This window comes from Spirosoma oryzicola (genome assembly GCF_021233055.1).
Lineage (GTDB): Bacteria > Bacteroidota > Bacteroidia > Cytophagales > Spirosomataceae > Spirosoma > Spirosoma oryzicola.
In genome coordinates, this window is the sequence record NZ_CP089538.1 from 686544 (window position 1) to 917229 (window position 230686).

The following is a 230686-nucleotide window of genomic DNA, read 5'->3' on the forward strand; positions in this document are numbered from 1 at the left end:
TAATGCCTTCTGGAACGGGGATATTATGGGGTATGGCAACGGGAACCGCTTAAAACCGCTGGCTGGTGGCCTGGATGTGGCTGGTCATGAAATGACGCACGGGGTTATTGAAAAAACGGCTGATCTGGAATACATGGGGCAGTCTGGGGCTATGAACGAGTCGTTTGCCGACATATTTGGGGCGATGATCGACCGGACAAACTGGACGTTGGGCGAGAGTGTCGTAACACCGACTACTTACCCGTCGGGTGCTATGCGAAATTTATCGAACCCCAATCAGGGCGGTAAAGCGAAAGACCCGAACGGGTACCAGCCCGCGACGATGGACCAGTTCGAAAACCTGGAACCGGATGACGACAATGGGGGTGTTCACTCGAACAGCGGAATTGCCAATTTTGCTTATTACAAATTTGCGACGGCTATTGGCAAAGACAAGGCCGAACAGGTTTACTACCGGGCGCTTACCCGGTATCTGGTGCGCACATCGCAGTTTCTGGATTTGCGGTTGGCCGTTATCAAGGCGGCTGGTGACCTGTATGGCCCTTCGGGGGCTGAAGTGACCGCAGCTCAAAAGGCGTTCGATGCGGTAGGTATTGTTGAAGGTACGGGAACCGATCCCGGTCCAGGTAAAAATCCTGATCTGCCTGTGGCTTCTGGCGAGGATCTGATGCTGCTCACCGAGATAGAAAGCGGACAGTTGTATTCGACCAACATGGGCGTAACGCCCGCCAACTTCGAGCAAAAAACATCGACAGCTTTAACGCACCGTCCGAGTGTGACCGATGATGGAAAGCTGGCGTACTATGTTTCATCCGACAAACGAATTCGAGTCGTCAATCTGACGGGTACACCCAGCGAGTTTGTCGTCTCTAGCGACACCATCTGGGACAATGTGGCTATTTCGAAAGATGGGTCTAAACTGGCTGCGCTGACGGCCGACCGCGACGGCTCCATTTATGTGTACAGCTTCGAGCAGGAAAAGTGGGCTCAATTCAAATTGCACAACCCAACGTATTCGGAAGGTGTTCAAACGGGTGACGTTCAGTTTGCTGATTCATTTGAATGGGATTTCTCCGGCGAAAATCTTATTTACGACGCCTACAACGGGAGTGGAGATACTGGTGGTTATTGGGACGTAAGCTTTATCAATGTCTGGAGCAAGAAAGCGGGTGACTTTGCCGAAGGGCGAATTTCGCGGCTGTTCTCACGGCTGGATAAGGGCGTGAGCATCGGAAACCCGTCTTTCTCGAAAAATTCCCCTCATATTATTGCTTTCGATTATATGAATGAAAACGACGATACCTACGCGATTGTGGTCGCTGATCAGAACGTCGGTAAAGCGGTGATTGTATACGAGAATAACACACTGGGCCTGCCCAATTATTCTCGTCTGGACGATCAGCTGGTGTTCAGCCATATAATTGACGACAAGGAAACGATTGTCAGCATTGCTTTAGGAGCCGACAAGCTATCTGCTACCGGTAAAGCCGTTGAACTGTACAGCGGGGCGAAATGGCCGGTCTGGTACACACAGGCCACGCGGACTATACCCGCCAAAGCAGCGCAAACTATTACGTTCAATACCATTGCCGACCGCTATACCAACCAGGGCGATCTGACGCTCAAAGCAACGGCATCTTCGAAACTAAAGGTTAGCTTTCAGGTGAAAAGTGGCCCGGCCAAGCTAAACGGAACAACGCTTAAATTCACGGGAACAGGAACGGTTACGATTCGCGCTATCCAGGAAGGTAATGACCAGTTTAGTGCGGCTGCCCCGGTTGAACGGACATTTAAAGTGAAGGCCGTTACCGCTCTGGAGCCGACCTGGGCGGATGTGCTGTCGGTTTACCCCAACCCGGTTAGCTCAACCCTGACGATTGAACTGCCTGCTTACGAAACCGTCGAAAACATTTCTCTCAAAACGGTTAGTGGAGCTACGGTAGCGGTTCCAACTGTCAAAGAGAATCGAAAAACCGCGACGCTCGATGTCGCAAGCCTGCCCAAAGGAATGTACATTCTTCAGGTGCAGACGCTTAGTGGAAGCACTAGTAAGAAGATTGTTAAAGAGTAATGTTTTTAGAGCACTCCATTTAGTCTAAAATCAGCGGGGGCATCTGATCATCAGATGCCCCCGCTGATTTTAGGATACAGATAGCACCGTTTACTTGGTAGTTATGGAAGCGGTACCTGTCTTACTGAAAACCTCTACGCGGGCTATTTTAGCGGGTGGAAATGCGTTGAATTCTTCTTTAGAAACCTGTTTCCCATTGATCGAAAAGCGTGTAATCTCCACGGGTGCGCTGGCGGTTTTGCCGGGAACGGGCGGTGGGGGCGGGGGAAGGGCCGCCCCGGCGGTTGACTTATCGGAATCTTCCAACTGAAAATTAATGGGTAGGTTGAACTTCACATTCACGGGCTTACCCGACTGCATGGCAGGCTTCCAGTTAGGCATCTGACTGATAACACGCATTGCTTCTTCGTCCGCGCCGTGACCAATGCCTTTATCCAGTTTCACATCCGTAATCTCACCGGTTTTGGTGACAATAAAACTCACAAACACTTTACCTTGTGCTTTGGCTTTCTGGGCAGATTCGGGATATTTTAAATTTTGACCCAGATACTCAAAAAGCTTATTTCTCCCACCCGGAAACTCAGGTGAGTTCTCTACTGCTGTAAAGACTTCGCCCTCTACTTTTACTGGCTTTCGAGCCGACGAAGTAGTTGCTGCCGTTTGGGGCAGCTCTTGTTCCGACTGCGTACACATGGTTAGCAGAGCGGCCAGGGGGAGCGTCAGGGCATAGCCGAGTAACGCCCGGTGGTTGGATGCGGGTTTTTGTAGCATAATAATCCGTTGTTTAAGGGTTGATTTAGAGACAAAAGGAGTAATTAACGTTGTTGCTGGTACGTTGAGCGCATAAGCGACCAACTGTTGTGGGTAGTCGGGTTGTGGTGTTTTCAGTACGGCCCGATCCGCCAGAAATTCATGGACTTCCTGTAAGCTGTGCTTGTAAAGCCGCAAAACCGGATTGAACCAGAAGGCTGCTTGTACAAGCTCGATCAGCAGAATGTCGAGGGTGTGGCGCTGCTGGATGTGAGCTTGCTCGTGGCGGAGAAGGGCATCGGGCGGAGTTTGGGCATCGGTTTGGTTTAGAACCAGGTAGCGACCGAAAGAGAACGACGGTGATACATCATCAGTTAGACGTACAAGGGTAAATTGCGACCCCTTTTGCGGAATCCCGCTTTTGATGAGCCGCAGCACGGAACGCACTTTCAAGGTCAGTCGAATCAGCATCGCTCCAACGCCTAATCCATACATCAGCCAAAGCCATTGATCGATGGTTAGCGTGTTGGTTTGGGTTGAGCGCGAGCCAACCGTAAAGGCCGGTAATCGAAGGGTTTCTATGGGTAATCCCTCCGTTCCGCCGGGTAGCCTGACGAGGGGCAGCACCAGCGAAAGCACAAGTGAACTCAGCAGATAAGCCCGATTCAGGCCGAAGAAGGTGTTCCGGCGCAGTAATAGCCGGTAGCAGCCGTAGAACAAAAGCATGTACAGGCTGGAGACGAGAAAATAGGGAAGACCGCTCATTGCTTTTTCGTGGTTATGATGACGACGCCATTTCTACCTTTTTCGCCATACTGTGCTATGGCTGATGCGTCTCTCAAGGCGTCAATACTGTTGATCGTTTTACGGTCCATTGATGCCAGTGTGTCGCCCGAAACCTCCACGCCATCCAGTATGTAAAGCGGTCCGGGGCCTAGCTGGCCGAGCGGGCCTCTACCCCGAATGGTTATGGTGCTTGCTTGTTTCCGACCCGTATCGGGCGGTGTCGAAAAGCTAACGATCGGTTTGTGAGCAGGATCACCAGTGTTTAGTTGTCCTGTTCGCTTGTCTTCATTCTTTTCCAGCGCAAAGCGAATCGGGAGCTGATAACGCACGGCCACGGCTTTGCCATTCTGTTTCGCCGGAATCCAGTTGGGCATTCGACTGACGACCCGCATCGCTTCTTCTTCGCAGCCCCCACCAATACGCGCCATGTTTTTGTTTACGCTGGCTTCGCTGATTGCCCCCGTTGGTAATACGGTAAACAAGACATACACGTCGCCTTCGATACCAGCTGCTTTGGCTTTGGCCGGGTATCGCAGGTTGTGAGCAACGTACTGCATTAACCCCGGAATGCCCGTTGGAAAGATGGCTTTTTCTTCAACGGCGGTGTATACTTTTCCGTTAATGGTTTGGGAGGATGGAGGGGTAACCAGCGGCATGGCCGGATTAGGCTTGATCGCTCTGTACATAGCCGTTGCACCCATTGCTGGTAGCTCGTCTTCCATAATCGCCGTTAGCGTATGATTCATCGTCAGTGTGTTACGTCGAATACGGTGGCTAAGCGCGTCTAGTCGCAAGACGTCCGTTCGGTAGCCGAGGTAACTATAGGCCAGTTGCGATGACTTTGGTACGTTGGCGATTGTGTAGTATCCGTTCCGGTCGGTTATTGTGCCTTTACCTGTGCTGCCCACGCCGACATGACTACCCACCAGCGGTTTTCCCAATACGTTTGTCACCCGGCCAGATACGGTGATTGTCTCGTCTGTTGCCTGATGCACGACCGCTTCGATCTGCTTCTGTGCCGTGGTCATGGCCAGCAAGGTAAGCGCCAGTGGTAGAATCAGGACGTACTTGCCCAGAGCCCAGCGCGTAGTGGCCTGACGATGCAGCATCTGAATCCGCTGTTTCAGCAGCGATGGATTAAAGAAGCCATTGGTGAGTGGACTCGGTTGCAGTCCAAAGCTGTATTCGACCAGAAAATGGGCGTAGCGGGTGGGTTGATCCGCGTGTTGATCGGCGGTGAATTCGTGCACTTGCCGAAGCATACGATCAAGCAGCCACAAGGCGGGACACGCCCAGAATACGATTCGTAGCAGGGCCAAACTCATAACGTCGATACTGTGCTGTTGCCGGACGTGGATCAGCTCATGCTTTAGAATCTGGTCATTGGCCCGGTCGGCTGGGTTCAGGATGATGAACCGAAAAAACGAGAACGTTGGCGTCGTTGCGTCGTTTATTTCTACCAGCGTATAGCCGTCACGCACTTGCCGGGGAGCGCGTCGTATGAGTAGCAGCAGGCTCCTGATCTGGATAATTAACCGAGTCAATAAACCGAAGGCCACCAGCGCGTAGGCCAGCCTTCCCCATAATTCCCAGTCCAGTCCGGTCTCTGCTACCGATGGACTTGCTTCGACTGCGGGAGGGGTTGCCAGTGGAATGGTAAGAACGCCAGTTGGAACCGGTAACTCCTCAACGGTCTGCGTGGGTAGACTTACGAGCGGTAAGGCCAGGGTTAATAGCACCGAGACCAGTAAATACGCCCGGTTCAATCCAAAAAACGTATGTCGGCGCAGCAATAACCAGTAGCAGCTCGCAAAGAGCAAGCCGTAGAGGTTGGCTTTTAGGAAATAGTCGAGGGCGGTCATTGATCTTTCTTTTTGTTTAGGAGGTTAATGATCTCGTCGGCTTCCGAAAGACTGATGTTTTTATCCTGAACGAAAAAGGAAACCAGCTTTTTAAGCGAATTATCGAAGTAGTTCGCCATCAATTGCTCGGTCTGAAAACGGCGGTATTCCTCTTCCGTGATGAGCGGATAGTACTCATGCGTTTTTCCGTATGCCGTGTAGCCTACCAACTCCTTTTTTTCCAGAATGCGAATAATGGTCGAGACGGTATTATAGGCTGGTTTAGGTTCGGGCAATTCGGCAAGCACGTCTTTGACAAAACCTTTTTTGAGTTGCCATAAGACGCGCATAATCTCTTCTTCGGCTTTGGTGAGTTCTCGGAGCTGCATAGAATTAGGTGGAGTGCTGTTGGCTGCTGAAAATTATGACTAATGATTTAGTTTTACAACTAATGTATTAGTTATATTGTTCAAAAAAAAGAACAGCCCGAAAAGACTGTTTAGAAATTAGTTGTTCTGACTACTGTGGAATCTTTCGCCAAAGCGACAAAAAAGAAGGCAAAAGCCCTGATGGTAAGTAGCTTCTACCGCTTGCTGGTCTGTCTAGCCGGGCAAGCGGTAGAAGTAGTGATGCTTTCTCTTAAAGCGTTTCGCCACTATTCGTGTAAATCAGAATCGACTCGGCCTGTACCAAAACTGACGCATCACCCGACAATTCGAGAGGTGACGCCAACGGACCGGCCCACTGCGGAGAAGCCGAATCGATCAGAACTTTCCAGGGCCGGATGCTTGCCGGTAGCACAAGCGGTGCCGGCTGCGATGAGAAGTTCATGAGGCAAACAACGGCGACATCGGGCGTGTGCTGGCGGAGCAGGCAGAGTGTATTTTTTCTTTCGTCCATGATGACCGCTACAGATTCGCGGTTTGGGTGTCGCAACGACGATTGCTTGCGAAGGGCCAGTAGCGTTTGGTAGTACCGGAAAAGAATCCGATGCGGTTCCTGGTTCAGCCGCTCCCAGTTTAGTTTAGATCGTTCGAAGGTCTGTTCGGCTTGGGGGTCGGGTGCTTCCTGCGACGTTTGAAAAGCGGCAAATTCCCGCTTACGGCCCTGCCGCACCGCTTCGATCAGCGCTGGATCAGAATGGCTAACAAAGTATAAGAACGGATTCAATTCACCCCATTCTTCGCCCATGAACAGCATTGGCAGGTACGGACTGCTGAGTACCGCTCCGGCCATGAGCTTTTGCATCGAAAAACTAACCAGCTCACTGGGTCGTTCACCGAGCATACGGTTACCGATCTGGTCGTGATTTTGGGAGAAAACAACAAACTGTCGGCCTGGATGGCTGATCGTTGTTTTGCCAACAATTTTGGCGCGTCGGGGCATGTACACCCCATCGTACACGTAGGCATCGCGAAAGGATTTAGCGAGGTGCTCGATACCGTTGTAGTCGGCGTAGTAGCCGCTGCGTTCGCCCCCCGCTGTTACCCGTAACGCGTGGTGGAATTCGTCGTTCCACTGGGCATCCATCCCGTAGCCATCGTTGGCGATGGGCTGAATGAACCGCGTTTCGTTCTGATCGGACTCGATAATCAGGTAATGCCGTTGTCCCGTTTGCTGCGATAACTCATCGACGTACTGCCGAATCTCGCGGAGAATGTGTAATGCACTCTCGTCACGAATCGCATGAACGGCATCCAGTCGTAAAGCGTCAATGTGAAAATCGCGGAACCACATCAGCACGTTTTCGATGAAATAACGCCGGACGCTATCACTGTAATCGTCGTCGAAGTTAAGCGCATCGCCCCAGGGGGTCCGGTGTTTATTGGTGAAGTAAGGCCCGTAATCCGTGAGATAATTGCCTTCGGGTCCAATGTGATTGTACACCACATCGAGCACAACGGCCAACCCTTTCCGGTGACAGGCATCAACCAGTTGTTGCAATCCGGCTGGACCACCGTACGAGTTCTGGACCGCGTAGGGGGAAACGCCATCGTAGCCCCAGTTGCGCGTACCGGGAAACTGAGCGACGGGCATGATTTCAATCGCATTAACGCCCAGTTCGACAAAGTAATCAAGCTTTGCTTCGATACCGGCGAACGTACCATCGGGTGTAAACGTACCCGTGTGCAGTTCATACAGCAGATAATCCTCCAACGGCAGGTTGTTCCATTCCGCATCCGTCCACGCAAACTGACTCGTATCAATCGCCTGCGACGGGCCATGAACGCCTTCTGGTTGGAACAAGGATGCCGGATCGGGCCGCTCGATTGTGTTGTTCAGGACAAATTTGTACGTGTCGCCGGGGTGTAGCTGCGTGGTTTTCGCTTGCCAGTAGTACCCGTTATTTTGCAGGGGAATAGCCGTATCTTGTTGACAAAGACGAAGGGAAACGGTTTTGGCCAGCGGTGCCCAAACCCGCACGGTCGCGCTGTCGGCTGCGAACGTAACGCCGAGGGTTCGTTGGTTTATCAATGACTCGTTCATACGTTGAGAATGGTGAAAATCAATGCATCTAAGGATTAACAACCTACAAAGAGTATCTGTTAGCGTAATCGGCGAAAAACTCCATCCCACCGCCAGACGTTACGAAACAGCATCAACCGTTACTTCAACCGTAGTACCTTCTTCGGCAAAAACGCGGAAGCTGCCGCCGAGTTCTTCCGCGCGGGTCTGCATGTTTCGCAACCCATAATGATGATCGGAAACCGCTCCGTTCGCCCACGTAAAACCCCGACCATTGTCGTGAATACGCAGACTAATGCGGCCGCCCGCCAGAACCTGCAACCGTACCTTCGCCTGCGTGGCGTTGGCATGTTTGATCACATTGTTCAGGGCTTCCTGTACGATTCGGAAAAGATTCAAAACCTGCGTCGAGGTAAGCCGCTGCGCCTGCGTGCCCGTTACGACCACATCGACGTGCAAACCGTCGGTTTCCTGCACGTAGCGGTTGATGTACTGATTGAGCCGCTCCGAAAATTCTTCAACCGTAAAGCTTTCCTGATGAATCGCCCAGATTGTTTCGCGCAGGAGCTTGATGGCTTCGCGGGTGTAGCTGACAATGGTTCGCAACTGGTCAGACCACAATTGTCTATCCATGCTGGGCTGTTTTTCCGCCTGATCGCTGATGTGCGTGAGGTTGGTAACAACGAAAGCCAGATGAGCGCCCACGTTATCGTGCAGATCGCGGGCGATGCGCGTCTTTTCGATTAACAGGCTGTTTTTCATCGCCAGTGTCTGAACCTCTGCTTCGTACGTTCGCTTCTGCTGGATGGTTCGTTCTTTGATGAGCCGCTCCGTCTGATCGCGATTCATCTTGTAGCGGTACGCAAGGCCAACCGTCAGCACCAGCACTTCAAACAAGGCGGCTGGGGCATAATACATGAACTTGGCAACGGGCTCATACGTAGGCAAGAGGCCAAAATTGGCCAGAACCTGTCCAAGATTCAGGGTATAGAACGGCAGCACGGCAATAAGGTACAGCCAGGCTTCTTTAACGTGGTAGTTCCGAACGATGCTAATAACAATGTACGCGACAATGACCGGGACCGGAAACCAGTAAAAAATAGAAAACAGCCGAATTAGAAACAGTTCCAGCAGGGGCGAGTAAGGCGTAAAACGTTCGATGATAAGCGCTAACAGGCAGAAAACGCCACACCATAACACGACGGTACCGATCTTGTGCCAGCGGTAAGACGGTGTCCGGTACAACGGCAGAAAGGTACGGACAAACAACAGCTGCGAATAAAAAAGAATGAGCGGGAACAAAAAATAAACGTTCTGCCGGGGTAGCCAGAATTGCTCGTCAAACGCAAACTGATTCAGGAACCCATCGTTGATAATGAAAAAACCAACGAGGCCGAGTAAACAAAAGATGTATTTCGAATAAATACGGTCGAGCGTAATCAGAAAAAAGATGAAGCTCATGACGGCCACGAAGGCCAGCGTAAACAGGACCCCGCCCCAGAACAAATAGCTTTCCTGAAGCAGTGGTTCGTAAGCCGACGCGCGGATCAGTTCAAGCGGGACAATTTGCGTACCCCGTTGTTTGACCACACGCAGGTAAGCGGTGACGTTTTGGTGACCAGCTAGATTGATCGGAAACCAGTAATGCCGATGATTGAACGGGCGCCTGGCTGCGGGCGTTTTCCAGCCGATAACGGGAGAGGTCGAAAAAATCCGGTTCTGATCATCGACCAAGAAAAGCTGAAGCTCGTCGAAACACCAGAAATCGATTTCGGCCAGCCACCGTTGTTCTTCCGCCGACTTGTTCTGAACCCTAAACCGGAGCCAGGCCGGTTTTGCTACCTTCACCCCCGTGATAATACCAAAGTTAGGAACCGGCGTCGTGACCGGCTGAAATGTTGCAGTAATGACATCCTGAACCGACTTACGGGCTGACGAATCCCGGAAATAAGCCAACTTCCCCCGCAAGCTTATCTGATCATCGCTGGTTGATAGATCGACAACCGGCTGATGGCGTAAGGGTTGCCCCAACAGAGGCAACGTTGTTAGGCAAGCAGTCAGAAGACCAAAAAGTAATCGGCGAAAAGGACCCATTAGCGCTCTTGTCTGTCACTAAAGTAAAGCCTATTCGATTAGAAACAAAGTTCTCTAACTGCCTGCCTATGAGAAGATTTAATGAAGCTGATAGCTAATTGTACTATTTGGGTAGCCCAAAATGAATCTATAACGTATAGCCACCATTGTACTGGCGTCTTACAAACTGGTTAGCATAGTCGTAATTGGTAATTTTCATGGTAGCGCCGTCCCACAAAAGTTTCTTGCGCCCCGTGAATTTATCGCCTTCGCGCGCCAGATACGAACGCGTAGCCAGATTGCCCATTAGGACGGTTTCGGTGAGTGGACCCGCTTCTTCGAACGAAGAGGATGTATACGCGCCGTAGCCTTGCTTGCAGGCTTTGACCCACTGCTGCTGGTGCCCTTCCGTTTTTCCTTCTACCAGCGGTTTTTTCGGACTGGGTAAGGCTGTATTGGCAAACTTATCGACTGGTAGCAGCTTGGGGTCGTTGCCGAACAGACTACCAACCAGCATTCCTTTTGTGCCGATAAATAAAACGCCACCGTCGATGTCGCGAAATACGTCGCTGTACTCCACGCCGTCGGGCAATTGTGGGCGGATACCCCCGTCGAACCAGGAGAGCTTGATTTCCTTCACCTTCTTGTCGTCGGACGGAAAGGTCAGGTGAATAGCCGACGAAGGGGGGCACACATCATCGTAAAAGGCTTCTTTGAAAAAATCGGCGTACACCGATCCCACGCTACACTCTACTGAGGTAGGATACTTGAGTTTCAGCGCCCGAAATGGTACGTCCATAAAGTGGCAACCCATATCGCCGAGCGCGCCCGTGCCAAAGTCCCAATAGCCGCGCCAGCGGGTCGGCATGTACGCTTCGTGATAGGGGCGGGTAGGAGCGGTGCCAAGCCAGAGCGGCCAGTTGACTTCGGCGGGAACGGGTTGCGATTCGCCTTTGTCTTTGGGCGAGCGCACGCCCTGCGGCCAAACGGGGCGGTTTGTCCAGCAATAAACCGTGTGCACGTGACCGATTATCTTGTCCTGGATGGCCGTTTCGATAATCCGTGTCGCGTCGCCCGAACTTCCCTGATTGCCCATTTGGGTCACCACTTTGTATTTGCGAGCTGCTTCGGTTAGCATTCGGGCTTCGTAAATATCGTGCGTAAGCGGTTTCTCAACGTATACGTGCTTGCCAAGCTGCATGGCGGCCATCGCAATGGGCGCGTGCATGTGGTCGGGCGTACTGATGATGACGGCATCGAACGTATTCGCCACCTTGTCGAATAGCTCGCGGTAATCCTGAAAATAAGGTGCTTTGGGAAATTGAGCCCGGTATTTTTTCGACTGACGGTCATCTACATCGCACAAGGCTACCATGTTGTCAGAACCGTTGTTGTAAGCCAGTCTGATGTTGACATCGGCCTTGCCTCCGCAACCTACTGCCGCTATATTGAGCCGATCAGAAGGGGCAATGTAGCGGGAGCCATCGGGGTGTTTGCCGCCTAGTACATGACGGGGAACGATAAAGAAGCCAGCGGTAGCCAGGATGCTACCTTGCAGAAATTTACGACGGGAAGTAGGCTGCTGATTAGACATTGGACGGTAGATATTGGTACGATGAACTACACTATAAAAAGCCTACCGTCCAATATCTAATGTCCAGGTGAAAAGATTTTAGGCCATGACCTGCCCCATCTTCATGGCAATGCCCATATCGCCTTTTACTTTAAGCTTTCCGGTCATGAAGGCCATCATCGGATTCAGGTCGCCCGTGCCCATTTTTACCAGATTATCGACACTAACGTGCAGGTCGCAATCCGCTGGTTTGTCGTCGTTCGAGACAACAACGGGCGACTGTGTGGCATCGATATAAACAACCCCCTGATCCGTGACGAGCTTTGCCGTAGCATTGAGACTGTCAGCGTGAGAGGCTTTTGTGCGAATTTGGTCTGTTAGTTCTTGTAAAGTCATGTTTGACAGGTTTCGTTGGTTGATTATGAAACTCTGCCGCGAAAATAAGGTTTTCTCCTGGTGCGGATGGACTGCCGTTACAGTATCTTGCCCGCTTATTAATAAAACGGCCCAAAAGCCGTCCTGACAATGCGCTCGCAATTTTTGACCTTACTTTGTGTTCTTACGTTTCTTAGTTGCACTTTGGGCCTTTTTGACTCGGTTGTATCGTTTTCGAAAACGCGCGCTGTAGCCGAAACCTCCTACGTCAAACGCAAGCCCGACGCCGAAGAACGTCGAAATCAGCCAAAGCAGTACTTTGAGGATCGGGCTGCCACGGGCGAACAGCCGATGCCCGGCGATCCTGATGAAATTCGATTGCTGGCGGTTGCTCAATTTTTTTACTCGCTTATTACGCTGGTTGGCGCCATTCTTATGTTTCAACTGCGTCGAGTCGGTTTTTGGGTGTATATAGCGGGTATAGCCGTCGGTCTTTTGCTGCCCGTGGTCTTGGTTGGTTTTGGTGCGTTGAATACGTCGTTTGGTGTTTTCTTTAGCATTATTTTCGCTGGACTCTATTGGCTAAATCTAAAAGATATGCATTGAGCGAACGGATGTTGAGCATCAGCTTAAAAGTTCAATGCTTAACAGTCAACACACAACAGCTAGCCAAGCGTTAAATCCAAGGCTGCCAGCTTTTCGCGGGTCGATTCGTAGCTGGTATGGTGTATGCAGTGCATACCCAGCGTTCGGGCCACCTGCACAAACATGAGCCGATCATCGATGTATACCACTTGATTAGGTTCGATCTGCGCTACATCCAACGCTAGTTGAAAAAGGTCCGTGTCGGGTTTGCGTAGGTGGGCGTAACACGATGAGACAAACGCATCGAAAAAGGTATTGAGTTGAAACTGCTTGATCCGGTACGCGTTGATTTCGCGGCCTTCGTTATTGACCGCAACCAGCTTTAAGCCATGTTCCTGCTTTAACTGGCTCACCAGCTGAATCATATCTGGGTACGGCTGCGACTGTTCCATAATGAATTGAGCGAATTCCTGGGGCGAGTAGGGCCTTTCTTCGTAAAACACAATGCGCTTCAGGTAGTCATCCAGACTCAATTTGCCCGATTCATAAGTGTCGAAGGTAAGATGATGCCGCTCGTCCAATTGCTCGTAGTCGAGATTAAAGTGTTGGGCCGCTCGTCGGCGGGCGTGCCGGTCCCAGCCGTTCGTTAACAATACTCCACCGATATCCAGAAAAAGCGCTTTGATCGACTGCGTTGGCAACGTACTCATGGTTGTCGTGAATTAATTGATACTTGATTTGTTCGCTTATTGACTTAAGAAGCTTTTTCCACCCAAATCGTTTTCACGTTCGTAAATTCTTTGATGCCTGCTTCGGAGAGTTCACGCCCAAAGCCGGAAGTCTTGATACCGCCGAACGGAACGCGGGCGTCTGATCGCATCAGTCCATTGACAAATACAGAACCGGCCTGAATTTGTCGGGAAAGCCGGGCCGCTTTGTCCAGATCTTCTGTCCAGAGCGCTGATCCCAGCCCAAAGTCGGATTGATTAGCCAGTCGTATGGCGTCGGCTTCGTCTTTGGCTTCGATAAGAACGGCTAGTGGACCAAAGGTTTCTTCGTCAAAAGCAGCCATACCGGGTTTTACGTGGTCCAGCAGCATAGGCTGCACGTTGCAACCCTCCCGGTGGAGCGTGGTTCCGCTGCCTCCCGCAATCAGTTTGGCCCCTTTCGTGATGGTTTCGCGAAACTGACGTTCGATATTGTCGGCAAGATCGAGCCGAGCCATTGGCCCCATTGTCGTTGCCTCGTCCATTGGATCACCTTGTTTGATTTGCGCGATATGATGCTGGACAAGCTCCGTGAACTGCTTTTTAACCGACTTCTCGATGATAAACCGCTTGGCCGCAATGCAACTTTGTCCCGCGTTCTGCATCCGGGATTTGACGGCTGTCTCGGCAGCTTTTTCCAGATCGGCATCGGCCAGCACGATCAAGGCATCCGAGCCCCCCAGTTCCAGCACCGATTTTTTGATCTGACTGCCCGCAATAGCCGCCATCGACGCACCCGCCCGACCGCTGCCCGTAAGCGTAGCGGCTTTGACGCGCCGGTCTTTCAACAGCGTTTCAACAACCGGAACGTCAACCAGCAGCGATTGAAAAACGCCTTTGGGCAATCCCGATTCGCGGAACGATTCTTCAATCGCCAGCGCGCAACCCATTACGTTGGGCGCATGTTTGAGTAACCCGACATTGCCCGCAATCAGGCCGGGTATGGCAAAGCGCATGGCTTGCCAAAACGGAAAATTCCAGGGCATAATTGCCAGGACAGGACCCAATGGCTGATAAGTGATCACACTACGGGCCGCCGGTCCACCGTCGCTATCGGATTCAATCGACTGGTCGGCCAGATACGCTTCGGCATGATCGGCGTAAAACGTGCAGGTTGTTGCGCATTTCTCGACTTCGCCGAGGGCTTCCTGTAGTGTTTTTCCCATCTCGGCGGTGATCAGCTCCGCGTACCGCTGTTTATTGGTTTTTAAATAATCGCCTACTTTTCGAAGAGACGCGGTGCGGTCCGACAACGACAAAGCCGACCAGTCGGCAAAGGCCCGGTCGGCTTGTTTTAGTTTACGCTCAATACCAGCGGAGGAGTCAGGCCGGTAGGTTTTGAGCTTTTTCTGCGTATATGGGTTGATGGACGTAAACATAAGCCGGATGATGTATGCGATTGGATGAGTAATGGACGCGAGCGTCAATCATACATCCTATACCATACATGATCCGTTCCTTTATTGTTCGTCTTGTTCGAGCGTGTTTACCAATTGGGACATCGTTTCAATAACCTGTTCCATACGGTCTGCGCCCACAATCGAATTGAACTTAGAGCGTACTTCCTGCATACATTCCTCCAAGGCAACAAATAGCTCTTTCCCCCGCTCATTGAGGAAAATGATGCTCGACCGCGAGTCGTTGGGATTTTTCTGCGTATATATATATCCTTCCTCTTCCAGCAAGCCGACAATTTTACTCATCATCTGCTTCGTCACGCAGGCACGCTTCGCCAATTCGTTATTCGTTATCCCATGTTCCTCAATATTTGACAAGAACATCAGATAACTCATTTTGAAGTCAGTATAACCCATTGCCTGCAAACGAGGCTCAATGAAATTTGAGGTAAATCGCTTCAGCCGCCAAAAAAGCCGACCAACCGACCGATCTCTTATCAATCGAAACTGGTTAAAATCAAAGGAATTTTTATCTGTTTCCACGATCATTCACGAAAATAACAAAAACTGAAACAATCTACGACTGAATTTTGTACAAATATAGTCAACCTCCTTGACTTCATAGTCAACCTGGTTTACTTTTGCTGTACAATAGTCAAACAAGTTGACTAAAGAAAAGTTCTGTATTTTCATTAACACGTCCTGGATAATACGACCATGGCAACCACAATGGCGACTGAAGAAACAACTACTGAAGAGAAGAGCGCGGTAAAAACGTACTTGCCTCGTATTATAATAGCGCTCATCGTATTGGTGGGGGGCTATTTCGGCTACCGCGCTTACGTGCATAGCCAACACTACGAATCAACAGACAATGCCCAGATCGAAGGAAACTCCGCTCCGGTACTGGCGCGTGTGGCGGGTTACGTACAATCCGTCAATGTAGAAGATTACGCAAACGTAAAGCAGGGACAACCGCTGGTTACGATTGATCCACAAGAGTACGACGTGGCGCTGGCTCAGGCGGAGGCCGATTATCAGCAGTCGCTGGCTGATCTGGAAACGGCGCGGGCCGACCTTCAAACTGCACTGGCCAATGCCCGCAACGTCACTCAGAACGCACGGGTAGCTCAATCAAACGCGGATGTACAGGCATCGCGTCGGAGCAAGGCGCAGCAGGATCTACAGCGTGATCAGAATCTGTACAAAGAACAGTCGCTGACCCGCAAACAACTGGAAGATTCGCAGAACAACGTGGAAGTGCAATCCCGGCAGTACACGGCCAGCGTCGAGCAGATCAATCTGGCCAAAACGTCGCAGGGCGTTGCGCAGGCGGGTATTGCTAAAGCACAGGCAAACATCCAGAAAATTCAGGCTGTGTTGAAAGTGAAACAGGCTGCCATCGACAACGCCAAGCTGAAAGTAGGCTATGCGCACCTGACGGCTCCCATCACGGGTAAAATTGGCCGGAAAAACGTGATCGTTGGTCAGTATGTGCAACCGGGACAAACCTTATTCACGATTGTTGCCGATTCGACCTTCTGGGTTGTGGCTAACTTCAAAGAAACGCAGCTGGAAAAAATGCAGCTGGGCCAGGAGGTTGACATTAAGCTGGATGCCTACCCAGACCTCGACATAAAAGGCCGCGTCAATTCGCTATCGGAAGCCACCGGTGCTCGCTTTGCCTTGTTGCCACCGGACAACGCATCCGGAAACTTCGTGAAGATCACCCAACGGGTTCCGGTCAAGATTGAAATCCTGAATCCAGAAAAATACAAAAATCAGCTGCGGGCAGGTTTGAGTGTGGACGCTGAAGTACGAGTCGCAAACTAAACGGTTTTCGGTCTTACGTTTTCGTGACAGTCGCTTGATGCCGTAAAGGGCAATGAGAGCGACCTCAGAAAACTACACCCCGAACTGAAAACGCACACAAATGGCAACTCAAACAATGGCCCTCCCGGCACAACCGGCTTTGCCAACGGGTTTTAAGCGGTGGATAATTGTGATCACAGCGGTTTCGGCGGCTATCGTCGAGCTGATCGACACATCCATCGTCAACGTTGGTCTGACGGATATTGCTGGTAATCTGGGTGTAACCATCGAAGACGTATCCTGGGTAGTCACTTCTTACGCGATTGCCAACGTCATCGTCATTCCCATGACCGGCTTCTTGCAGCGGTACTTTGGGCGAAAGAACTACTACGTCGGATCGATTATCCTCTTTACGCTATCATCCTACGGGTGTGGATTTGCGACAAATCTGGAAACGCTTATCTTATTCCGGTTTTTGCAGGGAGTAGGGGGCGGTGCTTTGCTCTCCACGTCGCAGGGACTTATCTATGATGCGTTTCCCGCATCACAACGGGCACTTGCTTCGGCTTTGTTCGGTATGGGTATCGTACTCGGCCCAACGCTCGGTCCAACGCTCGGCGGTTTTATCATCGATAATTACCACTGGAGCTGGATGTTTTACATCAACGTTCCGATTGGTATCATCGCAACGTTTCTGAGCCTGACCTACATCGACAAGAAACCCGACGAAATCAATATCAACCGACGGGCTATTCATATTGACCAGCTTGGCATTCTGCTACTCGCGGTTGGGATCGGTAGTTTGCAGTACGTGCTGGAACGGGGCGAAGCCGACGACTGGTTTGACAGCGACGCGATTTTTTATCTGTCGATCGTTGCGGCCATATCACTGCCATTCTTTATCTGGTGGGAACTGCGGGGGACCAAAGAGCCCGTTGTCGATCTAAGGGTAATGAAAAACCGGAACCTGACCATCGGGTCGATACTCGTTGTTGTAGTCGGGTATGGTCTGTTCACATCCGTACTGCTGTATCCCTTGTTTGCCCAGCGAGTTGTAGGATTGACCGCTACGCAGACAGGCTTACTGCTCATGCCCGGTGGTATTATAACACTACCAATGTTTGCCATTTCGGGACGGATGCTGGCCAAAGGTGTATCGCCGAGGCTGATCGTGGCGGTGGGTTACGTCGCTTTTTCGTCCTTCTGTTTCCTGATGTCAACGTACAACGCCGATGCATCGAATGGTGATTTTATCGTAGCGCTTATCATTCGGGGTATTGGACTGGCCTTTGTCAACGTGCCGCTGATCAACCAATCGGTATCAACACTGGAACCACGCCAGATGCCTACGGGAATCGCCATTGTCAACATGATGCGCCAGATTGGCGGAGCCTTTGGGGTGGCTATCACCAATACCTACGTAACTCAGCGGACCGCACTGCACCGGAGCGACCTAGTTTCGAACTTGCAACCCGGAAGCCCGCAGCTGACCGAACGGCTTAACGCGCTTACGCAGGGGCTGAGCGCGCGTGGTATAAACCCATTGGATGCGGTATCGGGTGCGTACAAAACACTCGATGGGATTATTACCCGGCAGGCGCTGATGATCTCTTATCTGGACACTTTCCGGCTGGCAGGACTCTTTTTTGTTCTCTCATTCCCGCTCTTGTTCTTACTGAAACGTAAACAAATGTCTGCCGAAGCGGCCAAAGCTGCTGCCGATGCAGCCCACTAATAGTAGAGTACCGTTTTTCGCTGATCCAGTTTTGGAAGCGCTGAAAACGGTACGTTGAAACGTCTATCAATGAAATCGACATTTTTAACCCTAATCGCTCTTAGCACGATTGGTTTCGCTCAGGCTCAGAATCAAACGGCAGCTGTTACGGTGCCCGACGATCTGAAAGCGTTGGTGCAGCAGGCGAACACAAACTATCCCGCGCTGAAGCAGCAGCAACAACAGATCCAGGCTGGCGAAGTACGGGTCGATATTGCCCGGACGGCTATGCGGCCCAGCGCTACCCTGAACGGTACGTACACGTATGTAACGCCAGTCCCCCAATTTGCTATTCCGCTGAATGGGCAGGAAGTCGTTGCTAAACTGGCTCCCAACAACAACATCAACGCGAACGTATCCGTTGGGCAAACCATCTACGACTTTGGCCGGACGGATGCCGCAATCAAGCAGGCCGCTGATAACGTGCAGATTCTGCGCCGAAACTTTGAGCTGACGCAGCAAACGCTTGGCTATCAGGTGGCAGCGGCTTATTACGGCATCGGGTACTTACAGCAGGGCATTATCGTTCAGGACTCGGTGATTAAAACGGCAGCGGCTAATGTGCGTTTGCTGGCATCCCGCTTGCAGAATGGCGATGCACTTGAGTACGATGTACTGACGCAGCAGGTACGACTGAAAGCGTCAACCAACCGCAAGATCGAACTGCAAAATCAACTGGAGCGTCAGTTAGCGACCTTAACGTACCTGACCGGTGTGGCCAATCCTGCTACCGATCTGGCGATACAGCAGTTTCAGTTAGGTGTGCAGACGGCTCCGGTACAACTGTTTGATATTGAGGGTCAGCTACAGTCGGCAGCTACCGGCAACAAAGAAGTTCAACTGGCCCAGGACCGGGTTCGGGCGGCTGAAACGGACGTTCTGGTTTACAACCGGGCTGGCCAGCCCAGTATTAGCTTCAGTGGGTCAGCGGGTTACAAAAATGGTTATCCGCTTGAGGTCGAAAAGCTCCGGGCTAACATGGCTGCTGGGGTCAACATTGTAGCACCCCTTTACGCGGGCCGACGGTACAAACTGCAAAATCAAGCCGCTCAATTGAACCTGAATGCGAGCCGATATGCCGTTGAAACCGCCAATGCACAATTGCGACAAACGATTGCACAGCTAAACGCCGACATACGGAGTAACCAGACTCGGTTAGCCAACCTCGAAACGCAGGTAGTTCAGGCACGTAAGGCCCTGCAAATTGCCAATGCCCGGTTGCGGAACGGTGTTATTACCAACGTAGAACTACAAAGCGCTGAAACCGGCGTAGAGGAAGCCGAACTGGGCCGCCTGACTTTTCAGTACCAGTTACTGCTCAATCAGCTGGAACTGAAGCGGCTGTTGGGTGAACCGTTGTTCTAAAAGATCGTATTCCGAAGATTACAAAGCAGCAGCTGTATCCGAATACGAGTCATTTGTTAAAAAACGATTAGTAAAGCAACAAAGAATAGTAACCAACCGTTACTAACGAATGGTAGCGGACTTCCTTACCGATCGATTATGAAAGCGCGTGTTACGGAGATATTGAAAAACTTTGGCGTTGCAGAATCCGCCATTACGAACGATGTACACTTTGTTCGCGACCTTGGCTTGGACAGCCTCGATACCGTCGATCTGATCATGCGATTGGAGCAGGAGTTCGGTATTCGGATTCCTGACGAAGACTACCCGAAACTAACGACGCTGCAAGGAGTCTTAGATTACCTCGAACACGAACAGCGCGTATCGGTTACGGCATAATCTAATTGGTCAATGCATTGGCTGGCGTCGCGCACGCCAGCCAATGCATTGACCAACTGCTTTTTTTATACTTCCATACTCACCAGCGAATTGCCCCGCAAAACAGGAACAACATCGTAAAGATCGTGTTGTAGACAGTAGGTGATGTCTTTCTGAATGCCCAGCCGTTGCAAGCGCCGAATGTGCGACGAGTTTGCCAGATAGCTAGGCAGATTATCTTTACCCTGGCAGTAAAGCCGCCAAGCCATGATGGCACTGTCTTCCGCCATCGCGTAGCTTTCCTTTAACCGTTCTACCAGCGCTCCGGCAAATAACGTGTCCTCCAGGTTGACGCGGCCTTTCCAGCCAGCGCACAAAACCAGCACGTCATACGGCTCCGTTTTCAAGCTTCGCGCAATAGCGTCCAGATTCAGGAACGACCCGACCAGCACTTTTACGGCTCCCCGCGAACGAGTGATTGCTAATGTACCATTGGTTGTTGTCATCGCCACATCAGCGCCCCGAATCTGCTCGTCCATGTAGGTGAATGGCGAGTTGTCGAGTTCAAAACCCTCTACTTTACGGGCGTTACGCTCGGCAGCCGCCAGGTAACCGCGCTCCTGCCACTGCCGACATTCGTCAATGGTTGCTACGGGTATAATGCTATTAACCCCGTAAGCGAAAGCCGTAACCATGCACGATGTTGCGCGAAATACGTCGGCAACCACCACAATGGTATTTTCGGTGGTGTGAAGGTGTAATAAATCAGGGGTTAAGCAAACGTCAATTTGTTTCATAGAGCGATGTCTGAACCAGGATTTTTCTGATTAAACTGATCCTATCGATTATGTCGTAGAGACACTAATCAGGGTCGTCACTCAAATCAAAAAAATCCTGGTTCAGACAGTTATTTTTTCACGAAAGGAAGTTTAACAACGTGCGATTTTAAGAGACGATCCCGCACTTTAACGTAGATTTCTGAGCCAGGTTTGCTAACAGCGGTTGGAACATACCCCAGACCAATACCTTTGCCGAGCGTAGGCGATTGAGTGCCCGACGTTACTTCGCCAATGGTATTGCCGTCGGCATCGGTCAGTTCATAATGCCCGCGTGGGATACCCCGGTCAATCATTTCAAAGCCAACCAGTTTTTTGCCCACACCCTGTTCTTTCTGGCTCTTCAGTACGTCGGCGTCAACGAAATCGTGGGTAAACTTAGTAACCCAGCCCAGCCCCGCTTCGATAGGAGACGTTTCGTCGGTAATGTCGTTTCCGTAGAGATTATAGCCCATTTCTAACCGGAGCGTGTCGCGCGCGCCAAGACCAATCGGCTTGATACCGTAAGGCTTTCCGGCTTCCATGATCGCATTCCATACGCCTTCAGCCTGGTGGTTTGACACGTAAATTTCGAATCCACCCGCGCCGGTATAGCCCGTTGCCGATACGATCACGTTCGCGTAACCGGCAAAATCGGTTTTCTCGAATGTGTAATAGCCCATCGAGTCCAGCTTGGCGGGGGTAAGTGATTCCAGCGCCTTAGCCGCTAACGGTCCCTGAACGGCAAACAAGGCCATATCGTCGGAAATATTAACCAGCGTAACGTCGTAGTCAGGTGCGTACTGGTTGATCCAGTTCCAATCCTTCTCAATATTCGACGCGTTGACAACCAGCATGTATTCGGTTGCGCTGATACGGTACACGAGCAGGTCATCAACAATGCCGCCCCGACCGTTGGGCAGGTAGCTGTACTGAACCTTACCGTCGAAGAGGGTGCTGGCGTCATTGGCCGAAACCCGCTGAATCAGGTCCAGGGCACCGTCGCCTTTGAGAATGAACTCACCCATGTGCGACACGTCGAACATACCGACGCCGTTGCGGACGGTATTGTGCTCGTCCAGATCGGACGAATAACGAACGGGCATCTCGAAGCCCGCAAACGGCACGATCTTCGCGCCTAATTGCTGATGAATGTGATGGAGAGGGACTTGCTTAAGCGACATTTGCGCGGAATTTATCCGGCGAATTTACGAACAGATTATAGGTTTTGTCCTGTGGTTGTTCAGATTAACTTCAATGAAGCGAAAAATTGATCGGTAGGTTGTACAGGACCCGGACGTTCTGACCTCGTAAGGAACCCGGTTTCCAGCGACCGCTCATTTTTCTAACTACGCGCAGAGCCTCTTTGTCCAGTTCGGGATGCACACTGTTGATCACTTCGTAGTCGCATAACGTACCATCCGTACAAACCACAAACTTAATAAACACTTTTCCTTCAGCACCAGACCGTTGTGCGTTAACAGGATAACTTAGGTTCTGCGCCAGGAAACTACCCAACGCGTTCATCCCCCCTTTGAATTCGGCTTGTTTTTCGACTTCGGTGTATCGCAGCGTATCGCTTCCGCTAATGTATGCTTTCCCCTGCTGACAAATACCTTTATCATACTGCTCGTCAAAGCCGTACGATCCGTCTTTGTAGCGACCCGTCCAGACACCTTGTTTAAGGCCATTCTGGTACAAACCCTGTTCTACCAATGTCGTTTGCTGTGAGCTGTCGGTTTGTGATTCTACCGCTTCTGTGTAGACGGCATAACCGTTTCCTTCTTTTACGAGCTGCTGTCCTGCATCGTTCCAGTAAGAGGTCACCTCAATAGGTTTGTTGGTAGCAAATACGGTGGTACTATTGCTCGTCCATACGCGCTTGATCTGGCCGTTGGGATGCCACGATGTAAAGGCAAACCCGGTATCCGTTGCTTCCGATTTCTGGGCCACTAATCCGTTCGGGTGGTAAGTCGTCTCTATGCCCGTTGGTTTTCCACCGTTATAGTAGGTTTGTTTCAGTAGATCCCCCGACTCGCTGAACGTTAAAACCTTGCCCTCCCACAGACTATCGGTATGATAATAGCCATGACGACGGGTCGGGGGATTGGATGAATCGTTTTTAGTATCTGTCTCGCGTATGAACGGTATGCGGTATTCTTCTTTCCAGGACGAACCTTTGGTTCTGTACACAATAATGTCGCCGTTGGCAAAGCCGTTGCTATCCAGCGGAGATACCTGTTTGAATCGAACGTTAGCGCTGCTGTCCGTCAGGCGTTTTTGATCGGCATCGAAGTATGCGATTTGTGCTCCGTCGCGATAAACGAATGGCTGATTGGCTTTAAAGGCTACTGAAGCCGTTATTTGCTGCCGAACGGCTTTCCCGCCTTTCTTGGCTGCTTTCCAGGCGTTGAAAAGGTGAAAGACCCGCAGCGCTTCCCGGTTAAAGTCGGGCCGCAGATTATTCATCAGCTTTACATCGGATGGCTTGCCATCGGGTTCGATAACAGCGCTGATAATAACCCGTCCGCCAACACCAGCTGCTTCAGCCGCAATAGGTTTTCGCAGATTAGCCTGAACGAAGGTGTTGAAGTAAGCAATGCCACCGCGCGGCTCGGCAACGCTATCGACTTCAAATGACTGGTAAGGCGTTTGTTGAGCGACAGCCGTCAAAGACAACAATAGTAAGCCAAAAAGAAAGAATCGCTTCATGGGAGTTAAATGGGATAGAAAGACATTTAGTAAGTAATCAGATACGCTTCCGGCAGTCGCAAAACGGGCGTGTATTGGTGCCGGGTAGAGACTACAATAGGGAGAAGCTGATGGGTATGTTGTATTTTGTTCGTGATTTCTGACCTCGCTGAATGCCTGGCTGCCAGTGGCCGCTCATTTTTTCGACAACCCGCAGGGCTTCCTGATCCAGATCGGGATGCAGGCCTTTCACGATATCATAATCACACAAACTACCATCTTCACAAACCACGAAGCTGACAAAGACTTTGCCCTGAGCCCTGTCTCGCTGAGCACTGACCGGATACCGCAAATTTGCGTTTAGAAAATCCTGCAACCCTACTAGTCCCCCCTTGAACTTGGGATCTTCTTCTAACTGGTTGTAATGAACGGTATCTGCGTTCGCTGTCCAGGATTTCCCTGACTGAAAAATGCCCTTACTGTATTGTTCTTCGTACTGGTAAGAGTTGTCTGCGTATTGACCGGTCCATTTCCCCTGCTTAACGCTGTTTTCGTAGGCTCCCTGTTCCGTATAAGAAATTTGCTTAGCTGGCTCCTTTCGCGATTTGACGGTTTGGGAAAAGACAGCCCACCCGTTTCCGTTCTTAACCAACTGACGGCCTGTGCTATCCCAGAGTCCAATACATTGGTTTGAAATCAGTTCGTGGGACGGACCAGCCGTCATTATTTCTTGTACTGACTTAATCTGACCCGTATCATACCAGGAGAATACAAGCTGGCCAGTACCTGAGTAATCTCGTTTTTCGGCGATTATTCCGTTTGCGTGGTAGAAGAGATGCGTATCAGCTGGCCGATTATTTTTGTAGGTGACTTTTTCGAGCAAGTTGCCTTCTTTATCGATTGTATAGATGGAGCCCAAGCCATCCTGCATCGCACTTTTGTAGCCTACCTGATACACCGGATGACCCAAAGGGCTTACGCGCTGCGTCCTTCTGCGTAGCAAACGATCTCTGTAATGCTCCTCCCACGTTTTGCCGTTTAGTTTATAGACAATACGATCGCCGTTCGGCAAACCATTCGTATCAACCGGCACTACTTCCTTAAAAGCTACTACATTGCTGACGTTCGTAGACGCTTGATTGTTGTCATTCAGATAGGTAATAATTGTTCCGTTCCAATAAGTAAACGGGGCGTTAGGCTCAACAAGTACAGGAGCCGTTATTTGCTGTCGAACGGCTTTGCCATCTTTCTGCGCGGGTTTCCAGGCTTTGAAAAGTTTGAATACCCGCAACGCTTCACGGTCGCAGTCAGGACGTAAGTGATTGACCAGTTTTACGTTGGAGGTGCTGCCATCAGGTTCGACAACGGCGCTGACAATGATTCGGCCACCAATGCCTTCCGCCTGGGCCGCAATGGGTTTTCGTAAATTGGCTTGGATAAACGTGTTCAGCGAAGCAATACCGCCATGAGGACTAGCGACACTATCAACTTCAAAGGATTGGTAAGGTGTTTGCTGGGCAAAGGAACTGACACTGATAAAAAGCAAAAAGCAACGGAAAAGAACCTTCATAAACAGGAATGATGTAGATAGCCGCTAAGGTATACTAAAAGCAAATTCCTGGTACGTATTCGCCGATAAATTTAAGGGGTAAGCGGGCTTATCGATAATCGGTCAACACCAACTGCTACAAGTTGCTCAAGTTCTGCTTCGGTTGCGCCGTCGGCCACAATTTTGACGCCTACGGACTTAGCAACGCAACGACGAAAGGCCAGTGCCGCATCCAGCGAAAAATGGGTCGGTAAAGCACCCGTTTTATCTTTTATAAAATCGGCTCCGGCATCGGTCGCTAATTTGATCATCGCTTTCGTCTGATCCTCGTCGAGCAAAGACGATTCGAGAATAACTGTGAAAAACGTTTCCTGCGCGTGAGCCAACGCGACTAGCTTGGCTAGTTCGACTTTGAGCCAGACGGAAGTGGGGGAGAACAACGCCGATGTATTCAGGACAACTTCTAGTTCACCCGCTCCGTCGCGCAAAGCCCACTCCAGTTCGGCTTGTTTTGCTTCGGTGCGCTGATACCCGAACGGATAACCAATAACCGTCGACAGAACCGCCGGGTGGTTGTCGCCTAGTTCGCGCCGGAACTTCTTAACCCAGAATGGCGCAACGGTCAGGCCCGCCAGACCAAGCTGGGTAACCTCGTCGAGCGCTTCGTATTGCTGGTTGATCGTGACACCGGGGTGTAGCAGTGTTCGTTCGATATAAGGGAAAAGATGATTCACGGCCGTTGATAAACAAATGGACGACCAAATTGGTCGTCCATTTGTTTGCTCTGAGAATACTAGTTGTTGAAATATTTCAGCTTTACCACCTCTTTGGGATCAAGGAACCGCCATTTGCCGCGTGGAAGCTCTTTCTTGGTAAGACCCGCGTACGTCGTCCGGTCGAGTTTCGTTACTTCATAACCGAGGTGTTCGAAGATCCGACGCACGATTCGGTTACGCCCTGAGTGAATTTCGATGCCGATAACCTGAGCGTCGGGGGTAACGATACTCACAGCGTCGGGTTTGATCGGGCCGTCTTCGAGCGTGATTCCCTGCTGAATCTTTTCGAAATGTTCGTCCGTGATCGGTTTATCAATCTCAACCTGATAGATTTTCCGAACGTTATTAGACGGGTGCGTCAGTTTGTCGGCTAGTTCGCCGTCGTTGGTCAGCAGCAGCAGGCCCGTTGTGTTACGGTCCAGGCGGCCAACCGGATACATCCGGAAATTGCCCGCGTCGGCAACCAGCTCCATCACCGTTTTACGCTCTTCAGGATCTTCCGTCGTTGTGATATAATCCTTAGGCTTGTTTAGTAACACGTACACAAAACGCTCGGGATTGAGAATTTTAGTGCCGTATTTCACCGTATCGCCATCTTTCACCTTATAGCCCATCTCCGTCACGACCTTACCGTTGACCGAAATATCACCCCGCGCAATCAGTTCGTCGGCTTCACGACGCGAACAAACGCCTGAGTTAGCAATGTACCGGTTCAAGCGCGTTAAGCCCGAATCAGCTTCTGAACGGTCGGGACGTTCACTGGTGTCTTTCTGCCGAGTGTTGCGAGGTTTGCTGTAGCGTTCGGTACGAATCTGCTCCAGGTTGTAGTCCGGAGCCTTTTTGAAAGCACCCGTCCGCCGTTCGCCCGATTCTTTACGTTGCTCTGGCGAAAAGCGCGGGGTACTGTCCTGCGAATCCCGGCTACGGAAATCGCTCCGTTTGTTATCGCGCTGGTCGTCACCGCCGAAGCGGTTGCGCTCATCAGCATCCCGATTGAAACCGCCAACCCGTTTAAAAGCGGGCTTGTCCGAACTATCGTTTCGGTTGCGTGAGAAGCGCGAATCTTTACCGGCAAAGCGGTCGTTGCCACGCGATCCTGAACGATCCGACCGGTTTCTGGACTCATCGTTACGGTCAAACCGGGGGCGGTCGTTACCCGAACGGTCGTCATTACGTGGTCCGTCATTACGTGGTCCGTCATTACGGTTGAAGCGAGGCCGGTCATTGTCTGAACGATTTGACTCATTGCCAAAGCGATTCCGGTCGCGGTCGAAGCGGGGCCGCTCATCGCTTCGGTCGTTGAATCGCCGTTCGGTACCGAAACGATCGTTGTTCCGGTCGAAACCTGGCCGTTCATCCCGGTTAAACCGAGGCCGTTCGTCGTTCCGGTTCGGGCGTGAATCGCCAGACCGGTCGTCGCGACGACCCCGAGCGTTATCGTTCCGGTCAAAGCGCGGTTTGTCGTCGCGGTTGAAACGTGGCCGGTCGTTATTCTGATCCCGATTAAAGCGTGGGCGGTCGTTGTTCTGGTCGCGGTCGAAGCGGGGCCGACGATCACCGGAGCTGTCTGACCGCTTATCGTCGCGGTTAAACCGAGGCCGTTCGTCATTACGTGGTCCGTCATTACGGTCGAAACGGGGTTTGTCGTCGCGGTTGAAGCGAGGGCGGTCACCTTCAGAACGGTCGTTGTTACGTGGTCCGTCATTACGTGGTCCGTCATTACGGTTAAAGCGGGGTCGGTCGGAGTTGGTATCGCGGGAGCCATCGTTGCGATTGCCCGAGCCAGACGCGCGGTTGAAACGTGGGCCGTCATCCCGACGACCGAAGGAACGAGACTCACCGTCACGGCGGTCGTTCTTATCTGAATCCTGATTCATGGAAAAATACAGTAAATCGTACTGCTGTGCCTAATTTATTTGCTGATTATCAGCTTAGTCGCTGAAGCGTAGTTCAAAAGGGACGCAAAGTTACGGCTTTTCCTGATAACCGTACCGTGTCCGCTTTTGTCTAAACACATTTTGTTTTAAAAACAATCCATAGAAGGCATTGGTCGTTACAGATTTGTCATCTGTCTATGGCGCAGCTACGGACGACCAATTGGTAACGGTAACGGTTATTATTATGTCTCGCCCAACACTCACTCCTGTTTACACTCCCTCCCGACGCATTGCTGAGCAGTCACTCCTGAAAAAATACATGGACTGGCTATTTATTAAGAAAGGTTTATACTTCCGAGATTATGATGATCTGTGGGATTGGTCGGTGACCGATCTCGAAGATTTCTGGGAAAGTATCTGGCAGTTTTTCGACGTATACAGTCATTCGCCTTACCTACAGGTCGTGCTGGAAGGAAACTCGCGCGATATGATTGGTACGGAGTGGTTTAGAGGGGCAACGCTCAACTACGCCGAGCACATCTTTCGGCATAGCAACCTCCAACGGCCCGCCCTCATCTTCGCTTCCGAACAACGACCAAGACCGTTGAGTATATCCTGGCAAACGCTGGAACAGCAGGTCAACGCCGTAGCGACGTACCTTCGGCAGCAGGGCGTTGGCGTTGGCGACCGGGTCGTATCGGTATTACCCAATAGTCCCGAAGCCGTAGTCGCGTTTCTGGCTACGAATGCAATCGGAGCCGTTTGGTCGAGTTGCTCGCCCGATTTCGGTACCGCGAGCATTACCGACCGGTTTCAGCAGATCGAACCGAAGGTGCTGATTGCCGCCGATGGCTACACGTACAATGGAAAAGCAATTGATAAAACCGAAGCCATCCGGGAGCTGCGGATCAACCTGCCCACGCTCCAACGTGTTGTCTGGGTGCCATATCTCGACCGAAACAGTCGGCTGGAGCGGGCCGTTCTGTGGCAGGAGGTGCTGGACACGCCCACTTTTGACGAGCTGACGTTTGAACCCGTCCCGTTTAGTCATCCAATCTGGGTGCTTTACTCATCGGGAACGACGGGCAAGCCGAAGGCGATTACCCATAGCGTGGGTGGCTGTCTGCTCGAACACCTCAAAGTGCTGGCGCTGCATCAGGACGTTCACGTTGGCGAACGGTATTTCTGGTACTCAACAACGGGCTGGATGATGTGGAATTTCGCCATTGGGTCGATGCTGGTTGGCGCTACTCTTGTCCTGTACGATGGGGCTGCGGGTAATCCCAATCTGAATGTACTCTGGAACCTGGTCGATGAAGCCCGGATCAATCACTTTGGCGGGGGAGCAGCTTATTACATGGCTTGTCTACGAGCGGGGTTGACACCGATGAAAACAAACAAGCTGACACAACTCCGGACAATTGGCTCTACCGGGTCTCCCTTGCCACCGGAAGGATTTCGCTGGATTTATGAACACATCAAGTCCGATGTGTGGCTGATTTCATTCAGTGGGGGGACGGATGTGTGCAGTGGCTTTGTGGGCGGCAATCCGTTGTTACCCGTCTACGAAGGCGAAATTCAGTGCAGGCTACTGGGTTCTAAAGTTGAAGCGTTCGATGCGGCTGGTAAACCCGTGCGAGGGGAGCTGGGTGAGATGGTGATCCTGCAACCCATGCCGTCGATGCCCATTTATTTCTGGAACGATCCGGGCAATGAGCGCTACCGCAAAAGTTATTTTGACGTATATCCGGGGGTGTGGCGGCACGGCGATTACATTCGGATTACAGAACACAATGGCGTAATCATTCACGGTCGTTCCGATGCTACGCTCAACCGAGACGGGGTGCGGATTGGTACCAGCGAAATTTACAGTGCCGTAGAAAGCCTTCCCGAGATCATGGACAGCCTGATCGTTGGTCTGGAACAGCCGGGTGGCGGCTATTTTATGCCGCTGTTTATCGTGCTGAACGAGGGTTTTTCGCTCACCGACGAGTTGAAATCACGCATTAAACAAGCGTTACGGACTCAATTCAGTCCTCGTCATGTGCCCGATGCCGTGTACGAAATCAGCGAAATTCCATACACCATCAACGGTAAGAAGCTGGAAGCGCCCGTAAAAAAAATCTTGTCGGGGGTCGATGCATCGCTGGCGGCCAGCAAAGATACGTTGCGCAACCCGGCCTCATTGGATCAGTTTACGAGTTTTACAATCGGTAGTTAGGCGATGTGTTGCGGGAAATCGTTGTACAGAATTTGTGCGTATACCAGCGTAAAATTCGCTAAAAAGGGCGTAGGGATTATAACCGGGCTTAAGGATAATTCGGTAAGCCTGCGTGATCATCAATAAGTTCGTTAATTGTTTTACAGCATTCCCTATTTTTTTGTGCCGAATACGGCTATGTGGCAAACATTTCGCTATATTCCAATCGTTTAGGGTATATACGAATGTGTTTAGGGAGGAACGAACGAATGGAGTCAGGAGAGCGCTTCAATAATGATCCGGCGGGCCAAAAAGGGGGCCGTCCAGTGATTCAAAACAGTAAGGCAACGGTTCGGCTACCTATGCTACTGGGTATTACCCTAGCCGGTGGAGTGCTTATCGGCGCAACGTTTTTTGGTGGTACCAAAAGCCTGAATACCATCGGTCGAGGGTACACCAAATACCGGGAGATTTTACAGCTCATCGAAAATAACTACGTCGATACGGTCAATACCGACGAACTGGTTGATTATTCGATCGAGAAGATGCTGCAAAAACTGGATCCGCACACCGCTTACATGAATCCCCAGGATGCTATTGCGGCCCGGTCGCAGCTGGAAGGGGGGTTCGATGGCATTGGCGTCGAGTTCAACATCTTCAAGGATACGGTTTATGTGGTCACGCCGTTAGCCGGTGGTCCGTCCGAAACGGCTGGTATCCAGAGTGGTGATAAGATCATTAAGGTGGATGATACGCCTTTGGCGGGTAAGAAGATCGAAAATAGCGCTGTATTCAAAGCGTTGCGTGGTAAACGGGGAACGGAAGTAAAACTGACGATTCTGCGGAAAGGAGAGAAGGAGCCTAAGGCATTTGCGATCACCCGCGACCGAATTCCGACATATTCAGTGGATGCCGCTTACATGATCGATAACAAGACCGGTTATCTTAAAGTCAATCGTTTTTCGGAAACTACGTACGACGAGTTTAAAACGGCCTTGACCGCACTGAAGGCGCAGGGAATGACGCAGTTGCTCATGGACTTGCGCAACAATCCGGGAGGCTACATGGATCGGGCTACGAGTATTGCCGATGAGTTTATTTCGGGCAACAAACTTCTTGTCTACACCGACGGCAAAGACAACCGGTATGACCGTCAGACATTTGCGCGTATTGCCGGACAGTTTGAAGAAGGTCCGCTGATCGTGCTGGTTGATGAGGGTAGTGCGTCGGCATCGGAGATTGTAGCCGGTGCGTTGCAGGATCACGACCGGGCTCTGATTGCTGGTCGCCGGTCGTTTGGAAAAGGACTGGTACAAATGCCGGTAACGCTTTCCGATGGTTCAGAACTACGCTTGACCATCTCGCGCTACTATACCCCAAGCGGTCGTAGCATTCAAAAACCGTACGTGCCGGGCCAGGAAGGCGACTACGAAAAGGACCTTGAACTACGCTCGAAGCGGGGTGAATATTACATCGCCGATTCGATTAAAAATGACCCGAAGCTAAAGTTTAAAACCGACGGTGGACGCGTCGTATACGGTGGTGGTGGTATCACACCCGATTACTTTATCCCGCGCGATTCGAGCTGGCAGACGAGCTACCTGGTGCAGTTGTACAGCAAGAACATCATTCGTGAGTTCGCGATGGAGTACACCAACGACAACCGGAAGAAACTGGAAAAGCTGCCATTCGCTGAGTTCGACCGGGCCGTTACAATCAACGACGAAGAACTGGGCAAATTGACAAAACAAGCAACGGCTGAGGGCGTAAAATTCAACGAGAAAGAATACAATCGCTCGAAAAATTACATCCGTACGCAGGTGAAGGCGCTGGTTGCCCGGAGCATTTACCAGAAAAATAACAAAGGCGGACAGAACAACGAATTCTTCCGGGTTATCAGCGAATCGGACGATACGTACCAGAAAGCCCTGCGGCTTTTCGACCGGGCGGGCAAACTGGAGCACGGCATGTTTACATACAACGCGCCGGATAAAAAGTAAGCGTAGATAAAAATGGATCGGGGTCCAATGAGCAACACAAATCGCTCGTTGGGCCCCGATCCGTTTTATGACTTTGGTTTTTTGCTAAACTGGTAAGCTAACCCGAGGTAGGTTTGCATGATACCGTACTTAAAATCTTTGCGGGAGTAGGGCGACAGTTCGAAAGCAGCCCGTAAGTTTGGAATAAAAGGCACTTTCGCCCGAACGCCAAAATGAAGCGAATAACCTTCCAGCACATCGCGGTTGTCAATACCGTTCAGGAAGTTGGCCCGAATACCGAGACCTGCGTAATAGTTTACCTGCTCGCGCCGAACAATGTTGACCATGGGGCAAAGTGTCGTACTCAACGATTCGAACGCGGTATTGGTCTGAAAACGAGCGTCTAGCCAAATGGCGCGGTCGGCATTGCTGCTCACTGTCACAACGGAGTTAAACGGGTAGTAGGCCACGGAAGCCTGACCAAAGGCAGTAGCGGCAAGGCTCAGTAAGAGGGCGGTTAATGCATGTTTCATGGCCGCAAAACAACAACTTTCCGGCCACAAACAAAGTCAACGGTCGGTAAAACGACTCATTGGCATTGTTGGCAGTAATTGAGAGGGGGTCTGATTTGTGGTATGCCGTATCCTGGAGATACGGCATACCACAAATCAGACCCCCTCTCAGTCGGTTACTTCATCATTTTATTCAGCTTGCCCGATGCCTGCATGGTATTCATTTTCTTCATCATCTTCCGCATCTCGTCAAATTGCTTCAACAGATTGTTTACCTGCGTGATGTTGGTACCGCTACCGGCAGCGATGCGTTTTTTGCGGCTTCCGTCGATAATGTCGGGACGTTGCCGTTCTTTAGGCGTCATCGAGCTGATGATTGCTTCAATAGGCTTGAAAGAATCGTTGTCGATATCCAGGTCTTTGATCATCTTGCCCATTCCCGGAATCATACCCAGCAGATCCTTGACGTTACCCATCTTCTTGATCTGCTGTAGCTGCGAGAGGAAGTCGTCAAAGTCGAACTGGTTTTTGCGCATCTTGGCGTTGATGCGTTTCGCTTCTTCTTCGTCAAACGCTTGTTGCGCCCGCTCTACTAGCGAAATGACGTCGCCCATCCCCAGAATCCGGCTAGCCATCCGGTCGGGATAGAACACGTCAAGGGCTTCCATTTTTTCGCCCGTGCTGATGAACTTGATAGGCTTATTGACAACCGTCTTGATCGAAAGAGCCGCACCACCGCGTGCATCACCGTCGAGCTTGGTTAGTACAACACCGTCGAAGTCAAGGCGCTCGTTAAAGGTTTTCGCCGTGTTGACCGCATCCTGACCCGTCATGGAGTCAACGACGAACAACGTTTCGGTCGGGCTGATCGCTCGCTTAACGGCTTCGATCTCCTGCATCATCGCTTCATCGACCGCCAAACGGCCGGCTGTATCGACGATCACAATCTTCTTGCCCGTTTTACGAGCTTGAGAAATCGCGTTCTGCGCGATCTGAACGGCATTTTTGTTTTCTGGTTCCGAGTAGACCTCTACGCCAACCTGCTCGCCAAGTACTTTCAACTGGTCGATAGCCGCCGGGCGGTAAATGTCAGCCGCTACCAGCAGTACATTGCGACCCTGCCGTTTCAGGTGCGATGCCAGCTTACCGGAGAACGTGGTTTTACCCGATCCTTGCAAACCGGCGATCAGAACAACGGCAGGATCACCTTTGACGTTGATGCCCTGCGCTTCGCCCCCCATCAGTTCGGTCAACTCTTCCTGCACGATCTTAACGAACAACTGGCCGGGTTCTACCGAGATAAGCACTTTCCGGTCGAGGGCTTTGTCACGAATCCGGTCTGTAATGTCTTTGGCAACCTTATAGTTTACGTCGGCATCCGTTAATGCTCTACGTACTTCTTTAATGGTGGCCGCAACGTTGATTTCGGTGATGCGACCTTGCCCTTTTAGGGTCTTGATCGCCTTATTGAGTTTATCCTGAAGGTTCTCGAACATAGTTTATTACAAACGATAGCACAAAGATAACAGTTTCCGTCGGGCATCAATTGTTACATCGTATTCTGCCTTATTTTATGAAATGCCTTCCGATAAACTAAGTATACAATAGGCGTAGCTGCTATATACATAGATAATAGACGAAATACACACGTATGTAGCTCACCATAAAAATATGTTCTTTTTATGATTGTCAGAACAATATAATATTTGGCATTATAGTTGATAGTGTGAAACTGTTTCCAGTTGCTTAGTTTGAAAATAAATACAATTATATGGCTTAATTGTACTAATCTTGTGGTTATATTTGTAGCTGTGCTTCATACGTACATAGATTACTGATACTACCCTAGAGTAACTTTACTAAACTACCTCATGAGAACTAACTTAACTAGGAAAGTAACGAACTGCGTAGCTATTCTATCATTGGTAGCCTGCCCGTTTGTACCATCAGTTGTCAAGGCAATGCCAGCGCAGGGTGGTCTCCGAACCGTGACTGAAACGGAGAAGCTTGCTAAAACGCCCGTCTTAGCGCGCAACACAACCGCAAAAACGGAAACTACGCCGGCTACAACAACATCGAAAGAGCCACAACACGACAAGAAAACAATCAGCCGCTGTTGGAAGCGACTGATGAACATGGTTCGCGAGGTAAATCAGGCTCATAAAAACACGGATAAATAACCTATCTTATTTCTTATAGATAAGGCTCCGCTCACGCAATCAGGTGGGTGGAGCTTTTTTTGTCCTTTCGCAGGACTTTTTAGCACGCGTCGGGTGAAAAATAATAGTATATTAAGTTAAAATTGTCTGTAAATAAGTGCATATAAAAAGAATTTCGCATAAGTAGAATAAGCCGATCTTACTATTACGTAAGTACATTTAACGCTCTGGTAATATAGACCAATCTAATTTTGCAGCATTATCAGCGATGGTAATGGGTGTCTTTTTATAAGTCTGCATCGTATTCCAATTCGTTAGGACACGTAATTCTTCCTCAATTTTTTCTAAATTTTAAAGCTATGAATAGAAATGTACCGCTAAGGCAGGTTGTTTTTCATTCTTGCAGAACAACGCGTGTGAAGTTAGCTGCCTCGCTGCTCATTGGAGGCTTATCAGTCGGCAGTGTGTTTGCTGGAGAGGCCGTTCGGCACACCAAGCCTCTCGTTCATGCGGCTCATTCGGTCGTTGATCAGGTGGTGACGGGGACGGTATCCGACGAAAAAGGCGATCCCTTGCCGGGCGTAAGCATTGTGGTCAAAGGGCAGCAGCGTGGCACAAACACGGATGTGAAAGGACAATACCGCATCTCGGTGCCGAACGGATCAGCAACGCTGGTCTTTTCCTTTGTCGGGTATCTCCCGCAGGAAATCGTAGTTGGCAATCAAACGGCGCTGAGTGTTACGCTTAAGACTGACACTAAATCGCTGGAAGAGGTTGTCGTCGTTGGGTATGGTACGCAAAAGAAAATCAACCTGACGGGCGCGGTCGATCAGGTGACGAGTGAAGTGCTTGAAAACCGCTCGTTGCCTAACCTGACACAGGGCTTGCAGGGTACGATTCCGAACCTGAACCTGACGATGGGTGATGGTAAACCAACTCAGTCGCCTGTTTATAACATTAGAGGAACTACATCGATCGGTCAGGGTGGTAATGCACTGGTGCTGATTGATGGGGTGGAAGGTGACCCCAGCCGACTTAATCCCAACGACGTAGCGACCGTTTCTGTGCTGAAAGACGCGGCATCGGCGGCTATCTACGGAGCGAGGGGTGCGTTTGGCGTGGTATTGATCACAACGAAAAATCCGACCAAGGATCGGACCAGTTTCACGTATTCGATCAATCACTCGATCAAAAGCCCGACGACCGTTCCGAAGTTTGTAACGAATGGATATCAGTTTGCCAAGCTATTCAACGAAGGCTGGACGGCCTGGAACGATTACTCGCAGACGCCCCAGAACATTAACAAAACGGTGCGTTTTTCGCCTGCCTATCTTGCGGAACTTGAGCGTCGGAACAATGATCCGAGTTTGCCCAAAACGGTTGTCGATCCAACATCGGGGGAGTATGTGTATTACGAAAACACGGATTGGTACGGTGAACTCTACAAAAAGAGTACCAGTGCTACCGAGCACAACCTGTCGTTTTCGGGCAGCAGCGGTAAGGCCGACTTCTACGTGACGGGTCGCTACTACGGGCAGGATGGTCTTTTCCGGTATAATTCCGACGATTACAAAATCCTGAGCTTGCGGGCTAAAGGGTCTATCCAGTTGTACCCCTGGCTGAAAGTGTCGAACAATGCCGACTTCTCGTCCATGAAATACCATAACCCGCTGAACGTCGGTGAGGGCGGTGGTATCTGGCGCAATATTGCCGACGAGGGCCACACGGTTGCTCCCATGTTTAACCCGGATGGTACGCTAACTTACTCGGCGGCTTATACGGTTGGCGATTTCTGGTACGGCAAAAACGGCATCGACATGGACCGTCGGGTGTTTCGAAACACGGCAGACTTCGCTACCCAGTTTTTCGATGACCGCTTCCGGGTAAAAGGAAATTTTACGTTCCAGACAACGGACAATAACGAATACCGCACCCGCGTACCAATTCCGTACAGCCGCAAACCGGGCGTTATCGAATACGTCGGAACGAACACGAACGACCTGCAAAATATTTATCGCGAAACGCTTTATACGGCGACCAACCTGTACGCTGAATACGAACCTCGGTTCAGCCAAAATCACTACGTAAAAGCGCTGGCTGGTTATAACTACGAGAACTCGAATTATCGGCGGCTCGAAGTGCTTCGCAATGGGCTTATCTACGAAGATGCGCAGGATATTAACCTGGCCTTGGGCCAAGCCATTACAACGGGCGGTGGTATGGAAAAATGGGCGATTCTGGGCGGATTCTATCGGCTGAACTACGGCTTTAAAGACCGCTATCTGCTCGAACTGAACGGGCGCTACGACGGCTCATCGAAGTTTCCGTCCAGTGAACGGTACGCGTTTTTCCCATCGGTGTCGGCGGGCTGGCGCGTCTCGAACGAATCCTTCTGGAAAGTATCGCCCAAGCTGTTTACTGATTTGAAAATCAGAGCGTCGTACGGATCGTTGGGGAACGGTAGCATTGCGTCTTACGCTTTCCAGGAGCAATTCGCGATTTCGCAGGCCAACGTTATTCTGAACGGAGTAAAGCCGCAGTACACCCGTCAGCCGAGCGTAATTCCAAACGGTCTGACGTGGGAAACGTCCACAACGGCTGACTTGGGTATCGATCTGGGAATGCTGAACAATCGACTGACCTTTACGGGCGATGCCTATGTTCGGAAGACGACCGGAATGTTTACCGTTGGGATGACACTCCCCGCCGTTTTCGGAACCGATGTGCCGAAGGGTAACTACGCTGACCTAACCACCAAAGGGTGGGAAGCGGTGCTGACCTGGCGCGATAAGTTTGCCGTTGCCAGCAAGCCGTTGAACTACGAAGTTCGCTTTACCATGTCTGATTATCAGGCTACCATCGACAAATTTAACAACCCAAACAAGCGGCTGACGGACTATTACGATGGGCAGAAAGTAGGCGAGATCTGGGGTTATGAAACGGCTGGCTTTTTCACATCCGAAGAAGATATAAAAAACTCGCCGAAGCAGACGCTGTTCAAAGCGTCCAACACGGGACAGTGGCTACCGGGCGACATTAAGTTCCGGGACCTGAACGGCGACGGCGTTATCAATAACGGCGACAATACCGTGGGGAATCCCGGCGACCGGCGCATTATTGGTAACTCGACGCCCCGCTATACCTATGGCGTTATGCTCGGAGCCGACTGGAACAACTTTTTCATCTCCGCTTTCTTCCAGGGCGTCGGTAAGCAGGACTGGTGGCCCGGTTCGGAAGCAGGTAGTTTCTGGGGGCAATACAACCGGCCTTACAACAAACTACCCGAATGGCAATTGGGTAACATCTGGTCGGCAGACAATCCGAATGCGTACCTGCCACGCTACCGGGGGTATGTATCGCAGAACAGCGCCGGAGAATTGTACCAGACTCAGACTCGGTACCTTCAGAACGCGGCTTACCTACGGATGAAGAATGTTCAGGTCGGTTATAATCTGCCGCGTTTGTTTATCAAAAAAGTGGGTATGAACAGTGCGCGCGTGTTTGTGTCGGGCGAAAACCTGCTAACCTGGTCGCCACTTTACAAGATCACGAAGGATATCGACATCGAGAACATTGGCCGGTCGGACGCGGTGCTGAACCCACCATCCAGCAGCGATCCGAACAGCAACAACAGCGGTAACGGAAACAACTACCCAATTCTGAAAAGCTTCACGTTCGGGCTGTCGGCTACATTTTAATAGCTACGGCAAAAACGAACGGTGCTTTCAATAGACAAATCATTGACATCATCAATCATGAAATCATACTATAGCTTGCTTGTCGGGGTTGGGCTTTTCCTGACCGGATGCAGCGATCTGGAGCAGATCCCAGAATCGACGGCTTCGAAGACAGCGGTATTTTCGAGTGAAAAAGGGCTTGAACTGTACGCCAACTCTTTTTATACCCCGCTGACGGGCCCCGACTTTAGTATTCTGCCAACGGCCAACAGTATTATCCGGGCCGATGAAATGGCCGATTATTCGGCTCGTACGCAGGTACCTGATTTTCTACGTGATGGCGCGTATGGACCTCGGCAGAGTTCGGGCTGGGATTGGCGCGCTTTGCGGAACATCAATTACTTTATTGCCAACGTACCTAATCCGGCCATTGCACCGGACGTTCAACGTCACTACATCGGATTGGCCCGGTTTTTCAGAGCCTTATTTTACTTCGATAAAGTGAAGCGGTTTGGCGATGTACCCTGGATTAATAAACCCCAGGATATTACCGATCAAACCTTGTACAACGGTCGCGATTCGCGGGCAATGGTCATGGACTCCGTGCTGGCCGATCTTGACTACGCTACGCAGAACATCCGAACCACGAGTGACAATTCGCGTAGCTTGATCACCAAGTCGGTCGCGTACGGCTTCAAATCGCGGGTGTGTCTGTTCGAAGGAACTTTCCGAAAATACCGCACCAGCTATAACCTGGGTAGCACGGCCAGCAAATGGCTGACCGAAGCGGTCAACGCGGCTGATAAAGTGATGAAAGAAGGCGGGTTTAGTCTGAACGAAGCGGGCGGAACCGACAAGTCGTACCGGCAACTATTTATCAACAAAACCCCGGTGACCAATGAGATTATGCTGTCGGCGGTGGTTGACCCAACGTTAAGCGTGTATAATGACGCCAACTGGTGGTGGACAAGCGCTACCTACGGTTCGCGGGTAAGCCTGATCCGAACGTTTGTCAATACGTACCTGAACAGCGACGGAACACCGTTCACGAGCAAAGCCGGTTACGAAACGTTGCCGTTCACCGAAGAAGTAAAGAATCGCGATAAGCGGTTGCAACAAACCATTCGTATGGGTAACTACACCCGCGTAAACGGCGGTGCGGTTGAAGCTGCTCCACCTATTTTCTCCTACACCTACACAGGTTACATGCCTATTAAGTGGTCGCTGGACGATACGTATTACGATGGCGGCACGCGCAATGACAACTCGATCTCGATTATGCGCTACGCCGAAATCCTGCTGAACTACGCTGAAGCTAAGACCGAACTCGGCACACTAACCGATGACGACTGGGCGAAAACGGTGGGTGCACTTCGGAAACGAGCCGGAATTACGAGTGGCTTAACCACCAAACCGGCGGTGGCTGATCCATACTTGAAAGCCAACTACTTCCCGGATATTGCCGACCCTGTCCTGTTGGAAGTGCGTCGGGAGCGGGGTATCGAGCTGGCGTTGGAAGGATTTCGTTTTTACGACATCATCCGCTGGAACCGTGGACAATTGATGGAGCAGACCTGGAACGGTTTTTACGTACCCGCCCTCGATAAACCGCTCGACCTGAACGAAGACGGTAAAAACGATGTCGTTTTCTACAAAACCAAGCCCGCTACGCAGCTACCGGGCGTTACGTACGTCAATGTAGCCGAGACGGTCAACGGCGTTGCGAATCCACAACGTTTGAAAAACGATACCTACGGCGAATTAACCTGGCTGGCTAACATTCCGCGAAAATGGGATGCGAAATATTACCTCTACCCAATCCCGGAAAATGATCGGCTACTGAATCCCAAGCTCGGCCAAAATCCCGGCTGGTAAACAAACTGGTCTTATTTCGCGCCTTTATGGGGAGAAATAAGACCGGTTGCCCTTCCTTTGACAAGCGTTTCTAAAACAAACATAAAATGCGCGTACTCTTTTTTCTTTTAGTAAGCAGTGTTTTGATGGCACAAGCTAGCATGGCTCAACCGGTCAATTCGTTCAATGTTGCCTCCTACAACCTTCGCTACAACAACAAAGGCGACGGGATAAATGCCTGGCCGAACCGCAAGGAAAACGTAAAAGCGCTAATCCAATTCCACGAGTTCGACATTTTTGGAACACAGGAAGCACTGCGCGATCAGTTGAATGATGTTGCTGAATTGAAAGACTTTGCGTTTTTCGGAGCCGGTCGCGATGATGGTAAAGAAGCGGGTGAGCACTCCGCTATTTTTTACCGCAAAGACCGGTTCAAGATGCTACAGTCGGGTAATTTCTGGCTGAGCGAAACGCCCGACAAACCCGGTAAAGGCTGGGACGCGACCTGCTGCAACCGCATCTGTTCGTGGGCTAAATTCTCGGATTTAAAAACAAAAAAAGAGTTTTACTTTTTCAGCGTTCACTTCGACCACCAGGGCGTTGAAGCGCGTCGGCAGTCGGGTAAGCTGATGGTGGAGAAAATTAAAGAGATCGCGAAAAATACACCGGTTATTCTGGTTGGCGATTTAAACTCGACTCCTGATACCGAGCAGGTCAAAACAATTGAAACCCTGCTGAGCGATTCGCGGTCCGTTTCGGCGCTACCTCCATACGGTCCGGAAGGTACGTTCAACGCCTTCAAATTTGACGCGCCGATGAATCAGCGGATCGACTACATCTTTGTCAGCAAGCAGTTCAACGTGCTGAAATACGGTGTACTGACGGACGCCAAAGAACAGCGTTATCCATCTGACCACCAACCCGTAGTGGCGAAAGTGGTCTTGAAATAAGCAGCCTTACAGGCCAATGTCCGCCGGTAATCAGTTATCGGCGGACATTGGCTTTTTATCCGCGTACATCGGCGAGAAATAACGTTGATTAAAACAAAAAAGCGGTGATTGATAGCCATCACCGCTTTTCGCTAGCCTAGACAAAGATCCCGAACGTTTTCATCAGAACGTAAGTGTTGCCGCATTCGGGAAGATTAGACCGCTCCGTTGTTTAAACGAACAGTATGCCTACCGAGACGACGAAGAAGATACTTTTGCCGCTGTCGATTTTTCTTTTTCTACCTGCTTCTTAACCGCTGTCCGTTGATCGTCGCGCACGGTTGGGTACTTGATTCCTAGTTGTTCGAGGTACGTTTTATACTTGCTCGGATCGTAGTAAAACTTCTCCAGCTTCGGCTTAAATTCCGCCATGATCTTCTTGTTCAGATAAATAGCTGGCTGCTCTTTGGGCGAAATGAGCGGTTCGTATTTGATATCTTTAGTTTGCTCATCTTTGTAATACGCCCAGGCATCTTTGATGATTTCGGGTTTCAGCAGCAGATCAAGCAAGGTCATAGCCTCCGCTTTGGCACCGTAGACGACACCTTTGTGCGCAATGGGCGTAGCCATCGAAATCGCATTGGCCCAGTGGTGACCCGGCAAGCCCGGAATGTTGCTCGGATAGCGCAAAACAATTGTTGGCAAGGACCATGAAATGTCGGCAATATCGTCGGAGCCACCGCCCATTGGCGTCATAGCCTGACCACCCATCATCACGACCGGAGCCGACGAGGTCGGCATGCCCATTGAATCCAGTTTTACGGCCAGCCCCTCGGCTTTGGGTGCCTGTAACTCAATCTGCGAAGCCCGCGCTAGTAACTGGTCTTCTTCCGACCAGGTTGGCAAACCTACTTTCTTGATGTTGTCGTACGCTGCGGCTGCGATCACGCGGTTGGTATGTACTGGCCAGGCTGAACCCAGAATTTCGTACGTAAACTTCGTGTCCGTCATCATCGCGGCCCCTTCTGCGATTTTTACGCCGGTTTCGAACAGCTTCTTGATCTTGGGGTACGTCCGTTCGCGGAAATAATACCAGACGGCGGCTTTTGATGGTACAACGTTGGGTTGGTCGCCCCCGTCCGAAATAACGTAGTGGGAGCGTTGGGTCAGTTCGAGGTGTTCGCGCCGGTAGTTCCAGCCGATGTTCATCAACTCTACCGCGTCCAATGCGCTACGTCCGCGCCAGGGTGCACCCGCTGCGTGAGCCGCCTGTCCTTCAAAATTGAATTTTACCGAAACCAGACCGTTGTTGCCATTATCGCCCCAGGAAACAGCCAGGTTGTTGCCAACGTGGGTGAAAATACAAGCGTCTACATCTTTGAAGTAACCGTCTCGCACGTAGAACGCTTTGGTGCCAACAAGCTCCTCGGCAACGCCCGGCCAAAGCATGAGCGTACCCGGAATTTTTTCCCGTTCCATCAGCTTTTTCACCGCCAGTACCGCAACGATGTTCAGCGCCTGACCCGAGTTATGCCCTTCGCCGTGGCCGGGAGCGCCTTCCACAATGGGGTCTTTATAAGCTACACCCGGCTTCTGACTGGCTTTTGGAATACAGTCGATATCGGAGCCGACGGCGATCAGTGGCTTCCCTGATCCCCAGGTAGCAATCCAGGCGGTGGGAATACCCGATATGCCTTTCTTGACCGTAAAGCCTTCTTTTTCAAGCAGGTTAGTTAGGTATTTAAACGACTCTTCTTCCTGAAAACCGAGCTCCGAGAAGCTGAACAGCATGTCATTGATCTGCTGAGCCATAACCGTATTGGCTTCAACGGCAGCCACGGCTTCCTGCTTCAGTTTTTCGATACGGCCAGACGGTTGGCGGTCACCTGACTTCGCCGTTTTTTTCGACTGACCGAACAGTAGCGCGGGCAGTAAAAATAAGGCTACTAATAGATTCGTACAGTTTTTCATTGATAATGCCAAATTATATGAGGTATGATTGGGTAGAACTTCATAAAAATACGGAAAATACGTTGTTTGTGCGAATGATCGGATTCTGATTTTCGATTTCACCCGTTGCCCCTAATTCACTACTTTTGCGCCGGACCGCCGGGCGGCCAAGTAGTGTATCGTTTCAATCGTTTTATATACCCAAGTCCAATGGAAAAAATTAAGGTGGCAAATCCGGTTGTCGAACTGGATGGCGACGAAATGACCCGTATCATCTGGAAATTCATCAAAGACAAGCTGATTTTGCCGTATGTCGATGTTGATATTAAGTACTATGACCTCGGTATTGAGTACCGCGATGAAACCAACGATCAGGTAACGATTGACGCGGCTAACGCGATCAAAGAATACGGCGTGGGTATCAAATGCGCGACCATTACGCCCGACGAGGACCGCGTTAAAGAGTTCAATCTGAAGCAGATGTGGAAATCGCCAAACGGTACAATCCGTAACATCCTGGATGGTACGGTGTTCCGCGAGCCGATTGTGATGAGTAATGTGCCACGTCTGGTTACCAACTGGACCGCTCCGATCATCATCGGTCGTCACGCGTTCGGTGATCAGTACCGCGCTACGGATTTCGTTGTTCCCGGTCCCGGTAAGTTGACGATGAAGTTCGAAGGTGAAGACGGCTCGGTACAGGAGTTCGATGTATACCAGTTCAAGGCGGGTGGCGTAGCAATGGGTATGTACAACGTTGATGAGTCGATTCGTGGCTTTGCCCGGGCTTGTTTCAACGTCGCGCTGGACAAAGGCTGGCCGCTGTACCTGTCGACCAAAAATACCATCCTGAAAAAATACGACGGTCGTTTCAAAGATATCTTCCAGGAAATCTACGACGCCGAGTACGCGGGTAAAGTACATTACGAACACCGCCTGATCGATGACATGGTCGCTTCGGCCCTGAAGTGGGAAGGTAATTTTGTATGGGCCTGCAAAAACTACGATGGCGACGTTCAGTCGGATACCGTAGCCCAAGGGTTTGGTTCACTGGGTCTGATGACGTCGGTATTGGTTACGCCAGATGGCAAAACGCAGGAAGCTGAAGCGGCTCACGGTACCGTGACACGTCACTACCGCGAGTACCAGAAAGGTAACAAAACGTCGACCAACCCGATTGCATCGATCTACGCCTGGACCCGTGGTCTGGCTTTCCGGGGTAAACTCGATGGCAACCAGCCGCTGATCGACTTCGCTAACGCGCTTGAAGCCGTTTGCGTGGAAACCGTAGAAAGCGGTAAAATGACGAAAGACCTGGCGCTGTCGGCTTTCCCTGCTGGTACGAAACTAGTTGCTGGTGAGCACTACCTGTACACCGAAGAGTTCCTGGAAGCGCTGGACGAAAACCTACAAGCGAAACTGGCGAAGTAATCGCTCAGGATTTGACCGATTTCCAATGCTTTATCAGAGCAAAAAACCGGGTTGATCAATTAAATCAAAAAAATCCTGGTTCAGACGAATGCCGCTCTATAGTAGGGCGGCATTTTTATTTTCTTTGCTAGCCAAACGCTTATTGTCTTATGAAACATATCTTCGCCGTCGTAGTCTTGGCACTGCTATCTGTCACAACCTACGCTCACACGCCGAAAGGCGAACCACCCGTCAAAAAAATGAAATCAAATTCTGTCCAGCACATTGTGCTGTTTAAGTTCAAACCCGAAACGACACCCGAGAAGCTGAAGGAAATTCTGGCGGCTTTTGAAGCGCTTCCGTCGAAGATCAAAGAAATCAAAGGGTTTCAGTGGGGAACCAACAATAGTCCCGAGGGGCACGCGCATGGCCTGACGCACGCTTTTATTCTGACGTTCGACTCGGAAAAAGATCGCGATGCATACCTACCGCATCCGGCTCACAAAGAATTCGGCTCCATCGTGGGACCCTGGATTGCCGACCTGACCGTCGTTGATTTTACCAACCAGGCAAAATAAAATCGTCCTTACTCGTGGTGTCAGGTTTGAGAACCGCACGGGCGGCCCTGCTGACACCACGAGTAAGGACGATTCCTAAACAAGACAGTCGCACCCCGGCGGCTGATTGAGTTAAGGAAATTACTTAACCGGTTCCGCTACCGCATTCTCGGGTAAGAAGCCTTTCCGGCGCAGAATAGCATCCGTAAATTTCAGGTCGTGATCGCTGTTGAAAATCGAATAAGGCAGGTAAATAAACTGCGCTTTCGCTAGTCCCTTCGTCACGGTGCGGGCAATCCAGTTGGCTTTTACATTTTTCAGCGCTTCCGCGTTATTGAGGTAAAGAATGTAAGCCTCTTTGTCTTTCTCGACACCGCTGATCTGATCCCATTTCAGAATACCACCTTCTTTAACATTGATACGCATCAGAATCTGACGGCTATCAATTTCGTAGATGTATTTCTGAAACAAAGCTTTGCTCTGCTCCATCTGCGCTATTCCCGTAATCTGAACGGCCCAGAACAATACATACAAGATCGTAAGCAGTACGATAACAATATAAATCCAGTAGTTGGGATAAACCCCCGTCAAACTCAGAACGACATTCAACAGGATAAGCCCCAATGGTACGAATCCCCACTTCCAATTATCTCTTACCCACTGCCGTAACGCGAGGTTGATGTACGTTTTCTGGTCTAATGCGTATTTTTTTGTTTTAACAATCATAGTACTGGCAACGGCCAAACGTCAAAATGAAACACAAAGATACGGCGATTTAGCATGTATGCTTTCGTGTAGTTCATGAATTATGAGTTGACGAATGGACCAGCCACCAATTATTTACTCCGGAAGATCTTTATTCTTTTCGAAAGTGAAGTGCGTTGATAACGTATTGGCGGTTAGCGTTCTGACGCATGAGCACGTAAACCGAGAAAGCATTTCCTTCGGTGGCGTAGGTACCGGTACTGTACCGTAGTCGGTTGGACGATCCCCGGTACACGAATTCAAAGCCGTGGGGTGGGTATCTGCGGAAGAACGTACGAAGAATCAGTTCAGCGTGCGTAGCATCCACCGACGAAAAATCGACTTTCTCGGTGTCGATCACCAATTCAATGGTTTTGTCGAACTGAGTGGCTAGCTGGCCCGCGTTGCCTTTCCGTAACGAAGTCTGTACAGTCTGGCTTACCTCCGCATCGGATGCAGTTTCGGGGAAAAAGCAAGTCAACGTAAAGCCCAAAAAGATGGTTAGTAGGAAGTTCATAACTCGTTAAGACCAGCAGATCATGTTTACGAGTTGCGAAAATTATGCCAGAAATTGAGGGTGGATAACAATATATTTAGGCTACCCGCAAACTTGCTTCGTTGTCTTGCGTCTATTTTCCCATCTTTGCGCCGTCAATTGAATTTGCCGTCTCTATGAAAACCGCTGAACCGACGCTTATTCTGAATGCAGAGCAGATCCGCCAGAAAATTCGACGGATTGCCTTTCAGATTTACGAAACGAATTTTGAAGAAACGGCCTTGCTGCTGGCCGGTGTTGCCGGTGAAGGCTATGTGCTGGCGAAGGCGTTGGCACGCGAACTAGAGATGATTACGCCGTTTACAATCGAATTGATTCAGGTTAATCTGGATAAGTCGCAGTCTCTGCAACCCGCTGTCGATCTCGATCCCGCTGCCAGCGATTATACCGACAAGGTAGTCGTGGTTGTGGATGACGTTTTATACACAGGACGTACGTTGACATTTAGTCTGCAACCGTTCTTGCGCGTGCCGGTGCGCAAGTTGCAGGTAGCCGTCCTCGTTGACCGTAACTTCCCGAACTACCCCGTGGCGGCTGATTATAAAGGGTACGAACTCAGCACAACGCTGACCGACCACGTAGAGGTGGTCCTTGGCGACGAAGACCGAATGGGCGTTTACTTGCGCTAATAAAAAGGGAGTAGGTGATTGAGCCGAATCGGCGCATAGTCACCTACTCCCTTTTTAGCTAGGCCCTGGTGCCGCGAATTAAACTGACGCCGGTAAAGAAAAAGATACCGCCCAGAATCAGGTACACAAACGATGCCTGTGCCACACCGCCTTTGGTAAAGTCGATACCCCCGTACACCAAGCCGATCAGGCCGACCAGAGTCAGGATAATGCCGAAGATGCTTTTAACGTTCATATGTTGAGCTTATTGAGGTGAATGATATGTACTGGGCTAATAACTAATTTCAGTCGATTTCTTCCCTGAAACTCATTAATCTCGTTTTAAAACTTATTCGAGCAGTACCATAATATCTTCCTTGGTCAGCGATTTCATGAAGTTTTCCTCCGTGGCAATCAGACTTCCGGCCAGTTGCTGCTTGGCGCGTTGCAAGGACAGAATCTTCTCTTCGACCGTGTTTTTGGCAATGAACTTATACGTGAAAACGGTTTTCTGCTGACCAATGCGATGGGCGCGGTCAACGGCCTGCGCTTCAATGGCTGGGTTCCACCAAGGGTCCAGAATGAAAACGTAATCGGCTGCGGTGAGGTTGTGACCCAATCCACCCGCTTTCAGTGAAATCAAAAACAGCTTTACCGAATCGTCGGTCTGGAACAGTTGAACCTGGCTTTGACGATCCTGCGTAGAGCCATCCAAGTACGCATACTTGATGTTTTTTTCTTTTAGATACTGCCGAACCACGTTCAGGTGTTTGATGAATTGGCTGAATACCAGAACTTTGTGATGCTCAATCATGGCGCTTTCCAGGCGAATGAGTACGTCGGAGAGTTTGCCTGAATCACCTTCGTATTCGTCGTCAACCATGCGCGGGTGGTTGGCAATCTGGCGTAGCTTCGTCAGACCCTGCAAGACAATCATCTGCGATTTAGCCATGCCGTCTTCCTCAATGCGTTCGAGAATGAGATTTCGGTAGAAGGATTTCGCTTCTTCGTACTGCTTCTCCTGATCGGGCGTCATTTCCGAAAAAAGAACACTTTCTACTTTTTCCGGCAGATCAGTGGCGACCTGCGCTTTGTTGCGCCGAAGCATAAACGGCTTGATGAGGCTATACAGTCGTGCGGTTTTAACGTCGTCGTGGCGCTTTTCAATCGGTATCTGAAACTCATTCCGGAAAAACGACTGACTACCCAGCAAACCGGGGTTGATAAACGACATCTGCGTCCAGATATCCATCGTGCTGTTTTCGAGCGGGGTACCCGTCAGGATAAGCCGGTTTGCCGTGTTCAGTTGCATCACCGCTTTGGTAATGTGCGACGAAGGGTTTTTGATGGCCTGCGATTCGTCCAGAATGACGTAGTTGAAGCGGTAATCGCTCAGAATATCGATGTCGATGCGGACAATGCCGTAAGAGGTCAGGATAAGGTCGTAGCCGTCAAACTGAGCCGTGTTTTTCTCCCGATACGTACCTGTATACACCATCACGCGCAGGTTAGGCGTAAACTTTCGGGCTTCCAGTTCCCAGTTGTACAGCAGCGACGTAGGCATGACCAGCAGGGAAGGTTCGAGCGCTCCCGCTTCCTTTTGTCCCTGAAGCATAGCCAGCGTCATTACCGTTTTACCCAGACCCATGTCATCGGCCAGGCAACCACCAAAGCGATACTGCCGCAGAAAATTCATCCAGTCGTAACCAGCCCGCTGATAAGGGCGGAGGGTTCCGTTAAAACCTTGGGGCACAGCAAACGATTCAATTTCTTCAAAATCGCGCAGGCGTTCGAGCTTGCGGCTCATAATCGTCGTCGCGAGATTGTCGCGCTCCAGTTCCTGAACCAGCGCCAAGTGATGTTTTTGCAGGACTAGTCGGTCGGCATCGCGCGGATCAACACTGTCGGGTTGCTCCATGAAGCCGAATAATTCCGAGTACTTGGTGAACCACACCTCCGGAATAACGGCAATCTCACCATTGGGAAGCGTGAACTCATGCTTCTTGTTGAGAATAAGGGTCCTGAGTTTCAGAAACGGAATTTCAAACTCACCGAAGCGGACATTGGCGTAAATATCAAACCAGTCGCGGCCCTCTTCGATGGAAACATCAATGCTCGAATACCCCAGAAAATACCGCTTGGTGTCCTCGGCGTTCTGCCGAAGCGTGAAACCTGCTTCGTTGATTGCCAGGTTGTTGGCTGACAACCAGGCAAAAGCTTCTGACTTTGGAATAGCCAGACGGCCATGACGCAAGTCCAGACCCGTTTCGCGCAGGAACGCCAGCTTTTGCTTTTCCAGACGCAGGTCACGCCGGATTTTGTGGAAAATGTAATCTTCTCCCTTTTTTTCCAGGCTAACATTGGCCGATGGGCCGAAACTATCGAACCGAAACGTAAAATCGCCGTATTGAAACGACAGGTCAAACGCAATGCGCTGGCTGGCTTCATCATCGGCGTCCGGTCCGTCGTTGGCGGCTCCAACAGCTACCGCCCGGCTTGACGTTACCATTTCCGAAACGGTCAAAACAGGAACGGGCTCAATGATTTCAGCCCGTATTTCGAACCCTTTGGCATATACGTCATAGGATGCTATGAGCTGCGTTACAAAGCGTTCGTAGTACTGCTGCTCAATATTTTTCGGGATAATAATGTGGTTCTTCGTAAAGAACGGCCTGAGCTTTTTACCGTCGACGTGCTTGCTGAAATGATAGACCCGGTTATTGACCATCAGGTAAGCCGGTTCGTCACAGATCATCAGCGCACCTTTGAATTGAAACTCCACGCGTTCGGTTTCGCCATTTTCGCCAATCGGGTAACGAATGATCGGGAAGTAGTTGGTCGAATCGGCGTTACGGACAAAATGGAAATGCACTCTGGCGGGCTGCGGCATCCACTCGATGGGTGCCCAAACAGGGTTACCGTCGCTGCCCATTACGTAAAACGTTTTGCCGGGAAGAAGCGCCAGAATTTTTGCCTTGATCGTTTCCAGATAACTGCAAATAGCTTCCTGAATGAGTTTGTCGCCTTTGTGGGGGTCGTATATCTTCAGGAAGAAATCGATAGCGGGCAGTTTGCGCGTGTTGAACTTCTTGACAATGGTATCCTGCTGGATGCTTTCGATCAGGCGGACCAGTTCAAAATCACGTTCGTCAAGCTCCTGAGAAAACTCGCTCACGTTTTGTGTGGAAAGCGTCTGGTTCAGTAAGGTCAATTCGCCCCGCCCATTCAATTGCACGACAAATGCTTCAATAAGATAGCCCAGAAATTCATGCTCCAACAGCGAGTAAACAATCTGGAAGGGTTCGGAAGGCGAAACTTTCATGATACAGCAACGACAATAATCTACAGCTTACAGATAAGCAGCCTCAGAAAGGCGCGTCAACGGTCGAAAAAGATGGCGGTGGGCGACCTTAAAAGAGTTACTGAAAGCGAGCAAGTTAGGCTCGTTTCGGTATAGCTACTGGTCTCAAATATACGAACAGAAATAAGAAACCCAACTGTAGATTTACCCGCCGGGAAAAACTTCAAAAGTGAGCTACAGGGCCGTATTTCATCTATTGACCCGGTCGTTGTCTCTGCGGGAGCAGCACTCGACAACGGTGGAAACAAGGACACAGCGTCTGCACCCGATTGAGGAGAAAGCCATTGACCGTCAATAAACTAGATGCTCTGCCGCTGCTGAATTTTTATGCCTTGCTTTGTTCGTACTGATAGCGTCGCTGGAAGCCAATTTGAGAAATCGGCTGAAATAGAGCGAAGCGTCTCAAAAAGTGAGGACAAAAACAATTGTGTAAAACCAGCCAATGGGACTACACGGCTTTTTTCGATGAGTCGCGTACGATCAGTTCCGAGTGTAAAATAATTGTGTTCGTGGTTTGAATGTCCATCGCTCCGTTCAGATGATTGATCAGGCTCTGGGCTGCGACTTCGCCCATCTTTTCACCCGGATAATGAACGGTCGTCAGGGTAGGCTCAACAACGGATGAGACCGGGTCGTCGTTAAACCCCACAACGGCAATGTCTGCTGGTATGGACAAGCCCGCTTTTTTTAGCGCACTCATGCAACTGACGGCACAAAAGTCATTGGTAACGAACAGACCATCGGGGGGATTGTTCATCGTCTGTATATGGCTAGCTGCTTTCAGACCCGCTTCGTGACTCAAATCGGTTACCATAACCAGCTCGTCTTCGTAGGCCAACCCAAAGTCAAGCAGGGCCAGCTTGTAGCCTTTCAACCGGTCGGCATAGACGTTTCGTTTTAGGTTACCCGTTACGTGCATTACCCGACGACAACCTTGCTGAATCAGATGGGCCGTCGCTTCATAACCCGCTTTTGCGTTGTCGATAACAATGCAGGTGCTTCGTTTATGGGCAAGGACGCGATCAAAAAACAGCAACGGAATGCCTTTATCGACAAAGGCGTCGAAATGTTCCGACATCTCGGTATCATAGGCAACTGAAACAAGCAGCCCGTCCACGCGGCTGTTAAACATTGTTTTTGCGTTGGCTATTTCTTTCCTGACAGACTCTAGCGATTGGCTGATAATCAGATTGTAAGAAGCTGCATTGGCTACTTTTTCCATGCCTGCCAGGACGGTTGACATAAAATGACTGTCCAATCGGGGAACAATAACGCCGATGGTATTGGTACGCTGACGGCGCAAATTGCTGGCGAAAGTATTGGACCGATAGCCCATTTCCTTTGCCGTAGCAGCAATCGTGCTTTTGGTGTTACTGTTGATAGCCGGGTGATCATTCAGCGCTCTACTAACCGTTGCGGGCGAGAGCTTTAGCCGTCGCGCAATGTCGTATATAGTAGTTTCTTTTTCCATGAGAGCCCAAAAGCGGTGTGCAAACTAATTAAGATACAGGACGATTGAGTAAAAAATTAATGCAATCGGTTGCAATTATAAAAATTAATAGGATATTTATATCTCAAATTTTATTCTTGGGCAAATTGTGCAGCGGAATATACTACCAAAGTCCCCGTTTCGTCAGGTACGCTATCGGTAATTAACGCTTTTTCTGTTCATCATAGGTAAACAGGACTCCCTTCTGCCAGTTGGCGGGAGGGATGTTTAATAAGAATAAGCCTCCAGGCTTACCCTGTGGTCAGAAATTCAATCGGTTGCAGAGGGTAGAATTGGGGGTGAGTGAACCTTATTCCATACGAATGCTAAACCCTTAAATTCTGTATCATTTGTATGAAATTGGTGATTGGTATCCTGGCCACGCTATGTCTGGCCGGAACGATAACAAAATCGTCAGGTCAGCAGATTTCCCGCGACGAGCTGATCTTTTTAACCCCTGACTGGAAAGGTGAACGCTTTCCCGATGGTCGCCCCAAAGTATCCGATGCGCTTCTGCAACGGATGAAACGAGTAACGCAGGAGGAAGCTTGGTCTGTGCTGAAAGGCGAAAACTACAAGTACCAGTTTGCGGGCGACTGGCAGACTATCAACCCCGACAGTGTGCTGGTCGGGCGTGCTTTAACCGCGACGTTCATGCCCGGTCGGCCCGACGTGCATCGGGTGACGGACGAGAAAGGACATACCAAAGACAAGCGGGTAAAATCGCAGAATGCTTGGCCGATTGATATGCTGACCAAAGGCGATGTGTACGTTGTCGATCAGTTTGGGATGCACGAAGACGGGCCAACGATCGGCGACAATCTCGGTAACTCCATCTTCGCCAAGACTGGCAACGGCATTGTGTACGAAGGCGCTATACGCGACTTGGCTGGCCTGAAAGAAATTGGCGGGTTCACCTCATACTATCGGAGCTACCACCCGTCTCACCACAATCCCGAAGGCAATCTGAATACAACGCTGGTGGGTATCAACCGCCCGACGCGGATTGGTAAAGTCATGGTCATGCCGGGCGATATCGTACTGGGCCGCGATGGGGGCGTTTGTTTTATCCCGCCACACCTGGTCGAAAAGGTGGTCAAAACGTCGGAAATCATCCGATTGCGGGATATGTTCGGTCACCAGCGCTTACGGGAGCAGAAATACACGCCCGGTCAGATCGATACACGCTGGTCGGATGAGATTGAGAAGGACTTTTCGCAGTGGCTCAACGCCCACATTAGCGAACTGCCCGTTCCGAAAGAGCAGATTCAGGATTATCTCAAAACCCGCACCTGGTAAACCGAACACCTAAACCTTTACAAACCATGAAAAACTCATCATCTACCGGCGGAATTGACCGTCGCTCGTTTCTGACCAAAAGCGCCTTAGCCAGTGTATTTAGTGCGGGTGCTTTATCCAGTTTCGGCGAAGGGCTGGAAACGGCCGTTGACCGTGCTCCGCTTTCGTCGGCTCCATCGCAGTTAAAAATTACGGATATCAAATGCGGCTACACCCGCAACGGACATAGCCTGTTCGTGAAAGTACATACCAACCAGGGTATCTGGGGCTGTGGTGAAGCGGTCGATGCCTCGGTTGGAACGTACCATCTGGTGAAGCTGATTGGCGAACGAATCAAAGGCAAAAGTCCGCTGAACGTAAACCGCATCTTCGAAGACGTGCGCAAAGCGGGTTTTTTCGAAGGAGCGCAGGCGGGTATTTACATCTCTGTGCTCTCGGCGGTCGAAACGGCCTTGTGGGATTTAGTCGGAAAAGCACTCGGCATGCCGGTTTATCAGCTGCTAGGCGGTAAATTCCGGGATAAGATTCGCGTTTACTGCGATACGGGTGCTTATCGTGAATCGGATACCAGTGCCGAGGCTTTCGGGAAAAGTGCCAAGAAGGCTGTCGATATCGGTTTTACGGCGGTAAAATACGACATCGATGAACGCAACGACCCCAATAAATACGACGCGTATAACTGGACCGCCAGCCAGGGTGAACTGGAACGGATGTACAACCAGATCGCCGGTGTTCGGAAAGCCGTTGGCCCGAAAATCGACATTTGTGTCGATATGCACGGACGCTATGATGTAACAACCGGTCGGCGCGTGGCTAAGATGATGGAGCCGCTGAATCTGCTGTTTCTGGAAGAACCGATCCCTGCCGAAAACCCCGAAGCGTACAAGCAGATTCGCGAAGCCTCGAACACGCCGATCTGTGCGGGTGAGAATCACTATCTGGCGCACGGGTTCCGCAAACTACTCGAAATTGGAGCCGTAGACATCATCATGCCGGATTTGCAGAAAGCGGGCGGCCTCGGCGAAGCGCAGCGGATTGCGAACCTGGCGAACCTGTATTACGTGCCGTTTGCCCCGCACATGGTAGCCTCGTATTTGGGAGCGATGGCGTCGAGCCACGTTTGTGCGTCGGTGCCGAACTTCCTGATCCTGGAATGGCAGATTTATTTCCACGAGGAGCCGATGTTCAAAGATATCGTTACGTTTGATGGACCGATGATCGAAAAAGGATTCATTCCTTTATCCGAGAAACCAGGTATCGGCGTTGAAATCAACGAAGAAGGCATGAAAAAATACGCGCCCAAAGACGTACCGTTTTTTGTCTGATCAAGCTGACGGCAATGTGGTGTCAGCAGGGTCGCCCGCGTCTCAAACCTGACACCACCCTAACTCAAACGCCTGCCCGAACTGGTTTGTCAATTTGCCCACAATCATGAGAGTCAACATGCATCCCGGCTGGTTTCTGATTCCTTTCGTAGTGCTCACTCTGACGGTGCAGCGGGTCAACGCCCAGGCTCCTGATTTTCAGAAAATGACGCCGGAGGAGCGAAAAGTATATATGGACAAGATGCGCGAGGCTAGTCAGGACGATTGGCAACGCGTCATGAATCGCCTGAACCTGAAACTACCGACGCTGCCGCCCCCGACTGATGACCCCAAACGACCATCGCATCTCAAGCAAAAGGAAGGATCAACGAACTGGTACGACGACGAAGGCAACACACACGTACGGTCGGGTTGGGGCAACTGGTCGAATTATGATGAATCCAAAGCGGGGGGCTACACACTCCCTGATCCGCTGGTGCTGAAAAACGGCAAACCGGTAAAAAATGCCAACACCTGGTGGAAACAGCGTCGTCCTGAACTACTGGCCGATTTTCTAACCGAGATATACGGCAATACGCCCAAAAACACGCCAAAGGTAACGTTTGCCGTAACTGCTGTTACCGACACGGCCTTGCGCAGCCGAGCGATTCGTAAAACGATTGCTGGCCGGATTGATAATACCCGCTATCCTTCGGCCAAGCCGAGCATCGACATGACGCTGTACACACCCGCGAATGCGAAGGGGCCGGTACCACTGATCGTACTGGTCTGGGGTGCTTTTCCGACGCCGATGGTAACCATTGATCGCGTTATTTCGGCGGGGTGGGCCGTGGCTGTTGTCAATACCGGCGCTGTTCAGATGGATAGCGGAGCGGGTCTGCACGAAGGCATTATCGGGCTGGTCAGCGAGGGCAAGGATCGGAAACCCGACGAGTGGGGCGTTCTGGCGGCCTGGAGTTGGGGCCTGAGCCGTGCGCTCGATTATTTCGAAACCGATAAAGCCATTAATCCCAAACAGATCGGCATCCAGGGCCATTCGCGCTGGGGCAAAACGGCACTGCTGGCCGCTGCTACCGATCCTCGCTGGGCTATCGTCTATGCCAGTTGTTCAGGGTCGATGGGCGCTTCCTTAGAAAAACGGAATTACGGTGAAACGATTGATAACGTAGCGGGTTCGGGCGAATACCACTGGATGGCCGGAAACTTCGTCAAATACGGTGGTAACTGGCAGGCTATGCCCGTCGATGCGCACGAGCTGATCGACCTGATTGCCCCGCGTCCGGTATTTATTACGGGTGGCACGAAGGATAGCTGGTCTGACTCGCACGGCGAGTTTCTGGCTTGCGTGGCGGCTAGCCCTGTCTACGAATTGCTCGGTAAAAAAGGGTTGTCGACAACGGTCATGCCGAAGCCCGACGAATCGCTGATGGATGGCGATCTGGCGTTTCGCAACCACGAAGGCGGCCACACCGATTTGCCCGACTGGCCCGTATTTATCCAATTCGCCAAAAAACAGTTTAAACAAACCAACTAATTATAGGGCACGTCAGCGATGCCCGTAACGGTATCGTCCGACTGTCAAATTTTGCTTATGGGAATGCTACAAACCATGCGATGGTTCGGCCCGAACGATCCGGTTTCTCTGATGGATATTCGACAGGCTGGTTGTACTGGCGTGGTAACCGCACTACACCAGATTCCGGTGGGGGCGGTGTGGTCCGTTGAGGCCATTGAAGAACGGAAACAACTTGTCGAAGCGGCCAATGATCGCTATTCGCCGTTGCACTGGGCTGTGGTGGAGAGCTTGCCCGTTCACGAGGCTATCAAGAAAGGCAATCCGGATCGTAGCACCTACATTGAGCATTACAAACAGTCGTTACGGAATCTGGCCGCTTGCGGGATTCAAACGGTCTGTTACAATTTCATGCCCGTCCTTGACTGGTCGCGGACGAATCTTACCTACGAAATGCCGGACGGATCACGGGCGTTACGGTTCGTGTGGGAGGATTTTGCCGTGTTTGATTTATGCATCCTGAAACGGGCCGGTGCCGAAGCCGACTACGAACCCGAAGTAGCCCAGGCTGCCCGACACCGGTTTGAGCAGATGACCGCGCAGGAGATTACCCAACTGAGTAATATTGTCTTGCTGGGGTTACCCGGTTCCGAAGAAGCGTTTACACTGGATACGTTTCAAGGGTTGCTGAACGAATACGCGACTATTGACGACCAGGCCTTGCGCGAAAATCTGTATTATTTCATTCGGGAGGTAGCGCCGGTAGCCAATGAACTGGGTATTAATCTGTGTATTCACCCCGACGATCCGCCAAGACCATTGCTGGGTTTACCGCGCGTTGTCAGCACCGAAGCCGATCTGGCGCAACTGATGGATGCCTGTGATGTTGTTGCCAATGGGATTACGTTCTGTACCGGCTCGTTGGGTATTCGCCCCGACAACGACCTGCCCGGTATGATTCGTCGGTTTGGCAATCGGATTCATTTTATTCATCTCCGCACAACCAAGCGCGAAGACGATCCGCGTAATTTTCACGAAGCCGATCATCTGGCTGGCGATGTAGATATGTACGCGGTGGTCAAAGAGATTGTGCTGGAGCAACAGCGACGCGCTCAGGCGGGAACTGGTGTTACGTCCATTCCGATGCGTCCTGACCACGGTCACCAGATGCTCGACGACCTGCATAAAGTGACGTATCCCGGTTACTCAGCCATCGGGCGGTTACGCGGATTAGCTGAGTTGCGCGGACTGGAATTTGGCATTATTCGGTCGCTGGCGGAGTAAAAAGAGTATACCCACTTCATTACGAAAAATGATACATCGTAATCAATCCATGATTTTGACAATACGCGTTCTCTTTTTTTTACTGCTGTTCCTGACTGGCCGCAGTTACGCCGACGATGGCTATCGGCTTTGGCTAAAATACGATCTGATCAAAGACGTAGCTAAGCGGGACGCCTATGCCCGTTCGGCCCAGTTTATCGCGGTGACTGGAAACAGTCCTACTTTAAAGGCGGCCGCCGACGAATTACAGGTAGGCTTACAGGGCTTGCTGGGCAAAGCGGTGCCGGTGCTTACCAATGCGGGCAATCGTACGGGGGGCATAGTTTTGAGCGTTGGCAATGGGCCTGTCGCGGGGGCACAACTGCGTACGGAGGAAGGCTATCAGATTACCAGTCGTTCCAACAATATTGTCGTGAGCAGTAAAAGCGACGCGGGCGTTTTGTACGGTGCCTTTGCTTTGCTACGGCAACTGCAAACGCTACAGCCCATCAATACGCTGTCGTTGACGAGTGACCCGAAAGTACGCTATCGGATGCTGAACCATTGGGATAACCCGAACGGTACGATTGAACGGGGTTACGCGGGTGAAACACTCTGGAAATGGTATGAGCTTCCCGAACGCATCAGCCCGCGTTACCGCGATTACGCGCGGGCAAATGCGTCGCTGGGTATTAACGGTACGGTTGTTAACAACGTCAATGCCAGCGCCCGGTTTTTGACTGCTGAGTATCTGGGAAAGGTAGCCGCCCTGGCGAACGTCTTTCGGCCTTATGGCATCCGGGTGTATGTGTCTATCTATTTCCCGGCTCCGAAGGTGATTGGAGGTTTGAAAACCGCTGATCCGCTCGACCCGGAGGTTCGCAAGTGGTGGGCCGACAAGACCAAAGAAATTTACAAGCTGATTCCCGATTTTGGCGGGTTTCTGGTAAAAGCCAATTCGGAAGGCGAACCCGGACCGCAGGATTACAACCGGACCCACGCCGATGGGGCGAACATGCTGGCCGAAGCGCTTAAACCCTACGACGGCATTGTGCTGTGGCGGTCCTTCGTTTACAAAGCGGACCCCAAAGCCGACCGGTTCAAAGCAGCACTCGAAGAATTCGGGCATCTCGACGGTACATTTGACAAGAAAGTAATTGTACAAGTTAAAAACGGTCCGATTGATTTTCAGCCACGGGAACCGTTCTCGCCTTTGTTCGGAAAAATGCCCAAGACCCCGCTGGCGATAGAATTTCAACTGACGCAGGAATACTTGGGCTTTGCTACGCACCTGGTCTACGAAGCGCCGATTTTCAAGGAATGCCTGGATTCGGATACGTACGCTAAAGGGAAAGAATCCGGTGCGGCATCATCCAGTGCGGCACCATCCAGTGGGGCAACCGTTGCTAAAGTCGTTGATGGCAGCGTCGATGGGTATCCGATTACGGCGATGGCGGGTGTGGCCAATACGGGTTCTGATCGCAACTGGACGGGGCATCCGATGGCGCAGGCTAACTGGTATGCGTTCGGTCGGCTTACCTGGGATCATACCTTATCGTCCGAAGCGATTGCCAGGGAATGGATCGCCATGACCTTGACCAAGGAGCCGCAAGCCATAACGCGTATTGCCGACATGATGCTCAAATCGCGGGAAATTTACGTGAATTATAATACGCCAATGGGTCTTTCGCGTCCGTGGACGGGTGTGCATTTTGCGCCTGAACCCTGGCAGAACAAAAGCCCCCGGCCCGACTGGACCGCCGTGTATTACCACCGCGCGGATTCTGTCGGCTTAGGTTTCGACCGGACCGAAAAAGGAAGTAACGTGCTGGCTCAGTACAATCCCGAAGTACAAAAGCAGTGGAACAATCCCGAAACGTGTCCTTTGCCGTACCTGCTTTGGTTTCACCATGTGCCGTGGACGAAAAAACTGTCTACGGGTCGAACGCTGTGGGATGAGCTTTGCACACGTTTTTACACCGGTGCCGATTCAGTTGGCTGGATGCAGCAGCAGTGGGCGCAGGTAAAAGGCTCGGTCGATCCAGAGACGTATGCTGAGGTAGCGGGTCGTCTGGAAACGCAGCACAAAGAAGCAATCTGGTGGCGTGATGCCTGGGTGCTGTACCTTCAGGAGTATGCCAAGAAACCGATTCCGGCCCCGTTCAAAAAGCCAGAACGGACGCTGGATGAAGTGAAGCAATTGGTTGATGTCTACCTGTTGCGGTAAGTTTTTTCGCCGAGAAGCACGGATGTAAGGCAGATCTCGCGCTGATTGGTCAGAAAGGTCTGGGTTACATTCTTAGGGGAGTCGGTGCGAAAGAACCGGAGGAAATCCGTTCCAAATGGATAGATAGAATAGTGAAAAAGCTTTTGATTAGTATCAAGTCCTAAACCTGTAAAGTCATGAAAAAAGATGAAGTCGTAGATGCATCGAGACGTAATTTTTTGAAAACAACCGCCACAGGAGCCTTGGCCACAACGGTTTTGGGTGGCTTTCCAACGATTGTACCCGCGTCGGTCTTTGGAAAAAATGCGCCTAGCAATCGGATCAATGTTGCGGCCATCGGAACCGGTCGAATTTCGCGCGGACACGATATACCGGGTGTCTGGCAGTACGACAACGCGCTGATCATGGCTGTTTGCGATCTGGATAGCAACCGTGCCGAAGACGCTAAAAAGCTGGTTAACAACTATTATTCAAAGAAAAACGGAAAGGAGTACGACGGCGTTCGGGTCTACACCGACTACCGCGAATTGCTTCTCAACAAAGACGTTGACGCGGTGATCGTCAGTACGCCCGACCACTGGCACGCGCCGATTGTGGTTGATGCGGTACGGGCGCGTAAGGATGTGTACATGCAGAAACCGGCTTCGCTCACGATTGCGGAAGGGCGTATGATGGCCGATGCCGTAAAGCAGTCGGGGCAGATTGTACAGGTCGGAAGCCAGCAGCGTTCGTCCGAGCAGTTTCGGTATGCTGCCGAACTGGTGCGAAACGGTCGGATCGGGCAACTGAAAACGGTATACGTTGGACTTCCCGGCGATCCGGCGGGTGACGACGAACCGCAAATGCCTATTCCCAAAAATCTGGATTACGACATGTGGCTGGGCACCACGCCAGAGGTGTATTACACCGAAAAGCGGGTCCATCCGCAGGTTGGCTACGACCGGCCCGGCTGGTTGCGCTGCGAGCAGTTTGGCGCGGGCATGATCACCGGTTGGGGATCGCACCACATCGACTGCGCACACTGGGCAATGGACACGGAGCATACCGGACCCATCCAAATCTGGGGCCATGCCGATTTCCCCAAAAAAGGCTTGTGGAACGTGCACGGTATTTTTCGGACGGAAGCCTTGTACGACAACGGCGTACGCATGATTGTCAGCAACGAGATTCCGAACGGTATTAAGTTTGAAGGAACCAACGGCTGGATTTTCGTGTCGCGCGGTGACGGATCGGTAACGTCCAGCGATCCCGTTGCCAAACAAAATGCCGCCAAAAAACTAGACGCCAGCGACCCAAAACTGCTGACATCAGTGATCGGCCCAAATGAAATACACTTGCCTGTCAGCAAGGAGCATCACGGCAACTGGCTCGAAAGCGTGGTCAGTCGGAAGGAACCCATTGCACCCGCCGAGATAGGGCATCGGTCTTGCTCCGCTTGCCTGCTCCATCATGCGGCCATGAAACTCGATCGGAAGCTGTATTGGGACCCGAAAAAAGAGCAGTTCAAAAACGATGCGGAAGCAAACGCGCTGCTATCTCGTCCCCAGCGGGCACCGTATGCGATCAAGGCGGTAGCTTCTGCGAAAGGCAAATAGCGGTTGCGGCAAAAACTCTCTTACAACCTACCATTTACAAACCGAAAGTATGAAGTTAATACCCACCGTTAGTAGCCTGTTTCTGGCGGCCCTGTTTGCCGCCTGTCAATCGTCGGAGAAAACTACCGGACAAGGTTCGGAGAAGGATATGATTCGCCTGATTACGTTAGACCCTGGTCATTTTCATGCCGCTCTGGTACAGAAAACGATGTACGACGGGGTCGATTCGGTCGTGCACGTATACGCTCCCGACGGCCCGGATGTTCAGTTGCATCTGGACAAGATCCAGGGTTACAACACGCGCGCTGACGAACCGACTCACTGGAAAGAAGAGGTGTACAAAGGCTCGGATTTCTTCGATAAAATGATTGCGGATCGGGCCGGAAACGTAGTCGTTATGGCGGGTAATAACCGACTGAAAACCGACTATATTCAGAAAACCGTCGGGGCTGGCTTTAATGTGCTGGCCGATAAACCGATGGTCATCAGTTCGGACAAGTTTAACGAGTTGAAAGATGCCTTTGCCACCGCCGAACAAAAAAAGGTGCTACTGTACGATATCATGACGGAGCGTTACGAAATAACGACGATGCTCCAACGGGCTTTTTCACGGCAGGCCGATGTGTTTGGAACGTTGCAGAAAGGGACGCCCGACAATCCGGCGGTAACGAAGGAAAGCGTACACCACTTCTACAAAAACGTATCGGGAAGCATTCTGACGCGTCCAGCCTGGTTTATGGACGTGGCGCAGCAGGGCGAAGGCATCGTCGACGTAACAACGCACCTGGTCGATCTGGTGCAGTGGGAGTGTTTTCCCGAGCAAACCATTGATTATGGGAAAGACATCCGGCTGACATCGGCCCGTCGGTGGACAACGGACATGAACCTGAGCCAGTTCAAGGCCATCACGAAACAAAACGCGTTTCCCGATTACCTCAAGAAAGATGTGGTAAACGACAGTATCCTGCGTGTTTACAGCAACGGCGAAATCAACTACCAGCTGCGGGGTATTCACGCGAAGGTGTCGGTTACCTGGGCTTACAAAGCACCCGAAGGCGCGGGCGATACCCATTACTCAATCATGCGGGGTACAAAAGCCAACCTGATCATCCGGCAGGGGGCCGAACAGCAGTACAAGCCAACCTTGTACATCGAATCGGCCTCGGGCGATGCAGCGCTGGAAACCGCGCTTAAAACGGCGTTGCCTGCTATTCAGAAGGAGTTTCCGGGCGTAGACGTTAAGAAGCTGGCTAAAGGTTGGGAGGTAATCATTCCCGAGAAATACAAGGAAGGCCACGAAGCGCATTTTGGGCGGGTTACGCAGAAGTACCTGCAATACCTGAAAGACGGGAAGATGCCTGCCTGGGAAGTTCCTAACATGATCGCCAAATATTACACCACCACCCAGGCGCTGGAACTGGCGAAGAAATCAAAGCAAAAGTAACCCGGACATCTACGTTCGGAAGCAGTATTCGTACTTATCCTTTTCCGGGCAGGAATGTCCGGGTTAAAATCCTACCCTTATGAATCGCTCACAAGATAATCGACGCAAATTTCTGAAAGATTCGGTGGCCATGGCGGCTGGCCTGGTTATGCTTCCAGGCTTATCGACCGAAGCCCTGAGTAGCCCCCAACGACTGGTTATCGACCAGACCCCCGAGAAAATCAGCCTGCCCCTAGCATCCCGGATTCGATTCGCGGTGATCGGTATGAATCACGGCCATATCTACAGTCAGGTCGAAGCGGTTATTCGGGGTGGTGGCGAACTAGTTTCGTTTTACGCTAAAGAACCCGATTTGGCGGCTGCTTTTGCTAAGCGATATCCGCAGGTGAAGCAGGCCAAAAGTGAGAGCGAAATTCTGGACGATAAGACCGTTCAGCTCGTGCTGAGTTCGATCATTCCTGATGAACGGGCACCACTGGGCGTTCGGGTTATGAAGGCGGGTAAGGATTACATGGTCGATAAACCTGGCATCACCACGCTTGATCAGCTAGCCGAAGTGCGTCGTGTTCAGAAAGATACCAAGCGGATCTACTCGATCATGTACAGTGAGCGCTTCGAAAACAGGGCGACCGTAAAAGCCGGTGAACTGGTAAAAGCCGGAGCTATCGGTAAGGTTATTCAGACCATCGGTTTGGGACCACACCGCATGACGCCCCAATCGCGACCCGACTGGTTTTTCGACCGGAAGCGTTTTGGCGGTATCATCTGCGACATTGCATCGCACCAGTTCGACCAATTCTTGTTTTTTACCGGCTCCACAAAGGCCGATATCGTAGCCGCGCAGGTGGGCAATACAAACCATCCGCAGTACCCTAATTTCGAAGATTTTGGTGATGTAATGTTGCGCGGTGATGGCGGAGTGGGCTATATCCGCGTCGATTGGTTTACGCCCGACGGGCTGAAATCCTGGGGCGACGGACGCTTGACAATTCTCGGTACCGAAGGATTCATTGAGATCCGTAAAAACATTGATCCCGGTGGGCGCGAGGGTGGTAATCATTTGTTCCTGACGGACAATAAGGAAACTCGCTACTTCGATTGCAGCAAGGAACCACTACCGTATGGCGAACAGCTAGTCAATGATGTGCTCAACCGCACCGAAACGGCTATGTCGCAGGAGCATTGTTTTCTAGCTACTGAATTAGCCCTAAAAGCCCAAAAACAAGCCCAGACCATCCACCTAAGTCGGAAAAGTTAATAGGCGACGCAACGGGATCGCTACAATACAACCAATCAAACCAAAATGGAACAAGTACAAGACGTTCAGGGCGACGCACGACAAGCAACGGCCCCGATATTTCCAACCGTTTTTTCGCTCGATGGGAAGCTAGCGCTCATTACGGGCGGGGGCAGCGGTATCGGGTTCGATATTGCCCAGTGCATGGTACAGGCCGGAGCCAGCGTCGTCATCACGGGTCGTCGGGAGCAGCCGCTTCAGGAAGCCGTTGCAAAACTATCGGAAGGGCAGTCGAAAGGGCAGGCTCACTATAGGGTCAACGACGTAACCGTTCGTGAATCGCTGGATAGCTTGGTTGAGGAAATCGAAGCGACACACGGACCCGTTGATATTCTGGTTAATAACGCGGGAGTCAACATGAAAAAACCGGCCCTGGAAGTCAGTGACGACGATTTCGACCGGATCGTGCATACCAACCTCAATTCTGTTTTCAGCCTGACCCGCGCTTGCGCAAAACGCATGATGGCCCGTAAGAGTGGTTCGATCATCATGATTTCATCGATGGCAGCCTACTACGGTATCGACCGGGTGGTAGCATACGCAGCGTCTAAATCGGCGGTCGAAGGGATGGTGAAAGTGCTGGCGTCGGAGTTTTCGGGCAACGGTGTTCGCGTCAATTCAATCGCTCCCGGTTTCATTGAAACAGCCATGAGCAAAACCGCCATGAGTGGCGATCCTGACCGCTTTGCTCGTGCTATGCGTCGGACCCCAATGGGTACGTTCGGCAAACCCGATGATATTGGCTGGGCTGCCGTTTTTCTGGCTTCGGAAGGGGCCAAGTACATTACAGGGGCCTCGTTACCTGTCGATGGGGGCAATTCGATTGGCTTTTAAAGGTACACAGGTCTAATTGCTTTCGTTTTACTGCTATCCTCTATGAAACCGCTCTTTCAATACTTGCTTGTTAGTCTGTTCGGGTTATCCGCCCTGGCCGCAAACGCACAATCAGAGAAGACGTTTACCTATCTGATCTACCACAAACTGTCGCCCGGTCTGACGATACAGGACGCCTTGCCCGTCGAACGTGAGTGGCGGGCTATTAACCAGGCTGCCGTTGACGAAGGGAAACTGCTTGGCTGGTATATGATGGTCAGGCAGATGAGCTCCGATCAAAACGCTGAATACGATTACATAACCCTAATCGTTTCGCCGGAGATGAACATGAAAGGGGCCTCGCCAGCGGCTATGGCGAAAATCTACGGCGACAGCGTTCAGACGCGGATGGCTAGTCTGCAAAAGCGCGACAAGGCCACGGCTCCGGTCGTGAAGATGGAAATCTGGGAGACGATGGCAGCGTCGTTTGGCGCTGGCTTCGACCCGGTTAAATCCCCACTGCTCGTCGTTGACTTTATGCGATCGCGTGATGCAACGCCCGGCTGGAAAGTCATGGCACCCTTGTCGCATTCTTATAGCGAAGGAATAAAGCGCAACGAGATTGTAGGAGGAGGGTTGTCTGGACTGGTCGTTCCGGCAGGTAGTGAAAAAGGATACGGGCTGATTTCGTTTCAGAACGTGACGAACCTGAACGTGCTGGGAAATCCGACGTCCGAAGTAAGGAAACTTCGAAATGAGCTGGCTCAGACATACGACATCGTCCGTGAAGAAGTGCTTCGTGCCACGGAATTTACAGTGAGGCCGAAGAAGTAGTTATGCTCGTGGTGTCGGTTTCTGGCTGTGGTGTCGGTTTTGAGAAACCGACACCACAGCCAGAAACCGACACCACGAGTTAATTAAAAAATAGCGCTTCTATTCGTACACCCTGATTTCGAGTAAGGAAGCGAGTGCGTCGCCGTTCATGGCTTCGAGGTGAACGCTTAAACTCGTCGTGTCGAGGGGTTGCGCGAACCGGATGACGTTGCGGCTCTGGTGATTCTCGGCCTGGTGAAACACTCGCTCGTTCCGGTCATTGCAAAGCACGTACTCCCGCACGCAAAATGGTGACGCCGTTTCGGGATGAATCATAATCACCGATTCCAGCGGATGGTCGTAATCCGAATCAAAAAACAACTCGACACGGCTGATTGCTTTTCGTTCCGGCCAGCGTAGTGTTAACGTTGGTCGGGTGTCGGTCGGGGCGGCTACCCAGGCGTTTGGCTGGTTCGTTGGCCGTTGGAGTCCATTTCGTACGTTTTCGGCTTGAAACAGCTGAATTCCTGGGTCAATGGTCAGCGCAAGGTTGTGGCCTTTCGGACGCCGTTCGGGACACCAGAATTCGAATGTATCGACGCCAATGTCTTCGGTCGGTTCCTGCTTGCCGTAGTTGGACACCGCCGGATTGGTTTTGTTGAAAACGGACAGCAGCCCCGTGGCTTTCCGCAAACTATACTGAAGCTGAACAGCGTCGTTTTTTAGAAAACAGACGAAGATGTAGCTAGCCTGATGGAGATGTGCATCAAACGCCAGCGGGATCTCCTGTTTGCCTTTTTTAAGCGAAATAGACAGCGTTTTCAGGGTTACATCGGGTGTATGATTGTCCGGTTTGCTGCTTTTCCGCAATTCCACTGTCAACACTGTATCTTCATCCGCCGTGACCCAGGCCGTCAGACGAGGGACCGGGCCAGCGGGTAAGGGAAGCATCTGAGCCGCTGGTTGCGTCAATGGAACCAAGGGGCCATCGGGGGGTAAACTAGTCAGGACAAATTCGCTGGAAGCCGACAGTTGCGCACCATGCGTTAAGTCCTGTTTATCGTGCAACCGCAGACCGGGTATGTGCTGACCGGTTTTTAGTAACTCCTGTTGCAGCGATGCGATGCGGGATGTTTCGCTAAGATCGCGCGGATTCAACCCATCGCGGCTGCACAAAGCCGCGGCCATACCAACCGCCTGTCCAACGTGGGCGCTGGTTCCCATCACCCGCGACGAGCCAAACGCTACGTGTGACGCGCTGATGAGCCGACCCGCCAGAAACAAATTGCTGACGTTACGCGAGTACAGGCACCGGTACGGAATTTGGTAAATGCCTTTGCTATGCCACTGATTGCACCCTGGTTTTTCGCTGAATACGCCATCAGCGGGGTGTAAGTCGATGCTCCAGCCGCCAAACGCCACAGCGTCCAAATGTTCGCGCTGCTCAACAATGTCCTGCTGCCGGAGTATATAATCCCCTTCGAAACGTCGGCTTTCGCGCTTGCCGGGAATTTGTCCAACCCATTCGAGCGTCAGATTTGCGGCTTCGGGAAATTGACCGGAGTTTTTAATGTGGTTCCAGACGCCATACACGACTTTCCACAACTCCCACTTAATCTGCTCGGTGTCATGAACGGTGTCCAATCGTCCGCCGTATTCGATCCACCACAGCTGACAGCCGTATTCCTGGGCGTTGAACCGGCGGTAACGCGGAATTTTCGTGATGTCGTCCAGTGCGTAGGCGGGTGGCACGAAACGAACGGGTCGACCCGTATCCTTGGTGTAGAAATACAGCGAATGACCCAGCAACTCCCCGTACTCAGCCGAAGGGGCAAATTTTTCGTTGAATTCATCCCCTGACTCGGCTCCCATCCGAAAAGCGGCCCCCGCCTGAAAACCAACGATTCCGTCCCCGGACGCGTCGCAAAACAAGGGCGCTACCAGATCGTAGAGCGTACCGTTCTGACTGCAAAAGGCTTTGAGCTGATGAATACGGTCGTGATTTGTCGGATCTTTCTCGATTTCGTAGACCGCCGTGTTCAGCAGTAAGGTTATGTTTGGTTCACTAATAACTTTTTCCAGCAGAATCGTGTCGAAGATAAGCGGATTGCCTTCGGGGTTGCGGTACCAGTTTTCGAGCAGTAACTCGTCAATAACACCGCCCTCGCGCGCCCAACGGTTGTTGTTACCCATGTGTGACGTGGCTCCGAGAACCCACAGCCGTACTTCGCTCGATGCGTTGCCACCAAGCACGGGGCGGTCCTGCACCAGTACCACGCGAATACCCGCCCGTGCCGCTGTGAGGGCACTGCATACGCCCGACAAGCCACCGCCCACTACAATCAGATCGGCGTCGTGACGGATGGTTTTTAAGGTTCGTTTATCGGTTGCTTGTTCGCGTATCATTCGTTAAGTCGATAGATTGAGAAAGAATAGAAAAGTCAGTCGGTTTCGAAACGGTTACGGTGAGCGTTTTGTCGAAGCCACGAACCGGAATGGTCAGGTCAACGCTTTGCCCCGGTTGGAGCGTCGGAAGGGGTAATTTGTTGGCTCGCGCCAGTACTTCTTTTTCCAAAGAAGGATCGGTCGAGAGTCGAAGGGAATAGCCCTGCACCACATACGCCGGAAAATCCTTGCGAGCCGTTACGCGTAGGGTGAGCGTGTGAACGCCTTCCGGGCCGGGTTGCCAGCTTAGTTTCTCAACGGTGACGGGAGCCATTTCGCGCTGGTAGGTAGCGTACATCGGCCGTTTGCTACGCTCGGGTCCGACAAGGCCCCACGGGCGGTAACCGTTAGCGTTCGTACCCTGATGGCGGCTTTGGTAATCGTTGAACGACCACCACGACGCACCAATCACGTAAGGCCGTTTTCGTATCTCCTGGATGACCTGTTCTACGTCGGCGATTTGTCCGGCATCGCCCTTGTCCGTATCAGCCCGGCGGCCCCATTCGCTGATGAGTATCGGCTTGTCGGGGTAAAGCTGATGAATATGATCGAGCGCCCGCGCGTGGTTGCCGTAGGTATTCGTTGACACAAAATCGCAGTACTGACTCGCTTCATCTTCCGGCTTCTTCGGAAGAATATTCAACCGCATCGACGCGAAGGTGTACAGCCGGGTTGGATCGACCGAGCGGGCAAAAGCGATCATATCTTTGGTCCACCGTTGGCCGGAAGCCATTTCCGACAGGTACTCATTCCCAACGCTGTAGGCAATCACGCAGGGGTGGTTCCAGTCGCGTTCGGCCATTTCGCGAAACTGTTGCTGAAACTTCCGCCGAACGGTGTCGCTATCCATCTGGCTGGGTGTCAACTGCCAGTTCCCCGCTTCGGTGATGATCAACATCCCGTTGCGGTCGGCCCAGTCGTACACGGCTTCGCTGGGTGTGTAATGCGTCAGCCGGTGAAATTCCATGCCCGCTTCTTTCATCAGCCGCAGGTCTTTCTCAATCAGCCAGTCGGGTTCCATCGAACCTAGTCCAGGATAGTCGACAACCCGGTTGCCGCCCGCTACTTTAATCGGCTGGCCGTTCAGCAGTAACTGTGTATTCCGAACCTCGACTTTTCGAATACCGAAGTGGGTCTGTACGGTATCGCTTCCAGCAACGACCTGCACATCGTACAGCGTTGGCCGGTCAACGCTCCAAAGCGTTACATCGGTTGCTTTAAGCGGAGCTTCAGCTTCGAACACCGCCGTCTGATTCGAACCAACCGCGCTACCCGTATTTTTCCATTTCAAGGCCAGCGTCTTGTTGCCCTGCCGAACCTGATACTGCGTCGTTGGCGTAACCGCCTGGCCCGATGCGTTGCGAATGCGGGTTCGGATGGTCAGGGTAGCGGTTCCTTTGGCTAAGTCCGGTACGGCTTCAACCTTCACGTTTTCGACGTAAACGTCTGGCTCAACGGTTAGGTATACCGGACGGATCAGACCGCCGTAATTCATCCAGCCGGGAAACGGATCGTTGGGGCGGCCATTGTCTTTGGCTCCCGGAATAGAGCCCGGTAGCCACGTATTGTTATTGACCGAAATCGCCAGATCGTTGTCCGAACCGGTGGTTAGGAAATCCGTAACGTCGAAGCTGAATGGTGTATAGCCACCTTCGTGCGAACCGACTTTTTTGCCGTTAAGCCAAACCGTTGTCGCGTAGTAGGAACCGTCGAAATGCAGCAGAACGCGTTTACGGCCCGATGGTTGCCAGGCAAACGTGCGTCGGTACCAGGTTGCGCCGGTATAAAACTGGTAGCGCGGATCGACCGAGAAGCAATGCGGCACCTTTACTTTGTCCCAGCCATTGGGCTGATTTTTGGACCCGTACCATTGTTCGGTTTCGCCGACACCAACGGGGTCGAGGGCAAACCGCCATTCGCCGTTCAGCGGTATTGCTTTCGGATCACGAATCGAGTACTGACCCTGGGCGAAACCCGTGACTAAAAGGCCAGCGGCCAGCAGCAAACGTTGTATTTTTCTGCGCATGTTATTCGGTAATTCGTTCGTTAACGGGAGCATCAACAGAAGCTTCCAAAGGGCGGGCAGACCCCGCTGCCCGCCAGGGAATCAGGGCGGCTACCAGAACCACGCCGGCAATGCCTGCGGTGATACCTGCGCCGGTAGACGTTAGTAAGCTTAAGCTAAACAGCATAAAGGCCGTGAAAACCAGCGATCCGGCAATAACCTGCAAGCCGAATCGGTTCTGTTTGCGTACCTCAACGGCTTCGGCGGCTAATTCAGTTTGGGCGTTTGCGGTTTGGGCTTCATCCATTTTTTGTTGCCGGGCTACCCGATAGCGGTAGTATTCGTCGGCAACGAGATTGCGGGAGCGCGCCCATAGTTCATAGCCAAGTAGCAACAGCAGCGGGATGCCCATGCCAATGGCCGTTTCCCAGGCGCGGGTCAGCTTGAAATCAAGCAGCCAGGGCGACAGCACTTTAAAGAACAGATTGACTACCAGGCCAATGCCTGTAATCCAAAGCGTCGCGCGACTGGTCAGGCGTTTGGAAAACAAGGCCCATAGGGGAGGAGCCAGTAACGGACCACCCGAAATAGCCGAAATGCTCAGCACGACTTCGACAATGCCACCAGCCGCCGGAACCAGCAAGGCGATACCGATCATGCCCAGGCCAAACACCCACGACGAGCCACGGGCCACCCGAATAAGCTGTTTGTCAGACGCGTTTGGGTTGATGAGCCCTTTGTAAATGTCGTTTGTGAAAACGGCAGACACGACGTTTAACGCAGTATTCGCACTGGCTGATGTCGAGAAATACATGCCTGTCAGCATCAGGCCCAATAGACCGGGCGGTAGTACAAGCTGGCATATTTTCAGGTACGCATTTTCGGTGTCCAGCCCTAATAAATCTGGGTTGATGGCCTTGTAAATCATGGGTGGCATCATCCAGATAATCGGACTAATCAAGTAAAGTCCGGCGAACAGAAACGCCACTTTTCGAGCCGACTTTGGGCTATCTACGCTGGTGTAGCGCTGCACAAATGTCCAGTTGCCGCCGATGTAAGCGATGTGATAGAACACAAAGGCAAGTACAAACCCAATCGTGTATTCTCCGTTGAGCAGGTTGAAAAAATCGTCGGGAACGGCCTGCGTGAAGCCTTCAAAACCGCCCACCCGATCCAGTGACAAAGGCAACAGAATGAAAACGGCGGCAGACAGCACCACAAATTGTAGAATGTCCGTCACCATCACGGCCCATAACCCGCCTACTGCCGTGTAGGCGATCATAAACAAACCTAGCCCAATCGTGCAGGGAATCAGCGGCAGATTGAGCGAAGAGCTAACGAGTTTGGCCACCGGATAGAGTACTGATCCTTTGATGAATACACTGACCAGCGTGAAAATAAAAATGTATACTTTCTGAACCGTCAGGCCGAGCCGCTCCCGAATAAACTCAGCCGCGGTCAAAGCTCCGGCTGCTTTCCAGCGCGGGGCCAGATACAAACCCGTTACCAGCGCGCCAATGCACATGGTCCATTGGATGGTAATGGCTACCCAACCGTACTTGTAGGCAATGGAACCCCAGGCCACGAACGTACCGGCGGAGAAAAAACTCATGAACAGCGACAACCCACCGATGAACCACGGAACGGCTTCTCCACCGGCAAAAAACGATTTCAGGTTGCGTCCCGTCCGGGCAAACAGCATCCCGATTCCCAGCACGAAGGCGGAGAAAATAACGATAACGGCGGTATCAATGGTTGTATTCATCAGGTCGAAAAAGAAGCGGTTGGGCTAAAGGTCAGGCGGTCATTTCCATTCGTAGACGAGCGTGGTGATCCCATAGGCTGGCAAGCTAATCGTTGTATCGGTAATGTTTATAGCCTGCCTGGTCGTTAGGTTGGTTAGCTGACCACTCCCCGTACGAAGAAGCGCCGGTTGAAGCTTCACGGTCGTATTGACGGGTTGGGCCACATCGTTGAGCAGGATGATAAACAGCTTTTTCTGATCGGTTGAAACGGCGGTGATTGCTTCAATGTTTGGGTTGGCAGGGGTTGCCAGACCATCCCGGATCAGCAGATTGGCCTGTTCGCCCAACACGGTTCCCGGTGCAAAGCCGTAGGTCTGGTGCGGACCGACTTTAGGCGTTACAAATCCGCGCGGAAACGAAATCTGGCCTTTCGACCGGAGGTTTGCTTCGGCCAGCAGATAATCGTTGATCCAGCCGATTTGCCACCAGGCGTGGTGTGGATACGGACCCGCTCCCCGGTTCATGGCATTCCAGTAATAGGACGCAACGCTCGTCTTGGCATCTACGAAAGCGTCGCGACCGATCGCTCCGGCGCGGGCCATGTCGGCAAAAATCGGTTCGCCGGTCAGCTGGTATAGTCGGATAAATAAACCCGCGTGGCTGGCTAACTGAATCGGTCCGTGTCGATTAGCCGACCCGAAAATGCCCCCGTGTTCAAAACTCAATCCCGATTGCGAAATTTCCCAATCTTCGCGCGCTGTACCGTTAACTGTCTTGGGTTTGTGACTGGCAACTGGGTGCGTGTAGATAGACGTCGTGTAGATCTTGGCAGCCAGAATAGCCGCTTCTTTGTACCGGGTGTCGTTCGTCAGGTCAAACAAATCGAGGAGGGCCTGCGCTGATTGACCCGTGGCAAAGTCGGGCGCGTACCGAGCGTCGCCACACACACCCAGAAAGCTCCCCGTTTTTACCGCGTTTTCGATAAACCAATCGGCCCCTTTACGGGCTGAGGCCAGGTATTTGGGATCTTTCAGAATGCGGTAAGCCACCAGTGATCCGTAAAATGTAGGCCGGAGGTCTTTGATATCGGTGAAGGCTTCGGCTTCCGATTGCCGGTCGTAGGCAACGGCCCAGCTACCATCGGGTTTCTGCCAGTCGAGCAGCCGGTCGGCTCCTATTCTCAACCGTTCTTTCAGTTCCTGGTTATCCGGTTCGAACAACAGCATATTGCCCACATCGAGCATGATGTAATAGGTCAGCGCAATCGGTTCGACCACGGCTCCCCATTCTTCCACGAATTTTTTAGACTTCGCCAGGTAATATTGACCGATGGCCGCCCCCTTGAAAAAACCGTCGGCTGTTTGCTGCTGCGTGAGCTTGAAATTCAGCGCGTAAGGCAATACATTCTTGGTCAGCAGCGAGTCTCGGGTTGCGGTTGCCAGTAGCCACATCGCGCCGTAATCGGAGTTTTTCATGGCGTCTTTGTTCGAACCCACCACCCCGCCCAGGTACGACTGTGCGCCAATCGACCGACCTTTGTACTCTTCAACATTCCAGAGCGACGTTTTGGGGTCCGTCAGATAATGGTGCATCTTCTGTACCCGATCCGTCAGCGACTGCTTGTTCTGCCGTAACGCCAGCGACTGCTTGAAGTCGTATAGGTCGTAGATGGCGTGGTTCAAGGCTTGAAACCAGTCGCCGTCGGTCAGGCTGTAGCGGAAGGTGTAGCTGATCACATCACCAGCTTTGAGCATGGATTTTGGTTCGCCCAGCACCGGGTAGTACAGCGTTGGTGTCAGTTGCGACTTCCGGTTTTTGTGCGACAGACCGATAAACCAATCTTCCTGCGTAATCTTGTCCGATGCCCACGGATCACGACCGAGCGAAGGGTCGGGAATAACCGATACCGTTACCCCCTGTTTACTGCTAACCAGTGGACACAGCGTACTCGCGCAACGCTCCCGATACACAACAGGCAGGGATGGTACCCCGTGGCCGTATGCGTACGCCAGCGCGAAGTTGGGCTGAATCTGGTTGCCCTGAAAATAGCCTGGTACGGTTGCCCAGGCCAGGTCTTTTTCGGACACGCTCGCCAGCGTTGGACTGGCGAGCGAAAAATAACCCGGTTTCTTCGCCGTCAGCGTTTGCCTGACCAGAATGTCCGTAGGAAACTTCGGATCGAATGACCAGGTGGTTTCGACGGAAGCAATGGTTGTTTCGTGCCGGAACTGAAGCTGGCTCGCACTGGTCTGCTTTCCTGACTGAGCCGCAAAATGATACGCTTCCCCCGCCTTGTTCAGCGAAACCGGATTCGTCGTCTCGGCCCACTGCGACTGCTGGTAGTGGTACAGCGGACCCGGAAACAGAGTCCCTGTCACATCCGTGAATGTTGTATCGGGCTTAGCGCTCGGTTTGTCGGCTGCATAGAGCAAGGTGTTTTCACCGGACGGATTCGCCATCGTTACCCAGCCATTGCCCTTGCGAACGGCTAGCTTATGGATTGCCCAGCCGGTTTTGGTTAAATGCCAGTCCAGATTAATGCGGTCGTTTTTCAACGATAGCGTCTTTCCCGACTGGCCCTGAACCAGTCCGATGGATACCAGTAAGCAAAACCATACATAACCTGGTTGTATGCGCATCATAAGTGGAGCGTTTGGGTTTAAAAGCAACTTACTTCCAATCCGCATTTTGGTCCAGCTTTCCATTGGCATTCAGCTCATCCAGCGGAATCGGGAAATACTTGTTTTTTGCCAGAACGGGTCTGTTTGGATAGACGCTGTTTACGGCTTTCGTCAGGGCGGTTGTAAACTTACCCGTCCGGGTCAGATCATACCAGCGGTCACCCTCGGCGAAGAATTCCCACGACCGTTCCTGTAGAATAGCATCAATGAACGCATCTTTACTCAATCCGGTAGCCAGATCCGCTAAACCCGCCCGTTTCCGAACGGTGTTGATGAATCCATAGGCCGTAGCCGTTGGTCCATTCTGGCGGGCTTCGGCTTCTGCCGCGATCAGGTACATGTCGGGTACCCGAAGAATCGGGATGTTGGGCGTGTTGCCGACCGTCGAAGCGGGATCCTGGTATTTCTTGATCAAAACACCCTGTGTGGTGATTGGGGTGATGCTGCGTTGCGGAACGACTTTGTTGCTTTTGTCTACGTAGGTCGTATCCAGCAGTTGCCGCCGTTTGTCCTTTGGGTCGAACGAATCGAAAAACGACTGATAGGCAAACATGGAACCGTACGAAGTTTTCGAATAAGCCGGGGCGGCACTACCCGATGGACCACACAAACTCGTCAGCTGGTGACCGCGCGACGGACTAAAGCCGCCTTCCGACTCAAAAGCCCACATGTTTTCGACGCGGGCTGCATCTTCGTTGTCGTAGCGGTACACATCAAGCACATTCGGGAGGAGCGAGTATTTGCCGGAGTTAATAACTTCCTGCGCTTTCTGCGACGCTTTTGCCCAATCCTCGTTGTAGAGTGCCGCTTTGGCGTACAGCGCGCTCACGGTTTCTTTCGAAGGCCGACCTTTTTCAATGCCAGGACCAGAGACCAGTCCGGCGGCACCGGCCAATTCCAGATCAGCATAGATCTGTTTATAAACGTCTGCTTTCGCGCTTTTGCCAACAACGGCTTCGGCCTGCGTAACGCTGGCTTTCGTTTTGATGGGCACGTCACCAAAGTTTTTCGTCAGGGTCCAGTGGTAGAATGCCCGCATGAAATACGCTTCGCCGATGATCTGTTTTTTGCGGGTTTCGTCCATGCTGGCAGCGGGCACTTTCTCGATGATCCAGTTCGCCTTTTCAATGCCGTCGTAGCAGGAAGACCAGATTTGCTGGGGTGATTCACTGACGCGACCGGCGGTTTTCTGCGTGGTATAGTTCGGGTCGTACGCAAACAGCGTAAGCGTGTTCCGACCGACCACCGCTCGGGGATACGACTGATCGGCGCTAAAATCCGACACGACCGTCAAAGCAGGACCAACGCACATGTCGGCCAGCGGGTCGTAAACCGCAATCAGCCCTTTTTCGGCGTCGGCCGCTGTTTTGTAAAACGCTTCGGTGTAAATCGACGAATAAATCGTCTCGTCAAGCTGGCAGGAAGCCAGACTCAAGGCAAGCAGTATAGGAAGAACTATCTTTTTCATGGATTTAGAAATTAGCTGAACCGCTCCGGTAGATTGTTAGGGTTAATCGGACTGCCTTTGAATTTCTTTTTAGGGAAACAGATGAATCAAAGTCAGTCCGATTAATCGTATAAATCCCGGTTTAGAAAGTAACTTGTAGACCACCTAAAACCGAACGAGCGGGTGGGTAAACCAGATTGTCGACGCCGAGAACGGTATTTGACCCGGCATAACTGTTGACCTCCGGATCGAAGCCTGAGTACTTGGTGATCGTGAATAAATTGTTGACGCTGGCGTAGAACCGGATGCGCTGAATTCCTTTGATCTGCGGCAAGGTATAGCCCAGGGTGATGTTCTTGCACCGGAGGTACGAACCATCTTCAACGAATCGGTCGCTAACTGGTAGGCGGCTACCCTGAGCGGCACTGGCGTACTCCTGATTTGGGTTCGTAGCCGACCAGCGATTCGCTACGCCTTTTAGCAGATTGCGCTGACCCAGCGGGGTTTCGAACGCAAACCGGGCTTGGTTGTAAATGTCGTTGCCCTGCGAGCCGGACAGAAAGGCGCTGAAATCAAAGCTTTTGTAAGCAAGGTTCGTCGAGAAGCCGAAAATAAGCTTGGGATTTGGATTGCCCGTAATCACCTGATCGGCAGCTGTAATCTGACCATCGCCGTTGATGTCTTTCAACTTATGACCGCCTAACCGACCGTCGTAGCCCGGCAGAATGGTTTCACCCGATTGATTGATCCCATCAAACACGTAGGTTTTGAACAGACCCAGCGGTTGACCAACGCTCAGGATGCTGTACGTTGTTACGAACCGCTCCTGCGTGGTGCCGCCGTCCAGGTCGAGTACCTTGTTGCGGTTGATCGTCGCATTGGCCGATACGTCCCATTTCAAGGCTCCCTGCAAAATGCGGGCGTTGGCGGCCAGTTCGATGCCTTTGTTTTGAAGAGAAGCAAAGTTGCCGGTGATGGTAGCGTAACCCGAAGAGAGGGGGAGCGCCCTTACGTACAGCAGATCGCGGGTCGTTTTTTGGTATACATCGACAATGAAGCTCAGGCGGTTATTCAGCAAGCCAATGTCCAGACCAATGTCGGTTTGCGCCGATTTCTCCCAGCGTAGATCGGGGTTGGCAATGCCCGACGGGTTGATGCCGGTCAGGTAGGTATGATTGAACTGGTAGTCGCTGCCTGACGACGAAACCGTGGCTAACGACTGGTATGGGCTTATACCGCCCGCGTTGCCCGTGATTCCCCAGCTACCGCGTAATTTCAGATCAGACAGCCAGTTAACGTTTTTCAGAAACGACTCGTCAATAATCCGCCACGCACCCGCTATCGCCGGAAAAAAGCCGTATTTGTGATTTGCTCCGAATTTGCTTGACCCATCGATACGGGCCGTCAGGTCCAGAAAGTACCGGTCGCGGTAGCCGTAGTTGATGCGTCCCAGATACGAATCCAATCCTTCTTTAGACCGGTAGCTGCTAACCGTTCGTGCCAGTGCCAATTGAAGGGCTTCGTCGCCGGTGGCATCGTTGGGAAAACCCGTCGCGTTGATCGTGTTGGTATTGAACAGATTGCTTTGTGTCGCGAATACGCCCGTGAACTTAAGCGAATGCCGTTCGGCCAGGGTTGTGTTGTAGGTAAGAATGCTTTCGTGCAGCAATACCGTGCTGTTGCTGTTGGTCTTGGAACCTGAGCCCGAATTATCGTTTAGATCCGTCCGGCTGACAATGGAGCGGGGCGAGTACGTATCGCGCAGGCTATTTTGCAGGTCGATGTTAAAGCTGGCGCGGTAGTTTAAGCCTTTCAACAGCGTGGCATCGGCAAAAAAGTTGGCGAGTGTGCGCCGGATGTTGGTTTGGTTCATCACTGCCGCCAGTCCCAACGGGTTGGTTACTTCCCGATACTGGCCGTTAGCCTGTTCACCGAACGGAAAAACGCTGCCGTCCGGACGGTAAGGCTGTAGCGTAGGGGGCGCACCGAGTGCCGCACCCAAAATACTACTCGACACCACATCGGCATCACCCAAACTTGTTGACCCGTAAGGCACGCCATTGTTGATGGCGTAGGTACCCAAAATACTGGTTCCGATCTTTAGCCGGTCGTTGATTTTATGATCGACATTGATCCGGTAGGAATACCGTTTGAAGTTGGACGCGATGATAATACCATCCTGATTAAAGTAATTGCCCGACAGGGACAGCTGCGTTTTTTCGGAACCACCCGTGATGCTCAGCTGATGGCTTTGAATCGGAGCCTGCCGGAAGATGAGATTTTGCCAGTTGACGCCTTCGCCTAAGCTGGCAGGGTTCTGGTAAAAGTTATTTCTGAACACCTCATTTTCAAGCTGACCAAATTCGGCTGCGCTTAATACGGGCAGCGTTTTAGCCGCTTTTTGTACGCCGTAATACCCGTCATACGTAATCCGCGTAGCGCCCGCTCGTCCACGTTTGGTCGTGATCAGCACAACACCGTTAGCCGCCCGTGACCCGTAGATCGCCGTTGCCGACGCATCTTTCAGGACCTCGATCGACTCAACGTCATTGGGGTTGATGGTCGAAAGCGGGCTTAGTGTGGTGACGTTGTCGCTGGGATTGCTGTTCGAGATCTGAATGCCATCGACGATGTAAAGCGGTTCTGAATTCCCGTTGATCGAGTTGGTACCCCGAATCCGCACGCTGACATTGCCGCCGGGCGCCGCCGAATTTTGCGTAACCTGTACGCCCGACACCCGGGCCTGAAGACCCTGAGCGACGTTGGCTACCGGGGTCTGGACCAAATCTGTCGACTTCACCGAAGCAATGGAACCTGTGGTTTCAATTTTGCGCTGTGTACCGTAGCCGACCACAACCACTTCGTTGAGTGAACGATCGTCCGTTTGCAGTGTGAGGTCGATTGTTGTCCGATTCCCCACCGTAACGTCCTGCGAAACATACCCGATGAACGAAAAGGTAAGCACTGCCGGCTGACCGTTGGTAGCCTGTACGCTGGGGAGTGAGTAGCGACCGTCGGCATCGCTTGTTGTGCCACGCTGTGTATTTTTCAGAATGATGCTGACACCGGGCAAGGCATTTCCATCGGGACCCGTTACGCGTCCACTGACGGTAGACCCCTGAGCGTGGGCTTTCCAGGCTGCTACCAGAATCGTTAACCCCAAAACCAGAAAGAAGCGTATTCGTATTTTCATGAGGATGGTTATAGGAATAGTTTAATTTTTGGACGAACAAAGACGGATGAGAATAAAGCGGGTGTACATAAGACAAATAGGTACAGAACGCTTAAAACGGGCTGATTTTGCGTCTTCTGTTCGAATTTCATCACAGAAATGGCTTTTGTCAAGGAAAATTTGGGCTATTTTTTTGGGAACATTCCCAAAGATTAATGGGAATGTTCCCAAAAAAATAGGTACTTGATTAGAGTATTTAAGCCTTTAATCTGCCTCTTATAGTTAAAGTACAATTTCATGCAACAGCATCTGACGACAATCATTGATATTGCCCGGCAACTAGGGATATCAAAATCGACGGTATCGCGGGCCTTGACTGGTCATCCGAACGTAAACACGAAAACTCGTCAGCGCGTACTGGAACTAGCTGAGCAACTCGACTATCAGCGGAATCAGTTGGCTATTTCATTGCTTACGAATCAGACCCGGACAATCGGGATTATGGTCCCCGAATTCATTAGTTTCTTTTTTCCGAAAGTGATTATCGGGGCTCAGGAGGTATTGGCCGAAGCAGGCTACAACGTAGTCATTTGCCACTCCAATGAATCGTACGAAACCGAAGTCGCCAACGCTAAAGCGTTGCTGGCGAGCCGGGTGGACGGGCTGATTGTATCGCACACAAAAGAAACCCGCAACTTCGATCACTTTCGGGTGTTTCAGCGAAGGGGCATCCCGGTGGTGTTTTTTAACCGGGTCTGCGAAGACATGAACGTATCGAAGGTGACTGTCAACGATTATGACGGCGCGTTTCAGGCGGTTGAGCACCTGATTCAGACGGGCAAACGCCGAATTGCCCACCTTGCCGGACCAGACAGCTTACCCAACAGCCGCAACCGGCTCAATGGGTACCGGGATGCGTTGCGGAAGTACGGTATCGACGAGGAGCCAGAGCTAATCATTTCGTATGATCTGACGCTGGAGAAAGCGAACATCTACGTTAATCACCTCCTAAACTTACCGCAGCCACCCGACGCCCTATTTACCATCAATGACCCCACGGCCATCGAAGCGCTTCAAGTCATCAAAAATCGCGGCCTGCGTATTCCCGACGACATTGCGATTGTCGGTTTCAGCAATGACCCGATTTCGGCGCTGGTTGAGCCGGGATTGACCACGGTTGCCCAGCCCATTAGTGAAATCGGGCAGCAGTCCGCTCATTTACTGATGGAGCAATTGGCTGATAAGGAACAGATGAAGCCTGCGCGAACGGTTGTGCTGGAAACGCAGCTGATCGTTCGAGGATCGACCGTACAGGGAAAGTAAAGCACTAAAAAAAGCAACGTGCTAACCACGTTGCTTTTTTTAGTGAATAATGGGTTCTATTTGTTATTAGTCAATCAATTATCGATCAGCCTGGTGCCACTTTTTTTGTCATCCCGACGACAGGAGGGATGACAAAAAACTACCTATTATTTATGTTATGTTAGCGATTACGCGTTGTGAAATAATAAACGGGGATGCCCAAACCGGCAATCAGAAGGCCCATGCCCGTATTGAATGTCTTCGTGTAAAGCAAAATAAAGCAGATGGTCAGGCCCGCGATGATGTAAAGCGCTGGAACCAGCGGATAGCCGAATGCCCGATAAGGCCGCTCGGTATTGGGCTCCGTGCGCCGAAGCCGGAACAAACCCGTAATGGTGATGATGTAAAACAGCAGCGAAGCAAAGGTGCAGTAATCCAGTAAGTCGCCGTATTTGCCTGACAGACACAGCAACGAAGCCCAGATGCATTGCAGCCACAACGCCCGGCCCGGCACGGCGTTTTGGTTCAGGTGTGAAGCCTGCTTCAAAAACAAGCCATCTTTTGCCATAGCGTAGTACAGTCGCGCGCCCGCCAGAATTAACCCGTTGTTACAACCAAAGGTGGATATCATGATAAGCACCGCCATTACGCCGACCGCTACGTTACCAAAAATCGTTTCGACGGCGGCCGTAGCGACCCGGTCGGCTTCGGCAAACTGAATACCGCGGCCAACAATATCCGTCGCGGTAGGCGAACCTTTCAGGGGAAGAAGCGACAGGTACGAGATATTCGCCAGAAAATAAATCGTGGTAACCAGCAACGTTCCGAAGAATAACGCCAGCGGAATGTTCCGACGCGGATTCTTGATCTCGCCCGCAATGAACGTGACATTGTTCCAGGCATCCGCCGAAAACAGGGAGCCAACCATCGACGTACCGAAGGCCAGCACGAGCGCAATGCCCGCCAGCGGAACGATGTCGCCCGTGGCCGATGTGCTACTCGCTTCCCAGGCGTTGGTCAGATTGACCGATAGTAGGCCACTGCTTAGCCCGAGGGCAATGCCGACGATGATCAATCCAAATAAGGCAATGAGTTTGGCGGAGGTAAATACGTTCTGAATCAGCTTCCCGCTTTGCACCCCCCGACTATTCAGCCAGGTAAGTAAAACCAAACTCCCAATGGCAAACAGGGAGCCCAACGTAATTTTTATGGGACCGAGAGCCAGCAACACGTTGTCGGGACCGAGCGCCGGAATAAAAACGGCGGTATATTTGGTAAACGCTACCGCAACGGCGGCAATGGTGCCGGTCTGAATCACCGTGAAAACGGTCCAGCCGTATACGAAGCCGGTCAGATGACCGTAAGCGCGTTGAATGTAAATGTATTGGCCACCGGCTTTGGGCATCATACCCGCCAGTTCGCCGTAACTAAGGGCAGCCGCTACGGTCAACACGCCCGTCAGCACCCACAGCATCAACAGCCAGCCCGACGAGCCCAGGTTACGGGCCATGTCGGCGGTGACGATAAAAACACCTGAGCCAATCATCGAACCCGAAACGATAAGCGTCGAGTCGAGCAGGCTTAAAGAACGTTTGAATTCGGTTGGTTCGTTGGCTATATCAGCCGGAGAAACGGAATTAGTTTGGTTGTCTGCCATGAAGAAGGAAAGATCTACCCAAAATAGGGCCTCAAGTGGCAGAATAGCAAACCTTCACCCGTAAAATTACAATCTTGACAAACGGAAAATTCTGTCATCGTGCTTCGTGACAGAATTTTTGCATCGTTCTTTGGGCCTTATTCAAACCAATACGGCTTCGGGTATAGGCGGAATTAGAGGGACGCTTACCAGAAACTTCTGCTCGTCCTCCTGAATGAAAACCGACGGATGATCAAGCAATTTGTACTTCATGGTAATGTTTTGTAAGCCGATCTGATTCGACGGGACCGTCTGCTTCTTTTTCTGCAGGTTGTTCTCTACGTAAAGCTGACCGTCCTGCGTGTAAAGCTTGATCGTAAGCGGACGACTGGCCGAAATTACGTTGTGTTTGATGGCATTTTCGAAAAGGACCTGGATCGTCAGGGGTGGGATCAGATAACGCATGTACGACGTGTCGATGGCGTGTTCCATAAATATGCCATTGCCGTAGCGGGTCTTGAGCAGATGAAAATAAGCGTTGATGAAGGTGATTTCCTCCATAAGCGGGCAAAGATCGCGGTTGTCCTGCTGAAGCAGATAGCGATAAACGGATGACAGTTCGTCGAGAAATCGTTCGGCCTGTTCGGCGTCACTGGTGATCAGCGATGACAGGGAGTTCAGATTGTTGAACAGAAAATGCGGATTGATCTGCGTTTTAAGCGAGTCGAGCTGGCTTTGCAGGTTTGCTTTTTTGAGTTCCTGCGCTTCGGTAAACGACACTTTCCAGCGCTGGTACAGATAAACCCCTTCGTAATAGGCGGCTAGCTGAATTGTGCCGACAACGGATACGAGTGTATTGAAAAAATAAGGCTTGAAAAGTAAGTAATCTTCTGACGGCCAAAGACCTATTACGTGGTAAAAAAACGTTTGGGTGATACGGATAAGACTCGAAAAAATAAGGAACCAGATCAGCTGATAAAGCACTCGCTGGCGCGTCTGCGTCAGGTCCGGATAGCGCCGTCGCGACAGAATAATGCCCCGCCGATTTATTTCCCACACCACTACCGTGCCCAGGATAAAAAGGAAAGGAATGCGCCAGTCGTTGGGATACGAGACATTGGTATAGCCGTACATCATCCACTGCCCCGCCAGAGCCAGCAGAGGAATTCCGATAAGGCGCATCCACTTGTCGTTCAGCTTCTGCATCTTATCTGCTTAGCCATTGATAGAATTCGTTGGCGCGGTCACCACTCACCAAGGCATTCGTTGGGTTCGAATCAACTTTGTACTGTCCGTTTTGGGGGTGAATTGGATCAAGCGGTGTTTCGGACGAGGTTACTGGTTTGACTTCGGGTGCCTGCTGATACTTGGCTAAGATCTGATCAAGCTCTTCTTTTTTAATAGGTTTGAGAAGGTAATCCAGACTATTGCCTCGGAAGGACTGGATGGCTGATTCGTTATAAGAGGTCGTGAAGACAACTGGACAAGTGATCGATACCAGGTTAAAAATCTCGAAACTTTGCCCGTCGGCAAGTTCAATATCCATCAGGATCAGATCGGGCTGCGGGTTGGCGTTCAGCCACGCGACGGTTGATTCTATTCCGTCCGTGACCCCTGCTACACGAGTGGTACACGCGCTGGAATTCAGCAGTTTTATCAACTTCTGAACGGCCAGAGACTCGTCTTCAACAATCAGGATATCCATAGGTCTAACGTATTCTCCTTTCAAGTAAGAACAAATTCTGTTCCTAAAAAACCAGGTGTGGAATAAGACGGAACAAGTAGTGTATGAACTGTTGATTTAGCTGTATGAACTGTACGTCTCTGGAAAGAAGCGGCACCGATTAGTGGACTTCAATTTCGTCTACGGCTAACTGAGCGGCTTTGCCGGGGTTTCTTAAACCGGCGGGTACTCGTCCGACGTTGTAAGCAACGATACGTATATAACGGGCAGTAGTAGCCGTAAAGTCGAAAGAAAGGCGGACGAAGCCCCTTTTCCCGCCTTCAGCAGCGTTGGTCTTAGTCGTTGACACCGACTGGAATGTCTTTCCGTCTTCGGATACGGCGATAGCAACCTGTCTGGGTAAGCAGATATTGCGGGCTGTGTATTTGAGAAACCCCACCCGAACACTCCGAACGGACTGCGACTGCCCAAGATCAATTACGGCATTAATGTCGTTCGCGAAGGATACGACGCCCGCTACTTCATAACCGCCCATACCGCCGGTGGTACCATCCGTCAGACTATAATTTTTGTCGGGACGGCCACGCGTTGGGGCGTTGAGTAGGGTATAGGGTTTGCCCGTCGCTTTCGAAACCAAATACTCGTTTTTTACTTTGGCCGGTTGGCTGAGTGGCTGTCTGTCAGCAAAAGCTGCGGTTCGGATCGTTGTTGACTGGTCAAGGATAATCGGCTTTTCGTACCGGGGAGACTCACCCGAAGGAACACTGCCATCCAGCGTGTAGCGAATTGTGGGAACCTGCGTATTCGCTGATAGTGAGACTTCTACCTGACCGCCAGCTGTTGGCTTAGCCGCAAACGATACATCGTAAAACGTCCTGGCATAATTGACGTTAAGAGTCGTTAAGCGCTCAAAATGCACAGGTAGGCGACGACTAAAATCGTCGTAATTTTTTACGTTCAACGGTGTCCAGACGACTTCGGCCAGGGCGGCTGCTCTGGGCCAAATCATGTACTCAAGCTGATCGGTATTGTTGATATACTCCGTCCAGAGATTACCCTGTGCGCCCAGGATGTGGGTGGCTTCGGCGGGTGTCAACGTTGATGGTGTGGGATTGTACGCGTACACCGTTGACAGCGGCAGATAATCGCCAAAGGCAGTGGGTTCCTGCGCCGGATCGCCCTGGTAGTGGTCGAGGTAGCAGAACTGGCCGGGTGTCATGATCACATCATGGCGCTGCTTGGCTGCCTGAATTCCGCCCTTTGTACCACGCCAGCTCATCACGGTTGCATTAGGCGAAATACCGCCTTCCAAAATTTCGTCCCAGCCAATAATCCGGCGACCTTTCGACGTAACAAATTTGTCGATGCGCGTGATGAAGTAGCTCTGCAACTCGTTCTCATTCTTAAGCTTTTCGCGCTTAATCAATTGCTGGCAAAAAGCGCTATTTCGCCAGGCTACCTTAGGACATTCGTCGCCACCGATGTGAATGTATTTGCCCGGAAACAGACCCATTACTTCCGTGAGTACGTCCTGCAAAAATGAAAATGTTTTCTCAGTCGGGCAGAATACATCGTTGAAAACGCCCCACTTGGTCGCCACCTGGTAGGGGCCGGGGGCGCAGGCAAGTTCAGGATAGGCCGCCAGTGCTGCCTGTGCGTGGCCGGGCATTTCAATTTCCGGTACTACGTTGATGTGTTTGGACGCGGCATAGCGAACAACCTCGCGCACGTCGTCCTGCGTGTAAAAGCCGCCGTATGGTTTCCCGTCAAACACCTGCGGGTCGTATTCGTCGTAATGATCGACAATGGTCTGGCGTCGCTGTGAACCGATCTGCGTCAACTTGGGATACTTTTTGATTTCAATCCGCCATCCCTGGTCGTCGGTCAGGTGCCAGTGAAAGTTATTGAACTTGTGCAACGCCATCAAATCAAGGTAACGCTTGATGAAAGCAACCGAGAAAAAATGCCTGCTCACATCAAGGTGTAAACCCCGGTAACTGTAGCGCGGCCGATCCTGAATGCGGCAGGCCGGAACGCTCAGCGTTGTCAAGTTGGTCGCGGGAACGGCGTGACTTGTCGCCAGGACGGTTGGCGGAAGCAGCTGATATAGGGTTTGAACGGCGTAAAAAAAGCCTTTCGGATTGGTGGCTTCGATGGTGATGAGTCGGTCCGTGGCGTCGATGCGGTATCCTTCATCGCCCAGCGTTGTATCGACCGAGGGGGCAAACTCGATGAGATTGTCCGGCTGATTCATTTTCGTCACGTTCCGCACGGACAGGGCCAGACCCGTACTACGGTTAATGTGGCTGGCCAAGGTATCAGCTATCGCTTTTAACCCATTCTGGGCAAAGGGTACACCGATGGTAGTAGTTCGACTAATGATAAAATCGCCAGCGCGGGGTTCGAGTTGGGCCGGACGAGGAATAAGGGAATAGCGCTCAACGGATTGGCCATTGACGGAAATCAACCGCAACAGCAAAGCAGCAACTAAGAGAATACGATTCATTCGCAATACAACTAAACGGCGGGAACACTACCGCTTCAACGCGTAAAGCTACAAAACCGTATGGAGGCCATTGTGTTCGTATGGGCAATACAGAATGTTTTCAAGCTACCACTGAGTAAAGAAGAAATTAACCGCTGTAAGCTTACCGGGCTAGTAAAATGAAGTCGTATTGGGACGTATAACCAATCTGCGCAGCACAGCAATCTCTTGTTGACTGGTTGTTGAAAGTGACGCTATAATGCCTGTATGTATGGTATAAGGTCGAATCGGTATTGAACTGATTCGCTACTTCAAGGCTTCTATATTGGTTGGATGGTACAAAGGTGATCGTATACTCGCCCTGTCGGTTTGTATAAACCGCTTCCAACTTATCAAAATGATACAGCGTACCTTTTCGTAGACCGGCAATGATGATGGGCACATTCGCAATGGGTTGATTGCTGTCGTCGGTAACCTTACCGTGAATGGTCGTAGAGCGGTTGCTGTGAATACAGCCCGAAAGACAAAGACCGAGAAGTAGAATTGGGAAGACCAGTGGTAATTTCATAGCTTGGTAAACAGCTATTCGTCAGTAGCCAGCAAACCCGTTACGCCGAATAACAGGGTTCCTACGATCTTGGGTCCGAACTTCTTTCCGGCAAACCGACCAAATTCGCTCATCCACCGGGTCGTTTCGAGGGCTTTGTCACCCGTTTCTTTTAAGGCTTCCGACGCTTCCTTCCCAGCGGCCCTTTTGGTGAGGTACATGACAGGAGCGCTCAAGCCAAATACAGAAATACCCAGCAAGGTTCCGGCTACCGCACCAACCGCGCCGGATAGTCCTTTACCCGATTCCTCCAGCTGCTTCCATTTTTCTTCAAACTCCTGCTCGTTGGCTGCCATGACTTCGTTTGTGTTAGAAAAATTATGCTTAAAGATACTGACAATCAATGTGGAATGTTTACGGTGGAGCGAGGGGCTACCAGTATTGCCAAGCGTTGAATCCTGAATTTTTATCGGTTATTAAGCCACAATGGCTTCGTGGACCTGATCCAATCGTAGTCAGTTTTGTTAAAATTTATTGTAAGGTTACAGGTTGACCAGGGATTTTTAGAAACGCCCTGTGTAGCTCGTAGGCGCATAATTTTCGTATGAACGTGATTATCCTGAACCGCTTTAGTCAGCCAACAGCATATAAAGTCAAAGATGGCTAAATCGTAAACCATTGATTCGTACGCTTTTCGTTGTAGTTTTGTGAATCATCCGGATGAAATAAAGTGTCTATCGCAAGTTAAGACAAATATTATTTGCTAATCGAGCGGATGGATAAAGTGCCTTATTGGCGATCAATCGATAAAAAAGGGCACAATAAGCGTAAGTTAAGCATACGTAACGCGGCTGCTGGATTTGTGCAGCACAGGCAGAACAGAGAGAGGAGCGAGAAGCCGCAATAATCAATTACCGTTCAAATGAGCGGCTTGTACGCGTACCTACCGTAACTCACTGTTGTCAATGACGAAATTCATTCAGATGGTTGCAGCCGGAATCGGCTGTTTAACCACTCTTAGCAGCCTGTCGGCTTTAGCCCAAACAAACCAATTCCTTGCCCTCAATGCGAGCAGTTCAACTACCGAGTTCCTGCTGTCAGCAAAGCCTAACTTAGTTGAAGCAGTACATTTCTGTGGCGAAAATCTGCCGACCAATCAACCGACGATCACGGCGCATTGGAGCCGTACCCTATCACGTCAGGCTGCGCTGGCCAGTACATTGTCTTTACTGAAACGGCGGGCATCAGTCGTATTTCCGTTAATCGAGCCTATTCTAAAGCAATACGGAATTCCGTCCGATTTTAAGTTTTTGCCACTGCTGGAAAGCGCCGTAACCAATCGGGCTGTTTCGCGGAAAGGAGCGGCTGGTTTCTGGCAGCTTATGCCCCAGACAGCGCAGTCGCTTGGACTGAACGTATCGCGCCGACACGACGAACGCTTCAATCTTCAGAAAGCGACCCATGCCGCCTGCCAATACCTGAACGAATTGTATGATCAGCTAGGTTCATGGATGTTAGTGGCTACGGCCTACAACGCCGGACCGAATTATATCCAGCAGTTGAGTCGTCGGTATCCTGATGTGCACCCAATGGCACTGCCTTATCGGGCCGCAGAAACAAAAGCCTATCTGTTTCAGGCTATTGCTATCAAAGAACTTCTGACACGGCCTCAGGCTTATCCATCGCATCTGAGCAACCACCACATAGCCGCATTGAGTGATTCGGAAATGTCGGTATCCGCTGCTGAGCGAGCAGCTATTTTAGCGTCCTTCGACATGGATGAAACGGATTTCCCGGAAGCGATCGAAAAAGGAGAACCGACGTTTATCGCTGACTCGACGACAACGGTAGTGCTGTTGACTGAAGATGAAACGCCGACTGAAAGTCCCGAACCAACGGAGTCGCCAGTGGCCAATGTAGCTGGTTCGTCTAGTTCAGTGACTGTAGTAGCGCCAAATCGATTAATTACCCGAAGTTTAAGCGATGGCCCTCTTGCCGAAGGAAAGTTTTTTATGTTCCAGGTCGTACAGCCTGTAACAATCAATGAACGGACGTTTGCCGTTGGCGACGTGATTCACGCGTACGTAGAATTGATCGATCCGGTGTCCAAACGAGCTTTTTTGCGTACAGACCGGCTGATCAGCGCGCAAACGCAGGAAACCATTCCGCTGAAATTAGTGGCCACTGAGCAGCCAAAACAACCCGGCGCGGCCCTACCGACGCAGGTAAATGGCTGGCAACTCGGTTGGGAGCAACTTTAGCATGCCAGCAGTGTACCAGGTAAAAGCGACGAAAACGTTTACTGTTCGTTGGTAACTGCTTGGTGAGCTAATACTTTTGGTCCCTGCCGATTGATCTCCGAAACGTACGTCTCGCTCGTAATGCCGACCGATAAAAAGGCTTGCTGCATAGCCGCTCCGACCTTCTCCGCTGTCTGTATGTCGCGGCTGAGGGCAAACATCGACGGACCCGATCCCGAAATGCTACAGCCGAGCGCACCGTTCGCTAAGGCAGCCTGCTTCACTTCGTTGAACTCAGGAATCAGAATCGACCGTACGGGTTCAATAATTACATCGACCAGCGAACGACTGATCAGGCCGTAGTCTGGCGTCATCAGACCGGCAATCAGGCCGGCTACGTTGCCCATCTGCGTGATGGTGTTCTTGAGAGACACCTCGTTTTTCAGAATAAACCGGGCATCTTTTGTGTTGACCTCTATATCAGGGTGAACAAGCGTACAAAATAACGTGGCGGGTGTTTCAATGCGAACCACATCCAGCGGTTGATAGCTCCGAATGACGACAAAACCACCTAACAACGACGGTGCAACGTTGTCGGCATGGGCCGAACCGCAGGCAATGCGCTCGCCTTCCATAGCGAACGGCAACAGCTTTACGATTGGCAATGGCCGTCCGAGCAATTCATTGATGGCATACACGCCCGCTACGGCGCTGGCTGCGCTGGAACCTAGTCCACTACCCAATGGCATCTGTTTGCGCAAAACAACGTCAACGCCAATGTCGGTCCGATTGATCTGTTTAAGATAGGTCTGGATAGCAATACCGGCTGTGTTTCGTCCGGTTTCGCGGGGTAGGCGCCCTTCATCGCCGATGATGTCCTTGATGCGCACACCTGGTTCAGGACTAATTGTCAACGTGATCTGATCGCCGGGATTATCGACGGCAAAACCAAAAATATCGAATCCGCAAGCCACATTGGCAACGGTAGCAGGAGCAAAGACTGTAATTGAATCCACGATGGAAGAGAGCAACGTCAACGCAAGTTTAGCAATTTCAGGCCAGTAAATCAATTTAATAGCGTTCGCTCTTAAATCCTTTAGGCTCGGTAACCTATTTCTTAGCAAACGCTTAGTTATTGGAGTTATCAAGCTTGGTCTGGTTTGCGAAAACGCAGTTCAGTAACTAACTGCTTAAACTATTTGGTGCTGTATAATCGTTTAATCTATAGTTCTACTATGGAATTTAAGTCTGTATTTCGTTTCTTCGTAACAAGTGTCGGCGTGGCTCTTTTGCACGCCTGTACGGGTGTTGGTCCCGCAACAAACCTATTTCGTCCATCGTCACCCCACGACCAGTACGGCCAGTCGCTGAAAGACGCGAAGCTGGATCGTACGGCATTAGGGGCCGACTGGGCCGCTGCTGGCGAGCGTGCGCTACGTGATTCATTAACAATTTCAATTCCCTACCGTGAGAGCGGTTATTTCTCGGCCAATAAGCCCTTTGCCGTTGGGTATCGGATGAGTGCCCAGCGGGGAGATCGCTTCTTGGTAAAGGTGGAAACGCAGGGTCAAAAAGAAGCACAGGTATTTATTGATGTGTTCGCGCTGGATGACCGAAATCGAACCAGTTTGCAGGCGGCTTCAAAAGCCGATACCAATGTGTTGGCCTGGGAGCCCCGCCGAACGCAAAATTTTCTAATCCGAATCCAGCCTGAGCTGTTGCGGAGCGGCAACTACACCATTTCCATTACGCGGGAACCTGCGCTTAGCTTTCCGGTGCAGGGTCGCGACAGTCGGCAGATCAGTAGCTTTTTCGGAGCCTCGCGTGATGCCGGACGCCGACGTCATGAAGGCGTAGATATTTTCGCCCCGCGCGGAACACCCGCGGTGGCATCGGTCGATGGCGTTATTACAGGCGTCACAACCAATAGTCTGGGCGGTAACGTTGTGTTTCTGTCGGACAATGAACGCGACATTCGGCTGTACTACGCCCATCTCGACCGCTGGAATGTGAACGCTGGTCAGCGCGTGTCGATTGGTGATACTGTTGGTTATGTTGGTAATACGGGTAACGCCCGCACTACGGGACCTCATCTGCATTTTGGTATCTACAGCTCTGGTGGCGCAACTGATCCGTTGCCGTTTATCCGGCTTGGTCGGGGCCCTGCCCGGCAGGCATTGCTGCCTGCGTCGCGGTTGGGAGATTCTGTTCGTGTGGTGGCCGCACGCACGTTTGTTCGGTCAGCACCCGGCAGTGATGCGCCCGTTGTCCGGGAGGTCGTTAAATCAACCGCGCTAACGATTGCAGGCGGAACAGAAACCTGGCTTCGTATAGAACTACCTGGTGGCGAACTAGGATATGTAGCCAGCAGTGCAACGGAAACGATCAAACGACCGCTCCGGCGATTCGCGCTTACAACATCCACTAATTTGCTCGATGCCGCCGATAGTCAGGCTGGTATCCTAAACACGTTGCCATCGGGTTCGTCCATCGATATATTGTCGGTATTCGCTGGTTTTCAGCTTGTTCGTAGTATGAACGGCCAAATCGGTTGGGTTAACAAAGGAACCCTTTCCTACTAGAATAAATATTGTTTAGAAATTATCTAAATTGAGCGTTCGTTTTTTTATATTTGCACATCTTTTGTGTGACTATGACCAGCAACGTACCGGCTACCTATCAGGAAGTCTTTAAAACGGATCGAGGTGTTGTTTATCAGTGCGATGTAACGAATCGACTGGTTCTGGAGTTTTGGGATACCCATACACAACTGTCAGCGCGCGATTTTGCGCAGTTCCGGCGGATGGTCGAAACGATTGATGTTCGGCAAATGGCACTCAGTACCGACGCTGCCTATGACGTAGAGATTTTGACGCCACCCCGTTCTGAGCGTTGCTATGTGCTAACGCTTTGTGAAATCATTCATTTGCGGGAGTTGTTGAATGGCGCTAAACTCATGCTTGAACTTAATACGATGCTTCGTGAGTGCGGCTGTTCGTTATCCAAATACTAATAAATAGACTGCTTCTAAATTTTCTGATAATCAACCGGCTGCGTAACAACAGTCGGTTTTTTGTTGTTGTTTTGTTGAACAATTAAGCAGAATCAACTCACCGAATACGGTAACACATACTATGAAAGATCTAGCAAGACTTCGTACGTCTATCAAAGAAAGCGTCGAGCTGGCCCTGAATCAGCAAATACAAATGGAAATGATCTCGTCGTCGAAATATTTGGCGATGGCGGGTTGGTGTGATCGGAACGGTCTCGATTACAGCGCTGGTTTCTTCTATAAGCAGTCGGAAGAAGAGCGTAACCATGGTATGAAGATATTTCATTATCTCTGCGACCAGGGTGCAACCGCTTATTCTCCGGAAGTACCCGCTGTCAGCCAGGAGTTCGATTCATTCCGGTCCGTGTTCGAAGCGGCCTTAGAGCAGGAGATCGCGGTAACCGACTCAATCAACCGGATCATTGGAATCTGCCGTCGGGAGAGCGATTTCGCTTCCGAAGAACTGATGAAATGGTACGTGAAAGAGCAGATGGAAGAAGAATACATCGCTCGTCGCTGCCTCGATCTGTTTGATCAGATCCCAGCCGATCAGATCTACTACCTGGATCAAAAAGTATCGAGCGTTACTTACGACGGAAACGTTTTTGAAGCGTAGCTCCGAATCAAACTATACAAAAAGGCACCCTCAACAGGTGCCTTTTTTCGTTTAAGCGATACGCGTTTTAAAAAGTCGGTGGGTATATCTAATTCAACGCTTCACATTGAAGGCCGGCCCGTGTCAGCAACCTGATAATATCCGACTCAGTGAGCGATTCGGTTTCAATGCGTAGAACGCAGTCACAGTCTTCCAGATCAACGCTCCATCGGCATATTCCCCGCAATTTACAGAGTCGACAGGCCGCCCGATGAACTCGTTGGTCAGTATTGATATTTGTCCTGAAAACAAGCACGTTTTGCATGGTATTTAATTCTGTGCGTTACGGAGGGTTTCAATCCAATGGAGTCTGGCCACCGCCCGACCTAACATCTGCCTTAATTCAACTAGCTCATTTGGACGAAAGCTAAAGCTTAAGTAGCGGGAAGGGGTGCTTAAATGAACACGATCCTCGTGCGGGTGAGCGTCAAAATAAGCGTTCGCGTCGATGCATCTTACATTCCATTCCAACGCCAGAAAGTCTTCGTAGCACAGCCATTGAGTTATGTTGTTGAACTGTAAGGCAATATTATGAGTGTCGTCGGGAGCGGTATGTCCATAAAGCACGATACGCCCACTGACTGATTCAGACAAGAGGTGGCACTGGCATATCATAATAGTTTAGATTTTAAGCAGTTAGCCTGAAAACTTCGATTTATAGGCTGGTTGCAGCCGCTCACCAATAACTAATGAGATAAGGCTTGCACAGCGGTTGTGTATGGCAAACCTAGTCTTTGTTTAAAAAGATTCCAAACAAATAGGTCTATTATTTATAATAAATCTAAATAATTATGAAAGGAGCACAAAAGCTTATCAAGGATGTGGTTAAGTCAACGCGAGTGGGTCAATTGTGAATATGCCCGCTGATAAACTAATCATCATTCTCCTTTACCTCAATAGATTGAGAAGCCAAGACTCTCGCCTTTAGTTGTGGCTAACGACATGTTTCGAGTCACGGGGAGATAGTTGCCAGGAGGTGTCGATGGGAGCGACGGAGTCAACCGTGTCGCAATTTTCGAGTCGTTGCTGTAAATTCTTGATCTGCCTATCCTGCTGATCGAGGCTGCGTCGGAGGTCGTGTGCCGTATCTTCGAGCCTCTGGTGTCTGCTGTACGCTACCATGAGCAAAGCCGCAATGCCTAACAGTAGAACAAATACTACGGTCAGGAGCGAATAAACGACTCCTCGGCTAGCAGACATGTGGTTTAGTTGGAAAACTGCAAATAAACAAAAAGCTATGGCCATAAAAAAACCTACGGTACAGACGTACCGTAGGTTTTAATCAAGGACCTGAATTCCTTAGCGCGCTGCACCGTAGTCCTGACCAGCACTTTCTGGGAAGTTTTTCATGATGCTGGTTACTGTTTCCCGGAAGGTTTGATCGCGGTCGCGTTCTTTGTTTCGGTTGTTTAGCTGACCGGTTGCCCAGCCCTGCCAGACGATATCGTTCGTACGAGCGTCGGAAACGTTAATAACGACACGGTTCTCTTCATACTGCCGTGAGTAAACATTGTTACCCATACCACCGTACCACCACGAATAAGGTGAGTACATGTTGTTAGACTGGATTTGCTGACGATCACGGGAGTCCGTAAAGAAACGAACAACTAGATCCGCTTCACCTTGCGTAACAGGCTTATAGCCGCGCGCTTTCAGCGACTGATCAAGTGCATCAGCGATCCGGCGTTGATTTAGGTTGCTACCAACGATAGGATCAGCGTTACGTTGACGGTCCGCTTCAATCCGGTAGGTAGTAAACTGACGAACGTTTACTTTAGGATCGTAATCGTATTTAACCGTAATGGCAGGAGCGCAGGACGCCAGCGTACCGGCGATAAAAAGACTGCTAATTATACCTTTGAGTTTCATGTGATTTGGAATCGTTATGGGTGTCAAACCGATTACTTAACGTTAAGAAAAGCGTCCTTCGTATATGACAACTAAATAACTAAATGTTACCTTGATTGGTTCCTGATATTGCTTGATAATTAATGGCTCCGATAGAATGTAAATTATTGATAATCAGAATATAATGAGTTTTTAATCAGGCCTTAAGCCAATCTTAACAAGGATTGGCTTAAGGCAATTATACACAAAAAAAGCACGACTGGATCGGTCGTGCTCTTTGTACGATAGAAAAAGATATTTAGGCGCTGGCCAACGCTTCAGCACCACCGACAATTTCGAGAATTTCGGTCGTAATAGCAGCCTGACGAGTCCGGTTGTATACCAGGCGAAGCTCTTTCAGCAGTTCACCGGCATTGTCAGTAGCCTTATCCATGGCCGTCATTCGCGCACCGTGCTCTGACGCGTTTGAGTCAAGGACGGCTTTGTACAACTGAATCTTCAGCGTTTTAGGAATCAGTTCCGTGATGATTTCTTCTTCGGCTGGTTCGAAAATGTAATTGATAGCTGATGCTGTTGATCCCGCTGGCGCTTCCGTAGCGACAATGGGTAGCATTTGCTCCGTCCGCACGATCTGTACCGCTGCGTTCCGGAACTCATTATAAATCACTTCAACCACATCGTAGCTTCCGTTGACGAAGCCTTCCATTGCTTCCTCAGCCGCAGCTCGTACGGTTGCGAAGTTTAACGATCCGAAGGTATCAATGTGGTTTGTATTGACTTTGAAACCCCGACGCTGGAATGCCTCTGCACCTTTCTTGCCAATGCCCATGATCTGTACGTTACCCTGGCGAGCCTGTGCAGCGTATTTTTCATCGATCAAGGTCAGCGCAGCTTTTACAACGTTTGCGTTAAAGGCTCCGCATAAGCCACGATCGGATGTAATAACGATCAGAAGCACCCGGTCAACAGGACGTGCCTGCTTGTAAGGACTTTCTGACGCTGTTTCTGCACCCGCCGATACCGTGCCGAGCATCTGGCTCAGTTTCTGAGCGTAAGGACGTAGTTGCGTAATATTATCCTGAGCCCGACGTAACTTGGCCGCAGCCACCATTTTCATGGCTTTGGTGATCTGCTGCGTTGAGTTAATCGACGATATCCGGGCGCGTACTTCTTTTAGTGAGGCCATATGATAGTTTTCAGTTAATAGTTTACAGTTTTCAGCCTGACGTCAACGTGTTGATCACCCGCTAAAAACTGTAAACTGAAAACTAGTTTAATACTGTGCTGACAGATCAGCCGCAACTTTCTTAAGCGTCGCGGTTGCTTCGTCGGTAAGCTTACCTGCGCGGAGGTCAGCCAGAATGTTTGGATACTGCGCGCTAAGTACCATCGCAAATTCGCTTTCAAACGCTTTTACTTTGTTGACGGGGACTTTGTCAAGTAACCCGTTTGTCGAAGCGTAAATGATAGCTACCTGCTGATCGACAGGAACTGGTGCATACTGAGCTTGTTTCAGCATCTCCTGGTTCCGGCGACCCCGTTCGATGGTCAGCTTCGTCGAGGCATCAAGGTCTGAACCGAATTTCGCGAAAGCTTCCAACTCGCGGAACTGAGCCTGATCAAGTTTAAGCGTACCCGCTACTTTCTTCATCGACTTGATCTGCGCGTTACCACCTACCCGCGATACCGAAATACCAACGTTGATAGCAGGCCGAATACCGGAGTTGAACAAGTTCGACTCCAGGAAGATCTGTCCGTCCGTAATCGAAATTACGTTGGTTGGGATATAGGCAGATACGTCACCGGCCTGGGTTTCGATGATTGGAAGTGCCGTCAACGAACCACCACCTTTCACCTTGTCTTTCAACGAAGGTGGCAGGTCGTTCATGTTTTTGGCAATCTCGTCGTTACCGTTGATTTTAGCCGCCCGCTCTAATAACCGGCTGTGCAGATAGAATACGTCTCCTGGATACGCTTCACGTCCTGGTGGGCGACGCAGCAGCAGCGATACTTCACGGTAAGCAACCGCCTGTTTCGACAGATCGTCATAAACAACAAGCGCTGGACGGCCTGTGTCGCGGAAGTATTCACCAATAGCTGCACCCGTAAACGGCGCAAAGAATTGCATTGGCGAAGGATCCGACGCGTTAGCCGACACGATAACCGTGTAGTCCATAGCGCCTGCTTTCCGTAGGGTGGCTTCTACCTGCTTTACGGTCGAGGCTTTCTGACCGCAGGCAACGTAGATGCAGTATACGGGCTGACCTCTGTCGTAAAATTCTTTTTGGTTAATGATGGTATCGATGGCCACAGCGGTTTTACCCGTCTGACGGTCGCCGATGATCAACTCGCGCTGACCCCGTCCGATGGGGATCATGGCGTCGATTGCTTTGATACCTGTTTGCAGCGGTTCGTTTACCGGCTGGCGGAAGATAACGCCTGGTGCTTTCCGCTCCATCGGCATTTGGAATAGCTCGCCCTGAATAGGACCCATGCCGTCAATAGGCTGGCCGAGCGTGTTAACAACACGACCGAGGATACCATCGCCAACGCTTACGTAAGCAATCTGATCAGTGCGCTTAACCGTGTCGCCTTCTTTGACTTCCGAATAGTCGCCGAGTAATACGGCTCCAACGTTGTCTTCTTCGAGGTTCAGGGCCATCGCCTGAAGCCCGTTGTTGAACGACAGCAATTCGCCGGCCTGCACTTTCGAGAGGCCGTAGATACGCGCTACGCCGTCACCGATTTGCAGCACCGTACCGACTTCTTCGAGTTCAGCCTCGGTTTGTGTACCGGCTAGCTGCTGGCGCAGGATGGCTGATATCTCGTCGGGTCTTACGGATTCCATATAAGTAGGATGAAATTTATAGATCGATTTTCGGCCGCAAAGGTATGATTAAAATTTAATAAAATTATGAATAATTCAATAATCATTCGCTGAACCTTAGACTTTTCCGGCGGACGCCTATTTATTAGAAGGACCATTAAGCGAAGAATTAAGCCGTTCGTCCAAATTTGGAGTATTTTAAGAAGGTAAGCGTAGCGAAAGCAGTTTGTATGCGTTACTTTTAATGGGTAAGCAGAATAGTCTTTCTGGAAAGGTTTATCGCCACTGTTTATGGAGCGGTAAAGTAAAATTTCATCGAAACCGTTATTCTCCAAACTTTTCTAGTATCTGTTCACGTTTTATCAGTAATCAGTTTAGTGTATATCACTCCCTTTTAAGTTCGCATGAAGTTCAACCAATGGATGCTGGCCGGTGTTGCGTCGGCTGTTTTTGTCGCCAGCGCTGCGACGGCCCAAGTTAAAAAACCAGCTGTTAAAAGACCCGCCACAGGTGTCAAACCTGCTTCGACTGCCAAATCAACTACAGGAGGTGCCATCGTGTCGTCTCAGGATTCCATAAGCTACAGCATTGGTCTTTTTATGGCCCAGAACCTGAAACAACAGGGCATGACCGAGCTGAATAACGACCTGCTGACGCGTGGTCTTCAGGATGCATTGAGTGGTCAAAAAACGCAATTGACGCAGGAGCAGGCCGGGCAGATTCTAAATGCCTACGCTCAAAAGCAATACGCCATCCGTAACGCTGAAGGGCAGAAAGCATCGGCCGAAAACAAAAAAATCGGGAGTGCTTTTCTGACTGAGAATAAAGCAAAATCGGGCGTTGTTACGACAGCCAGCGGATTGCAGTATTCTGTTGAAAAAGAAGGTACAGGTGCTAAACCAACTGCCACGGATCGGGTTAAAGTACATTACACGGGCCGCTTACTTGATGGTAAAGTATTTGATAGTTCAGTAGAACGTGGTCAGCCAATGGAATTTGGTGTGAATGAAGTGATTAAAGGTTGGACCGAAGCGCTTCTGTTGATGCCGGTCGGTTCAAAATGGAAACTATTCATTCCTTCAGATTTAGCCTATGGTGACCGGGGGGCCGGTGCTGACATCAAACCGGGCTCGACATTGGTGTTTGATGTCGAATTGCTTGATATAGTTAAACAATGAGGGAATGGCGAATAAATAAATGAGCGCCGACAGTCTGAACAGACAATTGCTGGCTCATTTACTTATTCGCCCGTTCGCGACTAATCTGGGTAATGTAGATGAAGAAGTATCTGGTGACCCTATTGCCCGTGCTGATGCTGAGTTTTCAGCCGGATTCTCCTTCTGGAGCTTACACTCCAGGCGGTGCGCCCCTTTCAGGTGGCCAAACCTCGTCTCCCAATGACGATTTGAAACCGTCTATTTCGCAGGAGAAGGTGGAAACGCTGGTAGCTAAGCTATTAACGACCTACCATTACCGCAAAGTAAGACTGAATGACTCGCTGTCGTCCGTTGTTTGGGACAATTATCTGAAAGAAGTAGATGGTAGCAAAACCTATCTATTGGCGTCAGACGTAGCGGCTTTTGAGAAATATCGTTATCAGATTGATGACGCCTTGGTTAACGGCGATCTGACAGCGGCCTACGACCTGTACAACGTCTTCCGCAAGCGGTACCAGGAACGTAGCGAATTCATTAAAGAGCAGCTCAAAAAACCGTTGAGCTTCACGACGGATGAGACGTTCAATACGGATCGTGAAAAAGCGGTCTGGCCAAAAACGGCAGAAGAACAAAACGAACTGTGGCGGAAAATCCTGAAAAACCAGGAGCTGGAGCTTCGTCTAGGCAATCGTAAAGACAGCGCCGTAGTCGCTCTGATGACCCAGCGGTACACGAATCTTGATAAGGCGATCAACCGGATCAAGAGCGCCGATGTATTTCAGATGTATATGAACTCGTTTGCCGAAGCGCTTGACCCTCACACGAACTATCTTTCGCCCACAAACGCGGATCGCTTCAACCAGGAGATGAGCCAGTCGCTGGAAGGGATCGGTGCGATGCTTCGGGAAGATGGTGATTACATTCGTATCACGGACATTCTGCCGGGCGGTCCAGCTTTCAAAAGCAAGCTGCTCAACAAAGACGATAAGATTGCCGGCGTTGCGCAGGGCGATAACGGGCCGATGGTTAACACCATGAACTGGCAGGTCGATGATGTAGTCAAGCTTATCAAAGGACCGAAAGGCACGATTGTGCGGTTGCAGGTTATTGCTCCTAACGCATTAGCTGGTGCGCCACCGAAAGAAATCCGACTGGTACGGGAGAAGATCAAGCTGGAAGAGCAGCGAGCTAAAAAAGAAGTCATCGAGGTTTCCGATAACGGTCGGGCATTCAAAATCGGTGTTATCAACATTCCGATGTTCTACCGTGATTTCGAGGGAGCCCGCAAGCGCGAAGAAGGATTCAGCAGCACAACGAGTGACGTGAAGAAATTCGTGGAAGAGCTGAAAGGCGAGAAAGTAGACGGTATTGTTATCGACCTGCGCGACAACGGAGGTGGATCGCTTACCGAAGCTATTAACCTCACCGGTCTGTTTATTCCCAAAGGGCCCGTTGTTCAGGTTCGCGAGTCATCGGGTGAAACAGAAGTTTACACCGATCCCGATCCGTCTGTGGCTTACGATGGCCCAATGGCTGTGCTGGTAAACCGATTCAGTGCTTCAGCGTCTGAAATCTTTGCTGCGGCTATTCAGGATTACAAACGGGGCGTTATTGTGGGTGGACAGACCTTCGGTAAAGGTACGGTTCAAACATTGATCGATTTAAACCAGTGGCTGCCTAAAGAGCCGGAAAAAGTTGGTCAGGTGAAAATGACGATCCAGAAGTTTTATCGGATAAATGGTAGCAGTACGCAACACCGGGGTGTTACGCCAGACATCGAGCTGCCATCCGCTTTCTCGGCTGAAGAGTATGGCGAAAGCTCGCAGCCAAGTGCGTTGCCTTGGGATCAGATCAATTCGACGCGTTATGAGCAGTCACGTGGCCTCGACGATAAAATCCTGGCTCGTCTGCGGGATCGCTTTGATCAGCGACTTAAATCCGATCCGGAGTTGAAGCAACTGGCGCAGGATCTGGCCGATTTCAAAAAGGCAAAGGAGAATACGGTTGTGTCGTTACAGGAAACGAAACGTCGGAAAGAACGGGAAGAGGCAGAACGCAAACGCACTGCTGCGAACAAGGTCTCTCAGATAACGGCTACTGTTGATGAAACCGGAACGCCGACTCCGAAGAAAAAGAAAGATTTGTATCTGACTGAGGCTGGTTTAGTGCTCGCTGATTACATCTTGGCAGCCAACAAATAAGCGAGTCAGGTTGTGTTGCCCCAGTAAAACGAAAACCCCGCGTAGCAAACTGTTACGCGGGGTTTTCGTTTATTGACATAAATCGTATTTCTACATGTGGTACTTCCTTATAAAACAGGCTACCCTCGAAACAAAACAATATCAGGCGCTGCAGAAAAAAGCCTCGCTGACGGAAGTTGAGCTATTCAACGAACCTTACGAAAACTGGTACGTATTCACGGTTGAGAAAGACCGGCACCGTGAGTTTATGGACTATCTGGACCTTGAAGGCATCAGCTATGATTTGAACGCTGATCGACCAACCCGAGAAGAAATGCTGGCCGGAATGCGCTAAGCCATAACGCTACTTCTTCCAAGCAAGGGCATTGACATTGGCTCCAATCTTCTTTCCTTCGGTTAATCCCGTCTCATTGTCCTGACGGGTGTGAATGTTTCCGTAAAAGCGGGAGTCTGCCGATTCCTGCGCGGACTCGACAAACGATTTGAACGAGCGGGCTTTAAACTCAACGTTCCGACTGGCATCCTTTGCCCGACCGACGTGCGAATCATCTGTGAAAGCGAAACTCTCGCCGTACAAGTCAGTCAACACGATAGCGGCTGACGACGACTGCGTAGCGTGACCTGAAGGATAGCCGGGGAAGGGGGGAGCTGGCCAGAATGGAACCCAGGCCGGATCAATGGCCAGCCGAGCATAGGTGTAGGGCCGAAGGTTATTGAACAAATATTTACACCGCCAGCATAATACGAACGCATCAGAGACTGCGATACCTGTTCTGGCAAACGTTTCGGCGGCTTTCGCCAGATCTGCTTTAGCCGTCTTAACAGTAATGTTGGCGATGCTGTACGAATGACCAGGTGGTGTGAACGTTTCAGCAGGATTATCGGCCCACCATACGGCAATCTCCTTTTCTGTCTGGGTCAAGTTTTTCGATTTTACATATACATCCAGATACTGTGCGAACATTGCTGACTTCACATCCGTCGAATAGGGTAGCGGTTTAGGCATCGGCAAGTCCATATTTGCTTTGACAAACGTTCGGTTCTTCCCCCAGTAAGGCTGCATCGGAATCTTCTGTCCGTTTTCTGTCGTTTGCCAAAGTCCCGGCCCCGTCGGTACGACATAGCTGGTCGGAAAATTTCGGCTATAGCCCTCATGTCCCCCGTCGGTTTTAGACCATTCAAACAACGCATTGGCTACATTCTGCCCAAACGTTACAGAACGTTGATTGACGCCCTCGTCTGAGCCCTTAAAGTCGGCGTACAGCGTTTTTTCGAGCGCGTCGATGGCTGACTTGTTCGCAGTCGAGGCCGTTGTGTACAGGCTACGTAAGATCGTTGCTTCGGCAGCATTGGCGCAAAGTGCCCAGTTATATTCCTTGGCGTCGGGCTTGGGGAGGGTTGTTAAGCCCTGAAGTTGACCCGCCAGCGACCTGTGATCCGTTATGCCGGGAACAACCGCTTCGTACATAGCCAGACCAGCGTAACCAAACGCTCGGGAAGCTACTGGTGGACTAAAGCCAGGTGTTGTCATTGTCAGCTTCAGTTGAAGGACTGCCCACTGGCTAGCAACATCGGCATTGTATTGATTGGCTGGTTTACCGCTTGGTGCGTTGGCATCCGGTTGAGTTGGTTCAACAGGCTGAAGGCGGCACGCTTGAAGAATAGCTAAAATTAGTAGCGGTACCCATGCTCTGCGCAGCACACGCAAAGACACCAGTTTGTCCACTAGAACTAACGGTAAATAATCGTTCATAAGCTACGGATAAGGACATGATCTTGGATCAAGTGCCTAGCTGATCCGTCAGCAAAAAATTTGCCAGATGCAGATTAATATTCCTGTTTTGCGTTTGCGAACTGGCAAAGGGGCCGACTTTCAGAGTAAATTTGATTTCTCAATTCTCATTGTCCATGCGTATTCCCGAAGAAACAGTTGAGCGAATCCGCCAGTCGGCTGATATTCTCGAAGTTATTAATGACTTTGTCTCTCTAAAGAAGCGCGGCAGTAATTACATCGCCTGTTGCCCGTTTCACAACGAGAAAACGCCGTCATTCAACGTTAACCCCGTTCGACAAATCTATAAATGTTTTGGCTGCGGTAAAGCGGGAGATGCGGTGAAATTCGTAATGGACATAGAAAACATCGGTTACGGCGAAGCACTTCGGTACCTGGCTAAGAAGTACGGTATTGAGATTGAAGAACAGGAGCAGACGCCCGAAGAGTTGTTGCGGCAAAACGAGCGGGAGAGTTTGCTGATTGTTTTAAATTTCGCCAAAACGTTTTTCCAGGAGGCTCTGCTGAAATCGGATGAGGGGCGAAGTATCGGACTAACTTATTTCCGTGAGCGTGGTTTTACCAACCCTACGCTCGAAGCCTTTGAACTGGGCTACAGCTTCGATCAGTGGGATGCGCTCATGAACGAAGGAGTGCGTAGAGGCTACAATCGCGATCTCCTGGAGAAAGCGGGTCTCATATTGAGTAAGGAAGGCGGTAAAGTATTCGACCGCTTCCGGGGGCGCGTTATGTTTCCAATCCATAACGTTTCGGGGCGTGTCATTGCGTTTGGTGCTCGTATCCTAAAGACGGATAAGAACCAGCCTAAATACCTAAACTCGCCCGAGACGACGGTTTACCACAAAAGCCAGGTTCTGTACGGAATCTATCAGGCAAAACAAACCATCAGGCAGGAGGATGTCTGTTACCTGACAGAAGGCTATACCGACGTTATATCGCTTCACCAGGCCGGGATTAAAAACGTGGTGGCTTCGTCGGGTACTTCGCTCACAACGGAACAGATCCGGTTGATTGCCCGCTTCACATCAAACGTCACTATTTTGTATGATGGCGACGCTGCCGGGATAAAAGCGGCCCTGCGTGGCCTTGATATGGTGCTTGAAGAAGGGTTGAATCTAAGGTTGCTTCTTCTGCCCGATGGCGAAGACCCCGACAGTTACGTTCATAAGGTAGGCGCTGATGCATTCAAGCAGTACATTAAGACAAACTCACAGGATTTTATTGACTTTAAAGCCGGACAGTGGCTCTCAGAAGCTGGTGATGACCCGCACAAACGAGCGGAAGGTATTTCAGACGTGTGCGCTAGCATCACGCGAATAACGGATCACTTAAAGCGCCAGACACTTTCGCAGCGGGTCGCGCAAGTGTTTCATGTCAGTGAGCAGTCTGTCATCTCCGAGATCAACCGCTTGCTTCGAAAACGGCAAGCCCAGACTCAAAAAGAATATGATCGTCAGCACGACCGTGCTTCTAGGCAGGATACATCACAGCAGGAGCCATCGGTCGACGAATTGAACGCGCTGTTTGCTGAGTCAGGTATCGAGGGTATACAGCCAACGGTTCCGAAACAGCCGCTTGCTCCGGGAAACCGAACATCCACTGCCCGAACACCCCTGTCGTATCAGGAAGAGGAGTGCATCCGTCTATTGATGAACTACGGCGCACGGGAGCTTGAACCCGGAATTACCCTTTGCCAGTATGTGCTAAGCGAACTTCACGATATAGAGTTTCAAACGCCCCCCTTCGACCTTATTCTTACACTTTTCCGGGAAGCCTATCACCGGGGAGATATCTTGACGGCTGGCGACTTTTTGACGCAACAAGCCTCGGACGATTCTATCGTTCAGAATCAGGCTATCAACCTAACTACGCCACGCTACGAAATCAGCGAAGGGTGGATCAAGCACGAGATTTATGTGCCATCCGAAGAAGAGATTTCTATTCTTGCTGATTCAGCGTACAAGAATATCCTACGAATCAAGAAAATGCTCGCTGAGCGACGCATGAACACCTTGCAGCAGCAATTGCGGGAAAGTAAAAACAAGAGTCCTGAAGAAGCAGATCAACTTTTGTCCGAATTCATGCACTTCAAGCGAATCGATATTGAAATATCTAAGCTTTTGGGTACAGTCATATCCGGCTAGTACTCACACCATGCATTAAAGCCTTTCGTAGTAACAAAATAACGCAGAGTGTTAACAATCTGTCGATTACTTTTTTATCTTAGTACAATAGTAATTTTTTACTATAATGACCACAAAAAAAGTTCCCTAATTACCTAGGGAACTTGCCTTTATCAAGAAGGAGAGGTGAACACTAAGCTATAGCTACCGTTTTAACACTGGTCAGTTCAGCGTCAATTTCCCGGTTCAATTCAGTTAACAAACGAGCGTGAGAATGAAGTTGTCCAGGCTTAGAAGGTTGCATGGCTCGGCCCGCTTTTTGACCAGACATATCAACCATTAAAGTCATTAAGACATCGCTCATATGATGACGTAATGTAATAAGTTTGCGTAAGCGCGACCGGTTGTTTGCGTTCGACTGCCGATGACTATTAGACTGGAGCGAATTGATAACCTCAGTGAGTTTAGCGTAGCGACGATGGAACTGTTCCGTGGCTTCTACCCACTCCATGATTATACTTTGTATTTCAGTTGAGGACGCTTCGTAAGCAGACGACATTGGTTCTTCCTGGATCATCATATCGCTAGTTTCTGAATAGACAGACGGTTGGCTGATGATCAAAAGTAGTATGGTACTATAAGGTAAAACAAGTCGTTTTGCGTGAAATCACCATTTCTCCGGACGAAATCACCCATAAAAAGGGCCTGTTTTCGGTGATTTCGTCCGGAGAAATGGTGATTTCAGAATGTTGTTGTTGTTTAAACTCTAAATAGGCTAGTACTTTCAATCACTCTTTTACAAATAACAGACATGGATCAGCCAACGACAAATCAGGATGGCGCAAAAAACTTCGCACTACGTCGACGGGATTTTTCTATTCTCGTGGCGCAGTCAGAAGTATTCAATTGTGAAGTATTGAGTCAACTGCTAAAGGAGCAAGGATACAATGTAGTAGGACGTGCTGTCGAGATGGAGGATACGCTGAAGCAAATTCGTGTCAAACGTCCCCAATGCGTTATTCTTGAGTCCGAGATCTCCGGTAAGCGAAGTTTTGATATAGTTGAAGAGATGCAACAGTCTAATTATCAGACGAAGTTCATTCTGTATACGAGCAAACCTGACCTGCGCATGATTGCCAAAGCCATGCAAATGGGCTTCTTTGGCTTTTTGTACGCTAGCGATGGGTTGGATGAGCTATATCGTTGTTTTCAGACCGTCAGTGCAGGCGGGTGCTATTACAGTAGCGGATTTATGAGCTTGCTGAAGAATTTTGGTGTGGAAGTACTCTCCGATAGCACACGAGATGAACTAAATCGATTGACGGACCGGGAGCGCGAGGTCTTAAGAATGGTCGCTAATGGCTTAACTGCTGGAGAAATTGCCGATCAGTTGGGGATTAGCTACCGAACTGCCGTAAATCATAAAACCCATATAGCAAAAAAGCTACAATTAGGTAGCTGTCGTCAATTGCCAAGATACGGTATATCCGTAAAGAGTTACTTATGAAATCAATTAATCAGGAGGCCATGATAAACGAATCCGTAGACGTATCAGCGTATGGACGCTGACCATTACCCTGTAACCATTCACGAAATTCCTGCATACGGGCACGAGGAACCACTATTTCGTGTCGATCAGGTGTGTTTAATCGAACAATGTATTTGCCATTCTCCCAATATGCGTAATTAAGAACAGCCTGCCGATTAACAATATAGTCGCGTTTGATGCGGAAGAAACGACTAGGATCTAATTCCGTTTCTAGTTCATTCAGCGTTTTTGCGACTAAATACTGGCCTTTTTCCAGCTGAGCGTAGTAGTATCGATCTTCAATGGTGAAGAAGTAAACGTCTTCAACGGGGAAGTCGAGTTCGCCGTGCTGGTTTTTACCCTTCATGTGGGATAAATAATTGCTGGCGGGCGCAGCAGCTACGGTTGTTTGTGCTGCAATGGCAGCTTGAGCTGCCTGAACGGCCATAGCCGCCTGACTCTCAGCTGCTTCCTGAGCTTCCTGTCGCTGCGTAAAATAGTCAGATAGCAGAGACGTATTGGTTACAATGTAACCAATCAACAGCATTGGAATTAGATAACGAAAGTAGATACCAGCGGTAAAAGTGCCTCCCAGGTATACTTCCCAGTATTTTGAAAAGGTATAGTTAGGAAACTGCTCTAGCAAAAAGCGGATCGTTTCAGTTGCCGGGTTGAAAACGAAAAACGACAACAGAATCGTAGGCAGCAGTAAAAGCTCGTATTTGGTTATATCACGCCACGTCAAATCGACCGAATCGATCTTATAACGGGTATGATGCAGATTGATTAATGTAATAATGATGTATGTGCTGCATATTTCCGGAATAAGCAGGCTTCTCAACCAAAGGCTGACGTAGGGCAGAAGGCCCCCAGCTTTAACCAGCTTTTCTACTTTGACTGTGTAGGCAGATGTCCAGGATAGCCCTTCAATAAGCAGAACGATACCTAACAGAAGCCCAATTCCGTAGATCGGCTTTTTTAGGAAAGTCCTTGTTAATTGTATTGCTTTCATGTTGCCCTTAGCAAAAATCTGGACTAAGATAATGGTAATAATTGACTAATCCAATACGCATTATTGAGACTTTTCTTCGATTGATGACCCTTGCCCTGGAATCTAATTTTGTATCAATCAAACGGCGCACAAAACAGCGCCAACCAGGCAAGTAAACCAAACGAAAAAATAGAAAAGTCATCATGAAAAAGCAATTCGCAATCAAAGCCGTTCAAGCAACTAAAAACAACGTTCTATCAATTGCTAAAAGAGAATCAGCAAGCATTCTCCGACTAGCTGCCGACGATAACGGTTGCTGCCAAGTAATGGCCTTCAACAGACTTTCTTCCAAGCTTACTCTTTCCCTTTAATAGGTAAAAGTAAGCCATCCGCCCAGCATCTCCACAAACAAGAAATTGCTTCTTGCCGAGATCGCTTTCAAACAGTGCCTAAAACAGCGCTGATCAAGCAAACAAATCGAACGAAAAAACAGAAAAGTCATCATGAAAAAGCAATTCGCAATCAAAGCCGTTCAAGCAACCAAGAACAACGTTTTGTCTGTTGCTAAAAGAGAATCAGAAAGTATCTTACGACTGGCTGCTGGAGATATACCATGCTGCTATGTAATGGCCTTCCAAGGAGTCTCTTCTAAACTTACTTTTTCCCTTTAACAGGTAAAAATTATGTCATCCGCACTGCGTCTTTACAAACAAGAACTTTCCCGTTGTCGGGATCACTTCCAGCAGATTGATCTGCACAAGGAACGAGGCTACCTGATGAAGTTCACAACGTTTTCTGCTAATGTCGAAAACATCATGCCCTTCATTCCTCGCAGTGAACACGAAACGCTATTTCAGGAGTTATTGTTGCAACAGGTTTTTACTACGTTCGATCACCAGTGTTTAACGGCCGGCGATCTAGTAAAAACAAGTGGAGCGCAGGAATTATTAACAAAGCTGGATAGCCCTCGCATCTATTGTACCTATCACCTTGGATCGTATCGAATTCTGACGAGTTTATTGTTTCGACGGGGAGTCGATTGTGTACTGCTGCTTGGCAGCAATGCAAACCGTCATCAAGGAGAAGGAATGATAGAACATGCTGAAGGTTTACGCAAAAAGTATAACCTGACCAATATTTTCCGCATTGTCGAAGCGAACAGCCCCTCTGCTGGGCTAACCGTTCTGCGGGAATTGAAAGCAGGAAGGTCGTTGATTGTTTATGTCGATGGTAGCCCTGAGACAGCACCTGAACCCGGCGAGGAAGATAAGTTTATTTCAGTGCCGCTAGGGGATCGTCGAGTATTGACGCGTAAAGGAGTTGCGTATCTTTCTCATGCTACCGGTGTACCCATTGTACCCGTAGTTTGTTATCGTCAACCTGATTTAAGAAATGTAGTTCATTGTCTTGACCCCATCCGGCCTATTCGCCACAGTGATCGGGATATGTACTGTCAGGAAGCAATGACGCAGTTGTACAAGGCTTTCTGGCCTTATCTAAAGCGCTACCCAGCCCAATGGGAAGGGTGGACATATATCAATTCGTTTTTGGAACCAGAAGAACCAAAACGAACGGAACAGGGGCGCTGGCCTGCACGCCCAACGTTTAATCAAGATCGGTACACCCTTTGTGATCTTGAAAAGGCACCTATTCTATTTGACCGTCGTTTGTATCAGACGTATGAAATTACGGAGGACCTACGTGATCTGCTTTTGAACATCAACTCAGTTGATTCCGTAGAGGGACTTGTCGGCAAAGATATGTTCGGCGAGTTAATGGAAATGGAGGTTCTCCACTAAGACATTGTAGCGAAAGTAAAGGGGTTTCATTCGAGATGAATGAAACCCCTTTACTTTTAACGGGTTACGTTAAATTACTTGTAGCATTACTTTATTTATTAAGCTCCGCTACCTGTTTCGATCTCCTCACCTGACTTATTGAAAAATTTGAAGTTGACAATGCCCAGTGAGCTGTCCTTTACAATCTTGATCCACGTTTTGTACTTCATATACCATTGCATTTGCTTGGAATAAAAGCCTTTGGTATAGTAGGCATACAGAAATGGGTGCATTGTAATGGAAATCCCTCGCTCATTCTGTTTGGTCAAAATGTAATCAAGGTTATTTTCAATAACGTCGGTGACAAGCACACTTGCCTGGATCGTGCCGGTTCCTCCGCAAGTTGGACAAACCTCGCGAGTAACAATGTTCATTTCGGGCCGTACTCGCTGACGCGTGATCTGCATCAGCCCGAACTTCGTTAAAGGCAGTATCGTAAACTTAGAGCGGTCTGACTTCATCTCATCGCGCATGATGTCTTGCAGAAGCTTTTTATTTTCTGCTTTTTTCATGTCGATAAAGTCAATCACGATAATCCCGCCCATGTCCCGTAACCGAAGTTGCCGGGCAATTTCTTTGGCTGCCTCACGATTGACACTGATAGCGGTTGCTTCCTGATCTTCTTCCGAATTCGACTTATTACCGCTGTTGACATCAATGACGTGCAGCGCTTCCGTGTGTTCGATAATCAGATAGCCGCCACCGGGCAAGCTTACCGAACGGCCAAACAAAGATTTTAACTGCTTCTCAAGCCCTAACGCTTCAAAGATCTTTGCCTTGCCGCTATGAAGTTTAACAATTTTCTCTTTTTCGGGAGCAATCGTATGAATGTACTCCCTGATCTCGTCGAACGATTCGCGGGTATCAACTGTGATGCTTTCGAACGACTCATTGAGCATATCGCGCAGGATGGACGACGCTCGATTCATTTCACCCAGTACCCGGTCGCGGGGTTTGGCGTCGGCTAATGTCTTAATTGCCTGTTCCCATTTAGCGAGCGAATGCTGAAGGTCGCGATCAAGCTCTTCAACATCTTTGTCCTGCGCAACAGTACGTACAATGACGCCGAAGTTTTGCGGTTTAAGCGACGACATCAGTCGTAGCAACCGCGACCGCTCGGCCCGGTCTGTAATCTTTTTGGATAAATTTACTCCGTCCGAAAACGGCACGAGGACCAGATAACGGCCCGCAATCGATATATCGCAGGAAAGGCGTGGACCTTTGGTCGAGATGGGTTCTTTGACCACCTGAACCAGGATGGGAGCGTTCTTTGTCAGTACCTTATCGATCTTCCCAATCTTCTCGATAACAGGCTCCAGCTTCATGTTGCTGAGCTTGCCGGTAGTGACGCGCTTGGCGATTACATCTTTGACAAACTTATTAAACGAATTAATATTCGGTCCTAAGTCCTGGTAGTGCAAAAAGCCATCTTTCTCGTGCCCAACATCCACAAAAGCGGCATTGAGCCCTGATGAAAGCTTTTTGACGGTTCCTAAGTAAAGATCGCCAACGGTGAAGCTGCTGTCTAACTCTTCTTCGTGATATTCCAGCAATCTCTTGTTTTGCAAGAGTGCAATCCGATCACCTTTCTGAGTCGAACTGATAACTAATTCATTACTCACAAGATGAATGAACGGTTAAGAATGGCTATATAAAAAAAAAGAAGCCACGCTCGGGCTTTTTACAGACCGGCACGAGGCTTCCAAAACGCGTAGGCAGTAGACAAGTTTACAGTAGGCAGCTATCGGCGGAAAAGCCGACTGTAAACTGCCGACTACTTACTACTTTTTCTTGTGCCGGTTTTTTCTGAGCCGTTTCTTCCGCTTGTGGGTGGCAATCTTGTGCCGTTTCCGTTTTTTACCGCAAGGCATAGTGCGAATGCTGTTTAGTGGTTTAAAATATGTGTCGGCCTATCACTCGATAAAGCCCAAATGGTTGTAAAGTTTTAACGTTGACGGTTCCTAAGTATCAATGAACTTTATCCGTGTCAACTATATACCCTACTTATTTTAACCGCTCTTCGTATTCTTGAACAGCGGCTAGAATTTGTGGATCTTTCTCCTGTGTTTTTACCTGAGCCAGTACTTTTTTAGCTTCCGCTTTCTGACCCGATTCCGCTAGACTGACGCCCAGATAAAACTGCGCTTTACGACTCGCCGGATTCGTAATTAATATCTGACGGAACCGTTCAACAGCCCGCTCGTACTGACCTGACCGCATCGATAATAGGCCGAGGTTGAACAAGGCTAGCTCGTTGGTCGGATCTTGCTTCAGCACATCGCGCAAAAGCATAATTCCTTGCATCGGTGTATCCGTATTGACGTAGGTCATCGCCATATTAGCTTTGGCCGCCAGTAAGTTCGGATTCTTTGCAAGTACTTTCTGGTAAAAATCACGGGTCTTCTGACCCAACATTGCTGTTTTGTTCTCGTCAACAGCGAACGTGTAAGCTTCAAAATACTGATCGCCCGCTTGGAGCATATTCTGTTCGGTTGGTTGACTAGTCGCTAGCAGATCAGCGTAGTGAGCTGCGCTATCATACTTGGTCACGTCCCGGAACAGAGCAATTAACTTTGTTGCTGCCGATTCTTTCTGGGCCGAACTCGCCGTTAAAAACTGAGTCCTTAACGCCGTTAGTTGCTTTTGTTGTTCTGGAGAAAGAGGCTTTTCATGAGCCGCTGCGCCCTCAAGGGCTTCGTTGCCAGCAGCTGCCCCGTGCTGAGTCGAGGTAGGTGTTTGCTTCGTGCGGTTTACTGGTAGTGATTCACCCAATTGTTTGCTTTCATTGCGCACGACAACCTTAGGCAAGGTATACAACCCTGCGGTTAAAGCGGTAGCTAACACGACAACAAACAGTACTGACTTATTCATGATAGAAACGAATCACGGAGCAAATGCCTAGACTGGACTCAGACACTGAGGACCGCTTTTAGTGCTTACTCAGCCGCAACTTTGGCTTTGTCGCTGGTTTTTACTTGTTCAACAAAAACCTTGGCGGGCTTAAAGCTCGGAATATAATGCTCATCGATTACCATAGCGGTGTTCTTCGAGATGTTCCGGGCTACTTTCTTGGCTCTTTTCTTGTTGATGAAACTGCCGAACCCTCTCACATAAATATTCTCTCCCTCGGCCAACGAGTCCTTAACTACCGAAAAGAAGGTCTCAAGGGTGTTCGTTACCTCAGCCTTATCAATTCCGGTCTTATCGGCGATCTCTGCAATTACGTCTGCTTTCGTCACGACTTCTTAAACTTTAACGTTTACTGTGTTGTTGAAAATTCGGGTGTCAAAAATGGGAGCACAAAGGTAGGGGTTTCTAAGAAATTATAAAACCCTGTGTTCCAGTTTTTCATCGTTAACGACGCTTTTTCCTTTTTTATTTTGAATTGGCAATCAGACCTTAACGTCAATGAAACGGTATTTGTACCTAGTCTTGAACACTGGTATGAGTACCACAAACGCGACTTGCCCTGGCGTCACACGCGCGATCCATATTCCATCTGGCTGTCGGAAGTAATTCTCCAGCAAACCCGTGTAGCGCAGGGAAAACCTTACTATGAACGGTTCCTGAAGACCTATCCAACAGTACAGGACATGGCCCGTGCTGATGAGCGCGAATTGCTTCGACTCTGGCAAGGGCTTGGGTATTACTCCCGTGCTCGAAATCTGCACCAGACAGCCCGTTACGTAACGGACGAACTTAATGGAAAGTTTCCGGACACCTATCATGATCTGTTGAAAATGAAGGGCATAGGCGTGTATACCGCTGCCGCCGTTGCTTCGTTTGCTTTTGGTGAGCGGGTACCCGTTGTAGACGGCAATGTGTATCGGGTGCTCGCCCGCGTGTTTGGTATCAACGAGGACATCACGACAACGGGAGCTAAGAAGACATTTGCGGCACTGGCGACTCGTCTGATTCAACAGGCTAACGATCCGGCAACGTACAATCAGGCTATTATGGAGTTTGGTGCCATTCAGTGCACGCCCGTAGCGCCCGACTGCCTGCTATGTCCGGTTCAGCAGCAGTGTGTAGCGTATCTGACCGGTCAGCAACATCGCTTACCCGTCAAGGCAAAAAAGGCTCCCGTTCGCGAGCGCTATTTTCAGTATCTGATTTTTAGAAATGGCGATAAGGTAGCCATGCGTGAACGTACTGACCGGGATATCTGGCAAAATCTGTACGATTTTTGTTTGATTGAGACGGATGAACCTAAAGCGATGTTACGCGATCTGCCGCTGCCTAACTTAGTGAACGAATTGGTAATGCAAGGCGTTTTTGCCACTATGCCGACCGAAGCAACGCAACTGCTGTCGCACCAGCGGATCAAGGCAACATTCTATGAAATCGACTTACCCGACAAGCTTGCAGACCAGTTGCCTATGGGCTTACAATGGTACTCAACAAGTGAAGCGGGGCAGTTGCCCAAGCCCGTATTAATAACGAACTATTTGGAGAAATCCCTTGGATAAGTGCGTTGATTTCAGTATCTTTAATCTCATTAAACCCAGCGAAATTTTCGCACGTAACTAATAAAACGATACATATGGCAAGCCTTAACAAAGTAATTATTATTGGTAATGTGGGCAATGATCCGGAAGTACGCTACCTGGATGGCGGTTCCGTTGTTGCCAAATTCAGCGTTGCCACTAATGAGCGATATACCACTCGTACCGGTGAACAGGTTGAGTCAACGGAGTGGTTCCGGGTTGAGGTCTGGAATGATCAGGCAAAAACAATTGAAAAATACGTGCGCAAGGGGCAGCAGATTTATGTCGAAGGCCGCCTGCGGACAGAAACCTATACAGATCGGGAAGGTAAAGAGCGGTTCTCGCTCGGCGTTCGTGCTACTACATTTCAATTTTTAAGTGGCCCGAATGATCGTCAGGACGGTGCTTCGTATGAAGCGCCCGCTCAGCAGTCGGCTCCGGCTCCCCGTCAGCAGCCTGTTGCTCAAGCCGCACCAGCACCTCGTCCGCAGGCCGCTCCGGCACCGCAGCCAGCCGCAGCGCCCGAACGTCGTAGGCAACCCGATCCGGTGCCTTTTGAGAGCAACAGTGGCGACGACGATTTGCCGTTCTAAACTGCTCAACGCTCTATTGTTGAACGAGATCTGATATACATGGACCCCAGTAGTGATCCTCTTCCTCGACAGGTGCTTTCAGCCGCTGATGGCTGGAGCACCTATTTTGATTTATACGCACCTTACGCGGCCCTAATTTTGCTGCTTCTGGTTCTGGCTGGTCTAGTATCCGCTTCCGAAGCTGCTTTTTTCTCTCTTTCCCCGGACGATCGTGCTCAATGCCGGAGCAGCGTTCAGCCCAGTGATCAACGAATTGCCAATCTACTTGACCGTCCCAAACGGCTGTTGGCATCGCTGGTTATTTTCAATAATCTATTAAATATCGCCATTGTTGTTATCGTCACGTATTTGACGTGGGAGTTTCTGGAAGCATACCATGCCTCGGGCTGGATACTTTCCGGTGTAACTCTGGTGGTTACATTGGCAATTGTTTTGTTTGGCGAGATTGTACCTAAAGTATATGCTAGCCAGAACAACATAACCGTTGCCCGACGAACAGCCCCGCTGGCACAAATCGGGCTAGCTGTCTTTCGGCCCCTAGCGATGCTACTTGTCAACTTCAGCAACCAGATTGACCGACGAGTTGAACGCCGGGGGTACAAATTGTCCGTCGAAGAGCTTAGCCAGGCTGTCGAATTAACGGGCACGAATGCTACAACCGAAGAGAAGGAAATACTTAAAGGTATTGTCAATTTCAGTAATCTGACGGCTCGGCAGGTGATGCGGGCCCGACTTGATATCTCAGCCATAGAAGATGACCTTACTTTCTCTGAGCTGATGACGCAGATCAATGCCTCGGGCTATTCGCGAGTACCTGTTTACAAAGAGTCATTGGACCAGATTGAAGGTATCCTTTACATAAAAGACTTGCTTCCACATCTTCACGAAGATGATTCCTTTCAATGGCAGACGCTGGTGCGACCCGCGTTCTTTATCCCTGAGAACAAGAAAGTGGACGATCTGCTACAGGACTTTCAGAAACGTCGCGTTCACATGGCCGTTGTGGTGGACGAATACGGTGGAACGCGTGGTCTGGTAACATTGGAAGACATCATCGAAGAAATTTTTGGCGATATCAACGATGAGTTCGATGATGAAACCCCCCTTGGTTATCGGCGTGAAGACGAGCGGACAGTGGTATTCGAAGGTAAGGTTCCTATCACTGACGTGTGCCGTGTGCTAAACGTAGACGCTACCACTTTTGAGTCTGTGCAGGGAGATAGTGAATCGTTGGGCGGGTTGTTACTCGAACTGTTTAGTCGGTTGCCCAAGTCCGGCGACGAAACAACTTACGCTGGCTTTACTTTCCACGTGTTATCGGCAGACGACAAGCGGATCAATGAAGTCCGGGTTACGAAAGATGACGCCGTTGAAGTTAGCTGAAAGATCAACACGCTACAATCTTGTTAAACCCAAAGACCTTTGCCGCGATTATAGTCTTCGCCGATGCGTTGGATGTCGCTGGCTGAATAGGTAAGAAAGTTCTTGGCACGTAACTGGCGGAGCCGCTGTTTTTCAACCCAAGACAATTTACCGTCCACCAGCACACCAAAAACAATTAGTCGCTCAAGACTTCTGCGTACTTCGTCGGGAGCGTTGGCTGCCTGCTCAACAAAATGCCCTGTCAATGTAACGTTTGTCCGTAAGTTGAACCGATCAACCAGCGTCTCTGTGAGTAGAAAGTGGGCGTAGTTGTACTGACGTTTCAGAATAGCCACGTATTGCAACGCTTCTAGTATGAGGGGACGGAACTGCTCGTTGTTGCCCCACTCGTCGTAAAGTTCGTTTACAAATTCGCGGATTGTGAGTGGAGCCATAACCCGCACTTGCGCTTCGTGAAGGACCTGCCAGGATGCATAAGCATTCCAGGCCGCGTAGATTGGCATACCTGCCAGATCGGTAACCTGCCGTAACGCAAAACGGCCTAAGAAGCGCTTTAACAAAAACTTCAGAACCAGATTGGTTAGAGCCGCTTTAACAACATTCAGTACAAAAAAGATAGTGAGTCCCCAACGCGGCATGTTCAGGTAAGGATCGATGCCAAAGCGCAAAATGCCCCGGTTCGTTTTTTCCAGTGCGGCACTAGCAAGCGCTTGCAGATGGCGATCATATTGCGCATCGTGAGCACGAGGAAACTGGCATACCTGCATGATTGTCTTAACGCCCAGCAGATTCAATCCGACCAACAAATTGATCTCGATGTAGACCAGCAACAGGCCATACAAGGCTGTGATGATAGGTACGTAATAAGTCGTTCCAAAAATGGGAATCGGGGTGTTCTGAAAAAAATCCGGCCACGTATACTGCGGAATATACAACAGTAAAACGCCCATAATACCCAATAGAGCCGCCAGGGTGAGCGTCAAAATTTTTGTGCGCCGAATTATGCGGCTTTCAACGGGATTAAGTACGTACGGCTCATCAGTCGGATGCGATGTGTCGAGTGCCTGCCGCAGATAGCGCATGGCCAGATGGTCGAGGGGACCAAAACTGTTATTCGGTGGCCGGGTTGACATGATCGTAGAGTGACAGTGGATTTATTTCTACAACTAGTGAAAGGGCCGGGTTGTTAGCAAAAAGTGTACAAATCATCAAAGCTTTTGACTGATTTCAATCGAGAGGGATTAGGACGAAATACTTGGCAACTTTCGGCGATAGAGCGCTACTTACTACTCAGTAAAATTTAAGCGGGGAGTGCTTTACAAAAAAAGCACTCCTTATGTTGAGGTTAGTACGCATTCTCTTTTGCTGTCTGATCGTCGGACAAATACGCGCACAAAGCGTAGCTCCACCAAAAAGCAAGCCGTCAACTCAGCAGGTACGTGACGAAATGCAGGAAGCGGTTCAGGCTTTCCTACAAACGTTGTCCCCAGCCCAACGGCAGCAAGCAATCTTCGCCTTCGATGATCCCGAGCGGTTCAACTGGCACTTTGTTCCGAGAGAACGCAAAGGATTACCCCTAAAGCAAATGACTCCTGAGCAGCGTCGGGCTGCTATGGCGATGCTCAAGACGGGGCTTAGCCAGCAGGGATACGATAAAGCATCGTCTATAATGGATACGGAAAACGTGTTACGAGTCATCGATAACCGTCCGCCCAACGATACGTACCGTGATCCAGAAAATTACGCGTTTACCGTGTTCGGCGATCCGACGACCAAAAATCCGTGGAGCTGGCGGGTCGAAGGGCATCACCTATCGCTTCAGTTTTTGTCTCTGACAGGACGCGTACTTGCCCAGACACCTACGTTCTTTGGTAGTAATCCGGGCGTTCTGGAATACGACACCCACATGGCCGATAAGCGGATGTCTGACCCGCGCGTTCAGAATCTCCCCCAGAAAGGGCGGCAAATTTTGAAACAGGAAACCGAACGAGCGTTTTCACTGCTAAAAACGCTTGATTCTGAACAGCGTAAGAAAGCAGTACTGGCTACTGTCGCTTACCCCGACATTATTACGAGCAATCGGCGGAAGGCATCGATAGAAAAGATGGATGGTCTGACATTGTCAGACATGAACGCCGACCAGCGTAAGTTATTTCTGGAACTGCTACAGATCTACTTAAACAACTACCGAATCACGCTGGCCAACCAGCAGATGGCCAAGCTACAGAAATCAGGTCTGGACAGTTTACGCTTTGCCTGGGCTGGCGATTTGACGCCCGAATTAGGGGAGGGTAAGGGCTGGTATTACCGCATTCATGGCCCGACGATCTTGATTGAGTATGACAATACGCAGACCAACGCCAATCATATTCACACGGTTGTGCGTGACTTAACCAACGATTTTGGTGAAGATCTGCTGAAAGAGCATTATCAGAACAGCACGCACGGCAAGCCCTGAACGTTAGAAAGTTAATAAATCGCACCGATTGTATCTACCTATATGAATGAGTTAACGCGCCGACACTTTTTGCAGACAACCTTAGGGATGTTTGCCGCTATGGGTACAGCAACAGCCTCACGTTCGTACAGACCCAAGCCGTTATTAGCTTTTTCAACACTGGGTTGCCCGAAGTGGTCGCTGGAAACGAGTTTGGATGCAGCCGCAAAAAATGGCTACGACGGTATCGAAATTCGGGGTATCGCGGGCGTGCTGGACTTAACCAAAAGCCCTGCTTTTGACAGTGCGGAGCATGTTGCCAGTAGCCGCCGACTTGCCGCCGACAAAGGCGTGAAAATCATCAATCTGGGTGCGTCAACGCAACTGCATCATGCTGACGCGGCAACCCGCCAACGCCATCTGGATGAAGCAAAACGATTTATCACGCTGGCCGATCAGTTGGCCTGTCCCTACGTCCGGGTGTTTCCCAACGATATACCCAAGAACGAAGAGCGCCGACCCACCATTGATCGAATTACGCAAGGGCTGACCGAACTGGCTGATTATGCAAAAGGTAGTCAGGTAAGTATACTGCTCGAAACCCATGGTGACGGCGTTCAGCCCAACGAATTAGTGGGCATGATGCAAGCGGTCAAATCACCCAAAGTGGGCCTGATCTGGGATGTTTTCAACATGTGGTCCGTCACTAAAGAGCCGCCTGCCCAGGCGTACGCAACCTTAAAGCCTTATATCCGGCACGTCCACATCAAAGACGCAAAACTGGTGAATGGGGCGTACCATTATGTACCGTTAGGTCAGGGAGAGTCCCCAATTTTTGACGCTATCACGGCCTTGGCAGATGGAGGCTACAAAGGGTATTACAGCCTGGAATGGGAAAAAATGTGGCATCCTGATCTGGAAGAGCCCGAAGTTGTTTTTCCGCAGTACCCCAAAATTTTTAATCAGTTTTATGCTTCGGGTAACAAGCCTGGACAAAGCAAATAGGGCCGTTGATAATCCTTTTCAAACGTTGGCCTTTTTGACTATTCTGAGAAATAAGTGTGCCATTTAACAACTTTTAAGTCCTACTGCTGCTTGTTTCTTCGTAATTTGTGAATATTTTTTTGTTACCAATTCATGAAGAAACTCCTTATCAGCGCGTCTGTCTGTCTGTTTTCCATAGCAGCAACGGCGCAGGAAACGCAGTGGTATCTGCGGGATAAAACCGATAACACAGCTGGCATCAGCGTTGAACGTACCTACCGCGAGTTGCTCAAAGACCGGAAACCCACGCCTGTAATTGTCGCAGTGATCGACGGTGGTATCGACACAACGCATGAAGATCTGAAGCGAGTATTGTGGATCAATCCAAAAGAGGTTGCAGGTAACGGCAAGGATGATGATAATAATGGCTACGTAGACGATGTGCATGGCTGGAACTTCATCGGTGGTAAAGATGGGCGTAACGTTAGTTATGAAACGGCGGAAGTAACCCGGCTTTACGCGCAGCTCAAGCCAAAGTACGAAGGAAAAACCCGCTCTTCGCTGAAACCCGATCAGCAGAAAGAGTACGATCTGTACGTAAAAACAAAAGCGGAAGTCGAGAAAAATCAGGCGCAGTACAAAGCGCAATACCAGGGTATCAGCCAGTTTTACGAGCAGTACACCACCGCCGTTGACGTGTTGAAAAAAGCGCTGAATGTTACAAAGCTTGACACGACTACGTTGCAAAAAGCCGCTGATACACTGACGGACGCTAACCTTAAACGGCCTGTGGCGGGTATCCTGCGTCTGTTGAAGCAGCAGGGAGCCTCCGACGCTGACGCCGTCACCAGCGAACTGGAAAAGGCCAACGAGCAACTAAAGTCGCGGGCGGAGTATAACTACAACCCAGATTTCGACAGCCGGGCTATCGTAGGTGATAATCCAAACGATATGAACCAGCGTGATTACGGCAATGCCGACATCGCTGGACCCCGGGCCGATCATGGCACGCACGTTGCCGGAATCATCGGCGCTGACCGGACTAACAATCTGGGTATTATGGGCATTTCTGATGCGGTTCAGATCATGGGTGTTCGGGCCGTTCCCGATGGCGATGAGCGCGACAAAGACATTGCCAATGCAATCCGCTATGCCGTCGATAACGGCGCGCAAATCATCAATATGAGCTTTGGCAAAGACTACTCGCCCCAGCGTAAAACAGTTGAAGATGCCGAGCGTTACGCACTATCGAAAGGGGTTCTGATGGTTCATGCGGCTGGCAACGACGGAAAGGACATCGACACGGCGGCCAACTATCCGGCTCCTCGCTTTATGGATGGCAAAGAAATTCCGAACGTGATTACGGTTGGCGCTAGTGCCGAAACGAATAACAGCGAGCTGGTTGCCAGCTTTTCGAACTACGGGAAGCAAACGGTAGACGTTTTCGCGCCGGGTAAAGATATTTACTCGACCGTACCGGGCAGCAAATACGAAAATAACAGTGGCACCAGCATGGCGTCTCCAGTGGTAGCAGGCGTTGCGGCTGTTCTTAAGTCGTACTTCCCCAAGCTTACCTATGCCGACATCAAGCGAATTATCATGCAATCGGCGACACCTTACAAGACTAAAGTGCGTCGGCCCGAATCAACCGACACGGTCGAATTTTCGAGCTTGTCGAAAACGGGTGGTGTCGTAAATCTGTACGATGCGGTTAAACTGGCGCTTGCTCAGGAAGGGAGCGCGAGCAAAGGAAAATAAGCGAACGAACGGATTTATTGATGAGGCCAGCTATCGCTAAAGGGCGGTGGCTGGTCTTTTTGTTTTGACGTTTGAACAAGGCCCGAAAAATGAGTAGAACGTAACGGGCTGATTCGATAAAACCTATTGGTCTTATGGAAACTCCCCTTGGCTGTTTTACGTTGTTCCTTAGAATAAGCCAACCGCAACGCGGCCCGATTCCAACGTGACTGAAGAAAAAACAACAAATCGGCGTTCTGAACTTACCGATATTGATCTGACGGGTTTTGACCAGATTGAAGTGCTGGGCGCCCGCGAACATAATCTAAAAAATATCGACGTTACAATTCCCCGCAACAAGCTGGTTGTTGTAACCGGAATCAGCGGTAGCGGCAAGTCGTCGCTGGCGTTCGATACCATTTACGCCGAAGGCCAACGGCGCTACATGGAAAGCTTCTCTGCGTACGCCCGTTCGTTTATCGGTGATATGGAGCGACCCGACGTAGACAAAATCAACGGGCTGAGTCCGGTAATTTCCATCGAGCAAAAGACCACGTCTAAAAACCCCCGCTCAACGGTTGGAACCACGACGGAGATTTATGACTTCCTGCGGCTATTCTACGCCCGCGCTGGCGAAGCGTTCTCCTACGTGACAGGGCGCAAGATGGAGCGCCAATCGCAGGACCAGATTATCGACACGATTTTAGGTCAATACGCCGGTCAGAAATTAACCTTACTGGCTCCCGTTATCAAAGGCCGGAAAGGACACTACCGCGAACTGTTTGTGCAGATCGCCAAGACGGGCTACACCAAAGTTCGCGTTGACGGCGTCGTGCAGGACATTGTTCCGAAGATGCAACTGGACCGCTACAAAATTCACGACATCGAAATTGTCATTGACCGCATCATTCCAAAACCCGACGATCGGTTTCGGCTGAGTCAGTCCGTGCAGACGGCCTTGAAGCAAGGGAAAGGAGCGATGCAGATGCTCGACGGAGAAGGACAGCTGGTCTATTTCTCCCAGAACCTGATGGACCCCGAATCGGGTATCAGCTACGACGAGCCTTCACCGAACTCGTTCTCGTTTAACTCACCGTATGGTGCCTGTCCCGTTTGTAATGGTCTCGGCGTTATCGAAGAAATTACGGAAGAGTCGGTTATTCCGGATAAATCATTGAGTATCAGTCGGGGTGCTATTGCGCCGTTGGGCGAGTATCGGGAGTTGTGGATTTTCAAGGAAATCGAAGCGATTCTAAAGAAATACAAACTCAATCTGACAACGCCCGTTTCCAAGTTCCCACCGGAGTTGCTTCACGCGCTGATGAATGGCACCGATGATGAGTCGGCTGCTCCGTCGAAAAAGCCGTCTGGTGAAGATGCGTATAATTTCAAGTTCGAAGGCATTGTAAACTTCCTTAAGCGGCAACAGGAAAACAGTACCGATAAGATTCAGGAGTGGCTCAAAGACTTCATGGTTGTCAAGTCCTGCCCTGAATGCCACGGTGCCCGGTTGAAAAAAGAATCGCTGAATTTTAAAATCGACCAGAAAAACATTTCCGAGCTGGCCCGTATGGACATTTCGGAACTGACCACCTGGTTCGATGGGCTAGAAGACCGCCTGAGTGATCGGCAGAATGTCATTGCGAAAGAGATCCTCAAAGAAATTCGCAAGCGTATTGGTTTCCTGCTCGATATCGGTCTAGACTACCTCACCCTCGACCGGGCGTTGCGGACGCTGTCGGGTGGCGAAGCGCAGCGTATTCGCTTGGCTACACAAATCGGAACGCAGCTGGTGGGCGTCCTGTACATCATGGATGAACCGAGCATCGGACTGCACCAGCGCGATAACGTGAAGCTGATCGATTCGCTCAAGAACCTGCGCGATCTGGGCAACACGGTTCTGGTAGTTGAGCACGATAAGGACATGATGCTTGAGTCCGATTTTATCTTGGATATCGGCCCTGGTGCCGGTCGGCATGGTGGTCAGGTGGTCGGTATCGGAACCCCCGAAGAGTTTTTGAAAAATGGTAGTACAACGGCAGATTACCTCAGCGGTCGTCGGGCCATCGAGGTTCCTGTCGAACGGCGCAAAGGAAATGGTAAGTTCTTGATCATCAAGAATGCAACCGGCCATAACCTGAAGAACGTAACGCTGAAATTGCCACTCGGCAAGATGGTTACGATCACGGGCGTATCGGGCAGCGGTAAGTCATCGCTGATTCACGAAACCCTATTCCCCGTGTTGAATCGCCATTTTTACAAGTCGAAGCGGGAGCCGCTGCCGTTCAAGACGGTTGACGGTCTGGAACACCTGGACAAAGTAATCGAAGTCGATCAGTCGCCAATCGGTCGGACACCCCGCTCGAATCCGGCCACGTACACGGGTATGTTTTCGGAGATTCGGACGCTATTCGCTGAACTACCTGAAGCCAAGATTCGTGGGTATAAACCCGGTCGGTTCTCGTTCAATGTCAAGGGTGGTCGCTGTGAAGACTGCGAAGGCGCGGGCATGAAGAAGATCGAAATGGAGTTTCTGCCCGATGTACACGTCATGTGCGAAACCTGCAAAGGCAAACGCTTTAACCGCGAGACGCTGGAAGTGCGCTTCAAGGGAAAATCCATTGCCGATGTGCTGGACATGACTGTTGAGCAGGCGCTCGATTTCTTTGCCAGTCAGCCGAAAATTCTGCGCAAAGTGCAAACCCTGAACGATGTAGGGTTGGGCTACATTACGCTCGGTCAACATGCGACAACGCTCTCGGGTGGCGAAGCGCAACGCGTAAAACTGGCCGAAGAACTGTCTAAGAAAGATACCGGCAAGACGCTTTACATTCTTGACGAACCGACAACGGGTCTGCATTTTCAGGACATTGCGCACCTGCTTGACGTGTTAAACAAACTGGCCGACAAGGGTAATACGGTCTTGATTATCGAGCACAATCTGGACGTGATCAAAGTCTCGGACCACCTGATTGATCTTGGGCCTGAAGGCGGTAACAAAGGCGGTAACATCATCGCCGAAGGTACGCCGGAAAAGGTCGCTGATGTGCAGGGAAGCTATACTGGTAAGTTTTTGAAGCTGGAATTGGCGGGATAAAAGACGCAAAAGCTAGTATCTTCGCTGATTGTAAAAACAGCCTGAGAAAATAGAAAATGCGTAATCCCTTTTTTTACATTTTATTGCTTGTGCTGGTCGTTGTAGACGGCTGGCTGTTGTCGCACCCCAATCTGATCGGTCAGGCTGGGGTGTTCTTTTTCGAGTATGACTACATCGCAACGTTTCCCAAAGCCCTCGGAACGGTAGCGATTGTCGTTGGCGTGACCCTGCTGGTGTCCTGGGGCGTCAGACGATTGAGTCAGGCCGTCGCTTTGGGTATTCTGGTCGCGCTCTTAGCCGCATCAGCTTATTATTTGTTTCAAAGTTTTACCCAGTACAATACGGGTGTTTACAAACTTACCGGAGCTGGTTTTCGGGCAGGCGCTATCCTGTTGCCAGGGCTTCTTGTGCTGGTTTTTGGTAAGGGCGTATGGGATGCCGTGACGAACAAGCGATCTCAAGTATAAATACCAAACGAGAAAGGGAATGGTTTAAACCGTTCCCTTTCTTATGCTTCTCCTGAATCAACCGACTTTTCTATGAATAAGCTTTACATCCTCTTATGCTGGCTACCCACGACGCTTTTTGCCCAAACAACCTATCTGCTTAAACCTGATCGTGTCTTCGACGGCGAAACTAGCCACGAGGGGTGGGTGGTTAGGGTTACCGGAGAGAAAATCGAAGCCGTAGGTACCGCTGCTTCGGTTTCGGCCAGCGGAGCCGAAGTGATTGATCTGAAAGGAACGACGTTAATGCCGGGACTGATCGAAGGACACTCGCATCTACTGCTGCATCCCTACAACGAAACACCCTGGGATGATCAGGTTTTGAAAGAAGCCCGGTCATTGCGGGTGGCGCGTGCGACGGTTCACGCCGAAAAAACGCTGCTGGCTGGTTTTACAACCGTACGCGATCTGGGAACCGAAGGTGCTGATTACGACGACGTAGGCATCAAACAGGCTATCATCAAAGGAATCATCCCCGGTCCGCGTATGGTTGTCGTGACGCGGGCGCTTATCGCATCGGGTAGCTACGGTCCGAAAGGCTTTAGCGCTGATATTGAGGTGCCGCAGGGCGCGGAGGAAGCAGACGGGCACGATGCCTTGATTCAGGCCGTTCGGCGGCAGATCGGTAAAGGAGCCGACGCCATAAAAATTTACGCTGATTACCGCTGGGGGCTTATGGCCGAAGCCCGTCCGACCTACACGGTTGACGAAATCAAGCTTATTGTCGAAGTGGCAAAGAGCAGCGGTCGTGGTGTCGTTGCGCACGCCAGCACTGCCGAAGGAATGCGTCGGGCGATTATAGGTGGCTGCGAAACGGTAGAACATGGTGATGCCGGAACCCCCGAAATCTTTGCGTTGATGAAACAGCACGGTACGGCGCTTTGTCCAACATTGGCGGCTGGCGATGCGGTTAGTCAGTATCGGGGCTGGAAAAAAGGACAGGAGCCAGAGCCCGCTCGTATTCGCGAGAAGCGGGTGACGTTCAAACAGGCGCTCGACGCGGGCGTGACCATCTGTGCCGGTGGCGACGTCGGCGTGTTCAGTCACGGTGATAACGCCCGTGAACTCCTGATGATGGTCGATTACGGCATGAAGCCACTCGATGTGCTCCGGTCAGCTACGTCTGTCAATGCTGATGTGTTTCACCTGACCAATCGCGGGCGGATCAAAGCAGGGTTACTGGCTGATCTGGTAGCGGTAGACGGCGATCCAATAAAAACAATTGCTAATCTGCGTCAGGTTAAGGTAGTTATAAAAGGCGGAATTTTCTACAAACGATGAGTATAAACTTATTGTAATTTCTCTCTGTTACATTTTAATGCAAATGTATTGCTGCTTTTTTCACATAATTTCATTCGCCGTTAGGGTTTTTGGGTTAATTTCGCCCGGCATGGACGTGACCCGACACTCAACGAGCTGCTAATCCATTATATCTGAATACTCTACCCTGATTTTTTGTATGGCCAACACTGCTGAACTTACTGTCGATGGTAAATCGTACCAATTTCCAACCTTTGAAGGAACGGAACACGAAAAAGCCTTCGACATCTCTAACCTCCGTGACCAAACCGGCTACGTCACCCTAGACCGGGGCTACAAAAACACTGGTGCCACCAAAAGCGCCATTACATTCCTAGACGGTGAGCAGGGTATCTTGCAATATCGGGGGTACTCGATTGAAGATTTGGCCGCCAAAGCGTCATTCCTTGAAGTGGCTTATCTGCTTATCTACGGTGAGCTGCCAACGAAAGAGGAGTATTCCAAATTTGAGAACGCTATTCGGCGTCATACCCTGGTGAACGAAGACATGCGGAATATCTTCAACGGTTTTCCCGTTAGCGCTCACCCGATGGCCGTTCTGTCTTCGCTCGTGAGTGCGATGAGCGCTTTTTATCCTGATTCGCAGGACGAGAAAGGCGACGTTGACAAGCATATCGTTCGGTTGCTGGCGAAATTGCCAACGATTGCGACCTGGTCGTACAAGCGGGGAATGGGCCATCCAACCAACTACCCGAAAAACGAACTCGATTATATTCCCAACTTCCTGCACATGATGTTTGCGCTGCCGGTAGAGGAGTATAAAGTTGATCCGGTTGTAGCCGAAGCACTGAACATTCTGCTGATCCTGCACGCTGATCACGAACAGAACTGCTCAACATCAACGGTTCGGCTGGTCGGTTCGTCGCAGGCCAACATCTATTCGTCGATTTCGGCGGGTGTAAGTGCCTTGTGGGGACCTCTGCACGGTGGTGCTAATCAGGAGGTAATCGAAATGCTCGAAGCGATTAAAGCAGATGGCGGTGATGTAAGCAAGTATGTAGATATGGCGAAGAACGCCAAAACAACGGGCTTCCGTCTCTTTGGTTTTGGTCACCGCGTCTACAAAAACTTTGACCCACGCGCTAAGATCATTAAGAAAGCGGCTGACGATGTACTAGGTAAGCTTGGCGTAAACGATCCTGTTCTGGAGATCGCCAAAGGTCTGGAAGAAGCCGCGCTGAATGACGAGTACTTCATCCAGCGGAAACTTTACCCGAACGTTGATTTCTATTCAGGGATCATCTACCGGGCGTTGGGCATTCCGACCAACATGTTTACGGTTATGTTTGCCATCGGTCGGTTGCCGGGCTGGATTGCGCAGTGGAAAGAAATGCGTGAGCAGAAAGAGCCAATCGGTCGGCCACGGCAGATTTATACAGGAGCAACGCTACGTGAGTTTGTTCCCCTCGAAAATCGGTAAGCAGTTACTATACTGTAATACTAAAAAACCCCAGTCGTCCAACTGGGGTTTTTTAGTACTCTAAGAGACTGTCTAAGAATTTGTCTTGTACCACTTTTGTCATCCCGACGTAGGCGGGATCTTCGAAGATAGTATAAAATACCGGTTCGCGGAGATCCCGCCTACGTCGGGATGACAAAAACACTCGTTTCGATCCGTCCAGGACAAAATTTAGACAACTCTAAAAGGTTAGAAAGCCAACTCCGAGAGCACCTAACAGGAAAAACATAGCTGTGAGGCCGTACATCATGCTCAGCAGGAAAAACTTGAGGATTGTCTTACCCCACGACTGTCCATAAACACGCTTGATCGAGAGGAGGAAATAAAGCCAGCTAATCCAAAAGGTCCACAATAATACCGATGAGCTGAGTTTTGGATTGGCAAAAAAGGTGATGGCCAGTGCGATTGAAAAGAGCAGAAAGAGAACGGTATGAATATGTACGGAGAAAATCAAATGCTCGTAATAGAACCGTCCGCGTCGAAAATAAAAGAGTAACAGCAGGATGGCGACGAACGGCATCAGGATAAACATGACGACAGAAAAGTTTTTCATGATCGCGTGTAGCAGTTCATGGGTATTCTCGCCTTTCATCAAATGGGAAAATTTGCCCTGTTGCCCGTATAGCTTTCTCGTAAACCAATTGGGCGTACTACCTTCGGCTCGGATGAGTGAGTCGATTTGTACGCTGGACATCTGCCCTAGCTTTGCTTCGTAATTTTCCCGTTCCTCCTTTGTTTTAAACTCTTTGCCCATCATGTTGGAAAAAGATAGTGACAATGTCGGTTGCTGGGGAACAAGGGCGATCAGCTCACGCAGCTTGGTCTGGTTTGAGTCGACTACGGTTAAATTAGCCTCCTTCAACGTAGAATCCAGTTGGGCTGGCTGGAGTCGTTTGATACGGCGGGCCGTTCGTGCCAGACCCTCTCTGGTCAGTGATGTATTAACGTCAATCTTTCTGGCGATTCCACGTAATCCACGACTACGTAGTAAACTATCATTGCTAATCAGATCTTCAATGTCAACTCTTATCACGCTGGAAGCGTCAGTTGTGTCAGTGCCTGATACATTCTTCAAGCTGTTTATTCCCTCTTCCAACTGGTGGTCGGCGAATTTTCCAATCAGAAAGAAAAAAATAACGCTCACGAAAACGTAAAGGCGGGCAGGTGGCACATACCGCGCCCGTTTCCCTTCCAGAAACTCGGCGGTCATCTTACCGGGGCGGGTAAAAATGGCTTTTAGCGAGTTCCACAGCTTGTTATCAAAATGCGTGATGCTTTCAACAAACTCGTAGATGATGTGGCCCAGGGGCAGTTTGACTTCGTGGTTTTCCTGCCCACAGTTCGGACAAAAATTGTCATGGGGACTAAGGTTCTGTCCGCAGTTAGGACAAACCGAGAGTTTGTTGTGATGGTTGGACATTCGGTGTTAAATCGGTTGATGGGGCAACTGCCTCATCGCGTTAGGTAGGTGAATTGACGACTGAACACAGCGAATGCTAGTCGCTTAGCCGTGGTACGTACATACAAAAATAAAAAAAGAGGTGGCTGAGAAAACTCAACCACCTCTTTCTATACAGATTTATGAAGCTTAATCGTCAATTTCGCCTTCATCGTCAGCATCAGTGCCTTCGATAACAGGGTCAAGCAGCGCATTTTCGTCTTCAGAAATTTTCGTCCGGATTTTATTTTCCAGTTCTGCCATCAATTCAGGGTTGTCGAGCAGCAGTTCTTTAACTGCGTCACGTCCTTGAGCCAGACGGCTGGTACCGTATGAGAACCAGGAACCTGATTTCTTAACGATGTCCATCTCAACAGCCAAGTCAAGAATCTCGCCGACTTTCGAAACGCCCTGGCCGTACATAATGTCGAACTCAACCACTTTGAACGGAGCGGCCAGTTTGTTCTTCACGACTTTCACTTTCGTGCGGTTACCAACAACGTTGTCGGCACCTTCTTTGATCTGGCCGATACGACGAATATCGATCCGAACCGACGCGTAGAATTTCAGGGCGTTACCACCGGTCGTTGTCTCGGGGTTACCGAACATCACACCGATCTTCTCACGCAGCTGGTTGATGAAAATGCAGCAGCAACCGGTTTTGTTGATCGTACCGGTCAGCTTCCGCAGCGCTTGCGACATCAATCGGGCTTGCAGACCCATTTTACTTTCTCCCATTTCGCCTTCAATCTCGGCCTTCGGCACAAGAGCAGCAACGGAGTCAATAACGATAATATCAATAGCACCTGAGCTGATCAGATGTTCCGCAATTTCGAGGGCTTGTTCGCCATTATCGGGTTGCGAGATCAGCAGGTTTTTGGTATCAATACCGAGTTTCTCGGCGTATACGCGGTCGAACGCGTGTTCGGCGTCGATGAACGCAGCTAGGCCACCGTTCTTCTGGGCTTCGGCAATGCAGTGCATTGTAAGCGTGGTCTTACCTGACGATTCAGGACCGTAGATTTCAACAACGCGGCCGCGTGGCATTCCACCAATACCCAATGCCAGATCAAGCCCCAAAGAACCCGTTGAGATAACCGGAACGTCGACAACTTTGGTTTCGCTCAGGCGCATCACAGTGCCTTTTCCGAACGCTTTGTCTAACTTCTCAATGGTGGTTTGAAGGGCTTTTAACTTGTTGTCATTAGCAGATGCTGTGGCTTGCGCCGTATCTGATTTTGCCATGTTAGGATGGTTGTTTAAACAGATAAAATTAACGAAAAAGGCCCAGATTACCAAACGGATTTTTGAAATAATTAAGGCGTTTTAGACTTCCTGAAAGCACAAATTTTAGGCCAGTTTATAAGTCTATAATACTAAGCCTGTTAGCGCTTAAAAAGTTATCGGTCTAGCGCTTCGTATAACCCAAACACCTGCCTTTTCTATTGATTATCAATAAATTGTAAAATGAACAAATAAAAACGGACAGCTCAGGCGTTGGAGCTGTCCGTTTATGAAAATGATAGTCTAAATAGGCTAAATGGTCGAGTCGGCGTTGACCGGCTGCTGTTGCGTTGGAGCCGGTTGCGCTTGCTGCTGCTGACCACCCGGATAACCCGGATTTGTACCGTACGGATTCGGTGGTGGACCGACCGCTTCTACGTCCGTGATGTAGTATTTCGTTTCTCCGTTCCAGGGAAATTTGATAATCTTTTCTTCGTAGTGAAGCGTGACCCGCTGGCCGGTTTTTACCGCATCGGTGAGTTTTTTGGCTACGGCTTCATCTTTGACCGAGAAGTCGAAATATTGGGGCGTCAGCGAGCCGGTTTCGCCCGAAAAACCACCAACGTTCAGCACGCCTTCGTAGGTTTTGAAAAGGTAGCCCCGGCGGCTGAATTTAGAGATCGTACCAGCTCGTTCGCCATCACTGAAGCTCCAGCCGGTAAGCGCGTATAGAACGCCAAAAACAACTAGTAAGAATAATACAAAGTACAATAATCCTCGCATCGATTTGGTCAGTTAAGTTGCGGTTTACTTTGTGCAAATAGACAAAAATTTTAAACAAGTTCAGAAAACAGAACAGAGTCTGCCTTGAATTGTTCGCGAAATGCTATTAACGACAAAGGAAGGGGATAACTGCGCCCAATTGATCATTCACAACCTACTTCGATCGGATCGCAATAACGGGATCGAGACGCGACGCTGAGTAGGCGGGAATAATGCCCGCCAGAACACCGATGACGCTAGACACGCCCAGGCCCAGGCTAATGTTGCCGATGGTCAATTCCAGCGTAAGGGTACCCAACTGTATAAAGGACAGCAGATAAACCAGCGCTATACCCGCCAGACCACCCACCAGACTTAGCAGTACGGATTCAAACAGAAACTGGAAAAGAATAAAGTAATTCTTGGCACCGAGCGATTTTTGAATGCCAATAATATTGACGCGTTCTTTGACGCTTACAAACATGATGTTGGCTATGCCAAAGCCACCGATCAGGATCGAGAAACCGCCGATTACCCAGCCAGCCGTGGTCAGTACGGCGAAGATACCGCTGATAAACTTAAACAAGGCTTCGGGACGGTTAATGGCAAAGTTATCTTCCTGCGTGGGTTTTAAACTCCGACGCGTGCGCATGATGCCCCGGATTTCGCCTTCCAGATTTTCCAGGCCGGGGTCGCTGTCGTATCCTTTGGCAAAGATGGTGATGCTGGGGTTGAGTGACGCAAAGTACTTGGCGTAGGTGTTGTAAGGGATCAGGCAGCGTTTGTCCGCGCTACCGCCGATTTCCAGAACGCCCGAGCCTTTTTTCTCCTGAATGCCAATAATCGTGAAATTCAAGCCTGCCACCTTCATAGCCTGGCCAACCGGGTCCTGACCGGGAAATAAGGTTTCGGCTACCTCCGATCCAAGAATGACGGCGTTTCGGGAGCCATCCTGTTCCTGAGCGGTAAAATAACGGCCATCGGACAGCGCAACATCGGTAACCTGGTTATAATCGGAGGTAACACCCGACAGGCGGATTTTCATGCTGTTATTACCGTTCTTGACGGTCACCCCGTTTTTGCCGCTGGCTGCGGCTACGGCTTCGGCGTCTTCGAGGTGCTCGTGGAGGTAGCGGAAATCAGCATACTTGAGTTCGGGACGCTGAAAGTACTTCCACCATTGGAAAGGACCATCGAATGTCCAGGGAATCTTCTGGATGTATAACGCATTGCTGCCGAGCACGTTTACGCTATCCTTGACGTTGCGTTCCAGCGAATCTACTAGTGTGAACACGGCGATAATAGAAAATATACCGACAGTTACGCCCAATAAGGAGAGCGTTGTGCGCAGGAGGTTGGAGCGAAGTGCCTGCCACGCAAACCGGAAACTTTCTAATACCTGACGGAGAAATCGCATGGTGATTGTATAATTCTGACAGAAGTTATCTCGTCAGTCTAACAAATAAAAAAATAAAATCCGTCCATACCCAGTTGTTTCGGACAAGCAGGCCGTTCCAGCGGATGAATGGTTCATTGTATAAGCATCGGGGCTAAGTTAGTTACCTAAGGATTACACGACCAGTCGGAAACCTTTTTTACGTCGTTTCCTCCCCATTAATTCACTGCGGATGAGTAAAGCAAATTTTGTAGTTTAGTGGTTTACAACCGCCTTCCCGCAGTTCTGTATGAAAAAAAATAGTATTTATTATCCTTCCCTACTACTGTTTGCCCTTGCTGTTGCTTCCTGCAAAACGCAGACATCATCTACCGGAACCAGTGCAAAAGTTGGGCAAAGTCAGGGTGTTTATCAGTATCGTGACGAAGATCCAACCGTTAAACCATTTTTCTCGGACCGTCAGGGTGTAATTGGCCGTAACGGTATGGTAGCGTCAGCCCATCCGGAAGCTTCTCAGGTCGGATTAACCATTTTAAAAGCGGGGGGCAATGCCGTCGATGCTGCCGTAGCTGTACAGTTTGCGCTGGCGGTGGTGTATCCGGGGGCGGGTAATATTGGTGGTGGTGGATTTATGGTTTACCGGGATAGCCAGGGCAAATCCTATACGATTGATTACCGCGAAAAAGCGCCTGGTCAGGCCAGTAAGGATATGTACCTCGATTCGCTCGGTAACGTTCGCCAGGGCCTGAGTATCAGTGGTCATTTAGCCAGCGGTGTGCCCGGTTCGGTAGATGGAATGGCCGAAGCCCATAAGCGGTTTGGTAAATTACCGTGGTCGCAGGTGATCCAGCCCGCTGTCGATCTGGCTCAGAAAGGTTTTGCGCTGACCGAACGCGATGCACTTGGTTTGAATCGAATCAAAACGGACCTGAATACCATCAATCCGGGTAAGCCTTATTTCCTGAAAAGCACCGTCTCTACCGATACGGTTACCTGGCATAAAGGGGACTTGCTGGTCCAGAGTGATCTGGCGAAAACATTGCAACGGATTCAGGCGCAGGGCCGCGCCGGGTTTTATGAAGGCGAAACCGCGCGGCTGCTTGCTGAAGAAATGAAGCGGGGAAATGGCCTGATCACCGAAGCGGATTTGAAAAATTACCACGCTGTCTGGCGCGAACCGATTCAGGCGAACTACAAAAACTACAAAGTCATCACTATGCCGCCAACCTCCAGTGGCGGTGTTGCGCTTGTGCAGTTGATGCGCTTTACGGAGCCGTATCCGCTGCGGAAATGGGGCTGGAATCGTGACTCAACGGTGCAGGTGATGATTGAGGCCGAACGCCGTGTTTATGCCGACCGCGCGAAGTTTCTGGGTGATCCGGATTTTGTTAAGGTACCCGTCGATAATTTGATCGATCCGGGTTACCTGCGCACACGCTGGACAGACTTCTCTTTTGCCAAAGCGACCGACAGCAAAGCCATCAAAGGCGGTACAATTCCGGGTTACGAAAGTCTCGAAACGACGCATTTTTCCATTGTTGATAAAGAAGGGAACGCGGTGAGCATCACGACCACGCTGAACGGTGGTTATGGTAGCCGGGTTGTTGTGAACGGAGCCGGTTTCTTTCTAAACAACGAAATGGACGATTTCAGCATTAAGCCGGGCGTTCCCAACATGTTTGGATTGATTGGCAATCAGGCGAACGCAATTGCGCCGAACAAGCGAATGTTGTCATCGATGACACCTACGATTCTGGAAAAAGACGGTAAGCTGTTCATGGTTGTTGGAACGCCGGGTGGTTCTACGATTATTACCTCGGTTTATCAAACCATTCTTAATGTCATTGAACACGGCATGACGATGCAACAGGCCGTTAACGCACTGAAATTTCACCATCAATGGCTTCCCGATAAAACAACGTTTGAAAACGGTGCCTTTTCTGATCAGACAGTTCAGATGCTGCAAACGCGCGGTTATATCCTTGAAAAACTAACCAATACGCTTGGCCGTATGGACTGCGTCTTGATTCGTCCCGACGGTTCGTACGAAGGGGCATCGGACCCAAGAGCCGATAACACCGCCAGAGGATACTAAGTTGACCGCTGGACGGACGGAAGTAGAAGAATCAGTCCGTCCAGCAATAGACTAATCCAGTACGTTTTTCAACTGTTTCGCCAAATCCTTATGCTTACCATCGTCGGTTACTAGCTTCTTTATGAACGCTTTTACACCATCGTTCGGAGCAAGGTCCTGAAGATCATCGGCAACCGAGAGCGCGTCGTCGTTGACGGTCGCCATGTTGTCGAGGTATTGCAGGTCGAACTCGGTGCCCGCATCCATCCCGGTTAGTTTACCCAGCGCACTTTTGCTTTTATCCGAGAGCTCAGTCGGTAAGGTTACGTTCATTTGCTTGGCGAGCGATTGCAACGTCTTGTCGTGCTGCTGATGCTCGTTCATGGCCCGCTGGGCAAAGCCTTTTACCTCAGGATTGGTCGCTTTCTGAAGGGCTACTTTACTCAATTCATATTCAGTCATGCCGCTATTTGACAGGTGAACCATATAACGGCTTACTTTTTTGGCGTCTTCACGGGCGTCGTTACTAACCGCTATCGCCTGTTTCTCAATGCGTTCATCGTTGATCTTATCGGCTTTATCCGTACTGTCGTTACCGGACGAACAGCCGAAAACGAAGGATAAGCCTAGAAACAAGCTGGGGATCAATACAGTGGATTTCATCGTGTAGTTCATTTTGCTGTTTTATGACAACACGCTTTTGAAACACTTGTTCGTTTACCGGACTTGCAGCAGCGTCAGCCAGGCTTCTTTGACATTATCGTTGGCAAGAAGCTGCCTGGCCCGCAGATGGAGCAAATCCGGCAAGTACTGACAACCGTAGCGAGCCTCGTCAAATAGCTCATTTAAAACACCCGTTTCTTTAAAGGCTTCTATCTCATCAGTTGTCGGAAGCGCGTTGAAGCTGCCTAATTTACCTAAATCGTTGCCCGTTAAAATCGGGCTGTTGCGGATAGAAGCCGGGATCTGGTCAACGCCAATGCCTACTTTAGGGCGAGCTACTTCGAATAATGCATCGCCTTGAGCGCGGGCGTACCAGTCGCCACCCATACGGCCAATTAAATCAATACGGTGCGGATCGATAGCGCCTGTTTCGTCAAAAATGCTGTCGTGGACGTGCGCCATGACTACCTCGCAAATAACCAGATGACCCGCGCCGGGCGTGTCCTGCGTGGATTGGTTATTGGTTGGAATAATCTGTTTGACGACACATTCGTAGGCCGCAGGTGATTCGGCGACTCTCGGTGGACGGACTTTATCGGAAGCCACAGCCGTAAAACCCGCTTTTTCGAACTCATTGACGCCACGCTCGAATTCTGCGCTGGCCAGCGACATCTGCTCGACCATGGCATAGTTGACAATGTTAATGACGACTTCGCCTACCTCTTCCAGATTCAGCAACGTGTGTTTCTTTTGACCGTGCCGGTTGATGGTCGGTGCAAACACCAGCGTTGGCGGGTTGTAGCCAAACAAATTGAAAAAGCTAAATGGACTTACGTTGACGTTTCCCTGGGCATCAACCGTACTGGCAAATGCAATCGGTCGGGGACCAATCGTACCAATCAGATACCGGTAAAATTCATTGGGTTTTAGGTCGGCGGGGTTGATGGTTTTGGTCATCACAGCAAGAAAAGAGACAAGTTGTGAGAATTGCTTCAGGTGGTAGCAGGGTGTCTAGCCTGCAAGAACAGGTGAAGGCAGACGCTTAGCCGCTATTGGCTGATGTTCGTATAAATCGAATCCATGATCCGGACAAAGTGCTGGTAATCTTCCTCGCTTAACTCACCCCAGCCTTTGCGACGCATCGCCGACACAATGGGCAGCACTTCGTCGTGTTTTGCTTCACCTGTTTTAGTCAAGTACACCAGAAACTTACGTCGGTCACTATCAGCCATGCGCCGTTCGGCCAGCCCTTTTTGCGAAAGCAAATCGATGATACGGGTTACGGTCGGCGCATCTTTCGTGGTTATTTCCGAGATGGTATTCTGACTAATGCCAGGGTTACGGTAGAGATGATCGATAATAACCCACTGATCGACTGTCAAATCAAATCCGGCATCGTTGAATTGCTTTTGAAGCGCGTTGCGGATTTTCTTTATCGTGGTGTCAATCTTAAAAAAATAGGCCCGGCTGTCGGAGGGATGCGTCATCGATGAGTGGCATTGGTTGATAATGATCCTGAGAAAAAGCTACGGAGGACTTACCACCGCGAAGCTACTGACAAAACGTTAACCGGTCACTATGCTTGTAAGAGGGCCTGTTTATCGCCAAAAGAATCAGGGTTGCTGGAAGGACAGGGTATGTAGTAGACAACCGTTGTTTTGAACGGAATCCTTACGATAACTAATTCAAATTGTATGTTGTTAAGAATGAATTACCTTAAAGAATGGCGCAAGGGATAAATGAATAGTAAACGTGCTTTGATTAGGTAGCCGAAATCTTTTGCCTAATTTTGGCGCTGACTGACGATAACAGATTATTGACAAACAATTAAACACTAATGCAACCTACCCTTTTAATTCTGGCTGCTGGTATGGGCAGCCGTTATGGCGGTGTCAAGCAACTCGATCAGTTCGGGCCGAACGGCGAGACAATCATGGATTATTCGTTATTCGATGCGATCCGGGCGGGCTTCGGAAAGGTCGTGTTTATCATACGGGAAGAATTGCGCGCTGATTTCGAGGAAATATTCAACGAAAAACTAGCCGGAAAAATAGAAGTGGATTATGCGATCCAGTCGCTTGATGCGTACGTTCCCGCCGAACTGGGGGAAGTGAGACGCACGAAGCCCTGGGGAACGGGTCATGCCATGCTCTGCGCCAAAAACCACACGACGACGCCTTTTGCTATCATCAACGCCGACGATTTCTACGGCCTCGAAGCGTTTCAACTGATCGGTGAATTTCTGAAAACGGATACCGACGATCAACTGCACGCCATGGTTGGTTATGAAGTGAAAAACACGTTATCTAAGTACGGTTCGGTTTCGCGGGGTGTGTGCGAGGTAAATGATAACGGCAACCTGGCGTCGGTCATCGAGCGGACGAAAATCTACGAAAAAGAAGGACGCATCGTATACGAAGAAACTGATGGTGATACGCTTTTGTCGCCCGACACGCCCGTTTCGATGAATTTCTGGGGTTTCAAACCCTCCGTATTTCCGTCTCTAGAGCGCCAGTTCGAAACGTACGCCATTGCAAACATTGATTCGCTAAAAGCGGAGTTCTACATTCCGACTGTTATGACGACGCTTATTCAAACCGATCTTGGACACTGCAAAGTATTTCGCAGTCAAGGGGAGTGGTTCGGCGTAACCTATCCCGATGATAAGCCCATTGTACAGGAAGCCCTAAAGCGGCTCCACGATGAAGGGAAATACCCAGATCAGTTGTGGTAAACCGAAAATGGATCACAAAAAAGCCCGCTATCGTTTGATGATAGCGGGCTTTTTTGTGGTATAAGCCTATTAACTGTTTCGTTCCGGGTATTTTTCAACAATCCGCTCCACTTCTTTAGTCAGCTGAGCCGTGATTCGTGATGGGTCAGCTACCGCGTTTTCGACGGCACCACGCCAGACCAATTTACGGGTACGCGCATCGACCATATCAACTACGAGTATGCCCGCTTTATACTGCTCTTGCGTGTACTGCTGACCACCCCATCCCCACCAACCGGGACCCCAGCCGCCATAGCCCCACCGACCCCAGCCCATGTAAGGACCGTAAAAAGCGGAGTTGGGTGTTGAGACCGTGCGTGTTTTGTCTTCCACGAAAAAGTGGTAGCCAATCAGAAGATCCGGCTTGGTGTTGCTTTCTTTGAGACCCTTTTGGTTCAGCACCCCATTGACCGTGTTCTCCACACTTTCGGTTGCTAGTTGATTGTAATAAACAGGGTTTTGGCCCGCTTTTACGTCGGAGTCCATCCAGGCAAAGGTTTTGTATTTGCTGAAGTCCGTCCGGCTGCTCTTATCGACCGCTACACGCGGTGAGCACGCATAAATTATCGCCAGTAAACTGGCTAGCATCAGTACCTTTCTCATAACGTTTGTTGTTTACTTGCTTTTGTAAACGGGGTGATTTATGGAAAGGTTTGCAAAAAATGTCCTAACGGAGTCGTTGTAAGCTATCTCCACTACGAATTTACAGCGCTGGATGCTTCTTGTGCCAATCGGTAGCGTCCTGATAAGCCTTGGCAACGGCCAGTACTTTACCTTCTTCAAACAATTGGCCCATGAACGTGATACTACCTGGGGTTTGCTGCTTGTTGAAGCCATTAGGAAGCACCACGCACGGATGACCGGTCAGATTCGTGACCGTTAAATTACCGCCCGCATAGGTCGGACTAAGGTACACATCTACGTTAGCGTTCTTAAGCTGAGCGGCCATTTCGTTAATGAGTTTTGTACGGGCGCGGTTTGCCTGTATATATTCCACCGCCGGAATAAACCGCGATGAGCGAAACTCGTTCGGCCAGGCATTCTTACCCTGCCGTACCAGCTGGTCATCTTTTCCCGAACGCGTCAGTTCATCGAAGGCAGCTGCCGCTTCGGCCCCCAGCAGGAACGAAATCCGGTTGGCTGACACGCCTTTGGGCAACTCAAACGGAACGAGTTGAGCCCCTAACTTACGCAGTACCTGTAACGTCAACGAGTCGTTAGCCCGGTTTGCATAATTGCTTTCAAACGCATTTTTAACGTAACCAATCCGCATTCCTTTCAGCGATGGCAACGGAGCGTACCGGAAAGGCACTGCCATAACGGTCGGGTCATTGCCATCGGGGCCGTAGATAGCGTTGAATACCAGCGCGCAGTCTTCAACGGAGCGCGCAATAGGTCCTATTTTATCCATGCTCCAGCTTAATGCCATTGCACCATGACGACTTACGCGACCGAATGTTGGCCGAAGGCCGGTTGTACCGCAAACTGTCGAAGGAGATACGATAGAACCCAACGTTTCGGTGCCAATGCCGAAGGGCAACAAGCCCGCTGATACCGCCGATGCCGTTCCAGCCGAGGAGCCGCTCGAACCCGTTTCGGGCTTCCAAGGATTGCGCGTCATGCCGCCAAACCAAACATCACCCATTGCCAGCTCACCGACCGACATTTTTGCGCAGAGTACAGCACCTGCCGCTTCCAGCCGCTGGATAACGGTAGCGTCCAGATTCAACTTTTGGTCTTTATAGGGTACTGATCCCCACGTTGTTTTGTAGCCTTTCTTGGCCAGAATGTCTTTTGCACCATATGGAATGCCATGCAGTGGGCCACGGTATTTTCCGGCTTTCAGTTCGGCGTCGGCTCGCTCCGCCTGTTTTAGCGCCAAATCGTCGGTCAAGGTGATGACGCAGTGCAACTTAGGATCGTACGTTTTCAGCCGATTCAGAAAAAACTTGGTTAACTCAACGGACGAAATCTGCCGCGTTCGAATCAGCTCGCCTAACTGCGAGACGGTATAGTACGCAAGATCGTTGCGATTGTCCGGTAAGGCGACTTTAGCGGGAGCCGACGCCTTAAACGATGACTGTCCAGTGGGTAGTTTAAAACCCGCCGGTAAGGGATTGAAATACAGCGCCGGAGCAACGTCGTTCGGTAACTCGACTTTTCGCAGAGCCTCGTAATCCGCACGTGATTCGTTCAAACTGCTGAGCATAGAGTCTTGCTCAGCGGGCGTGAAGTCCAGGCCGAAGATGCGAGAAGCAACCCCGACCATATCGGCGGTTAAGGGTTTTTTGGAGTCATCGGCGGTTATGAACGCGCCAAAAAAGAAACTACCAGCACAGGCCGCAAACAGGGTAAAAAATCGTTTCATCAAATCAGGCTGTTGATAGGAGAGTAACAGCCTAATTTACGGCAGATGAACGATTAAATTGTTTCTTGCCGCAAAAAATCGTTGTGTAGCGCCACCACTTGAGGAAGGAGCAACTGCGTTTCGTCGTTATCAATAACGTAGTCAGCCAGTTTCAACCGCTCGGCGTCGCTAATCTGTCGATTGATGATGTTGATGATTTCTGCTTCGGAGCGGTGCGGGTCCCGCTGTTTGATGCGTTCGATCCGCAGGGCTAGTGGTGCTTGGACAACAATAACTTTGTGAAGTGAATTGTTTTGACCAGCCGCGTTCATAATAGCCGCTTCTTTGACGACGTAAGGCTTATCGGCATGTTCATTGACCCAGGCGTCGGTATCGCTCATGACACGGGGGTGAATTACGCCATTGAGCCCGGCAAGCAACGTTGGATCTGCAAACACCTGCGAGGCTACCCAGGCCCGGTTGTAGCGTCCCAGCGCGTCGTAGGCTTGCGCACCCAACACGCGCACGATGTCCGCTTTCAAAATAGGATCGTTTTCGGTAAGCCATTTCGCCCGTTCGTCGGCTTCGTAAATCGGAATACCAAACGCCTGAAAGATTCGACAAACAACACTTTTACCGGCTCCAATTCCACCCGTTACGCCAATCTGAAGAGGAGCTTTCATAACGTCAGAGAATGAATACCTAGCGTTTCGTTACTGGCTTTGGTTTCACGGGTGCGGGTGCGGGTACGGGTGCTGGCGTCGGCAATGGAGATAAGAGTTCACCCACTTCAAAGCTAACGGCAATCCGGTCGGCGCTAACCCGCAGGAGCGGATGCCGAAAATGATTCAGCGTAACCTCGTTATCGTAATTGTCGGCAATGCGTTTTCCGGGAATACTGACGGCTAATGTATCCGAAATGCCACGCACCAGCCGAGCCGGCCCTTCGACCTGGATCGTATGCGGAGTTAGGTTGATAACGCTCGAAACGAGGTAACGGGGAGCCAGATCGATATGCAAACTATCCGGTATCAACTGAATCGTTTTGGTCATACGGCGGTCGAAACCCATCTCGACCGTATCGGCCACCACGTAATTGACGTGCAGTTTTTTGATGTGTTCAGCCAGAGCCGCCGTCAGCGACGATGTGTTGATTACCGATGCCTGCAACGGATTGGCTACCGTGTAATCAACGGGATCAACCCGAAAAGGAAGCCAGGAATGACGCAGTAATCCCCAGCCATCGCCCGAAACGTTGACGCGCACGGTGCGTGGCAGGGGCTTTATCGGCACAAAAAGGGAATCGTTGTAGACGAAACGAATGGGGTATTCGACGTTCAGCGTGTAACCGGTTTTGTTCAGAGCGCTTAAAAACCAGAACAGCGCAGCCGCTCCCAGACACAACAGGGCCTTGGTCGGCTGAAACGGTCGGTTGTTTTGGGGAATGGTCACAAGGTAGTAGTGTAGTGGACCGACGGAGTTGGCGAACTGTGCGCCTAACTTACCAGGGTTCTTTTATTTTTCAGGTTCGGCTGGTTTTGCCGTTGCTTCGCGCGAAATCGACGATTTCTCAAACGTCATCTTGATTCCCCGGTCAACTTCAAGAGTAACCGTCGTACCTTCAACGGATGCGATACGACCGTGAAGTCCACCGATCGTTACCACGCTATCCCCTTTTTTAAGGTTGTCTACAAAGCTTTTCTGATCCTTTTGTTTCTTCTGTTGGGGACGGATCATGAAAAAATAAAAAACACCGATGATCCCTACCCACAGCAGTACGTTGTAAAGCATGGATGGACTGGAACCGGGTATCGCCTGTACTAAAATCGAATGCATGAGTGAGTGGGTTATGAATTTTTGGTTGAATCGGTCTTTGGGTTCACCAAGGCTCTGAATTGCAAATCAGTCATGGCCGGGTCGGTATTCGCAATAACGGTGACCGTTTTGTTTTGCTCTCCGCTTTTACCCCGGCTATTAAACCGAACGCGAATTGACGAGGAAGCTCCCGGGGCAACCGGTTCGCGGGGCCATTCGGGCGTCGTACAGCCACATGAGGCCGTAATGTTGTTGATAATGAGCGGAAACTCGCCCGTATTGGTGAACTTGAACGTATGTTCAACGGTATCACCTTCGGTTAGCGTCCCGAAGTTGTAGATTCCCTTTTCCGCAAAGGTAATTTTCGGCATCTTGCCCGTAGCTGAAGCCTGAGCCGACTCGCCCTGTTTCCGATTGTCGCAACTGATTTGCCCACAACCCACTGCAATAATAGCCAGGAGAAGGAGCCCTTTTTGTAAGTGCATTGGTAGGAAGGAGTTTTCAGAGTATGACTTTCCGTTTCCCGTTACCTGTCGAAAACTGCTGAAAGTCATACCCTGAAAACTCAGTTTATTTTAGGCATTCTGTTGTTTGATCTGAGCCATCAGACGGTCAACATCTTCCAGCAGCCGCTCGGCTTTTTCACGCGCATCATTCACCACACGCTGCCCTTCGTTTTTCGATAGGTTTTCAGGTAGTTCGGCTGAGTTCACCAGATCGTTGATCATAAACTCAATCTGTTCGCGATACTTCGACAAACGGAACGTTAAACGATCACGGGTGACTTTGCCCTTATCGGGGGCGTACAACAATCCTAGGATAGCACCCGCTGATAGTCCGGTTAGCAAAAAGGTTAAATCACGGCCAATTCTGCTCATTTCTAAAAAAGTTTTCAGTTTACAGCGTTTAGCTTCGGCACAAATTGATATTCATACCGGTAACTAACAACCGAAACCCAATTACTACACTATTTATTGTCCAGCAACCCACGTCCGCTCTTGCGCAGACGCCCTGTAGCCTGTAGCTTTTCGGAGAGGTTGTCTAAAATTCCGTTGACAAATTTACCGCTTTTAGGCGTACTATATGCTTTTGCCAATTCGATATATTCATTAATCGTCACTTTAACCGGAATGTTTGGGAAGTTGAGCAATTCACAAACGGCTAATTTGAGAATAATCTTATCGAGCATGGCGACACGCTCGACATCCCAGTTGCGAAGTTGATCGGTGAGCAACTGCTCGTAATCGGCATCATTGTTCAGCGCGTTCTGAAATAGCGTGTTCAGAAACCGCTCGTCTTCTTCCCAGTCGTCCGTAAGCGGTTCGAGTTTCAAGCCTGTCGGGCTTTGCGCCGACTTAAGCGTGCGAATAGCTAGCCCCCGTACCACTTCGCTGTTTTCGGCCCAACTCAGGTCAATCTCTGCCAAGTGATCGCGAATAACTTCGTGCTTAAAGATAAGCGTACGTAACACATACTGAATCAAGGCCTGGTCTTCGTCGGCGGTATGCGTTCTTTTCTCGCAGTAGGCTCGGTAGGTGTCGTCCGTTTTTAGAACCTCACGCAACGCTTTCCGAATAAAGCCTAGATCTTCGGCCCACGATATGTTGTGCCGGAGTGCTTCATTTTGCAGCATTTGCAGGTCAGCCAGCGCTTTTATGACGCTATTGTCGTTCAATGCCGACTCAAAGGGGAAAGGCGCTTCATCGACATCGCGGTATTGCCGTTCGCGGTCAATGCGGGCTGCGTGACCAAGTTCGATGAGCAACAACAGAACCCGGATGTAATCTTCGTAGATACCGTTCACCTGCTTAAGCATCATCTGCGCAAAGTGCTGACGATCTTTCTTGGTGCGTATCTGGTAAAATACGAAACCGTCGTTGGCGGCTTTCAATACTTTCGTGGGAGCGTCGTCGTCCTGAGCGGGCTGGTTTGCCTTAATGGCCTCTTCGAAGAGCAGGCCCGCCAATTGTCGGTAGCCTTCCAGCTGCCGTTTGTCCTGAGGCTGCATCGAGTTCAGATCGGGCTGAAAGAGATCCGCGATGCCATCGAGGGCTAGTTGTTGATTAGAGAATTCGGCCTGACGAAGGGCATATAGCGCCTGCATGACCTTTATTCGGAGTAGTCGCCTGTTGAGCATCCCGGATAAAACAAATAAATCTACCGATAAAAAAAAGAACTGCGTTTACGGATTGCAAAAATACGGCTTTATTCGTAGTTTTCCCAATTACAAACCGTATGACTTAACCTCTACCAACTCTTTCATGTTCTTCACTTTCTGGCGTAAGGGCAGCGTTGTCGCTGTTCTCGCCATCGCCATGCTATCAGGCTGTGGACCGGCTCACTATGCCTATTTCCAACCGCAACAGAACGCCATTCCACACAGCCGTGTAAGCCCTATTTCGGATAAGATAACCGAAGAAGCCGACACATTAGTGCCCCAAATCGCCACTATTTCGTCCGGCGAAAGCACGTTGGATTCACCCGTAACCACAGCCGCATCGGCAACGAGCTTTACAACAGCTACAGCACGGGCGAAATTCACCGTCGATGCGACGCACCACCGAAACCCGGATAGCTACCATACCCGGCGCTCGCGTGGCTGGTTTCGATCCCTGCCCTTGGGCCATGTAGCGCCCCGTACCCACATGATCGACCGAAACAGTGCCGGGCGTAAGACGTATGCACTGGCGTTGGTCGCCCTGGGCGTTGCTGCGTTGTCGCTTGGTTCGCTGTTCGTCGTGTCGAGCGGAACGCTGATGTGGGTCCTGAGCTTAACCTTACCATTGACCGCTACGCTATTGGGTACGGCCAGCCTGACAACCATCAAGCGCAACCAGGACCGATACCGGGGCAAAGGCTGGGCCATGGCCGCTATTATGCTGGGTACGGGCGTTTTGGGACTGGCGCTCGTTGCTTTAGCCGCGATATCGACATCTGAATTAATCAGCCGGTAGAAACGTCGGAGCAGGGTGGTAGGGGGCTAGACCCTTGATCCACCCTTTTTCGATTGACCACTTACAAAAAGCCTTGCAACTTTTCTAAGATTCGGACGGTTACGAAAATAAAGTTGTTTGGCTGCACTGTGAAAGCACTTTCCTACCTGAATAAATATCTCCTCAAATACAAATGGTATCTGATTTGGGGGACGGTATTTACCATCATATCCAATCTTTTCGGCATTTTTCCGGCGCAGCTGGTACGCTACGCGCTGGACCTGGTGCGCGAAACACTGGACATCTATTATCTGTACGATAAGTCGCCCCTGCAATCGGCTTTGTACGACGTGTTTGCGTTTAGTTTGCTGCTGTTTGGTGGACTTACGCTCGTGATGGCGTTGCTTAAAGGATTTTTCCTGTTCCTGGTCCGGCAAACGCTGATTGTGATGTCTCGCCATGTCGAGTACGATCTGAAAAACGAGATTTACGATCATTATCAGACGCTACCGCTCAGCTTTTACCGGCAGCACAGCACCGGCGATCTGATGGCACGGATTTCGGAAGATGTGAGCAAAGTGCGGATGTACGTCGGCCCGAGCATCATGTACGGCGTAAACCTGCTTGTGCTCTTCGTGCTGGTTATTACGTACATGGTGAGCATCAATGCGCGCTTGTCGCTCTACGTGTTGCTGCCCTTGCCGATCTTGTCGGTTGCCATTTACCTCGTTAATAACATTATCATCCAGCGGTCGGAAGAGATTCAACGGAGTTTGTCGAAACTTTCGACCTACGTGCAGGAAGCTTTTTCGGGAATCCGGGTACTGAAAGCGTTTGTGCAGGAGCAAAACTCGGCCGCTCGGTTTGAATTGGAAAGCGATGAATACCGGAACAAGTCATTAAGCCTGACGCGCGTTGACTCCCTGTTTTTTCCCATCGTAGCCATTCTGGTGGGTTTAAGCAACGTGCTGGTTGTATTTGTGGGAGGACAGGAAATTATGGCCGGTCGCCTGACGCCCGGAAATATCACTGAGTTTATTCTGTACGTAAATATGCTGACCTGGCCAGTAATGGCACTGGGTTGGACAACCAGTCAGACACAGCGGGCGGCTGCTTCGCAGGAGCGTATCAATCAGTTTTTGCGGATCAAAACCGATATTGTCTCTCAGAAAAATATACGACGGACCATTGCTGGTGAAATTGAGTTCAAGAATGTGCGGTTCGTTTATCCGGATTCAGGTATCGTCGCGATTAAGAATTTTTCGATGCACGTAAAGGCGGGCGAAACCGTGGCTATTCTGGGCACAACGGGTTCGGGCAAAACGACGCTTGCGAACCTGTTGACGCGGATGTACGATGCTTCGGCGGGTGAGATCCGAGTTGATGATGTGTCGATCAAAGATTACAACTTAACGTCGGTTCGTGAGCAGATGGGCTATGTGCCGCAGGATGTGTTTTTGTTCTCCGAGACGATCAGCAACAATGTTCGCTTTGGTAAACCTGACCTTTCGCAGGAGCGCGTCGAGCAGGCCGTTCGGGATGCCGATCTGTACCAGAATGTTCTGGATTTTCCGGAGCAGTTTGAAACGCGGGTTGGCGAACGGGGTGTAACGCTATCCGGTGGTCAGAAACAGCGGTTAAGCATTGCGCGCGCCATCGTTCGCGATCCTAAAATTCTGATTCTGGACGACTGTCTGTCTGCCGTCGATACGAACACCGAAAACAAGATTCTGAATAATCTCAAGCGTATCATGGCTGATCGCACATCGGTGATTATTTCACACCGGGTTTCGTCGGCAAAGCTGGCTGATCAGATCATTATGCTCGACGACGGGGAGATTGTCGAACAAGGTACGCACGAGGAACTGCTGGCTAAAAACGGGGCCTACCGCGAACTTTACGAGAAGCAGTTACAGACCGAAGAGGTATAAAAAGCAACGAAGCCTGTCCGTTTTATGGACAGGCTTCGTTGTTTAAGGACGAGACTAGTTACCCAACTATCAGTTTCTGACCCGGACGGAGCGCGCTGTTGCGCATGTGGTTCAGCTTTTTGAGTTGATCGATTGTTAAACCGTCGTACCGTTGAGCAATATTCCAGAGAGTATCGCCTTCCTGAACGCGGTGGTATTTCGGCTTATATCGCTTCGTCTTAGCAACAACTTCAGCTTTTTTGCGTCCTTTGGCGGTACCCTGATCGGCCAGTTTTTCCGCACGGGTTTCCGCTGCTTCTTTCAAAATTGTTAGCTTCTGCCCTCGCTGAATTCGAGTTGACCGTAAGTGGTTCCAGCGCTTTAGGTCGTACAATTCAACGCTGAACCGTTCGGCAATGTCACCCAGGTTATCACCACGCTTGACGACATACGTTTGCTTGCGGGGCTTTCGTAAAACGACCGTTTCCATGTCTTCCTCCGGTTCGTCGGCGGATTCCGCTACGGCCAACTGAGCCGCTAGCTTAGCTGGTTTTTCACCCGAGATGGTACCAAGCGAAGGCGTTTCATCCAGCGTCATCCGTGCCAACGGATTGCTACCCAGATTCGACCAGGCCCCAATCGAATCGGCTCCGTAGCGCACATCTTCGGCACTTGCCAGCAGCATATGGGCCATCGCTGGGGGTATTTGGCTGGCCGAGTCCATAATGGCCCGACGCCGTGTCGAGAAATACGCGTATTGCTGACGAGGTATTCGTAACGGGTATCGTCTGGTATACTCGGGCAGAATCGTCGTTGTGATGGCTGGATTCATCTTCTGCAAGTCGGCCAAGGGCATCGTACTGTGTTTGGCGAACGTCTCCAAGTTGAAATAACCCGTAATCTGGATGGTGTCGTGCGGGATCGGATGCTCGTAGTTCTCGGCGAAAATACCGTGGTCGTTAGCGTGGTGCATCAAGTAGGTGAACGCTACAAATTGCGGAACGTAGCCACGTGTTTCCTTGGGCAGGGCATCAAAAATGGTGTAGAATGAATCACCTCCCGAACGGCGCATGGCTCGTTTGACGGCTCCTGGGCCGCAGTTGTAAGCAGCCATGGCCAACTCCCAATCACCAAAGATGTTGTATAGATCGCGGAGGTATTTGCAGGCAGCCTCCGTTGCTTTGACCGGGTCCATACGCTCATCGACGTAATCGTCCTGATACAGGCGCAGGTCGCGGCCCGTACCGGGCATGATTTGCCAGAGGCCACCGGCTCCCGCTCGTGATATGGCACGCGGGTTCAACGCAGACTCAACAATAGACAGGTATTTCAGTTCGTCAGGTAGCCCATAATCTGACAGCATTCGCTCGTAGAGGGGAAAAAAGAGCGGCATCCGTTCGAGCATCAGCTTCGTAGCGCTTGCCTTCCGAAACGTAAAATAATCGACATAGGCCTGAACCGACTTGTGGTAGTTGAGCGGAATCGTTTTCTGAATTTTGGTCAGACGTTCGCGCAGGATACTGTCGGGAACCGTCGGTACTAAGGCAACGGTATCTTTTTTGACAATCGTACTATCAGAGGATTGTGGACTGGCACCACCTTGTCCGGATTGAATCGTAGTCTCGGCGCTGGACATGATCGTCAGGCCCAGCATCGCACTCAACAGCCCCATTCGTAACAGGCTACGGTTCAAGTGATTCATGCAGTTTGTCGGTTATGTAATTGTTACGTTATCTACGATGCCGGATGTATAGCCCTGGCAGAACCCTATCATACATCCGGCGTCTTATAGCCTACATCAGTTGCTCATTGCTTTTGCGATCGCCACTAAAGCACTTTCGGCAAAGGGTGGAGCCATCAGCTGAATGCCAATGGGTAGCCCGTTGGAATCGGTGCCGTTCGGGATTGAAACGGCTGGATAGCCTACTACATTGGCCTGCACGGTAAAAATATCGGCGAGGTACATTTGCAAAGGATCATCTCCGGAACGCCGACTCGTTTTTTCGCCTAACTGAAACGCTGGTGTTGGCGTGGTTGGCGACAGTAAAAAATCGTATTGCTCAAAGACACGCTCGGTTTCTTCCCGAATCAGCCGCCGAACTTGCTGCGCTTTGGTATAATACGCATCGTAGTAGCTGGCGCTCAGCGCAAAAGTGCCGAGTAATATCCGCCGACGAACTTCAGCCCCGAAGCCTTCAGTCCGGCTTTTTTTGTACAACGCCAAAAGGTCCATCGCTGGTGTATCCGCTCGATAACCGTACCGAACGCCGTCAAAGCGAGAAAGGTTGGAGGACGCTTCGGCGGTAGTCAGAATATAGTACGTCGGCAGTAGGTATTTCAAAAGCGACAAATCGACAGGTTCGACGGTATGTCCCGCAGCCCGTAACTCGTCAAGTCGACGCTGGGTAGCTTCGCGAATACGAGCATCAACGCCTGTACTTTCAACGCCGTCGCGTAGATAAGCAATTCGTAACGGGCGATCTGGAAGTTGTGCCTGCGCGTAAGGCTGAACCGGTTGACTGGATACGGTGCTGTCGAAATCATCTGGGCCTGCCATAATTTCGAGTAGGAGAGCGGCATCGTCAACGGTGTTGGCTATAGGACCGATGCAGTCAAACGAAGAAGCGTAGGCAATCAAACCCCAGCGGCTAATCCGTCCATACGTCGGTTTTAAACCCACAACGCCACAAAAGGCGGCTGGCTGACGTACCGAACCGCCAGTATCAGAGCCAATACTTGCTAAACAAAGACCCGCCTGAACCGCTACGGCAGAACCACCACTCGAACCACCTGGTACCCGGTTGGGGTCGGCGGCATTTCGAACCGGTCCAAAAAATGAGCTCTCGTTAGACGAGCCCATGGCGAACTCGTCGCAATTTTGCCGACCAATGATGATTACATCCTCGTCGAGTAGGCGCTGGATGGCAGTTGCTGTAAACTGTGCCGTGAAGTTATCCAGGATTTTACTACCCGCCCGAACGCTGTGGCCGGCATAATTTAAAACATCCTTGATACCAATGACCATACCAGCTAATCGTCCGGCGGTGCCAGCGGCTAGTTTATGGTCGATACGGTCGGCTTGTTGCCGGGCCTCGTCGGCATACACTTCGGTGAAAGCGTTGAGGTGACGCTGTTCGTCAATGCGAACCAGGTATTGCTCCACCAACTGACGGCAGGTGATCGTGCCCGATGTGAGATCGGTCTGTACGGTAGCGAAGTTGCGGTAGTAAGTCAAACGGCAAATAGGTTGGGCATTGGACTCTGGCGAATAGACTTTGGGATTGTCTAGATCCAACGTTTACGGGCCGGAGTCCTTTAATGCAGAAACAGACAATCAGACGGCTCCAGATTGGGACCGTCTGATTGTCTGCTTATAATCGATTAAATTACTTCTCCGACTCTTTAAGACCTTCTTCGATGTTTTCGCGAACGTCTTTAGTGGCGTCTTTGAACTCTTTAATGCCTTTACCAAGGCCGCGTGCGAGTTCGGGAATTTTCTTAGCGCCGAACAACAAGAGCAGTGCTAAGAAAATGAACACCATTTCTTGACCGCCCAAACCCATAATTGCAAAAATACTTGCCAAGATCATGATTACTAGGATTTGAATGTATGCAAACTTACAAAAACTCTCTCGTACAATCTATTAAAAGTAGGTAAACTTATTGGCTATTCAAACAAAATGGAAAGCAGCCAACTGACAATTTCTAATCGGTTTAGTACTACTTTCTACCAATGAATACCAATTCGCTCGATTTTGATCACCCAATTTTAATCGCTTCCGTTGCCCGCGCGGCTTCTGAACTCTGACCGGGGACCGTCGATTCCCAGTAGCGGAATTTTTCGATATCATCCTTAATACCGCTGAAAAGCCACAGCATCAGTGCAATATCATCGGTAAGACCAATAATGGGCAAAAAATCAGGTAAGATGTCAATGGGCGAAACAAAGTAAATAAGGACGGCGATCATTCGAATGAGCGTCTTCCAGGGTAACTGCCGATACTCGCCGGATGCGTACGCTTTCAACAAACGGGTTACAACACCCAACTGATCACGAAAGGCCGCAATGTTGGCACCCGACAGACCGCCACTTTTGTCAAGCGCTTCCCGAATCAGATTATACAGACTGCGGGTGTTACGGGCATAACGGACAGCGCCAAGATTAGCTCGCTTAAAAAAAATCGAGCTCAGAACGCGGGTTAAAAGACTTTTATTAGCCATTCGCTTGATAAGGGGACTGGTAGATTGTTGATAACTAACTACGAAACACTGAGTATTAGATGGCTGCTTTATCCTTTTGGTTTAAAGCCAGTCTTTAAGGCAAGCGTTTGTAATTGGTTTCTAGGGTATCTAACAAAAAAATTCCTGTTATAGTCCATAAACTGAGCAATAGGGACGTAAGTTTATTCTAAAGCTTTGGTTTGTCAGGAACTGGGACCTTACTTTGCGCTGCTTGTTCACTTCAAATTCCAAATATTGTATGAAAGTTACTGTAGTAGGTGCCGGGGCCGTTGGAGCCACCTGCGCCGACAACATTGCCCGCCGGGAACTTGCCCACGAAGTCGTACTATTGGATATCAAAGAAGGCATCAGCGAAGGTAAATCCCTCGACATGCTTCAGGCATCTACTTTGCTCGACTGCGATGTGAAAATTACGGGCTCTACTAATGATTACGAAAAAACAGCCAATTCGGATGTTGTCGTTATCACATCGGGTTTGCCACGCAAGCCGGGTATGACCCGCGAAGAACTCATTGGTATCAACGCAGGCATTGTAAAGGGGGTTACCGAAAATATTCTGAAGTATTCGCCCGAAACAATTTTTGTTATTATCTCCAATCCGATGGATACCATGACGTACCTCGCACTGAAGTCGTCGGGTTTGCCAAAGAACCGTGTGATTGGTCTTGGCGGAGCGCTGGACTCCGCTCGTTTTAAAACCTATCTGTCGCTGGCGTTGAACTGCTCGCCGAACGATTTGCAGGCTTCGGTGATCGGTGGACACGGTGATACAACCATGATTCCGTTGACAAGACTAGCTACGAAAGCGGGTGTTCCGGTAAGCCAGTTTCTGGATGAAGAGACGCTGAAGAAAGTAGCTGCCGATACGATGGTAGGCGGGGCTACGCTAACCGGCCTGATCGGAACGTCGGCCTGGTATGCGCCGGGAGCGGCTGGTGCTTACATGGTTGAAAGCATTCTACGCGATCAGAAGCGGGTTATCCCGTCGTGTGTATTCCTGGAAGGTGAATACGGTCAGTCTGATATTTGCCTCGGCGTACCGGTTGTTCTGGGACGTAACGGCTGGGAGGAAATCATCGATTATAAACTAAACGACGAAGAGCAAGCCGCTTTCAACAAGTCGGCGGATGCGGTTCGGAGCATGAATAACGTGCTCAGTACGCTGGACATCAATGTGTAAGCGATCAACGTGCGTGTAAAAAAGACAAAAAGGCTTCGTCAGGGAAGCCTTTTTAGTTTACCGTTTCCTAAGCGATCGATTCATTAAAAGAGGATCATTTCTTATTTTGGCACAAGTGAAATCGACAATCCATCATTTGACTTTACGTTCAACCATGAGAAAGTTATCTTTACTGGTACTGCTTTGTTTTTGCTTTCTGATGTCGGCGTTTCGGAGCGACCGGATTAGTGTTGACCGAACGGATGATCTCGCGACCATTTACATTTATCGGAGTGGACAATTTTATGGATCTGCTCTGAATTATAGTATCTACGTCAACGGTGAGAAGATCTGTAAGCTGAGCAACAACAAATACATTGAGTACAAGGCGAAGCCGGGCAAATTAGCCATAACGGCGCAACGGGGCGGTATCGAAGTGTTCAAGCGTGAAACGGAACTCGAACTCGATGCGGATGCCGGTAAAAAATACTACGTTAAGGGCGATATCAAATCAAGTATTACCCGGACACGACTGGAAATGTCGGAAGTGACCGAAAATACGGCCAAGCGGGATATGAAAGACATGACCGTTGATAACTGCCAGGAATCGCTTAACAAGCAATAGCACACTTCTTTATTGAACTATAAAAAAAGACCCGCTAGAATCCAGCGGGTCTTTTTTTTATAATGAAGGTAGTAATGGTTATTAGTACTTATTTAGAATAGAATCCGGCAAAAACTTCACGTCCAGGCCCGTCGCTTTCATCAAATTATTGCGGTTATTCTGGCCGTCAACATAGGCTGGGTTCACCACCATCGACCGGTTGTAATAGTAGGAAGCCAGTTGTAATTTCTGCGCGTTGTTCTGCGCAATACCTTCGCCCTGATAGATCACCCCCAGGTTGTTGTAAGCGGGTGCATAAGCGTTAGCCGCCCGAATCGTTTGCTTGTAGTAATACTTGGCCGAATCGACGTTAGGCGTGATTTTTTGAAACACGTAAGCCATCGAAAAATACGCTTCGCCGAAGTTTGGGTAAATCCGAGTCGATTGTTGCAGGTGATCGAGTGCCCAGCGACCGTGGACGTTGGCGTGTGCAATGTTGGAGTCAATCAACGTCTGAGCTTTTTTGATTTGCTCGGGCGATGGCTTGGGCTTGATCGCGTTTGTCACGTTGGCAATAGAATCCGCTTTATTACGGTCTTTAAGCCCTTTCTCGATCCACTCGTTGGCTACGTGCCGCTGTACCTGACAACTGTTGGGCGCATAGGGGAGAGCGGAGTTAAACAGCACGAAGTTATTTTCCCAATCCCGGTTACGTTCTACAGTCTTAAACGAGTACAATCCCGCTACGACGGCCATAATGCCAAGAACAGGCGCATAACGGGCGAAAACGGGTTTTGCAGGTTGTTCCTCGGTGCTAGTGGCCGATTCTTTTACCAGCAGTTTCTGCAAGGCCCAGATCAGGACAAAGCCAAAGCCCATCACCGCTGCGTAGGCAAAACGTTCGGCAAAAATGCCGCCCCGCAGCCAGATGAAGCCCAGACCCGGTGTCATGGTCACGAAGAACCAGAACAGACCAAAACCCCACAGCGTCCGTTTCACGAAGCCTTTCCAGGTTAACCAGATCAGACCAACAAACGTGAAGAACCCTGCCCAGGTCATCCAATCGCCTTTGCTACCCGATGGAATAACGTTGTACGAATAATCGTATACCAGCGGATGCGGCAAAACCAGCAGACGGATGTAATAAAGCAAAAACTTAAACGTGGTCGATTTCTGCGATTTCTCGATAGCATACGGATAGTTCGCCCAATCGACGGGGGGCGTACCGCTCAGCGTGCCGATCATTTTCTGTTTCTGGTAGAAAAACAAAGCGGCTACGATCAGGAACGGCCACAAGCTAATCAGTGATTGCCAGACATTCCGGCGTGCGAACCAATACTGCATGGCTGGAATCAAGCCAAGACTGACAATAGACGATTCTTTGGATAGGAAGGCGAGGTACAAAGACGCACAGGCGCCAACAATCCAGCCGCTCTGCTTGGTTTCCAGATAACGCCAGTAGGAAAGTAGCATGAGTGAGATAAACAGGAAGCTCAAAATCTCGTCACGTCCTTTGATATTAGCGACGATTTCCGTGTGAATTGGATGGGCAATGAATACCAACCCGATCAGAAAAGCGATAATCGTTTGTCCTGGTAACCACTTTTGCAGTAACGCTCCGATCACAAGACCGGTAAGGGCGTATAATCCGGCGTTGATGACGTGGCTAATGTTCGGATCGTCTTTGAAGTATTCCTGTTCAATCGCAAACGTAATCAGCGATAGAGGCCGGTAGTAACCAAGAGAGATATTACTGAAATGCCAGAATTCGGTTCGCATCAGGTCCGGAATACCAGACAGCCCTTTTTTAACGAACAGGTTCTGGCTTACCGCTGCAATATCATCGAGTGCATACTGATGACCAAACGTATTTGCGTAAAGCACAAAGCCAAGCAACGCCAATACCGCCAGCGGCCACCAAACGACCGGGCGTGTAGCCAATGGTATATCAGACGTTGACGCTGATTGCCCAGCCGTCGGTCGGACGGTGGGACGTACCGGCGTTTCGGTTGTGCGACCTGGTATAGGACGACTATTGGTAGGAGTCAGAGCCGGTTTGGGAGTAGTCGGACGATTAGGGCGGTCCTGACCGGGCCGTTCTGAGCCGGGTCCGGCAGGTTGTTTTTTTTTAGCCATGACAGCAGATAACTCGTCTATTTATGGGCAAATTTGTAATTACTTAGCTAGTTAATAGGCTAAGTAGGTTCAAGTTACTTTTTCTCAGTGGTAAAGTTCCGTAAGAATGTCAGTAAAATCAATCAGCGTGCATCATCAACTTAAAAGTATTCTTATTGGGTTAAGTTTAATTACTTGCCTCAATGGCTGTTTACCGAGTGCAGCGCCTAAATCGACGGGCCGTGGATCAACCGAACCCACGCGCGATGATAACCTGGCGCTCGGTAATCCGAGCGGAGCGTCAGTCAGCGATCCGAATAATTATCTGCTCGTTAAATCGGCTTATGTGCTATCCTACAGCCGCAGCCGGGGAATTGCGAACTGGGTTAGCTGGCACCTGAGTTCGGCCTGGAAAGGAGGCAGCCCACGTACCAACGACTTTAAGCCTGATCCTGCTATTCCAACCGGCTGGTACGCAGCTCGCACGTCGGATTACACAAACACGGGATTTGACCGGGGACACCTATGTCCTTCCGACGACCGCGACAGTTCGCCCGACGACAATGCCGCTACATTTCTCCTATCTAACATCGTGCCACAAGCACCCCGACATAATCGCGAAGTCTGGAAAAATCTGGAGGAGTACGAACGGCAATTAACGACAACGGGTAACGAGGTTTACGTAATTGCCGGAACCTACGGAGCCGGAGGGACCGGGCAAAACGGGTATGCTGCCAAACTGGCGAATGACAAGCTAACCGTTCCTGCAACGCTCTGGAAAGTCATCGTAGTACTGCCGACGGGCTCGAATGATGCCGAACGGGTTTCAACCGATACGCGCATTATCGCAGTTAACATTCCGAATAATCAAACGGCTGCCGACAAACCCTGGCGGGCCTACCTGACTAGCGTTGATGCACTGGAGGATCTGACGGGTTACGACTTCCTGTCAAATGTTCCCGCATCGATTCAACGAATTATCGAAGCTCGTATTGATAGCGGGAACAGCTAACACCTGGGAAAACGAACAGAAACAAAAAAGCGGACAAAGGTCCGCTTTTTTGTTTAAACGACGGCTACAGCAACAGGAACCGTTGCTGGGATACGCTTGGTTCGTCGTTGCAGCAGCGCAATAGCTTCGTGGTCTCCGTCAAAAGCGCCATCGACATTAACCATGTGATGAGCCAGTACGTCATAGCGTTTGCGCATCAGCAAAAAGAAGATTTGCAGGAAGTCCAGACCGTCAAAAATGATCGCTTGGTTCTGGGCGTACTTATCAATCGTTTTTTGGAAAAAGGAAGGGTGTTCTGTCCAGTGCAAAGCGGGGCGGATGTGATGGCTGATGTGATAGCCATCGTTCCAGCATTTTTTGTTGTACTTCACGTTGATGCAGGTGATGCTGTTTTTATACGCATTACCAGGATCGTCGAAATCCACAAACGCGTGCTGAGTCCAGTTGCCCATCATGGCAATTAACCGGTAGATAACCAGCGGTAGGATAAACACCAGTACCGTTGCGGGCCAGTTTATAAAACACAGCGCTATGCAGACGATGGCAAATGCGATCTCGCCCCGCATCGCGCGTGTAGCTAGCTTCGTCCGGTTTTTCCGGCGGAGGTAGTTGAGCAGGTTATGAACGCCTAACACAAAAAAGCGCCCGAAGTAGCTTAAGAAACTACGAAAGCTATCACGCTGAAATTCCATCGTGCTGCTGTCGTCGTCTTCAAGATTGTTTTCGGGATGGTGCATCCCAATGTGATGGCTATAGTACGTTTCAGGTGTATGGCCGAAAAACGGAGCCAGTACCCACGGTAAGTAATTGTTGAGCGACGCGTATTCGGGCTTAAAGAAAGGACGATGGCTTGTGCAGTGGAGCATAAGTCCGAACGGGCCTTTAAAGACGAAATTGCTAATGTAAAAATGAATGGCGGCAACGGTCCACCACAACCAGCCAGTTACGAATGGCATAAATAACAAAACCGCCAGAGGGATCAGGGTAAAACTTATGCGAAGCGTAAGGTACACAAAGGGTAGGTCGCGCTCGTCTTTGATGTAGCCGAGAAAAAACTGGTCAACCCGGTTGTACGGGCGGCTTGTAAAGGTGGGGTCGTGAATGGTGCCAAGCACTTTCATAGACGGTACGGTGGTTAAAGGGTTAAGTAAAAAATTAGGCAGTCTCGATTGTGCTATAGATGACAATAGAGACTGCCCAAACTATTGTTATAACGGAAAAATACAAACTAAATTGAGTAATCCGTTATTTGATTCACTATTAATTCAGTAGACAAGGCAATTAGTCGAAAGAAAAGAACATACTGAGATGATTATCAGTACTATATGTTTCTTTTTTCAATCATTTGCCTATATTATTTTTTTTCGACGGCGTGGCCACCAAACTCATTCCGCAGAGCCGCTACTACTTTTCCTGTGAAGGTATCTTCCTGCAACGACCGGTAGCGCATGATGAGTGAAAGCGCGATAACTGGAGTTGGAACGCCCAAGTCAAGTGCGGTTTCGAGCGTCCACTTGCCTTCACCCGATGAAAACATCTTTCCTTTGATCGCGTCGAGTTTCGCGTCTTTCTTAAACGCGTTTTCGGTTAGCTCCATCAGCCAGCCGCGAATCACCGATCCGTGACTCCACATGCGGGCAACGGCTTCAAAATCGAACGGAAACTGGCTTTTTTCAAGTACTTCAAATCCTTCGGCAATGGATTGCATCATACCGTATTCAATGCCATTGTGCACCATTTTTGTGAAGTGACCGCTACCTGCCGGACCCGTGTAGAGATAGCCGTTTTCAACCGATACATCACTGAATACACCGTGCAGTGGTTCAATCACATCCGGATCGCCACCAACCATTGTGCAGGCACCGTTTAAAGCGCCACTAATGCCACCGCTGGTTCCGCAATCCAGGAAGCCGATACCTTTTTCTTTCAGATAAGCATATCGGCGCAACGAATCTTGGTAGTGTGAATTGCCGCCGTCAATGACCACATCACCGGGCTGCATTACGGCCAGCAATTGTTCGATCACGTTATCAACGAGCGGACCGGCTGGAATCATCAGCCACAAAACGCGTTTCTCGGGTAAGGCATCGTACAGTTCCTGCAACGTATTAGCTCCCTGAGCACCTTCTGTTTTAATATCTTCTACCAGCGCTGCGTTAATGTCATAGCCAACAACCGTATGGCCGTGACGAACTAGGTTACCAACGAGGTTGAACCCCATTTTACCTAAGCCAATAAATCCAATGTGCATAATGGTCAACGATTAAAGTGGTCAAATTGGCGATTTCCCAAAAATCGCGCTCAACGAATAAAAATTAAAAACGGTTTGGGTACAGCCTGGCCCAAATGAGGGCGGCTATGACTCCCAGAATTGTTCCGCCAAAATCAGCGGCCAGATCGTCCCAGTCAGCACTACGGTTGATGGGCAACACATACTGAAGAACCTCGATCAGCGCACCAAATAGCAATCCGGCTACTATGACGGTGCCCACTCGGAAACCAGCTTCTTTCCAGAGAAAACTAAACAAGGCAAATATGGCAACGTGCTGTAGCTTATCGTTCCAGATTGTCAGTGTATCCGGTAGTTCCTCGTGCGGTGTTAAACAGCCTATCAGCATGACAATCGACCAGCCAACAGCCAGCCAGCGGGCTACGGCTACGTAATTCAGTTTGCTGAGGTCAATTCTAAGCATTTGTTTTCAGGCGATTCACTGTTAATAACAAAAAAAAGGCCATTAAGCTTATCAAATAAACGACATTCCGCGAATCTATTAGCCCACGGCCTAGGGAGCGGTATTGCTCATCCAAAGCAAAATACGACAAGTAGTACGATAAACTACCCACTATCGACAAACCGGCCAGGGCACTCAAACCGCTGTAGAGCAAGAAACAGAAGAAGACACCCAGCACAAAAGCGACAACTTGGTTATCATTGAGCGATGACGCCCAGAGGCCAATGGCCACAAATACGCCCGCCAGCAGTAAAAGCCCTAGGTAAGAGCCGAATACCCCCGCCGAATCGATATTGCCGACCGGGGAGCCAAGCTGGTATAAAGAAACATAGTACAGAACGGTTGGCAACAGAGTCAGGATAACCAACGACCAGCTTGCCAGAAATTTTCCGCCTACTACACCCCAGCGGCTGACAGGCTTTGTCAATAACCATTCCAGCGTACCCGAGCGCACTTCGTCGGCGATGGAGCGCATGGTAATGGCTGGTACAAGAAACAGCATGACATAGGGAGTCAGGTTAAAGAAAGTCCCCATGTCGGCATAGCCGTTTTCGAGCAGACTCGTATCCGGAAAGACCCATAGCATCAGGCCAATGGCCGTCAGGAACGCGGCCATCACGATGTACGCAATGGGAGAGGAGAAAAACTGATTGACTTCTTTGCGAAAAATGGCCAGCACGGATGGTTGATCAGGTAAGCGTGGTCAGCTAATAGAACTCTATTTAGTCAAACGGATTGGCTTTGTTCTGGCGTATAATGGCGGCTATAACTAATGACAGCAGCAGGCCAATGATCAACGTGCCGAACACGCCCGCAATGAATGTAAAGCCTGGTGACTGAAACTTCTGCGATATTTCAAGCGCCTGATCGATCTGTTCGTCAGACAAGCCCTGATCCTCCAGTTTGTCCCGGGTTTGTTCAAATATCCGCTGCTGAATCGTCGGATCGATCACAACATTGTAAAAAGTAATAAATGCCGACGAAAGTAGTCCGGCTATGGCCGACAGTAAAGCACCCAGGCCAACGCCTTCACCAAAGGTCATGTAGCCGCCTGTACTCATCTTGTATTCGCGCATGCCAAGTACCAGAAAAGCAATCATGGCAACAAGGGTCAGGATATTGAACAGGCCATTCGTGCTTTGATCGGTTACGTACATAACCAACGTAATCAGGATCAATGTCAGGCCCAGAAAAAGGCCCCACTTCAAGGCAATGCGGGTGGAGGTTGGTTGTTCGTTCATAATTAGCGTAAAACATTATAATCCTGCTTTCGGAAAATAAGCGAAATAATCAGGACGGGCAGCACAGCCAGCGCCGTTTTCTTCGTCAGCTCGTCGGGTAATAATACGCCCGGTGTCATATTGCTTACTTTCGCCCACTGGTCCTTGAACGTCTGCGGGCCGAACTGATCGACGAGTTGTTTCTTTCCTTCGAGCAACAACTTCTTCGAATTAATGACGTATTCAGCAAATACGTCCGGATTGATCTGGGTGACGAAAAAGTAAATCAGCCAGCCCGTTACCAATGCCGCAAAGGTGTTCAGTACATAGCAGATGGTGATCCCTTCCCACAAATGCAGCATCCCGTGACCAATGTGTTTTCGGTAGTACCAGACGGATGCAATCATCATAATGATGTGAATCCCAAAATCAAGCACCCGGATATTACCCAGGGGCGGTACACCCAGCGCATACAGCGCGAGGAAGTAAAAAAAGCACAAAACCCCCGTTGCGATCCCGCTAAAGAACGGGATTTTCAACAACGGATGATTGAAGTAAGCAATGAAGTCTTTCATGCACAATGGTTAAATTGTCCCTGATGCACAGTCCCGATCACTCGTCCGGTAAGCGTTTGACCTAAGAAGGGCGAATTCTTTGATTTGGAAGCGGTTCTAGAATAAGTCCAGGTTCCTGTCGGATCGAAAAGCGTCAGGCTGGCGGGTTGACCTTCGGCAATCGTTACAGCCGGTAAACGCAAAATTTGGCGAGGCCGATGGGTTAGTTTGTCAATCAGTTGCGTCAGCGATAGGTTACGGTTGTGGGTGATGGCGGCAGCAAATACGGTTTCGAGGCCGATGATGCCAAATTCAGCCTGGTCAAATTCCAGATTTTTGCTTTCGGCATCCTGTGGGCTGTGGTCGGATACAATAGCATCAATCGTGCCATCGGCCAGTCCCGCCCAGAGCGCAGCTACATCGTCGGCTGAGCGGAATGGCGGATTAACTTTCAGGTTGGTGTCAAAACCGGCTAGTGCCGAGTCGTCAAATACCAGCTGATGCGCGGCAACATCACAACTGATCGGTAGCCCTTGTGCCTTAGCCTGCCGGATTAACCCGACCGACCGCGCCGACGAAATGGTGGAGAAGTGAAGCACGGGTAGGGCGGAGGTCTCAGTCTGCCGGTCGGTAACGCCCAGTACGTAATCCAGCAATCGCAAGTCCCGCTCGATCATCAACTCTTCGGCCAGCGCCGGAAGCCCCTTCAGACCAAGCAGCGTACTCTGAATGCCTTCGTGCATTTGCCCAAAAAGCGTGAGTAACGTTTCTTCGGGACGGTTCATGAGCAAGCCGTTGACGGGTTGCAGGTACTGCAATGTTTTTAGCAACAAATCCGGATTCTGGAGTGGGTGGTGACCGTCCGTGAACGCGATGGCTCCGGCATGGTGCAGGTCCAGCATTTCGGTAAAGTCCTCGCCAGCGGCTTTCTTGGTGATAGCCGCTGTAACATGCACACTCACGGGCTGCCCTTCGGCCATGCGTCGGACGTAGCCAAGCGTGCCTTTGCTATCGATGACGGGTTGCGTATTGGGCAACAGCACAATATCCGTGAAGCCACCGGCTGCGGCTGTCTGACACACGCTCGTAATGTCTTCTTTGTGTTCAAAGCCGGGGTCCTGAGCCAGTACGCGCATATCGACCCAGCCGGGCGAAACGTGCAGATTGTCCGCTTCTATGACGCGAACGCCCTCCTCGACGGGCAGGTCAGCGCCAATTTGCCGAACTAGGCCGTTGACAAGTAGTAAATCACACAGCTGACCGTCGAACGACGACGCTGAATCAACAACACGAACAGAACGGAGTATCAGTTGCATAACCTTCATCTCCTCTGCCGTTTAGCAAAAAGGAGGACATGGGGTAAGTGAGTTTAAAAAAAAGGCTCCACAGGCGGTAAGCCGGTCGGAGCCTTCTCAAGTTTTGTCGAAAAGTGAATCAGGCACCAACTAACTCCTGATAGGCATCAGCGTTCAGTAAGCCGTCGTTCTGACCAGCATCAGCGGGCTTGAGCCGGATGATCCAGCCTTCGCCGTAGGGATCGCTATTGAGCAGTTCAGGTGATTTTTCAATGGCTGAGTTCAACTCCAGCACTTCACCTTCAATGGGTAAAAACAGATCGGATACGGTTTTGACCGCTTCAACCGAACCGAAAACGTCACCCTGGGCGAGCGTTTGTCCAACGGTCGTAACGTCTACGTATACGATGTCACCTAGTTCATGCTGCGCGAAATCCGTGATGCCGATCACGGCGGTGCCGTCAGCTTCGATGCGAATCCACTCGTGATCCTGGGTATAACTCAGTTCTGCGGGAAAATTCATTGCGGGGTGATTGATTTATACGCACAAAATACGGTAGACTAGGCCGGATTTGCAAGCGTGAACCCCGCTCGTCCGTCTGCTTACTTTGTAACCGACGCTTGGTTTGGCGAAAAACTGGCCGGAGCAAGTCGGTCACGTTCCTGCCGTTCGATCATCCATTGCGGGTACGGTTTGGGTGTCGCGCTTACTTCGTCCAACCGGTCGAGTTGTTCCATAGTCAGACTAAGTTCTGCCGCTTTGATATTGTCGGTCAGTTGATCCGTATTTTTGGCCCCGATGATCACACTCGTTACGCCCGGTTTAGCCAGCACCCACGCCAGCGCAATACGGGCAACGGATACGCCGTGCTCTTCGCCGATGCGTTGCATAACGTCGATAATCTCGTACGCTTTTTCCTGGTTAACCGGTGGAAAGTCGAAGTTAAGCCGACGGGAGCCATCTTCCGGTTTGTTGTCGCGGATGTATTTGCCGGATAAAAAACCACCCGCCAATGGACTCCACGGCAGAATAGCCATCTGCTGGTCCTGCACCATCGGAACGAGTTCGTTTTCGAGGTCGCGTCCCGCGATGGAATAATAATTCTGCGTTGATACAAATTTACCCCACCCGTGTTTTTCGGCGATACCGTTTGCTTTCATGACCTGCCAGGCCGCCAGATTGGAGCAGCCGATGTAGCGAACTTTACCGCTTCGGACCACATCTTCCAGACCACGCATGGTCTCCTCCAGCGGTGTCGAGGGGTCAAAACCATGAATCTGGTACAGATCGACGTGCTCCATCTGCAACCGTTTTAGACTGTCGTCGAGTTGCTGCATGATTTGCAGGCGGCCCAATCCAACTTGATTTTTACCCTCACCCATCCGTCCGCGCACTTTCGTGGCAATGACCAGATCATTACGGGCAATGCCCAATCGTTTTATGGACTCACCCAGCAGCGTCTCGGATTGCCCGAACGAATAAACGTTGGCTGTATCAATGAAATTAACGCCTTGATCAATAGCTGATTTTATTAGTTCATTGACGCTGTCCTGCTGAAGCTGACCAATCGCTTGCCAGTAGCCTTCACCACCGAAGGTCATTGTACCCAAACAGATTTCGGAAACCAGTACTCCTGTGTTTCCTAGAAAATTGTAGTTCATGGTTGATTGAGTTAACGTACCTAAAGTCAACCCGCGAAGAACCTGTATTGTTGATTTGATTCGGCAAGCGGCCAAAAAAATAGCCGACCCGAAAATGGGTCGGCTAATCGAAAAGGTAAGGGAATTTCGTAAAAGCTCGCGTTACTCAGCCAGATTAAACTTGACCTGAACACCGCCCGCCGTGGTTGCCCGACGGAACGAGTTGGAGACTAGTGGATCGTTGAATGTCCGGTCGAAATAAAAATTGAGGTTCAACCGGCGATTTACGATGTAGCTAACCTGCGGACGAAGCTGAAAGTTTACGTTACCGGCGGTAATAATCTGCTCGGCGTCGAGTTTTCGCTGAATCGAGCGGGTGTCCCGGAAGGTCATGTTACAGGAGAACGTCAAGTCATTTTTCAGGCGTTTGTATGCACCGTTGATCCGGAAGGGAACCCGGAAGTTCTGTTTGGTAAAACCAATCGAAGCTGTCAGATCCTTATTGCTTAACTCAGCTACCTGCGCGTTCGACAAGCTCAGGGCTATATCGCGGCTTTGGTTGTACTCAAGGCGACCACTCACGCGACTCTTCGTCTGGAACTGAACGCCAAACATCGGGGCAAATTTCTCCGACATCGTGATGGTGCTCATCGCTACGACGGGTACGTATTGATTGAGTTGGTTGACGATAGAAGCCGGAGAAAAATTCTGGACGGCCAGGTTGACATAAGCGGCTCCGTAATCCAGGTTGGAGATAAAGTTGCCAACGCTGTAGTTGGAGGTGTAGCTATGCGTGAGCGTAAACGCACTGAATCGTTTCCGAATGAAATCGAGTCCCGACAGGCCGTTGTAATCGACCCGCCAGTTGGGCAGCGGGAAGCTGTAGAATGGCGATAACTGCGCTTTTTCTTTTGGCTGACCGCTGTAGGCCGCAAAGAAAGCCGGAATCAACACGTCCTGCGACGTTCGGGTGTACTGGCCAACTCCTTCCTTGTTGAGTGCCGTCAATCGATTAACGAAATACTCGCGGTATTCTTCAAATCGATCAAAGATAGGCGAGGTGTTGTCTTTTCGCAGGCCAATAAACGCCGTTCGGAATGACCAGAACGACATACTAAACTGTCCATTCCGAACCGGCGATTGCGTTTCGAACGGACCGCCCTGCGTAGCTGGCCGGTAATACTCCTGGTACACATCAGAACGGGTCAATCGCCATTCCACCTGCATCCGGAAATCCTTGAAGGGTTCCAGTGTGGTGCGGGCGCTGAAGTTTTTGGCGATGCTTTGCTGGAAGGCGGTATTCTGCACGGTACTCGGCGACAACCAGCCTTTCTGGGCGGCTTTGTAGGCAATGTTGTAATCCTGCTGACCGAGCACAAATCCTAGTCCTGGTGCATTTTCCTTGCTTAAACCAAAGAACCGGGGCGTTGGCAAAAAGCCCGGCAGAATTGTCGATTCCTGAATAGTGTACGAAAAGTTGATGCCCCGAACCGTGAGCAAAGCCCGCGTAAAATTCTTCAGCACTTTGCTTTCGCTCCGGTCGATTTCTTCAATATCACCGGGGTTCCGGGCAAAGTTCTTGCGAATGGGCGAGGGGGTGTTCGCGAAACGCAGGTAGCGAATTTTGTTGTACAGCCGGATCAAATCAACGCGTCCCGTAACGCCCTGCTCGCGGTCGTTGCGTAGAATATTGCCGAACGGTACGCCCGATGAATCGGCAACGCCGAACGAATTGGCCTGAAACTGGTAGCCTACTTTATACAGAGCATCGGCTGCCATCCAGTCGAGCAGGGGAATTTTGTCGAGTGGTAAGCGGTACGTTGCCCGAATCTCCTGCACGAAGTTTTTGATACGACCCAAATGCTTGATGCTGTTGATAATCGAGTCGCGCTTGGCCTGCGTATTGATGTCACCCGCCGGTTCGTCAATGATGGCGTTGGCTTGTGCCTTATAGGTCAATACCAGACTTCGCGTTAGGTTCCAGGTCAGATCGTAGTATCGGTTAAACAGGAAGTACTTCTCAAATTGAGGGGATATTCCGTTCGTGGTCAGGTCCGAGGAGCGTAATTGCGTTTTGATAAAGCTCCGGTCTACATCGGTCCGAATCGACACCAGCGTTGGCAGCGGAGTTATATTAAAATCCTTGAGCCAGCGCAGATAAGGGGCTTCAAACGACGCCTTGTTACGGAACGGTTCAAAGGTTTTAGGCTGACCGCTGTAGGTGTAAGCGATGCCTCCCCGCGTCTGCTGTTGCAGGTACTCCTGCGTCAGAATGTTCGTTCGCTTCATGTCATTGTAAGCGTACGTAAACGACAGGTTCTCGAAATCGTAAAAGTGCGTTTTCGCGTTGGCATTCGTCTTCACTTTCCGGACGTTGGAGAAATTATAACCCCGTCGGGTGGTGTTGTCCTGCACGAGTTGGCGATAGCTGTTCCGCTCGGCTCCTTCCGCTTTTGTCGAGAGTGAGGTTTCTAAAGGCGTATCAGGGTCAAGTGGGTCAAAATGCGGATCGACGTTCCGGTGGTCGTAGTTGACGTACAGCGGAATGCGGAAGCCCCAGTTTTGCGGTAAAAACTTGTCCAGTGCAATCGCCGACGAAACGCCAAATTCAGACGTTGTTTCGCGGGCTCGATCACCAATGCGCGTCTGTACACCACCGAAACCAAACGTCGTGATGCGACCGGAAGCGGTTACCGTCGCCAGGTCTGCCAGTTTCATGTTTACGAAACCGATAGCCGCCATACCCGCATGTTGGTCATAGCCGTAAGCGCGTAGTTCATCGACCCAGATAGTAAAGGTTTTTGACCGTTCGCCATCACCTACCAGCTTCGGATTACGCATCCCGATCATCACCGATTGCACCGAGCTAAGGTCCGGGTTACCAACGACAGTAAGCTTGTAGCGACCATCTGCCGACATTTCCGTAAACGCCAGCGCCGTCTGACGTGTGTACTCCCGATTCCGGTTGGCTTTTAAATTGATCAACTCCGAAATCGCCAGATCCAGATTGTTGGCTTCGGGCCAGACCCGCAACCGCAACCCTTCGTCATTGGGGTCACCCGTGATGTTGGGTGGAGTATGCACCAGATTTGGAATTTCGATTTCGTAATAGTTATCCGTATAGTCCGTACCCAACCGAATGAATGCCGACACCTGACCGGATTCTTTATCGGGGTTGTGCATGTGGACAAACATCTTGATGCGCTCCCGGAACAACAAATCCATGTTCACGTTGCGGAACGCCCCCCGCGAATCGCCGTCGCGCAGGTTTGTTACGCTCATCCGCATCGACTGTTCGTTCAGCTCAACCGTGCTAACCTGCGTGTAGTCGCGGTCGCGAACGTAGCCCGGCGGAACGGTATAGATGTACTTTTCGCCACCCTGCTGCGACACCTGCTGACTGCTGTTTTCTTCAATGTTGACCGTCGAAACCGTAAACTGAGCGTCGTAAGGCTCCGGCACTTCCTGCAATCCCCGTTGGTTCAGGTCACCCGTGTATTTACGGTACTGGTTGGCCTCCATCTGCAATTCGGCGAAACGCATGACGACGGGTTGTTCGAAATCCGTAAGGTACATCCGGATAAAGCGCATGGATTTGAATCCGTTGATACCCCCTACTTTACGCGTTGGCTCCCGGACCGGAATGCGGAACTGGTACCAGGTCACGACTCCGCCCGGCGCCCCCTCGGAGGGAACCGTCACTTTGTCAATGATGTACTTGTTCTGTCCAACTTCAAGCTTGCCCGGACGAAGGTCTAGTTCGTATTCGTAATATGCTTCGTTATCGTTGATGGTATTGTCGAGGTTAAGATCCTCAATGTCGGGTAAGGTTGTCGAAGCGGGGGTCAGAAACTGGTTTGTGGTCGTGTTTTCGGGCGAATTATTTTCCATGCCCATGTAGTTTTTGTACCGCGCCACGATGTATCGTTGCTGGTCGGCTTCTTCACCGAGGTAGAATCTAAAATCGTCACCAGCGGGGTCCTGTTGAATAGCCGACAGCGCAGCGGTGTTCGTAACTCGACCCTGAATGGTATTCAAATAGCTCTGAAACTGGGTTCGTTCGGCTGCGTTACCCAAACCATCCAGGCCAATGTCCTGCCGTTCGCGTCCGCCACTCTGAAACGCATTGGTGACAAACTGCTGGCTCGGCGCGCGGCCCCAGGGAGTTTGCTCCGTTCCAGGATTACGTGAACTGATCGTCGAATCGATTGGGAAGCCGTTCTCGAACTCATAACGACTATCTTTTATGACGTCCTCCGAAATATCACCAATGTTGAAGATCAGCTTACCACCGGTTGTGTTGTTGGTGTTCGTCACGTTCGGGTCGTTGCTGCCGCGCACTATACCAGCCTGCCCGGTCACAAACGGGTCCATGAGCCAGAAGGTCAGGTTCTCGATGTTTGCGTTGTCGAAGTCAATGTCCGAAGCAATAGCCCGTGTAACTGCTCCGAAGTTTTGCCGAGCATTAGGTAACTGACCGTTAGGATTAAGGTTCGGATTGTAGTTATACATACCCCGTTCTGCCGGGAAGTACGACACGTCCAGAATGCTTTCGGGCAACTGCACCGGGCGGACCGACCGGCCAGGAAACAAGTCTTGCGGCAGGAAATAACGCTCGTAAACGTTTTTCTTGACCTCGTCGGGGTCAACATTGGACACGACACCCTGCGACCCCGGTGTATACAGCGTTGGGTCCACCGAGTATACCGACATGTGCGCCCGGTTGTAAGCCGATTCAAGCGGGTTCTGGAAGCTTCCCTGCGGAAACTGCTGCGGTGTTGCTCCCAGTCGCCAGCGGGTGGGCTGGCGGGTCAGGTCAAAGATTGTTCGGGCCGCTTCGAAGTCGTCCAGGTAGCTTTCGTTACGGGCGCGGGGGTTGGTGCCGGGCAGCAGCTGAGCCACTTCACCGCTAACCTGAACGGTTGACAGTTCTTTGGTTTGCACCATCGGTAGCTTGTCGAGCAGTCGGGTCAGACCGGGTACATCTTTGCGGATGTTGGCGTTTAAACCAAGAATCGTGTTGTTGATCGGTTCGTTGCCGAGGGCCACGCGAGTCAGGTAACCAGCGGGCGTTTCCTTCATGTGCATAGCCGTTAACCCGATACTGACATCGCGGTTGATGGCGTAATCCAAATGGGTACCGACCAGGGTCCGAATCTGGTTCTGGAACAGGTCGGGTTGTTCGTAGCCAATCCGAATTTCGCGACCAGAGTTACTAACGCTTTCGTTGATAATACGCAGTCTGCCGGTCTGCGGCTCAAATACGTAGTCGGCTCCGGGCGACAGGGGCACCCCACCGGCTGTTACTGTAACCGATTGCTCATTGACCCCGTACGGCAACTGCACTTCCGCGCCGTTACCCGATTGGAAAGCGCCCTTCAGGAAAAACTTGTTTTTACTCGCTATTTGCTGTGCATCCGCTAAGGTCGTTCGGTAAAGCTCGTTGAAAACGTATTTCGCCCGAAGTGCTTCTTCATCCGCTCCGAATTGTCGTTCGAGGTAGGAGCCGAAGGGTTCCAGCACCGGGAATATGATTTTCCCGTATCGGCTATCGACGGTAATATTCTCGACGTAATCAAAGTTACCGTCGGGCTGGGCGTCGAGCTGCTGGTTAAGCCGGTCCATACCAAACAACTGTACCAGCGGACGGTTCTGCGTCAGGCGACCCTCTTGCAGGTTCGGGTTATCGATACCCGTGAGGTCATCCTTGTAAATAACCCGTAGTTGAAACCCCTGACGGGCAATCTGGGCAGAGTTGATCGAGTAAATGTTTTTCATCATCAGATTCCACATCGGCAACTGAAGGTTGTTGCGAATGGTCGATGATTTCAGCAGTTTCAGGACCAATACCTCGTCGTCTTTGCGTGACTGGTAATCTTCGGTCAATTCACCGACTTTGTAGCGACGGCCCTGGTAGGTATATTCGTAGGCAACAGCCAGAATTTCGTCGTTACGCAAGGGCGTCACCAGCGAGATGTAGCCTAACTCCGGCTGAAGTTTGTACTCCCGGTCAGTCAGGCGCTTCGACGCCCGCAATAGATCGTAATCGGTTCCTTTGGCCAGACCAAACGAGTTGGTCAACTGGTCGGAAGTCTGGTCGACCTGTCGGAAGGGCGCATTCGCGTTGACGGTCAGTTTCGAAAACAAGCCGTTAGCTGAGTTGTCTGCCGGGGTCCGGCCATTACGCGAGAACGGCTGAACGTTGGCATTGGTCTGATTGTACGGATTGCCTTCGCCTAAATCCTGAAAACCAACCACGTTGCGAAGCGATTCGGTAGTGTTCGTCCGGTTCGTTACGTAAACTTCAATCCGCGTGACGTTTACACCCGATGTGACCTGGGGCAATGACCGCAACGATTGCTCGTAGATATTCCGGAAAAACTGCGACAGGAAGAAGTGCCGGTTTTCGTCGTATTGATCAGCCCGGATCTCAAAGGGTCGGTTCGAGGTTCCCCCCCGTAACACAATCTCCGTCTTCCGCGACCGCTGCTGTGACAGCACGACCGTAGCGTTCAGTTTCCCGAAGCGTAGTTGCGATTTCACCCCAAACAGGTTCTGTACACCCGGAATCAACTGACTGTTGACCGCCCAGCTGATATTGCCGACTTCAAGACCCTGGATAATGCTTTCGTTCTGGGGGGTAAAGCCGGGAAGTGTACCGTTGGCTCCCGGCACGCCCGGTAAGCTGGGCGTGTTCGGTAAGTTGGGCAGGTTTGGCAAACCCTGGCCCGTACCAAACGCGGGTAAGCCGCCACCCGGTTTGTAGTTGACCTTAAGCGCGTTTTCAAAGTTAAAGCTGGCTTTCGTGTCGAAATTGGCCAACACGCCTAGCTTTTCCCCAATCTTTCCGTTGAAATTGATACTAATCTGCTCATTGAACAGAAAGTTACCGTTGCGACGCTGCCGTACCGGAAGAACTGGGTTGTCGATAAACTGATACAGGTAGCCAAAGTCGAGCGTGACAAAGCCGTTGGGCTTGAAATCGACGTTGCTGCCGCCAAACAAACGATCAATAACGGGCGGTAACTCTAATTTGGGTATCAGCCCGCGCCCAGTTACGGCACTTTGTCCTTCACTGCGGGCGCTAAACTCCCGTAAGACATTTTGACCTACCCGCTGATTCTGAAGCTGGTTGTAGGTATCGTAAGGAACCGTCTCGGACGGCCGGTAGGGCATGCCGTACTGCGAGGGGGGCAACGCTAAGCCCGGAACCGGAATACCGGGTGAGATTGTCCCCGGTGGGGTTGTGCTAGGAACGGCTGCATCGGGAAACACGGCCGTGGAGCTGCCTGGTGTAGCAATGTTTGTTCGGCCTTGGACGTTGTTTGGCGTCGGTGCACCCGACAGTGAAACTCCCGTGCGGACCCGTTCCGAAATGTCGACGCGACCTGTGGGGTCGAGGTGGAAATCGGTTGAAACACCCTTCGGATCACGCAGAATAAACGGTGACCGTGACGGACGCTCCGAAAAACGCGTAGCCCGTCGGTCGGGCCAGTTGACCGTTGGTCGCCGGTTGGCGCTGCGCACCGCCCGGATACTATCGTTGCGGTCTTTGACGGCTTGCTTAATGGAATCCGCCCGTATAACAGCCCGTCGCCGGACTTCGGCGCGCGCCGAGTCCTGAGCTGCCTGCTGCCGACGCCCTGCGGCTCCGCGCCGGGTGGGGGTAGTCGGTTGATTTTGCGCCGTAGCCAGGCCTGCACTCAGTACAAGCCATAGTAGGGGTATAAGCGTTCCGGTTCGTACAAACACGATCCTCCCCGTAAAAGAGAGGTAAGCGTTACTTATGTATTTGTGAACAAGGTAAGGGTTCACCATCGGCAATACTTTCAAGTTCGGGAGTGGTAGTGCGTACAAGCGCCTTACCTTAAACGGCCAAAATTAAACCAATCGTCTAATCGAACGATAGATTTTTTAAACGGTGCCCAAACAAACATTTATGCGTTGTTGTTTAGTCGCGGCCAACGGTAAAAATACACGAATTTCAGTGGATTTTAATGTATGCACTTCCCAAACTTTAACGATAAGTTTACAAACGGACTTAAAGAAGTAGAAATAAAGTGCGGGGGTAAACTAGGATTTTGTCAATCAAAAGAGTCTGATACAACTAAGAGAAGTTAGCCCGAAGCAATAAAGTATAGTTGATAAAGCAGTATTTCTTAAGCAGTAAGCCCCGGTGAAAAAGTTAGCGTACAGGAGGGTAACGATCAGTATTGAGAAAGAGTCAACCCTGATTGATTAACCAAGGTTGACTGGAGAAAAATACGAATGGATCAACGCAGTGCCCGACGAATTACATCTTCGACGCTTAGTGCAGGGTCCGCTTTGAGGGCATCGTCCACACTTTTCTCAGCGGTCGGTTTAGGGAAGCCAAGGGCAACGAGTGCGGCCAATGCTTCTTCCCGAACCGGGTTTGTGGCTGGCTGCTGACGGTAGGTTGGACCATCGGGAACGACACCGGCCTTTTTCATTTTATCGCGCAGTTCCAGAATGATGCGTTGCGCCGTTTTAGCACCAATCCCTTTAATGGCCTGTACCGCCCGAACATTTTCGCCCAGAATTGCCAGACGAAGATCGGCGGGCTGCATGGCCGAGAGCATCCCAAGCGCTGTGTTAGGACCCACCCCCGAAACGCCAATCAAATCCAGAAACAAGGCTTTCTCATCGGCTACCGCGAACCCGTACAAGATCTGAGCATCTTCGCGAAACAGGTGATGAATAAACAGTTTGATGCGTTCGCCACCACCGGGCAATGTTGAGTACGTTTGAAGAGATATATGGACTGCGTATCCGACACCGTGTACGTCAATAATCACGTACGTTGGTTCTTTGTAGGACAGCACTCCGTCTAAGTAAGCGATCATTCAGCGGTTAAAAGACGTGTAATCGAAGCAGTTAGAATAAAGTAAAGATACGAAAAAAGTGCGACTTTTCGTGTGGTCAATGGGTAATTCAACCCGTTACTTACCGGGCTTGGCCGGGTCGATTTTGTTGAGCAAACCGGTCATCATTTCTTTGAAATAGTCGCCGTTGTACGGACCAAACCAGTTCATGTCGCGGACTTCGTACGCTTGCCGGTTGTAATAACGGTCAGGCGTAATATAACCGATATAACCACCGTCGAAGCTGGTAACCATTAGGTTAAACCCTTTTTGATCCGCTACCGGGTTCAGCTCCGCAGCCAGTTCGCTCGAAAAGTCACAGGGGGTGCCCAATAGTACCGTTTGTCCGATACGCAACGCTTTCAGATCAGAGGGATAATCGCCGTAGAGCGCATAAAACAACCACGGACGAACGCGCCAGTTGCCGAATACGCGCGGATGCGGTTCCCGCAAACCAAGCGGTAAAGTAAGAATAGCTAGCGTGCTATCTGAGCGAGGCTGAATCGTCGGGACGGTGCGCTCGATACGAACGGCCAGATCACCAGCGTAGTTGCGGATTTCCTGAAAGTCAGTTTTTCCGCGTGGTTCGGGAGCGGTACTGCCAACGGCACCCGCCAGAAACATGGCGAAGTTTGCCGACTTTTTCTCCAATCGATCCACCAGCGAACCGGGGTAATCGCGGCTGAGGTAAGCGCTGTTGTCGCCATCAAAAAGCGTGGGATGACCGGCAAAGGTGCAGAGAAGGGCTGACTCGCCGGTGGTTTTTTTTAATTCCAGTAATCGAATTTTACCATCGAGCGGACCGGTGGGGCCGGAGGAGCTAAGCCGGTTCGAAATAAGGTCAGTCGCGTCGGATTCGCCAAAGCCAACCTGCACCGGAGCCATGTTGGCCTGCGCGTTGCGAATAGCGGTCAGAACGCTTTCGGTAATGCGATTGACTATTTTTTTGTCGTAGCCACCCGCGATCAACTGACCGACCACACGAGGAGCCCAGCCACCCATGCTGTTATGCGAATGAATGGCGCCCATGTACACGTTCTCCCACCGTAGACCGACTTCGGGCAGGCGTTTCTTGAGTGCTTCCGTAACCGTCGGTGGTGTGATGACCAGATCGAGTCCAACCACGGCAACTTTGGTATTCCCATTGTCGAGCAGGATCGCCCGGACAAAAATAGAATCAGCAATTGTTTTCCAGTGCTTTCCCAGTCGTTCGCCGTAGCCGCCCGTGGGGGTCGTGTAGGAAGGAGTCATGTTTACCTTGGCCCATCCCGCCCGTAAAGGTTGTCCGGTTGTCAGCGGAGCCGGTAACTGCGCTAACCGTTGCTTGGTTTGCGCATAATATGGCATCTCACGGTACGGCGTATCATCGACAGGAGCCAGACTGATGGCCAAAAAGCAACCAATAAAAATCAAAAGTCCTGCTAGGACTTTAAGGATAATACGGACGAATTTCATACCGGCATGGCCGCCGACGCTGGCGAATTTGGGCGCAAGCAACAAAAAAAGACCCGGATGGGAAAGGAAAACGAAAAAGGCACCGGAGAAAATCTCCAATGCCTTTCTTCACTATACCGGTTTCCCGGCCTCCCTATATTCGACCGTTCACGGGGTTAGCCCAGGAACGGTTTTACGATGGCTAGCACCTGATCACTCGTCAGGGGTTCATCGAATGCTTGACGAATGGCATCGTCCGACTTGCCCGTCAAGGTTTTCAGGTTAATTCCAGCTTGGGTAAACGAGGTCTGTGTCGTATCGGAGACCCACCCCTTCAGGCCTTGCATCCGGCGAATTTCTGACGCGTGCCGCGCTTCGACGGAGTGAATTTGCAGCGCTATCTGTAGAATATCTTTGTCGTTGATAAGTCTACCTGCCTGGCCTTTGTACGCCTGAACGCCCGTATCTTCGAAGGCGCGAGCAGTGGTTAGAAAGGAGGTTGTGTAATTGGTAAAAGTACCCGTCGGAAATTTAAACGTTGGTTTTGCCACAGCAGCCGCACCGAGAGCTGTTTTCAGTAGATTGACGTGCGCCGTTTCGTGCTTGCTAATCTGGCTGATAACGGTTCGATCCGTCGATGGAATAAGACCCGATGCCGCAAGACCCGCCTTATAAAATTCATCTTCGAGGTATTCGAGTGTCAGCGCGAAATTAGCCACCTCGATAGCCGCTTGCGAAGGCGTGGTTGTACCCTGGGCAAACGCTTGGTTGAACGAAGTCGCTACGAGCGTTGGAACAGCCGCAGCGGCCAGGTTCGTGCCGAATTTGATCAGGTTGCGACGCGAGTAAAAGCTGTACCGCTCGTTCGCTTCCGGATCAAGCTGCTCAATATCAGTAATTAATTTGAAAAAATTCATGACGTTGGGGTGGGGTTTAAGCCGTTGGAAGATTAGAACCGCTCAGTGGCGTTTGCACAAATTTCTGCGCTGTTGGCAGTATGTCAGCGGGCTTGGTGGCTGGGTCGAGACCCGTCGTGGGAGCAACAACATCATCACCCGCGAAGTCGGCTGATCTTGGGTTAATCAGATCCCGGATAGCCGCAGCATGCCGGGCTTCTACCGATACGATCTTACCAGCCAGCAGCAGGTAGTTCGCATCTTTGATGAGTCGGCCCGCACCATTGTAAGCCGCTACGCCCAAATCTTCAAACGCTTTCGCCGTACCCAACACACTTGTCCGATCGCTGAAGTTGATGCCCGTAAAGTTGGGCGTTAAGTCGGCAATTCGGTTGGCGGCTGGGATGGCCGCTTTGAAAAACTCGCGGTGAATGATTTCGTGATCGCGAATGTCGGTCAGAAGCGTTTTTTCCGCGTCGCTCATGTTCGTGTACGGCGTGGCAATCACTTGTGTATAAAATGCGGCTTCCAGTTGTTCCAACGCGTACGCATAATTGAGAATACCTACGTCGCCCGTGCCCAGATCAACGGTTGAGGGTACGGTGGTTGGGTTTTCTTCATCTTTGCAGGAAGCTAATATCGCTCCTCCGGCTACCGCAGCTCCCGCATACCGCAGAAACAACCGGCGTCCTACCATCACTGGCTCTAACTGACCCGGCAGCATGGATAGGCCCGAATCTTTCTGTTCTTGATTCATGTTGGAAAACGTTATGTGTGTCGAAAAGACCGTCGTTTTTCAGACGATGTACTACACTTACGGCGACCGCTTACACTTGGATTCATTGACAAGCAGAAAGAAGAGTTTGATAGTCTGAATGAGTAGTTGTCTTACACGAAAGAGGACGTGGCTAATAGACAGTCGATGAAAAGCTGTAGTAAAACCTACATCCTGGGAAAAACAAAGGGTCATTCGGGCTGTTTGGACTGAATAGCAACGCTAAACAACATGATTCGATCCTACCTGAATGCATTTCAAATAGGTATAGTAGCGGGCATGCGTGCCTTGTCGGCTCCGGCGATGGTTAGTCATAAACTGGCTCAGATGCAGCCAGATCCGCTGCCTGATTCAAAACTTCATAGCCTGGCATCACCAAAGACGGCAACTGTACTAAAAGTGATGGCTGTTGGCGAACTGATTGGCGACAAACTACCCAATACGCCAAACCGAACTGAGCCGTCATCCGTAGTCGGGCGAATGGCTTCGGGTGCTTTATCGGGGGCAGCCCTCAGCGAAGTTGACGGAAGAGACGCTCGCTATGGAGCAGCGGTGGGTGCTGCGGGCGCGATTGTCGGCACGTTTGCATTCTTCCATCTTCGGCGCTGGCTCACGCACGAACAAGGTCTGCCTGATCCGGTGGTTGCGTTGGCCGAGGATGTTATTGCCGTTGGAACGGCGTGGCGACTAATTCACCAGTCTAAACCGGCTGATGTTGCCGCTTAACCTACCCGCACAAACAGGCAGAACAGAAAAGGCGCGTCGGAGATGCGCCTTTTCTGTTTGAAATCTAGTCATCGTATTATCTTTGCCCTCCCAATATTACCTTCTTCAACGGCATCTTAATAACTTGCGTAAAGCGGCCCGACGGCTAGCGGCCAGTCTTTCGCTTATTCACTCTTTCGCTTTTTCGTAATGCAGGTTCTGAAATTTGGCGGTACATCAGTTGGCTCCGTAGACAGTATCAAACAGGTTATCCAGATTATTGACAATCACCGCCGTGGCGACGAACCACAAAATGGTGGTCAGATAATAGTCGTGTTTTCAGCGATGGGTGGGGTTACCAATCAACTCATCGAAATTGGCCGCATGGCTACCACGGGTAATACGGACTATATGGAACTGGTTCGCCGTATCGAAGACCGGCATTTCAATGTGATCAAAGCGCTGATTCCGGTAAAAGAGCAAAGCAAAGTATTTGCGCATGTGCGGGGAATTATCAACGAGCTTGAAGATTTGCTGCGGGGCGTATCGCTCATTCGGGAATTGTCGCTTCGTACGCTCGACCTGATTACTAGTTTTGGGGAGCGGTTATCCACAACGGTCATTACCGAATGTGTAAAAAGTAAGGGAATCCCGGCGCAGTTTCTGGACGCCCGGACGATTATCAAAACTGACGCACAGTTCGGTCAGGCCGAGGTTAACTATACGCTGACGAATCAGCTGATTCAGGAGCATTTTGCGAAAACGACGGATATTCAGATGGTGACGGGCTTCATTGGCTCAACCGAAAAAAATGAAACGACAACGCTTGGCCGGGGTGGTTCTGATTACACCGCGTCGATTATTGGAGCCGCGCTGAACGCCGACATCATCGACATCTGGACTGATGTGGACGGCATGATGACGGCTGATCCGCGCAAAGTGCCCAACGCGTTTAACATTCCGACCATCACCTACGCCGAAGCGATGGAACTGTCGCACTTTGGTGCCAAAGTGATTTACCCGCCCAGCCTGCAACCTGCTTTCGCCCGAAACATCCCGATTCGGGTGTTAAATACCTTCAACGCTACGCATTCCGGCACCATCGTTAGTCGGACAGCCGAACGACGCCAGTATACCATTACCGGCATTTCGAGCATCGATGATGTAGCGCTTGTCAACGTACAAGGCTCCGGTATGATCGGAGTAGCGGGGGTGTCAGCCAAGTTGTTTGGGGTGCTGGCGGCTCATAAAATCAGCGTGATTCTGATTTCGCAGGCTTCGTCGGAACACTCCATCTGTTTTGCCATTGACCCGCGCGGTGCCGAAAACGTAAAGGCCATTCTGGATACTGAGTTCGCCACTGAAATCAGCCACGGGCACATCGACAACATTACAATCGAGCGTGATTTATCGGTGATTGCTACGGTGGGTGAGGGGATGAAAAAAAGCTCCGGTATCGCGGGCAAACTGTTCTCCGTACTCGGTAAAAACGGGGTTAATATCGTTGCCGTAGCGCAGGGGTCGTCCGAGATCAACATATCGGTGGTTATCAACAAAAATAACCTGTCGAAAGCGCTCAACGCCCTGCACAACATCTTTTTCCAGTCCGAAGCGCGGGTGCTGAATCTGTATCTGGTGGGTACGGGTTTGATCGGAAAGACGCTGCTCAAACAGATCTTCAGCCAGTTTGATTTTCTGCGTACCGAGAAGCTGCTAAAGGTTTGTGTCGTCGGCATGACAAACACCAAAAAGATGCTGCTTGATCCGAAAGGAATCGCGCTTGACGATTGGCATGAGCGGCTGCTGACGGAAGGGGTTACTACATCGCTCCCCGCTTTTGTGGAGCGCATAAAAGATTACAACCTACCCAACTCGGTATTCATCGATTGCACGTCCGACAAAGACATTGTGCAGTTTTACGAGTCGCTGCTGGATGCGAACATCTCGGTCGTCACACCCAATAAAGTAGCCAATTCGGGACCTTACAGCGAATACCGGCGGTTGCAGCGGACCGCCCTGAATCGGGGGGTTAAGTTTTTGTACGAAACAAACGTCGGGGCTGGGTTGCCCATCATCAATACCGTGCAGGGCCTGATGACCGCTGGTGACCGGTTCCTGAAAATTGAAGCGATTCTATCCGGTACGTTGTCGTTTATTTTCAATACGTTCCGTCCCGGTATCTCGTTTGCCGATGTGGTGCGGGAGGCCAAGGAAAAAGGCTATACCGAACCCGATCCGCGCGACGATCTGAGCGGTATGGACGTAGCCCGTAAAATTCTGATTCTGGCCCGCGAAGCCGGTTTCCCGCTCGAACCCGACGACATAACGATCAATACGTTGCTGCCGCAACCGTGTCTCGATGCACCGACGGTTCCGGCCTTCTTCGAGGAACTGGAACGCAACAACGATTATTTCGAAAACCTACTTGCCCAGGCCGAAACGACGGGTCAGAAGCTACGGTTTGTCGCTAGTTTTGAGAATAACAAAGCCGTGATCGGGTTGCAGCCCGTAGGTGTTGATCACCCTTTTTATCAATTGACCGGGGCCGACAACATTGTTTCGTTTACAACGGAGCGCTACAAAGATCGGCCGCTGGTAGTAAAAGGTCCCGGTGCCGGAGCGGAGGTAACGGCTTCGGGCGTGTTTGCCGACGTTGTCAGTATTGGTAGCTACCTGGCGTAACTACTCGCATACGTACGAAAAGGTCTGTTTGTTATTCTTGGTCACCGGGTTCGGAACGCTTGCTTGAAAGAGCCGGGCGTTCTGATCCTGGCTCACCACCTTGTTCTCGGCGTCGTAGACCGGCGTGAAGGTTGACGATTCGCGGATGTTTGATCGGGAGCCGTTGTTGATGTTATACGATTGTAAAGCGGTGCAGTTGTTTGCGTGCCAGAGACGCCCCGGACGCGTTTCAATGGGCTGACTCAAGGCAACTACCGTCAGCAAAGGCAGCTCTAAAAACCGCTTGTAAGCAGATGGCTTCGTATCAAATTGGTACTCGGTCTCCTGCTCCACAACTGATCCGTCATTCAGCGTAAACCGAGCGCGTTCGAGGGAAAGATTTCCGGTATTGTCGTACACAAAGGTGTAAGCTCGTTGGGTGGTCAGCGAATTGTTGGGCAATACCCGGCGGTCTTCAACGATTTTTGTCATACGCCCCGATTCGTTGTATTCCATGCTAAACGTTGATTGAACAGTACCGTTCAGGCTCAACGTCGAGCTGGTTGGCTTCGTCCCTGATCCATAGCCCAGTGTAATCACCCGTTGCCCGTTCGTCGCCCGAACAACCCGGTCGTTGGTATATTCAACCACGTACACAGCGTCCGACTGCGTTGACTTTTCTGTGATAGAAGTCAGCTTACTGCCCGTATACGTAAAAAAGCGGTTTAGCTCGTCCGTTAGTTTGCCGCTGCTTTCCACCAATTGATCCGTCGCGCTGGTTAACAGACACGTTGAAATTACCGGATTTTCTTCCGGCTGGCAACCCAACAGAGCTACCGGTAAAAAAGCGATCAATAAGCGAATTAGTAAAATTTTAGTTTTCATAAACAGCTGGCTAACTACTAGCAAATGTAGGGTTCTCTCGGGCCTTTCCCTACCGATAAGCTCAAAAAATTGTAGCTTCGCAGTAGGATAAAACGCTTCCGCAAATCGGGCTTCTGCGCAGTCCTGAACCATAAAAACAAAGAAAATTCGTTGTATTTACGTGCTAAAAGAACCCCATCAGCAACCACTCATTGAAAGCATCCGCGCCATTGATCACGCCGAAGCGGTCCGGCGTTTTTTTGGCTTGCTGAAGGAGTTGATCGATATCATTAATCTTCCTAATGGCGACGCCCGACTCGCCTTTACGCCCGGTCGACGTGGTAAGGGAGCAATCTCGGCGGATATCAATTTCTTTCAGGCGCTGCGTATCCATAAACCTCGTCGGGCGGGCGAAGTTGAGTATCATCTGACCGTGAAAAAAACGTGTCAGGAACGGCTGAAAAGCATTGAAGAACTGGTTTTTGAACCGCTAACCGAAAAGTCGGATTACCTGGCGGTGATTATTGGCCAGTCGAATTATCATTTGCTGTATCAGCCAACGCTTCGAACGTGCTGGGAAGATTGTCTGCTCGAACTGGTAGAAAGCAACAAACGGGGGCCGCATTCAGTGCGGCACAACGCCGACGTGTACCGGGCTGCCGAAGACGAAGCTTTTCTGAGCGATTTGATTCGCCTGGCGGATGATCCTTCGCTGGCTGAACGGGGGCTGTCTGGTCAAAGCGTTGAAGAGCCCGAAGCCGAGTATGGTGTTCAACCCGAGTTACCAGACCAACCGCATAACTTGATCTTGTTTGGGCCGCCGGGTACGGGTAAAACGTTTGCGTTACAGCCTTATTTGCAGAAGGAAAATACGAATCTGATTACGTTCCATCCGTCGTATAGCTACGAGGAGTTTGTGGAAGGTATCCGGCCCGAAGTGCACAACGGACAGATCAGCTACCGAATTCGCAAAGGTATTTTTTACAAAGCCTGTCTGTCGGCCATGCAGCAGGCTGGCTACGGCTCGTTTGGCGACTGCCTGGGCGATACGCCTGAAAATAGGCGGGCCAAATTTCGGAAGGCTCCGGTGCATTACCTGCTCATCGATGAGGTGAACCGCGCGAATGTGGCCAGTGTCTTTGGCGATTTGATCACGCTGCTTGAAGCGGACAAGCGACTCGGGGCTGATAACGAGTTATGGTTGACATTGCCTTACTCGCAGGAGCGGTTTGGCGTTCCGGTAAATCTGTACGTGGTTGGCACGATGAACACAACCGATCGGTCTATCGCGTTGCTGGACATTGCCCTGCGTCGGCGGTTTGCCTTTCGCGAAATGACGCCGGACCCGTCGGTATTGGGTATGGTCGATACCATTGATCTAGCGCAGCTTCTCCGAACCCTTAACGAACGCATTGAGTACCTGCTCGACCGCGATCACCAGATTGGACACGCTTATCTGACCGGAGCAACGACGTATGCTGAATTATGCGCCATCTTCCGGGATCGGATCATCCCGCTTTTGCAGGAGTATTTTTTCAACGATTGGATAAAGATCCAGTTCGTATTAGGTGACAACCCAGCCTGGGGAAAAGATCCGGTGGAGCGCCTGGTATGGGTTAAAAAGAAATACACAGCCCTGGCGGCTACCAAATTGTTCGGCGAGATGCCTGACACGGCCGACGAGGTAATTACGTACGAAATAAATCCGCATCTGCAACGGGCTGAGTATGATCAGATTCCCGCTGACACATTTATTAAAATATACCACAAACAGTAACGCGGCCAACCTGTTCGCGTCATACTAATAAAGCGGATCGTTTAGCCGCGTTGTATATGAAAGCACTTGTTTTAACGGAATATAATCATTTTGATCTGCAAGACGTCCCCAAACCGACGATCAAGCCGAATGAGGTGTTGGTACGGGTTCAGGCCGTTGGTATTTGCGGGTCCGACGTTCACGGTATGGACGGCAGCAGTGGACGGCGTATCCCCCCGATTGTGATGGGCCACGAAGCATCGGGTATCATTGCCGAAGTGGGGGCAGAGGTGCGTGACTGGTCAACGGGTGACCGCGTTACTTTCGACTCGACGGTCTACGCACTTGACGATTGGTACAGCCGGAAGGGCATGTACAACCTCAGCGATGGCCGCGAAGTGGTCGGTGTTTCAACGCCGGATTTCAAGCGGCAGGGGGCCTTCGCAGAATACGTTTCGGTACCGCAGCATATTTTGTACGCCGTACCCGACAACGTTTCGTTTACGCAGGCTGCGCTAGTTGAGCCCGTGGCGGTTGCCTTACACGCGGTCGGTTTGACGCCCATTCAGGTGAACGACTCTGCCGTGGTAGTTGGCTCAGGAATGATCGGGCTGTTTATTATTCAGGTGTTAAAACTGGCGGGTTGCGGTACTATTATCGCCGTCGATCTGGACGATGATCGGTTGGCACTGGCCAAAACGCTGGGCGCAACGCATACACTAAACGCCCACGAAGGTGATCTGGTAAAGCAGGTGCAGGCTCTTACCCACGGACGCGGCTCTGATGTTTCGTTCGAAGTGGTAGGGGCGGGGCCAACCGTTAAAACAGCGATCGATTGCGTTCGGAAGGGCGCGACGGTAACGCTGGTTGGTAATCTGGCCCCAACGGTAGAAGTTCCGTTGCAGGCCATCGTTACCCGGCAACTGCGGTTACAGGGTTCCTGCGCGATCAATGGTGAATACGAAGCCGCATTAGCGTTGATCTCGTCCGGGCGTATTAACGTCGAGGCAATTTTGAGCGCTGAGGTACCGCTCGAAGAAGGTGCAGACTGGTTTCGTCGGTTATATGACAAGGAAAAAGGGTTAATCAAAGTGGTCCTCAAACCATAATTGCATTTTCACGGATAACTTGACGAAAGCCGGGTTTGAATCCATTCTGGGTTAACCCGGCTTTTTTGCACCAATTCGTACCACAAAACAAGTAGATAAGTGCCCATTCTGTTCATTTGACTAAGATTGCTGGTAAAACCGCACATTGACAATTAACGAACTGCTTTTATGAATATCGCTATTATCGGCCCTGGCAAAGTGGCCCACCTACACGCCAAAGCCGTTTTGCAAACGCCTGATACCAACCTGGTCGCGGTTTACGGACGAACCTACCAGAAAGCGGACGATTTTGCCAACCACTACGGCATCCGAGCCTACAGCGACGTGCACGATATGGTTGAGCGCGAAAAGGTCGATCTCTGTCTGGTTTGTACCACCCATCCGGCCCACCGCGAACCGACGATTGCTGCCCTCAACGCGGGTTCGCACGTATTGGTCGAAAAACCGCTGGCTTCGTCGCTGGAGGACTGCGATGCCATGATTGAAGCGGCTAACCGGAATAATCGCTACCTGGGAACCATCAGCCAGCGTCGGTTTTACGCGCCGTCCATGCGCATTCGGAACGCTATTGACTCGGGGAAAATCGGTAAACCCGTGCTGGGAACGATTCAAATGCTCGGCTGGCGTGACGAAGCGTATTACAAGAGTGATGCCTGGCGCGGTACCTGGTCCGATGAAGGTGGTGGGGTGTTGGTGAATCAGTCGCCCCATCAGCTGGATTTGTTATTGTGGTACATGGGCGACGTAGACGAAGTGTATGGTGTCTGGCGCAATCTCAATCACCCGTACATCGAAGTAGATGACACGGCTTTAGCGATTGTAAAGTTCAAAAATGGCGGACTGGGGAATATCATCGTCAGCAATTCACAGAAGCCGGGAATTTTTGGCAAAGTTCACGTTCACGGGCAGAACGGCGCGTCGGTAGGCGTTCAGACCGACGGGGGTGCTTTATTTATCGCCGGGATGTCGAGTATTACCGATCCTCCCGTCAACGATCTTTGGACGGTGCCAGGCGAAGAAAATCAGTTAGCGCAATTCGTGGCTGAGGATACGGCTTTCTTCAACACCATCGACGCAACGGTCTACTACTTCGGTCTGCAAATCGCCGAGTTTCGCGATGCGATCCGCGAGAATCGTCCGCCATCCGTAACGGGTGAAGATGGCCGTAAAGTCGTTGCTCTATTTCAGGCTATTTACGAATCAACCCGAACGGGTTTGCCAGTAAAATTATAACGACAAAATAGAAAAGGGACCACGGTAAGCGGTCCCTTTTTCGTTACGATATTCGGTTTAACCCAAATCAGCTTTCCGGATCTTTGGGGGTTGTCGTATTGTTGTCGCGCTCGGTGCGAGGATAAGGAAAGTAATTCCGGTTTCGCTCCGATCCGGTTGTACCGGGGCCTGGTCGGCCAAACCGGCGGCTATCTTCGAGCCGGAAGCCCTGATACGCCAGTTCGATGTTCCGGTTACGCAGAATTTCTGTCAGGACCGCATCCGCCGATTGTGAACCGCTGTAGGCCGGCAAACCAGCTCCTACGCCAAACGCATCGGTTGCCGCCGTTTTCGTCAGTACTTTGTTCAACGCAGTTATGGCTCCGGCTACGTCATTTTTACGGGCCGACGCTTCGGCTTGGATCAGCAGAATTTCACCGGGGAGATAAACCGGAATAGGCGTAGCGTTCGCCGTATAAAAACCCGTACCCAGGTTCGCTTTGGTGTTGGCCGTCTGCGTATAGAACGCAATGCGTCGGTCGTTCGCTGCCGGAGCCAAGGCCCCCGATAAGCCGAGATTAACATTGGCGGGAGCAAATACGTTGACGTTTCCGAAGGTGTAGAAGAAAACCGGATTCCGCGAGTTGTCATCGAAATTATAAACCGATTTTTTGGTCAGGTCGACTTTTGCCGCAGCGGTTAGCGCTTTGTCGTAGTCACCCGCAAAAAGGGCGTAACGAGCAATCAACGCCTGAAGCGTATTCGAAATATCGATACCCGGTACAATTCGGTTGGTGAAATTCGTCGATACCGGATTCGCAGCCACCTGCGCAGCCGCCGTTTCTAGCGAGGTAATGGCTTCTTTCAGCAATTGCGCCCGGTCAACGAAAGGGGAATTTTCCTGAGAAACAATGGGAGCCGCCTGAAAAAATTGGGCCAACGTACCCAGTGCTAGTGCTCGGAAAATAGAAGCATAGGCCGTTATGCCGCTTTTGGTGCCCGCATCAGCCGCCACGGTACCCACATTGGCGAGAACCAAGTCGGCGTTGGAGCGAACAAGTTGACACTGTGTCCAAAGGTTGCGGACCACCGCATTCGTATTGGTAACGTTAGCTTGCCCTTGTTGCAACGCAAACTCATCGCCGTTCCCCTGGTTGAGCACGACAAACTCGCCGGTTGTCAGACCGCCACCCGCTACAACATTGTAGATGACGCTCGTTGCGCCACCCACTGTAAAGCGGTATTGCAAACTGTTGCAAACGGTGATAAGCCCCTCCGCCGTACTGACCACCTGTTGCTGACTGGCTGTGCTGGGGTTGATAAAGTCCTGATTACAGGCGTTCTGCGTCAGCAGCAAACCCGACAGGATGGTTGTTAGAAGAATCCGTTTCATAAGTGAAAATCGATGCTTGGCAGTCGTCGTCTTAACGTATGACTGCTGAGAGTTTTAGAATGTCGCTGAGAGTTTGACTTGGTAGGTACGTGGAATGGGTACGTTGCCAAAGTCAAGGCCGCGAAGCAGGTCATTGGTACCACCCGCATTTGTCTCAGGATCAAAACCGGGGTATTTGTCCCACGAATACAGGTTCCGACCAATGAGCGAAACGCTCCAGTTGCTGATTGGCTTAATCACGCTAGGCAATGTATAACTCAGCGAGACTTCCCGCAATTTGGTGTATGAGCCATTGTCTACCCGCCATTCTTCGGTGTTGTAAATCGCGAAAATATATCCGCGTGGCAATTCACCCCGAAGTTCTCTTTCGGCGTATTCGCCTAGTCCAACACCCTGACGAGTCCGTTTGTCGGCGTTAAATACCTGCACGCCCTGTACGAAGTCCAGCAATACGTGCAATGTCAACGATTTGTAATTCAGATTGGTAGCAAATGAACCGGTCCATTTTGGGTTCGGGTTCGCAATGACAATGTTGGCCGTGGGAAACCGCGTGTCAGGCTGGCCTTCGGCGGTACGGGCTACGGTGTACTCCGTCGAACCGGTTACCTGACTAGACGCCCGCTCCGATTGCGGGAACCCTTGTGGTGTCAATAGCAATGAACCGTCTGCGTTACGGGCGTATCCGGTACCAAAATACACGCCAACGGGTTGGCCCTGAATTAGATAAGGTGCCCCGGCTGGCGACGGAACCGAGATAATCGGGCTACCAAGCGATAGAACTTTGTTGCGGTTGCGGTTGAAGATAGCTGTGAAGTCCCAGCTAAAATCTTTTGTCTTTACGGGCACAACGTCCAGCACAGCTTCGAGCCCTTTGTTTTCCATCGTCCCCACATTATTGATGATGCTTGAACCACCCGTTGACGGAGCCAGCACGCGGTTTACGACCAGATCTTTGATTTGCTGGTTATACACCGTTACGCCTAAGCCGATGCGGTTGTTCAGGAACGACAAATCAGCTCCGGCTTCCAGTTCGGCCATACGTTCGGGGCGCACCAGCGGGTTGGCCAACTGCGATCCGGGCAGCAGTGTGTTTCTTCCCAGATAAGCCACTGGCGAGAACTGGTAGAACCGGCTGTACGAGCCGACACCCGACAGGTTTCCGGCTTCACCATAGCTCAGCCGCAGTTTCAGGCTATTGAACGCGTCGTTGAATTGAGCATTTTTCCAGAAACCCAGATCAGACACTACAAAGGAGCCACTTACTTTAGGATAAAACTGATTCGTTACGGAGGGCGAGAACTTCGACGATTCATCGCGACGGATCGCTCCCGTCAGGAACGCTAAATTGCGGTAGCCTAATGTCGCCTGAACGAAATAGCCGCTCAGATTAAAGCGGTCGAGGCTGTAGTCCGCTAGGACCGTCGTACTACCGGCACCCCGCACGGTTTCGATAAACGGAGCCAGGTTTTGCCCCTGCGACGTTGAATAGTCGGATCGGAAAAACTGGTAGTTATAACCGGCAACCGCATTTAATTTAAACTGCTCCGACAGTTGCCGTTCGTAACTGACGTTCAGGTCTGAGTTGAGTTGCAATACGGTGTTGTTACCCGTTGCCGAAAACCCTTGCGGATATAGGTTAGCGCCCAGCGACGCCTGAGCCGCGTAGGGATAAGGCCGGATGTAGTTCTGACCAACCTGGCCGTAGGTATCAACTCCGAAGATGTAATCGACGCTCAGTCCTTTGAAGGGAGTCAGGTTTAACTGTAGATCGCTGATTGTGCGGTTCACCGACTGCGTAAATTTCATGTCCTCGATGGTCGAGAGCGGGTTTACGCGGGGCCCTTCCACGGCTTGCAGGTTACCCGAAACATCGCGCTGGGTGATGTCGTAAATGTTGTTAACGATGTTGACCGAATTGATCGGGCTGTAGAACACGTTGCCGTTCGCTTTTTCGTTGGCGAAGCTATTCACGTAACTCAGACCTGCTGATAATTTGGCCCAGTTGGTCAGGCGTTGGTCGAGCCGGGCGCGAAGGTTGTAGCGCGTAAAATCCGTGCCTTTGATGATACCCTGATTTTTCAAATAGCCGAACGACACGTAGTACTGCGTGTTATCACGACCACCCGAAACCGAAATCGCGTTATCGGTACCGTATCCCGTCCGGAAGATCTGGTCGAAATAATTATAGCGCGTTACGTTATCGACTACGTTGGAAAGCAGATTATTGGTTGTTCCGTCCCGAACAATGGGAATGAACGTCGTTGCCGGATTAAGCTTTGTTACATCCTGTTGTGCACTTGCCGTGTTGTACGCGTTGATGGTGTACAACCGTTGCTGCGCGTTTCCGAACGTTTTGTTGTACAGATTGACCGGAACGCTTTTGCGTAGTTCGTTGACGTTGAATGACGTAGAAAACGTAACGCGGGGTGCACCCGTCGAACCGCGTTTGGTGGTAATCAGCACAACGCCATTGGCCGCGCGAGAGCCGTACTGAGCCGCAGCAGCAGCGCCATTAATGACGTTCAGGCTCGCAATATCATTTGGGTTGATGTCAGCCAGTCGGTTGGTTCCGGGCTGGGCGGAGGCTACCTGATCCGCTACCGCCAGTTGCGAAACGTTGGCGCTCTGGTTGCTGACAATAACACCGTCAATGACGTAAAGCGGGTCCGACGAGCCGGATAGGGACTTGATACCGCGCAACCGAATCGAAATCGAACCCGACGGATCGCCGGAGTTTTGCGTGATCTGAGCGCCGGGTACTTTTCCCTGTAACGCATTCAATAGCCCCGCCGAACCGGCTTGTTGCAGGTCTCCGCCTTTGATCGTACTAATCGCGTTCCCCAGTTCGCGCCGGGTCGTCGTGATGGTTGAGCCGGTTACCACAACCTCGTCCAGGTTGGCGATATCTTCCTTGAGCGTCGCATTCGCCGTTACCGTTTCGGCATTTCCGAGCGTGATAGTTTGCTTCGCTGGGCTATAACCGACGGCCGAAAAGTTGAGGGTGTATGTACCGGCGGCTAAGCTGGTTGCGAATGAATAATTACCGTCAGCGTCGGATGCCGAGCCCGTCGTGGTGCCAAGCACCTGTACCGTAACGCCGGGAATTCCTGCGCCGTTAGCATCAGTCACCCGTCCTTTGAGCGTAAACCGGTTGTTCTGAGCAAATGTGTTTGTACACATCAATAAGGTTAGCCATAGTATCCAGATGTGTCGGATACGATAACTAGTAGGTGAATACCTGCTGGTCATAGGTGAGTAGAAAGTTAGTTATACGGTGATAAAAATGGTTAAGTCCGAAATATACCTATAATAAATTTTGTGCAATTACCGCTCATCCAAATAAGAGGAAAACCCGGTTCGTGATGGTTAAATCCTCTTTTTAGTGCAAGGAAATCCTGACAAATTCGAAGCGTTCGTTTTATAGGCTAGCACGGTTCAGCGCACTGGATGAACTCATTTTTCAGTAGCTTTGATGCTTTTATTTAAGTCAACAAACGCATGAATACTCGTATTAAGATCGGCTGGTTTCTGAGCTTCGCCATCTTACTGAACTGGGCTGGATTTGCTCAGTCGACCAATGCACAGACCAAACAACGGTATGCCACGCTTCAACAGGCGCTGGCAGCAACCGGACAGTTGAACGGATCATCAGGACCACGAAGCGTGAACTGGATCGAGGGCGGGACCAAATTTTCGTTCATTGATGGTCAGAACGTTATCAAAACGCTGTCGCCGAATGACCAGAAAGAAGAAATCGTTTTCGACGGGAGCCAGCTAAAATTTCCCGGTACCGATAAACCGTTCACCTACGGTTCGTTTCAGTGGTCGAAAGATTCTAAAAACATCCTGTTTCAAACAAATTTTCGACCTGTTTACCGCCGTTCGGGTGTGTCCGATTACTACGTTTACTCCGTTGCCGATAAGAGTTTGAAAATCGTTGCCAAAGACGCACAAACGGCCGAACTGGCACCCGACGGGCAGAAAGTTGGTTACGAGCGGGGTGGCGATCTGTTTGTGTTTGATTTTGCTACGCAGCAAGAAACGCAGCTTACCAATGATGCGAAGCCTGCTTTCTACAACGGTCGGTTTGGCTGGGCCTACGAAGAAGAGTTCGGATTGGCGCAGGCTTGGGAGTGGTCGCCCGACAGTAAGTTCATTGCGTTCTGGCAATCGGACGAGCGGGAGGTTCCGATCTACAAACTAACGGATTACAAAGGTTTCGACGAAAAATTTGATTCGCTGCCGTATCCACGCGTGGGCGACAAGAATCCGACTGTCCGCATTGGTGTCATCGAAATTGCCAAAAAGGCGAAGCAATGGATGAGCGTGGAACTGGGCGACGGCTATATTCCCCGCATTTACTGGACTACGCAGGAAGGCCAGCTCGCCATTATACATCTGAACCGCAAGCAAAATCACATGCGGTTATTTATGACAAACGCCCGTACGGGTGATGCTAAACAAATCCTGGAAGAAAAGGCGAATACCTGGGTCGATGTCTTTGACTTTTTCGCGGGTATCAATCATCTGCTGTATTTCCCGGCGGGCGTGCAGGAGTTTTACTGGGTATCGGACCGCGACGGTTACGCCCATCTTTATCGCTACGATTACGCCGGGAAGCTACTCAATGCGGTCACCAGCGGAAAATGGGAAGTGACGTACCTGCACCATATCGACCCGAAAGCCAAGAAAGTTTATTTTACCTCAACGGAGGTTTCGCCGATGGAACGGCATCTGTTCGTGGCGGATCTGGACGGTAAAAATAAACGTCGTCTGACAACGGTAGCCGGTCGGCACACAGTTAATTTTTCGCCCAATGGTCAGTACTTTATTGACCGGTACTCCAATGTGCAAACGCCCACGCAGGTTGAGTTACGGGACACCAAAGGCAAGCTCCTCAAAGCGCTGGAAACAAATAAAAAAGTCGCTGATTTCGTCGCCAGTCACACGTATGCGCCGAAAGAACTGGTTACGTTTACCACCTCCGACGGACATCCAATTGACATCTCGATCATCAAACCGATTGACTTTGATCCAACGAAAAAATACCCGGTTGTGCTCGACATCTACGGTGGACCGGGTTCTCAGTCGGTTTACAATGAATTTACGGTAGGGGGCTGGCATCAGTGGCTGGCTCAAATGGGTTACGTCATAGTGGGCGTCAACAACCGGGGAAGCGGTGGCTACGGACGTGATTTTGAGAAAGTAGTGTACGAAAAACTGGGTAAATACGAAAGTGGGGACTTTGCCGAAACAGCCGCTTACCTGGCGAAACAACCGTGGGTCGACGGTAACCGGATGGCGATCCGGGGCCACAGTTATGGTGGTTACATGAGCAGTTACACGATGCTGACTCATCCGGGCGTGTTCAAGGTGTCACTGGTTGGCGCGCCGGTTACCGACTGGCGGCTTTACGATTCGATCTATACCGAACGTTATATGGGACTACTGCCCGAAAATGACGAGAAATATAAAGTGAGTGCTGTGACTACGTACGCTAAAAATCTGGCGGGTAAGCTGTTTGTCGCTCACTCGACAATGGATGAGAATGTGCACGTACGTAACACGTTTCAGCTGATGAATGCTCTGGAAGATGCGGGGAAAGATGCTGATCTGCGCATTTATCCGCCTGGCGCCCACGGGGTAGCCTACAGTTCAACGACTCAGCTGCTGCTTTATCAGCAGTATACAACGTATCTGGAGACTAATCTGAAAAGCGCTGGTGTCAACTAGTCGATTAAGCCGACAATTAGTATACAGAATATCGCCCGGCCTCCTCAAAAGGTCGGGCGATTTTTTTAGGGGACCACTGAGCTTTTGGGGCTACATGCGATCCGTGGTGTCGGTTTCTCAAAACCGACACCGATTGCTGACGCGGAGGGTCGGTTTTAAGAAACCGACACCACGGCCCCGCCTATTGACAAAGTCTGATGAAAAGAATTATGTGTGTTTAAAGTAACTTATATAGCTACTAGTAGTTACCAATATAGTTTTGTAGTATATATTTGGCGTAGTCAGTGTTTCGCCGAATACAACCTACACTTGTGTCAAGATTATTTTATACAACGCTACTCTGTTCGCTGTTGCTTCGTCCTGCTCAGGCACTTTGCCAGTCTACTGTATCTGCCGATAGCTCGGCTGTTGGTAGTTATCTTAGTCTGGCCTGGGACAATGATGCGTTTCAACTCAGGGCGAAAAATACGTCTGATCGGTATTATACGAACGGTGTTCATATAAGGCTGCTGAGTAATTACTGGCGAAAATGGCCCACTCATTATGCCTTGTTGAAATTAGGAGCTAAAGCAGATCGCCGTTATACGTATCAGTATGATTTTGGTGTCGGACAGGAAATTTATACGCCCCGCAACATCACGGTTCGCGACCGGCCATTGTATCCGAACGATCATCCGTACGCGGGGTATCTCTACCTATCATGGGGCTTGGTAACCAGTGATGCAGTAGCGGGACGAAGATTGACCTCAAAGCTTACCGCCGGCGTAATTGGTCCCTTAAGCGGAGCTGCCGAAGTTCAGCAATGGTTTCATCTGGCCGAGAATTTCAAGGAGCCGAAAGGGTGGGGTACCCAGATGCCGAACGACCCAGCGATCAGTTATTATGTCGGATACGATACCCGGATCGTTCCCCAGTTTACGCCCGTAGTGGACATTATTGGTCACGTAGACGGCAACATAGGCATGCTGAGCAACTACGTTACAATGGGAACCCTGCTGCGGATCGGCTTATTCAACGACTATTTTCAGAACGCTACGGGGCTTTACGATCCGTCGTCGGGTCAATCGCGCCGACGAATACAGTTTTATGCTACGCTGGGAACATCCTTCCGGGCAGTACTCGACAATTCGCTGCTTCAGGGGGGCTGGTTCAAAGGAGTCGATAACTATTACGCCTTGCCCGCTGTAGAGCTGGAGCATTTTCTTGGCTTAATCGACGTTGGCGGTGTTGTTGCCTACAAAAACGTTCAACTTTCTTTTACGCAATCCTTGCAGACAAGCGAATTCAAGCGAGGATTAGATCACCAATGGGGGCGATTTGGCTTGCTTTTTCGGTGCGGTCATAAGTAGCTACTAAGCACTACTACTTGGTAGAATCACTTACCAGGATTTATAGAAAAAAGTCTATATAATCATAAAATTATCAAATATGTTTCTTTGGCCGTATGAATGACTGCATGGCAAGTATTTTTTAGAATAATATATTGTTTAAAATAATAATCTAGTAATATTGTAGCCCTAATTAAAAAGTGATTAAAGAACCTTCTTTTCCTAACACTTCATGAGAAAACTTCTAGTGTGCAGTTGGCTACTGACTGTCCTTCTCAACTTATCGGCATTCGCACAAGATGCCAGTATAAGTGGTCGAGTTATTTCCTCCGAAGACAAATCAGGGCTACCGGGCGTCAGTGTCCAACTCAAGGGCACAACCCGTGGTACAACGACCGATGCGGACGGTAATTACCGCTTAAGCGTTCCCGCAAATGGCCGGTTAGTGTTTAGCTTTATTGGTTTCGCGTCGCAGGAAATCGCCGTTGGTAATCAGTCTACCATCACGGTTAGTCTGGTTCCTGATGCGGCAAATCTGGATGAGGTTATCGTTACAACCTTTGGTACCGCCAAGCGAGCTTCTTTTACAGGATCAGCCGGTACACTCTCACCCACCCAAATTCAGGACCGCCCCGTCAACAACGTTGCTCAGGCTTTGTCGGGAGCCGTATCGGGTGTTCAAACAACCGCTGGAAACGGGCAGCCTGGGGCATCTCCGCTTATTCGAATTCGGGGATTTGGCTCTATTTCGTCGGGAAATGATCCGCTTTACGTAGTAGATGGAATTCCGTACGCCGGGGATATTTCCAACATCAGTCCGAACGATATTGAAAACATTTCGGTCCTGAAAGACGCGGCTTCAACGGCGTTGTATGGAGCGCGGGCCGCTAACGGTGTGGTTGTCGTGACGACGAAAAGAGGGCAGAAAGATCGTAGCTCGATCAATGTTCGCTACACAAAAGGAGTAAGTACGCGGGGATTGCCGGAGTATGAGCGCGTTGGAGTAGGCGAGTATTACCCGCTCATGTGGGAAACCTATCGGAACAGTGTTGCTTACCGACTCACAAACCCGGTCGCTTTGGCAACGGCTAACCAGAATGCTACGAATCAGCTGATCAGCTTAGTTGGTTACAACGTATATAACGTACCGGACAACCAGGTCGTCGATGTCAACGGCCAGATGAATCCGAACGCGCAGCTGAAATATTCGCCCGATGATCTGAACTGGGAGAAGCCACTGACGCGGCAGGGTAACCGCGATGAAGTAAACGTGAGTTTTGCCGGTGGTCAGAATAAGACGGATTACTTTATGTCGCTGTCGTACCTGAGCGATAAAAGCTATTTGATTCGGTCGGATTTCAACCGGGTTACGGGCCGACTCAACATCAATTCGCAAATGAAGCCCTGGTTGCGGACGGGGGCTAACCTGGCGGCAACCATTACCAAATCGAATCAGGCCGATGCGGGTGGTAACTCGGGGAGCACGTCATTTGTCAACCCCTTCTATTTCTCGCGGAACATGGGGCCTATCTACCCCATCTACGCGTATGATCCCGCGAATCCGGGGCAATTCCTGACGCTACCTAATGGCAATCGGCGCTGGGATTATGGTAACCTGACCTCACTCGGATTACCTTCCAGACCGCAATATGGTGGTCGTCACGCCATTGCGGAAACGATGCTGAACCAGAACTATTTCCGTCGTAACGTACTGAGTGCCAGAGGGTATGCTGAGTTCTCGTTTTTGAACGATTTCAAGTTCACTACCAACATCGGTACCGACCTTACCAACACGAACACCTACACATTCTGGAACCCCGAAATTGGTGATGGCGCTCCGGCGGGTCGTGCAACGCACGAATTCCAAAATATCAATAGCTACAACTTCAACCAGTTGTTGAATTACAACAAGTCGTTCGGCAAGCACAATGTTGAAGTGTTACTCGGTCACGAAAATTTTCAGGTTGGCGACAACAACCTGGAAGGGGCACGTACGCAGCAGATCGTAGAAGGTAACTACGAGCTGGTCAACTTCACTACCACGACAAACCTGGCTTCGGTTTCCTTCATGCGTCGGGTAGAAGGATATCTCTCACGGATCAATTACGATTACGATCAGAAATATTTCCTGTCCGCTTCGGTTCGTCGCGACGGTTCCAGCAAATTCTCGCAAGATGCTCGTTGGGGAACGTTCTACTCGGTCAGCGGAGCCTGGCGTTTAGATCAGGAAGAGTTTGTTCGGTCTATCCCGGCCATCAACGCGCTTAAGTTAAGAGCTTCTTACGGGCAAACCGGTAACGATGGGGGCGGTAATACTGGCCAAGGGGCTCAGGACAACACCATTAGCTATTTCGCCTGGCAGGCCCTGTATGGACTAGGTAGCTGGAACAACGCATCGGAAGCCGGAATCCTGCAAACCAGCCTGGGCAACCGCAATCTGGAGTGGGAATCTAGCAACGCGTTTGATGCCGCGCTCGAATTCAGTCTGTTCAAAGGACGGGTTTCGGGTACAGTCGAGTATTTCGACCGCCGGTCATCGAACCTGATTTTTGCTGTACCGCTTCCGTTATCGACGGGTACTCTAACGGTTACCCGCAACATTGGTACGATGTACAACCGGGGCGTTGAGGTCGAACTAGGTGTTGAACCGCTTCGCACCAGAGACTTTACCTGGCGTATTGACCTGAATGCTACGCATATCAAAAACCGGATCACGAAAATGCCGGACGAGAACCCTGAAATCATTGATGGAACCAAAAAACTCGCCGTGGGCCGGTCCATCTACGATTACTGGTTACGGGAATACAAAGGCGTCAATCCAAATACGGGTGAGGCTCAATATCGGGCAGCTAACTACGTAGCGTCTAACTCACGCATTACCGAAACGGGTGACACGCTAACGACTAGTGTCAATAATGCTCGTTACCACTACAACGGATCGTCTATTCCGGCGCTGTCGGGTGGGTTTACGAACAAGTTTACGTACAAAGGGCTTTCGCTGACGGCGCTGTTTGTTTATCAGTTAGGCGGTAAAACCTACGATGGCGCTTATGCTACGTTGATGAGTTCGGGCGGGTACGGTAGCGCAAAGCACGTAGACATTCTGAAACGTTGGCGCAACCCAGGTGATGTCACCGACGTACCTCGCATGGACGCAGGCCGGACGAGCGACTTCAACGCAGAGTCCGACCGTTGGTTGATCGATGCCAGCTACCTGAACATTCGGTCCGTAACACTTTCCTATGCGCTGCCGACTACGGTGGCTCGTAAACTGTTCCTGGAAAACGCGCAGGTTTATGTAAGTGGTGAAAACTTCTTCTTCCTGTCCCGTCGGAAAGGAATGAACGTACAGCAGCAGTTTAACGGAGTAACCAGTAGTGCATTCAGTCCAGCCAAGAGCTTAGTACTGGGTGTTTCATTTACGCTTTAAGCATCATCAACCCATGAAAATAAAATTTCTGACGCTTGGTATGGCGCTGCTCCTGCTGACCACGTCGTGTGAAAAAGAGTATCTGGACACAGCCCCCACTGGTAGCATCGACGCCAGTGCGGCCTACGCCACAACAAAAAATGCCAGTGCTGCGATCAACGGAATTTACCGGGCGATGGTCGTGCGGTACTTAAGTTCGCAGGGACACTTTGGTCATCCGGCCATGATGATTATCCAGGATGTACTCGGTGAAGACGTGGTAATCAGCAACACATCGAACACCTGGCATTTAAATGAAACACGCTGGCAGGCGCACCGTGACGAGACCTCTACGGGCGACCAGTTGCCTTACCAGCTCTACTACCGGCTCATCGGTAATGCTAACATCGCGATTGCCAACATCGATAATGCCGCTGGTGCGCAATCGGAGCGGAATCAGGTAAAAGGCGAAGCGCTTGGCATTCGGGCTTTTTCCTATTTCAACCTGGTGCAGCTCTTCGGTAAGCGGTACGACGCGGCTGCCAAACCCAACAGCCAGCTTGGTGTACCCCTGGTGTTGACGCCCATAACGGAAGGTTTGCCACGAGCAACTGTAGAGGAAGTTTATACGCAGATCAACAAAGATTTAGCCGACGCTGCTACGCTGCTGTCCAGCACCCGCAGCTTTAAGTCGCACATTAATCTTGACGTGATCAAGGGCCTCCAGGCACGCGTGGCTCTAGCGCAGCAAAACTGGGCTGATGCCGCCAAATATGCCGCCGATGCCCGAAAGTCGTACTCGTTGATGAGCGTTGCGCAGTATCAGGAAGGTTTCTCGGACATCAGCAACCCCGAATGGATGTGGGGCTTCGATCACGTTGAAGATCAATCCGAAACGTTTGGCGCGTTTCATTCATACATATCCTCAAACTTCAACTCGACCAATATTCGTGCGACGCCGAAGTCCATCAATAGCCTGCTCTACGATCAGATTCCTACAACGGATGTGCGGTCGAAGATGTGGGTGAAAACGCCAACGGCGGCTAACTCCGTTGTGCCGACGGGAGGTGTACGGGTACCTTATCTGAATCAGAAATTCCGGTTGCCGGGTACGCCTTCAACCAGTACGATGGGTGACGTTCCGTACATGCGTGCCGCAGAAATGTACCTGATCGAAGCCGAAGCACAGGCGCGTCTGGGCAATACCGCTCAGGCCGCTACTGCCTTGTTTGATCTGGTCAGCAAGCGCGATCCATCGTATGTCAAGTCAACCAAAACGGGCACGGCATTACTGGACGAGATTTTGTTTAACCGTCGTATCGAGCTTTGGGGTGAAGGTTTCCGGTTTACCGACCTGAAACGTACAAATCAGCCGCTGAACCGCAACGGAACAACCAACATCAACAGTGCTGTGGTGGTGCTCTTCGACGTACCGGCTGGTGATAACCAATGGGAATTCCTGATTCCGCGACGCGAGATTAACGCCAACCCGAAAATCGTCCAGAATCCGCTGTAAACGGCGAGTTTGTTTTCAGATTTGATACTATGCGGCAGACTGAATACTCAGTCTGCCGTATTTTTTTGTGGGTTAAAAGACGGTGTATTATATTATCCTGACAACGGCCCGGACCGCCAGTAAACATGTAGATAACTTCTAAAAATTGGTAGTTTTTTTGTCATTCCGATGCAGGAGGAATCTTCGGGAGTAAAAGATTCCTCCTGCATCGGAATGACAAAAACGTTAGTAGGGTAAAAGAATAAATAGCGGTATCAGTTAATATCAAATCCGTAGAAAACCCTTTAGCGCTTTACATCTGTAGTCAAAGCAACCCGCAACTTCCCACCCATTCATCCGTAAGCGATTTCGCCGTATCTTGAGCGGTAAATACAACCATCTATTTCCTATGAGAAAACGCTTATTTGCTCTTTTTTACCTTGCGCTCGTCGTTAATTGCCAAATTTTTGCTCAATCGCCCGCTGAGTCTGGCTCGGCGGTGACTATCGCTACGTTTACAAAAGCGATGGAGCGTAATGCCGGTTTTATGACCTATTACTGGGATGCAAAAAAAGGAAAGATCTGGCTTGAGATCGATAAATTCGACACCGAATTTCTGTATTATCCGACGCTGGCGCAGGGCGTCGGATCGAACGATATTGGCCTGGATCGGGGCCGGCTCGGACAGGAACACGTTGTAAAGTTTCAGCGCAGTGGTCCGAAAGTGCTGTTGATCGAACCCAACTATGCGTATCGCGCGATCAGCAACGACCCGCTGGAACGGCAGGCAGTCAACGAATCGTTTGCGAAATCGGTGCACGCCGGTTTCGATATTGTAGCCGAAGAGAATGGAAAGGTATTGGTCGATTTGACCTCTTTTCTGATGCAGGACGCCGTTGGAGCGGTGCAGGCCATCACCCGAACCAAGCAGGGTACCTTTAAATTTGATCCAAGTCGTAGCGCGTTTTATTTGCCGCGCACAAAAGCATTCCCCCAAAACACCGAGTTCGAAACAATCATTACGTTGACCGGCGATAATCCGGGTGCTTTTCTGCGCGAGGTAGCCCCAACGCCGTCCGCGATAACCATGCACCAGCACCATTCGTTTGTGCAACTGCCGGACGATAAGTACAAGCCCCGCGCTTTTGACCCCCGCATCGGTTATGGCGGCATCGAGTATTTTGATTACGCTACGCCCGTTAATCAGCCGATTATGAAACGCTACATTTCGCGGCACCGGCTGGAAAAGAAAAACCCATCGGCAGCGGTTAGCGAAGCGGTGAAACCGATCATTTACTATGTCGATCCCGGCACGCCCGAACCCATTCGTTCAGCGCTGGTAGACGGTACAGCCTGGTGGAATCAGGCGTTTGAAGCGGCTGGCTATAAGGACGCCTTTCAGGTGAAACTGCTTCCTGCTGATGCCGATCCGATGGATATTCGGTACAACCTGGTGCAGTGGGTTCACCGGTCCACGCGGGGCTGGTCGTACGGCGGTAGCATCATCGACCCCCGAACGGGCGAGATTATCAAAGGAAAAGTAACGCTCGGTTCGCTGCGTGTGCGTCAGGACTATCTGATCGCCCAGGGATTAGTAGGCGATTATGCGAGTGCAGCCGCTCCGTCGTCGGACCCGATGATGCAGATGTCGATTGAGCGACTGCGTCAACTGGCCGCGCACGAAGTCGGTCATACGCTTGGCTTACCGCACAACTACATCGCCAGCACGCAGAACCGGGCGTCGGTTATGGATTACCCAACGATGGTGGCTAAGGTGAAAGGAGCCAGTATCGACTTGTCCGATGCCTATACTAAAACCATTGGTGAGTACGATAAATGGAGCATTCGTTATGGTTACGAACAATTCCCGGCCGGAACAGACGAGAAAAAAGCGCTGGACAAGATTGTGGGCGATATGCACAAAGCGGGCTTAACCTTCCTGACCGATCAGGATGCGCGTCCGGAAGGATCGGCCCATCCTGGTACGCATTTGTGGGATAACGGCAACAATGCGGTTGACGAGTTGAAACGGGTGTCGGAGGTTCGCAAAATTGCGTTAGCCAATTTCTCGGAGAAAAAAATACCCGTCGGTACGCCAATGGCCATGCTCGAAGAAGTGCTGGTACCGATGTACATGTTTCACCGCTATCAGGTCGAAGCGGCTGCAAAAGTGGTGGCTGGTCAAACCTACGCCAATGCACTTCGGGGCGACGGCCAATCGGTGCTGTCAACGGTTCCGGTACAAGAGCAGAAACGGGCATTGGACGCTTTAGTGGCGACAATCGACCCGGCTTTTCTAGCGCTGCCAAAATCAGTTTTAACGTTGATTCCACCCCGGCCTTTCCGCTATGAGCCCAACTTTCGGGAAGTGTTCAAACGGCGGACGGGCATTACGTTTGACCCAATGGCCGCGCCCGAAGCGGCTGCGGGCATGACACTACAAATGCTGTTCAATACGGAGCGGGTAAGTCGGCTGGTAGCGCAATCGGCCCTTGATCCGGCGCAACTTAGCCTGGAGTCGATGCTTGATCAATTGCTGGCGGCAACCTGGTACAAAGCGGACCCCGCCGATGGGTACCAAGCCGAGGTGAAACGGTTAACGGATAAGCTACTGCTGCAAAAGATGATTGATCTAGCCAATAACCAGGACGCAACATCGCAGGCACGGGCCATAGCAGGGTTGAAATTAAGTCAGCTGAAAGCGAAACTCAATGGCGCTGATGCGAATTCGAAACTAGCCGCTCACCATTTTTTTGCGCTGGATCAGCTTCGTCGCGCCGAGGGTAATGTAGCCGATATTAAGCCGACAAATCCGCAGACGCCACCCGATGGGGCTCCGATTGATCCCGGTCAGGAATGGCTAGCTCCTGCCTGCGACTGGAGACCTTAAACGATATTGCCAGTACAAGGCATAAAAAAAGCGTATCGAGAGCCCTCGATACGCTTTTTGCATTGGTCCGTTCTATTTGCTAAAATTTGTAAGCGATACTTCCAACAAAACTTCTCAGTCGCTGTGGATTCATCGTTGTGTAGCCAATCCAGTAATGCTGGTTGGTGAGGTTGTCAACTTTGGCCGAGATGCGGAACTTCCGCTGGTCGTAGAATGCTGATGCGTTCAATACCGTGTAGGCGGGTAGGCTGAATACGCCCTGACTTATACTGTTCTGAATCTTGTTTTCGCTGGCGTAGTTGCCCCCGAAACCAAAGCCTAGCCCTCTAACTACGTAGTCGGGTAAGCGATAGCTCAGCCACAGATTGGCTAGTACGGGCGAGGAAGCTGTCGTAGGACGACGTCCGTTTACGTCGGCATCGGCCTGAGTCAGTTTCGAATCGTTGTACGAGAAACCCGCTACTACGTTGAACCCGGCAAATGGGTTAGCGACCACGTCCAGCTCTACACCCCGGCTTACCTGCGTACCGTCCTGCGTTTGGGCGAAGCGGGCAGCCGCTAGTGGGTTTGGATCGGTGCGAAGCAGGTTTTTTACTTTGATGTCGTAATAGCTGATTGTTGTCGTTAATCGGCCACTAAACGCGTTCAGCTTTACACCTGCTTCAAACTGATTGGCTTGTTCGAGTTTCGCGAATCGTTGGGTAAGGCTGTCGGAAGCCGTTACGTCATAAGCGTTGTATATGCCCCGGTTGTTAAAGCTGTTCTGGTAGTTGGCAAATACAGACACTTTATCGAGAATGGGTTGATAAACCAAGCCAAACTTGGGCGAAAAGGCTGTTTGCTGATAACCCGCAACGGCGCTCCCTTCTGTACCTCCTTTGTTGTCGAAATGGTCGACCCGCAACGCAGCCAGTACGCTCAATCGATCTGTCAAATTCAACACGTCGGACAGAAAAGCGCTGTATGTGTTCCGAATGCCGGTAACTGGATACGTAAAGTCGGGTGCTTTGCTGGCGTAAAGAGCGTTCAGATTGGCTCCGTTGAACTGGCTATAGTCGTAGTTTCCCGAAAGAGGAACCGTATCGTAGGTACTGCCGAAAAACAACTGGTTCGAATTGACGTGCAGGTAATCCAGACCAAGCACAAACCGGTTGCGCAGGCTACCGAGCCGGTTATCGCCGTTGAACAATTGCTGAATTTCGAACACGTCGTTGGTACTGTTGCGAGTCGACTGATCCGCCCGTACCAGGTTGTTGACGCCTAATGTGGTACCACCCGGAAGGAGGTAAAAATAGGGGCCGATACCGTTCGAATAGCTGTGACTGGTGCTAACGTTAGTCGATGACGTAAAACCGGGCGCGATGCGGTAATTGACCTGACCGAATACGTTTGTGCTTCGTGACTGTTGAGTCAGGCCACCGCCCATGTACGAGTTGCGGTAATCGATTGCTAGTTGGTCAGCGCGCGTAGCACCGAGTGTATAACCGGGAACGTAGAAAAATATAAGCTGCTTACCCACGTTTTCGGACCGGAAAATTTCGGCGTCAACCTGAATCGACAGCCGGTCCGAAGGTTTGAACAGCAGGCTGGGAGCGAGCGCAAAATTGCGGTTAAAGCCAATCGTCTGGAAAGTGCCCTGATGGCTGAACGCCGTGTTGACGCGCAGCATCAGATTACGGCTGCTGGTGACAGGTGTATTCACATCGAGGCTGACCCGTTGAAAGTCGTAGTTACCCGCCGATACCGCAACTTCGCCACCGAACGTTTCGTAAGGCTTTTTGGTCACCCGGTTGACCAGGCCACCGTACGACGTGAGCGCACTGCCGAACAAGGTCGCCGATGGTCCTTTGATGGTTTCTAGTTTTTCGAGGTTAACGGCGTCGATATCGCTGGTCACGTTACCGGCCAGACCGTTCCGGAGCTGACTCTGCACGATGAATCCCCGTGTGCTGTAGTAGCTGCCACCGTCACCGGCGCGGCCTGTTGCTTCCCACATTTTCTGAATACCCGGTGCGTTGCGCATCGCATCGTCTACCGTAAAGACAAGCTGCTCGGTCAATAGCTCTTTGCCAATGGTATTGTAGACCTGGGGGTTCTCTATGTTTTTGAGCGGCATTTTAGACACGTAATCGCTGTTGGTCCGGGCAAACTTGTTGATCCGTCCCGTACTGACAATTACCTCCTGCAACTGCGCGGTACTTTCGGCCAGCATAAAATCCAGCGTTGCCGATTCAGAAGCCGTAAGGGTTATTTCTTTTTCGCTGGTCTTCAAGCCAACTGCCGTCGCCTGAACCGTGTAGGTTCCGGCTTTCACTCGATTTATCGTGTACTCACCTTTGCCATTTGTGATAGAACCCTGGCCTTTTCCTTTCAAACTGACCGTTACGTATTCCGCAGGATCGCCGTCGGCAGTCGTCACTTTTCCTTTGATCGTCGCCACGGACTGAGCCAGCAGCGATACCGGTAACATCAAGACTATAAGAAGATTAGCTAGTCTGAAATGATTCTTCATTACTACTGTAATTATTTCGTCTGGCAAAGCAACAGCAAAAATGGCAGGAATAAAAATTATTTTTAATTAATCTAAATAATGATCGTTGGTAATTTATATTTGCGGCTGCCTCGTTGATCCTACCATTTTTTTATGATGCCACTCTACCGTACCAGCGGCTTGCTACTGCTGTGTTTTTTGCTCGTACCCTTATTGGCTCTAGCTCAAACCGGACAGTTAGCAGGACGCATCGTATTAACCGACCACAAACCCGCCATTCAGGCGCACGTCACGCTGAAAGGCACTAAACAATCAGCCATAACGGATTCTGCCGGTCGCTTTTCTATCCATAAACTTCCAGAGAGAACATACACGGTGTTGGTTTCATCAGTGGGACACCATCGGCACGAAGAAACCATTGCAATCAAAGCCGGGGTAACAACCGAGTTAATCGTTACGCTTAAACCGTCATCGGTCGATCTGGGTGAAGTACAGGTTGTTGGCAAATCGGAGTCGTCTAAACTATCGGCGCAGCCAATTACAGTTTCGAGCCTGGATATCAAGAACGTCTTTGAAAGGAAATCGTCCGTTACCGATGCGCTCGATCAGGTGTCCGGTATTCGGGTACGTTCAACGGGGGCTGCGGGTGCTCCCGCCGATATTTCCGTCAACGGATTACGGGGCAACTCGGTCCGGCTGTACATCGACGGTATACCCATCGAATTTGTGGCCGCTGGCCTGAACATCAGTCAGATACCGATCAATTCAATCAAGCGCGTTGATGTGTACAAGGGCGTCATGCCCGTGGATATCGGGACGGATGCCCTGGGCGGAGGAATCAACGTCGTTACAAATCAGGCGCAGTACAATTACCTGCGGGCTTCCTACCGAATCGGGTCATTCAACACTTATCAAGGTGGTCTGGTGGTGGGAGCGGTGAACCAACAAAAATCGGCTTATATCAACCTGACTTCTTCGTACGATTATTCCGATAACAATTTCAAAATGCGGGCGGTCGATGTGGAGTCGGGACAGCCGATTACGGTCCGGCGGTTCAATGATCAGTATAAATCGCTGTACACCCGGCTCACCGCCGGTTTTATGAACCGGCCCTGGGCCGACGATTTGCAGTTTGGCGTTACGTATGCCGACATCTACCGGGCGTATCAAAACGGCTTAGCGATTGGCAATGTCCCGTTTGGCGAAGCACACTATAAAGCCAACAACTACACGCTATCGTTGAAATACGAGAAGAGCTTCAACGAAAAAATAGCCCTCTCGTCGCTAACCAGTTACGGCAGGCTTGACTACGTTTTTACCGACACCACCAAAAACATCTATAGCTGGACGGGGAAAGTCATTCGCCGGTCAAATTTTGGGGGTGAAAGTAATAACCATGCCGGCCCGCTGTTACCGCATATTTCAACCGATGGCGTGGTTAACCGCACCACGGTAGCCTACGCATTAGGCAACGCAGGGCGACTCACACTCAGCAACTTTTACGCCTGGAAAAAGCAAACCGGTTACAATCCGCTCATTCAGGAAGCGGAGGGCGAAATCGATTACCTCAGACGTCCGCAGGATCTGATCAAGAATATCACCGGCCTGCAATACGAAACCAATCTATTACAAAACAAACTCACCGCTATCGTCGCCGGAAAGCTGTTCCACGTCAGCTTGCAGGGTATTGAACGATTGACGAACCTTCCGATCTCGTTGGCGAATACGAAACCCGGTGGAAATGTGTCGTTGAAATATGCGATCAGCGATCAGTTGTTTGTGCGCACTTCGTACGAGAACGCGATGCGTATCCCGGATTTTGTTGAAGTCTTCGGCGACAATGCGACTATTGTGTCCAACCTCGGTATTCAGCCCGAACGAAGCAACAACCTCAATCTTGGTGGTGCCTTTACGCGCTATTTCGGCACTAAGTTCCTCAACGTAGAATTGAATGGATTTTATCGGGCGCAAAAGAACCGCATCATCCTGAACGCGAACAGTGGCTTTTTTGCCCGCTACGAGAACCGGCAGGAAGTAACCGTGAAAGGGGCAGAGCTGGCCGTGAAAGCCAGTCCGCTGGCGAACCTATTGGCAACGGTTAACTTGACGTATCAGGATATTCGAATCGTGAAAGTAGCCGATCGTACGCAGGAGTTTATGCAAGGCTTACGGTTGCCGAACGAACCAATATTCTTTTTCAATACGGAGCTGCGTTATACGTTTCGCAACCTGCCTGACGGCAACAATCTAGGCGTTTTTGTCTTCTACAACCGCATTAACGAGTTCGCCCACATTTTGACCGGTGCTCAGTACAACCAGGACAATTACATACCGGCTCAAAATGTCCTTGATGTTGGCGCTTCGTACAAATTCCTGAAAAAGCATCTAACCGCTTCGCTGAATGTACAGAATGTGCTGAACAACGAACTATACGATTATTACCGAGTACCCCGGCCCGGCCGTAACGTCAATTTTCAACTGATTTATGAGTTAAACAACCGCTAACTATGAAGACGATTTGGTACAAATCTTTACTGCTCAGTGCCTCCCTGCTTGCATTGCTATCATCCTGTTCCAAAGAGGACAACGCAACACCTACGACACCCACAACAACCGATAAAACCTCCGGTTTTGTAGCTTCCACGATTGCCTATTCACCCTCTGGCTCCAGCTATTTTGCGGGTTATTTCGATGGAATACCCTCTGGTCAGATCGATCTAACCCAGAAGACATCGTTTAAATTCATTAGTCCAGTCGCTACGTATAAGAATGCGTTCTTCTCGCAGGCTACTGACGGCACAACGGGCTTATCGAAACTAGTCGTTGATGCGACTGGTAAGATCGTAGTGAAAGGCAACATTCCTACTACGTCGTACATCGGTGGGGTGAAGATCATCAACGAAACGCTGGGCGTTTACGCCGAACAGTCAACTGCCGGAAAGCTGTTCACGTTCGACCCATCGACGATGACCAAGACGGGGGAGATTGACATGACTGGTGCCAAAATCATCGATACCAATGATGCCAATCTGTATTACAACATGGTATACCGTGCGTCGGACAATCGCCTGTTCGCTCCGTTATATACCTCCAATTCAAAAACGTCGCAGTACTACGACGCCACGAGCATTTATGTCGAAGTCATTAACCTAACGACAAAAAAGCGGGAAAAAACAATTGAGTTTGCCAATGCAATGGACCCGTACCAACGGGGTTCGCTCAATCCGCTGATTGATGAAACAGGGAATATCTATTTTCTGACACAAGGATCGTATGGACTGGACGGTAAAGTGGGGCCTAATGCGCCGGTTTCGTCAAAACCACAAATCATTAAAATTCCGGCGGGGACAACCGAATTTGATGCCTCGTACCGATTCAACCCGGTTACGGCACTTGGCTTTCCTAATCTGATCGTTCAGATTGCGGTAGGTGGTGTTTACGACAAGAACGGTATTGCTTATGCCTGCGTAACGGCGGGGGAATATCCGGCTCGTGTTACGGAGCTAATCACTAAGTTCGCCCAGGGTAAAGCCACGGCTGCCGAGCAGGCCGAACTGTATCAATTAGTGATCTACGGCTCAAACTACAAGTGGGTCAAGCTGGATTTGAACGCTAAAACAGCAACGGCTATTCCGGGTATGCCTTTTACCGCCGGATTCTCTTATCCGAACTCGTACAAATACGATGATAAGCTGTACTTCCAGATGCTCAATGACGCGGAGAAAGTAAACGGCTTCTACGAATACAATCCCGCTGACGGTTCAGCTAAGTCGCTATTCAACATCACGGCGGGTGGTGTGGCGGTTGGTCTGGTTAAGTTATCGCAGTAGAAAATAAGAGTAGTCTAACCGAACGTGCTGTTTACTAAATCAGGGTAACCATGAAAGCAGAATCCCTTCGGAAAAAGAAAAACTGGGCCAGCCATCAGAAAACGTGGTACGGTAAATGGCACGTCTGGTTAGGACTGATTGCCGGAACCATTATCCTGATTGTCAGCCTGACCGGAACGATCCTGGTATACCGCGATGAAATTGATCAGGCGCTAAATCCAAAATTATTCAAGGCACCAGCTCAGGGGCAAAAGCTGTCGTTCGGGCAGATTACCGAGCAACTTAAACGGGATCATCCCGACTGGAAACCGGAATTTTTGTTCCGAGCCGAGGGTGATAACCATGAAAATCTGCCTTACCGCGCTCATCTGGAAGGGAAAGAACCGGAGCGGGAAATTTTCGTCAATCCGTACACGGGTGCGGTTACCGGCTCGCGCATTCACGATTCGGCGTTTATCGACATCGTACTGGAGATACACCGCACGCTGCTTATTCCAGTCGTTGGTCGCTATGTGGTGGGGATCAGTGCGTTGATACTCGTTATTTTAACGATCAGCGGTTTGCGGTTGTGGATTCCCCGGCAATGGAAGTACCTGCAATCGCGGCTTGTTATCAAGCGGAATGCCAGCCTGTCGCGTCAGAATTACGATCTGCACCAGGTGCTGGGTCTGTATTCGTCGCCGATGGTACTGCTGATTGCCTTGACGGGGGTCGTTATTACGTTTCTGACGATTATCGCGCCGGTCATGTTTCTGGTGAGTTTCGAGAAGCCGAAATCACTGGCGCAGATTCTCAATAATAAATCGGTCTACGTAAAAGGGGCTAAACCGATCAGCATTGATTCGGCGGTTGCCATTGCGCAACGGGCCTTCCCACCGAAAAGCGAAATTCGGGGGGTGGTCTTTCCCGATGGGGTAAAAGGAGCCTACGCGGTGTATGGGCAGGGGCCTTACGTAACAAAAACGGGCGACAACAATTTTCTCTACGTTGATCAGTATTCGGGCAAAATTAATTTCAATACCGCTGTCGATCTGCCGAATACGGGCAAAATGTACTTGAACTGGGTGACGCCCATCCATTACGGAACCTTCGGCGGCAGCGTAACCCGCGTGGTTGCCTTCATAGCCTCGCTGATCCCTTCGATACTGTTTATTACGGGGCTTGTTATCTGGTGGCCCCGCTGGAAAGGGAAAGCAAAGAAAAAGTTGCGCAAACGCCGAACGATGTCCCCGGTTTCTGATTTTGAATCACCACCAAACCCAAATCAACGATGACTAGTGAACGTCCCACTGCCCAAGAAGCGGTTCTGCCCTGGTTTACCAGTCAGGTAAAGCTGGGTATTCGGTATGGGCTGTATTTCCTTGCCGTAGGTTTTGGCATGGGTGCTATCTACGGTCTCTTCGGTGGGCTGTTTCTGCAACCTGCTCTGTTTGCGACCAGTCTGATCGGTATTTTTTGCCTGATGAACTTTCCGGCTTCCGTCGTGGCTATACTGGTCAATCTGCTCCTGGCACTGTTTAAGAAGAGTAGCCGCCCGGTTTACCGTTACTTTGGCCTGTCGCTGGGATTTGCCCTTGTATACCTACTTTTTTTCTACGTGCTCCACGTAAGCCATGTATCTGTATTCTGATCGATAAATCAGATAGATGTTATAAAGTTTTGCATTTTACTAATAAAGGTCATTCTGGTGTTAAAGTCAGAATGACCTTTTGTGCGTTATAAACGACCGTTTATCAAAAAAAGCTAAAAATCTGAATTTGACTAAACAAATAAAATCTACCTTTGTTAGATAATTTGCAAGGCGTTAGATAATGAGTGTCACAGATCGCAGAACACGGCAAAAAGCAGAGGTACGGCAACGGATTCTGGACGCGGCTCGGCAGATAGCCCGCGAAAAAGACTGGAATGCGGTAACGATACGGAGTATTGCCGAAGCAATCGACTATACGCCCCCCATCGTATACGAGCATTTTGCCAACAAGGAGGATGTCTTAATGACGATCGTAAAAGCTGGTCACGACGAGAACCGACGCGCGTTTGACGAAATCCTGGCTATGGAACTCAGTGCCAACGAGAAGATAGTTCGCCTGTCGATGGAGAACTGGAGGTTTGCCCATGATCGACCCGAGATCTATCGGTTGATGCATAACCCGGATCGCATCGAGCAGCACCGGGACATGATCTTCGAAGGCATGGCTGAAACGAAGCATAAGATTGAAGGGCTGTTTGGTGAAGTGTATTCGGACTTCGAAACAGTGGGCGAAGTCATTTTTAGCTGGTTCTGCATGATGCAGGGGTACATCAACCTGATTACCAATATTCAGCCGCAACAGGGGGCCAAGCTGCTCGAAAAAGTTGAAGACCCCAATATGGTAGCGCTCTTTAAGAAACCGGACATGTTGTTTGAACGGGCCATTCGTCGGTTCATTCAAAGCATTGCAACTCCGCCATTTCCCAGTCTCGAACCAAGTATTAGTACGTAACGAAAATCTAAAAAATTAGCCAACTTTTTTACCCGCAATTTGGTTGATATATCAACATACTGATGGTCTTACGGCATGATTACGGATAAAGAGGCAGAACTACGGGATAAGTTATCGGAGCGGATGGGGCGGATATCGCTCTTCACCATTACCCACGTTGGTCATTTGATGGGTAAGAAAGCTAACCGCGAACTGGTCCGTTCGGGCTTCCGGCTACAGCTGGAGCAATTGCCGATCCTGTTTGTTATTTACTTCTCGGGAGATAGTTTGTTGTCGCAGCAGGAAATAGCCAACTTGCTTCACAAAGATAAATCAGGCATTCAACGCTCTGTGCGCACTTTAGAACGAGACGGTTATTTACGCATCGTTGCGGATGAGGTGGATCGTCGGAAAAACCTGATCCGGTTGACACCCGCCGGGCAACTGGTGGTCGAGAAGGTTATCGAAACGATTGAACAGATCGATCAGCAGGTTACCAATCAATTACCGGCTGATGAACTGAGCTCGTTTTTATCGACCCTACACAAAATAACTTCTCTGTTGGATAAATAAATTTTTTATTGATTAGTTGATATGTCTACTGTAGATAGCTCAACTGTATTTGACTCATGAAACATAAAATTGTACTGGGCTTATTGCTGATGCTGGCACAAAGCAGCTGGGCCCAATCAACCACTAATTTTCGGTTGAAAGATTGTATCGACTACGGTCTTCAGCATTTTGGCACTGTACGCATCGCTCAGTATCAGATTGAAAACGCGAATCAGCAGGCTCGTCAGGCGCTGGGACAATATTTGCCTCAGGTGTCGGCATCGGGAACGGCGATCGATAACCTGAAGCTTCAGCAAAGTATTATTCCGGCGGGGTTGTTTAGTCCCGAACCCCAGGTACTGATCATCGGCCAGAAGTATCAGTTGAATGTGACGGGTCAGGCTTCTCAGACGATTTATGACCGGGCGCTGTTGCTTGGCATCAAAGCCAACAAGCCGAACCAGCAACTGGCGCAATTGAACACTCGCCAAACCCGCGAGGATATTATTTACAACATCGCGAGTAACTATTATCAAGTGTTTATCTCGCAGCAGCAGATTGATTTGCTTCGCGACAACCTGGAACGGACTCAGCAGGTGCTGAACATTTTGAAGTTGCAGCGCGACAATGGCGTTATTCAACCCGTCGATTACACCCGTACCGAAGTCAACTACAACAGTACGCAGTCGCAACTGACCTTAGCAGAAAATGATTTGAACCTGGCTTACAACCGTCTGAAATACCAGATGGGGTTGCCGGACGATCAGAATCTGGTTTTGTCTGATTCGACCTTGCTTACGCAGCTTCCCACGCTGGAGCAGACGCCATTTAATGCGCAGGACCTGGTTTCGTTCCAGCAGGCTTCGACCAACTTGGATCTGCAACGGCTGCAATTGAAACGGATACAGGCTGGTTATATACCTACTGTCAGCTTTACCGCCAACTACGGTACACTCAACCTGGGGGCTCAGAAACTTGATCAATTGTTTGACCGATTCGCTGGTTTCGGTAGTATCGGCCTGCGCCTGAACATCCCCATCTTTGACGGTTTGCAGCGCGATGCCCAGATTAAACAGCAGCGGCTCACTGTATTGACTCAGGAAGAACAGCAGCGCCTGAATGTGGCGTCATATCGGTTGCAGTTCAACAATGCGCAGTCGCAGATCCAGCGTGCGCAGACGAATCTTCAGAACAACGACCGCAACGTAAAGCTGGCTCAGGAGGTGTACAACATCACGACTCTGCAATACAAACAAGGCGTCAAATCACTGACCGATCTGGTGAATGCGGACACGTCGTATCGTCAGGCCCAGTCCGATTACATCAATTCGCTCATCAATCTGTACCAGGCCCGGCTTGATCTCGAACAATCCAAGGGCACATTACTTAATTTCTATAATCAACTGTAAGATACAACCGCCAAATATACCATGAACAAGACAACACTAATCGCCGTCGTAGCCGCTGTAGCTATTGTCGCTCTGATTGGGTTCCGGCTGGCCTCGAATAAGGAAAAGATTGATGAGCAGAAAAAGCCGGTCGTCAACGTCAATACGTCGATTCCGGTTACGGTTGCCCGCGCAGAAGAAGGCGCCGTTAGCCAGCAACTGGTGAAGACCGGAAGCCTGATTCCGTTCCGGGAAGCGAACATCACGGCGACTACCGCTGGCAAGGTAACGCGCGTTAACTTTAACTTGGGTACGCCCGTCCGTCAGGGCCAAACGTTGGTGGAGCTGGACAACCGGCTCAAGGAACTGTCTTTGGAAGCGACCAAACTAAACATCGACAAGCTGAAAAAAGACGTTACCCGCTATAACAACCTGCTGGCTGGTAATGCAACCACCGAAATTCAGGTGAACGATACCAAGTTCAACTACGAAAATGCGGTCAATCAGGCGGAGCAGATCCAGAAGCAGATTCAGGATGCAAACGTAAAAGCACCGATCAGCGGCCAGATCGTTCAGAAAAGCATCGAACCCGGCGTGTACATTACGGTAGGTAGCACACTCGGCAAGGTCCTGGATGTAGCCCGCTTAAAAGTACAGGTACAGGTCAACGAAAGCGACGTGTATAAGCTGCAAAAAGGACAGTCGGTACGCGTTACCGCCGATGTATTTCCTGGCAAAGTGTTTACCGGTCAGATTTCATACATCGCTCCGCAGGGTAGCGAAGAACATAACTACCCCGTTGAGATCACGATTGCCAATGCCAACGGTCTGAAAGCCGGTACGTTCGTGAACGTGGACTTTTCGCAGAAATCAAACCAGAAAACGTTGCAGATTCCGCGTCTGGCTTTGGTTGAAAGCGTTAAGAATCCGTACGTGTACGTCGTAGATAACAATGTAGCCAAACAACGCATGATCAAGATCGGTCGGGACTTTGGCGACAGCATCGAAGTACTGAGCGGCCTGTCGGCTGGCGACGTGGTTGTAACCACCGGCCAACTGAACCTGACCGACGGAAAACCTGTGCAGATAACCAAATAGTGAATCCGTTTTAAGTCCGTTTGCGACTTATCACTTAATCAGAATAAACCATGTCTGTATCCGAAATAGCAGTTAAACGGCCGCTGCTGATACTCACCGTCTTCACCGTATTGATTTTGTTCGGTGCGCTGAGTTACCAGCAATTGTCCTACAACCTGTTGCCAAAGTTCGAGGCTAACGTCATCAGCGTGCTGACGACCTACCGGGGTGCATCTGCCGATGAGGTAGAGACCAACGTAACCAAACGCATCGAAGACGCCCTCTCGTCGCTGGAAGGACTCGACCGGATGACGTCCACCTCGCAGGAAGGAGCATCCAGCGTAATCATCCAGTTGAAAAATGGCGTCAACACAACGTTAGCGCAACAGGATGCCCAGCGTAAGATTGAGCAGGTACTGAACCTGTTGCCCGATGATGCGGATCGGCCCATCATCAATAAATTCTCGACCGACGAACTTCCGGTTTTGCGGATGGGCGTAACAGCCGCCATGACGCCAACCGCACTGTACGATTTGATTGACAATGATATCAAACCGCAGCTGTCGAACGTATCCGGCGTTGGTCAGGTAAACATCATTGGCGGTAACGAACGCGAAATTCAGGTAAACGTCAACTCCGAAAAACTCCGGGGCTACGGCGTATCCGTTGGTCAGGTAGCGCAGGCCATCAATGCAGCCAACGCCAGCTATCCGGCCGGGCAACTGGAAACGCGTCAATCGCAGTACTCGATCCGGTTTGATGCCTCGGTTCAGACCATTAACCGCCTGCGCGATCTGATCATTGCGCGTCGGTCAGATGGTAGCCAGGTGTTGCTGCGGGATGTGGCCGAAGTGGTGGATGCAACAACGAAGCCGACCGCCATTAACCACATCAATGCACAGCCTTCGGTGGGGGTGCAGATTCAGAAACAATCGGATGCCAACGCCGTATCGGTGAGTGAACTGACGCGGGCTAAGATTGCTCAGCTCGAAAAGCAGTACAGCAACGTAAAATTGAAATTCAACATTGCGGCTGACCAATCAACGTATACGCTGGCCTCGGCACACGCGGTGGTTGAAGATATGGGACTGGCTATCGTGATCGTGTCCTTGGTGATGCTGCTGTTCCTGCACAGTTTGCGGTCGGCTATGTTCGTCCTGGTGGCGCTGCCTTCTTCCATGATTCCGACCTTCGCGTTGATGTATCTGATGGGCTTCTCCTTGAACCTGATGACCCTGATGGCGCTTTCGCTGGTCGTCGGTATTCTGGTCGATGACTCGATTGTGGTATTGGAAAATATCAACCGACACCTCGAAATGGGTAAAGACAAGCGGACAGCGGCTCTTGACGGACGGAGTGAGATTGGCTTTACGGCCCTGGCTATTACGCTGGTTGACGTGGTGGTATTCGTACCGCTGGCCATGACGGGCGGACTGATCGGAAACATCCTGCGTGAGTTTGCCTTGGTTGTTGTGTTCTCTACGCTGATGAGCTTGTTGGTATCGTTTACCCTGACTCCGCTGCTGGCTTCGCGTTTCGGCAAAGTAGAGGTGTTAGATCCAAAGACGCTGTGGGGCAAGCTTAACCTCGGTTTTGAGCACATCATCGACCGCATTACGGCAACGTATGGTCGCATTCTGGTGTGGTCATTGGGTCATAAGCGGTGGATCTTCCTGACCGTTATTGCCTTGATGGTAGGCTCCATTGCGCTGGTTCCTGCTGGCTTTATCGGGGGGGCGTTTATGCCGAACAGTGATCAGGGCGAAATGTCCGTCAACATTGAGCTGGCACCAACCGCGTCGATCTATCAGACCAATGCGATAGCACAACGGGCGGAGCAGATCATTATGAAGCACCCGGAAGTGACTAATGTCTTTACGAACGTCGGCTACACAAGCAGCGGGATCGCAACGTCGTCGAACAGCAACATTGCTGACCTGAACGTGAAGCTGATCGACAAAAAACAACGAACCGTTTCTACCGAAGCATTCGGGCAGATTCTAAAACGGGAAGTGGGTCAGATTCCGGGCGTGAAAGTAACGGTTAGTCCCGTCGGTATCGTCGGTGCCCAGCAGGCTCCAATTATGATTGCCGTCAAAGGAACAAGCCTGAACAGTATTCGGCAGGCAGCGGCCACGGTGATGAACGTGACCAAATCGGTACCGGGTACGCAGGACGTGAAGTATTCCGTGAAAGATCCGAAACCAGAAGTGTCGGTTAGCCTGGATCGGGAGAAAATGGCGCAGCTGGGTATCAATGCTTCCGATGTAGGGTTGGCATTGCAAAATGCCTTCCGGGGAAATGACCAGTCGAAGTTCAAACAGAATGGGAATGAGTACGATATTCTGGTCAGTCTCGATCAATTTGACCGTACGCAACCCTCCGACGTGGCTCGCCTGACCTTCGTGAATAACCAGGGTAAAACGTTCGAACTATCGCAGTTCGCCAGGGTGCAGGAACAGATCGGTGAAAGCGTGCTGGAACGGACGGATCGACTTTCATCCATCACGGTCACGGCGCAGGTGGTTGGTCGTCCGGTCGGTACGGTGGGTGGTGACATTCAGGCCAAGATGGCGCAGGTGAAACTACCGGAAGGTATTTCAATCGAATACTTAGGTCAGTTGCAACAACAATCGGATGCGTTCGGCAGCTTAGGATTAGCTTTGATGATTGCTATTCTGCTGGTTTACTTCATCATGGTGGCCCTGTACGAAAGCGTCGTTTACCCGTTCGTCGTACTGTTCTCGATCCCGGTTGCCCTGATCGGTGCCTTGCTTGCACTGGCTTTGACGATGGAAAGCTTAACGGTATTCTCCATTGTCGGTATGATCATGCTGCTGGGTCTGGTTGCGAAAAACGCCATTCTGATCGTTGACTTTGCCAACCAGCTGAAAGCGGAAGGGCATGATGTGGTCGACGCCCTGATTGAAGCCGGTAAAGAACGTCTGCGCCCGATTTTGATGACGACGCTGGCGATGATTCTGGGTATGTTGCCGATTGCGTTAGCCAGTGGTGCTGGTGCCGAAACGAAAAACGGCATGGCCTGGGTAATCATCGGTGGTCTGACTTCGTCACTGCTTCTAACGCTGCTGGTTGTACCGTCGATGTATTTGGTGGTTGACCGGCTCATTGCCCGCTTCTCTGGAAAGAAAGTCACACCGAAAAAACCACAGGAGCTGGAAGTTGCCAAAGCAATCAACTAAGCAACGAGTGGTTGTATGACCAAAATCCCGGAACTGCTACGTAGCGGTTCCGGGATTTTGGTTTTAATTGATCCGGTCGTAATTCTGTACAGAAGATGCATGACGGCCCCGCAGTGTAATCAATAATACTCACGTGATGTCGGTTTCTCAAAACCGACATCGACTATCGACGTGACATGTCGGTTTTGAGAACCGCGCGGGCGGCCCCGCCGACATCACATACAGCACCGCTTCACGGATCGATACTTCAGAAAATAGATGGTTTACGCTGACCGATTCTTTAAGTTTAGGGGCTATTGAGCGATTTTCTTCTCTATTTTTTTCGCACAGTCCAGCTATATCAAAATACTTATGAACAACGCTACGAAAGCAATTTTTCTGGTCATCGTACTGACGGTTAGCCAGTTGGCATGGGCTCAGCAACCCGTCGCTTCCGATACGACCAATGCGCTTACTCAGCTTAAGCCAACACCCGAGAAAAACGAATTGAAGTATAATCTGAACCAATCGGGTTCTCACTTTTTCAAAGCCACATTCTTGAATCAGGCGTGGTTTCGGTTCAACCAGAGTAACCCCGGTTCGACGGTGATTGGCGAGCCCAGCAACAATACGTTCGACATCGGGCTTCGCCGGACGCGTATGCAACTATTCGGGCAAATCAGCGACCACGTTTTTCTGTACATTCAGTTTGGGATGAATAACTTCAACTACCTGAATGGTGGCTTCAACCCAACAGCTTCTTCGAACCGGAAGATACAAGCCTTCTTTCACGATGCCGTTGGTGAGTATCTGGTGTTTAAAAATAAAAACCTGCTGAACATCGGCGGAGGACTAACAATCGTTAACGGTCTTTCGCGATTTAGCGCGCCAAGCGTGTCTTCCATTATGAGCATGGACGTACCCGTTTTTGCGCAGGCAACCGTTGACCAGACCGACGAATTTTCGCGAAAATTGAGCGTCTACGCCCGTGGTCAGATTAGTCATCTGGATTATCGTATCGCGCTGTCTGATCCTTTCCCGATTCAAACAAGTGGTGCCGCATTGCCGGTCTACAGTCAAAACGCCAATTTCGCCCTGAAAGGCCATCACAAGCAATATCAAGGGTTCTTCATGTGGCAGTTTTTCGATAAAGAAGCGCATCAGGCACCGGGCTATAATACGGGAACCTACCTCGGGGTGAAGAAGATGTTCAACCTGGAAGCCGGGTTTATCACCCAGAAAAACGCGACCGCAAGCATTCCCACAGCGGGCGATACAACCTATCACACGATGAATCTGTGGTCGGTCGCTTCGTTTCTGGATATGCCAATTAATCGTCAAAAGGGTACTGCCGTTAACGCATACCTAGGCTATTTCCATACAGATTATGGGACAAATTACCTGCGCTTCAACGGAATTATGAACCCCGCCAGTGGTCTTACAACGGGGTATCCATCGGGAACACAAGGCAATGCATTTCCGATGTTCGGTACGGGAAGTGTTGTATATGGACAGTTCGGCTACCTGATGAAACGGGATTTGTTCGGCGCTGGTAACGGTACGCTGATGCCGTACGTACAAGCTCAAGTCGCCAGTTATCAGCGTATAACCGAAACAATGGGTGTTTATAACGTTGGCGTGAACTACCTTATAAAGGGTCACAACGGAAAGTTTACGCTCGACTATCAAAACCGACCTTACTACCAGGCGGCTGGCAATCAGTATGCGCCAGGCGGTCGGCGTGGGCAGGTGACGGTACAATATCAGGTATTCATTTAGAAAAGTTGCTCCAATAAAGTGAAAGCCCCAGTCGGTGTTCGCTGGGGCTTTTGATGCTTAGTTGTGCTCGGCGAGTGCTTCCTGAGCTTGGGTCGCCGTTAGTTCTTTACCGTATAGGGGTGTGTCGGGTTGTAATTTGCGACCACCTTCCCGAAGGGATCCCGCATCTACTGGAGCGAATCCTATAGCTCGGATAAGATCCGCTACAACGGTTTTAGCACTTGGATCATCGCTGGCAATAAAGATGGCCCGGCGCTCGGCTTCGGGTTTTGCTGGGTCGCCTTGTTCGGCCAAATGTTTGTACCAAATTGTATTGAACGCTTTAACCAGAAGGGTGTCGGGTAATCGACGGGCGGTCTCTTCGCTGGATGTATACTCACCAAGATCAATGACGTTAGAATCCGCTGAATACGGGTTCATCGCATCGATGACGACTTTATTCGCAACCAGATCAGGGTGTGGGAGCGCTTCCGGCGAGCGCCAGGGAACGGCCAGGAGTACTACCTCGCCAAAGGCTGCTGCGTTATCAACGGTTTCGGCGCGGGCGTTTGGCCCAAGCTCGTCGATGATTTCCTTCAGCGACTCGGGTCCGCGCGAATTGCTTAACGCGACCTCGTGCCCTGCGGCTATGAACAAACGGGCCATTGTACGGCCAATATTACCCGCGCCAATTATTCCAATTTTCATGTTATCCAGCCGGTTAGTTAAAAAGCAGATACTATAAAAAGGAAACAGAAGGGTACTTTGTTATGAATAACTTGCCTGATGAGTAAAACGTGCGCCCGTTTTTAGGTGTATCTACTAAGCAGGACCAAGCTTTTCGTTGGTTCACCATCTATACAGTATAGGGGGCTGTTGCTTTCGAACTATGACTCGCTTAGCAACTCGTTCAGAATTTTTTGGGCTGCCACCGAGATGATCGTTCCCGGACCAAAAATGCCTTTAACCCCTGCGTCGTACAAAAACTGGTAGTCCTGCGCCGGAATGACCCCGCCCGCAATCACCATAATATCGTCGCGGCCAATCTTTTTTAATTCGTCAATTAGCTGAGGAACCAGCGTTTTATGGCCCGCTGCCAAACTCGATATACCTACAATGTGCACGTCGTTTTCGGCGGCTTGTCGAGCTACTTCGGCGGGGGTTTGAAACAAAGGCCCCATGTCCACATCGAAGCCGAGGTCCGCGAAACTCGTGGCGATAATCTTGGCCCCCCGGTCGTGACCATCCTGACCCATCTTGGCAACCAGAATGCGCGGTCGGCGACCATCGAGTTCCGCAAACTGGTCGCTCATCTCGCGAGCCAGCCGGAAGTTTTCATCGTCCGATACTTCCGCAGAATAAACACCCGATACGGCACGGATGGTGGCCTTGTGACGACCGAACGCGTTTTCCATAGCCTCTGAAATTTCACCCAATGTTGCGCGCTGCCGGGCTGCTGCTACAGCAAGAGCCAGTAGGTTACCATCGCCCGTTTGTTGGGCCGCTTGCGTAATGGCTTCTAACGCATGGCTTACTTTACGGGCATCGCGGGTTGCTTTCAGCGCATTAAGCCGTTTGATTTGTGCCTCGCGTACTACCTGATTGTCAATATTCAGTAATTCGATCTCCGTATCCGAGTCGGTTTTATAGCGATTAACACCGACAATCACGTCTTTACTGCCATCAATGCGGGCTTGTTTGCGAGCGGCTGCTTCTTCGATGCGAAGTTTCGGTAGACTAGTTTCGATGGCTTTGGTCATGCCGCCCAATTGCTCTACCTCTTCGATCAGCGCCCAGGCTTTTTCCGTCAGTTCTTTCGTCAAAAATTCGACGTAGTACGAACCGCCCCACGGATCAACGGCGCGGGTAATGTCGGTTTCGTGTTGCAGATAAAGCTGGGTATTGCGGGCAATCCGGGCGGAAAAATCGGTTGGTAGGGCAATCGCTTCGTCCAGTGAGTTGGTGTGCAGACTTTGGGTACCGCCCAGCACAGCCGCCAGGGCTTCGATGGTTGTTCGGGCTACGTTGTTAAACGGGTCCTGCTCGGTCAGGCTGTAGCCCGATGTCTGGCAGTGCGTTCGTAAAGCCAGCGATTTTGGATTCTTCGGTTCGAATTGCTTAACCAGTTTCGCCCACAGCAATCGGCCCGCCCGCAATTTGGCGATCTCCATAAAATGATTCATGCCGATTCCCCAGAAAAACGACAGCCGGGGGGCAAAATCGTCGATGCTCATACCCGCCTGCAATCCGGTGCGAATGTACTCCAGACCGTCGGCCAGCGTGTAGGCAAGTTCGAGGTGGGCGGGTGCTCCCGCTTCGTGCATGTGATAACCGCTGATACTGATCGAATTAAACTTCGGCATGTGCCGGCTGGTATACGCAAAAATATCGCCGACGATGCGCATGGACGGTTCAGGCGGGTAAATGTACGTGTTGCGCACCATGAACTCTTTCAGGATGTCGTTCTGAATCGTGCCGGCAAGTTTTTCGGGAGAAACGCCCTGCTCTTCGGCGGCTACGATGAAAAACGCCATAATGGGCAAAACCGCTCCGTTCATGGTCATCGACACCGACATCTGGTCGAGGGGAATCTGATCGAACAGAATTTTCATATCCTCCACCGAATCAATCGCAACGCCCGCCTTGCCAACGTCGCCCACCACACGCGGGTGATCGGAATCGTAGCCTCGGTGGGTTGCCAGATCAAACGCCACCGATAAGCCTTTCTGACCAGCGGCCAGATTGCGCCGGTAAAAAGCGTTCGACTCTTCGGCGGTCGAGAAACCCGCGTACTGTCGGATCGTCCACGGCTGACGCACGTACATGCTGGCGTAAGGCCCCCGCAGATACGGCGGAATGCCCGCTGCGTAATTCAGATGGTCGGAGTTTGCTAGGTCAGCAACCGTAAAATGCGGTTTTAGCCGGATGCCTTCGGCGGTAGTAAAAGGACGCTCCGTCGCTACCGACTTATCGGTAACCGTTGACGAATTTGATACGTTGGTGAAGTTTGGACGCATGATGATTGGGGTTACGACGATTTACTCAAATGCTTCGGGAAGGCGGTGGTTTGGCAAGAGCGGCTTTTCGTTAGGCTCTAGCTGAACGGACGACCCCGGCTGAATGCTTCCTTCGTCAACCCGAAACTTGGTTACACCGACCAGCACCTTGCCCCGACGCACGGCTTCCTGTTTGGACTGGTATGCCCCCTCGATCTCGGCGGGGATAAATCCACTCGTAAACGCCCGCTCGAATCCGCCTTGTTTTTCTACGTCCAGGAATAAGGCCCAGGCCGATTCCGCTAACTGATGCGTAAGTGTTTCAACGTAATAGGAACCCGCCGAAGGGTCGGCTACTTTGCTCAGATAACTTTCCTGACTCAACAGAATGGATACGTTTCGGGCGATACGCTCGGAAAACTCCCGATTTGAATTTGTCGCCGATTGATTCAGGACACTGTCGTACGAATGAACAGTCAGCACATCGCATCCTCCCATCACAGCCGCCATCGCTTCCGTCGTCGCCCGGAGTAAATTGGTGTAGGGCGTTGCCGCTGCGTCATAAAAGGTAGACGTTTGGCAGTGAATGAGCGGGGCCTGGATGGGTATGGTCGAGTAATGATTCAGAAAACGATTGATTAGCACGCGTAAAGCGCGCAGTTTCGCCATTTCAACGAAATAGCTGGTACCAACCGAAACCGATAGCGTTGTTTTGGCGATCAGTTGTTCGATGGGTAATCCCGCGTCTGTGAGGTAATCGTACTGATCGGCCAGCGACGCGAGTAAAAAGGCAATTTCCTGGGTAGCGGTTGCTCCCGCATTGTGAAATAGGTGACTACTCGCGCAAACCGTACGGAACTGGGGCGAATGGGTAGCCGCTTTTGTCACATCGGCTATTTCGGCAAGGCTGTCTCGTAGCGACGTACCAGTTTGTAACCAATGCGCGATTGGATCGATTAATAAACCGCCTTGCCATTGATACGGAGCAATGAGTCGCAGCTTATCAAGCAATGCTCTTGGGTCTGTAGCTTTAAAAAAGACGGGTGTTTCACTTAGCTTGATACCATCCAGTAATTGAATTAAATCGACTTGGTCAGAAAGCGCTAGGATTAGCGCATCGGCTCCGTTGACCAGGCTGTTTCGCAGGGTGTTGTTCGCTGATTTTTCGTTCGTAATCGGATAAGCGGGTGTGTTAAGCCAGCCCGGTAGTTGCTTTTGAGCCGCCTGAATCGTTGCGAGTGGTAAATGGTTTAGATCCTCAGCGGTATAGTATGGGTCAACCACAAATCCTTCGTCGGTGTGCCAACGCAGTGATTCGTAAGGCGTACCGTCAGGCTGATTGCTTTTTAGCTCTTTCTGAACCTGCGTCAGCCAGGCCGATTTATCGACTGCTGGAAATAGATCGCTTAACAGTGGCTCCATCTACTGATTTATAAATTACGTAAGTAAAAGTAGTATTTTCTCTTTTCGGGGGCAAAACAGCTTTCTTCCCCTGCAAATCGATAGCCACTTTGGATTATTTGAAGGGATTTTCTTAAGTCATTGACCTTCCGACCGAAACGATTAATTTTAGCTTATAAAAAATAAGAACAGGCGCAGGAAATGAAAAAAACGCCGACGGTCGCGGTTGCTTCAGTTCGATAATTCCCTACATTTGTCTCCCTTTTTTGCGATACCAACGTAACTGTAATGTACTCCCGTGAATGTAACTACCCAGACAACCATGCAGCGTGAAGTGATGACGGTATGGAATCGCTGTCTGAGCGTTATTCGGGAAATCGTGCCTGAACAAAGCTTCAATACGTGGTTCGAACCCATCGTTCCGCTTCGTCTGAATGGTAGTGTACTGACAATTCAAGTGCCGAGTGAGTTTTTTTACGAGTGGCTCGAAGAAAACTTCGTTCACGCGTTGCGAAAAGCCCTCGATACGGCCATCGGTCGGGATGGGCAGTTGGAATACTCAATCATTGTCGATAAAGGTAATGAGCAAAACCGTCCGCTGACGGTAAATGTACCAACGACCAAGACACCCCAGACCGCTAAACCGGACAATGTCAATCCCGACATTTTGAAGAGCCCGTTTGTGCTGAAAGATCTCGATTCGCTTACCCTGGACTCGTACCTGAATCCGACTTACACGTTTGATAACTACGTGGAAGGTGACTGCAACCGGTTGGCACGGCAGGCGGGGTACGCGGTGGCCGAGCGTCCGGGTGTTACGTCGTTCAACCCGCTGATGATTCACGGTGGGGTAGGGCTGGGTAAAACCCATCTGGTGCAGGCAATTGGTAACTACATCAAAAATAATAACCAGAACAAGTTTGTCCTATACGTCACGTCGGAGAAGTTTACGAATCAGTTTCTCAATGCCATCCGTACCGACGGTATCCGCGATTTTACGGCCTTCTACATGCAGGTCGATGTGCTGGTAATCGACGACGTGCAGTTTTTGCAGAAAAAGGAAAAGACGCAGGAAATTTTCTTCCACATCTTTAACCATCTGCACCAGTCGGGTAAGCAGATCATCATGACCTCCGACCGCGCTCCACGGGCATTGGACGGACTGGAAGACCGGTTGCTATCGCGCTTTAAGTGGGGATTGTCGGCGGATTTGCAGACACCCGATCTGGAAACACGCATCGCCATCATCCAGAAGAAACTTCAGGCCGAAGGTATTTACATTGACGACACAGTCATTGAGTATCTGGCGCATAGCGTCAATACCAACGTTCGGGAACTGGAAGGCGTGATTGTCTCATTGATGGCGCAGGCCTCGCTGAACCGACGTGAGATTGATCTGGAACTGGCTAAGCATACACTTCGCAACATCGTGGTAGACTCCGAGCGTGAAATCACTATCGACTCGGTTCAGGAAATCGTCGCGGATTTTTTCACCGTAACGGTGGCCGACCTGAAAGCCAAAAGTCGGAAGCGTGAGTTGGTTTATCCGCGTCAGGTAGCGATGTATCTGGCGAAGGAAAAAACCGATCTGTCGCTTAAGTCTATCGGTTACCATTTTGGTGGGCGCGATCACAGCACGGTTATCCATGCTATTCAGACAATCAGCGATCTGGTAACCAAAAACACGGAAACTCGCGCATCGATAGAAAAGCTCAAGGCGCTTTTTAAGTAGTCCAATCACTACCTGCTGCCGGTACAAAGCGCATGAGCCAGCCCCACGCTCTACCAGCTACTGCCTGTAATCAACCCACATTTATTTCTCGTCAGGCGCTTGATGACAAAGCCTGGGATGCATGCGTAACCGCTTCTCCGCAACGAATTGTGTACGGGTATACCTGGTATCTGGATGCGGTTCTACCCGTGCCTGATTGGAAGTGGCTGGGTCTGGTGCTCCCTGATAAGCGGGGCGGTTACCAGGCGGTATTGCCCGTGCCCCTGCGCCGGAAGAAACTGGCCGGAGTCACCTGCGGATGGGTCGTACACCAACCGTTCTTCTGTCAATTTCTGACCGTTTTTACCATGCAAAGCATTGACGTAATGACTTTTCTAAGGGCGGTGCAACAGCGGTTTCGGTACGGTTCCCGGTTTAACCTGTGTTTCCAGGAAGTACTGCCTACTCATGACACCTCTACAATCCGACTGCTGACAACACATGTATTAGACTTGTCGGTCGGTTACGAAACGTTGTCACAAAACTATTTGCTGGATCGTACACAAAACCTACGGCGGGCACAAAAAGCGGATTGGACGGTAACCGAGTCAACGGATGTCGAACCGCTACTAACCTTATTTCGTGCCAATCATGCTGATAGCATAAATGGGGGCGTGGCTGACTGGTCGTATTCGATGTTGCGCGCTTTATGCGGTACGCTGAATCAACGTGGTCTTGCCATCATTCGTTATGCGGTATGCCAGGGACGTATTGAAGCAGGGGCGTTGTTTGTCCGGGAGGGTAATCGGATTATTTACCTGTTCAACGCGGCATCGGCGACGGGTAGAAAAAGAAACGCCCGGACGCTGCTGATTGATCAGGTCATCCGGGAGTATGCTGCAAAGCCGTATCTGTTTGATTTCGAAAGTCCAGAAAAGACGTCTATTCGTGATTTCTATCGGAGCTTCGGGGCCGTTGACGAGCCGTATTACTCCCTCCAATGGAGCCGGTTGACAGGCGTTGAACAGCTAATGGTTCGGATACGACGTTTGTTCTTAAAATAGCGGGTTCTAAGCGTCAACTAGTAGAAGTGGAGAGGTTGTTTGAGGCCGCCGTTGCGCTTCAAATCCATTACCATCGAACCGACCCACAGATCGACTTCAACCTTAACGGGTATTTTGTTGAGGTCGTCGGATACGAAAATGCGGATGGATTCTTCATCCTTAAAGAGCTTGTTCTGCGGAAGAACGGGGTTCAGCTTCAATACGTTGACCTTGCCTTGTTTCGTTTTAACAACGTCCTTACCCCGATAACGAACCTTCATGTTGTAGATCGTATCGTCGTAGAAGGCTGGTACTTCAATGATTTGGCCGTTGCTTAGCTTACTAAAATCAATTGTGCGCAGGAAATAATAACCGCTGATGAGATCGTGAACGTTATCGGGCACTTTAAATATGTCGCGCTCGGTGCGTTCCTCAGCCTTCACCGTATTCGTTTCGTGATTAAAGGTGATGTTTTCTTCCTTACGGTAATTGTTTTCCTGAAGATTCGTGTAGAATTTCTGGGGTAGGATGGCTGAAGTGTCAATATACGAGCGCCAGGTGTCCCGGATGCGGGTCACGAGGTCAAAGGCCCCAACCGTACGACCATCAACATTGACGCGGTAGCAGGGCCGCTCGTTGACTTTGTACAGGGTTGGGCTAACGTCGACAACGGCTTCCGCTGCATTGATAAAACCATAATGGACACGGTATTCGAGATGCTCGCCTGGTCCAAAACTCGTGTTGACCACGCGCCGGTAAGCGTTCAGGCTAGCAAAACCAGTCCCTAAAACAAAGATGATACCAAAGCCGATTAAGTACTTCTTCATATGTAACAGCCGCCCGCTACGGGCATCACTTATAAAGATGGATAAGTTTGTTTAAGATATGTAAGGTAACGCTTAAAATTTCCACCGAATTGATTATCAAACTCCTGGCGAAAGCGGTTCTGTTGCTTTCTGTACGTCAGGTACCCAATAAAGTACGCATTATTGGGTAAGTTTAGTTTGTCTAACCGCCGTTTTTTTAGTGAACGTACCGGGTCTTTGCTTCGTTCGTCGGTCAATGTATCCGACGACACTACGATTTGCCGGATTGTCTGCCACTTCAACGAATCTTTGACAGCTATAGCCATTGTTGGTTTAAACGTTCGATATAAACTGTCGAGCGTTTGTGTCCCCCGCAGGATATGTCCGTCATACCGCTCATAAAACGATTTTGTCGCTAAATAGTCACGATACGGAATAGAGTTTACTCCATACTTCATGGCCAGAAACCGTAACGCGCCGTATTCACCCACAAAATCGGCTAAATTCTCGTTGTATTCAAGGCTGTTTTTTATGAACAGTGTTCCGTGTGTCAACTCGTGGATAATCAACTCCGCCAGGCTACCAACGGGTCGATCCAGAAAGCTGGATAAAATGGGATCGTTCAAAAAACCCAATGTCGACCAGGCCGACACTTCCCCGATACGCGTATCAAGTCCTTCTCGTTTTAGCTCGGCAACGGTTGTGTCAGCCCGGTCCTTCTCAAAAAAACCTTTGTACGAAAAGGTGCCCAGTATGGGAAAATGCCATTGTCGGGCCACCAGTTGATACGGTTGAGCTGCCGTTATAACCCAAAGGATCGGTTTTCCTTGCTGGTTGTAAAACGATTCGTAGCTTCCTGACTTGTCTAACCCAAGCGAGTCGATAGCAAAACGCTTTATTTCCTGGATAAGTTCTATTTTTTGTTTTAATGAGTCAGGAAAGGCCGGGTTAGCCAGCACTTCGCTGACGGGTTTGGTGTTCCAAAGAATCCGTAATTGACCGCGTGCCTGCATCCATCCGTAGCTCACTAATTCTCGTTGCCATAGGCCAAAGACAACTAAAAGCAGTAGTACCCCCAAACCAATTTTCTTCCACATAAGCGAGCGCGTGTTTCCGCTGCAAACATACAGGATGCTGCCTAACAACGCTACGTACTCGCTAGCAGCTTCGCACTCGTGGTGTCGGCGGGGCCGCCCGCATGTCGTGGTGTCGGTTTCTCAAAACCGACACATCACAGCAGCAATCAGTGTCGGTTTTGAGAAACCGACACCATCCTAGAAGGGCATCTGATTAGAGCAAATTCAACATTTCGGACAATACTGTTTCTCAAAACCGACACTACTCATCACAGTAACTACAAAAAACGCGACTGACGAATCAGGCTAGCAAACGGCCTTCCAGTACAGGACGGTCATCTTTCGTGGCTGGATTAAGAATGGCCAGGCTTTTCTTGAATTGAACCTTTACCGTATCCTTATCGAAATTGCACGTTATCGTTTCGTAATGAGCAGTTTCAATGAAGCGAACCGTCAGAACGAACGTGTTGTCGTCAGTCCACGTACCGCTGGACGCGATCTTGGTCTTGGTTTCACCCGGAATCAGGGTTGGCGTTAGCTTAAGCGGCAGTGCCGACAGATCCGTTTCCTTCTCGACCCAGCGACCCATTCCGCAGTTGATGCGGTGTTCGCCTTTGTCGTCCTGCATGGTAAAAATACCACCGTCTTTGCCAAAGTTGAGCGCAACCGACTTCACATGCAGCGAGTTATCGGCGATGCTAAACGGCTTATTGTCAATTTGGGCAATGATCGGCGAGGTCGATTTTACGTTCTGGATCGGTAAGGCCAAAGCCGTTAGTTTTTGCTTTAGCTGAGCCTGCTCTTTGGCATCCGCTGGTAGCGTTTTCCCTTTTACGCTACCCAGAATATGCTCCCAGACATTGTCCAGAATAGCCTGCATATCGCTGGTCTCGCTCGTAATAGCCACGACTATGTCTTCTTTGGGCATCACAATGCAGTATTGACCAAAGGCCCCATCGCCCCGGTACGCATCGTGCCGACAGCGCCAGAACTGATAACCGTAGCCCTGCAACCAATCATTCTCTTCTTTCTTGCGGGACCCACCTTTCGATTGGATTTCGAACTTGGTGGCATCGTCGATCCAGTTGGCTGGCAATAGCTGTTTGCCTTTCCAGACACCCTTTTGCAGGTAAAGCTGCCCGAATTTGGCAATGTCTTCGGTTTTAACGCGAAGCCCCCAGCCTCCGGTATTGATACCCTGCGGATTAACTTCCCAGTCGGCCCCTTCGATACCGAGCGGATCGAACAGCCGGGGTTTCAGGTAAGCCAGAACGGTTTGACCGGTTAGCTTCTGCACAATAGCCGACAGCATGTACGTGGCTATGCTGTTGTAAAGGAAAAACGTTCCGGGCTGATGCTCTACGGGTTGAGCCAGAAACGCCTTCGCCCAGTTCTTTTCCGAACGGACGGCTGGCTCCTTGTCGTGCCCGGTTGACATGGTAAGCAAATCTTTCACCCGCATGGCCGCGAGGTTATCACTAACCGTGGCGGGTAAATCGTCCGGGAAAAACTTGGTTACTTTATCCTCAACGGTCAGGCGCTTTTCGGCGACAGCCATACCGACTGCGGTCGAAGTGAAACTTTTGCTTAGGGAATAAAGCGTGTGCTTCAACTGGGGGGCATAAGGAGCCCACCAGCCTTCAGCGACAACGTTACCATGCCGCAGCACCATCATGCTGTGCAGGTTCAACTTTTGGGATTCGACGGCATTGGCAAACGCCAGCAAGGACGCCGAAGACATGCCCTGGGCCTCGGGCGTGGTGCGAAGAAGCGCTGAGGAGCCTTTAGCCCATACGTCGCCAGGAAGTGACGACAACAAGCTAATTCCGGCGGCACCAAAACCTAGTTGTTTTAGAAAAAGCCTGCGATTGAGCTGCATAAGTGTTTTCAATACGTGTGCAGACTAAAGCATGTTCAGGCTGGATTCTCCTATTCAGGGCAACAAAAATACGGTCAATGTTTTCGAACCGTGGGCACCGATAACCAGCGATTGTTCAATATCAGCGGTTTTGGACGGACCCGCGATAAACGTTCCGAAGCCGGTGTGTGTGTCAATGAGTCGGTAAGCCTCGTGCATGTTGCCGACGAGGTTTTTCTCGGATAGTACCAGCGACAAGTTCAATGAAATGAACGGCAGCGCCCGAATACCGATGGCCGCTTCGTCGAGCCAGATAGCGGCATTTTCGGCAACGCCGACTTTGCCTTCCAGCACAACCAAGTGCAAATCGTCTAACAGCCGAAGCTCCGCTGCTGGCGTAAAGTTGCTGATGTCCAGCCCCGGAACATGACTGAGTATGGGTAGCGTCAGGTCGTACTCTTGGACCAGAAAGGCGTGTGCTTCAGACAGTGAGGTTACTCGAATTGCCTGCCCGCCGTTTGTTTTTACCATCGCCATGAAGGCTTCGACGAGGTTTTCGGGCGTGATGGTAGGCGCGAAACCTATCGTTTCGGGGAGCGGGTGCAGGTCGGGTTTACCCTGTCGAATGGCCGCCAGAATGGTATCACGGGTGGTTGTTTCAGCCATTGTCTTTCTGGTTTTGTTGCGCGTACCAATCCCGGAAACTCTGAGCGGGCGGCTTCGGCATATCGCGGTGGATAGCCCAGGGGTTTAAACTCGATTTGTTGGCCAGCGAGGGAAATTTCTGCATGAACCAACGGCCGGCCCTTCCAGCAAATCGGTACAGCCGTGGATGGCTGAACAGCACGTCCATGCCCGTCATGCCTATTTTTTTCGTGGGCTCAACAGCACCGGCTTCGCCCAGTACCTGCCGCCATTTATACAACTGCTGGTGAATGTCGATCTTGACTGGACAGACGTTGGTGCAGGAGCCGCAAAGGGTAGAGGCAAACGGCAAATCGGCGTATTCCTTCATGTCGATATTCGGTGCCAGAATCGAGCCAATTGGTCCGGCTACCGCCGTGTGGTAGCTGTGCCCACCGCTACGCCGGTAGACCGGGCAGGTATTCATGCAGGCTCCGCAACGAATGCACTTCAGGGAGTTGCGGAAATCAGGGCTGGCCAGCTGACGCGTCCGACCGTTATCGACCAGCACGAGGTGCATTTCCTGACCGGGCGCGGGTTTGCGAAAATGACTGGAATAGGTTGTCGTGGCCTGACCCGTAGCGGAACGTGCCAGCAGCCGCAGAAACACGCCCAGATGTTCGGCCTTTGGAATGACTTTTTCGATACCCATGCAGGCAATGTGAACCTTGGCCAGATGTGCCCCCAGATCGGCGTTGCCTTCGTTGGTACAGACCACAAAGCCACCTGTTTCGGCAATGGCGAAGTTAACGCCCGTAATCGCTACATCGGCCAGTAAAAACTTCTGGCGCAGGTGAATCCGGGCGGCTTCGGTAAGGTACTGCGGATCGTCGGCTCCGGCGTCGGTACCCAGGTGCAAGTGGAACAAATCACCAATGTGCCGCTTCTTGAGGTGAATAGCGGGCATCACGATATGACTTGGCGGCTCGTTGCGAAGCTGGATAATGCGCTCGCCCAAATCCGTGTCGATTACCTCAATCCCTTCTTTAATCAGGTACGGATTCAGATGACACTCTTCGGTAAGCATGGATTTACTCTTGACGATTTTGGTCGCCTTGTGCTTCCGCATGATGTCGAGCACAATCCGGTTATGTTCATCGGCGTTAGCCGCCCAATGGACAATGACGCCGTTCTGCCGGGCGTTTTCTTCAAGCTGAATGAGGTAATCGTCCAGCTTTGAGAGGGAGTGCAGCTTGATCTGGGAAGCCTGCTCGCGCAAATCTTCCCACTCCGGCAGCGATTGGGCCGCCCGGTCGCGCTTACTACGGACAAACCAAAGGGTTTCGTTATGCCAATCGGCGTTTTCCTCATCGCGCAGGAAAGCCTCGGCGGCTTTGGCGTGTCTGGGAGAAGCAGTATCCATTCGTTTGTTGTTTAGTTGCCAGCCGTCAGAATTTCGGCGATGTGCATGACGCGTACCGAACTTTTCTGACGATGTAATACGCCTTCCAATTGCATCAGGCATGACATGTCGCCCCCCGTAATCACTTCCGCCCCGTGCTGGACATGGTCGTACACGCGATCCTTACCCATTTTTGACGACAGGGCTTCTTCGAACACGCAAAATGTACCACCAAAACCGCAGCATTCATCGGGGTGGCTCAGCTGAATGAGATCAAGCCCGTCAACCAGCCGCAGGAGCTGCTCGGGTTTCGAGAATTTAGGTTCCATCCGTTCCGACATGGACGAAAGCCGCAAACCGCGCTGGCCGTGACAACTGGTGTGTAAACCAACCCGGTACGGAAAGCGGGCTTTAGGAAGCTGTTCGACTTTCAATACGTCGGTCAGAAATTCGCAGAGTTCGTAGACGTTGTTACGCAGTCGCGCGGCTTCTTCGGGCTGGTCGTCGGAATGCAGGTGCTCTTTTAAGTGCAGGACGCAGCTACCCGAAGGCCCAACGACCACATCGCAGTTAGCAAAATTGCGGATAAAATTCTTGTCGCAACCTGCCGAAAGACGCTGAAAACCAGAGTTTGCCATTGGTTGCCCACAGCAAGTCTGCTCCATTGGAAACACCACCCGAACGCCGAGGGATTCAAGTAATCGTAAGGTGGCAATACCGACCTGCGGATAAAACTGATCGACGTAACAGGGAATAAATAAGCCTACGTTCATCTTTAACACAAAATCACCTACGAAAATAACGAAGGCTGTTTAGAGTTCGGTCTTTTTTCGACAGGATTAGCAGAATTAATTAGCCTCTATAGATTGGTTACTAGACAGGATTGACAGGATTATCATGATTTTACTCGTGCTTTTTTGATAGCCTGTCAATTTAGTTAGCTGTTATAGGTCGGTGTTTTCGACAGGATTAACAGGATGGTAAAAAGAAGAATAGAAAAATCCTGTCAATCTTGTTAATCCTGTCAAAAAAAAACACTCAGGACGCCGTTCCCATACCAATCAATACGGTAGACAGTACGATTAGAAATAAGCCCGCGAATACTACGCCATACGTTCGCCGACTGGCTCCGCGCCACTCCCAGAGCACCAGACCCCACAGGGTACTAAACGTGATGATGAACGCCATGTGCATCGTCCAGCCCGCGAACCGGATACCATCGGGTAAGTAATTGTCACCCATGCCGTAGAAAAAGAACTGGAAATACCAGGTTGTGCCAGCCAGCAGTGCCCAGGTGTAATTACGAAGCAACGGCGTCTGGCTGTCTGTATAGTCGCCAAAGGAACGGTTTCTACGATTCAGAATCATGCACCAGATAAAATTGGTAAGAAAGCCGCCGAACATCAGTACCGGATAAATCGCGTTGTTTTGCCAAAGCGGATCAGTACCGTTCGTAACCGCCATTTGCGCTATTGGGCGTCCGGCAGCGAGGGCGAAAGCAAAGCAGGCACTCAAAATACCCGAAATTGTAGCGATGATGATGCCTTTGCGCAGGTCAAACTCGGCAACGGTTGCTTTCTGCTGTTCAGGATTAAGCTCGCCTTCTTTCAACATGCCCGCCCAGCCACAAACCGCAATTCCAGCCAGGCATAAGGCCACTCCGCCCAGCGTGAAATGTCCCGTTCGGGTGTGGAGCAGCATGTCGAATTTTCCTTCCCAGATGGGTGGAATCAGCGTTCCGAACGCCGAGCAAAAGCCGAGGGCTACGGCCATACCCAGCGAAATACCCAGGTAGCGCATGGTCAAACCGAAGGTTAAGCCGCCAATGCCCCACAGGACGCCAAAGAAAAATGTCCAGAAAAGGGTCGAACTGTCGGCGGATGTGATGCTTGGGACCAGA

General features: G+C 50.6%; 174 protein-coding genes (2 of these 174 only partly in view). 77 read left to right on the forward strand and 97 right to left on the reverse strand.

Going from position 1 to position 230686, the window contains the following annotated elements; translation table 11 throughout:
- Window positions 1–2071 carry the 3' portion of a M4 family metallopeptidase gene (locus LQ777_RS02910; RefSeq protein ID WP_232561022.1) on the forward strand. 1220 nt of this gene lie to the left of the window's left edge, so 2071 of the gene's 3291 nt are visible here — the last part of the coding sequence; the start codon falls outside the window, past its left edge; its stop codon occupies window positions 2069–2071.
- Between the two features lie 90 nt (window positions 2072–2161).
- Here the strand turns inward: LQ777_RS02910 and LQ777_RS02915 are convergent, their stop codons facing one another.
- The 7 genes from LQ777_RS02915 to LQ777_RS02945 form a co-directional block, all read right to left on the reverse strand.
- The gene (locus tag LQ777_RS02915; protein ID WP_232561023.1) at window positions 2162–3586 is read right to left on the reverse strand and encodes a M56 family metallopeptidase; all 1425 of its coding nucleotides are present in this window, start codon (window positions 3584–3586) and stop codon (window positions 2162–2164) included.
- Window positions 3583–5469 carry a M56 family metallopeptidase gene (locus LQ777_RS02920; RefSeq protein WP_232561024.1) on the reverse strand — a complete coding sequence of 629 codons (1887 nt, stop codon included), beginning with the start codon at window positions 5467–5469 and terminating at the stop codon, window positions 3583–3585. The genes LQ777_RS02915 and LQ777_RS02920 overlap by 4 nt, the downstream gene beginning before the upstream one ends.
- Complete coding sequence (locus tag LQ777_RS02925; RefSeq protein WP_232561025.1) at window positions 5466–5837, reverse strand: BlaI/MecI/CopY family transcriptional regulator; 372 nt, start codon at window positions 5835–5837, stop codon at window positions 5466–5468. The genes LQ777_RS02920 and LQ777_RS02925 overlap by 4 nt, the downstream gene beginning before the upstream one ends.
- A gap of 250 nt (window positions 5838–6087) precedes the next feature.
- Window positions 6088–7935, reverse strand: a complete 1848-nt coding sequence (gene treZ, locus LQ777_RS02930; RefSeq protein WP_232561026.1) for a malto-oligosyltrehalose trehalohydrolase — start codon at window positions 7933–7935, stop codon at window positions 6088–6090.
- 99 nt (window positions 7936–8034) lie between these two features.
- Window positions 8035–10008 (reverse strand): sensor histidine kinase, encoded by a 1974-nt coding sequence (locus LQ777_RS02935; protein WP_232561027.1) that lies wholly within the window; start codon window positions 10006–10008, stop codon window positions 8035–8037.
- Window positions 10009–10135: 127 nt separating this feature from the next.
- A complete protein-coding gene (locus LQ777_RS02940; RefSeq protein WP_232561028.1) occupies window positions 10136–11581 on the reverse strand; it encodes a Gfo/Idh/MocA family protein in 1446 nt (481 codons plus the stop codon).
- Window positions 11582–11659: 78 nt separating this feature from the next.
- A complete protein-coding gene (locus tag LQ777_RS02945; RefSeq protein WP_232561029.1) occupies window positions 11660–11956 on the reverse strand; it encodes an SCP2 sterol-binding domain-containing protein in 297 nt (98 codons plus the stop codon).
- A 129-nt stretch (window positions 11957–12085) separates the two neighbouring features.
- Here LQ777_RS02945 and LQ777_RS02950 point away from each other — a divergent pair, with 129 nt between their 5' ends.
- A complete protein-coding gene (locus tag LQ777_RS02950; RefSeq protein ID WP_232561030.1) occupies window positions 12086–12541 on the forward strand; it encodes a hypothetical protein in 456 nt (151 codons plus the stop codon).
- A 59-nt stretch (window positions 12542–12600) separates the two neighbouring features.
- Here the strand turns inward: LQ777_RS02950 and LQ777_RS02955 are convergent, their stop codons facing one another.
- From LQ777_RS02955 to LQ777_RS02965, 3 genes are all read right to left on the reverse strand, one after another.
- On the reverse strand, window positions 12601–13230 hold the full coding sequence (locus LQ777_RS02955; RefSeq protein WP_232561031.1) for an HAD family hydrolase: 630 nt from the start codon (window positions 13228–13230) through the stop codon (window positions 12601–12603).
- Between the two features lie 44 nt (window positions 13231–13274).
- The gene (locus LQ777_RS02960; protein WP_232561032.1) at window positions 13275–14666 is read right to left on the reverse strand and encodes an NAD-dependent succinate-semialdehyde dehydrogenase; all 1392 of its coding nucleotides are present in this window, start codon (window positions 14664–14666) and stop codon (window positions 13275–13277) included.
- An 81-nt stretch (window positions 14667–14747) separates the two neighbouring features.
- Window positions 14748–15233 (reverse strand): MarR family winged helix-turn-helix transcriptional regulator, encoded by a 486-nt coding sequence (locus LQ777_RS02965; protein WP_232561033.1) that lies wholly within the window; start codon window positions 15231–15233, stop codon window positions 14748–14750.
- Between the two features lie 168 nt (window positions 15234–15401).
- Between LQ777_RS02965 and LQ777_RS02970 the strand changes: the two genes are divergently transcribed.
- The 4 genes from LQ777_RS02970 (at window position 15402) to acpP (ending at window position 20013) form a co-directional block, all read left to right on the forward strand.
- Entirely contained in the window at window positions 15402–16517 is a 1116-nt protein-coding gene (locus LQ777_RS02970) for an HlyD family secretion protein (RefSeq protein WP_232561034.1), read from the forward strand.
- A gap of 100 nt (window positions 16518–16617) precedes the next feature.
- Complete coding sequence (locus LQ777_RS02975; RefSeq protein WP_232561035.1) at window positions 16618–18231, forward strand: DHA2 family efflux MFS transporter permease subunit; 1614 nt, start codon at window positions 16618–16620, stop codon at window positions 18229–18231.
- 69 nt (window positions 18232–18300) lie between these two features.
- Entirely contained in the window at window positions 18301–19635 is a 1335-nt protein-coding gene (locus tag LQ777_RS02980) for a TolC family protein (protein ID WP_232561036.1), read from the forward strand.
- Window positions 19636–19773: 138 nt separating this feature from the next.
- The gene (acpP, locus tag LQ777_RS02985) at window positions 19774–20013 is read left to right on the forward strand and encodes an acyl carrier protein (protein WP_232561037.1); all 240 of its coding nucleotides are present in this window, start codon (window positions 19774–19776) and stop codon (window positions 20011–20013) included.
- A gap of 65 nt (window positions 20014–20078) precedes the next feature.
- Here the strand turns inward: acpP and LQ777_RS02990 are convergent, their stop codons facing one another.
- From LQ777_RS02990 to LQ777_RS03015, 6 genes are all read right to left on the reverse strand, one after another.
- The gene (locus LQ777_RS02990) at window positions 20079–20789 is read right to left on the reverse strand and encodes a 2-phosphosulfolactate phosphatase (protein WP_232561038.1); all 711 of its coding nucleotides are present in this window, start codon (window positions 20787–20789) and stop codon (window positions 20079–20081) included.
- Between the two features lie 110 nt (window positions 20790–20899).
- Window positions 20900–21991, reverse strand: a complete 1092-nt coding sequence (gene gcvT / locus LQ777_RS02995) for a glycine cleavage system aminomethyltransferase GcvT (protein ID WP_232561039.1) — start codon at window positions 21989–21991, stop codon at window positions 20900–20902.
- A gap of 70 nt (window positions 21992–22061) precedes the next feature.
- Window positions 22062–23519: a TonB family protein gene (locus LQ777_RS03000; RefSeq protein ID WP_232561040.1), complete on the reverse strand. Its 1458-nt coding sequence runs from the start codon at window positions 23517–23519 to the stop codon at window positions 22062–22064.
- A 91-nt stretch (window positions 23520–23610) separates the two neighbouring features.
- A complete protein-coding gene (locus tag LQ777_RS03005) occupies window positions 23611–25068 on the reverse strand; it encodes a TonB family protein (protein ID WP_232561041.1) in 1458 nt (485 codons plus the stop codon).
- 71 nt (window positions 25069–25139) lie between these two features.
- A complete protein-coding gene (locus LQ777_RS03010) occupies window positions 25140–25781 on the reverse strand; it encodes a deoxyribose-phosphate aldolase (RefSeq protein WP_232561042.1) in 642 nt (213 codons plus the stop codon).
- 59 nt (window positions 25782–25840) lie between these two features.
- Complete coding sequence (locus tag LQ777_RS03015) at window positions 25841–27700, reverse strand: pseudouridine synthase (protein ID WP_232561043.1); 1860 nt, start codon at window positions 27698–27700, stop codon at window positions 25841–25843.
- A 244-nt stretch (window positions 27701–27944) separates the two neighbouring features.
- On the opposite strand from LQ777_RS03015, the gene LQ777_RS03020 reads away from it, so the two are divergent.
- The gene (locus LQ777_RS03020; protein ID WP_232561044.1) at window positions 27945–29921 is read left to right on the forward strand and encodes an acetoacetate--CoA ligase; all 1977 of its coding nucleotides are present in this window, start codon (window positions 27945–27947) and stop codon (window positions 29919–29921) included.
- 248 nt (window positions 29922–30169) lie between these two features.
- Window positions 30170–31900 (forward strand): S41 family peptidase, encoded by a 1731-nt coding sequence (locus tag LQ777_RS03025; protein ID WP_232561045.1) that lies wholly within the window; start codon window positions 30170–30172, stop codon window positions 31898–31900.
- A 65-nt stretch (window positions 31901–31965) separates the two neighbouring features.
- Here the strand turns inward: LQ777_RS03025 and LQ777_RS03030 are convergent, their stop codons facing one another.
- Both LQ777_RS03030 and ffh read right to left on the reverse strand, forming a co-directional pair.
- Window positions 31966–32412: a hypothetical protein gene (locus LQ777_RS03030; RefSeq protein WP_232561046.1), complete on the reverse strand. Its 447-nt coding sequence runs from the start codon at window positions 32410–32412 to the stop codon at window positions 31966–31968.
- Between the two features lie 155 nt (window positions 32413–32567).
- Window positions 32568–33887 (reverse strand): signal recognition particle protein, encoded by a 1320-nt coding sequence (gene ffh / locus LQ777_RS03035; protein WP_232561047.1) that lies wholly within the window; start codon window positions 33885–33887, stop codon window positions 32568–32570.
- Between the two features lie 375 nt (window positions 33888–34262).
- On the opposite strand from ffh, the gene LQ777_RS03040 reads away from it, so the two are divergent.
- The 4 genes from LQ777_RS03040 to LQ777_RS03055 all read left to right on the forward strand — a co-directional run bounded on the left by LQ777_RS03040 (window position 34263) and on the right by LQ777_RS03055 (window position 41031).
- Entirely contained in the window at window positions 34263–34571 is a 309-nt protein-coding gene (locus LQ777_RS03040) for a hypothetical protein (protein WP_232561048.1), read from the forward strand.
- Window positions 34572–34909: 338 nt separating this feature from the next.
- Window positions 34910–38248: a SusC/RagA family TonB-linked outer membrane protein gene (locus LQ777_RS03045; RefSeq protein ID WP_425276922.1), complete on the forward strand. Its 3339-nt coding sequence runs from the start codon at window positions 34910–34912 to the stop codon at window positions 38246–38248.
- 57 nt (window positions 38249–38305) lie between these two features.
- The gene (locus LQ777_RS03050) at window positions 38306–40102 is read left to right on the forward strand and encodes a RagB/SusD family nutrient uptake outer membrane protein (RefSeq protein ID WP_232561050.1); all 1797 of its coding nucleotides are present in this window, start codon (window positions 38306–38308) and stop codon (window positions 40100–40102) included.
- 86 nt (window positions 40103–40188) lie between these two features.
- The gene (locus LQ777_RS03055; protein WP_232561051.1) at window positions 40189–41031 is read left to right on the forward strand and encodes an endonuclease/exonuclease/phosphatase family protein; all 843 of its coding nucleotides are present in this window, start codon (window positions 40189–40191) and stop codon (window positions 41029–41031) included.
- A gap of 228 nt (window positions 41032–41259) precedes the next feature.
- Here the strand turns inward: LQ777_RS03055 and LQ777_RS03060 are convergent, their stop codons facing one another.
- Complete coding sequence (locus LQ777_RS03060) at window positions 41260–42981, reverse strand: peptidase dimerization domain-containing protein (protein WP_232561052.1); 1722 nt, start codon at window positions 42979–42981, stop codon at window positions 41260–41262.
- 189 nt (window positions 42982–43170) lie between these two features.
- Here LQ777_RS03060 and LQ777_RS03065 point away from each other — a divergent pair, with 189 nt between their 5' ends.
- Complete coding sequence (locus LQ777_RS03065; RefSeq protein ID WP_232561053.1) at window positions 43171–44391, forward strand: NADP-dependent isocitrate dehydrogenase; 1221 nt, start codon at window positions 43171–43173, stop codon at window positions 44389–44391.
- A gap of 149 nt (window positions 44392–44540) precedes the next feature.
- Entirely contained in the window at window positions 44541–44948 is a 408-nt protein-coding gene (locus LQ777_RS03070) for a Dabb family protein (protein WP_232561054.1), read from the forward strand.
- A 120-nt stretch (window positions 44949–45068) separates the two neighbouring features.
- Here the strand turns inward: LQ777_RS03070 and LQ777_RS03075 are convergent, their stop codons facing one another.
- Window positions 45069–45653: a YcxB family protein gene (locus tag LQ777_RS03075; RefSeq protein WP_232561055.1), complete on the reverse strand. Its 585-nt coding sequence runs from the start codon at window positions 45651–45653 to the stop codon at window positions 45069–45071.
- 130 nt (window positions 45654–45783) lie between these two features.
- Window positions 45784–46188 (reverse strand): DUF4783 domain-containing protein, encoded by a 405-nt coding sequence (locus tag LQ777_RS03080; protein WP_232561056.1) that lies wholly within the window; start codon window positions 46186–46188, stop codon window positions 45784–45786.
- A 155-nt stretch (window positions 46189–46343) separates the two neighbouring features.
- Between LQ777_RS03080 and LQ777_RS03085 the strand changes: the two genes are divergently transcribed.
- A complete protein-coding gene (locus tag LQ777_RS03085; RefSeq protein ID WP_232561057.1) occupies window positions 46344–46856 on the forward strand; it encodes a phosphoribosyltransferase family protein in 513 nt (170 codons plus the stop codon).
- Window positions 46857–46914: 58 nt separating this feature from the next.
- Here LQ777_RS03085 and LQ777_RS03090 read toward each other — a convergent pair whose 3' ends face one another.
- The 3 genes from LQ777_RS03090 to LQ777_RS03100 all read right to left on the reverse strand — a co-directional run bounded on the left by LQ777_RS03090 (window position 46915) and on the right by LQ777_RS03100 (window position 51667).
- The gene (locus LQ777_RS03090) at window positions 46915–47091 is read right to left on the reverse strand and encodes a hypothetical protein (RefSeq protein WP_232561058.1); all 177 of its coding nucleotides are present in this window, start codon (window positions 47089–47091) and stop codon (window positions 46915–46917) included.
- 93 nt (window positions 47092–47184) lie between these two features.
- Window positions 47185–50157 (reverse strand): DEAD/DEAH box helicase, encoded by a 2973-nt coding sequence (locus tag LQ777_RS03095; RefSeq protein ID WP_232561059.1) that lies wholly within the window; start codon window positions 50155–50157, stop codon window positions 47185–47187.
- Window positions 50158–50644: 487 nt separating this feature from the next.
- Window positions 50645–51667 carry a LacI family DNA-binding transcriptional regulator gene (locus LQ777_RS03100; RefSeq protein WP_232561060.1) on the reverse strand — a complete coding sequence of 341 codons (1023 nt, stop codon included), beginning with the start codon at window positions 51665–51667 and terminating at the stop codon, window positions 50645–50647.
- A gap of 372 nt (window positions 51668–52039) precedes the next feature.
- Here LQ777_RS03100 and LQ777_RS03105 point away from each other — a divergent pair, with 372 nt between their 5' ends.
- From LQ777_RS03105 to LQ777_RS03150, 10 genes are all read left to right on the forward strand, one after another.
- Window positions 52040–52984, forward strand: a complete 945-nt coding sequence (locus LQ777_RS03105) for an RraA family protein (RefSeq protein ID WP_232561061.1) — start codon at window positions 52040–52042, stop codon at window positions 52982–52984.
- A 26-nt stretch (window positions 52985–53010) separates the two neighbouring features.
- A complete protein-coding gene (locus LQ777_RS03110; RefSeq protein WP_232561062.1) occupies window positions 53011–54309 on the forward strand; it encodes a mandelate racemase/muconate lactonizing enzyme family protein in 1299 nt (432 codons plus the stop codon).
- Between the two features lie 106 nt (window positions 54310–54415).
- A complete protein-coding gene (locus LQ777_RS03115) occupies window positions 54416–55843 on the forward strand; it encodes an alpha/beta hydrolase family protein (RefSeq protein WP_232561063.1) in 1428 nt (475 codons plus the stop codon).
- Between the two features lie 75 nt (window positions 55844–55918).
- Window positions 55919–57106, forward strand: a complete 1188-nt coding sequence (gene uxuA / locus LQ777_RS03120; RefSeq protein WP_425276923.1) for a mannonate dehydratase — start codon at window positions 55919–55921, stop codon at window positions 57104–57106.
- Between the two features lie 49 nt (window positions 57107–57155).
- Complete coding sequence (locus LQ777_RS03125; RefSeq protein WP_232561065.1) at window positions 57156–59312, forward strand: alpha-glucuronidase family glycosyl hydrolase; 2157 nt, start codon at window positions 57156–57158, stop codon at window positions 59310–59312.
- Between the two features lie 176 nt (window positions 59313–59488).
- A complete protein-coding gene (locus LQ777_RS03130) occupies window positions 59489–60907 on the forward strand; it encodes a Gfo/Idh/MocA family protein (protein WP_232561066.1) in 1419 nt (472 codons plus the stop codon).
- Between the two features lie 49 nt (window positions 60908–60956).
- Entirely contained in the window at window positions 60957–62351 is a 1395-nt protein-coding gene (locus LQ777_RS03135; RefSeq protein WP_232561067.1) for a putative oxidoreductase C-terminal domain-containing protein, read from the forward strand.
- Between the two features lie 79 nt (window positions 62352–62430).
- Window positions 62431–63609: a Gfo/Idh/MocA family protein gene (locus tag LQ777_RS03140; protein WP_232561068.1), complete on the forward strand. Its 1179-nt coding sequence runs from the start codon at window positions 62431–62433 to the stop codon at window positions 63607–63609.
- Between the two features lie 45 nt (window positions 63610–63654).
- On the forward strand, window positions 63655–64482 hold the full coding sequence (locus LQ777_RS03145; RefSeq protein ID WP_232561069.1) for an SDR family NAD(P)-dependent oxidoreductase: 828 nt from the start codon (window positions 63655–63657) through the stop codon (window positions 64480–64482).
- Window positions 64483–64524: 42 nt separating this feature from the next.
- A complete protein-coding gene (locus LQ777_RS03150; protein WP_232561070.1) occupies window positions 64525–65295 on the forward strand; it encodes a hypothetical protein in 771 nt (256 codons plus the stop codon).
- Window positions 65296–65394: 99 nt separating this feature from the next.
- Here LQ777_RS03150 and LQ777_RS03155 read toward each other — a convergent pair whose 3' ends face one another.
- The 6 genes from LQ777_RS03155 to LQ777_RS03180 form a co-directional block, all read right to left on the reverse strand.
- Window positions 65395–67680: an FAD-dependent oxidoreductase gene (locus LQ777_RS03155; protein ID WP_232561071.1), complete on the reverse strand. Its 2286-nt coding sequence runs from the start codon at window positions 67678–67680 to the stop codon at window positions 65395–65397.
- Window positions 67655–69745 carry a glycoside hydrolase family 2 protein gene (locus LQ777_RS03160; protein ID WP_232561072.1) on the reverse strand — a complete coding sequence of 697 codons (2091 nt, stop codon included), beginning with the start codon at window positions 69743–69745 and terminating at the stop codon, window positions 67655–67657. Before LQ777_RS03160 ends, LQ777_RS03155 begins: the two co-directional genes overlap by 26 nt.
- A gap of 1 nt (window position 69746) precedes the next feature.
- Window positions 69747–71489 carry a sodium:solute symporter family protein gene (locus tag LQ777_RS03165; protein ID WP_232561073.1) on the reverse strand — a complete coding sequence of 581 codons (1743 nt, stop codon included), beginning with the start codon at window positions 71487–71489 and terminating at the stop codon, window positions 69747–69749.
- Window positions 71490–71528: 39 nt separating this feature from the next.
- Window positions 71529–74111: a glycerophosphoryl diester phosphodiesterase gene (locus LQ777_RS03170; protein ID WP_232561074.1), complete on the reverse strand. Its 2583-nt coding sequence runs from the start codon at window positions 74109–74111 to the stop codon at window positions 71529–71531.
- Between the two features lie 28 nt (window positions 74112–74139).
- Window positions 74140–75618: a RagB/SusD family nutrient uptake outer membrane protein gene (locus LQ777_RS03175; RefSeq protein WP_232561075.1), complete on the reverse strand. Its 1479-nt coding sequence runs from the start codon at window positions 75616–75618 to the stop codon at window positions 74140–74142.
- Between the two features lie 121 nt (window positions 75619–75739).
- Complete coding sequence (locus LQ777_RS03180; protein WP_232561076.1) at window positions 75740–78790, reverse strand: SusC/RagA family TonB-linked outer membrane protein; 3051 nt, start codon at window positions 78788–78790, stop codon at window positions 75740–75742.
- A 276-nt stretch (window positions 78791–79066) separates the two neighbouring features.
- Here LQ777_RS03180 and LQ777_RS03185 point away from each other — a divergent pair, with 276 nt between their 5' ends.
- Complete coding sequence (locus LQ777_RS03185) at window positions 79067–80092, forward strand: LacI family DNA-binding transcriptional regulator (protein WP_232561077.1); 1026 nt, start codon at window positions 79067–79069, stop codon at window positions 80090–80092.
- A 160-nt stretch (window positions 80093–80252) separates the two neighbouring features.
- Here LQ777_RS03185 and LQ777_RS03190 read toward each other — a convergent pair whose 3' ends face one another.
- The 6 genes from LQ777_RS03190 to LQ777_RS03215 form a co-directional block, all read right to left on the reverse strand.
- Window positions 80253–81728: an APC family permease gene (locus tag LQ777_RS03190; RefSeq protein WP_232561078.1), complete on the reverse strand. Its 1476-nt coding sequence runs from the start codon at window positions 81726–81728 to the stop codon at window positions 80253–80255.
- A gap of 141 nt (window positions 81729–81869) precedes the next feature.
- Window positions 81870–82913: a sensor histidine kinase gene (locus LQ777_RS03195; RefSeq protein WP_232561079.1), complete on the reverse strand. Its 1044-nt coding sequence runs from the start codon at window positions 82911–82913 to the stop codon at window positions 81870–81872.
- A 1-nt stretch (window position 82914) separates the two neighbouring features.
- Window positions 82915–83412, reverse strand: coding sequence for a LytR/AlgR family response regulator transcription factor (locus LQ777_RS03200; protein ID WP_232561080.1), 498 nt, complete (start codon window positions 83410–83412; stop codon window positions 82915–82917).
- A gap of 139 nt (window positions 83413–83551) precedes the next feature.
- Window positions 83552–85897 (reverse strand): beta-N-acetylhexosaminidase, encoded by a 2346-nt coding sequence (locus LQ777_RS03205; RefSeq protein WP_232561081.1) that lies wholly within the window; start codon window positions 85895–85897, stop codon window positions 83552–83554.
- A gap of 142 nt (window positions 85898–86039) precedes the next feature.
- Window positions 86040–86444 (reverse strand): carboxypeptidase-like regulatory domain-containing protein, encoded by a 405-nt coding sequence (locus tag LQ777_RS03210; RefSeq protein ID WP_232561082.1) that lies wholly within the window; start codon window positions 86442–86444, stop codon window positions 86040–86042.
- Window positions 86445–86458: 14 nt separating this feature from the next.
- Window positions 86459–86779, reverse strand: coding sequence for a hypothetical protein (locus LQ777_RS03215; RefSeq protein WP_232561083.1), 321 nt, complete (start codon window positions 86777–86779; stop codon window positions 86459–86461).
- Window positions 86780–87388: 609 nt separating this feature from the next.
- Between LQ777_RS03215 and LQ777_RS03220 the strand changes: the two genes are divergently transcribed.
- On the forward strand, window positions 87389–88684 hold the full coding sequence (locus LQ777_RS03220; protein WP_232561084.1) for a lytic transglycosylase domain-containing protein: 1296 nt from the start codon (window positions 87389–87391) through the stop codon (window positions 88682–88684).
- 38 nt (window positions 88685–88722) lie between these two features.
- On the opposite strand, the gene LQ777_RS03225 is transcribed toward LQ777_RS03220, so the two are convergent.
- Entirely contained in the window at window positions 88723–89679 is a 957-nt protein-coding gene (locus LQ777_RS03225; protein WP_232561085.1) for a homoserine kinase, read from the reverse strand.
- 219 nt (window positions 89680–89898) lie between these two features.
- Between LQ777_RS03225 and LQ777_RS03230 the strand changes: the two genes are divergently transcribed.
- The 3 genes from LQ777_RS03230 (at window position 89899) to LQ777_RS03240 (ending at window position 92331) form a co-directional block, all read left to right on the forward strand.
- On the forward strand, window positions 89899–91245 hold the full coding sequence (locus tag LQ777_RS03230) for a M23 family metallopeptidase (RefSeq protein WP_232561086.1): 1347 nt from the start codon (window positions 89899–89901) through the stop codon (window positions 91243–91245).
- A gap of 71 nt (window positions 91246–91316) precedes the next feature.
- A complete protein-coding gene (locus LQ777_RS03235) occupies window positions 91317–91676 on the forward strand; it encodes a hypothetical protein (protein ID WP_232561087.1) in 360 nt (119 codons plus the stop codon).
- A 121-nt stretch (window positions 91677–91797) separates the two neighbouring features.
- Complete coding sequence (locus LQ777_RS03240) at window positions 91798–92331, forward strand: ferritin (protein WP_232561088.1); 534 nt, start codon at window positions 91798–91800, stop codon at window positions 92329–92331.
- 309 nt (window positions 92332–92640) lie between these two features.
- Here the strand turns inward: LQ777_RS03240 and LQ777_RS03245 are convergent, their stop codons facing one another.
- The 5 genes from LQ777_RS03245 to atpA form a co-directional block, all read right to left on the reverse strand.
- Window positions 92641–92964 (reverse strand): hypothetical protein, encoded by a 324-nt coding sequence (locus LQ777_RS03245; RefSeq protein ID WP_232561089.1) that lies wholly within the window; start codon window positions 92962–92964, stop codon window positions 92641–92643.
- Window positions 92965–93294: 330 nt separating this feature from the next.
- Entirely contained in the window at window positions 93295–93570 is a 276-nt protein-coding gene (locus LQ777_RS03250; protein WP_232561090.1) for a CbtB-domain containing protein, read from the reverse strand.
- A 99-nt stretch (window positions 93571–93669) separates the two neighbouring features.
- Window positions 93670–94239, reverse strand: coding sequence for a DUF4136 domain-containing protein (locus tag LQ777_RS03255; RefSeq protein ID WP_232561091.1), 570 nt, complete (start codon window positions 94237–94239; stop codon window positions 93670–93672).
- A gap of 277 nt (window positions 94240–94516) precedes the next feature.
- Window positions 94517–95404, reverse strand: coding sequence for an ATP synthase F1 subunit gamma (gene atpG / locus LQ777_RS03260; protein WP_232561092.1), 888 nt, complete (start codon window positions 95402–95404; stop codon window positions 94517–94519).
- A gap of 87 nt (window positions 95405–95491) precedes the next feature.
- Entirely contained in the window at window positions 95492–97066 is a 1575-nt protein-coding gene (atpA, locus tag LQ777_RS03265; protein ID WP_232561093.1) for a F0F1 ATP synthase subunit alpha, read from the reverse strand.
- Between the two features lie 383 nt (window positions 97067–97449).
- Between atpA and bamJ the strand changes: the two genes are divergently transcribed.
- The 3 genes from bamJ (at window position 97450) to LQ777_RS03280 (ending at window position 100737) form a co-directional block, all read left to right on the forward strand.
- On the forward strand, window positions 97450–98223 hold the full coding sequence (bamJ, locus tag LQ777_RS03270) for a BamJ family beta-barrel-assembly machinery protein (RefSeq protein ID WP_262923904.1): 774 nt from the start codon (window positions 97450–97452) through the stop codon (window positions 98221–98223).
- Window positions 98224–98321: 98 nt separating this feature from the next.
- A complete protein-coding gene (locus LQ777_RS03275) occupies window positions 98322–100403 on the forward strand; it encodes a carboxy terminal-processing peptidase (RefSeq protein ID WP_232561094.1) in 2082 nt (693 codons plus the stop codon).
- Window positions 100404–100497: 94 nt separating this feature from the next.
- Window positions 100498–100737 (forward strand): hypothetical protein, encoded by a 240-nt coding sequence (locus tag LQ777_RS03280; RefSeq protein ID WP_232561095.1) that lies wholly within the window; start codon window positions 100498–100500, stop codon window positions 100735–100737.
- Window positions 100738–100746: 9 nt separating this feature from the next.
- Here the strand turns inward: LQ777_RS03280 and LQ777_RS03285 are convergent, their stop codons facing one another.
- Window positions 100747–102156, reverse strand: a complete 1410-nt coding sequence (locus LQ777_RS03285; RefSeq protein ID WP_232561096.1) for a vanadium-dependent haloperoxidase — start codon at window positions 102154–102156, stop codon at window positions 100747–100749.
- A 155-nt stretch (window positions 102157–102311) separates the two neighbouring features.
- Here LQ777_RS03285 and dnaG point away from each other — a divergent pair, with 155 nt between their 5' ends.
- Window positions 102312–104339 carry a DNA primase gene (gene dnaG / locus LQ777_RS03290; RefSeq protein WP_232561097.1) on the forward strand — a complete coding sequence of 676 codons (2028 nt, stop codon included), beginning with the start codon at window positions 102312–102314 and terminating at the stop codon, window positions 104337–104339.
- Between the two features lie 172 nt (window positions 104340–104511).
- On the opposite strand, the gene LQ777_RS03295 is transcribed toward dnaG, so the two are convergent.
- Entirely contained in the window at window positions 104512–104898 is a 387-nt protein-coding gene (locus tag LQ777_RS03295) for a hypothetical protein (protein WP_232561098.1), read from the reverse strand.
- Between the two features lie 231 nt (window positions 104899–105129).
- Here LQ777_RS03295 and LQ777_RS03300 point away from each other — a divergent pair, with 231 nt between their 5' ends.
- A complete protein-coding gene (locus LQ777_RS03300; RefSeq protein ID WP_232561099.1) occupies window positions 105130–105825 on the forward strand; it encodes a LuxR family transcriptional regulator in 696 nt (231 codons plus the stop codon).
- A 10-nt stretch (window positions 105826–105835) separates the two neighbouring features.
- On the opposite strand, the gene LQ777_RS03305 is transcribed toward LQ777_RS03300, so the two are convergent.
- On the reverse strand, window positions 105836–106858 hold the full coding sequence (locus LQ777_RS03305; protein WP_232561100.1) for a LytTR family DNA-binding domain-containing protein: 1023 nt from the start codon (window positions 106856–106858) through the stop codon (window positions 105836–105838).
- Between the two features lie 182 nt (window positions 106859–107040).
- Between LQ777_RS03305 and LQ777_RS03310 the strand changes: the two genes are divergently transcribed.
- The 3 genes from LQ777_RS03310 (at window position 107041) to LQ777_RS03320 (ending at window position 108636) form a co-directional block, all read left to right on the forward strand.
- A complete protein-coding gene (locus LQ777_RS03310) occupies window positions 107041–107208 on the forward strand; it encodes a hypothetical protein (protein ID WP_232561101.1) in 168 nt (55 codons plus the stop codon).
- A 132-nt stretch (window positions 107209–107340) separates the two neighbouring features.
- Window positions 107341–107508 (forward strand): hypothetical protein, encoded by a 168-nt coding sequence (locus LQ777_RS03315; RefSeq protein WP_232561102.1) that lies wholly within the window; start codon window positions 107341–107343, stop codon window positions 107506–107508.
- Between the two features lie 12 nt (window positions 107509–107520).
- Entirely contained in the window at window positions 107521–108636 is a 1116-nt protein-coding gene (locus LQ777_RS03320; protein ID WP_232561103.1) for a lysophospholipid acyltransferase family protein, read from the forward strand.
- Window positions 108637–108734: 98 nt separating this feature from the next.
- Here the strand turns inward: LQ777_RS03320 and LQ777_RS03325 are convergent, their stop codons facing one another.
- The 3 genes from LQ777_RS03325 to LQ777_RS03335 all read right to left on the reverse strand — a co-directional run bounded on the left by LQ777_RS03325 (window position 108735) and on the right by LQ777_RS03335 (window position 111914).
- On the reverse strand, window positions 108735–110297 hold the full coding sequence (locus LQ777_RS03325) for an Rne/Rng family ribonuclease (RefSeq protein WP_232561104.1): 1563 nt from the start codon (window positions 110295–110297) through the stop codon (window positions 108735–108737).
- Between the two features lie 382 nt (window positions 110298–110679).
- Entirely contained in the window at window positions 110680–111546 is an 867-nt protein-coding gene (locus LQ777_RS03330; protein WP_232561105.1) for a tetratricopeptide repeat protein, read from the reverse strand.
- A 65-nt stretch (window positions 111547–111611) separates the two neighbouring features.
- Window positions 111612–111914, reverse strand: a complete 303-nt coding sequence (locus LQ777_RS03335) for an HU family DNA-binding protein (protein WP_171741255.1) — start codon at window positions 111912–111914, stop codon at window positions 111612–111614.
- Window positions 111915–112055: 141 nt separating this feature from the next.
- On the opposite strand from LQ777_RS03335, the gene mutY reads away from it, so the two are divergent.
- The 3 genes from mutY to gldE all read left to right on the forward strand — a co-directional run bounded on the left by mutY (window position 112056) and on the right by gldE (window position 115138).
- Window positions 112056–113144, forward strand: a complete 1089-nt coding sequence (gene mutY / locus LQ777_RS03340; RefSeq protein WP_232561106.1) for an A/G-specific adenine glycosylase — start codon at window positions 112056–112058, stop codon at window positions 113142–113144.
- Between the two features lie 74 nt (window positions 113145–113218).
- Window positions 113219–113755, forward strand: coding sequence for a single-stranded DNA-binding protein (locus LQ777_RS03345; RefSeq protein ID WP_232561107.1), 537 nt, complete (start codon window positions 113219–113221; stop codon window positions 113753–113755).
- Between the two features lie 39 nt (window positions 113756–113794).
- Complete coding sequence (gene gldE, locus LQ777_RS03350) at window positions 113795–115138, forward strand: gliding motility-associated protein GldE (protein WP_232561108.1); 1344 nt, start codon at window positions 113795–113797, stop codon at window positions 115136–115138.
- A 23-nt stretch (window positions 115139–115161) separates the two neighbouring features.
- Here the strand turns inward: gldE and LQ777_RS03355 are convergent, their stop codons facing one another.
- Window positions 115162–116271, reverse strand: coding sequence for an LBF_2804 family protein (locus LQ777_RS03355; protein ID WP_232561109.1), 1110 nt, complete (start codon window positions 116269–116271; stop codon window positions 115162–115164).
- Between the two features lie 203 nt (window positions 116272–116474).
- On the opposite strand from LQ777_RS03355, the gene LQ777_RS03360 reads away from it, so the two are divergent.
- The 7 genes from LQ777_RS03360 (at window position 116475) to LQ777_RS03390 (ending at window position 126639) form a co-directional block, all read left to right on the forward strand.
- Window positions 116475–117596 carry a DUF3500 domain-containing protein gene (locus tag LQ777_RS03360; RefSeq protein WP_232561110.1) on the forward strand — a complete coding sequence of 374 codons (1122 nt, stop codon included), beginning with the start codon at window positions 116475–116477 and terminating at the stop codon, window positions 117594–117596.
- A 42-nt stretch (window positions 117597–117638) separates the two neighbouring features.
- Entirely contained in the window at window positions 117639–118580 is a 942-nt protein-coding gene (locus LQ777_RS03365; protein ID WP_232561111.1) for a sugar phosphate isomerase/epimerase family protein, read from the forward strand.
- Window positions 118581–118712: 132 nt separating this feature from the next.
- Entirely contained in the window at window positions 118713–120317 is a 1605-nt protein-coding gene (locus tag LQ777_RS03370; protein ID WP_232561112.1) for a S8 family peptidase, read from the forward strand.
- 205 nt (window positions 120318–120522) lie between these two features.
- Window positions 120523–123393 (forward strand): excinuclease ABC subunit UvrA, encoded by a 2871-nt coding sequence (gene uvrA / locus LQ777_RS03375; RefSeq protein WP_232561113.1) that lies wholly within the window; start codon window positions 120523–120525, stop codon window positions 123391–123393.
- Window positions 123394–123449: 56 nt separating this feature from the next.
- The gene (locus LQ777_RS03380) at window positions 123450–123860 is read left to right on the forward strand and encodes a hypothetical protein (RefSeq protein ID WP_232561114.1); all 411 of its coding nucleotides are present in this window, start codon (window positions 123450–123452) and stop codon (window positions 123858–123860) included.
- 72 nt (window positions 123861–123932) lie between these two features.
- Window positions 123933–125180 (forward strand): metal-dependent hydrolase family protein, encoded by a 1248-nt coding sequence (locus tag LQ777_RS03385; protein ID WP_232561115.1) that lies wholly within the window; start codon window positions 123933–123935, stop codon window positions 125178–125180.
- A 178-nt stretch (window positions 125181–125358) separates the two neighbouring features.
- Window positions 125359–126639 carry a citrate synthase gene (locus LQ777_RS03390; protein ID WP_232561116.1) on the forward strand — a complete coding sequence of 427 codons (1281 nt, stop codon included), beginning with the start codon at window positions 125359–125361 and terminating at the stop codon, window positions 126637–126639.
- Window positions 126640–126859: 220 nt separating this feature from the next.
- Here the strand turns inward: LQ777_RS03390 and LQ777_RS03395 are convergent, their stop codons facing one another.
- The 4 genes from LQ777_RS03395 to LQ777_RS03410 all read right to left on the reverse strand — a co-directional run bounded on the left by LQ777_RS03395 (window position 126860) and on the right by LQ777_RS03410 (window position 131519).
- Window positions 126860–128098 (reverse strand): DUF3667 domain-containing protein, encoded by a 1239-nt coding sequence (locus LQ777_RS03395; protein WP_232561117.1) that lies wholly within the window; start codon window positions 128096–128098, stop codon window positions 126860–126862.
- Window positions 128099–128266: 168 nt separating this feature from the next.
- Window positions 128267–129361: a recombinase RecA gene (gene recA, locus LQ777_RS03400; protein ID WP_232561118.1), complete on the reverse strand. Its 1095-nt coding sequence runs from the start codon at window positions 129359–129361 to the stop codon at window positions 128267–128269.
- Window positions 129362–129652: 291 nt separating this feature from the next.
- A complete protein-coding gene (locus LQ777_RS03405; RefSeq protein WP_232561119.1) occupies window positions 129653–130123 on the reverse strand; it encodes a hypothetical protein in 471 nt (156 codons plus the stop codon).
- Window positions 130124–130277: 154 nt separating this feature from the next.
- Window positions 130278–131519 carry an ABC transporter permease gene (locus LQ777_RS03410; RefSeq protein ID WP_232561120.1) on the reverse strand — a complete coding sequence of 414 codons (1242 nt, stop codon included), beginning with the start codon at window positions 131517–131519 and terminating at the stop codon, window positions 130278–130280.
- Window positions 131520–131787: 268 nt separating this feature from the next.
- Here LQ777_RS03410 and ggt point away from each other — a divergent pair, with 268 nt between their 5' ends.
- Window positions 131788–133593: a gamma-glutamyltransferase gene (gene ggt, locus LQ777_RS03415; RefSeq protein WP_232561121.1), complete on the forward strand. Its 1806-nt coding sequence runs from the start codon at window positions 131788–131790 to the stop codon at window positions 133591–133593.
- Between the two features lie 51 nt (window positions 133594–133644).
- On the opposite strand, the gene LQ777_RS03420 is transcribed toward ggt, so the two are convergent.
- The 3 genes from LQ777_RS03420 to LQ777_RS03430 all read right to left on the reverse strand — a co-directional run bounded on the left by LQ777_RS03420 (window position 133645) and on the right by LQ777_RS03430 (window position 135722).
- Window positions 133645–134235, reverse strand: a complete 591-nt coding sequence (locus LQ777_RS03420; RefSeq protein WP_232561122.1) for a DUF4142 domain-containing protein — start codon at window positions 134233–134235, stop codon at window positions 133645–133647.
- Between the two features lie 54 nt (window positions 134236–134289).
- Window positions 134290–135192 carry a flavin reductase family protein gene (locus LQ777_RS03425; RefSeq protein ID WP_232561123.1) on the reverse strand — a complete coding sequence of 301 codons (903 nt, stop codon included), beginning with the start codon at window positions 135190–135192 and terminating at the stop codon, window positions 134290–134292.
- Window positions 135193–135284: 92 nt separating this feature from the next.
- Window positions 135285–135722: a MarR family winged helix-turn-helix transcriptional regulator gene (locus LQ777_RS03430; protein ID WP_232561124.1), complete on the reverse strand. Its 438-nt coding sequence runs from the start codon at window positions 135720–135722 to the stop codon at window positions 135285–135287.
- 350 nt (window positions 135723–136072) lie between these two features.
- On the opposite strand from LQ777_RS03430, the gene LQ777_RS03435 reads away from it, so the two are divergent.
- On the forward strand, window positions 136073–136969 hold the full coding sequence (locus LQ777_RS03435) for a nucleotidyltransferase family protein (protein ID WP_232561125.1): 897 nt from the start codon (window positions 136073–136075) through the stop codon (window positions 136967–136969).
- 69 nt (window positions 136970–137038) lie between these two features.
- Here LQ777_RS03435 and LQ777_RS03440 read toward each other — a convergent pair whose 3' ends face one another.
- From LQ777_RS03440 to nusB, 8 genes are all read right to left on the reverse strand, one after another.
- Entirely contained in the window at window positions 137039–137611 is a 573-nt protein-coding gene (locus LQ777_RS03440; protein WP_232561126.1) for a DUF4136 domain-containing protein, read from the reverse strand.
- A 100-nt stretch (window positions 137612–137711) separates the two neighbouring features.
- On the reverse strand, window positions 137712–139376 hold the full coding sequence (locus LQ777_RS03445; protein ID WP_232561127.1) for an amidase: 1665 nt from the start codon (window positions 139374–139376) through the stop codon (window positions 137712–137714).
- 53 nt (window positions 139377–139429) lie between these two features.
- Window positions 139430–140038 (reverse strand): dephospho-CoA kinase, encoded by a 609-nt coding sequence (gene coaE / locus LQ777_RS03450; RefSeq protein ID WP_232561128.1) that lies wholly within the window; start codon window positions 140036–140038, stop codon window positions 139430–139432.
- A gap of 19 nt (window positions 140039–140057) precedes the next feature.
- Entirely contained in the window at window positions 140058–140807 is a 750-nt protein-coding gene (locus tag LQ777_RS03455) for a YbbR-like domain-containing protein (RefSeq protein WP_232561129.1), read from the reverse strand.
- Between the two features lie 63 nt (window positions 140808–140870).
- Entirely contained in the window at window positions 140871–141191 is a 321-nt protein-coding gene (yajC, locus tag LQ777_RS03460; RefSeq protein WP_232561130.1) for a preprotein translocase subunit YajC, read from the reverse strand.
- A gap of 11 nt (window positions 141192–141202) precedes the next feature.
- Window positions 141203–141655, reverse strand: coding sequence for a DUF1573 domain-containing protein (locus LQ777_RS03465; RefSeq protein ID WP_232561131.1), 453 nt, complete (start codon window positions 141653–141655; stop codon window positions 141203–141205).
- A gap of 90 nt (window positions 141656–141745) precedes the next feature.
- Window positions 141746–142048 (reverse strand): YtxH domain-containing protein, encoded by a 303-nt coding sequence (locus tag LQ777_RS03470; RefSeq protein WP_232561132.1) that lies wholly within the window; start codon window positions 142046–142048, stop codon window positions 141746–141748.
- An 89-nt stretch (window positions 142049–142137) separates the two neighbouring features.
- The gene (nusB, locus tag LQ777_RS03475; protein WP_232561133.1) at window positions 142138–143274 is read right to left on the reverse strand and encodes a transcription antitermination factor NusB; all 1137 of its coding nucleotides are present in this window, start codon (window positions 143272–143274) and stop codon (window positions 142138–142140) included.
- 157 nt (window positions 143275–143431) lie between these two features.
- Between nusB and LQ777_RS03480 the strand changes: the two genes are divergently transcribed.
- Both LQ777_RS03480 and LQ777_RS03485 read left to right on the forward strand, forming a co-directional pair.
- Window positions 143432–144124 carry a hypothetical protein gene (locus LQ777_RS03480; RefSeq protein ID WP_232561134.1) on the forward strand — a complete coding sequence of 231 codons (693 nt, stop codon included), beginning with the start codon at window positions 143432–143434 and terminating at the stop codon, window positions 144122–144124.
- A gap of 128 nt (window positions 144125–144252) precedes the next feature.
- Complete coding sequence (locus tag LQ777_RS03485; RefSeq protein WP_232561135.1) at window positions 144253–146034, forward strand: ABC transporter ATP-binding protein; 1782 nt, start codon at window positions 144253–144255, stop codon at window positions 146032–146034.
- 58 nt (window positions 146035–146092) lie between these two features.
- Here the strand turns inward: LQ777_RS03485 and LQ777_RS03490 are convergent, their stop codons facing one another.
- The 4 genes from LQ777_RS03490 to LQ777_RS03505 form a co-directional block, all read right to left on the reverse strand.
- Complete coding sequence (locus tag LQ777_RS03490) at window positions 146093–147715, reverse strand: lytic transglycosylase domain-containing protein (RefSeq protein ID WP_232561136.1); 1623 nt, start codon at window positions 147713–147715, stop codon at window positions 146093–146095.
- Between the two features lie 96 nt (window positions 147716–147811).
- Window positions 147812–149248, reverse strand: a complete 1437-nt coding sequence (gatA, locus tag LQ777_RS03495; RefSeq protein WP_232561137.1) for an Asp-tRNA(Asn)/Glu-tRNA(Gln) amidotransferase subunit GatA — start codon at window positions 149246–149248, stop codon at window positions 147812–147814.
- Window positions 149249–149399: 151 nt separating this feature from the next.
- Complete coding sequence (locus LQ777_RS03500) at window positions 149400–149603, reverse strand: Sec-independent protein translocase subunit TatA/TatB (protein ID WP_164041534.1); 204 nt, start codon at window positions 149601–149603, stop codon at window positions 149400–149402.
- A gap of 169 nt (window positions 149604–149772) precedes the next feature.
- Window positions 149773–150234 carry a YkvA family protein gene (locus LQ777_RS03505; protein ID WP_232561138.1) on the reverse strand — a complete coding sequence of 154 codons (462 nt, stop codon included), beginning with the start codon at window positions 150232–150234 and terminating at the stop codon, window positions 149773–149775.
- A 259-nt stretch (window positions 150235–150493) separates the two neighbouring features.
- Here LQ777_RS03505 and mdh point away from each other — a divergent pair, with 259 nt between their 5' ends.
- Window positions 150494–151435 (forward strand): malate dehydrogenase, encoded by a 942-nt coding sequence (mdh, locus tag LQ777_RS03510; RefSeq protein ID WP_232561139.1) that lies wholly within the window; start codon window positions 150494–150496, stop codon window positions 151433–151435.
- Window positions 151436–151589: 154 nt separating this feature from the next.
- Window positions 151590–152039, forward strand: coding sequence for a DUF2846 domain-containing protein (locus LQ777_RS03515; RefSeq protein WP_232561140.1), 450 nt, complete (start codon window positions 151590–151592; stop codon window positions 152037–152039).
- An 81-nt stretch (window positions 152040–152120) separates the two neighbouring features.
- On the opposite strand, the gene LQ777_RS03520 is transcribed toward LQ777_RS03515, so the two are convergent.
- Window positions 152121–154154, reverse strand: coding sequence for a tetratricopeptide repeat protein (locus tag LQ777_RS03520; protein WP_232561141.1), 2034 nt, complete (start codon window positions 154152–154154; stop codon window positions 152121–152123).
- Window positions 154155–154260: 106 nt separating this feature from the next.
- On the opposite strand from LQ777_RS03520, the gene LQ777_RS03525 reads away from it, so the two are divergent.
- Window positions 154261–155145 carry a DNA/RNA non-specific endonuclease gene (locus tag LQ777_RS03525; protein ID WP_232561142.1) on the forward strand — a complete coding sequence of 295 codons (885 nt, stop codon included), beginning with the start codon at window positions 154261–154263 and terminating at the stop codon, window positions 155143–155145.
- 53 nt (window positions 155146–155198) lie between these two features.
- Here LQ777_RS03525 and LQ777_RS03530 read toward each other — a convergent pair whose 3' ends face one another.
- The 14 genes from LQ777_RS03530 to LQ777_RS03595 all read right to left on the reverse strand — a co-directional run bounded on the left by LQ777_RS03530 (window position 155199) and on the right by LQ777_RS03595 (window position 174556).
- Window positions 155199–156266, reverse strand: coding sequence for a fatty acid desaturase family protein (locus LQ777_RS03530; RefSeq protein WP_232561143.1), 1068 nt, complete (start codon window positions 156264–156266; stop codon window positions 155199–155201).
- 233 nt (window positions 156267–156499) lie between these two features.
- Window positions 156500–157396 (reverse strand): phosphogluconate dehydrogenase (NAD(+)-dependent, decarboxylating), encoded by an 897-nt coding sequence (gnd, locus tag LQ777_RS03535; RefSeq protein ID WP_232561144.1) that lies wholly within the window; start codon window positions 157394–157396, stop codon window positions 156500–156502.
- 64 nt (window positions 157397–157460) lie between these two features.
- Window positions 157461–157838, reverse strand: coding sequence for a VanZ family protein (locus LQ777_RS03540; RefSeq protein ID WP_232561145.1), 378 nt, complete (start codon window positions 157836–157838; stop codon window positions 157461–157463).
- Window positions 157831–158556: a gliding motility-associated ABC transporter permease subunit GldF gene (gldF, locus tag LQ777_RS03545; RefSeq protein WP_232561146.1), complete on the reverse strand. Its 726-nt coding sequence runs from the start codon at window positions 158554–158556 to the stop codon at window positions 157831–157833. The genes LQ777_RS03540 and gldF overlap by 8 nt, the downstream gene beginning before the upstream one ends.
- Before the next feature lie 43 nt (window positions 158557–158599).
- The gene (locus tag LQ777_RS03550) at window positions 158600–159118 is read right to left on the reverse strand and encodes a DUF4199 domain-containing protein (protein ID WP_232561147.1); all 519 of its coding nucleotides are present in this window, start codon (window positions 159116–159118) and stop codon (window positions 158600–158602) included.
- Window positions 159119–159120: 2 nt separating this feature from the next.
- Window positions 159121–159672 carry a DUF4199 domain-containing protein gene (locus LQ777_RS03555; protein WP_232561148.1) on the reverse strand — a complete coding sequence of 184 codons (552 nt, stop codon included), beginning with the start codon at window positions 159670–159672 and terminating at the stop codon, window positions 159121–159123.
- On the reverse strand, window positions 159669–160967 hold the full coding sequence (locus tag LQ777_RS03560) for a dihydroorotase (protein WP_232562789.1): 1299 nt from the start codon (window positions 160965–160967) through the stop codon (window positions 159669–159671). Before LQ777_RS03560 ends, LQ777_RS03555 begins: the two co-directional genes overlap by 4 nt.
- A 118-nt stretch (window positions 160968–161085) precedes the next feature.
- On the reverse strand, window positions 161086–161469 hold the full coding sequence (gene gcvH, locus LQ777_RS03565; protein ID WP_232561149.1) for a glycine cleavage system protein GcvH: 384 nt from the start codon (window positions 161467–161469) through the stop codon (window positions 161086–161088).
- Between the two features lie 80 nt (window positions 161470–161549).
- A complete protein-coding gene (locus LQ777_RS03570; protein ID WP_232561150.1) occupies window positions 161550–162608 on the reverse strand; it encodes an aldo/keto reductase in 1059 nt (352 codons plus the stop codon).
- Window positions 162609–162749: 141 nt separating this feature from the next.
- A complete protein-coding gene (sov, locus tag LQ777_RS03575) occupies window positions 162750–170405 on the reverse strand; it encodes a T9SS outer membrane translocon Sov/SprA (protein WP_232561151.1) in 7656 nt (2551 codons plus the stop codon).
- 455 nt (window positions 170406–170860) lie between these two features.
- Complete coding sequence (gene ruvA, locus LQ777_RS03580; RefSeq protein ID WP_232561152.1) at window positions 170861–171451, reverse strand: Holliday junction branch migration protein RuvA; 591 nt, start codon at window positions 171449–171451, stop codon at window positions 170861–170863.
- Window positions 171452–171547: 96 nt separating this feature from the next.
- Window positions 171548–172924, reverse strand: a complete 1377-nt coding sequence (locus tag LQ777_RS03585; protein ID WP_232562790.1) for a neutral/alkaline non-lysosomal ceramidase N-terminal domain-containing protein — start codon at window positions 172922–172924, stop codon at window positions 171548–171550.
- A 155-nt stretch (window positions 172925–173079) separates the two neighbouring features.
- Window positions 173080–173820: a ferritin-like domain-containing protein gene (locus LQ777_RS03590; RefSeq protein ID WP_232561153.1), complete on the reverse strand. Its 741-nt coding sequence runs from the start codon at window positions 173818–173820 to the stop codon at window positions 173080–173082.
- A 16-nt stretch (window positions 173821–173836) separates the two neighbouring features.
- Window positions 173837–174556 (reverse strand): ferritin-like domain-containing protein, encoded by a 720-nt coding sequence (locus tag LQ777_RS03595; RefSeq protein WP_232561154.1) that lies wholly within the window; start codon window positions 174554–174556, stop codon window positions 173837–173839.
- Window positions 174557–174805: 249 nt separating this feature from the next.
- Here LQ777_RS03595 and LQ777_RS03600 point away from each other — a divergent pair, with 249 nt between their 5' ends.
- Together LQ777_RS03600 and thrA are read left to right on the forward strand one after the other, a co-directional pair.
- Entirely contained in the window at window positions 174806–175300 is a 495-nt protein-coding gene (locus tag LQ777_RS03600; protein WP_232561155.1) for a DUF4126 family protein, read from the forward strand.
- A 189-nt stretch (window positions 175301–175489) separates the two neighbouring features.
- On the forward strand, window positions 175490–177961 hold the full coding sequence (thrA, locus tag LQ777_RS03605) for a bifunctional aspartate kinase/homoserine dehydrogenase I (protein WP_232561156.1): 2472 nt from the start codon (window positions 175490–175492) through the stop codon (window positions 177959–177961).
- On the opposite strand, the gene LQ777_RS03610 is transcribed toward thrA, so the two are convergent.
- A complete protein-coding gene (locus tag LQ777_RS03610; RefSeq protein ID WP_232561157.1) occupies window positions 177962–178825 on the reverse strand; it encodes a hypothetical protein in 864 nt (287 codons plus the stop codon).
- Window positions 178826–178985: 160 nt separating this feature from the next.
- Here LQ777_RS03610 and LQ777_RS03615 point away from each other — a divergent pair, with 160 nt between their 5' ends.
- The 3 genes from LQ777_RS03615 (at window position 178986) to LQ777_RS03625 (ending at window position 182902) form a co-directional block, all read left to right on the forward strand.
- Window positions 178986–180581 (forward strand): McrB family protein, encoded by a 1596-nt coding sequence (locus LQ777_RS03615; protein WP_232561158.1) that lies wholly within the window; start codon window positions 178986–178988, stop codon window positions 180579–180581.
- Between the two features lie 56 nt (window positions 180582–180637).
- Window positions 180638–181669: a galactitol-1-phosphate 5-dehydrogenase gene (locus tag LQ777_RS03620; RefSeq protein ID WP_232561159.1), complete on the forward strand. Its 1032-nt coding sequence runs from the start codon at window positions 180638–180640 to the stop codon at window positions 181667–181669.
- A gap of 168 nt (window positions 181670–181837) precedes the next feature.
- Window positions 181838–182902, forward strand: coding sequence for a Gfo/Idh/MocA family protein (locus tag LQ777_RS03625; RefSeq protein ID WP_232561160.1), 1065 nt, complete (start codon window positions 181838–181840; stop codon window positions 182900–182902).
- A gap of 67 nt (window positions 182903–182969) precedes the next feature.
- Here the strand turns inward: LQ777_RS03625 and LQ777_RS03630 are convergent, their stop codons facing one another.
- Window positions 182970–184274 (reverse strand): RagB/SusD family nutrient uptake outer membrane protein, encoded by a 1305-nt coding sequence (locus LQ777_RS03630; RefSeq protein WP_232561161.1) that lies wholly within the window; start codon window positions 184272–184274, stop codon window positions 182970–182972.
- A 54-nt stretch (window positions 184275–184328) separates the two neighbouring features.
- Entirely contained in the window at window positions 184329–187523 is a 3195-nt protein-coding gene (locus LQ777_RS03635) for a SusC/RagA family TonB-linked outer membrane protein (protein ID WP_425276924.1), read from the reverse strand.
- A 249-nt stretch (window positions 187524–187772) separates the two neighbouring features.
- On the opposite strand from LQ777_RS03635, the gene LQ777_RS03640 reads away from it, so the two are divergent.
- From LQ777_RS03640 to LQ777_RS03660, 5 genes are all read left to right on the forward strand, one after another.
- Complete coding sequence (locus LQ777_RS03640) at window positions 187773–190007, forward strand: S9 family peptidase (RefSeq protein ID WP_232561163.1); 2235 nt, start codon at window positions 187773–187775, stop codon at window positions 190005–190007.
- 311 nt (window positions 190008–190318) lie between these two features.
- The gene (locus tag LQ777_RS03645; RefSeq protein ID WP_232561164.1) at window positions 190319–191356 is read left to right on the forward strand and encodes a lipid A deacylase LpxR family protein; all 1038 of its coding nucleotides are present in this window, start codon (window positions 190319–190321) and stop codon (window positions 191354–191356) included.
- A gap of 211 nt (window positions 191357–191567) precedes the next feature.
- Window positions 191568–194765 carry a SusC/RagA family TonB-linked outer membrane protein gene (locus LQ777_RS03650; RefSeq protein WP_232561165.1) on the forward strand — a complete coding sequence of 1066 codons (3198 nt, stop codon included), beginning with the start codon at window positions 191568–191570 and terminating at the stop codon, window positions 194763–194765.
- A gap of 13 nt (window positions 194766–194778) precedes the next feature.
- Window positions 194779–196260: a RagB/SusD family nutrient uptake outer membrane protein gene (locus LQ777_RS03655; protein WP_232561166.1), complete on the forward strand. Its 1482-nt coding sequence runs from the start codon at window positions 194779–194781 to the stop codon at window positions 196258–196260.
- A 388-nt stretch (window positions 196261–196648) separates the two neighbouring features.
- Window positions 196649–199129, forward strand: coding sequence for a zinc-dependent metalloprotease (locus LQ777_RS03660; protein ID WP_232561167.1), 2481 nt, complete (start codon window positions 196649–196651; stop codon window positions 199127–199129).
- A 79-nt stretch (window positions 199130–199208) separates the two neighbouring features.
- On the opposite strand, the gene LQ777_RS03665 is transcribed toward LQ777_RS03660, so the two are convergent.
- A complete protein-coding gene (locus LQ777_RS03665) occupies window positions 199209–201599 on the reverse strand; it encodes a TonB-dependent receptor (RefSeq protein WP_232561168.1) in 2391 nt (796 codons plus the stop codon).
- 174 nt (window positions 201600–201773) lie between these two features.
- Here LQ777_RS03665 and LQ777_RS03670 point away from each other — a divergent pair, with 174 nt between their 5' ends.
- The 10 genes from LQ777_RS03670 (at window position 201774) to LQ777_RS03715 (ending at window position 215890) form a co-directional block, all read left to right on the forward strand.
- Window positions 201774–204125 carry a TonB-dependent receptor gene (locus LQ777_RS03670; RefSeq protein WP_232561169.1) on the forward strand — a complete coding sequence of 784 codons (2352 nt, stop codon included), beginning with the start codon at window positions 201774–201776 and terminating at the stop codon, window positions 204123–204125.
- 2 nt (window positions 204126–204127) lie between these two features.
- Window positions 204128–205450 (forward strand): hypothetical protein, encoded by a 1323-nt coding sequence (locus tag LQ777_RS03675; RefSeq protein ID WP_232561170.1) that lies wholly within the window; start codon window positions 204128–204130, stop codon window positions 205448–205450.
- 50 nt (window positions 205451–205500) lie between these two features.
- On the forward strand, window positions 205501–206724 hold the full coding sequence (locus LQ777_RS03680) for a PepSY-associated TM helix domain-containing protein (protein WP_232561171.1): 1224 nt from the start codon (window positions 205501–205503) through the stop codon (window positions 206722–206724).
- Entirely contained in the window at window positions 206721–207080 is a 360-nt protein-coding gene (locus tag LQ777_RS03685) for a hypothetical protein (RefSeq protein ID WP_232561172.1), read from the forward strand. Before LQ777_RS03680 ends, LQ777_RS03685 begins: the two co-directional genes overlap by 4 nt.
- A gap of 181 nt (window positions 207081–207261) precedes the next feature.
- The gene (locus tag LQ777_RS03690) at window positions 207262–207933 is read left to right on the forward strand and encodes a TetR/AcrR family transcriptional regulator (RefSeq protein ID WP_232561173.1); all 672 of its coding nucleotides are present in this window, start codon (window positions 207262–207264) and stop codon (window positions 207931–207933) included.
- A gap of 75 nt (window positions 207934–208008) precedes the next feature.
- Complete coding sequence (locus tag LQ777_RS03695) at window positions 208009–208485, forward strand: MarR family winged helix-turn-helix transcriptional regulator (protein WP_232561174.1); 477 nt, start codon at window positions 208009–208011, stop codon at window positions 208483–208485.
- A gap of 56 nt (window positions 208486–208541) precedes the next feature.
- Window positions 208542–209873, forward strand: coding sequence for a TolC family protein (locus LQ777_RS03700; protein WP_232561175.1), 1332 nt, complete (start codon window positions 208542–208544; stop codon window positions 209871–209873).
- A gap of 21 nt (window positions 209874–209894) precedes the next feature.
- Entirely contained in the window at window positions 209895–210950 is a 1056-nt protein-coding gene (locus LQ777_RS03705) for an efflux RND transporter periplasmic adaptor subunit (protein WP_232561176.1), read from the forward strand.
- Window positions 210951–211000: 50 nt separating this feature from the next.
- Entirely contained in the window at window positions 211001–214132 is a 3132-nt protein-coding gene (locus LQ777_RS03710) for an efflux RND transporter permease subunit (RefSeq protein WP_232561177.1), read from the forward strand.
- A 351-nt stretch (window positions 214133–214483) separates the two neighbouring features.
- Window positions 214484–215890: a hypothetical protein gene (locus LQ777_RS03715; RefSeq protein WP_232561178.1), complete on the forward strand. Its 1407-nt coding sequence runs from the start codon at window positions 214484–214486 to the stop codon at window positions 215888–215890.
- 57 nt (window positions 215891–215947) lie between these two features.
- Here the strand turns inward: LQ777_RS03715 and LQ777_RS03720 are convergent, their stop codons facing one another.
- From LQ777_RS03720 to LQ777_RS03730, 3 genes are all read right to left on the reverse strand, one after another.
- On the reverse strand, window positions 215948–216625 hold the full coding sequence (locus LQ777_RS03720) for an NADPH-dependent F420 reductase (RefSeq protein ID WP_341871376.1): 678 nt from the start codon (window positions 216623–216625) through the stop codon (window positions 215948–215950).
- 131 nt (window positions 216626–216756) lie between these two features.
- Window positions 216757–218886 carry a methylmalonyl-CoA mutase gene (gene scpA, locus LQ777_RS03725; protein WP_232561180.1) on the reverse strand — a complete coding sequence of 710 codons (2130 nt, stop codon included), beginning with the start codon at window positions 218884–218886 and terminating at the stop codon, window positions 216757–216759.
- A gap of 21 nt (window positions 218887–218907) precedes the next feature.
- A complete protein-coding gene (locus tag LQ777_RS03730) occupies window positions 218908–220287 on the reverse strand; it encodes a methylmalonyl-CoA mutase family protein (RefSeq protein ID WP_232561181.1) in 1380 nt (459 codons plus the stop codon).
- Window positions 220288–220588: 301 nt separating this feature from the next.
- Between LQ777_RS03730 and dnaA the strand changes: the two genes are divergently transcribed.
- Both dnaA and LQ777_RS03740 read left to right on the forward strand, forming a co-directional pair.
- Complete coding sequence (dnaA, locus tag LQ777_RS03735) at window positions 220589–221998, forward strand: chromosomal replication initiator protein DnaA (RefSeq protein ID WP_232562791.1); 1410 nt, start codon at window positions 220589–220591, stop codon at window positions 221996–221998.
- A 32-nt stretch (window positions 221999–222030) separates the two neighbouring features.
- Window positions 222031–223041, forward strand: a complete 1011-nt coding sequence (locus LQ777_RS03740) for a GNAT family N-acetyltransferase (protein ID WP_232561182.1) — start codon at window positions 222031–222033, stop codon at window positions 223039–223041.
- Between the two features lie 17 nt (window positions 223042–223058).
- Here LQ777_RS03740 and LQ777_RS03745 read toward each other — a convergent pair whose 3' ends face one another.
- The 7 genes from LQ777_RS03745 to rhaT all read right to left on the reverse strand — a co-directional run.
- The gene (locus LQ777_RS03745; RefSeq protein ID WP_232561183.1) at window positions 223059–223847 is read right to left on the reverse strand and encodes a DUF3108 domain-containing protein; all 789 of its coding nucleotides are present in this window, start codon (window positions 223845–223847) and stop codon (window positions 223059–223061) included.
- 29 nt (window positions 223848–223876) lie between these two features.
- A complete protein-coding gene (locus tag LQ777_RS03750) occupies window positions 223877–224923 on the reverse strand; it encodes an aminopeptidase (protein ID WP_232561184.1) in 1047 nt (348 codons plus the stop codon).
- A gap of 280 nt (window positions 224924–225203) precedes the next feature.
- Window positions 225204–226781 (reverse strand): serine hydrolase domain-containing protein, encoded by a 1578-nt coding sequence (locus LQ777_RS03755; RefSeq protein WP_232561185.1) that lies wholly within the window; start codon window positions 226779–226781, stop codon window positions 225204–225206.
- A gap of 54 nt (window positions 226782–226835) precedes the next feature.
- On the reverse strand, window positions 226836–227426 hold the full coding sequence (locus tag LQ777_RS03760) for a LutC/YkgG family protein (RefSeq protein WP_232561186.1): 591 nt from the start codon (window positions 227424–227426) through the stop codon (window positions 226836–226838).
- Window positions 227419–228807 (reverse strand): lactate utilization protein B, encoded by a 1389-nt coding sequence (locus tag LQ777_RS03765; RefSeq protein WP_232561187.1) that lies wholly within the window; start codon window positions 228805–228807, stop codon window positions 227419–227421. Before LQ777_RS03765 ends, LQ777_RS03760 begins: the two co-directional genes overlap by 8 nt.
- Before the next feature lie 11 nt (window positions 228808–228818).
- On the reverse strand, window positions 228819–229559 hold the full coding sequence (locus LQ777_RS03770; RefSeq protein ID WP_232561188.1) for a (Fe-S)-binding protein: 741 nt from the start codon (window positions 229557–229559) through the stop codon (window positions 228819–228821).
- Window positions 229560–229824: 265 nt separating this feature from the next.
- Window positions 229825–230686: the 3' portion of an L-rhamnose/proton symporter RhaT gene (rhaT, locus tag LQ777_RS03775; RefSeq protein WP_232561189.1), read on the reverse strand. The gene runs 173 nt beyond the window's last position; 862 of the gene's 1035 nt are visible here — the last part of the coding sequence; the start codon falls outside the window, past its right edge — the gene reads right to left on this strand; the stop codon is at window positions 229825–229827.

Excerpts from the sequence above, each read along its gene's own strand:
- LQ777_RS03205 (WP_232561081.1), bottom strand. The coding sequence starts at position 85,897 with ATGAATCGTATTCTCTTAGTTGCTGCTTTGCTGTTGCGGTTGATTTCC.
- LQ777_RS02935 (WP_232561027.1), bottom strand. The coding sequence starts at position 10,008 with ATGGGTCCTTTTCGCCGATTACTTTTTGGTCTTCTGACTGCTTGCCTA.
- LQ777_RS03200 (WP_232561080.1), bottom strand. The coding sequence starts at position 83,412 with ATGGATATCCTGATTGTTGAAGACGAGTCTCTGGCCGTTCAGAAGTTG.
- LQ777_RS03175 (WP_232561075.1), bottom strand. The coding sequence starts at position 75,618 with ATGAAAAAGATAGTTCTTCCTATACTGCTTGCCTTGAGTCTGGCTTCC.
- LQ777_RS03040 (WP_232561048.1), top strand. The coding sequence starts at position 34,263 with ATGAGAACTAACTTAACTAGGAAAGTAACGAACTGCGTAGCTATTCTA.
- LQ777_RS03310 (WP_232561101.1), top strand. The coding sequence starts at position 107,041 with ATGAAAAAGCAATTCGCAATCAAAGCCGTTCAAGCAACTAAAAACAAC.
- LQ777_RS02950 (WP_232561030.1), top strand. The coding sequence starts at position 12,086 with ATGCGCTCGCAATTTTTGACCTTACTTTGTGTTCTTACGTTTCTTAGT.
- LQ777_RS03640 (WP_232561163.1), top strand. The coding sequence starts at position 187,773 with ATGAATACTCGTATTAAGATCGGCTGGTTTCTGAGCTTCGCCATCTTA.
- LQ777_RS03745 (WP_232561183.1), bottom strand. The coding sequence starts at position 223,847 with ATGAAGAAGTACTTAATCGGCTTTGGTATCATCTTTGTTTTAGGGACT.
- LQ777_RS02980 (WP_232561036.1), top strand. The coding sequence starts at position 18,301 with ATGAAATCGACATTTTTAACCCTAATCGCTCTTAGCACGATTGGTTTC.
- LQ777_RS03625 (WP_232561160.1), top strand. The coding sequence starts at position 181,838 with ATGAATATCGCTATTATCGGCCCTGGCAAAGTGGCCCACCTACACGCC.
- LQ777_RS03155 (WP_232561071.1), bottom strand. The coding sequence starts at position 67,680 with ATGATACGCGAACAAGCAACCGATAAACGAACCTTAAAAACCATCCGT.
- LQ777_RS03555 (WP_232561148.1), bottom strand. The coding sequence starts at position 159,672 with ATGAAAGACTTCATTGCTTACTTCAATCATCCGTTGTTGAAAATCCCG.
- LQ777_RS03550 (WP_232561147.1), bottom strand. The coding sequence starts at position 159,118 with ATGAACGAACAACCAACCTCCACCCGCATTGCCTTGAAGTGGGGCCTT.
- LQ777_RS03070 (WP_232561054.1), top strand. The coding sequence starts at position 44,541 with ATGAAACATATCTTCGCCGTCGTAGTCTTGGCACTGCTATCTGTCACA.
- LQ777_RS03030 (WP_232561046.1), bottom strand. The coding sequence starts at position 32,412 with ATGAAACATGCATTAACCGCCCTCTTACTGAGCCTTGCCGCTACTGCC.
- LQ777_RS03060 (WP_232561052.1), bottom strand. The coding sequence starts at position 42,981 with ATGAAAAACTGTACGAATCTATTAGTAGCCTTATTTTTACTGCCCGCG.
- atpA (WP_232561093.1), bottom strand. The coding sequence starts at position 97,066 with ATGGAATCCGTAAGACCCGACGAGATATCAGCCATCCTGCGCCAGCAG.
- LQ777_RS02940 (WP_232561028.1), bottom strand. The coding sequence starts at position 11,581 with ATGTCTAATCAGCAGCCTACTTCCCGTCGTAAATTTCTGCAAGGTAGC.
- yajC (WP_232561130.1), bottom strand. The coding sequence starts at position 141,191 with ATGCATTCGATTTTAGTACAGGCGATACCCGGTTCCAGTCCATCCATG.
- LQ777_RS03105 (WP_232561061.1), top strand. The coding sequence starts at position 52,040 with ATGAAATTGGTGATTGGTATCCTGGCCACGCTATGTCTGGCCGGAACG.
- LQ777_RS03090 (WP_232561058.1), bottom strand. The coding sequence starts at position 47,091 with ATGAACGTTAAAAGCATCTTCGGCATTATCCTGACTCTGGTCGGCCTG.
- gnd (WP_232561144.1), bottom strand. The coding sequence starts at position 157,396 with ATGCACATTGGATTTATTGGCTTAGGTAAAATGGGGTTCAACCTCGTT.
- LQ777_RS03055 (WP_232561051.1), top strand. The coding sequence starts at position 40,189 with ATGCGCGTACTCTTTTTTCTTTTAGTAAGCAGTGTTTTGATGGCACAA.
- coaE (WP_232561128.1), bottom strand. The coding sequence starts at position 140,038 with ATGAAAGCTCCTCTTCAGATTGGCGTAACGGGTGGAATTGGAGCCGGT.
- LQ777_RS03240 (WP_232561088.1), top strand. The coding sequence starts at position 91,798 with ATGAAAGATCTAGCAAGACTTCGTACGTCTATCAAAGAAAGCGTCGAG.
- sov (WP_232561151.1), bottom strand. The coding sequence starts at position 170,405 with ATGGTGAACCCTTACCTTGTTCACAAATACATAAGTAACGCTTACCTC.
- LQ777_RS03180 (WP_232561076.1), bottom strand. The coding sequence starts at position 78,790 with ATGAAAATACGAATACGCTTCTTTCTGGTTTTGGGGTTAACGATTCTG.
- LQ777_RS03015 (WP_232561043.1), bottom strand. The coding sequence starts at position 27,700 with ATGAATCAGGATTCAGATAAGAACGACCGCCGTGACGGTGAGTCTCGT.
- LQ777_RS03005 (WP_232561041.1), bottom strand. The coding sequence starts at position 25,068 with ATGAAGGTTCTTTTCCGTTGCTTTTTGCTTTTTATCAGTGTCAGTTCC.
- LQ777_RS03160 (WP_232561072.1), bottom strand. The coding sequence starts at position 69,745 with ATGCGCAGAAAAATACAACGTTTGCTGCTGGCCGCTGGCCTTTTAGTC.
- LQ777_RS03740 (WP_232561182.1), top strand. The coding sequence starts at position 222,031 with ATGAGCCAGCCCCACGCTCTACCAGCTACTGCCTGTAATCAACCCACA.
- LQ777_RS03210 (WP_232561082.1), bottom strand. The coding sequence starts at position 86,444 with ATGAAATTACCACTGGTCTTCCCAATTCTACTTCTCGGTCTTTGTCTT.
- LQ777_RS03095 (WP_232561059.1), bottom strand. The coding sequence starts at position 50,157 with ATGAAAGTTTCGCCTTCCGAACCCTTCCAGATTGTTTACTCGCTGTTG.
- LQ777_RS03250 (WP_232561090.1), bottom strand. The coding sequence starts at position 93,570 with ATGTCTGCTAGCCGAGGAGTCGTTTATTCGCTCCTGACCGTAGTATTT.
- LQ777_RS03115 (WP_232561063.1), top strand. The coding sequence starts at position 54,416 with ATGAGAGTCAACATGCATCCCGGCTGGTTTCTGATTCCTTTCGTAGTG.
- ruvA (WP_232561152.1), bottom strand. The coding sequence starts at position 171,451 with ATGATCGCTTACTTAGACGGAGTGCTGTCCTACAAAGAACCAACGTAC.
- LQ777_RS03445 (WP_232561127.1), bottom strand. The coding sequence starts at position 139,376 with ATGAAACGATTTTTTACCCTGTTTGCGGCCTGTGCTGGTAGTTTCTTT.
- LQ777_RS03680 (WP_232561171.1), top strand. The coding sequence starts at position 205,501 with ATGAAAGCAGAATCCCTTCGGAAAAAGAAAAACTGGGCCAGCCATCAG.
- LQ777_RS02960 (WP_232561032.1), bottom strand. The coding sequence starts at position 14,666 with ATGTTTACGTCCATCAACCCATATACGCAGAAAAAGCTCAAAACCTAC.
- LQ777_RS03300 (WP_232561099.1), top strand. The coding sequence starts at position 105,130 with ATGGATCAGCCAACGACAAATCAGGATGGCGCAAAAAACTTCGCACTA.
- LQ777_RS03285 (WP_232561096.1), bottom strand. The coding sequence starts at position 102,156 with ATGAACGATTATTTACCGTTAGTTCTAGTGGACAAACTGGTGTCTTTG.
- LQ777_RS03620 (WP_232561159.1), top strand. The coding sequence starts at position 180,638 with ATGAAAGCACTTGTTTTAACGGAATATAATCATTTTGATCTGCAAGAC.
- LQ777_RS02975 (WP_232561035.1), top strand. The coding sequence starts at position 16,618 with ATGGCAACTCAAACAATGGCCCTCCCGGCACAACCGGCTTTGCCAACG.
- LQ777_RS03395 (WP_232561117.1), bottom strand. The coding sequence starts at position 128,098 with ATGTCCAACCATCACAACAAACTCTCGGTTTGTCCTAACTGCGGACAG.
- LQ777_RS03345 (WP_232561107.1), top strand. The coding sequence starts at position 113,219 with ATGGCAAGCCTTAACAAAGTAATTATTATTGGTAATGTGGGCAATGAT.
- LQ777_RS03695 (WP_232561174.1), top strand. The coding sequence starts at position 208,009 with ATGATTACGGATAAAGAGGCAGAACTACGGGATAAGTTATCGGAGCGG.
- thrA (WP_232561156.1), top strand. The coding sequence starts at position 175,490 with ATGCAGGTTCTGAAATTTGGCGGTACATCAGTTGGCTCCGTAGACAGT.
- LQ777_RS03170 (WP_232561074.1), bottom strand. The coding sequence starts at position 74,111 with ATGATGCGCATACAACCAGGTTATGTATGGTTTTGCTTACTGGTATCC.
- LQ777_RS03220 (WP_232561084.1), top strand. The coding sequence starts at position 87,389 with ATGACGAAATTCATTCAGATGGTTGCAGCCGGAATCGGCTGTTTAACC.
- LQ777_RS03665 (WP_232561168.1), bottom strand. The coding sequence starts at position 201,599 with ATGTTACCGGTATCGCTGCTGGCTCAGTCCGTGGCGACGATCAAAGGA.
- LQ777_RS03560 (WP_232562789.1), bottom strand. The coding sequence starts at position 160,967 with ATGCAACTGATACTCCGTTCTGTTCGTGTTGTTGATTCAGCGTCGTCG.
- LQ777_RS02915 (WP_232561023.1), bottom strand. The coding sequence starts at position 3,586 with ATGAGCGGTCTTCCCTATTTTCTCGTCTCCAGCCTGTACATGCTTTTG.
- dnaG (WP_232561097.1), top strand. The coding sequence starts at position 102,312 with ATGCGTATTCCCGAAGAAACAGTTGAGCGAATCCGCCAGTCGGCTGAT.
- LQ777_RS03125 (WP_232561065.1), top strand. The coding sequence starts at position 57,156 with ATGATTTTGACAATACGCGTTCTCTTTTTTTTACTGCTGTTCCTGACT.
- LQ777_RS03530 (WP_232561143.1), bottom strand. The coding sequence starts at position 156,266 with ATGAAAGTGCTTGGCACCATTCACGACCCCACCTTTACAAGCCGCCCG.
- LQ777_RS03425 (WP_232561123.1), bottom strand. The coding sequence starts at position 135,192 with ATGACCAAAACCATCAACCCCGCCGACCTAAAACCCAATGAATTTTAC.
- LQ777_RS03405 (WP_232561119.1), bottom strand. The coding sequence starts at position 130,123 with ATGCGAGGATTATTGTACTTTGTATTATTCTTACTAGTTGTTTTTGGC.
- LQ777_RS03440 (WP_232561126.1), bottom strand. The coding sequence starts at position 137,611 with ATGAGAAAGGTACTGATGCTAGCCAGTTTACTGGCGATAATTTATGCG.
- LQ777_RS03480 (WP_232561134.1), top strand. The coding sequence starts at position 143,432 with ATGTTCTTCACTTTCTGGCGTAAGGGCAGCGTTGTCGCTGTTCTCGCC.
- LQ777_RS02990 (WP_232561038.1), bottom strand. The coding sequence starts at position 20,789 with ATGAAACAAATTGACGTTTGCTTAACCCCTGATTTATTACACCTTCAC.
- LQ777_RS03660 (WP_232561167.1), top strand. The coding sequence starts at position 196,649 with ATGAGAAAACGCTTATTTGCTCTTTTTTACCTTGCGCTCGTCGTTAAT.
- treZ (WP_232561026.1), bottom strand. The coding sequence starts at position 7,935 with ATGAACGAGTCATTGATAAACCAACGAACCCTCGGCGTTACGTTCGCA.
- LQ777_RS03700 (WP_232561175.1), top strand. The coding sequence starts at position 208,542 with ATGAAACATAAAATTGTACTGGGCTTATTGCTGATGCTGGCACAAAGC.
- ffh (WP_232561047.1), bottom strand. The coding sequence starts at position 33,887 with ATGTTCGAGAACCTTCAGGATAAACTCAATAAGGCGATCAAGACCCTA.
- LQ777_RS03630 (WP_232561161.1), bottom strand. The coding sequence starts at position 184,274 with ATGAAACGGATTCTTCTAACAACCATCCTGTCGGGTTTGCTGCTGACG.
- LQ777_RS03385 (WP_232561115.1), top strand. The coding sequence starts at position 123,933 with ATGAATAAGCTTTACATCCTCTTATGCTGGCTACCCACGACGCTTTTT.
- LQ777_RS03365 (WP_232561111.1), top strand. The coding sequence starts at position 117,639 with ATGAATGAGTTAACGCGCCGACACTTTTTGCAGACAACCTTAGGGATG.
- gcvT (WP_232561039.1), bottom strand. The coding sequence starts at position 21,991 with ATGTCGCTTAAGCAAGTCCCTCTCCATCACATTCATCAGCAATTAGGC.
- LQ777_RS03380 (WP_232561114.1), top strand. The coding sequence starts at position 123,450 with ATGCGTAATCCCTTTTTTTACATTTTATTGCTTGTGCTGGTCGTTGTA.
- LQ777_RS03590 (WP_232561153.1), bottom strand. The coding sequence starts at position 173,820 with ATGAATTTTTTCAAATTAATTACTGATATTGAGCAGCTTGATCCGGAA.
- LQ777_RS03470 (WP_232561132.1), bottom strand. The coding sequence starts at position 142,048 with ATGAGCAGAATTGGCCGTGATTTAACCTTTTTGCTAACCGGACTATCA.
- LQ777_RS03075 (WP_232561055.1), bottom strand. The coding sequence starts at position 45,653 with ATGATTGTTAAAACAAAAAAATACGCATTAGACCAGAAAACGTACATC.
- LQ777_RS03085 (WP_232561057.1), top strand. The coding sequence starts at position 46,344 with ATGAAAACCGCTGAACCGACGCTTATTCTGAATGCAGAGCAGATCCGC.
- LQ777_RS03305 (WP_232561100.1), bottom strand. The coding sequence starts at position 106,858 with ATGAAAGCAATACAATTAACAAGGACTTTCCTAAAAAAGCCGATCTAC.
- atpG (WP_232561092.1), bottom strand. The coding sequence starts at position 95,404 with ATGGCCTCACTAAAAGAAGTACGCGCCCGGATATCGTCGATTAACTCA.
- LQ777_RS03045 (WP_425276922.1), top strand. The coding sequence starts at position 34,910 with ATGAATAGAAATGTACCGCTAAGGCAGGTTGTTTTTCATTCTTGCAGA.
- LQ777_RS03235 (WP_232561087.1), top strand. The coding sequence starts at position 91,317 with ATGACCAGCAACGTACCGGCTACCTATCAGGAAGTCTTTAAAACGGAT.
- LQ777_RS03465 (WP_232561131.1), bottom strand. The coding sequence starts at position 141,655 with ATGCACTTACAAAAAGGGCTCCTTCTCCTGGCTATTATTGCAGTGGGT.
- LQ777_RS03295 (WP_232561098.1), bottom strand. The coding sequence starts at position 104,898 with ATGATGATCCAGGAAGAACCAATGTCGTCTGCTTACGAAGCGTCCTCA.
- LQ777_RS03675 (WP_232561170.1), top strand. The coding sequence starts at position 204,128 with ATGAAGACGATTTGGTACAAATCTTTACTGCTCAGTGCCTCCCTGCTT.
- LQ777_RS02925 (WP_232561025.1), bottom strand. The coding sequence starts at position 5,837 with ATGCAGCTCCGAGAACTCACCAAAGCCGAAGAAGAGATTATGCGCGTC.
- LQ777_RS03195 (WP_232561079.1), bottom strand. The coding sequence starts at position 82,913 with ATGCAGAAGCTGAACGACAAGTGGATGCGCCTTATCGGAATTCCTCTG.
- LQ777_RS03215 (WP_232561083.1), bottom strand. The coding sequence starts at position 86,779 with ATGGCAGCCAACGAGCAGGAGTTTGAAGAAAAATGGAAGCAGCTGGAG.
- LQ777_RS03360 (WP_232561110.1), top strand. The coding sequence starts at position 116,475 with ATGTTGAGGTTAGTACGCATTCTCTTTTGCTGTCTGATCGTCGGACAA.
- LQ777_RS03080 (WP_232561056.1), bottom strand. The coding sequence starts at position 46,188 with ATGAACTTCCTACTAACCATCTTTTTGGGCTTTACGTTGACTTGCTTT.
- LQ777_RS03655 (WP_232561166.1), top strand. The coding sequence starts at position 194,779 with ATGAAAATAAAATTTCTGACGCTTGGTATGGCGCTGCTCCTGCTGACC.
- LQ777_RS03525 (WP_232561142.1), top strand. The coding sequence starts at position 154,261 with ATGTCAGTAAAATCAATCAGCGTGCATCATCAACTTAAAAGTATTCTT.
- LQ777_RS03515 (WP_232561140.1), top strand. The coding sequence starts at position 151,590 with ATGAGAAAGTTATCTTTACTGGTACTGCTTTGTTTTTGCTTTCTGATG.
- LQ777_RS03110 (WP_232561062.1), top strand. The coding sequence starts at position 53,011 with ATGAAAAACTCATCATCTACCGGCGGAATTGACCGTCGCTCGTTTCTG.
- LQ777_RS03610 (WP_232561157.1), bottom strand. The coding sequence starts at position 178,825 with ATGAAAACTAAAATTTTACTAATTCGCTTATTGATCGCTTTTTTACCG.
- dnaA (WP_232562791.1), top strand. The coding sequence starts at position 220,589 with ATGCAGCGTGAAGTGATGACGGTATGGAATCGCTGTCTGAGCGTTATT.
- LQ777_RS03765 (WP_232561187.1), bottom strand. The coding sequence starts at position 228,807 with ATGGATACTGCTTCTCCCAGACACGCCAAAGCCGCCGAGGCTTTCCTG.
- LQ777_RS03420 (WP_232561122.1), bottom strand. The coding sequence starts at position 134,235 with ATGAAATCCACTGTATTGATCCCCAGCTTGTTTCTAGGCTTATCCTTC.
- LQ777_RS03330 (WP_232561105.1), bottom strand. The coding sequence starts at position 111,546 with ATGAATAAGTCAGTACTGTTTGTTGTCGTGTTAGCTACCGCTTTAACC.
- LQ777_RS02970 (WP_232561034.1), top strand. The coding sequence starts at position 15,402 with ATGGCAACCACAATGGCGACTGAAGAAACAACTACTGAAGAGAAGAGC.
- LQ777_RS03760 (WP_232561186.1), bottom strand. The coding sequence starts at position 227,426 with ATGGCTGAAACAACCACCCGTGATACCATTCTGGCGGCCATTCGACAG.
- LQ777_RS03650 (WP_232561165.1), top strand. The coding sequence starts at position 191,568 with ATGAGAAAACTTCTAGTGTGCAGTTGGCTACTGACTGTCCTTCTCAAC.
- LQ777_RS03730 (WP_232561181.1), bottom strand. The coding sequence starts at position 220,287 with ATGGAGCCACTGTTAAGCGATCTATTTCCAGCAGTCGATAAATCGGCC.
- LQ777_RS03430 (WP_232561124.1), bottom strand. The coding sequence starts at position 135,722 with ATGACGCATCCCTCCGACAGCCGGGCCTATTTTTTTAAGATTGACACC.
- LQ777_RS03140 (WP_232561068.1), top strand. The coding sequence starts at position 62,431 with ATGAATCGCTCACAAGATAATCGACGCAAATTTCTGAAAGATTCGGTG.
- LQ777_RS03505 (WP_232561138.1), bottom strand. The coding sequence starts at position 150,234 with ATGGCTAATAAAAGTCTTTTAACCCGCGTTCTGAGCTCGATTTTTTTT.
- LQ777_RS03600 (WP_232561155.1), top strand. The coding sequence starts at position 174,806 with ATGATTCGATCCTACCTGAATGCATTTCAAATAGGTATAGTAGCGGGC.
- LQ777_RS03750 (WP_232561184.1), bottom strand. The coding sequence starts at position 224,923 with ATGTGGAAGAAAATTGGTTTGGGGGTACTACTGCTTTTAGTTGTCTTT.
- LQ777_RS02955 (WP_232561031.1), bottom strand. The coding sequence starts at position 13,230 with ATGAGTACGTTGCCAACGCAGTCGATCAAAGCGCTTTTTCTGGATATC.
- LQ777_RS03355 (WP_232561109.1), bottom strand. The coding sequence starts at position 116,271 with ATGTCAACCCGGCCACCGAATAACAGTTTTGGTCCCCTCGACCATCTG.
- LQ777_RS03595 (WP_232561154.1), bottom strand. The coding sequence starts at position 174,556 with ATGAATCAAGAACAGAAAGATTCGGGCCTATCCATGCTGCCGGGTCAG.
- LQ777_RS03715 (WP_232561178.1), top strand. The coding sequence starts at position 214,484 with ATGAACAACGCTACGAAAGCAATTTTTCTGGTCATCGTACTGACGGTT.
- LQ777_RS03435 (WP_232561125.1), top strand. The coding sequence starts at position 136,073 with ATGCAACCTACCCTTTTAATTCTGGCTGCTGGTATGGGCAGCCGTTAT.
- LQ777_RS03190 (WP_232561078.1), bottom strand. The coding sequence starts at position 81,728 with ATGGCAGACAACCAAACTAATTCCGTTTCTCCGGCTGATATAGCCAAC.
- LQ777_RS03370 (WP_232561112.1), top strand. The coding sequence starts at position 118,713 with ATGAAGAAACTCCTTATCAGCGCGTCTGTCTGTCTGTTTTCCATAGCA.
- LQ777_RS03150 (WP_232561070.1), top strand. The coding sequence starts at position 64,525 with ATGAAACCGCTCTTTCAATACTTGCTTGTTAGTCTGTTCGGGTTATCC.
- mdh (WP_232561139.1), top strand. The coding sequence starts at position 150,494 with ATGAAAGTTACTGTAGTAGGTGCCGGGGCCGTTGGAGCCACCTGCGCC.
- scpA (WP_232561180.1), bottom strand. The coding sequence starts at position 218,886 with ATGCGTCCAAACTTCACCAACGTATCAAATTCGTCAACGGTTACCGAT.
- LQ777_RS02920 (WP_232561024.1), bottom strand. The coding sequence starts at position 5,469 with ATGACCGCCCTCGACTATTTCCTAAAAGCCAACCTCTACGGCTTGCTC.
- gldE (WP_232561108.1), top strand. The coding sequence starts at position 113,795 with ATGGACCCCAGTAGTGATCCTCTTCCTCGACAGGTGCTTTCAGCCGCT.
- LQ777_RS03520 (WP_232561141.1), bottom strand. The coding sequence starts at position 154,154 with ATGGCTAAAAAAAAACAACCTGCCGGACCCGGCTCAGAACGGCCCGGT.
- recA (WP_232561118.1), bottom strand. The coding sequence starts at position 129,361 with ATGGCAAAATCAGATACGGCGCAAGCCACAGCATCTGCTAATGACAAC.
- LQ777_RS03390 (WP_232561116.1), top strand. The coding sequence starts at position 125,359 with ATGGCCAACACTGCTGAACTTACTGTCGATGGTAAATCGTACCAATTT.
- LQ777_RS03670 (WP_232561169.1), top strand. The coding sequence starts at position 201,774 with ATGATGCCACTCTACCGTACCAGCGGCTTGCTACTGCTGTGTTTTTTG.
- LQ777_RS03050 (WP_232561050.1), top strand. The coding sequence starts at position 38,306 with ATGAAATCATACTATAGCTTGCTTGTCGGGGTTGGGCTTTTCCTGACC.
- LQ777_RS03540 (WP_232561145.1), bottom strand. The coding sequence starts at position 157,838 with ATGCTTAGAATTGACCTCAGCAAACTGAATTACGTAGCCGTAGCCCGC.
- LQ777_RS03145 (WP_232561069.1), top strand. The coding sequence starts at position 63,655 with ATGGAACAAGTACAAGACGTTCAGGGCGACGCACGACAAGCAACGGCC.
- gcvH (WP_232561149.1), bottom strand. The coding sequence starts at position 161,469 with ATGAATTTTCCCGCAGAACTGAGTTATACCCAGGATCACGAGTGGATT.
- LQ777_RS03185 (WP_232561077.1), top strand. The coding sequence starts at position 79,067 with ATGCAACAGCATCTGACGACAATCATTGATATTGCCCGGCAACTAGGG.
- ggt (WP_232561121.1), top strand. The coding sequence starts at position 131,788 with ATGAAAAAAAATAGTATTTATTATCCTTCCCTACTACTGTTTGCCCTT.
- LQ777_RS03705 (WP_232561176.1), top strand. The coding sequence starts at position 209,895 with ATGAACAAGACAACACTAATCGCCGTCGTAGCCGCTGTAGCTATTGTC.
- LQ777_RS03275 (WP_232561094.1), top strand. The coding sequence starts at position 98,322 with ATGAAGAAGTATCTGGTGACCCTATTGCCCGTGCTGATGCTGAGTTTT.
- nusB (WP_232561133.1), bottom strand. The coding sequence starts at position 143,274 with ATGCAGGCGCTATATGCCCTTCGTCAGGCCGAATTCTCTAATCAACAA.
- LQ777_RS03490 (WP_232561136.1), bottom strand. The coding sequence starts at position 147,715 with ATGAATCACTTGAACCGTAGCCTGTTACGAATGGGGCTGTTGAGTGCG.
- acpP (WP_232561037.1), top strand. The coding sequence starts at position 19,774 with ATGAAAGCGCGTGTTACGGAGATATTGAAAAACTTTGGCGTTGCAGAA.
- bamJ (WP_262923904.1), top strand. The coding sequence starts at position 97,450 with ATGAAGTTCAACCAATGGATGCTGGCCGGTGTTGCGTCGGCTGTTTTT.
- LQ777_RS03135 (WP_232561067.1), top strand. The coding sequence starts at position 60,957 with ATGAAGTTAATACCCACCGTTAGTAGCCTGTTTCTGGCGGCCCTGTTT.
- LQ777_RS03315 (WP_232561102.1), top strand. The coding sequence starts at position 107,341 with ATGAAAAAGCAATTCGCAATCAAAGCCGTTCAAGCAACCAAGAACAAC.
- LQ777_RS03770 (WP_232561188.1), bottom strand. The coding sequence starts at position 229,559 with ATGAACGTAGGCTTATTTATTCCCTGTTACGTCGATCAGTTTTATCCG.
- LQ777_RS03100 (WP_232561060.1), bottom strand. The coding sequence starts at position 51,667 with ATGGAAAAAGAAACTACTATATACGACATTGCGCGACGGCTAAAGCTC.
- LQ777_RS03025 (WP_232561045.1), top strand. The coding sequence starts at position 30,170 with ATGGAGTCAGGAGAGCGCTTCAATAATGATCCGGCGGGCCAAAAAGGG.
- LQ777_RS03280 (WP_232561095.1), top strand. The coding sequence starts at position 100,498 with ATGTGGTACTTCCTTATAAAACAGGCTACCCTCGAAACAAAACAATAT.
- LQ777_RS03020 (WP_232561044.1), top strand. The coding sequence starts at position 27,945 with ATGTCTCGCCCAACACTCACTCCTGTTTACACTCCCTCCCGACGCATT.
- LQ777_RS03165 (WP_232561073.1), bottom strand. The coding sequence starts at position 71,489 with ATGAATACAACCATTGATACCGCCGTTATCGTTATTTTCTCCGCCTTC.
- LQ777_RS02965 (WP_232561033.1), bottom strand. The coding sequence starts at position 15,233 with ATGATCGTGGAAACAGATAAAAATTCCTTTGATTTTAACCAGTTTCGA.
- LQ777_RS03065 (WP_232561053.1), top strand. The coding sequence starts at position 43,171 with ATGGAAAAAATTAAGGTGGCAAATCCGGTTGTCGAACTGGATGGCGAC.
- LQ777_RS03690 (WP_232561173.1), top strand. The coding sequence starts at position 207,262 with ATGAGTGTCACAGATCGCAGAACACGGCAAAAAGCAGAGGTACGGCAA.
- LQ777_RS03585 (WP_232562790.1), bottom strand. The coding sequence starts at position 172,924 with ATGAAATTCGTCCGTATTATCCTTAAAGTCCTAGCAGGACTTTTGATT.
- LQ777_RS03755 (WP_232561185.1), bottom strand. The coding sequence starts at position 226,781 with ATGCAGCTCAATCGCAGGCTTTTTCTAAAACAACTAGGTTTTGGTGCC.
- LQ777_RS03230 (WP_232561086.1), top strand. The coding sequence starts at position 89,899 with ATGGAATTTAAGTCTGTATTTCGTTTCTTCGTAACAAGTGTCGGCGTG.
- LQ777_RS02945 (WP_232561029.1), bottom strand. The coding sequence starts at position 11,956 with ATGACTTTACAAGAACTAACAGACCAAATTCGCACAAAAGCCTCTCAC.
- LQ777_RS03130 (WP_232561066.1), top strand. The coding sequence starts at position 59,489 with ATGAAAAAAGATGAAGTCGTAGATGCATCGAGACGTAATTTTTTGAAA.
- LQ777_RS03685 (WP_232561172.1), top strand. The coding sequence starts at position 206,721 with ATGACTAGTGAACGTCCCACTGCCCAAGAAGCGGTTCTGCCCTGGTTT.
- LQ777_RS03255 (WP_232561091.1), bottom strand. The coding sequence starts at position 94,239 with ATGAAACTCAAAGGTATAATTAGCAGTCTTTTTATCGCCGGTACGCTG.
- LQ777_RS03635 (WP_425276924.1), bottom strand. The coding sequence starts at position 187,523 with ATGACCAGCAGGTATTCACCTACTAGTTATCGTATCCGACACATCTGG.
- LQ777_RS03320 (WP_232561103.1), top strand. The coding sequence starts at position 107,521 with ATGTCATCCGCACTGCGTCTTTACAAACAAGAACTTTCCCGTTGTCGG.
- uxuA (WP_425276923.1), top strand. The coding sequence starts at position 55,919 with ATGCGATGGTTCGGCCCGAACGATCCGGTTTCTCTGATGGATATTCGA.
- LQ777_RS03710 (WP_232561177.1), top strand. The coding sequence starts at position 211,001 with ATGTCTGTATCCGAAATAGCAGTTAAACGGCCGCTGCTGATACTCACC.
- LQ777_RS03000 (WP_232561040.1), bottom strand. The coding sequence starts at position 23,519 with ATGAAGCGATTCTTTCTTTTTGGCTTACTATTGTTGTCTTTGACGGCT.
- LQ777_RS03410 (WP_232561120.1), bottom strand. The coding sequence starts at position 131,519 with ATGCGATTTCTCCGTCAGGTATTAGAAAGTTTCCGGTTTGCGTGGCAG.
- LQ777_RS03570 (WP_232561150.1), bottom strand. The coding sequence starts at position 162,608 with ATGAACTACAATTTTCTAGGAAACACAGGAGTACTGGTTTCCGAAATC.
- LQ777_RS03500 (WP_164041534.1), bottom strand. The coding sequence starts at position 149,603 with ATGATCTTGGCAAGTATTTTTGCAATTATGGGTTTGGGCGGTCAAGAA.